A 230,686-nucleotide genomic window follows, 5' to 3' on the forward strand; every position below is an offset into this window, starting at 1 on the left:
TACGCCAATCCGCCCAAACCGTTTTGTTGTGCAATATCTGTAAGGCTTTCAATCTGTCCTTTAGACATTCTTTTATTTCCTTGTTCTTGAGCAGATACTTTAATACATTTTACTACACCGCCTGCAGCAATTGGTTTGCTAAAAACCTGAAAAGTGGTATCCTTAACAATCGCTGTAATATCTTGCATTTGCAACCCATAGCGCAAATCTGGTCTATCACAACCATATTTATCCATAGCCTCTTTGTAAGTTAACACCTTAAAAGGATGCAAAATCCATTTTTTACCATAAATTTTACGAACAACTTCATTAAACATTTTGGTATTTAAACCTATAATTTGTTGCATACTTGCGTAGGCCATTTCGATATCTAATTGTGTAAATTCGGGCTGCCTGTCTCCTCGAGAATCTTCATCTCTAAAACAGCGTGCAATTTGAAAGTATTTTTCAAATCCGCCCACCATTAGCATCTGCTTAAATTGCTGCGGAGCTTGTGGTAGTGTATAAAAAGAACCCGACTGTTTTCTTGTTGGAACTATAAATTCTCTAGCTCCCTCATCTGTTCCTGCAGTTAAAATTGGAGTTTCAATTTCTAAAAACTCTTCTTCATCTAACATATCACGCAATAACTTTATCACTTTATGCCTATTTATTATGGCACGTCGAACTGCATCATTCCTATGATCTAAAAACTTATACTGAAAACGAACTGTTTCATTTGTTTTTGTTGCTCTTTTTATTTCGAAAGGCAACGTTTTAGAAAGGTTTAAAATTTCTAAATCGGTAGTTTCAAGTTCTAATTTACCCGTACGTATACCTGCGTTATAATCGTCTTCGCTTCTTTGTATAATTACTCCTGTAACAGAAATTACAGATTCTGGTTTCAATTTTATCAATTCATCTAAATTCGAAAACGACTCTCTGCTTAAACGAACTTGAAAAATCTGGTAGCTAGAATCTCGCAAATCGATAAACATTAAATCGCCATGATCTCTTACACTAGAAACCCAGCCAGATAATGTAACTTTTTCTGTAATAGATTTTTCTGATAATTCAGCAATCGTATGAGTTCTGTATTGTTCTTTTATAATAATTGGAACAGTATGTAACTCTTCTACAGCGTGTTTTTTTGTTGATAGATTTTCGTTTTTATGAACGGTATTTTCAATTTTGCTAGACTGTTTTTCTACTTTTAGCGTTGTTCCTAAAGTTTGAGAAATAATTTCGTTTCGAATTACTTTTCCTGATGCTGCTTTTCCTATAATAGCAATAACTTTACCCACCAAAATACCGGCTTTCCCTTTGTTGCCTTGTTTTATCTCTGCTGCAATAGCTTCATTATTAGAAAGTACTTTAGCTACTACTTCGCGTATTTTGCTCTCTGATATTGTATTCTCTTCAAAATACTTCTTGTAATTAAAACTAGGATTTTTTAGAGAAGCACTTACCCCATTTTGAAGTAAAACAGGTGTTATTTTGTCTGCTTTAAACAATAAAAAAATATCAATTAAATCGTTTACATTTTCTATGCGTTCATACTCATCTGCTTTTATGGTATTTACTAGTGTTTTTGCCACAAAAGAAGCATCATTTATAGCATTATTAATAGCCATAAAAGTTTTTGAACGAATGGCATCCGAAGTAAAAAACTTGGCATCTTGAGGTAAAATTCCACTCTTTATTAATATTGACTCTACACTAAAAGGCAATGCACTAGCATCTATAAAAGTGTTATCTATAGCATTTTTGATGTTAACAAACGGAATATCTGGCTCTGAAATGAAACGGTAATCTGCCTCAAACTCCTTTTTTCGCATGGTTTTGGTTTGCTTTAAATCTGCATCCCATAAAACAGTTGTTTGATCTGGTCTAAACTTTTTATTTTTTTCGTAATACCTAAATTGTTTTTCTACTTCTTCTTTTAAAGCATCTACCATGAACTTAAAAGAATTAAGGTTTTTTATCTCTGTTCTGGGGTTTAAATTTGTTTCTCCAATCTTTCTAAGAGACACAGAAACATCTGACTTAAATTCTCCTTTTTCTAGATTTGCCTCTGAAATACCAATATTTTGAACAATACGATGAATGTATTGTGCATAGGTAGAAGCATCTTCTATATTTCTGATGCAAGGATTGGTTACTATCTCTATTAAAGGTACTCCAGCCTTGTTAAAATCTACCAAAGAAACATCTTTCTCATGCATTAATTTTGCTGCATCCTCTTCTATGTGAACCTGATTTAAAATAACAGTAAACTGTGAGCCATCATTTCTAAAGCAAGAAACTTCTCCGTCGGGAATTACCGGATTATGATATTGTGTAATTTGTATGTTTTTTGGGTTATCTGGATACTCATAATGTTTTCTGTCCCAAGATATTACCTCATTAGAAAAACTCGACTTTACGGCTTTACCAAAATATATTGCCTTTGTAATTGCTGCTTTGTTAATAGCTGGTAAAACACCCATTTGACCTGTGCAAACTGAACAAATATTAGTATTTGGCACAACTGCTTCTTCGTTAGAACAGGTACAAAATAATTTTGTTTTTGTATTTAAACGAACATGTGTTTCTAAACCGATAATTAACTCTAAATCGTGTGCTTTTAAAGCATCATTTATTTGCTCTAATTCCATTATAAAATATCGTTTAAAAAGTTTGCAAACTGTAAAATTTGCGTTTCATTTTTCTTGTCTGCTGTAATTTGTAAACCTGTTTCAGTTCCATTTGGAATTGTTAACGTTGGTAATTCTCCCAAACTAAAACCAACCGTATAAGCATCGGACAAATACATTGCCAACGGATTTTTTAAACTTTCACCAATTTTGGGAGGAGTGGCAGGAGTAACTGGTGATAAAACAACATCTACCTCTAAAAAATCTTTTGAAAATCTCGAAGAAATTTGATTTCTTAAACGTTGTGCTTTTATGTAAATTTCATCCGAAAAACCTTGAGACAAAACTTGATTTCCTCCAACAATTCTTCGTTTAGACTCTTCAGAAAAATTCTCTGAGCGAGTTATTGCATAACTCTCTTTTAAATTATCACCATCTATTCTTTTGCCATAATTTGTACCATCTAAACGAGACAAATTCGAAGCGGTTTCTGCCATTGCTAGTGTGTAATATGTAGAAACTAAAACATCGGCATTAAAAAAATCTAATTCTTTTACTTTAATTCCTTTTTCTTTTATTTTTTGAATAGTTGCTAAAAAACTGGCTTTTGTTTCTGGTGAAATCGCATCACTTTTAACAAAGCTACTATAATATCCCACTGTTTTTATTGTTGAAGTCCTAGAAGATGAATCGGCTAGAATTTCATCTGAAGCATAAGTAGTTTGGTCTCTAACATCTTTTCCTCTTATGGTATTTAAAACAATTCTAATATCTTCAATTGAGGTTGCAATTGGTCCAACACAATCCGTAGAAGAAGCGTAGGCTATTAATCCGTATCGAGAAATGAGCCCATACGTTGGTTTTAAACCATATACCTTATTATAACCTGCTGGCTGACGAATAGAACCACCAGTATCGCCGCCAATTGAAAAGACAGTATACTCTTTTGCCACATTTACAGCAGAACCTCCAGAAGAACCTCCACCAACTAAAGCTGGGTTTAGAGCGTTTTTTACAGCACCAAAAATGGTGTTTTCAGATGAAGACCCATGCCCAAAACTATCGCAATTTTCTTTTACAATTGGTATTGCACCAGCATCTAATAATTTTTGAATTGCAGTGGCTGTATATGAAGATTTGTAGTTTTTTAAAAATTTTGAGCTTGCAGTTGTTGGTATTCCCTGAAGCATAAATACATCTTTAACACCAAACGGAATACCTTCTAAAAGACCAATTGTTTCACCTTTTGCTATTTTTTCATCTACTTTTTTAGCCAATTCTAAAGCTAAAGAATCTAATAAATAATTAACAGTATTATGTGTGTTTTGTTTTAATAGTTTTAATTTTCCTTGTACCAAATTTGTACATGAAATTTCTTTTGACACCAATTGCTGATGTATCTCTTTTATTTTCGACTTCATATTAATCTTCTATCACTTTAGCAACTACCAAAAATCCGTTTTTCTCTCTCGGAAAGTTGTCTTTAATAAGTTGCTTTTCAATTAAAGAACTTTCAATAACAACGTCTTCCCTTAAATCGTCTAAAAAAACAGTATTGTGAGCACTTGTGCTTTCTAAAGTTTGTTGCTGATTCGCATTTTTAATTACCTCAAACAATTTAGATACCGACTCCGATGGTTTTGCTCCTTTAATACTCGATAAAACGTCGACTGTCATAATTTTACTCATTACTATATTCTTTTAAATTTCTAAAAACTAGCACACCTATTTCTTAAATTAAACAGAAAAGTGACCCCAATTAATTCTAAAAAAAAACCTTCCGAATTTCGGAAGGCCTTATAAATTATTTTGAAACAACAACCTTCCTATTCTAAAAATTAGAATTATAGAAATTACGATTGTTAGTATTTTTTTTCATGTGTTTTGTATTGCCACAAATATATACAGAATATTAGAACTAACTCATTTTTTTATACATTTCAGAAAAAGATTATGATATCTACAAAATTTTGATTAAAAATTAAATATATCATAAAATTCACTCGTTATTTAATCATTAGAATTATGCTAAGTAGTTTTTTAGCAATCCTAGAAATACACTTTTGGTTCATTTTTTTTCTCATAAATGATAAAAATTTGGCTGAAAAGTTATTTTTTATAAAAAATGAGTACCTTAAAATTTAAGAAATAAGCCATTTTTTATTTTTTACATTCAAAGAATGAATTTTAAAATTTAAAAATTCAAAATAAAATGGTTTTTAGGCGATTTAAGACACTTTTCTGTTTTTAACAAATGTTGATAATTTTAGGACTAAATTGCTTAAAACATTTGAAAAACATCTTTAAAATTGTAAATTTGAGTTTACAAAATTTGTTTTTTAAAAACGAGTTTTATCAACCTAAAAAATAAAAATCACTTTAATAATGAGCGAAGACATTAAAAAAGAATATGACGCGTCTAGTATTCAGGCATTAGAAGGAATGGAGCATGTAAGAATGCGCCCTTCCATGTATATTGGAGACGTTGGTATTCGTGGTTTACACCATTTAGTATACGAAGTTGTAGATAATTCTATTGATGAAGCCATGGGTGGTTATTGCGACAGAATTGATGTAACTATTAATGAAGACAATTCTATAACAACCAAAGATAACGGACGTGGAATTCCTGTTGGAATACACAAAAAAGAGGGAGTTTCTGCATTACAAGTAGTAATGACAAAAATTGGTGCAGGTGGTAAATTCGACAAAGATTCTTACAAAGTTTCGGGTGGTTTACACGGTGTTGGTGTTAGTTGTGTGAACGCATTATCCGATCATTTAAGAGCTACAGTTCATAAAGAAGGAAAAGTTTGGGAGCAAGAATATGAAAGAGGAAAGGCTTTATACCCTGTTAAAACAATTGGAGAAACAGATTTTACTGGAACCATAGTAACCTTTTTACCAGACAAATCTATCTTTAAGCAAAGTACAGAATTTAGCTACGAAACACTAGCTACCCGTATGAGAGAATTGTCTTTTTTAAATAAAGGAATTACTATTACACTTACAGATAAAAGAGAAAAAGATGATGAAGGAAACTTTATTTCTGAAGTTTTTCATAGTGATGAAGGTTTACCAGAATTTATAAAATATTTAGATTCTACCAGAGAGCAATTAACGGCAAACGTTATTTCTATGGAAGGCGAAAAAAATGGCATTCCTGTAGAAGTTGCCATGGTTTATAATACTTCATACGCAGAAAATCTTCACTCTTACGTTAACAACATTAACACTCACGAAGGAGGAACGCACTTATCTGGTTTTAGAAGAGGTTTAACAAGTACATTAAAAAAATATGCTGATGAATCTGGACTCTTAAAAAACGTAAAATTTGAAATTGCTGGTGACGACTTTAGAGAAGGACTAACAGCAATAGTATCTGTAAAAGTTCAGGAACCACAGTTTGAAGGGCAAACAAAAACAAAATTAGGAAACAGAGAAGTTACATCTGCAGTTTCTCAAGCAGTTTCTGAAATGCTAGCAGACTATTTAGAGGAAAATCCTAACGATGCTAAAACAATAGTTCAGAAAGTTATTTTAGCAGCAACAGCAAGACATGCAGCGCGCAAAGCAAGAGAAATGGTTCAGCGTAAAACAGTAATGTCTATTGGTGGTTTACCTGGTAAATTATCTGACTGCTCAGAAACCGACCCTGCACAATGTGAAATTTTCTTAGTAGAGGGAGATTCAGCCGGAGGTACTGCTAAACAAGGTCGAGATAGAAACTTTCAAGCAATTTTACCTCTTCGTGGAAAAATTTTAAATGTTGAAAAAGCAATGCAACACAAAGTTTTTGAAAACGAAGAAATTAAAAATATGTTTACCGCACTTGGCGTTTCTATCGGTACAGAAGAAGACCCAAGAGCCCTTAACCTAAGTAAAGTAAGATACCATAAAGTAGTTATTATGTGTGATGCGGATGTAGATGGCTCTCACATTGCAACCCTAATTTTAACTTTCTTCTTTAGATACATGAGAGAGATGGTAGAACAAGGGTACGTTTACATTGCAACCCCACCACTTTACCTTGTTAAAAAAGGTCAGAAAAGAGAGTATGCTTGGGATGACAATCAGCGAGATTTAATTGCTCAACAAATGGGCGGTTCCGCAACAATTCAAAGATATAAAGGTCTTGGAGAAATGAATGCAGAACAACTATGGGACACTACCATGAATCCTGAATTTAGAACTTTACGAAAGGTAGTTATTAATAGCCCTACAGAAGCAGATAGAGTTTTTTCTATGCTTATGGGAGATGAAGTACCACCTCGAAGAGACTTTATTGAAAGGAATGCAAAATACGCAAAAATTGATGTGTAATTATATATCGATTCTCTTAAAATAGGAAACAATCCTTAGAACTAAAAAAAGCCAGTAAATTTAAATTTACTGGCTTTTTTGTATTTTATAATCTTAGGTATTTTTCCCCTTTTTAGGTCGGTAATAATTTTTATGTTAAAATTTTAACATAAAAATTATATATTAGCTAAAATTAATAACCTAAATCCCTGATAATGAAAAAAATTATTTTATCACTTATTTGCTCCTTTGTAATAGGAATAACCCTAAAAGCTCAAGAGGGCTTTGAAGCTATTCTATTAGCAGAAAAAAACGATACTGAAAAACTACTCCAAGCTTACTTCTCTCCTGGTATGGAAGGATTTATCAATGCTATGAATAATGGCTGGTACCATACTGCAAAAGTTCATAAAGTGCTCGGTTTCGACCTATCAATTGGTGCTAGTGGAGCCTTAATTCCGAATGAAAAAGAACTGTTTAACATTCCTGCATTAGGTTTAACTTCTGTATCATCTGCTAGTACAACAGCTTCTACGTTTGCTGGACCCAGCACCAATACTCAAATGACAGTTCAAAGAAATATAAACGGACAATCCGCCACCACTAGTTTTGAATTCCCTGGTGGTATAACCGAAGACCTGCCTGCAAATGTAATTCCTGCACCAATGGTTCAACTAAACATAGGGCTGCCATGGAAACTAGAAGCCATGGTTAGAATGGTGCCTGAAATAAATCTAGGAGATGATGACGGCTCTGTAAAAATGCTCGGACTTGGGGTAAAAAAAGAAATTACCAATTGGTTTGGTCCTTTAGACAAAACACCTTTTCATATCTCTTTATTAGCTGCATACACCACTATGGATGTAAATTATGAAATAGGAGACCTTAGCAGCAGTAACATAGAGGTTAGAAATGGTTTCAGTACGTTTAACCTCACCTCTTTTACGGCACAAGCAATTGCGTCTTTAAACCTACCAATTCTTAACTTATACGGTGGCGTTGGTTACAACAGCGGAAATGCATCTTATGAAATGAGTGGTACATTTACAGGTATTTACAATACCAATCAACCGGCACCAAACGATAAAATAAGAGAAACTTTATACATTCCTGGAAATTTAGATTTTGAATCGAATGGAGTGATGGCAACTGTTGGAGCTAGAATAAGTTTAGGCTTTCTTAAAATATTCGGAAGCTACACTCTTCAAGAATATAATACTGCAAACTTAGGAATAGCAATTAGCATTCGATAAAAAGTTACAAATAAAACAAAAAAAGGCTTCTTGTGTAGAAGTCTTTTTTTTTGGTTAAAATTAACTAAAAAAGGAACTAAAAATTGTATTTTAGCAGCTTATTATTAAAATAAAATTAAAAACATATGAAAGTTACAGTTGTTGGTGCAGGAGCAGTAGGTGCAAGTTGTGCAGAGTATATTGCAATTAAAAATTTTGCATCTGAAGTAGTACTATTAGATATTAAAGAAGGATATGCAGAAGGTAAGGCAATGGATTTAATGCAAACAGCTTCTTTAAACAATTTTGACACAAAAATTACAGGAAGTACAAATGATTATACCAAAACAGCAAATTCTGACATTTGTGTAATTACTTCAGGAATCCCAAGAAAACCAGGTATGACCAGAGAAGAGTTAATTGGAATAAATGCAGGTATTGTAAAAACGGTATCTTCTAACCTTATAGAACACTCTCCTAACACAATTATCATCGTAGTTTCTAACCCAATGGACACTATGACTTATCTTGTTCACAAAACTACAGGACTTCCAAAAAATAGAATTATTGGTATGGGAGGAGCACTAGACTCAGCTAGATTTAAATACAGATTAGCAGAAGCATTAAACGCTCCAATTTCTGATGTTGACGGAATGGTTATTGGTGGGCACTCAGACAAAGGGATGGTTCCTTTAACTAGATTAGCCACAAGAAACTCAGTACCAGTCTCTGAATTTATATCCGCAGAAAGACTAGAACAAGTATTACAAGACACAAAAGTTGGTGGCGCAACCTTAACAGGTTTGCTGGGTACCTCTGCATGGTATGCACCAGGAGCAGCAGTTTCTGGAATGGTTCAAGCGATTGCTTGCGACACAAAAAAAATATTTCCATGTTCTAGCCTTTTAGAAGGAGAATATGGCCTTAACGACTTATGTATTGGAGTTCCTGCTGTTTTAGGAAAAAATGGAATTGAAAGTATTGTAGAAATCAATTTAAATGATGCCGAAAAAGCTCATTTACAAGAATCTGCTGCTGGTGTTTCTAAAACTAACGGGTTACTAGAGTTGTAAAAAAAATAACACTATACGATAGTAAAAAAAGCCAATATGTTCATATTGGCTTTTTTTAATGTAATATTATTTTTACGACAATCCAGCTATGATACCCTCATCAGATATGCTCATATTTTCTGAAGCTGGTACAGAAGGCAAACCTGGCATTCGCATCATTTTACCTAAAATAGGAATTACAAACTGAGCACCTGCAGCTATTTCAATCTCACGAACAGTAATCGAGAAGTTTTCTGGTCTTCCAATTAATTTATCATTGTCGGAAAAAGATTTTTGAGTCTTCGCCATACAAACTGCAAAATGATTAAAGCCTAACCTATCAATCCTTTTTAAATTTAGTAAAGCTTTGTTATCATATACTACTTTAGAGGCTCCGTAAATTTCTTTTGCTATAATTTCTATTTTATCTCTAATTGAAGCTTTCCAATTATAAAGTGGTTTAAAAACAGTGGCTCTATTTTCTACCACATCTACTACAGCCGCTGCTAATTCTTTGGTTCCTTCACCTCCTTTAGCCCAACCCTTTGAAACTACAGCTTTAACACCCAAACTAGCACACTTTTCAATTACATAATTTACCTCTTCTTTCGAGTCAGAAATAAACGAATTGATAGCAACTACTGGTTCAATATTAAATTTTCTAATATTTTCTATGTGCTTTTCTAAATTCTTAAAACCTAGAGTTACTTTCGGTACATCTGGCGTATTATATACTTCTTTTTTAGCTCCACCATGATGACGTAGCGCCCTTATTGTAGCTACCAAGACAACACACTTAGGGTTTAGGTTAGCAAACTGAGATTTTATATTTAAAAATTTTTCTGCTCCTAAATCTGCACCGAAACCAGCTTCTGTAACCACATAATTAGATAATGAAAGTCCCATTTTAGTGGCAAGTATAGAGTTTGTTCCTTGTGCTATATTGGCAAACGGACCGCCGTGAATAATTGCAGGATTTTCTTCTAAAGTTTGAACTAAATTTGGTTTAATAGCATCTTTTAACAAAATAGCCATTGCATTTTCAGCTTTTAAATCGCGTGCAAAAACAGGTGAGTTATCAAAAGTAAAACCAATAAAAATATTTCCTAAACGTTCTTTTAAATTGGCTAAACTAGTAGCCATACATAAAATAGCCATGACTTCAGATGCGGGTGTGATATTAAAACCATCTTGCCTTGGTACACCATTAGAAGTACCCCCCAAACCAATTGTAATATCTCGTAAAGACCTATCATTCATATCTATAACTCTTTTCCACAAAACAGTTCGAGGATCGATATTTAAATTATTAGTTTTACTCTGAATATTATTATCTATCAGTGCAGATAATAAATTATTTGCCTTTTCTATGGCGTTAAAATCTCCCGTAAAATGTAAGTTAATGTCTTCCATTGGTACAACTTGAGAATATCCACCGCCTGCAGCACCTCCTTTAATTCCAAAAACTGGCCCAAGAGAAGGCTCTCTTAACACTACTGTTGCTTGTTTACTTATTTTATTTAAGCCTTCAGTTAACCCAATAGAAACAGTTGTTTTCCCTTCTCCGGCTGGTGTTGGTGTAAGTGCTGTAACTAATATTAGATTATTATCAGCAATTTTAGCATCATCTATTAAATGAAGTGGTAGTTTCGCTTTATACTTGCCATACATTTCGATATCATCTTCATTAACACCTAATTTTTTAGCAATATTTTTAATATGATTCATTTTTTTTGCTTGCGCAATAGAAATATCAGAAAACTGTGTCATTTTGTGAAAATTAATTATTCTAAAACTATTAAACTTTATAATAAATATAGGCAAATAAAAAAGTATACCCGAAAATAATTAGTAAAGTATTTAAAAAAACACAAACTACATTCATAAATATTATAAAACAATTGCTTACTCTGCTTTGAAATACTATATTTGCACGTTTTAAAAAAAAGAAGTCGACAATAAACCAATAACAAAGATGCAAAACAAAGGACTTATTAAATTATTCGCAATCCTTTTTGGATTAGTGAGTTTATATCAATTATCGTTTACCTTTTTAGCCAATAAGGTGGAAGATGACGCAAAAGCTTATGCTGTTGAAAAAGGGACAGATAGTGATGCAAGGCAAAAAGCTACTTTAGAGCAAAATTACCTAGATAGCGTTGCTAATAAAAAAATAATAAACTTAGGTATAACTGAGCTCTCTTACAATGATGTAAAAGACAAAGAAATGAATCTTGGTTTAGACTTAAAAGGAGGTGTAAACGCAATTTTACAAGTATCTATTAAAGAAGTTCTAAAAAACTTATCAAACGATTCTAAAAATGAAGCTTTTAACAAAGCATTAGAGGCAGCAGATGAGGCACAAAAAAGCGACAATGCTAATTATTTAGACTTGTTTTTCGAAGAATTTGAGGCAATTGCAGGAAACACAAAATTAAGTGATCCAGCTATTTTTGGAACTAAAGCATTAAGCGAGAAAATTTCTTTTGATGAAGACAATGTTACCGTAAAAGAAACACTACAAGATGAAATTAATAGCTCTATTGCTACAGCGTTTGAAGTATTAAGAAGTAGAATTGACAAATTTGGCGTTACTCAACCAAACATTCAAAGAATTGGAACTTCGGGTAGAATTCAAATTGAATTACCAGGAGCAAAAGATATAGAACGTGTTACAAAATTAATAACAAGCAAAGCTGAGTTACAGTTTTGGGAAGTATACACCAATGCAGAAGTGCAAGGGTACTTATTTTCTGCAAATGATAAGGTAGCAGAGTTATTAAAAGATGACAGTGTTACGGCACAAGTAAAGGACACTACTAAAAAAGATGATATTGATGATCTTTTAGGCGAGGCAACAGACTCTACAAAAGTTCAAAAAAATCTATTCACATACTTGTTTCCAAATGTAGCACAGTCTCAACAACAAGTAAGTTCTTTAGTAGGACAGGCAAGAGTAATCGATACGGCAAAAGTAAACAGTTTATTGGCAAATAAAGAAGTTCGCGCACTTTTACCAAACGAACTGAGATATGTTAAATTCTTATGGGATTACAAATCATTTAGCCCAGCCAACACTAATGAAAACGAAGAAACTCAAGAATTAATTGGCTTATACGCAATAAAGTCGAACAGAAACGATGTAGCCTCAATAGAAGGCGATGTTATTTTAGATGCAGCACAAGTTTTTGACCAATTAAATAAACCAGAGGTAAGCATGACAATGAATAGCTCTGGAACGAAACAATGGGCAAAAATGACTGCTGATAATGTAGGGCGTTTTGTTGCCGTTGTTTTAGATGATTATGTGTACACAGCACCATCGGTAAACCAAGCTATTACTGGAGGTAGAACTTCTATTTCTGGAGGAAGTATGACTATTGCCGAAGCAGAAGATATTGCTACCGTATTAAAAGCTGGTAAATTACCTGCTGCCGCAAGAATAATTCAAATTGAAGTTGTGGGACCATCTCTTGGTCAAGAAGCTATAGATGCGAGTTTTCTATCTTTCGGATTAGCAATTTTATTAGTGTTATTTTGGATGATATTATATTACGGAAAAGCAGGAGCTTATGCAGATATTGCCTTGGTAGTAAACATCTTATTTATTTTCGGAATTTTAGCTTCTTTCAACGCAGTATTAACATTGCCAGGTATTGCTGGTATAATATTAACCATTGGTATGTCGGTAGACGCCAACGTAATTATATTCGAAAGAATTAAAGAAGGCCTTGCAAAAAAGAAAGGTTTAAAACAATCTGTAGAAGAAGGTTTTTCTGTTAAAGGAGCTTTATCTGCAATTATAGACGCGAATATTACTACTCTATTAACTGGTATTATTTTATATGTATTTGGAACAGGACCTATTAAAGGTTTTGCTTTAACTTTAATGATTGGTATTGCCACCTCTTTATTTACAGCTGTATTTATTACAAGATTACTAATAGATGGTGCAGTAAATAGAGGATCTAAATTAACTTTTAATACTACGTTTACAAAAGGGTGGTTCCAAAGTATTAATGTACAATTCCTGAACAAACGAAAAATAGCTTATGCTATTTCTGGTGCAATTATTATTGGAGGTTTAATTTCTATCTTTTCTATAGGATTAAAGCAAGGTGTAGACTTTAAAGGAGGTCGTTCGTATGTGGTTCGTTTCGACCAAGCAATGAGCGCTACCGAAGTTGCTGAAAATCTTAAAGATGTATTTGGTACTGCTCCCGAAGTTAAAACTTATGGTGATGCAAATCAGCTTAAAATAACTACAGTATATAAAATTGAAGAAGAAGGACAAGAAGTAGACGAGGCTGTACAAAACACATTGTTTACAGGACTTAAAACTTACTTAGGAAACACGACTTATGAAGATTTTAAACCTGGCTTCGAAAAAGAAGGTTCGGGAGTAATGAGCTATATGAAAGTAGAGCCAACAATTGCAGATGACATTAAAACATCTGCACTTTACTCAGTATTTGGGTCTTTATTAGTAGTGTTCTTATACATCTTATTACGTTTTAGAAAAATATCATTCTCTATTGGTGCGGTAGTAGCAGTTTTTCATGATGTTTTAATAGTACTTGGTGTATTCTCTATAACTTATAGCTTTATGCCTTTTGATATGGAAATCGGACAATCATTTATTGCGGCAATATTAACAGTTGTCGGTTACTCTCTTAACGATACGGTAGTAATTTTTGATAGAATTAGAGAATTCTCTGGAGATTTTCCAAATAGAAAATACAGTGAGAATGTAGATACTGCATTAAGCTCTACTTTAGGAAGAACCATCAACACTTCTTTAACAACATTACTAGTAATGTTGGCAATATTTTTATTCGGTGGAGATTCTATTAAAGGATTTATGTTTGCCCTAATTGTTGGTGTAGCAGTTGGTACCTATTCATCTTTATTTGTAGCAACACCTATTATGTATGACACTACAAAAAAAGAAGAAAAAGAGTAATAACTCATTCTTATAAATAAAAAAGCCGTTTTCTTTTGTGCTACTGAAAAGTATTGAGCATTAGAAAACGGTTTTTTCATTACAAAGATACCCACTATATTTGTACATTATGAAGTTACTTAAACTACACGACCTATATTTTAAACCCTACATCAGCAAAGAAGAGATTGCAGATATTGTAAGGTTTATGGTAAAACAAGTAAAAGCAGATTTACCAAAAGGGGAAGTACCTATTTTTGTGGGTATTTTAAACGGGTGCTTTTTATTTGCTGCAGACTTTATAAGAGAGTTTAATGGAAATTGTGAAATTTCGTTCGTAAAGCTAGCATCCTATCAAGGAACAACATCAACAGAAAAAGTTAGAGAATTAGTAGGTATTAATGAAGACTTAACAGGAAGAACTGTAATTATTTTAGAAGATATTATTGATACCGGAAACACATTACAAGAAATTTATAATATCTTTAGAGATAAAAAAGTTAAACAACTAAAAGTTGCCTCGTTATTTTTTAAGCCAGATGTATTTAGAAAAGAACTTCCTATAGATTATATTGGAAAAAGTATTGAAGATAAATTTATAGTTGGTTATGGATTAGATTACAATAATTTAGGAAGAAACTACGCAGCTATTTACCAATTAACAACACCACCAAAAATGAAAAACATTGTACTATTCGGACCTCCTGGTGCAGGAAAGGGAACACAAGCAGAATTTTTTAAAAAAATGTATAATTTAGTTCATATCTCTACAGGAGATGTGTTTCGATTTAATATAAAAAATGAAACTGAATTAGGTCTTTTAGCAAAAGAATATATGGATAAAGGAGATTTAGTTCCGGATGAAGTTACCATAAATATGCTAAAAGAAGAAGTAACTAAAAACAACAATGCTAAAGGTTTTATTTTTGATGGTTTTCCAAGAACAGAATCTCAAGCAAAAGCACTTGATGCTTTTTTAAGCGATAAAGGAGAGCAAATTAATGCAATGATAGCACTAGAAGTTCCTGAAGATATTTTAGTAAAACGTTTGCTAGAGAGAGGAAAAACAAGTGGTAGAACAGACGATACTGATGAGGCTAAAATTAGAAATCGTTTTAACGAATACAATACAAAAACTGCCATTTTAAAAGATTATTTTAATGCTCAGAACAAATATTTTGGTATAAATGGCGTTGGCTCTATTGAGGAAATTACACAACGAATTGCTAAGGTATTTGATACGCTATAATTTATTTTTTAAATAGCCTGAGTTTTAAATAAAAAAACTATTTAAAAATAATAGTACCAATTTTAGTTTAAACAGCACATAAATCAAAACCATTATGACAGAAGGAAACTTCGTTGATTATATAAAAATATATGCTTCCTCTGGCAAAGGAGGTCAGGGATCTATGCATTTACATAGAGAAAAATTTATTACCAAAGGAGGTCCTGATGGTGGTGATGGTGGTCGAGGCGGACATATTATTTTACGTGGAGATAAAAATATGTGGACGCTGTTTCACCTAAAATTTAAAAGACATTTTAGAGCAGACTCTGGTGGCGCCGGTAGTGCCAGTAGAAGTACTGGAGCAGATGGAAAAGATGTGTATATTGATGTACCACTAGGCACAATAATTAGAGATGCAGACACCGACGAAATTATTTTAGAAATAACTGAAGATAAGAAAGAAGTAGTACTACTACGTGGTGGAAAAGGCGGACTAGGAAACTGGCATTTTAAATCGTCTACAAATCAAACACCAAGGTATTCTCAACCTGGTATGGATGGTGCTGAAGGATGGTTTCGAATGGAACTTAAACTTTTGGCAGATGTTGGTTTAGTAGGTTTCCCTAATGCAGGAAAATCTACATTGTTATCTGTATTAACCGCTGCAAAACCTAAAATTGCAGATTATGCATTTACAACTTTAAAACCGAATTTGGGTATTGTAGAACATCGAAATCATCAAACATTTGTAATTGCAGATATTCCTGGTATTATTGAAGGTGCTGCCGAAGGAAAAGGACTTGGACATCGGTTTTTAAGACACATTGAAAGAAATTCTGCCTTGCTATTTTTAATTCCTGCAGATAGTGATGACATTCAAAAAGAATATAATGTTTTATTAAATGAGTTAAAAAAACACAATCCAGAGTTGTTAGACAAAGAAAGGTTGTTGGCAATTTCTAAAACAGATATGTTAGACGATGAACTAATAGCAGAAATTAAAGAAGATTTACCAAAAGGTATCGAAACTATATTTATTTCTTCTGTTGCAGAAATAGGTTTACAAACCTTAAAAGATAAACTCTGGAAAATGTTAAATTAACTTGTTTATACAATAGCACTATTTCATAATGCTAATGCCAGCTAATTCTATTAATTTAAATACTGTAATGATTTTGCCAGATTAACTATACTATTCTTGCAAATGAATTTTAATAGGTAAAGTATATTTTGTTGTAACTGGTATTCCTCTTTTTACTGCCGGAAAAATTGGTGATAGTTTATGCAATGTTACTGTTAAAATACTGTCTAATTCTGGCAACTGTTCTTTTATTTTTAAAGAAGAATCTATATTATCTATGGCAACATTTCCTTTAGAATTTATTAAAACACCAATAAGAACAGTTTCTGAAATACTATCTTTTACAGAAAAATGATGCGTTTGTAGTGCAGCACCTAATTTATTGTGAAGCGTATTTCGAAAACAGTTTTCTAGTGCTTTTTTTTCAATTATAGAATCGCAAATCTTAAAAGAAGGAGAAGAGTCCACTGAAAAGAAATCTACTAAAGTATCTACTTCTTGAAGGTTTTTATTTTTACCAGAAAAAGTAAAATAATCGCACGAAGTGCAAATAATTAAAACCATTAAAAAAGAAAAAATACGCTGTAACATATTCTAAATTATTGCGTGAAATTACTAATTTTTTTCCGAACTACCCTACTCTTACTAACTACCATTTATTAAAGTGTCAGATTTGTTTTTATCTATGCTAGTTTTTACAAATTTTATTATAAAATTAACCGTTTATAAAAATTTCTCTGAATATAATTGGTTATAAATAAAGGCTATTTTTTTTACAACTTTAAATATATATGTAAAACTTTTGTTGATTGTTAAAACGCACTAAAGTTATTTGATTTATTTTTTGATAATAAATACTATTTTCCTTTATTAAAAAAGTATAAATAGTAAAAAAGTCGAAGTTTACACCTCGACTTTTATCACTACAAATAATACTACAATATTATTTTCTTTTTCATTTTTCTTATTCTATTAACAATACAAAGGGAATATTAAAGCTTACTGCAACCTTTTTACCTTTATTTTCACCTGGTTCCATTTTCGGTAAACTACTAATTACTCGAACCACCTCTTGTTCTATTTCGGGATGTGGGGCTCTCACCTTAATATCTTGTACAGTTCCATCCGTGGCTACTTTAAAACTGATAAAAATTCTTTTTTTACCACTTTCTAATCCTAAATTATTAGATATATCTTTATTAAAGTTAGCCGAAAAATGATTTTGTACACCCTTAGTAAAACAATCTTTATCTTCTGATTCACAACCTGGAAAAATTGGCTTTTTGTCAATTTTAAAAAAAGAGACCGTCTTTTTTGTTTCTACTTTTTCATCTATGTCTAGTAAGTTTGAGTTTTTCATCTTTTCTAGATTTAGAATTAGAGCTGTAGCATTTCTACCATTTGGCATTTTAAAAAGCCTGAAAGTAAAGGCCTCCTTTAAATCATATCGATCTCCCATATTATATTCTAACTTTTCTTTTAATTGTTCGAACTCTGCGCTCTCTTCTAAAGATAAATCTGATAGTGAAATTTCTTTAGCTCCTATTGGTGCTTCTTTACCAATATATGAATCTAAATAGGTGCTTTTTTGCAATTTTTGAGCTTTTAAAACTCCATCTTTATTTCTAAATGCCGTTTGTATTGCCTTACTAGAAACTAAAGCCTCTTTGCTTGTAGTATCTGAACAAGAAGTATAAAAAAGCATAGAAATTAATACTGGAATTAATACCAAATATTTTAATTGATTCATTTTTTTTGATTTGTTTTTCGTCATCATAATAATTCTTTTTTTAATTAGTGAATGTTTGTAAAACTAGTTTATAAATGCAATGTTATCGACTTGAAAAAAATTAGATAACATTTGATTGATATAGTTCTCTTTGGTTGCGGTTTTGGTTGCAATCTCATCCGAAATATATTCGTGTACTAAAGTGATTCTTTTCTGATAAATAAAAATCATAGGATTATACCACATAACTATTTTTAAAAGCTCGAACAACAATAAATCTAAAGTGTGTTTTTGTTTGCTATGCACTAATTCATGAGCAATAATTTGAGTTTTTTGAGTTTCAGGGATTTCTGCTCCTAAGAAAATATAATTAAAAAATGAAAATGCACATTTTTGATTTGGTATTAAAACCAACGTATATGCTTTTTTCTTAACCACCCTGTAAGAACTAATTAAGTGTACTATTGTAATAAGTCGATATACAAAAAGTACGCTAAAAATAATAACACCAATACCAAAAATTATATCTACATAATTTATAGACTGGTAAAAGGCTGTTTCTTGAATTACTTTTTCTGGAGACAAGACAATTTCTGGTAAATACACCATATATTCATGTGAAACTGCTTTTTGAAACGTTGGTATTTTTACTAATGGCAATAGAAAAGAAATAATTGGAGTACTCAATAAATACCATCTATTCTTAGTAAAAAAAGTTTCTTTACTCAGAAAAAAATCATAAACAGCCAAAAATAATACTTGAAATAAAACGACCTGAATTATATAATTTATCATATTTTTTGTTTTAATATTCTTGCTACAATATTGAACGGAAGATTAAAATGAAACGAACAGAAAAAATTACTTCTTCTTGTTAACTTCTTTTAGAATAGCTTCTAGCTCTTTTACATCCATTTTATTTTCTCTCACAAAGAAAGATACCATACTTTTAAAAGAACCATCGAAATAACCATTCATTAATTTATGTAAACTCTGGTTAGTATATGTTTCTTTGTTTATTATAGGATAGTACAAAAACCCTCTTCCTTCTGGTTTATGACTTACAAACTCTTTAGTTTCTAAAATTCTAATAATGGTAGAGACTGTGTTGTAGGCAGGTTTAGGCGCTGGCAATTTATCTATAACTTCCTTTACAGAAGCTTCTTGTAAACTCCATAAAACTTGCATAATCTGCTCTTCTGCTTTCGTTAATTGTTTATTCATTTATTCAACTAATTTTTTAGTTATTAACTACAATTATAACTAAATATTTAGTTTAAACTAATTTTTCAGTTAAAAATATTGTAACAAAATGAAATTTAAATCGTTAAAATGTTAAAAAGTGCTTGTTTTGTTGGGTAAAAGAGCTCTTAAAAAAATAAAATTGAAGTATTAGATGGATATAATTTTACTTATTGTTGGTTTTGCGTTGATGCTGCTTGGCATAATTGGTTCATTTTTACCTATTCTTCCGGGCCCACTAACTAGTTGGTTTGGTTTTTTAGTACTTCAGTACACTAGCATTGTTCCCTTTAATTGGGGGTTTTTAGGAGTAACACTTGCGATAGCAATTATTATTTGGATGATAGATTATTTGATCCCTGCAATTGGCAGCAAAAAATTTGGAGGCAGTAAATATGGAGCTTATGGTACAACAATAGGTTTAATTATAGGCTTGCTTTCTCCTATTCCTTTTGGCATTGTAATTGGAGCGTTTTTGGGTGCTTTCTTAGGAGAATTAATATTTAATAATTCAACAACTAAAAGAGCTGTAAAAGCTGCTGTTGGCTCTTTACTGGGCTTGCTTGCCTCGAGTGCTCTTAAATTTTTTGTTTCTGTGGTTTTCTTTGTACTTTTTGTTTTACAATTTTGGGATTACAAATCAGACTTCTTATCGCTTTTTTAGCCCCGATTGAAGTGACATCCTTTTTTTTGTTTCTAAAAAAAGATATAACGGAAAGCGGGAACAGCTTCAAAAAAAATTACTAAATAATACTGCTAAAAACAAAAAAAAGCGTCCCATTTCAGGGAAGCTTTCCATTGGTTAACAAAACCACGACACTTTTTTTAAAGTGCCAAACAACACAACTAAATGCTACTTCAACAAAAAGTAGCGGACAAATATACAATGTTTTAGACTATTAACAAGAATTATTATTGATTTTATTGAAATCTGTAATTGTTAAATTATTGAAACGTTGTATCTTCGCATTCTTTAAATAAACTATTAATACTAAAGTAATGCAATTATCAGAACAAGAAGTTGTACGTAGAGAAAAGCTAACAAAATTACGCGAATTGGGTATTAACCCTTATCCGGCAAATTTATTTCCGGTAACTAGTAATTCGAAAGAAATAAAAGAGCACTTTACAGAAGGGAAAGAGGTAGTAATTGCAGGACGTTTAATGGTTATAAACATTCAGGGAAAAGCCTCATTTGGTCAATTACAAGACGGTGAGGGCAGAATTCAACTATATTTTAACAGAGATGAAATTTGCCCTGGTGAAGACAAATCTTTGTACAATACTGTTTTTAAAAAACTACTCGATTTGGGTGATTTTGTAGGAATAACAGGTACTTTATTTACGACTCAAGTGGGTGAAAAAACAGTAATGGTTAAAGATTTTAAAATGCTTTCTAAATCTTTAAAACCACTTCCGATTCCGAAGGTAAAAGATGGGGTTACGTATGATGCTTTTAAAGACCCAGAAATGCGTTACCGACAACGATATGCCGATTTAGTAGTAAATCCGCATGTGAAAGAAGTTTTTGTAAAGCGTACAAAATTGTTTAATGCCATGCGCTCTTTCTTTAATAATGCAGGTTATTTTGAAGTTGAAACACCCGTGTTACAACCTATACCAGGTGGCGCTGCAGCAAGGCCTTTTATAACGCATCATAATTCTTTAGATATTCCGTTGTACATGAGAATTGCCAATGAATTGTATTTAAAAAGGTTGATTGTTGGTGGTTTTGACGGTGTTTACGAGTTTTCTAAAAACTTTAGAAATGAAGGGATGGATAGAACTCATAATCCTGAGTTTACAGCCATGGAAATTTATGTTTCTTATAAAGATTACAATTGGATGATGGACTTCTGTGAACAATTATTGGAGCACTGTGCTATTGCCGTAAACGGAACATCTGAAGCTACTTTTGGAGAGCATAAAATAGACTTTAAAGCGCCATATAAAAGAATAACTATGCGAGATTCTATTTTAGAGTTTACCGGTTTTGATATTTATAACAAAACAGAAAACGATATTAGAACAGCTGCAAAATCTATGGGAATTGAGGTTGATGAAACGATGGGGAAAGGAAAACTGATTGATGAAATTTTTGGAGAAAAATGTGAAGGTAATTACATTCAGCCTACTTTTATTACAGACTACCCAAAAGAAATGTCGCCACTTTGTAAAGAACATAGAGAAAACCCAGAACTTACCGAACGTTTCGAATTAATGGTTTGTGGAAAAGAAATTGCCAACGCTTACTCTGAATTAAACGACCCTATTGATCAAAGAGAACGTTTTGAACATCAATTAAAATTAGCTCAAAAAGGAGATGATGAAGCCACCGAATTTATTGATGAAGATTTTTTACGTGCCTTGGAGTACGGAATGCCACCAACCTCTGGAATGGGGATAGGAATGGACCGTTTAATAATGTTTTTAACCAACAATCAATCTATACAAGAAGTGTTGTTTTTCCCTCAAATGAGACCAGAAAAAAAGGGTCCTTCTATTGAATTAAATGATGATGAAAAAGCGGTTTTAACTATGATTACCAAAGCAGGAAAGATAGATTTAAATATGTTAAAAGAACAAGCTGGCTTATCGAATAAAAAATGGGACAAAACTATAAAAGGCTTAACTAAAAAAGAAGTGGCAAAAGTTACCAAAACTGATGATGGCTTGTTTGTAGAGGTTGTTTAAATAAAAAGTTATTTCTGCACATGTTTTAATCTAAAAAATAAAAAAAGGAACTATAAAATTATAGTTCCTTTTTTTTTTACAACTAAGTGTATATTTTGTTATTAAATTAAGACTTGTACTTCATTCCTAAATGAACCACTTTTTTTGTTTCAAAAAAATCTTCATCAAAATAATCTGGTAAATTGTAAATAGTTGCAGAGGTATATAATTTTAGCTCTTCCGATAAATCTCCACCCTTCAAATAAAGTATACCATTTTTTAATTCGTGGTTTTGCTTTTTAGCAATTCTTCCTTTTGTCCAACCTACAAAAGTTTCCATTTGTGCTACAGCTCTACTAACAATAAAATCGTACGTATCTTTTAGCTCTTCTACTCTGCAATTGCTTGTTTTTACATTTTCTAAACCCAAACCTTCTACAACTTCATTTACTACTTTTATCTTTTTACCAATAGAGTCTACCAAATGAAATTGAACTTCCGGAAACAAAATTGCCAATGGTACTCCAGGAAAACCACCACCTGTTCCAACATCTAAAATTTTAGCACCAGGTTTAAAATTTATAACTTTTGCAATTCCTAGAGAGTGCAATACATGTCTTAAATAAAGTTCGTCTATATCTTTTCTAGAAACAACATTAATTTTTAAATTCCAATCTTTGTATAAAGACTGTAATTGCGCAAATTGAGCTATTTGAGTAGGTGTTAAATTTGTAAAATATTTGTGAATAATATCCATATAAAGTAATTGAAATGCAAAAATAGCTTTTTGTTTTGAAACAATTCATAACAAAAACTGACGTTTATCATAAAAAGCAAGTTCAAAAACGTTATTTTTGTAAATCAATATTTATAGTACATGAAAACAATCAACTTCTCTAGAGTAGACAAAGCAAAATTTTTTAGAACCCTTAATAAAAGAGTAAATGCGTACTTTAAAGAAAATGGTATACGAAGAACAGGTAACTGGAAACTATATACAAAAGCAATTATTATGTTTTCTTTATTTTTAATTCCATTTATACTAGTTTTAACAGTTTCTATGCCACAATGGGCAATGATTTCTTTAATGGTAGTTACGGGTATAGGGATGGCTGGTGTAGGAATGAATGTAATGCACGACAGTAATCACGATTCATTTTCTAGCAAAAACTGGGTAAATAAACTCATGGGAAGTAGCATTTATATTTTAGCTGGTAATGTTTATAATTGGAAAGTACAACACAATGTTTTACACCATACTTTTACCAATGTAGAAGGACATGATGAAGATATTGATGCTGGGAGAATTATTCGTTTTTCAGAACACTCTAAATGGTTTCCTATACATAAAATTCAAAAATATTATTCGATATTTTTATATGGCTTACTAACTATAAACTGGGCAATTACTACAGATGTAAAACAAATGCATCGCTATTTAAAAAGAAAATTATCTTATGGTAAATTTCCAAATCCAAGAACGGAATGGACCAAATTAGTAATTTCTAAAATAGCTTATTATGCACTTTGGATTGTATTACCAATATTAGTTTTAGATATTGCTTGGTGGAAAGTAATGGTTGGTTTTTTTGTTATGCATTATACTGCTGGTATGATTTTGAGCATGGTTTTTCAATTAGCACATATTGTTCCTAAAACAACAATGCCTTTGCCAGATAAAGAAGGAAATTTAGAGCACACTTGGGCAGTCCATCAATTATACACTACTTCTAACTTTGCCCCTAGTAATTGGTTGATAAATTTCTATACAGGTGGTTTAAATCATCAAGTTGAACATCATATTTTTCCACATATTTCTCATGTTCATTACAGTAAATTAGCTAAAATTGTAAAAGAAACTGCCAAAGAGTTTAATTTGCCATATAATGAGTATGCAACAACTAGAAAAGCAATTATAGAACACTTTAAACATTTAGGCATTTTAGGAAAAAAACCAGAATTAGCATAAAAACAACACACAACGAACCGTAAAAATGAAACACCCTTTATCGGACAGAATTAACAGTTTACCTGTTTCACAAACACTAGCTATGGCTGCAAAAGCCAGAGAATTAAGAGCAGAAGGAAAAGATATTATTGGTTTAAGTTTGGGAGAACCAGACTTTAATACGCCAGATTTTATTAAAGATGCTGCCATAGAAGCAATCAATCAAAATTACAATTCTTACTCTCCAGTAGATGGTTACGCAGAACTAAAAGAAGCTATTTGTGTAAAATTTAAAAGAGATAATAATGTAAGCTATACCCCAAATCAAATAGTAGTATCTACAGGCGCAAAACAATCTATTGCAAATATTGCGCAAGTATTGCTAAACCCTGGAGATGAAGTTTTACTCCCAGCTCCTTATTGGGTTAGCTATTCTGCTATTGCAACTCTTTGTGAGGCAAAATACATAGAAATTCCCTCTACTATAGAAAATGATTTTAAAATTACACCTTCGCAATTAGAGGCTGCAATTACACCAAAAACAAAAATGATTTTCTTTAACTCGCCAAACAACCCAAGCGGAACTATATATAGTGAAGCAGAATACAGAGCTTTGGCAGCTGTTTTAGAAAAACACCCACAAATATTTATTCTATCGGATGAAATTTACGAACACGTAAACTATAACGTTAAGCCTTTTAGTTTCGCAGCCATAGAAAGCATGTATAACCGAACAATAACAGTAAACGGATTGGCAAAAGCATTTGCCATGACAGGCTGGAGAATTGGTTATATTGGCGCACCAGAATGGATTGCAAAAGCTTGTACAAAAATGCAAGGACAAATTACCTCTGGTACTAACTGTATCGCTCAAAGAGCAGCTATAACAGCAGTATTAGCTCCAGTTTCTAAAATACAATACATGGTCAGCGAGTTTAAAACTCGTAGAGATATTATTATTGAATTGTTAAAAGAAATTGAAGGTTTTAAAGTAAATGTACCAGAAGGTGCTTTTTACGTTTTTCCAGATATTTCTTACTTTTTCGGTAAAACTATAGATGGTTTTTCTATAGAAAATGCCAGCGATTTTTCTTTATTTTTATTGGAAAAAGCAAATGTGGCAACCGTTACTGGTGAAGCTTTTGGTGCCCCAAATAGTATTAGAATTTCGTATGCAGCCTCTGAACTCCAAATAAGAGAAGCTATAAAAAGAATAAAGAAAGCACTTCAATAGAAAATATAGTATAACTCTTTTAATAAAAATTATCCGTCTTTAAAGGCGGATTTTTTTTAGGGCGTGTTTTTGTGAAAAACAAAAAAAGCGCTTTACACTATATCTTTTTGGTACTTTAAGTTATTTTTTTATGCTTCAAAACATTTTTCGAATACAGTACAAAAAAGGATGCCGTTTCAATCGCACACGCAAAGTTGAAATAATAAATGTGAATAAAAAAAATCCGTATTTCAATGAAATACGGATTTTATTACTGAAATAAGTAGTAAACTTTAATCTACATTATCATGTAAAAAAGAATTATTAGACTTAAAATCTAATTCGTTTTCCTCTTTATTAATTGCTGTTTTAGAACTACTTAAAGGAGCGTCTATATTCAAATCTAAACCTTGCCTTTTGTAAGCAGGCTGACGAGAAATTTCATCTATATTCTTGTTCAATTGATCGTTAAACTTATAATTAAACCCTTTCATTTTTCGCCTTCTCTCTGCAGCTCTTTCTTGTAATTCAGAAATTGTTAAATCCATTGGCGACACCTCTTCACTCGATACGCTTTTCGATTCCTTTTTTACAGGCTGTACTGTTTTTAGTTCAAACTGAATATCATCATCTTCAATACTTGCCTTCTTCTCGTTAAAATGAGAACTTTTTCCAATAGTAGGCTGTGCATTAAAGTCTTCTATAACATATCTTTTTGGAGTTTCTTTCTTTTCATTTAAAACAACCTCCTCTGCTGCAACTACTTGGATATTGTTTACCAATTCATCTTCATTATTGTTATTTTCTGCATCATTATTTAATGAAGATTCAGTTACCTGTTTTTTTTGCTGTATTGGTAAATCAAATAATAAATCTGTTTGAGTTCCAAGAGAAGTTTCTTCAGTTACTTCTTCTTTAGCAGATGGCGTAATATCTGTAATAATAAATTCTTCTTCTTTTAAATCTGTCCCAGCAATAACTTCTTCGTAAGTAACCGGAATATCTTCAATTTCTCTGGTTGTTGGTGTCAATTCTCTAGTAGGAACAATATCTAAATCTTCATCTACCAAAGTGTGTACAATTTTTTCCGTTTTTTTCTGCTCATAAGGATGCTCAAAAGGCACCGATTTAGGCATGCTTTCTTCGTCGAAATTATAAGTAGCTTTTTGCTCTCCTTCTAATGTATGTACTATTTTTTTAACTTCTGTATTGGTAATTTCTCCCTGCTGATCTGCGGCAAAACCAGTAGCAACAATTGTTACGGAAATTGCGTCTCCAATCTTCTCGTCCTCACCAATTCCCATAATAATATTGGCATCGTAACCAGCTTCATCTTGAATAAAATCATTAATTTCTCCTATTTCATCTAGCGTTACTTCATTAGTCCCCGACACAATTAATAAAAGTACGTTTTTGGCTCCTGTAATTTTATTATCATTTAATAAAGGAGAATCTAAAGCTTTAACAATAGCAGTTCTAGCTCTATCTTTACCCTCTTCTTTTGCAGATCCCATAATAGCAGTTCCACTATTTGAGAGCACTGTTTTAGCATCGTGTAAATCGATATTTTGCTTGTAATGATGTGTAATAACTTCTGCAATTCCTCTAGATGCCGTAGATAAAACTTCATCCGCTTTTGAAAAACCTGCTTTAAAACCAAGGTTTCCATAGACTTCTCTTAACTTATTATTGTTAATTACAATTAATGAGTCGACATTTTGGCGCAGTTGATCGATACCTAATTGTGCTTGCTTAGAGCGTCTTTTTCCTTCAAATGCAAAAGGCATTGTTACAATACCAACGGTAAGAATATCCATATCTTTTGCAATCTTAGCAATAATAGGAGCGGCACCTGTACCAGTTCCTCCACCCATACCTGCAGTAATAAATACCATTTTAGTTTGGCTATTTAACATCTGCTGAATTTCTTGAATACTTTCTTTAGCTGCCTTAGAGCCAATCTCTGGATTTGCACCTGCCCCTAAACCTGATGTTAAATCTGCACCAAGCTGAATTTTATTTGGTACTGCACTGTTTTCCAATGCTTGCGCATCTGTGTTGCAAATTACAAAGTCTACTCCTTTTATTTGCTGACTATACATGTGGTTTACCGCATTGCTTCCTCCACCACCAACTCCAATTACTTTAATAGTATTTGATTGTGATTTTGGCATATCAAATGAAATGTTATCAAATTCTGCGCTCATAATAACGTATCTAATTTTTACTTTTTTCTTTATTTTATTACCTGTAGACTCTGCGAAAAATTACTCTGCATTGTCTAAAAAATCTTTTAATCCCTCTGTAAATTTTTCAAAGAAAGACTTCCGTTTTTTGGATTTCGGCTTTTCTTCTTCAACCGGAACTTCTTTAGCCTCAACATTAGTCTCTTGGTCTGGTATTTCTGTAATTATCTCCTCTTCAGCTTCATGAACTTTTTCATCATTTTTCTGACGCTTTAATCCCTCCATTAATAAACCTACAGCTGTAGCGTATGCAGGACTAGAAAGCACATCATCGGAATCTCCTGCTAAATGCTCGTTCGGGAAACCAATTCTTGCATCCATACCTGTAATATACTCAACTAACTGACGTAAATGCTTTAATTGAGCACCACCACCAGTTAAAACAATTCCGGCAATTAATTTTCCTTTGGCTGTTTCATGTCCGTAATTCTTAATTTCTAAATACACATGCTCTATAATTTCTTGAACTCTAGCATGTATAATTTTAGATAAGTTTTTTAGGGTAATTTCCTTAGGTTCTCTACCTCTTAAGCCTGGTATAGATACAATTTCTGTTTCTCTGTTTTCTCCTGGCCATGCAGAACCAAACTTTACTTTTAACAATTCTGCCTGCTTTTCTATAATAGAACAACCTTCTTTAATATCGTCTGTAATTACGTTACCTCCAAAAGGAATAACAGCGGTATGCCTAATAATTCCGTCTTTAAAAATGGCTAAATCTGTAGTTCCTCCTCCAATATCTATCAAGGCAACACCTGCTTCTTTTTCTTCCTGACTTAATACTGCTGCTGCAGACGCTAATGGTTCTAGGGTAATATCACTTAAATCTAATCCAGCACTTTTAACACATCTACCGATATTTCTGATAGAAGAAACTTGCCCTACAACTACATGAAAATTAGCCTCTAATCTTCCTCCATACATACCAATTGGCTCCTTAATATCTGCCTGAGAATCAACTTTATACTCTTGAGGAAGTACGTGAATAATCTCTTCACCTGGCAACATTACCAACTTATGAACCTGGTTTACTAAATTTTCAATATCAACATCATTTATAACTTCTTCTGCATCATTCCTTGTAATATAATCTGAGTGGTGTAAACTTCGAATATGCTGACCAGCAATACCTACTACAACTTCTTCTATTTTTATGCTAGAAACTCCTTCTGCTTCCTCTACGGCTTGTTGTATAGATTGAATTGTTTGTGTAATATTACTTACAACTCCTCTGTTTACTCCTAAACTTTTCGCTTTACCGATACCTACAACCTCTATTTTGCCATACTCGTTTTTACGACCAATCATTGCAACAATTTTGGTAGTACCAATATCTAAACCAACAGCTATTTTATTATTTTCCATTTTGATTTACTTTGAGCACACAACTTGGTTGTGATATTTAACGTTTATCGTTTTATAATTTTGTATTGTTTTGTCTTTAAAAGTTGTGTTATAAAACGCTTTTATCTTTTTAAATTTTATGGCCGAATCCTCTAATTTTCCAAAATCAATTTTATAATCGCCACTTCTTACGGAAAATTCATACTCATCATCGGCATATTTCTTTATACCTACAACTTCATTTTTTAAAAAAGAATCTTCTAAAATACTGTTAATTAAAGGTAGTGTAACGGCTATTTCTTTGTCGGTTTGCACCCCAGAAATAAGCATTACTCTTGCAGAATAACTCTCTGCCAAAGGCACCTTTACACCTTGTTTATCAATATAATAAGATCCATTATCTGTTAACAATCTTGCCACTGGTGTTCGTTGTTTTACAATCGCTTTTACAATTCCATCTATCGTTAAAAAAACTCGTGCTTTTTCTATATATGGATTGCTAATTACATACTCCTCTAATTTGTATAAATCTATTAAGGATTTTGCTTTATTTCTAATAGTTTCATTATTTTGTATTAACAATTTATCAACCATTGCATGAGTTAAAAAATGATTGGTTCCGTCTTCAAATTCAACCGATATTTGAGCCACTTTTTTAACAGAATTTCGCTTCTTAGAAAAACCATACAAAAAAGCTAAACTAACTATCAACATCAAAAAAAATAAATATTTTAAAAAACTCTTTAACTTCATTTTATTTCTTTTAACAATTCATTCGTAACTTCATCGACAAGAACACCAATATCTCCCGCACCGAGCATTACCACAATTTTTGCTTTTGATTTTTTTATATCCGATACTAAAGAATCTTTATTAGTCTTATTTTTATTATTTACGGTTACTTTTTCTAACAACCAGTTAGATGTTATTCCTGGTATTGGTAATTCTCTAGCTGGATAAATATCTAAAAGCAACACTTCATCAAAACTCGATAAACTTTGTGCAAAATCTTCTACAAAATCTTTTGTTCGAGAGAATAAATGAGGTTGAAAAACAACCAACACCCTTTGATTTGGATACATTTCTCTTACAGAATTATAAACAGCATTTATCTCGGTAGGATGATGTGCATAATCATCAATTAATACAAGATTTTCATGCTTAATTTTATATGAAAATCTCCTTTTTACTCCTTTAAAAGACATTAATTGTTGTTTTATAACCGCTAGAGAAACACCATAAATATCTGCCATTGCTACAGCAGCTAAAGCATTCATAACATTATGGGTACCTGGCAACTTAAAAACAACATCAATTAATTGATTATTGGGTGTTTTTATATCAAAAATATAAACACCATTAACTATTCGTATATTATGTGCTTTATAATCTGCAGGCTCTTCAATAGCATAAGTTAACCCTTTTAAAGGCAGCCCTTTAGCAACAATTAACGTGTCGGAAACTTTATTAGAAAAATCTTTAAAGGATGTTGTTAACGACGCCGAATCGCCATAAATATCTAAATGATCGGCATCCATAGAAGTGATACAAGCAATATTGGGAGATAAGTGTAAAAAAGAACGATCAAATTCATCTGCCTCCATTACTGTAACTTTCGAGTCTCCTAAAATTAAGTTAGCATCATAATTTTCTGCTATACCTCCAAGAAAAGCTGTCGCCTTTTCAGTAGCCATAATGTGTCCTAAAATTGCCGATGTAGTAGTTTTACCATGGGTTCCTGCAACCGCAAGTGAAAAAGTATTTTTGGTGATTTTCCCTAAAACTTCGGCTCTTTTTTCAACGGTAAAACGTTGTGCTTTAAAATAATTTAACTGTTTATGATTGGAAGGAACCGCTGGCGTGTATACAACTAAAGTTTTCTGACTATCTAAAAATGAAGCCGGAATACTACTAATTTCATCTTCATAACCAACAACAATTCCCAAATTCTCTAACTGACTTGTTACTAAAGTAGCCGTTTTATCGTACCCTGCAACATTTTTTCCTTGCGACTTAAAAAAACGAGCTATCGCACTCATACCAATACCTCCAATACCAATAAAAAATATTGAATTGTATAACAAAAACTGCCCTAAGTTTTGGGTTTCTTTTGTATTGTTATTTTCTAGATTTGATATACTCATTAAATCGTTATGTATTTATTTACACTATCTATTCTTAATACTTTTACAACATTCGTTCAACTACATCTACAATATCTTTTGTTGCACTTGGTAAAGCTAACTCATGTATATTTTCTGCCAAACTCTGTTGCTTTCCTTCATCTTTTAAAAGCGTTTCAATAACCACAGAAAAGGTATCTAACTCTTCTTCCTTTAGCATTATTGCTGCATGTTTATCTACCACTGCTTTCGCATTTTTTGTTTGATGATCTTCCGCAACATTAGGAGATGGAATAAAAATTACCGGTTTACCAACAATACACAGTTCAGAAACAGAACTAGCACCTGCTCTTGATATTATAAAATCTGCAGCCGCATAGGCTAAATCCATATTATTTAAAAAATCATAAACTTGTACAAATTCTGAATTATGATACTTTTTATAGTTCTCGTAATAATAAGATCCACATTGCCAAATAAGTTGTATTTCCTCTTTATTAAAAAATTCTAGATTAGCTTCCACTAATTCATTTATTTTTTTAGCTCCCAAACTCCCTCCAAGAACTAGTATTGTTTTTTTAGCAGAATGTAATTTATAAAAATTTGTTGCTTCATCTCTTTTAGTATGAATACTAAGTAAATCTTGACGAACAGGATTACCTGTTTTTACAATTTTATCTTCCGGAAAAAAACGCTCTAAATAGTCGTAGGCAACACATATTTTATGTGCTTTATTTGCTAATAATTTATTTGTAATTCCTGGGTATGAATTCTGTTCTTGTAATAAAGTTGGAATTCCTTTAATTGCTGCAATAAATAATGTTGGACCACTTGCAAAACCTCCCGTTCCAATGGCAACATCTGGCTTAAATTTTCTGATGATTCTACTAGCTGTCCATAAACTGCTGATTAACTTGAACGGAAAAAATAAATTTTTAAAAGTTATTTTTCTTTGAAAACCAGAAATCCATAATCCTTTAATTTGATAACCCGCTAAAGGTACTTTTTCCATTTCCATTTTATCTTTAGCACCAACAAATAAAAAGTTTGCATTCGGATGCCTAGATTTTATTTCATTTGCAATAGCAATAGCAGGATAAATATGCCCTCCTGTTCCACCTCCAGAAATTAATATGTTCAACTTTTTTTTCATCCTTTTTATCTTTGTAAACTATATGGTTTCATGTAAAATATCTAGAGGATTATCGTCTAAAATATCTTCTTCAGTATCTTTTTTTGATGCACTAACACTTAACACCATACCGAGTGCAAAACAAGTCATCCAAATAGAAGTTCCACCACTGCTTATTAACGGTAAGGTTTGCCCTGTTACAGGAAATAAATTTGTAGCTACAGCCATATTAATTATGGCCTGAAAAATAATTGGTAACCCCACACCAATAACCAATAAAGTTCCAAAAACTGTGGTTGTTGTTTTTAAAACAATAAATATTCTAAAAAGCAACAAAAAGTAAACTAACACCAATGCAATTGCTCCTATTAAGCCGTATTCCTCAACAATAATAGCGTAAATAAAATCTGATGAGGACTGTGGTAAAAAGTTTTTCTGAACACTTTTACCAGGTCCAACACCACCAACACCACCTGTAGCTATGGCAATTTTTGCTTTTTCAACCTGATAAGCTTCCTTACCATCTTTACTAGAAAAGTTTTCAATTCTGCTCTGCCATGTCTGAACTCTATTTGGCATCGCATCAGGAAAAACCTTAGCAATCAATACAAATATCGACAGCATAACAATACCAACTCCCAATATAAAACCAGTGTATTTTAAAGGATACCCTCCAATAAAACACAATACTAAAATCATTGTAAAAATAATAGCTGTTGTAGAGAAATTAGCCGGTAAAATTAGTACCAATACTAGCGCAACTGGCAACCATAATTGTAACAAACTTTCTTTAAAAATAATTTGAGTTTCTTTATTTCTAGCCAAATATCTGGCAACATAAACCATTAGCACTAATCCTGCTAGTGTAGATGTTTGAAAACCAACACCAACAAAAGGAATTCTAATCCAACGACTTGCATTTGCTCCACCAATAGTTGTTCCTTGTGCTAGTGTAAAAATTAAAAGAACAATTACAACTGGAAGCAATAAAACAGATCCTCCAGAAAAATATCGATACGGAACTTTATGAACACCATAAATAATACCGAATCCCATTATTAACAATACCAAATGTTTTAACAAATACCCGGCTGAAGAACCAGCACCTACAACATACACTAAATTTGTACTTGCACTATACACAGGCATAAATGAAAATATTGCCAATACAGCAACAATGGCCCAAATGGCTTTATCTCCTTTAATATGTTTAAAAATGGTTTTCAAAACTTATGAATAAGTATCTTTTATAAATTTTTAACCGCTTGTTTAAATTGTCTACCTCTATCTTCGTAATTTTCGAATAGATCGAAACTAGCACAAGCAGGAGATAATAAAACAGCATCTCCTTGCTCCGATAACTTTTGTGCCACTTTAACAGCTTCTTCTGCGCCAGCAGTTTCTACAATAAAATCGACAACATTACTAAAAGTATTCTTTATTTTTTCATTATCCAATCCTAAACAAACAATTGCCTTTACTTTCTCTCTAACAAGAGGCAACAAATCGTTATAATCATTTCCTTTATCAACTCCACCAACAATCCAAATAGTTTGTTTATCCATACATTCTAATGCATAAAAAGTGGCATTTACATTGGTGGCTTTAGAATCATTTATGTAAGAAACCCCTTTTACTTTTGCAACATTTTCTAAGCGATGTTCCACCCCCTCAAAATCTTCTAAACTTTCTTTAATAGACTCTTTTCTTACTTTTAACAATTGTGCTGCCATTGTTGCTGCCATGGCATTTTTTACGTTATGTTTTCCTTTTACTGATAAAGTTGATAATGGCATCTTTATAATTTCTTTAGTAATGTTAATTATTATTTGTTTGTTCTCTAAAAAAGCACCGAACTCTACCTCTCTTTCTACTGAAAAAGGCACTAATTTAGAGGTGACTTTATTGTTTTTTAACCAGGTACTTATCGCTTCATTATCGGCATCATAAATCAAATAATCGGTGCTTTTCTGATTTTTGATGATGCCAAATTTCGAAGAGATATACTGTTCAAAATTGTAATTATATCTATCTAAATGGTCTGGTGTGATGTTTGTTAAAATTGCTATATGACACCTAAAGTCTATAATTCCGTCTAATTGAAAACTACTAAGCTCTAGTACATAATTGGCATGGGTTTTTAATGCAACTTGTGCTGCAAAACTATCGCCAATATTTCCTGCCATTCCCACATCCAACCCAGCTTTTTTTAAAATATGATGCAGTAAGGTTGTTGTGGTAGTTTTCCCATTAGAACCTGTAATTCCTATAATATTTGCTGATGTATATTTAGCAGCAAATTCTATTTCAGATATAACTGCAATTCCGCTTTCTTTTAATTTTAAAACCAACGGAACATTGTCCGGAATACCCGGACTTTTAACCACTATATCTGCTGTTAAAATCTTACTCTCTGTATGTTGTTTTTCTTCAAATGAAATGTTAGCATTTAAAAGAATTTGTTTGTATTTTTTGGTAATTTCACTTTTGTCCGATACAAAAACTTCAAAATGCTTTTGAACGCCTAATAATGCTGCACCTACACCACTTTCTCCACCGCCAAGAACTACCAACTTTTTCAATTTATCTTAGTTTTAATGTTACAATAGTAAATACAGCAAGTAAGATTCCCACTACCCAAAAACGAACTACTATCTTACTTTCATGATAATTTAACTTTTGATAATGATGATGTAAAGGAGCCATTTTGAAAATTCGCTTTCCTGAACCAAATTTTTTCTTAGTAAACTTAAACCAGGAAACCTGAAGAATAACAGATAGATTTTCGATCACAAAAATTCCTGCCAAAACTGGTAACAAAAGTTCTTTACGGATAGAGATGGCAATTACTGCAATAATACCTCCTATGGTTAAACTACCAGTATCACCCATAAAAACTTGCGCAGGAAAAGTATTATACCACAAAAAACCAATTAGCGCACCTGCAAAAGCCAATATAAATACAGTCATTTCGCCCGAGTTAGGGATGTACATAACATCTAAATAGTCTGCAAAAACAATGTTTCCAGAAACCCAAGCAAAAAGCGCTAATGTAATTACAATAATGGCAGAAGAACCTGCTGCTAAGCCATCTATACCGTCGGTTAAGTTTGCACCATTAGAAACTCCTGTAACAATAAAAACGGTTATAAATATGAAAACAATCCAACCATATTTTTCGTAACCATCGCCTAAAAAGCTTAGTGCTTTTGAATATTCTAACTCATTATTTTTAAAAAAAGGAACCGTTGTTTTAGTCGATTTTACAGCATTACCAAATACTTTCTTTTTACCATTTTCTTGAACAATTTGCTTATTGGTAGGTAATTGCTCTTTAATGGTTACACCATCATTAAAATAAAGCATAGAGCCTACAATAATTCCTAAACCTATTTGCCCTAAAACCTTAAACTTACCTTTTAAGCCTTCTTTGTCTTTTTTAAATACTTTTATGTAATCATCTAAAAAACCAATAAACCCCATCCAAAGAGTGGTAATTACTAAAATTAGCACATAAATATTATCGATTTTTGCCAACAATAAAGCCGGAATTAAAGTTGCCAGAATAATAATAATTCCTCCCATAGTTGGGGTTCCTGCTTTTTGTACCTGACCTTCCAACCCTAAATCTCTTATAGATTCTCCTACTTGTTGTCTTTGTAAAAAAGAGATAATTCTTTTTCCGAAAATAGCAGATATTAACAAAGACAGAATAAAAGCCGCCGCCGCTCTAAAGGTTATAAATTGAAACACACTAGCTCCTGGTAAACTAAAATGACTTTCTAAGTATTGAAAAAGATAATAGAGCATTTTTTTTATTTTTTAAGTTGTTTAAAACAATTTTTTACTTCCTCTAAATCGTCAAAATGAGACCGAACGCCATTTACTTCTTGATAATTTTCATGTCCTTTACCTGCAATCAATAAAATATCACCTGAAACAGCAAACTTACACGCTGCTTTAATGGCTTGTCTTCTATCTTGTATGGTAATGGTTTTTGAAACATTTTCTGGTAGCACACCAGCTTCCATATCATTTAAAATGGTTTGAGGATTTTCTGTTCTAGGGTTGTCTGACGTTAAAATTACCTGAGTACTTAAATGAGATGCAATATGAGCCATTTTTGGTCGCTTTGTCTTATCTCTATCACCGCCACAACCAACAACAGTTATAACATTTTGATTCTTATTTTTAATATTATTAATGGTTTCTAGTACATTTTTAAGTGCATCTGGCGTATGTGCATAATCTACAATGGCAGTTATATCTGTATCTGAAACTACATTTTCAAACCTTCCGCTAACACTTTTTAACTCGCTTACATATTTTAATATCAACAACTTGTTAACTCCTAATAAATCTGCAGTAGCAATTACAGCTATTAAATTATAGATATTAAAAACACCTATTAAATGTGTCCATATTTCTATACCATCCACAGAAATTAAAGTTCCAGAAACTTGCTTTTCTAAAATTTTAGCTTTGTAATCTGCTCCCGTTTTTAAGGCGTAGGTCTTTTTTATCGCTTGGGTGTTTTGCAACATAAAAGACCCATTCTTATCATCTAAATTTGTTAATACAAACGCTTTTTTAGAGAGTGTATCGAAAAATAATTTTTTAACATTTCGGTATTCTGCAAAAGTTGCATGATAATCTAAATGATCGTGAGAAAGATTGGTGAAAACACCTCCAGAAAATAATAATCCTGCAGTTCTTTGTTGATGAATTCCGTGAGAACTCACCTCCATAAAGCAATACTCTACACCAGCAGTTAACATTTTGTCTAAGTAAAAATTAATACTTAAAGAATCTGGCGTTGTATGAGTAGCACCAAAAACTTCATCATCAATCATTACTTGTACAGTAGATAATAAACCTACTTTGTAACCTGCTTTTTTAAATAATTGGTATAATAATGTGGCAACCGTTGTTTTTCCGTTGGTACCAGTAACTCCAACTAATGATAATTTGTTAGAGGGATTATCATAAAAATTTGAAGCAATAATTGCCAATGCTCTATTTGCATCAGCTACTTTTACATAACTTATATGTTTTATCTTTTCGGTAGGTAACTCTTCACAAATTATAGCAATTGCTCCTAAATCTATCGCTTTATCTATAAAAGTATGTCCGTCTACAGACACTCCTTTCTGAGCAACAAAAACATCGTTATTTTTAATTTTTCTGGAGTCAAAAACTACATTTTCAACAAACACCTCGGTATTGCCAACAACCTCTTTTATAGAAACTCCATACAATAAGCTTTTTAAATTTCTCATAATTATGAAAGTTTTAATAATATAGTTTTCCCTTTCTGTATAGGTGTACCCTTTTTTAACGATTGAGACACCACTTTACCAACTCCATTTACTTTTACTTTTAATCCTAAATTTTCTAAAAGCGATAAAGCATCCATACCAGACATTCCTTTAACATTGGGTATTTCTGAATATTCTTTAGCTAATATATCGTCGTATGATAAATAAGCCTTTTCGATGCTTTTAAATTGCACTTCTTCATCTACAGCTTGTTTATCAATAGGAGTTGTAGTATATATTTTTTGGGCTATTTCTTTAAAAACTGGTCCTGCAACAGAACCACCGTAATATCCCTTATCTTTTTTCGGGTCATGAATTACGACTATGCAAGAGTACTTTGGATTTTCTGCAGGAAAAAAACCGGCAAAAGAAGCTACGTAGCGTTTGTTAGAATACCCTGCGGAAACTATTTTTCCGTCTTTATCTGTATGCTTTTGAACAAATTTCTTTGCAGTACCTGTTTTACCTGCCATAGAAAAGTTAGGAGAATAAATTTCTTTTGCAGTTCCTCTAACCACAACATTTTCCATAATTTTTCGAACCTTATTAATGGTTTCCTGAGAGGCAATTTTTGGATGTAAAACTTCTGTTTTAAAAACCTTTTCTGTTTTATCTTGAGTTCTTAATTCTTTTATAAATCTTGGTTTTACCATAACACCGTTATTTGCAATAGCATTATAAAACATTAATGTTTGCATTGGCGTTACAGAAACACCATATCCCCAAGACATCCATTCTAACGAAATTTTACTCCAACTTTTGTCTGAAGGAACAGGAATTTTTGGCTTTCCTTCTCCTTTTATTTGAAAACCAATAGGTTTGGTAAATCCATATTTCTCTAACTTTTCAATAAACTTTTCTGGCTGATGATCGTAATGCTCTTTTATCAACTTAACAATTCCAACATTTGAAGAAACTTCAAAAACTCGGGCTGCAGAAATTTTTCCATAACCACCTCTGTGAGAATCTTCTACTTTTGCTCCATGTATAAAAATCCTTCCTTTCTCAGTATCTACTACTGTTGATGTATCTATTTTTTTATCATCTAAAACCGCTAATAAACTAGCTAATTTAAAAGTAGAGCCTGGCTCATGACTTTCCCAAATAGCATAATTTCTTTTTTCATAATATTTTCCTTTAGAAGTTCTTCCTAAATTAGAAATTGCCTTTATTTCTCCAGTCGCCGTTTCCATTACAACCGCACAACCGTGGTCTGCTTGATAGTACTCTAATTTATCTAACAGTGCATGATGCGTAATATCTTGAATATTTACATCAATAGTTGTAATAATATCATGCCCATCTACTGGCTCTTTCTCATTATAATCTGTAATGGGTTTCCATTGATTTTTTGCTATTTTTTGCTCCCAACGCAACCCGTTTTGCCCTTGCATATAATCTGCAAAAGCACCTTCTATACCTGCCTCACCTCTAAAATCGTCGTATCCAATTGTTCGTTCAGCAATTTTACCTATCGGATGCGCACGTTCTGTTCTATGCTTTGCGATAAAACCTCCTTTATAAACTCCCAAATTAAAAATTGGGAATTTTTTCATTTTTAAATAATCAGTATACCCTATGTTTCTAGCAATTAAAAAATACCTTCTTTTCTTATTTTTTGCGTCTCTTAATCGTTTTTGATAATAACTTGGCGAATTGCCTAACATTTTAGAAAGCTCTTTTGATAATGCCACAATGTTCTCTTCAAAAACACTATTTTTTACAGTTACCAAATCCATAAAAATAGTAAACTTAGACATCGATGTAGCTAGCAAATTACCATCGGATGCGTATACATTTCCTTTGTTTGCATAAATAGTATCTTGCCTAATAGTAAGTTCTGTTGCTAATTTTCTGTATACATCTCCTTGAACATATTGTAGATGTACTACCCTAAAAATAATAGCCAATAAAAATATCGTCATAAAAGCGGCTACCAAGTAGAATTTTGTTTGTATGCTTTTTTTATGAGTTGCCAATTTATTATTGCTTTATGGTTACTTTAATTTTTTTAGGTGGTGTTTCGGAAGGTCCTAAACCTCTTTCTTTCGCTTTTGCTCTTATAGTCGATTCCATTTTCATTCGCATTAAAATGGTTCCTGTATCTATATATTCTGCTCTTAACTCTCGTTTTCTTTTATTTAGCTCAGATATTTTAATTACTTTTTTATCAATGTTTAAGGAACTTGTAATCATTATCAACATCAGAAAAACAATAAAAATTATGATTTTCCAATTTTTAAAAGCAGACTCCTCTGTCAGGAAACTTCCTCTTAAAAAACCATATATATTTTTCTTTACTTTAGACATTCTAGCTTTCCAATATTTTGCTTTTTAATAATTACAAATACAACTTAAGAAACCTTTAAAGTTGCTATTCTTAATTTTGCGCTTCTAGCCCTATTGTTTTCTTTAATTTCAGTAGGCGAAGGAACAATTAGCTTACCAACTTTTTGTAACGGCTCGTTTGAGTTACCGAAAACATCTTTTTCCAATTCTCCTTTAAACAATCCAGTTCTTATAAATCTTTTTACCAACCTATCTTCTAATGAATGATATGAGATAACACTTAACCTACCGTTTTCACTTAACAAATTTGGCACCTGATTTAAAAATTCTTTTAAAACCTCTAATTCTTCATTCACCTCTATTCTAATTGCCTGAAAAATTTGTGCTAAAATTTTATGTTCCTTAGCTTTTGGTAAATATTTTTGAAGAACTTCTTTTAACTGAAAACTGGTTTCAATATTTACTTCAGCTCTCTTCTCTACAATTGTTTTTGCGATATTTCTTGAATTTCTTAACTCGCCATACATAAAAAGAATATCAGCAAGTTTTTCTTCCGAATAATTGTTTACCACCTCTCTAGCAGATATCTTAGCTTGTTGATTCATTCTCATATCCAACATACCATCAAAACGGGTAGAAAAACCTCTATCTCCTTCGTCGAATTGATGAGAAGAAACCCCTAAGTCTGCTAAAATTCCATCTACTTTTTTTATCCCATAAAACCTTAAAAACCTCGAAATGAATCGAAAATTTTGCGGAATTAAAGTAAATCGACTATCATCAATAATATTTTCTAAAGCATCGGCATCTTGGTCAAAACCAAACAACTTTCCTTTCGAACCAAGCCTTTTTAAAATTTCTTTAGAATGCCCTCCACCTCCAAAAGTAACATCAACATAAACTCCATCTTCTTTTATAGACAAAGCATCGATACTCTCCTTTAACAAAACAGGACTATGATATTTCATCTTCAGTTGTATTACCCATTACTTCTTCAGCTAAATCTGCAAAATCAACTGTAGCATCATCCACAGCTTTTTCATATTTCTCTTTATCCCATATCTCAACAATGTTTACCGCAGATGATAAAACGACCTGCTTTTGAATTCCTGCAAAATCACATAAATCTTTTGGTATTAAAATTCTTCCTGCAGCGTCAAATTCAACCATTTTTACACCGGCAGTAAACCTTCGTATAAAGTCATTGTTTTTTTTAACAAATCGGTTCAACTTATTAACTTTTTGCATCATATCATTCCACTCTTGCATAGAATACAACTCTAAACAAGGCTGAAACACTGCTCTTTTAATTACAAAACCATCATTTAAAAAAGGCTGTAATTGCTTTTTCAAAGCAGCAGAAAAAGGCACTCTACCCTTAGAGTCTGCCTTGCATTCATATGTACCTATTAAATTGATCAATGATAATATTGTTTTATAATCTGATTCAAAAATATGTAATTTTTACCACTTTTTACCACCTTTTACCACATTGTTAATAAATATTTGATTTTTTATACTTATTGATGCTTAAAAAATGAAATTCAAGGTTTTAACTAAAAATTATTTATATTGCAAAAAAGAATTACATTTGCGGTTCAGTAAATCTAAATAGATCAATGACGGATAAGTTAAAAACCGAAGGAAAATTTACATATGTAGAAGCAGGGGAAGGACCAGTAATCATTGTTTTACATGGATTAATGGGAGCTTTAAGTAATTTTGAAAGTACGTTTAATCACTTTTCTGCAAACGGTTATAAAGTTCTAATTCCAGAACTTCCATTATACTCAATGCCTCTTTTAAAAACGAATGTTAAGAATTTAGCAGGTTTTTTAAAAGAATTTATGGAGTTTAAAAAAGTAGAAAAAACCATCCTTTTAGGAAATTCATTAGGAGGACATATAAGCCTATATTTTACCAAGCATTATCCAGAAAAAGTATCTGCACTTGTGTTAACAGGGAGTTCTGGTTTGTATGAAAAAGCAATGGGAGATAGTTTTCCGAAAAGAGGAAGTTATGAGTACATAGAGAAAAAAACCAAAGGTGTTTTTTACGATCCTGCAATAGGAACCAAAGAAATGGTAGATGATGTTTTTAAAATTGTAAATGACAGGAACTCTGTAATACGAACTCTTGCCATTGCAAAAAGTGCTATTAGACATAATATGGCAAAAGATTTACCAGCCATGAAACAACCAACGTGTATTATTTGGGGAAAACAAGATACTGTTACACCTCCAGAAGTTGCTGATGGTTTTCATGAACTAATGCCAAATTCAAGTTTATTTTGGATAGACAAATGTGGACACGCAGCGATGATGGAAAAACCAAAGGAATTCAACAACTATCTTCATACTTGGTTATTAGAAAACAATATCTAGTTTTCTTCAACTTCTATTTATCGAACAACCATTAACCTTAAAAAGTATTTTTTGTGAAAATTAAATCTGCAGATTTTGTTATGAGTAACAGCAATGTTACGAAAGCTCCTAAAGATAGGATTCCTGAATATGCTTTTATTGGTCGTTCTAATGTTGGTAAATCGTCTCTCATTAACATGTTAATGGAGCGCAAAGATTTGGCAAAAACTTCTGGAAAACCAGGAAAAACTCAACTAATTAATCACTTTAAAATAAATAATGAGTGGTTTTTAGTCGATTTACCTGGCTATGGATATGCACAAATTTCTAAGAAAAAAAGAGTCATTTTTCAATATTTTATAGAAAACTACTTCAAAGAGAGAGAACAATTAGTTTGTACCTTTATCTTGATTGATTCTAGACATGATCCGCAAAAAATCGATTTGGATTTTATGCAGTTTTTAGGAGAAAATCAAATTCCATTTTGTATAGTTTTTACCAAAGCAGATAAGCTTAGTAGCTCTAAGCTGAACAAGCAAATTACGAACTACAAAAAAAAGCTCCTAAACTATTGGGAAACCCTTCCTAAATCATTTATTACTTCATCCACCAGCGGACTCGGACGAAAAGAATTTCTAGACTACATAAATGAAGTTAACTTAACAGTTGCAAACAACTTTAAATAGCTAACAAACAACACCATATTAACATATGAAATCGAATAAGGATAATTTACAAGTTTTATTTGAGGATAATCATATACTTATTGTTAATAAAAGAGCTGGAGATATTACCCAAGGTGATAAAACTGGAGATAAACCTCTTAACGATGTTGTAAAAGAATATATTAAAGAAAAGTACCAAAAACCCGGTAATGTTTTTATTGGTACCGTGCATCGATTAGACAGACCCACCTCTGGAATTGTAATTTTCGCTAGAACTTCTAAATCTTTAGAAAGACTCAACAAGATGTTTAGAGAAAAGGCAATTCGAAAAACCTATTGGGCTTTGGTTAAAAAAGCTCCCAAAAAAGTAACAGATACTATTGAAAATTTTTTAAAAAAAGACACGAAAAAAAATAAGTCTTTTGTTTACAAAAAAGAAATTGAAGGAAGTAAAAAAGCCATACTTCATTATAAAATTGAAAAAAAATTAGATAACTACTCCTTACTCCAAATAAATCTAGAAACTGGCAGGCACCATCAAATTAGAACACAGCTAGCACACATTGGATGTCCTATAAAAGGTGATTTAAAGTATGGTTTTTCGAGATCTAACAAAGATGGAAGTATTAGTTTACATGCCAGAAAAATTGAGTTTATACACCCAGTTTCTAAAGAAAATATTACTATTACTGCTCCAACTCCCAAAGATGTAATTTGGGACGCCTGTACAAAATAGGCATAAATTCCAATCTTTCAATTGCATGATAAACTCAAATTGAGTTTATAAAAGACAAATAAGGAATTAAAAAAGAGCAACTGACAGTTGCTCTTTTTTAATTCATGATATTTATGTGCTGTTAAGCTCTTAAATACCTTATTGTTTCATAATCTATTATTCGATCACAATCTTTTTCATTGCCACTCCGTTCTCGGTATTTACGTTCACTAAGTACACTCCGGCTGCAACGTTTCTTAATGGTAAACGTACTTCGCTCTCCGAAGTTGCTTCTTTCCATTCTTGTACAGATTGTCCTAAAACAGTGTACAAAGAAACATGGTCTATAACATTGTTTTGCGTATTTACAATAACCAATGCATCGCTAGACTTGTAAACTTGTATAGCTTCTTCTAATAAACTTATATCATCAACTCCCAACACACCACTATTGGTTTCTTTAGGCTTTTCAAAACTTACAAAGAAACGATCTGTATACACGCCTTTGGCTAAGGTTATAGCAAATCCTTGTTCACTTAAAGGATAACTTACACCTGTAAGTTTATCTTCTATAAACAAGTCTTCTTCAATACCTTCTAACTCATCAATGCTAAATCGAACCTCTCCGTTATAATTCATCACTACTTCTAACGGAACCTCTAAGTCTTTTGTAATGGCCTGAACTCCGGCAATTACAAACTTCTCATCTTGCGTTGGGAATTTCCAATATGCATCTGTTACACCAATATCATAGATCTCACTATCATACCCGCGCTCTACAGCAAAACTATTGCCTTGCTTAAAGGAAATGGCTAACTGACGGTGAAAAGACACTTGGTCTTCACTCAAGTAATCAAATCCTAACTTTAATACTGGCAATCCATTGCTAGATGTACTTGATTTACTAGCCGTTTTCGTTTTCTTTGTCTTGTCTGCACTTTTATAAAAAACACTCGTACTACCCTCCGTTACATAGGTACGTTGTGAGTTGTTAAACGATACAGCACCTCCTGCAGCTCCTTCTATAAAGAAACCTTGACCTATTGGCACAAACATTCCTGGAGCTACATATCCTGTGCCTAAAGCTCCTGCTCGGCCATCGGTTGGTAAAGACGTTTGGTTCGCCGCTACTGCTGCCGATAAGTTAATCGTTGCATAACCTCCAACATAGCCGCCATAATTATGTCCGCTTGTGTTGGTACTAGAGGTATCTGTCTCGCCAACATGTTGCCAGAAATACAAAGTACCTGTGGTAGATGGGTTGTCTTGAATAAACTTTCGAACACTTAATGCAGAGGCATAAGGGTTTCCTACTAAATAAGACTCTCCTGCACCAATAGCAGTCGTTAATGTTCCGTCTTTAGGAGCTCCTTCAAAAGTATAGTTCTGAGCAACGCCTGGTCCTTTCATTATAAACCCATCTGTTGCTGGAATAACACCCGTAGACCCTTTCGAAGCCCAATTAGATACATTCCCCGAAGCACTTGCATAGGTATAAATCCAATATTCAGCAATAGAAATTGGGTCGGTAGCTGCTCCGTCATAGCCGCCTATAAAATTAATATCCTTCGCACCATTGGTATTGTTTGTTCCTAATTTAGTAGTTCCGTCTTTTAAAACATCAGCTACCCTGTATGTATTCTGACCGATAGTGTTTACCGGTGAACTTAAATAGTTGTAACGATACGTACTTGGAACTGTAGAGTTTTGGTCTACCAATAGTTTTCCTAATCCTAAAGTACCACTACTACCTTCGTGCGTTTGTACTAACTGAGCTTTGTTGGTATCGTCGCTACTTACCAAACGAATCTCATCATTGGCTCCTACAATATTTACACTCTCTGAAACCACCAATGCATTATCGCTAATACTAAAGGTACTTCCGTTATCTACTTCTAAGGCTCTTACACCAAATAAGCTTGAGGTAGTATAATCTTCTAAAACGCGTACCTTTCTAGAACGGTCTGGTGTACCATTACTCCAAGCTCCACTCTGATAAACCGTAGGACCTACCTTATGAACTCCTGGTCGCATATTATCTGTAGCCAAAGCGGTATTAATTTCAGATAATAAAGGCGCATGTGGATGTCTCTCTAAAGACGGATCATCTTGATTATCGGTGTAATCAACGATCGCATCATCTATAAATGCTACCCACTCATCGGAAGTATACACCCTATTAGGTTGCGTTACTTCATCTTTTCGAACCCAACTTGTCTTGGCTGGTATTTTTGGTAACACCTCATAACTACCATCGTAAGTATACAACGTACTTGATTTACCTCTCATAAGCGTAATGGTGTAATCGGTAGTAGTTGCTGAAGTTGTAAGAGACATCATTGGGGCAGCTGTATCTGTTACTCCTGAAGCTATATTAGCTACCGCTCCGTTGGTAGATATGATAAACGTTTCTCCTGGTTGTAAAGCATTTGGCTGAGGGAAAAATCCATCAGCATCTTCTCCTGACAAACTACCACTAGGATTTACAAATACTGCTGCCGTTACACCATGTGGTGGTATTACATCGGTAGCATGGGTATTGGTAACCTCTATCCATCTATCTGAGGCTGGATCATCAAACACCTGAGTAATCATACCTACTCCACAAGCACTTGTACTGCCATCTAAAGCATACGTTGTGTAATTGGTATTAAAATAAGTATCTACAACTACAGCAGCAGCCGTATCTACATCTTCTAAAACATTTAAGTATCCGTTGTCTCCTACCGCACCAGAAACCTTGGCATTTGGCATGCTTGTGGTTGTTAACGTACCAGATACTAAATTATCTACATCGCCAGCAACTAATGCATCATGAACTGCAGACTCTAAGGCATCCGGACAATCGTCTCCATCAGAATCTAAATCGAGACTGTTTGGAATCGTATCGCCATCGGTATCTATAGTAGTACTAACTGTTCCTATAAAACCTAGCTCGGTAATTTGAACCAAATCGCTATCTGCTGTCATAATTTCTACTCTTAAATCTTCTACATTATGATAAGCTCTGCTAAACGTAAAGGTTTCTGCAGACTGACCAGCATTTCCTGAAATAGCACCCGAAGAGGTTAAACTTTCTTTATATTCCACACCATCTACAGTAATGTAAACATCGAAGTCTAAAACACTATGGTTGTCGTTTGGACCTGCATCGTTGTGCATGGCAAAACCAGTAACTCGGTCTATATTCTGAACTAAATCTACATTAAGTATAAGCGCAGGATTAAAAATACCTGTTGGTACCGAATTGTTCCATTGTCCAAAGCTTCCTGTTGGCGAATCAAATACAGTATTTCCGTCGAACACACCTGAAGCTCCAGTACCATTAGTTGGGTGAGGAGTTATATTTGACGTTGGATTGCTGTAAAAATCTGGACCAAACAAAAATTGGTTTACATAGTTTGTGTTGCCTTCATGGGTATCTAAAATACCATCGTTATCATCATCTAAATCACAACCATCTGGTACGCCATCATTATCATTATCTGCAGTGTCATCAAAACCATTACAAACATCGGTTATATTTGGTACACCATCGCCATCGTCATCACACTGAACAGATGTTAGGGTATTGTCTAAGGATGTGCCAATGGCTTGTCCGTTGGTTTGATTGGTAACATCAGTAGACAATCCGGTAGTAGCATTGATATTCTGTAATTCGTTATCAGCATCTAAATCGGTTAAGGCAAAACCTTGCCCTCCTTCTATAGCATCGAAACATCCATCGTTGTCAGAGTCTTTATCGAAATAATTTGGAATGGTATCGCCATCGGTGTCTATATGTTCTCGTAAGATGATTCTATCAATGCCTAAAAACGTATCTGTTGTTGTTCCTGTACCAGCGATTTGTAGTGAAGTGGGTACAAAAAGTAAACGATCATAATTGTTTGCTGCCGTAAATGAAATTATATATTCCTGAAAACTAGACGTATTGCTTATAATCGCAGATCGACCCAAAAAATTGATACCGTTTGTTGCTGCTATCGTATTTGTGTTAGACGATGCGTTAAGGGTTGGTGTTGCGGTTGCAGGGGTAATTCCATACACATCAAAATGACCCGAATTTGGAAAAAAAGTTGATATTGTAAATTGATGAGCTAAAAAAGAAATTTCTATCTTTTCTCCCGTATTAATTACTGCGTTTGTATTTAAAGTAATTTGCATTACCTCCTGTGGAAAAGCACCACTACTATGCAACCCTGCATAAGCACTCCCATCAATAGCTGTAAGTTGGTTAGATACTAGAGTGCCTAAATTATTTTTATAGTACCCCATTGGGCTATACGGTACTTTCCTGAAATAGGTTGACTAAAAATTAAACCATTAATTACAGTCACTTATGAAAACAAAAAATGAACACTGGCTAAAAAAAAGCTACCAAAAAGCAACTCTAGAAACCAAACTTTTAGTCGTTGACCAAATCTTAAACGGACAATTATCTAGAAGTGCTGCTTCTAAAAAATATGATATTCCTAGAACAACAATTACTTATTGGTTGAGAAAATATAGTACCTTAGTGCAACAAAACATAGGTATGAGCAAAAACGATCAAATTAAAAAACTTAAGGAAAAAATTGAAGAACTAGAGTTTGTAAAGGACTTTCAGCAAGATATTATTGCAGATATGGAACTCATTACAGGAGTCGATATGTCAAAAAAGTCATTGCCCAAAACATTAGCAAAAGAGATAGAACAAAAAAAGAAAAACCGTTTAAAAGAAAGTGGTTCTATGAGTGTTTTGGGATTAGTAAACAAGCTTTCTACAAAAGACTCAAAACACAACAAAAACAACAAATAGACCAACAAAAGCTAATCAAAATGGTTAAGGATTATCGCAAATCTGTAGGATCTAAAACTGGTGGTGTAAAACTATACCATGCCCTCAAAAAAGACTTCATTAATGCGGATATTAAAATGGGAAGAGACAAGTTCTATCGATTTCTAAGAAGCAATAACTTACTGATTCCTAAACGCAAAAATTACATCACCACAACAAACTCTAACCATATGTATAAGAAATATAAAAACCTAGTGAAAGACCACGTTCCTAATCGTCCTGAACAACTTTGGGTAAGCGATATCACATACATTAAAACCGAAAACGGGCACAACTATTTAGCCTTAGTTACAGATGCTTATTCTAAGCAAATTATGGGCTATAAAATCGACAATCATATGAAAACATCGCTTTGTAAGGACGCGCTTGCTATGGCTATTAAAAATAGAAAATATCCCAATAAAAAGCTTGTACATCATTCCGATAGAGGTTTTCAGTACTGTAATCCTAAATACACTGATTTTGCTGAAAGTAACGGAATCACAATGAGTATGACTGAGCAATACGATCCGTATGAAAATGCAGTTGCCGAACGTATCAATAGAACTCTTAAATATGAATATGGGTTAAAACAAACCATTAAAAACACCCATTTAGCCCAAAAAATGACTAAACAAGCTGTACACATCTACAACAATTTAAGGTTGCATTATAGTCTAGCGTTAAGAAATCCGGCAGAAGTGCATCTCAACCCTAATATCAAATACAAATCATATCGAAAAAATAATGTAAATTTACCTGAAATAAAGATCTAATAACTTAATTAGTTCAAATTATTTTTTTACCTCTTTAAAGGCTGAAAAAAATTGTTTGAACGTGTAAAAAAAAAGTCAACCTATATCAGTATAATACATACCACTACCAATTCCAATGGTTGAATGGGTTGAGCTGAAAAAAAAGTTATAATTATCGTGTCCACTCGTTTTTGTAGTGGTTGTCGAACCACTCTCAAAATTTTCAAGTATGTGGGAGTCCTTTTCAAGATTATCTAAAATACCATCATTATCATCATCTACATCACAACCATCTGGAACGCCATCTTGGTCGTTGTCATCGTTATCATCAAAACCATCACAAATATCTACGCTATTTAAAACGCCATCGTTATCATCATCACAATTCGGAGAAGAAACAGCACTATTTGTACTCGAAGTATTTCCTTGACCATTCCCAACAATCGTAGGGATACCATTTGCTGAGTTAACTGCCCCGTTTAAACGTAAAGAGGTTGCATCTATATCTGCTAAGGTTAGTGGAGTAGAATTATTACCTTCAAGTGCATCCGGACAACCATCTGCATCTGAATCGGTATCGAGGTAATTGAATACACCATCTTCATCGGTGTCGCAAGGTACATTTGCTTTTAAAGAAGAGATGGTTAATTTTTCGTAAGAACCTGAATTATCTCTTACATTATGGACAGGTAAAAAGTGGGTAATTACAAGACGATCTATTGGCTCGTTAAACTGAATGGAATAATCTATGTAATAATTATATAATATAGACTCTACAATAAGCTCTCCAGTATCATTGTAGGTTGTACTTAATTGACCTGAGGTTGTATTATCTATTGTTGGTGTAATTGCAGTAGTCCCTAAATAACCTACAATTCGAAGTCCCTCTCTGTAAGGGTTATCACTACTACTAGAATATGAGTAATCATCGTCACTCGATATATTAGTAAAGGTAAAGTTTACGTTTTGTAAAGGACCTGAATTGAAATTATATTCTATTAGGCTTTCTGGACTAGGCTCTGATCCAAAAAGTTTTGTTCTATCTAATTCTAATGTATTGTCTGTTTTAATTTTAACTGCAGTAGGTAGAGAGGCTGTTATAGTATAATCTAATACTTTACCAGTAGCAGTATGGGTGTATGAAAAATTTTCTGGAGCAGCAGAAAATTGAGTATTTGCTGAAATTACAGGTACCTTTGCCTGATAATAAGGCAACACGGTTGTATTATAATTTAAACATTCATTTATATTTAAAATACCATCATTATCAATATCATCATCGCAACCATCTGGCACACCATCTAAATCTTCATCTACACTATCATCAAAACCCTCACAAATATCTGAACTATTAATTACTCCGTCTTTATCATTATCACATTCCGAACTCTGAATTGCATTATTAGCACTAGACCCTGAGAGTTGACCTACTAATTGATCTGAAACATTGTTGGGTACTCCAGTTGCATTAACACTTCCAGTTAACCTACCATTAGTATCTATATTAGTTAATGTTATTGCTTCATCTCCTTCTAGTGCATCCGGACACCTATCGCTATCTGAATCATTATCTAAGCTATTGATAAAACCATCTCTATCTGTATCTTGAGCAACTTGAACAGCAAAATTTGCGTAATCAGATGAACCGAATGATTGAGTTAAACTTGTACTATACTCAATTTTAATATAATCTGAAGGAATTTTTGAAACAATATCGAAGCTAGCATCTGTACTAGCAGAAGAACCCGTAATTGTTATAGTATTTCCTGTAACCACAATAGTGGCATTTGCAGAAGATAATACCTCCCATACATTTACATTTGGTAATACATTGGTAGCTGTAAAAACAAACTGATCTGTAGTTCTAATTTGTGAATTTCCGTGAGTACCTCCTGTAGAAAACCTAGTAAGGGTTGGTATTGAAGAACTAATAGAAGTATTTATAAAAGTATCATTTGGATCATTACTACCATATAAATATAACTCAAATTGAAGATTACCTCCATAAATATCTAAAGTACCATCCGAACTATTCGAGAACAGTTGTGGTGGAGATATTACAACATCATAGTTAATTCTTGAATAATCTGTAAAAAACTCAAACGTTTCTGGTGGAGAATTTGTATACATTGAACTGAGTCCGGTATCAAAATCCACCTTCTTAAAACTAGCATCTTCCAAATCTAGAATCCCATCATTATCATCATCTAAATCACATCCATCTGGTACACCATCGTTATCAAAATCTATAGTATCATTAAAACCAGGACATACATCTATCCCATCTAAAACACCATCATTATCATCATCATCATCATCACATATAAAATCTACAGATGCTCCAATTGCTTGCCCTAAGGTTTGGTTTGCAATAAGGTTTGGCAGTCCGTTTGTTACTACTGCTCCTGTAATCTTTCCGTTTGTATCTAAATTTGCTGTAATTATATTGGTGTCGCCACCTTCTAAAGCATCAAAACAACCATCGTTATCTGAATCTAGATCGAGGTTATCTGAAATTCCGTCTGCATCCGAATCTTTATTAAAAAGTAATGCTACAGAAGCACTTACAGCCCCAGAACCAACTGTGTTATTTCCTTCTAACTCCACAAGCACCTCATCTAGAGGTATATTGGCAACAATAGTGTATGAAGCACTACCTATGGTTACTGCTGATATTCGAATACTATTTCCAGAAACTGTAATAATAGCGTTTGAAGAAGATACTACCTGCCAAACATTAGTACCAGTAGCAACATTAGGAGCTGTAAAAATTAAGGTTCCTCTTTTGTTTGAAAGTCTACTTCTACCACTAGTAAAACGAGGAACTGTAGGTTTTTCGAAACTTAGAGTACTACCAAAGGTATTTCCTGCACTCGAATTTGAAAGTTCAAATAATAAACTATAGTGATTTGACCATTCTGTTGATATTGAAAGCCCTCCTGTTGTTCCTCCTGTTCTTACTGGAGCAGAAATTGATACCTCATTTCGAACAGGAACTCCGTCTTTATATGTAAAGTCAGATTTTCTTGAAATTGCATTGCTTCCTAACTTATTCCAAAAATCTATGGTACCAAACCCGACACGGCGCCAAAGGCTTTCATTAGTATCTAAAATACCATCGTTATCATCATCTATATCGCAGCCATCTGGTATTCCGTCATTATCTACATCAGCAGAGTCGTCGAAACCAGGGCACTGATCGGCACTATCTAACACCCCATCATTATCATCATCATCGCTACAATCAGGATCTAAAGCACCTGAATTTAGAGCAGTTCCTATAGCTTGCCCTAAAGTTTGGTTTGCAACATTATTTGGTACACCAAAAGCGTCTACAGCTCCTGTAAGTCTGCCGTTGGCATCTAAATTAGTAAGTGTAAAACTCTCGGCTCCTTCTGTAGCATCAAAACAACCATCATTATCTGCATCATTATCAAAACTATTTGGGGTGCCATCAGTATCGAATTCTTGGCACAATTGCAAGCCTATTACTGCCATTAAATCTGAACTAGCAGAGCTTGAATTGTTCTTGTGCTCTACCCTAACTATGTCTATTGGGTATTTAGCAGCAATATTAAATGCTGGTTCTAAACTAGTGCTTGTTCTTGTAACTGTTACCGTATTTCCGTTAACTACCACAGTGGCGTTAGAAGAAGAAACAACTTCCCATACGTTTGCAGCTGAGGGCTCATTAGATGCTGTTAGCGTAAAAATATTTACTTTATTATCATACAAAGAAGAATCATTATAAGAAGTAAAAATAGGTGTTCTTGCCACAGAAAAAGATAGATCTGTTGCGAAGGCATCACCATTTGTGTATCCGTCTTCATCCATAAAAACAAGATGACCTTCTCTAGAACCTAAAAATATATCTGAGGGGGTTCCTGCAGTAACTATAGGTGCAGATACAGTAGTAGCTGTTGCAAAATGGGAAGCATTGTTATAGGGCGAAATCGTAACCGATGACTGACCGACCACTAAAGCTTCTCGAACATATATATAGTCATCTAAAACTGGATCGTATACATAATCATTCCGTTCATAATCAAAACCAGAAAAAGATACTAATTTTGGATTGCATTCTACCACATCTAAAATACCATCGTTATCATCATCTAAATCTGTATCATTACACACTCCATCTCCATCAAAATCATCACCTGGCGCAGTCCCCCCAACAGTACCAGCGCAAGCAAAGGCAGTTGCTGTACTTTTTAAGTTATGAGAAACCAAAGGCTCATCCTCTTTAAATTCTTTTGGAGCTTTCTGAGCAGTATCTGAATTATTTTTACTTTAGAAAAATAGGCACTAATCTTTACCAAATAGTTTATTGGTAAAACTGAGTTACTCTTAAGACTCACAGTTTCAGCAGCCATTAAAGGTGTAGAATATAAAAATAATGTAGTGACAAAAAAACTAGGGAAAGGAGGTGTTTTTTCATAATCTATTTTTTCAAGGCTTAAATACTACTTTTATTGTTTTGATAAAGAGTAAATTTAGCTTTGTATATTTATGTACAAAAATATAAAAAATTGTACGAGTAAAGTCAAGTATAAAACCTTGTTGATAATCAAGGGGTTGATTAACAGTTTTTTAGCTAAAAAATATTCGATAAAAGCACTTAACTAATAGATGAATGGAACTAAAGAGAGGATGAATGTAAGTGAAAAATTAGTAAAATATATGATTAAATTAAAATTACTATTTTGATAATTAAATAGTTAGAAGATACTTCAAATCATATGACGAATTAGAATAATATTTAAAATTAATCTAAATTGTTATATCTCTTTTTTAAAATAGTATTATTAAAATATGGATAATAAATTGTAAAATAAAAAGTGACCCCAACTGATGAATTCTCTGACTTTATTGAAGATTTTAGGAGCATTTTATTATTCAAGTTTTGACCACTAAAACCGACCAAAAAAAATTATTCCCAAGGATAAAAAATTATTCTTGGGAATAAATCGTGACCTCAGAAGGACTCGAACCTTCAACCGTCAGAGCCGAAATCTGATATTCTATCCAATTGAACTATGAGGCCATTTTATATATGTTATTGTGTGAGTTGTTTTTTTACTATGGATGAAATTAATTTTCCGTCTGCTTGTGCACCTATTTTACTTTGTACAACGCCCATAACTTTTCCCATATCTTTCATTCCCTGAGCATTTATGTCTGTTATTGTAGCGTTTACGAAATCTGTAATTTCCTCCTCAGAGAGTGCAGTAGGTAAAAACTCCTCTAAAATAGCTACTTCTGCAAGTTCAGGTGTTGCTAAATCTTCTCTACCCTGTTGTAAAAAAACGGCAGCACTATCTATTCGTTGTTTCACTTGCTTTTGAATAATTTTAATTTCTTGCTCGTTGGTTAATTCTTTTGGTACTCCAGAGGCTGTTTTAGCTAATAAAAAGGCAGACTTTACAGCTCTTAGAGCTTGTAAGGCTATGGTGTCTTTAGACTTCATTGCCTCTTTCATTTTATTCATTACTTGTTGTTGTAAACTCATGGTTATTTATTTTTATTTTTTTTTAATTTCTTTATATACAACACCTCTTGATTATAATCTATTAAAGCCTTTGATTTGTGTAAAATATCGGCTCCAATGATGCCATGTACTTCTTTTGCGTTGTGTTGGTTTAAAGCTGTATTTACATGAGATAAATCAAATAACACAATATGCGATTTATCTGTTTGCCATTTTCCTATTTGTAAGACATTGTTTTTGGCTACTTGTGTTTCCATATCTGTTGCACCTGCGCCAGCAGCTTTTGTTTCACTCTCTTCTGCCAGTAGATTAAAATACTGAATTAAATTTGAAGCTACACAAGTATTTGAAGCACCAGTATCTAAAATAAAACGTCCTTTAATTCCATTTATTTTTACTTTTAACTGGAAATGATTGGTTGCTATTTTTTTTAATGGAATTTTAAAATACTTTTTCTTTTTTAATAATTTTCTAAGAGATTTCATATAAAAAACTGAAATTCAAAAATACAATATATAGTTTCATCATAAAAATATTAGATTCATTTTAAGAAATTTTTACAATTGATTATTAAAAACATATACTTGTAAGAAAATTTTTTAGCTAACTATTCAACTTTAAAGTTGATAGAAAACTAACTATTATTCAAAAAAAAACCTATTTCAATAAAAGAAATAGGTTTTTAAGTTTAGTGTTGTTATTTTTTATCCTCCGAAATCATCGAAACGGATATTTTCATCTGAAATTCCGAAGTCTTCTCCCATTTTTTGAACAGCTTTGTTCATTAATGGTGGCCCACAGAAATACAACTCAATATCTTCTGGAGATTCATGATGATTTAAGTAGTTTTCTATAACACAATTATGAATAAAACCTACAAATCCGTCTCCTTCTTCGTCGTTGATATCTTTTTTTACTTTCCAATTATCTTCCTCTAAAGGTTCTGAAAGTGCTAAATAAAATTTAAAGTTAGGAAAATCTTTTTCTAAAGCTCTAAAGTGATCTATATAAAATAATTCTGCTTTTGAACGTCCACCATACCAATAGGTTACTTTTCTACCAGTTTTAATAGTTCTAAATAATTGGTATAAATGAGAACGCATTGGTGCCATTCCTGCTCCTCCACCAACGTATAACATTTCTGCATCTGATTCATTTATGAAAAACTCTCCATAAGGACCAGAAATTACACACTTGTCACCTTTTTTTAAATTGAAAATGTAAGACGATGCAACACCAGGATTAACATCCATCCATCCACCTTTTGCTCTATCGAAAGGAGGAGTTGCTATACGAACATTTAGCATAATTTCTCTACCTTCTGCTGGGTAAGAAGCCATTGAATAAGCTCTTTCTACAGTTTCGGTATTTTTCATGACCAATGGTCTAAGATTGAACTTATTCCATTCTGCCTCAAACTTATCTGGCCTGTCATGCTCTTCTGGGTGAGCAGTAATATCCATATCTGAGAATTTTACTTCACAAGGAGGAATTTCTATCTGAATGTAACCTCCTGCTTTGTAGCCCATATCTTCGGGAATTTCTACAACAAATTCCTTAATAAAAGAAGCTACATTATAGTTTCTCACCACAACAGCATCCCATTTTTTAATTCCGAATACCTCTTCTGGTATCGAAATATCCATGTCTTGCTTTACTTTAACTTGACATGCTAATCGTATACCATTTTTTAGTTCTTTACGTGTAAAGTGAGGAGTTTCTGTTGGTAATGCCTCTCCACCACCAGAATTTACATGACACTCACACTGAACACATGAACCACCTCCACCACATGCTGATGGTAAAAATATTTTTTCTGCACCCAATGTCGTTAGAAGTGTGCTACCTGAAGCCACTTCTATTTTACGTTCTCCATTGATGGTTAATGTTACCGGACCCGATGGAGATAGTTTTTGTTTTACAAATAATAATAATGTAACTAGTAATAACACTATTGCTAAAAAAGCTGCTACTGTTGCTATAATAGTTCCTGTAGTACCTGCTGCTAATATCATATTTACTGCTTGTTTGTATGTAAGTTATCGCTTAAAACTTCGGTTGTATTCTCTTCTACTTGTTCTTTGGGAATTTCTTTGCTAACAGCTACAACTTTTGTTTCTTTCTTCTCTTCATCACCACCTGTTAACATTCCTCCAAAACTCATAAAACCAATGGCCATTAAACCAGTAATAATAAAAGTAATTCCAAGACCTCTTAAGGCTGGAGGCACACTTGAATATCTTATTTTTTCCCTAATTGCTGCAATAGCTAAGATTGCCAAAAACCATCCTATACCAGATCCAACACCGTAAGTTAAAGATAACCCTATAGTTGGTATTTCTCTAGATTGCATAAATAAACTACCTCCTAAAATGGCACAGTTTACTGCAATTAAAGGTAAAAAGATACCTAATGAATTATACAATGATGGTGAAAACTTTTCTACAATAATTTCTACCAATTGTACCATTGTAGCAATGGTTGCAATAAACATAATGAAAGATAAAAAGCTTAAGTCGTAACTTGCATACTCTTCTCCTAACCAAGCAAGAGCTCCTTCTTGTAAAATATACTGATCTAATAACCAGTTTAAAGGTACTGTTACCGCTAAAACAAAAATTACGGCAGCTCCCAAACCTACTGCAGTTGCTACTTTTTTAGATACCGCAAGGTAAGAACACATTCCTAAAAACGTGGCAAATACCATGTTGTCTATAAATATCGACTTAAAAAATAATTCTAAATGTTCCATATTATCTTATTTCTAGTTTTTAATTTATTATTCTATACTTGAATGATATTAAAAACTAATTTTAATTTTCTTCTATTAATGCTTTATTTCTGCTACGTTGTACCCAGATAATTAAACCAACTACTATTAATGCCATTGGAGACAATAACATAAACCCATTGTTTTCGTATCCGAAGGCGTACAAACCAGTTTTTTCTATAGGATCTCCCAACACTTTAAAACCTAGTAACGTTCCTGAACCCAACAGTTCTCTAAAGAAACCAACTAAAATTAAAATTGCTCCGTAACCTACTGCGTTTCCGATACCATCTAAGAAAGACCTCCATGGTCCGTTTCCTAACGCAAAAGCCTCAAAACGTCCCATAATAATACAGTTGGTAATAATTAAACCTACAAAAACAGAGAGCGTTTTACTAAGTTCATAGGCAAAAGCTTTTAAAACTAAATCTACAATAATTACAAGTGTAGCTACTACTATTAGCTGAACAATAATTCTAATTTTTGAAGGAATAATATTTCTCATTAACGAGATAATTACATTTCCAACTCCTAAAACAAACAGCACAGAAACAGACATTACTATAGAAGCTTCTAATTCTGCAGTAATTGCTAATGCAGAACAAATTCCTAAAACCTGAATTGTAATTGGGTTATTATCCGTTAGCGGATCTGTAATTAATTTTGTATCTTTTTTTGAAAGTAGTGCCATCTTAGTTCGTCTTTTTTAAATTTTGAAAGTATGGTAAATACAACTTTAAATCTTTTTTTATCATTGCAGATACACCGTCTCCTGTTATTGTAGCACCTGCAATTGCATCTACTTCGAAATCGGTTTTATCTTCATTTTTAGGATCGTTATTTCCTTTAGCAACTGTAATTCCTTTAAAATTACCATTTTCATCTAAAAGGTGTTCTCCAATAAAATCATCCATAAAATAACGTTGCTTAATATTGGCTCCCAAACCTGGTGTTTCTCCTTTATGGTCGAAATAAGCTCCTTTTACAACCATGTTTTCGTCTAAAGCAACATAACCCCAAATAGCATCCCATAAACCTTTACCTCTTATTGGAGCTACATAAAAGGTATTGCCTTCTTTTTCTCCAATAAATAATGGTAACTTTCTAACTTTGCCATTTTTTGCAGCTGCTTGTTCTTTTTTAACATCAATTAAATATGCATTGTCATTTTCTGTAACCTTATCGCCTTCGATAACAAGTTGCTTTTTAATGTATTTTGCAAACTCTGTTCCTGCAACAGATGTTGCTACAAATTTTGCACTAGAGGCATCGTTTTCATTGATACCCATAGCGTATAAAATATTTTGTTGCTTTTCAATTCTTTTATTTTCATCAATATTTGGCTTTAATGATGATGCAAAAAAGGCCAACAAAGATCCAACAATTAACACCATTACAATGGCAAAAATCATCGTATATAAATTACTATCTGTTTTATTACTCATAATTAAGCAGTTTTTACTTTAGCACGTTTTAATCTTTTCTTTACATTTCCTTGAACTACGTAATGATCTATTGTTGGTGCAAAAACATTCATTAACAAAATAGCTAAGAAAACTCCTTCTGGATATGCTGGGTTGAAAACACGAATCATGATAGAGATAAAACCTATTAAAAATCCGTAAATCCATTTTCCTTTGTTGGTTTGAGAACCTGTAACTGGGTCAGTTGCCATAAAAACAGCACCAAATGCTAAACCTCCAATGGTTAAATGTTCCCACCATGCAGTACTCATTAAACCATAAAACTTACTTGATTCCGTAATAATATCTGCGGCAACTACTTGATTAAAAATTAGTCCCATAACTGCTGCACCAATAAATGTTGATAGTATAATTCTCCAACTTCCTATTTTGGTGAAAATTAAAATAGCTGCTCCTACTAAAATTAAAAATGTAGAAGTTTCTCCAACAGAACCTGGTATAAAGCCCATAAACTTATCGAATGTAGAATATACTACTTCTTGGTTTTGAGCATAGCTACCTAAAATAGTTTCTCCAGAAATGGCATCGGCAGTTCCTGTTCTATTAACTGCATCGTATACCCAAACTTTGTCTCCAGACATCCAAGTTGGATAAGCAAAAAACAAGAATGCTCTTATGGTTAAAGCAGGGTTTAAAATATTCATTCCTGTACCTCCAAAAACTTCTTTACCAATAACTACTCCAAAAACTACGGCAACTGCCAACATCCATAATGGTGTATCTACTGGCACAATTAATGGTACCAACATACCAGTAACTAAATAGCCTTCTTCTACTTCATGCCCTTTAATAACAGCAAAAATAAATTCTACAATTAGTCCTGCACCGTAAGAAACAATTACTAACGGCAAAACTTTAATTATACCAATCCAAAGATTATCGAAAGTAAAAAAGTTAGCAAGCACATCTGCTCTTAAAGAGTTGTCTATAGCTGCATAATGCTGGTATCCGGCATTGAACATACCGAACAACAAACACGGAATTAAAGATACAATTACAATATTCATTGTACGTTTTAAATCGTCTGCTGCTTTAATATGAGTACCTCCGTGAGTTACTTCATTTGGTAAGTATAAAAAAGTATGAATTGCATTAAATGCTGGCGCCATTTTAGTGCCTCTATACTTTTCTTTTAAATTGTGTAAGTTTTGTTTTAAGCCCATAATTTTATCCTAATTCTTCTCTCATTAAGTCTAAACCTTCTCTAATTATTTTCTGATGAGGTTGTTTAGAAACACAAATAAATTCTGTTAAAGCAAAGTCTTCAGGAGCAATTTCATAACCTCCTAAAGCTTCCATTTCATCTAAATCTTTATACATAAATGCTTTTAGTAATTGCATTGGATATATGTCTAAAGGAAATACTTTTTCATAAGAACCCGTTACTACAAATGCTCTGTGTTCTCCATTAGTATTTGTATTTAAATCGTACTTTTTATTTGGAGTTAACCACGAAAAAGTTAATGCTCGTGAAGTAGATATTTTGTTAAAGATTGGTTTATTCCATCCAAAAAACTCATAATCATTTCCTTCTGGTATTGCTGTTACTTGGTTATCAAAATACCCTAAAAAACCGTCTTTCTTTACAGCTGTTCCCGACAAAACATTACCGCTAATAATTCTTGTATTGTCATCCTGTAAATTATCTGCAGTAACATCTGCTATGGCTGCTCCGGCAATTACAGAAACATAAGAAGGGTTTTTAAATTGAGAACCTGTTAAAGCTACAGTTCTTTTTAAATTTAATTTACCTGTTAATAACAACTCTCCTATTACAACCAAATCTTGTGGTGTAACTACCCAAACAACTTCTCCTTTATTAATAGGATCTACATTTGCAATAAGTGTACTTACGTTTCCTGATGGATGTGGACCAGAAACTGTATGTAGTGTTACATCTTTCAAATCATTGAAAGGAGATGATACATTTTTACCTACAGAAACATGAACTGCACCTTCGGTAAGCTTAGAAACAGCAGAAAGTGCTGCTTGTAATTCTGCTTCTTTACCAGCTAAAGTGTAGGCTAAATCTGCAGCTAATGGCGCAGTTGGATAACCAGAAACAAAAATTGCCTTAGGCGTTTGGTTTGGATTTGCAACAACATCATAAGGACGCTGTTTTATAAAAGGCCAACAACCAGATGCTAATAAGTGATTTTTCACTTCTTCTGCTGATAGTTTCGCAACATCTTTACTACCAAAATCTGCATATTCTTGGGTTGGAGTTGCAGCTATTTTAATTGCTAAAACCTTTCTTCTTTCTCCACGAACAACCTCTACAACTTTACCAGAAACAGGACTCGGAAATAAAATTCGATCATCACTTTTTGAATAAAAAAGTGAAGTTCCTGCTTTTACTTCGGTACCTTCTTTTGCGGTAAGTTTTGGTGTAATTCCGTGAAAATCTTCTGGCATTACTGCGTAAATACTACTATTAGAAACTAATTTTGTAGTCTTCTCTGCAGCGCCAACAAGCTTAATATCTAAGCCTTTTTTAATACGAATGTCTTTTGACATAGTAAATTGGAATATTTAGTTATCTTAAAAATCGATGCAAAAATAATGGTTTTAAAGAGCATTTTAAATACAAATCTCTTATATATTAGTTAAAAATAGCTTATTTATAACAATTATAAATAACAAAATATCATTTTGATAATTTAGATATTTTTTTGGCTCGAAATTTGACATTTATCAAAAATGATTGATACTTTTACAATATGTCAAAAAAATTACTTTTACTAATAACCTTATTATTTGCCTTACAACATCATAGTCAAATAATTAAAACAATCCAACTAAGACCATTACAAGAAAATTCGTTTTCGGCAATTGTTCCTCTTGGCACCACCCTACAACTATCTTTTGATGACTTGGAGGCAGATAGCAAAGAATATCAATATAAAGTAGAGCATATGACCCACGATTGGCAAAAAAGTAGATTGTTGGCCAGTCAGTATATAGATGGCTTTCAACAAAACGCTATCATAAACATGACAAATTCTTTTAACACATTGCAAAACTACACGCACTATTCTGTAGAAATTCCAAACATTAATACCGTAATTACTAAAAGTGGTAATTACCTTCTTTCTGTATTAGATGCCTATGATGAAGTTATTTTTACCAGAAGATTTGTGCTTTATGAAAATGCGGCAACTATAGGTGTTACAGTAGAGCGAAGCAGAAACACCAAAACTTTAAACTCGCAACAAACCATTCAGTTCTCAATCAATCACCCTAAAATAACTATTAATAATCCAAATTTAGAGGTTAATGCAGTGATTATTAAAAATAATAATTGGAACGAAATAATTAGCAATTTACAGCCAACATTTTTTAAACCGAAACAACTTGCATACACCTATACAAATAAAACAAATTTTTGGGGAGGAAATGAATACCTAAACTTCGACAGTAAAATTATTCGTAATAAAAGTTTGAACATTGTAAAAATTGAGCGCAAAAATATTTTTCATCATTACATTTATCCTTTTGAATACAACGAACTAATAAACTACAGTTATAATCCTGATATTAATGGGCAATTTGTAATTAGAACATTGGAAGGAAGAAACAACAATACCGAAGCTGATTATGTGCTAATGCACTTTACGCTGTTAGCAGATGAACCTTTTAAAGAGGCTATTTACGTGTATGGAGCGTTTAACGATTTTAGCATTTCCGAAGAAAATAAAATGAAATACAACCCTAGCAAAAAAACATACACTGCAAAAATTTTATTAAAACAAGGCTTTTACAATTATACTTTTGCTTCAATTGAAAAAAATATACCCCTAAATACAAACAAAATAAATGGAAGCTTTTTTGAAACTGAAAACCAATATACTGTAATTGCATATTACAAACCTTTTGGTAGTTTATATGACAGAGTTATAGGAGTTGGAAACACTTTTTTTAATCAAAATGAGTAAAATAAATATTTCTAATTTGTAAATCAGCCTCTAAAAAACTACATTTACCTAATAATGGTACAGCAAATAACAAAAGACATACAAGTTTCTGTTCACACAAGCTTTCAAGGAAAAAGCTTTAAAGATAATGAACTCGTAAATATTTTTTCATATACTGTTACCATTGAAAACAAAGGCGAAGAAACTGTAAAATTAACCGACCGATTTTGGAGTATTTACGATGCATTAAACGGCGTAGAAATTGTAAGTGGCGAGGGCGTGGTAGGACAAACACCTGTAATTAAACCAAAAGATGTTTACACCTATAAATCTGGTTGCTTTTTAACTGCAGAAATCGGCGCAATGAAAGGTTTTTATACCATGATAAATTTAGATACTTTCAACCAATTTAAAGTTTACATTCCTAACTTTCAACTAACAAACCCTATCTTATCAAACTAAAAAAAACAAGTAAAAAACCAGCAACATCACAAAATTTAAACTGCTTAAATTGTGGACATCCATTAGCTATAAACGATAGATTTTGTGCAGATTGCGGACAAGCAAATAAAGGAGAATATATTAGCTTTAAAAATTTTATCTATGAAATTTTTAATGGCTTTTTCTCTTTTGATGCTAAGTTTTGGAAAACCATCATTCCGTTATTAACCAAACCCGGTTTGGTATCTAAGAACTTTGTAGAAGGAAAAAGAAACAGGTATTCGAACCCTTTCCGTTTTTACCTTACTATTTCTGTATTTTTCTTTTTAACGCTCGGTGTATCTATGAGTAAAAAGAAATTTGAAGCCTACAATAAAGCATATAAAGTTAGTAAAATTGATAGTCTAGCAACAAAAACTAATAACGATTCCATTAAAAAAGAAACTAAAACTGCAAAAATAAAGAATATTGAAGCGAAAGTTTCTGAACAAATTAACAACTTTATTGTTCCGTTACCTGATAATCTAAAAGACGAAATTATAAAAGAAGCGATTGAGAACAATCAAGATAGTTTAGCTATAAATATTGGCGATGGCAATAGCTTTTCTTTTGATGGACTTGGCAAATTAAGTTCATTTCATAAATACCAAAAAAAATATCCTAATCTAGAGGTTGATGAAGCGCTGGATAGCCTGGGATTTGAGAAAAATTTTAAAAATCGATTTTTATATACAAGAGTAGAAACGCTGACCTCTTTGGCTAAAAAAAATAACAGAGATAAGTTAATAAACGACTTATTGTCTTACGGATCAATTTCGCTTTTTATATTTTTACCATTATTTACACTGTTTCTAAAACTACTTTATATTCGAAGAAAACACACCTATGTAAATCATCTAATATTTGTATTTCACACCCAAACTGTATTTTTTATGCTATTAACTCTATTTACTATTGTAAATATTTTTACAAATATTTCGAATTTATGGGTACTGCTTTTACTTTTTTTAGTGTATTTATTTCTTGCTATGAAAAAATTTTATCAACAAGGATATCTTAAAACTACACTCAAATTTTTACTACTGAATATTGTATACATTCAAATGGCAAGTTTAGGTGTTGTTTTAGTTGCACTTCTTTCTTTTGCTCTCTATTAAAAACGCCATACAAATACACCCCTTTTTCTTAAAAGCTAAGTAATTAAGTTTCCTTAAAAAACTGCTACCTCTAAATTACTTAAAAAGGTAAAACACATTGCTAAAATGTAAAATACCACTTGTTTTATAAGTTTACTAACTCACAAATAAATTGTAACTTTGTTGTTCTTAATTAGTAGATGATAATTTAAAATAAATAAAATGACAAGAGGATTTTTTAATGTTCCGGTTGCAGTAAATGAGCCCGTAAAAAGCTATGCACCAAACTCTCCAGAAAAAAAAGAGCTTATAGAAACGTATAAATCTATGTACAATAGTAGTGTAGATGTACCAATGCATATAAATGGCGAAGAGGTAAGAACAGGTAACACCAAAAATATTACTCCTCCTCACGATCACAAACATGTAATAGGACAATATCATGTTGCAGAAAAAAAACATGTAGATGAGGCGATAGCAACAGCTTTAGCAGCCAGAGAGGCATGGTCTAGCGTTAGCTGGATGGAAAGAGCCACAATTTTTCTGAAAGCTGCCGAGCTATTAGCAGGACCATACAGAGCAAGAATGAATGCAGCAACAATGTTAGCACAATCTAAAAATGTGTTTCAAGCAGAAATTGATGCAGCCTGCGAAATGATAGATTTCTTTAAATTTAATGTACAATACATGACCGATATTTTTAAAGACCAACCTGCATCTGCACCTGGTATTTGGAACCGTGTAGAGTACAGACCTTTAGAAGGTTTTGTGTATGCTATTTCTCCTTTTAACTTTACTTCTATTGCTGCAAATTTACCAGCGTCTGCCGCATTAATGGGTAACGTAGTAGTTTGGAAGCCTTCAGACCATCAAGCATACTCTGCACAAGTTATTGTAGATTTGTTTAAAGAGGCTGGCTTACCAGATGGTGTAATAAATGTAGTTTACGGAGATCCAGTTATGATTTCTGACACTGTATTGGCTTCTCCAGATTTTTCTGGTTTACATTTTACTGGTTCTACAACAGTATTTAAAAACCTATGGAAACAAATAGGTAATAATATTCACAACTATAAAACCTACCCAAGAATAGTTGGAGAAACAGGTGGTAAAGATTTCATTTGGGCTCACAACTCATCTAATCCATTACAAGTTGCTACAGCAATAACCAGAGGTGCTTTTGAATATCAAGGTCAGAAATGTTCTGCTGCTTCTCGCGCATACATTCCTGCTTCTTTATGGAATGATGTTAAAAAACATTTAACTGCACAGGTAAATGAATTAAAAATGGGATCTCCAGAAGACACCTCAAACTTTATAAATGCCGTAATTCATGAAGGTTCTTTTGATAAAATTACAAAGTATATAGACGCAGCAAAAGCAGACTCAGATGCAGAAGTTATTTTGGGAGGAAACTACGACAAATCGGTTGGATATTTTATAGAACCAACCGTAATTTTAGCTAAATCTCCTACTTATGCAACCATGACTACAGAGTTATTTGGTCCTGTTATTACCATTTATATTTATGAAGATGCAGCATGGGAAGATTCCCTTAAATTAGTAGATGAATCTACCGAATATGCCTTAACTGGTGCTATTTTTTCTAAGGATAGATACATTGTAGAAAAAGCGTCTAAAGCATTAGAAAATGCCGCAGGTAACTTCTATATAAACGATAAACCAACAGGAGCAGTAGTAGGACAACAACCTTTTGGTGGTGCTAGAGCTTCTGGAACAAATGACAAAGCAGGCTCTGCTCAGAACTTATTACGTTGGACTTCTGTAAGACTTATAAAAGAAACCTTTGTGAGTCCCGAAGATTACAAATATCCGTTCTTAGGATAATTTGAATTAAAATCATAAAATAGCCTCAATTTTATTACTAAAATTGAGGCTATTTTTATGAACTATATTTGTTAAAGTATTTTAATAGATAAGTATCTTTCTTGTTACTTGCTTAGATTTAGTCCTTATTTTTAACATATAAATACCTTTTGCTAAAGGTCCAAATTCTAAATTTTCAGAAAATTTATATTCAACATTTTTAAAATATTTTTTTTGCACTAAACTACCTTTTAAATCGTATAATTGAACTGAAATTGAACTTTTTTCTAATACATTGAATGATAGTTTAAAATTACCATTAGAAGGATTCGGATATAAATTAAAATCAATGAAAGTCTCATCATCAATTGAGGCGGTTGGATCGAGAATGGTAACTGAATAATCTTCAGTTTCTCCCCATTCTGTTAAATGATCTGAGTCACACGCTCCATCACCAAAACCATCGGTTGGATCGTCATACTCTAGAACAACACGCATTCTGGTTTTTCCAAACCTTGCATCCGAAGGAACAGTTATTGCTCTTGTTAAGGTAACAATATTTGAAGTACTACTAGTACCAGTTCCTAAATCATAACGTTCGGTATTGTTATCAAAAACAAAATCTCTATTCCAATCAATAAAAACGTAACAATGATCTTGATAGCCAGCCACATCAAAAGTTACACTAATTGTTTGGTTTTCATTTCTAAGTAAATTGGTATTTAAAGCAGTAAAATCTTCATAACCATCAACCATGTCATTGCTAGAATTATTATTAATTGTTCCAAAACTTACATTACTAATATATTCAGATCCACCAGTCTCATCTGTAAAAGTTGACGAACAATAACTAGGTGTTTCTGTGATAAAGGAATGATAATTAGAAAAAGAGCTCTGTGCACAATTATTTAAACTTTTTACTCTCCAAAAATATAATGTTTGTCCGTTTAAGTTAGTTGTTGTATAACTATTTAAAGTTACAGTTGATGTTTCTATAATATCAGAAAAATTTAAATCTGTAGCAAGTTCTACAATATAAGAACTTGCATTTATATCTGCCTGCCATTGCAAAACTTGGGTTATAGATGCATTTGTTGTTCCGCTTGTGGGTGTCGTTAAAACAGGACTCGCTAAACTAGAACTTGTAATATTTAACAACACATCTAATTCTTTACTTACACTTGCAGAAGTTCCTGTAACTTTTACAGTAAATTGCTGTGGAGAAACTCCATTAAAATTACTTACTGTCATAGTGATGTTACCACTAGAATTTAAAGTCGTTTGAGAAAAGCTAACCAAAGATCCTGGTGGGTTACCTGTAGCTGTTAGCGATACTGTATCTGAGAAACCATTAATAAAATTAAAATTCAAATTATAACTTGCCGAATCGCTATTAATATTGCATGCCGATAAAACACCACTCTGATTTGAAGGAATAAAAGAAGGAGTTAAAGAACGAATAGAAAAGTTTACAGCATTTACATTGTAAAAAATATTATCTGCAGCAGCAACCATAATTCTTGCTGATGTGGTTGCATTTTCTGGAATTATTACTGATTCAGAACCATCATTTGGGGTATTTGATGCTAAAATAATAGGAAAAGTTACACCTCCATCGGTCGATAATTTTATGGTTACATTCTGGCAATTGATAGGAGCTAAATCGGTATCTCCTTTATTCCAAGTAATAATCTCTGAGTTTCCAGCATCTAAAGTTATTGCTGAACTTTGTGAAGTGACCGTAAACGGCGCTACATCTACAACGGTAACAGTCATATCATCATAGGCAGTTGCACCACCACCTGCATTATTATCTCTAACTAAGAAAGAGAAATTTAAATCTCTGGCATTTGAGGGCAATACTTCCCATGTAGCTGATGTTCCAGAAATTACGTTTGATAATGAAGGTATATATCTTTCTGGTACTGTTTTAGAGGGCAATGAACGAAACATTGGTCCGGAAGAATTAGTAGATAAAGGTGGCATTGTTGCTACATCATTGTCTATTTGCTCCCAATTATAAGTTAAAGAGTTGGCACCATCTGCATCTGTGGCAGTACCTTTTAAAATAAATGGAGTAGATTTTGGTATGCTGTAATCTGCGCCAGCATTGGCAGTAGGAACATTGTTTCCGACTGAGGTTACTGTTGCACAATTTGCAGTAGTGTTTATAATTTGCTGCATTTGAGCAATACTAAAAGAATGAAAATAATCATCACTTTGACCTTGAACATTTGGCTGACAAATACCAGCATATCCCATAATAGTAGAACCACTTCCTGGCTCTACAGCACTACTATCAGTTCTATTACAACCATTGTTTTGGGTATGAGTTGCTCCAAACTGATGACCTATTTCATGCACTACAAAATCAATATCATATGGATCGCCAATTGGGGCACTTCTGCCGGTTACACCTTTTGCTTTTTGACCTGGTAAACATACAACTCCTAACCCAGCAATACCGTCTCCGCCGATACTAAAAACATGGCCAATATCATAATTTTCGGTACCAATTTCTGTATCGATAATAGTCTGTACTTCATTAATCATTTCATCAGGGTCGCCATCGGTAATATTGTCTGTTGCGGCATCTAAAAATACGATATCTTCATTATTTGCTACCAAAACCATTTTTACACCTAAATCTTTTTCAAAAATTCCATTTACTCTGGTTATGGTTGTGTTCATTGCAGATAAAACTGCAGCCTTTTTGACACTTACAGACGCTGAGCTAGCAATATTTTGATTTGTTAAATGAAACTGAGCATACTCTCCACTACACGCAACTGCCAACCTAAAAGTTCTTAGTTTACCATCATTGGCATTAAATGTAGAAGTGTTTTTTTGAACCAACTGAGTTGCCGTTTCAGCTTTTTTACACTGAAAAGTATCTTGTTCTGAAATAAAATCTGTTGATTTATATACAATGTATTTTTGCTTGTCTTTGGTGTAAGGATCTATATATACTGAAGGTTTGTTAGATGAATAAATAACCGCATGAAAACCATCGGTACCCAAGCTTAACCTTGCAAAGGTAGATTTGTCTTCTAAACTTTTAGCTGTAAAAGACTTAATTGTTGGATATTTAGCAGCCAACTGAGGCTCAAAGTTTGAAGTTTCCTCTACCTTAAAAGTTTCTAAAACTCCCTCAGAATTTGGCAATTTTATGAAACTATTTGATGATTTAGAGCTTGTTTTTCTTTGTAATTTATTGGTTAACAATCTAGTATCTAAGGAAAATAAATGAAAATTTGTTGGTAAATTTTCTAGAGTAATAAAAACGGGAACCTGCGATACTTGTTCATTTTTAGATACTTTTTTCCATTCGTCTTCCTGTGCATGTCCTACTAATGTATATAGAACAGAAAAGACCAACAATATGAGAAGGTTTTTATTAGTGGACATAACGAAGTATTTTACATAAATGACTGCTTCAAATATAACGAAATATTTATCTTTGTAAGATATAAAATGAATAGAAACATACTACTTACAGATTTAAAGGTTAAAGATTTTAAAGAAACTTGGAATTTACAAACCCAATTGTTACAAGAAATTGTTGACATTAAAGTACAAAATCGAAGAAATAATCTAACTCAAGAAACAAAGAATCATTTTTTGTTTGTAGAACATCCGCATGTTTATACACTTGGAAAAAGTGGCGATGTAAGCAACCTGCTTTTAAACAAAGAACAACTTAAAGAGAAAAAGGCTACTTTCTATAAAATAAATCGAGGTGGAGATATTACATATCATGGACCAGGGCAAATAGTAGGATACCCAATTTTAGACTTAGAAAATTTTTTTACCGATATTCATAAATACCTACGTTTATTAGAAGAAACTATTATCTTAACCATCGCCGAATACGGCTTAAAGGGAGAACGAAGCGAGGGAGAAACAGGTGTTTGGCTTGATGTTGGCACACCATTTGCCAGAAAAATTTGTGCGCTTGGTATTCGCTCTTCTCGGTGGGTTACCATGCATGGCTTTGCGTTAAATGTGAATACCAATTTGGGGTACTTCGATCATATTATACCTTGTGGTATTCGTGGCAAAGCGGTTGCATCGATGCAAGCTGAACTTGGTAAAAAAATAACTAAAGAAGAGGTAAAGGAAAAAATATTAAAACACTTTAAAGCTCTTTTTGAAGTGAATGTATTTGTAAAGTAAACCTTATTAACAAACACAAAATAATGGCTCACTTATAAAATTTACTTTACTTTTTTTAATGAATATTATTTCTCTTCGTTAAAATAAACTTTGTAGAATTTCATTTTTTTGTCTTCATCAAAACCTCTTTCTATATACTCCGAGGCTGCCTCTGGCGCATCAACATCTAATTTAATGCTAATATTTGTGTCTAATTTTATTTCTGTTTTTAATTTATTTTTTTCTTTCTTCAATACAACTCCAGAAACATCAAAATTATTTCTAATTAATACATCATTCAAAGTTTCAAAATGCTTTTTATATTCATCGAATTGCTCTTTGTGCTTCTCGTCACCAAAAACCTCATCTTTAAAAGCCGCATAATCTACTGTTTCATTTTCTTTAAAATAATCTACTGTGCTTGCTAAGAAATTACCTTGTTCTTGCATACCTAGTTCTGGTTTTATAACTTCTTCAGAAAACTCTTTACACATTTCTAAGTAGCTTTGTGTATGAGAATTATAATCGTCTGCCAACTTTACAGATAAAAAATTCTTTATCCAATATTGTGCATCGTAATTATTGTTATCTACAGAGAAAACTACGGTTCCTTCGGTGTCGGATGTATTTAAAATTAAACAACCTTTATCTAACCTTTTTGTAGAAATTCCCTTTTGTACAACTACATCGAAACTGTCATTATCATCTAAATACGTTTGAAAAAAATCTACCTTATTTTCAATTTTAAAAATACCAATAGCTTCTGTTAACACATCTTTATACTCTAAACCCTCTATAAAAACCACCAAAACATCTCCTGTTTTTATCTGTGCAGAATTAGATTGTTCAAACAAATGATTAACTATTTTTTTGGAGTAGTCGATAAAACTATTTTCGTCTTTAAAAACTTCTGATGTAAAATTATTTAAATCGTTAAGGCGAACATCTTCATTATTTGTGAAACGATAACTTTGTGTTAAGGCACCAAAAGGTTTTAGTAAAAAAGACTTCATTATATCGTAACTCTCCTGATCGAAACGAATTAAATCATTTGAAAACACATTTTGACCACTATTAAATTTATTTGCAACTTTATGAAGAATACACTTAGTAATTTCTGCGCGCGTTTTTTTAATCATTTTTAAAATTTTGGAATGTAAAAATAGTTGAAGTTTTTAAATAATCTAAAAATAATGATGGTTTATTATAAACTATAATTACTTCTTTAAAAACTAAACTTATAGTGTGTATAAAAAGTTAATCTATATAGATAACTTTAACTGTTCTGGTAATAACCGAAATGTTTTTCTGTGGTATTTTGTGATGCCAAATTTTCTAATAGCATCTCGGTGTTCTTTGGTGGGATAGCCTTTATTTTTTTGCCAATTATACATTGGAAATTCGTCATGAATTCTCTTCATATAGCTATCTCTATAAGTTTTTGCAAGCACAGATGCTGCAGCAATACTTAGGTATTTGGCATCACCTTTTACTATTGTTTCATGCGGAATTTTAGCGTATTTATGAAACTTATTTCCATCAACAATAATAAAATCTGGAGTTTGTGTAAGCTTGTCTATTGCTCGGTGCATTGCGGCAATTGAAGCCTGCAAAACATTAATTTTATCTACTTCGTCTTGCCAAACGTAAGACACTGCAAAATCAAGTGCATGTTCTTCTATATAAGGTTTTAGCAAAGTTCTATTTTTTTCAGATAATTGCTTTGAATCGTTTAACAAAGAATGTGAAAAGTTTTCTGGTAAAATTACTGCAGCCGCAACAACAGGACCTGCTAAACAACCTCTTCCTGCCTCATCGGTTCCTACTTCTAAAGAAAATCCGCTATAATTTAATGCTAACATATTTGCAAAGAAAAGAAAATTTCTTTTATTTTTTATTAATCAACAATTCTTAAAACACCATTTGAATAGCAAAATTACGGTGATATGATATCAGAAATTAATCATGAGTAATTTCATTAAATTATTTTACATTTGCAGGCGTATAATACTGTTATGACCAAACCTTTATTCATTTTTTTTGTGATTAGTTTTTTAGGATTTACAAACGTAAATGCTCAAAGAACTTTAGGTAACGAGAAAAGAGAAAGTACTTTTATTAACAACCGTGGTGAACTAGATTCTATTCAAGATACTTCTTCTATAAAAGTTACCCTTTCTGGAGAAACCAATTATACAGACTATAAAGTATTTTCTCATAAACAAGACACTTCATATATAGACACTACTCTTACACTAAAAAAAGAATATTTTTTTAATTATTTACGAAAAGATTTGTTTGAATATTTAGAGTTTCACAACCAAGGACAAACACTAAATAATTTAGCGTATGATTTTAGCAAAACAGCAAGACTTACGGATATTGGTTTCACAGCAAAACAAGTAAGTTATTTTGAAATTGAAGATATTAAATATTACGAAGTTCCAACTGTTACATCAGAAATACTCTATAGAACTGGTCTTGAACAAGGACAAGTTTTAGATGCTTTATTCACTTTAAATTTTTCTAAAAGATTAAATGTATCTCTTGCATATAAAGGGCTTCGTTCTTTGGGAGCCTACAGACAAGCATTGGTAAGTAATGGTAATTTTAGAGGAAGTTTCCACTATACCACAACAAATAATAGGTACAAAATTAGAGGGCATTTGGCAAAACAAGATTTCTTTCATCAAGAAAGTGGTGGACTAACAGTTGATGCTCTTAAAAATTTTACAGAAGATAATCCAGATTTTGAGTCTAGAGCTCGTTTAGATGTAAATTTAACAAACTCTGAAAGCCAGTTTGATGGTACTAGAGTTTATATAGAACAAAGTTATAAACTAATTTCTAACAAAGACTCGTTGTCTGACAGAGACTTTAGTAACTTAAAAATAGGCCATATTCTAAGCACCGAAAATAAATCTTATGAGTTTATTCAAGGTGCATTAACTCCTGCTTTTTTTGGAAATGCGTCTTCTTCTAATCCACAGAGTAAACAAGCAAAAAGTAGTATTACCAATAACGAATTTCACTTAGCTTTTAAATCAAAATATATTTTAGGAACCTTTAAAGCTAAAACTAATATCACCAATTTTTCATACGGGTACGACACTATTTTAAATAGCAACAGCAGTATTAATAAATTAAAAATTTCGGGAAATGCTATTTCCTTCGGAGCAGATTGGAACGCTAGAATTAAAAATTTTCAATTAAACGCTACTGCAAATATTACACCAGGTAACGCCCGTCTTTCGGGCAACTACATAAAAGGTGAAGCAGTGTATAACAACGGAAAAAAATTTAGTACAAAAGGAACTTTATTGCTAAGTTCAAAATCGCCCAATTTTAACACAATACTTCATCAAAGTGAATATGACGAGTACAACTGGCAAAATGAAAATTTTAGTAATGTAAATACGAGAGATTTAGGTTTTGAGCTAAACTCTACACTACTAAATGCAAGTGTTAATTTTACGAACTTAGACAATTATACTTATTTCGATGAAGATAATAAGCCAAAACAATTTGCTGCTCAGGTAACTTACTTAAAGGTAAAAGCAAACAAAGAAATTAAAATTGGCAAATTTGCATTAGACAATACCTTAATGTATCAGAACGTTAGCAATGGAAGTTCGGTATTTAGGGTACCGGAATTTACTACGAGAAATACATTTTATTATATGGATTATTGGTTTAAAGGCAAACCCATGTTGGTTCAAATAGGTACCACTTTTAAATACTTTACAAAATATAAAGCAAATGCATACAATCCGCTTTTAGCAGAATTTACATTGCAAAATACACAAGATATTGGTTTTCCTACTTTTGATGTGTTCTTTAATGCGCAAGTAAGAAGAACACGTTTATACTTAAAAGTAGATAATGTTACCTCTAGTTTTACAGATAAAAATTATTTTTCGGCTCCAAATTATCCATACAGAGATTTTACCATCCGTTTTGGGTTGGTATGGAACTGGTTTATTTAGAATCATATTCGGAAAAAAATATAAAAAATACGATGAAAAATCAGCTCAAAAAAAACTGGAAATTATTTTTAATAGCTAGTTTAACACTTGGTTTAGCTCCCTTTAACCCTCCGCACATTTGGGGAAAAATTAAATGGTTACTTGGTGGAAACGCATTTTCTGGCAATAACGCTATGCAGCCTCAAGATTGGTTTGATGTTGCTATGCATGGTACTCCATGGGTTTTACTTATACTATCTGTACTTCTTAACAGCATACCCAATAAAAAAAAGTAAGTACTATTTTACTTTACCAATTGCTTTATTTTGATTTTAAACGCTGCGAACAACAAGGTTGTAAAAGGACTAAGGTAATTAAAGATAGCATATACAAAATACTCTGCCACAGATACTCCTAAAACACCAGAATGATAAGCGCCACAGGTATTCCAAGGAATTAATACAGACGTAACCGTTCCCGAATCTTCTAATGTTCTACTTAAATTTTCTGGAGCCAACCCTTTATCGGCATATGCCTTTGCATACATTTTTCCAGGCACAACAATTGCCAAATATTGGTCTGATGCAGTAAAGTTTAAACCTATACAAGTAAATACTGTACTCGCAAAAAGTCCGAAAACAGAATCGAAAAGACGCAACATAAAAGCGCTAATTCTTGCTAATGCACCAATAGCATCCATAATACCTCCAAACACCATTGCACATAAAATAAGCCAAATAGTTCCTAGCATTTTAGACATACCTCCGGCTGTAAATAAATCTGCTAAAGCAGTATTTTCTGTTGGTACAGAAGTTTCTACTGTTATTGCTTGTAAAACACCTTTATAAGCAGACTTAAAATCTAGTTCTTGAACACCAGTAATATTAGCAACTATATCTGGTTGAAAAATTAGTGCAAAAATTGCTCCGAAAATTGTACCTGCTAATAAAGCAATTAAAGGCGGTGTTTTTTTAGCAATTAAAAGGATAACTACTACAGGAACTATAAATAACCAAGGAGAGATATGAAACGATTTTTCTATGTCTAACAATAAGGCGTTCACATCTGCTTCTCCACTAGCACTCTGAGAAAAACCTAAAATCACAAAAATTATAAGAGTTACTACGATAGTAGGAACTGTTGTAAAAGCCATGTATTTTATATGTGTAAATAAATCTGTTCCAGCCATTGCTGGCGCAAGATTAGTGGTATCTGACATTGGCGACATTTTGTCTCCGAAATAAGCTCCAGAAAGCACGGCACCAGCTGTCATTCCAATAGAAATTCCTAAAGCCTCTCCTATACCAATTAATGCGATACCTACCGTTGCAGATGTAGTCCAAGAGCTTCCTGTAGCTACAGAAATAACTGCACAAATAATTAAACAAGCTGCCAAAAATATTGTTGGATTCAACACTTGTAATCCGTAATAAATCATGGCAGGAATAATTCCACTAATTAACCAAGTTCCTGCCAAAGCACCAACCATTAGTAAAATTAAAATGGCTCCTGCTGTAGATTTTATGTTTTCGGCAACCTCTTCTATCATTCTATGATACGAAACTTTATTTCTAAAACCTACAAATGCAGCTACAGCACCGCCCAATAATAAAATAAATTGATTACTTCCACTTAAAGCATCATCACCAAAAACATAAACATTATAGGCCAACATAGCAACCAAGGCAAAAACAGGAAATAATGCTTCCCAGATAGTTAACTCTTTGTTATTAATAATTTTTTGATTTTCTATTGATATTTCTGTTAGGTTCTTATCGCTTGGCATAGTGTATATTTTGGTTTGTAATGTTACGATTTTACATGAAGTTATGCAAATCAAATGAATTGGTTCTATTATATTTGTAACTATGGATTCATTAACTCAAATAGTTTTAGGTGCTGCTTGTGGTGAGCTTGTATTAGGTAAAAAAATAGGCAACAAAGCATTGTTATTTGGAGCTATAGCTGGTACAATTCCAGATTTAGATGTTTTTATTGGGAAACTTTTTTATCAAAATGAAATACAAGCAATGGTTTTTCATAGAGGCTTTATGCATTCTATTATGTTTGCTATTTTAGGCGCTATTCTATTTGGATGGATTACTTTTAGATTATATGATACCCAAAAAAGAAAACATACCACAACTCTAAAAAACTGGATTTCTCTATTTTTCTGGAGCATTTTTACACATCCAATTTTAGATTGTTTTACACCTTATGGCACCCAATTATTTGCTCCTTTTTCTGATTACAGAGTAGCTCTAAATACCATTTCTGTTGTAGATCCATTTTATACACTGCCTTTTTTAATATGTGTAATTGGAGTTTTATTTTTTAAAAGAACTAATAATAGAAGAACCAAATGGTTAAAAACCGGAATTATTATAAGCAGTATATACTTAACATTTACAGTTGCCAATAAAATATATATCGACACTGTTTTTAAGACATCATTTGACAAAGCACAAATCTTTGTAAATCGTTTTTCTGCACAACCAACTATATTTAACAACATACTATGGTACGCTGTTGGAGAAACAGAAGATGCATACCATTTAGCTTTTTACTCTTTATTTGATAAAAAAAACACTACTGATAAAATTATTACAATTCCAAAAAGTGGTTCACGATTAGATACAAAGGATGTGAACTTACAAAAACTAATATGGTTTAGTAATGGTTATTACAGTATTTCTAAAAATACCAGCTCAAATACCTATAAATATACAGATTTACGATACCCGATGTTGGATACTGAAAATTTAGAAACTAGTGTTTTTAATTTTACACTAGTAAGAAAAAATAACACATGGGATATTCTACCATTCGCAGGAAATCCTCCAAAAAATGAAGATTTTGTAAAGTTTGTTTCTAGGTTTTGGGGTATTTAGTCTTTACTATAATTTATATAGTCTTTACTACAAAACTCCTACCTCAAATAAGCAACTTTCTATTATTTTATATGTTCTCTCAATATCGTTATCTAAACCAATAGAAAAGCGAATTAACCCACTATTTAATCCCATTTGTTGTTGCTCGTCTTCTGGTATTTCTGATGAAGTAGAACTACCTGGCGCAGAAAATAACGTTTTATAAAAGCCTAAACTAACAGCCAAATATCCAACATTTTTTTTCTGCATTAGTTCCATAAGTATGGTAGCTTTTTCTAGAGAACCCGCATCTATAGTTAGCATTCCACCGTAACCAAACTCGGCATTCATCATCTTATTAAAAATTTTGTGAGAAGGGTGAAAAGGCAAACCAGGATATACAGTTTTAACACCTTTTTCATGAAACTTTTCTGCCAAAAATGCTGCATTTTTACTGTGTTGCTTCATTCTTATATGTAAGGTGCGTAAATTTTTTAAAATAGATGATGCGCGCAAAGAGTCCATTGTAGCCCCCAACAACATACAAGCGCCATCATTTACACTTCTTAATTCATTAATAAACTCTTGAGTACCACAAATTACACCTCCAACAGTATCTGATGAACCATTAATAAATTTTGTTAAACTATGAATTACTACGTCTGCACCTAGTTTAGCTGGCGAAATAGAAAGCGGAGAAAAAGTATTGTCTACTACTAATTGTAGATTATATTTTTTTGCTAGTAAAGATAAGCCATTAATATCTGCCACTTCTAACAACGGATTACTAACAGTTTCGCAGTATAAAACTTTGGTATTTTGCGTAATTGCTGCCTCTACTAAGTCTAGCTTTGTAATGTCTACAAAACTAGTTTTTATACCCAACCTCGGGGTAAAGTTTTTAAGAAAAGCATACGTACCACCATAAATAGTTCGACTAGAAACAATGTGATCTCCTGCTCCCGCTAACTGAAGCAACACAGATGTAATTGCTCCCATACCCGAGGCAGAAACATTGGCTGCTTCTGTACCTTCCATAGTAGCTAATGCCGCTCCCAAATATAAATTACTTGGGGTGGTATGTCTGGCATATAAATGACAACCATCGGTGTTTCCTTCGAAAGTATCTACCATTGTTTTAGCAGACATAAAAGTATACGTAGAAGAATCTGAAATAGAAGGATTTACTCCTCCAAATTCACCAAAGTTTTGTACATCTTGAATAGCGTCGGCTGGGTTAAGTTTCATATAAATTATTTTTTTAATAATATCCAAAGAGACAAAAATTAAGAATAATAATCAATACATTTAAGCATATATAGTTTTATTTTCTTTATTTTTGATAAAATTTAGATTTTATATTTAATAAATTAAACATAAACACTTATTTATAGTTTTTTTTTAACCAATGAATTTAGACGCCACAGACAAAAAGCTCATTTCTTTATTACAAAAAGATAGCAAACAAACCACTAAACAACTTTCTCTTCAATTAAACCTTTCTGTAACAGCTGTATATGAAAGAATAAAAAAATTAGAAAATCTACATGTAATTGAAAAATATGTAGCAATTATTAACAGAAAAAAAATTGAAAAAGCATTCTTAGTTTTTTGTCATATCAAATTGGTACAACATTCAATAGAATACGTTACAACTTTTGAGCGAGAAATTTTAAAACTAAGAGAAGTCTCAGAATGTTTTCATGTAAGTGGAGAGTATGATTATATTTTAAAGATTTATGTTAAAGATATGGATGAGTACCGAAACTTTATGGTTTCTAAACTAACCGCTATTAAATATATTGGAAGCACACATAGTACCTTTGCCATTGAAGAAGTTAAAAATACGACCACCATAAGTTTGTAATAAAAAAACCCAAAACTTTCGTTTTGGGTTTTTATTAGTATTGTAATTTCTTATTTATTAACGTGAGAACCATCGCAATTACCGTCTTTGTCTGATGTTAATCCGCAACCACAAGGTCTTCCTTTTGTATAACTATTCATAAATTAAAAGTTTAAATTATGCTTTCGTTTTTACAGTAAAAGAAATTTCCATTAAGTCGTTAATAAACTTATCTTTCAGTGCAGCATCAATTTTCTTAGACTTGTAGGTAATTCCAAAATCTGTTCTATCTACACTAAAAGTATCACTTTTAAAAGTAGTAACATTTCCTTCAGTAGAAATAACTGCAGGAATGGTAATGCTTTTAGTTGTTTCTTTAAGAGTTAAATTTCCTGTAACGTGTAGTTTATCTCCTTTGTCTTCGACACTTGTAATTACAAATTTTGAAGTAGGAAAAGCTGCAACGTCAAAGAAATCTGGTGATGATAAATGTCCTTTTAAGTCTGCATTTCCTTTAGCATCTGCAGGAATATCTAACACAGTTATAGAGGTCATATCTATCTCAAAAGATCCGGCAGTTAATGTACCATTTTCTACTACTAAAGAACCTTCCTTTAAACTGATTACTCCGTTATGAGTTCCTGTTGGCTTTGAGCCTAACCATGTAATTTCTGATGCCGCAACATCTACATTGTTTTCAAAAGTATCTGCTACTTTAGCTTCAACTTTTACTTCTTCATTAACTTGAACTTTGTCCTTTTTGTTTTCTTTACAGGCTGTTAAAACTGTCGCAACAACTGCCAACGATAAAATTATTTTCTTCATTTTTTTAATTAGTTTAGATTTTGTGGAACATTTATTTATTTTCCATGGCAAATATACAATGTGTTTATTTACCCTGGAAACTATTTTTTACTTTTTAGCAAATAATTAACAACATGAGCTGCAGCTTGTAAGCCAAATGCAGCTGGCATATAGCTTATGGTGCCATAAAAAGATTTCTTAAAATTAGTACCATCTGTAATTTTTACACTCTCTGCAATTTGCACCTCATCAGAAAACACTGCTTTAACACCTTTGTCTACTTTGCGCTCCCTTAATCGTTTTCTTAGCAATCTTGCCATAGTACAATTTTTGGTTTTAGCGATGTCTTTTACTTTAATTTTGGTAGCATTTAATTTTCCGCCCGCCCCCATAGAAGAAATAATTTTTACTTTTTTTCTTCTTGCTGCAACAATTAAATTAACTTTTGGCGTAATACTATCTATGCAATCCATCACATAATCATACTCATTAGACACAATATCATAAGCCTTTTCTGGACTTAAAAACTCTTGTAAAACGGTAAGATTAATTTCTGAATTTATGTCTTTTAATCGAGCTGCAATCACACTTGTTTTAGATTGACCAATAGTAGAATCTAAAGCTGGTAACTGTCTGTTTTTATTAGTTTCATCAAAAACATCTCCATCTACAATAGTAATATTTTTTACACCTGCTCTTGCAATAAATTCTGCCGCAAAAGAACCCACGCCGCCCAAACCTACTATCAATATATTTGCATTTTGCAATTTATCTAACCCGCTTTTTGTTACCAATAATTCGGTTCTTTCTAACCAACTCATAGTGTAAATATTTTTGTAAAATTTTCTGTTAATATTTGCTGTAGTTCTGCCAAAGACATTTTTTTTAATGTTGCAGCAGTTCTATAAATTTCTTGTATTGATGTTGTCGAAGTATCTGTTTCTAATAAAAAAGCATCTAAAGGAACCTTCTTAAAAACCTCTTGAAGTTTTTTATTGTGGATAATTGAAGAACCAAATGACAAAAAAACACCATTTTTAAGCAAGCTTTGTGCTACTTGATTATTTTTATTAAATCCATGAATAATCCAAGGTTGGTGTACATTTAATTCTTTCTTAATTCTTATAATTTCTTGATAAGCCCTTACACAATGAATTATTAGAGGCTTTGTAACTTTTTCTGAGAGTAAAATTTGACGTTTAAATAATTGCTCTTGAAATAAAAAATCAGTTTTTATAGCTTTGTCTAAACCACACTCTCCAACGGCTAAACAATTTGGGTGCTGAACGGCAGTTTCTAAATTTGCAATATCTTCTAATACATTATCTTTTTTAATAAACCAAGGGTGCAAACCTACAGAAAAGTAATGTGTAGTGTGAAGTTTATTAGGATATGTATTAAAAATAGTAACTACCTTTTTATGAGAAACTAAATTATGTGAGTGCGCATCAAAAAAAAGCATGTTATTTACTCTTTGTTCTTAGAATCTATAACTATTGTTACTGGTCCGTTGTTGGTCAAACTAACTTTCATATCTGCACCAAACTCACCTTTCCCTACACTTTTACCAAGCTGATTTTCTAATGTTTTTATGAATTTTTTGTAAAGTGGAATAGCAATTGTTGGTTTTGCAGCTTTTATATAACTTGGTCTGTTACCTTTTTTTGTAGAAGCGTATAACGTAAACTGACTCACAACAATTATTTCACCATCTACTTCTAGCACAGAATTGTTCATAAGGCCATTTTGATCATCAAAAATACGAAGGTTAATAATTTTTCTTACCAAATAATCGATATCTTCCTGAGTGTCATCCTCTACAATACCTAATAAAACAAGAAATCCTGTTGCAATTTCAGCTACTCTTTCTTGATTGATAGTTACGTTTGCACTCGATACTCTTTGTAAAACAATTTTCATATTCTAGTAAAATTTACCTCCTACAACTATTTCTATTAAAGTTATGATTTAACCCTTATTCTTCTCCCCAAACATCTGTTCTAAAATGCTCCTTATCATCTTCTCCTTCTAAAATTTGTAAATAACTTTTATAACGAGACCAAGAAATTTTATCTTCTTCCAAGGCTTCTTTTACAGCACAATTCGGTTCTTTGGTATGAATGCAATTGTTAAATTTACAATTTTGTTTTAAGGCAAAAAACTCTGGAAAATAATCTCCAAGTTCAAATTTATCAATATCTACTACTCCAAATCCTTTTATACCAGGAGTATCTATAATTTTACCATTAAAACTAAGGTCGAACATTTCGGCAAAAGTAGTGGTGTGTTTTCCTTGATTGTGCTGGTCGGAAATTTCTTTTGTTTTTAAATCTAAAGTTGGCTCAATGGCATTTACCAAAGTTGATTTTCCTACACCAGAATGACCAACAAACATTGATGTTTTACCTACCATCATCTCTTTTACAGCAGCAACATTTGTATGTTGAGTAGCAGAAACTTCTAAACATGTGTATCCGATAGCTTCGTATATATCTTTCAAATACATTACCTCTGCTCGCTCTTCTATTGCATAAGAATCTATCTTATTAAATAACAATATGGTATGTATTCTGTAAGCTCTTGTAGAAACTAAAAAACGATCTATAAAAGTGGTAAAGGTTGGTGGATTGTTTATGGTAATTAATAAAAAAACTTGATCTATATTTGATGCAATTACGTGAGTTTGTTTAGAAAGATTAACAGATTTACGTACTATAAAATTGTCTCGATCTAAGATTGTTTTAATAACACCTATTTCTTCATCGCCCTTTTTTTCTATATCGAAAACTACGCTATCTCCAACGGCTATAGGATTTGTACTTTTAATACCTTTTATTCTGAATTTTCCTTTTATTCTACAGTTGTAAAACCGACCTTCATCTGTCTTTACCTTGTACCAACTTCCTGTAGATTTATATACGATTCCTACCATTATTGCAAAGATGCAGAAATTTTGTGAATATGAGAATATTGGGTTTATTCATTTTACTTTTTTAAATTTAATTTTTCTTGTACGAACAAAAAAAACCTATTTCGTTCTCACAAATATAGGGTTTCGTAACAATCTAAAAATAAGGTATACGCAATTGTTTGCGTTAAGGATTGAATGGCCTGTTTGAACTCTTACGCTTTTTGCGTAAAGTGAGTAATGAAAGCCTGACTTTTTTTTGATTTTTTTTTAAAATAAAGGAACGCCTTAATACTATGCATTAATTATTTTTTCTTGATGATTGATAGATTCTTGATGAATTGCTTTGAACATTTTTAATACAAATTCTTCACTTAATCCTTTGCTTTCACCCTCTAAAATCATATTTCCAAGAATCTCGTTCCAACGTTTAGATTGCAAAACTGCTACATTCTTCTCTTTTTTTAATGCTCCAATTTTATCTGCAATTCCCATACGTTTTCCCATCATTTCGATTAACTGACCATCTACAACATTTATTTGAGCTCTTAAATTTTCTAGAGAGTCTCTATAACTCGAATCTGTTTCAGTTTCTTTTCTAATTTTTAAATCTTGCATAATTTGCTTCAATTTTGAGGGTGTTACTTGCTGTGCAGCATCACTCCATGCGTTATCTGGGTCGAAATGAGTTTCTATCATTAATCCATCAAAATTTAAATCTAGGGCTGTTTGAGAAACATCAAAAATCATTTCTCTGTTCCCTGTAATATGAGAAGGGTCGCAAATTAATGGTAAATCTGGAAATTTATTTTGAAACTCGATTGCTAGCTGCCACTCCGGAATATTTCGATATTTCGATTTTTCATAAGTTGAAAATCCTCTATGAATGGCGCCTAAATTTTTTATGCCTGCAGTATATAATCTTTCTATTCCTCCTAACCACAAGGCTAAATCTGGATTTACCGGATTTTTAACCAATACTATTTTATCTGTACCCTGTAAAGCATCTGCAATTTCTTGCATTATAAAAGGGGAAACAGTAGATCTGGCACCAATCCAAAGTAAATCTACATCATTTTCTATAGCTAATTTACAATGTGCTGCATTGGCAACTTCTGTACAAGTTTTCATACCTGTTTGCTCTTTTACCTTTTTTAACCAGCCTAAACCTAGGGCACCAACACCCTCAAAATTTCCAGGTCTTGTTCTTGGTTTCCAAATTCCTGCTCTATAATAGTTTACATCAGAATCTTTTAATTCGTGTGCAATTTTTAAAACTTGCTCTTCAGTTTCTGCACTACAAGGCCCTGCTATTACTAGTGGATGATCTAATTTCATATCGTCCAACCATGTTCTTAATGCTGCTGTATTCTTCATCTTTCTACTGTTTTTGGCTTATTTAATTTATGCCGTTTAAAATTTGTTTTATATAGTTTGTATTCTCCATTTCCTTAAAAATTTCAGAGAAATTATCTTGTTGCATTAGCTCTTTAAAATGTTGCAAATTGCCAATATATTCTTCTAATGTTTCGATAACATTTTCTTTGTTTTGTTTAAAAATTGGTGTCCACATTGCAGGACTACTTTTTGCTAAACGAACGGTAGACTCAAAACCAGAACCTGCCATATCGAAAATATCGCGTTCATTTTTTTCTTTTTCTATAACTGTTTTTCCTAACATAAATGCACTTATGTGAGACAGGTGCGAAACATACGCAATATGTTTATCATGAGAAACGGCATCCATATAACGAATACGCATTCCAATAGCTCTAAAAAGGTCTAATGCTGTTTCTTGCAATTTAAAAGTTGTTTTTTCTACTTCGCAAATAATGTTTGTTTTTCCTTTATACAAGCCAGAAATGGCTGCTGTTGGCCCAGATTTTTCTGTACCTGCAATGGGGTGACAAGCCAAAAAATTGCGTCTTCTTTTATGATGTTCAACAGCTTTACAAATAGCCTCTTTTGTAGAACCTGCATCTACAACTAAGGTAGTATCGGAAATTTTATCTAAAATAGTGGGTAGCAATTTTACAGTAGCATCTACAGGAATTGATACAATAACCAAATCTGCATTTTCTAAATCGTTTAACGTTGCTTTTTTATCGATTAATTTTAATTCTAATGCTTTGTTTAAGGTCTCGTCTTTTCTACTAATGCCATGTAATACAGTATTTGGCAGATGTTTTTTTATATCAATAGCAAAACTGCCACCAATTAAACCAATTCCTATAAAAAATATATTTTTCATTGTATTTATTTTCAATGGATTAAAGCCCATTGTTTTGATATATTATTCTAATTTCTTTTTGTTCGCTTTTTTTTGAACTTCCTTTTTTTGAAGAGTAATACCAATGGCAACTCCTAAAGAAAGTCCCAAACTAATTCCTAAAGCTATATTTCCCAGAACTAATCCTATTGCACTTCCTAAGGCAACTCCTAAACTCATCCACAAACCTAACTTTTTCTTCACTTTTATATTTTTAAAATCAAATGCCAACTGAATTAAAATCTACCAATCGCTTCTTTAATCACTTCAGAGGTTACACACAATGAAAAACGGATATATCCTTCTCCTTGAGAGCCAAAAATAGTTCCTGGTGTGATAAAAATATTTTTCTCGTAAAGAATACTATCTGTAACTTCTTCAGATTTTTTCCCTTCAGGAATTTTTGCCCATACAAATAAACCTGTTGCGTTTTTATTGTACACAGCATCTAATTTATCTGCTAATTCCCATATTAGTTTTCTACGTTCTTGATAAATTTTATTCTGATTAAAAAACCAATCATCAGATAATTGTAAAGCTTCTATAGCACCTTTTTGAATACCATAAAACATACCAGAGTCCATGTTCGATTTTACTTTTAATATTTCGTTGATATATGTTGCATTTCCTAAAACCATACCAACTCGCCAACCAGCCATATTAAAGGTTTTACTTAATGAATTTAATTCTAAAGCAATATCTTTTGCGCCTTTAACTTGTAAGATACTTGTAGGTGTATCATTTAGAATAAAACTATAAGGATTATCATTAACTATTAAAATATGGTGCTTTTTACCAAAGGCTACCAACTTTTCGAATGTTTGTAAAGTTGCATTGGTTCCTGTTGGCATATGCGGATAATTTACCCACATAATTTTAACATTACTTAAGTCTTGTTTTTCTAATTCTTTAAAATTTGGTTGCCAATTAGTCGCATCACTCAAATTATAAAAAAGTGGTTCTGCTCCCACTAATTTTGTTACAGATGTATATGTTGGATATCCTGGATTTGGAATTAACACTTTATCGCCTTCATTTAAAAAAGCCATAGAAATGTGCATAATCCCCTCTTTACTTCCCATTAATGGCAACACTTCATTTTCTGGATTAATTTCTACAGAAAATTTATCTTTGTAAAAAGTAGCAATTGCATTTCTTAATTCAGGTAAGCCCTGATATGACTGATATTTATGTGCAGAACCATCATGTAAACTTCCTTTAATAGCCTCTAAAACTTTTGCTGGTGGTTGCAAATCTGGAGAGCCAATTCCCATATTGATAATTGGTTTTCCTGCTGCCATTAACTCTCTTACCTCTCTTAATTTTTTAGAGAAATAGTATTCTTGAACGGTGTCTAATCTTTTTGCAGGCTGTATCATCTTATTTTCTTCCGTTTTTATAAGTTCCTAATATTTTAAACTCTTCGGCCATTATTTGTATAACAGCAACTGCTTTCTCATATTCTTTGTAATCATCAAAAGTTACATCTACAAAAAAGGAATATTTCCAGGGCATTTCTATAACTGGCAAAGATTGAATTTTAGTTAAATTCATTTTACAATCGCTCAACACATTTAAAATAGCTGCCAAACTTCCTCTTTTATGATTCAATTGAAATTTTAAAGATGCTTTGTTTACCTCTTCGTTTATTACTGGTTTATCCGTTTGTACAATTACAAATCGTGTAGAATTGTCTTTAATCGTTTGAATTTCATCTTCAATAATTGTCAAATCGAAAATTTCAGCGGCTATTTTTGGAGCAATTGCAGCAATTCCTTTTAAGTTTTCTTTAGATATTCTCTTAGCAACCTCAGCAGTATCTACATCTTCTACTAATTTTATATGTGAATGATTTTTAAAAAACTCCTTACATTGTAATAATGCCATAGGATGCGACCAAACTTCTTTTATATCTTCAATCGTTTGATTCTCTAAACACATTAAATGATGATGAATATTTAAATATTCTTCTCCTATTATATGTAGGTTATTATTATCTATTAACGCATAATTAGGAATTATAGACCCTGCAATGGTATTTTCTAACGCCATTACTCCTAAATTGGCAGTTTTATCTAGTAAGCAATCCACCAACACATCGAAAGACATGCATTCTTTTAGTTGAATGTTGTTTCCATAAAAGTCGCGAGCAACTTTATGATGGTTTGAGCCTTCTGCTCCTTGGATGGCGATTGTTTTTTTCATTATTTGTGATAAAAAAATATCAAAAAAAAAGCCTCGAAGTAAATTCGAGACTTTATATATAATTTATGCTTCTTAACAACACGATACAAAGTCTCTCCTCTTACTAAAAAAGTAAAAGTAAAAATAGAAACGTGTCCAAGTGTTGTTTAACATTTTATGCTCTTTATTTGAGTGACAAATCTAAAGATTAATTTTAGATATACAAATAATATTGTGTTTTTTATAAAAGAATTGACAATTTGATAAAAAAACCGCAATTAAAACTAAAAATTCTATACTATACATCTAAACAAACGCTATTCTTTTAATAATAGTTCTATCTCGTCATCTAAATCAGATAGTTGTATATTATCATCTAAAACCGGATAACCATTATATCTAATTTTACTATTTTATAAATAAAGTTAATAATGTTTGTTAATTTAAAACTGTAATTAAAAAGAAAACTACAACATATATCTTGTAATAATAAAAATAATAGCCTGCAAACTAATTGTTTACAATTTACTAAAAGGTGTCAAATTAATTTTTTAGCTTACATTATAAGTATATTCGTAAAAAATAATAGTATATTTGCACCTTCAATAGAAAAGATCTGTTGAAACGCATAAAAATCATTTAAATAATATTGGCATGTACTTAACAAAAGAAGTAAAAGAAAGTATCTTCGAAAAACACGGTAAAGGAAAAAACGATACTGGTTCTTCAGAAGGTCAAATTGCGTTATTCACGCACAGAATTAACCATTTAACAGAACATTTAAAAAGAAATCGTAAAGACTTTAACACAGAGCGTTCATTAGTAATGATGGTTGGTAAGCGTAGAAGCTTATTAGATTATGTAAAGAAAAAAGATATTTTAAGATATCGTGCAATTATTAAAGAATTAGGAATTAGAAAATAATTCTTGCTATAAAGAGGTGCTTAAACGCGCCTCTTTTTTTTTGAAACAAACACTTTTAATCTATAAATATTATTTTTGCAGAAGCAAAAGTTTTCAATAAAATATCATCTGACTAACAAACAGATTTTAATAAAAAGCCAGAATTACCAACAATAATTCTGTATTTCCATTGCAACAACAAACAACAACACAACAACACAAAGTATTAAAAAATTAGAGTTAAAATTTTATGATTCCAAAAGTATTTAAAGAGGTAATAGACCTTGGAGATGGAAGAACCATCTCATTAGAAACCGGTAAATTAGCAAAACAAGCACACGGTTCTGTTGTTGTTCAAATGGGTAAAGCAATGTTGTTGTGTACAGTAGTTTCTAACTACAAACAAAGTGATGTTGATTTTTTACCACTTACCGTAGATTACAGAGAAAAATTTGCTGCCGCAGGAAGGTATCCAGGAGGTTTCTTTAAAAGAGAAGCAAGACCAAGTGATGGCGAAGTGTTAACAATGCGTTTAGTAGATCGTGTTCTACGTCCGTTGTTTCCAAAAGATTACCATGCCGAAACACAAGTTATGATTCAGTTAATGTCTAATGATGATGATGTAATGCCAGATGCATTGGCAGGTTTAGCAGCTTCTGCAGCTATTCAATTATCAGATATTCCTTTCGAATGCCCAATTTCAGAGGCGCGTGTTGCAAGAGTTAATGGCGAATTTGTTATTAACCCAACAAGAGCTCAATTGGCAATGTCTGATATAGATATGATGATTGGTGCTTCTGCAGATTCTGTAATGATGGTAGAAGGTGAAATGGATGAAATTTCAGAAGAAGAAATGGCAGATGCCATTAAATTTGCTCACGATGCTATTAAAGTTCAATGTGCTGCTCAAATTCGTTTAGCAGAAGCATTTGGTAAAAAAGAAACAAGAGAATACGAAGCAGAGAGAGAAGATGAAGAACTAGCAACAAAAATTAACGATTTTTGTTATGATAAATGTTATGCAATTGCAAAAAAGGGAACTTCTAAAGCGGAACGATCTGCCGCCTTTGAAGAAGTTAAAGAAGCTTTAAAAGCAACTTTTACCGAAGATGAATTGGCAGATTTTGGAGATTTAATAGGTAAGTACTTTAACAAATCTCAAAAAGAAGCAGTAAGAGAATTAACCTTGGCAGAAGGCATTCGATTAGACGGTAGAAAAACAGATGAAATTAGACCTATTTGGTGTGAAGTAGACTATTTACCATCTGTGCATGGTTCATCAATTTTTACGCGTGGAGAAACACAAGCTTTAGCCACAGTAACATTAGGTACCTCCAGAGATGCCAATAAAATAGATATGCCATCTTACGAAGGAGAAGAAAACTTTTACTTACACTACAACTTCCCTCCTTTTTGTACAGGTGAGGCAAGACCTTTAAGAGGGACTTCTAGAAGAGAAGTTGGTCATGGTAATTTAGCACAACGTGGTTTAAAAGGAATGATACCTAGCGATTGCCCATACACTGTTAGAGTTGTTTCTGAAGTTTTAGAATCTAATGGTTCTTCTTCTATGGCAACAGTTTGTGCAGGTACAATGGCATTAATGGATGCTGGTGTAAAAATGACTAGACCTGTTTCAGGTATTGCCATGGGATTAATTTCTGATGGTGAACGTTACGCAGTTTTATCGGATATTTTAGGTGATGAAGATCACTTAGGAGATATGGACTTTAAAGTAACGGGAACATCTGAAGGAATTACAGCATGTCAAATGGATATTAAAGTTAAAGGTCTTTCTTATGAAATTTTAGTAAATGCTCTAAAACAAGCAAGAAATGGTCGTTTACATATTTTAGAAAAATTAACAGACACCATACCTACTCCTAATGCAGATGTAAAAGAACATGCACCGAAAATGGTAAATAGAAGGATTCCTAATGATATGATTGGAGCTTTTATTGGACCAGGTGGTAAACATATTCAAGAATTGCAAAAAGAAACAGGAACCACAATTGTAATTACCGAAGACGCTATAACTGAAGAAGGAATTATTGAAATTTTGGGAACAGATCCTGTAGGAATAGAGCAAGTTATTGCCAAAATAGAATCGATGTTATTTAAACCTGAAGTTGGAAGTGCTTATGAGGTTAAAGTGATTAAAATGTTAGATTTTGGAGCTGTAGTAGAGTATGTAGAAGCTCCAGGAAATGAAGTTTTATTACACGTATCTGAATTAGCATGGGAACGTACAGAAAACGTAACTGATGTTGTAAATATGGGAGACGTTTTTGATGTAAAATACTTTGGTATAGACCCAAGAACTCGTAAAGAAAAAGTTTCTAGAAAAGCCTTGCTACCTAAACCAGAAGGTTATGTTGCAAGACCTCCTAGAGATGACAAACGCTCTTCTGGTGGACGAGATAATCGCAATCGAGATAACAGGCGCGATGACAGAAAACCAAGACAACCTAGAAAAGAAGAATAACTCTTATATTAAAAATCGATAGCTTAATAGCTATCGATTTTTTATTTACATCATTAATAATCAACTATAAAAATAATTGAAAGCTTTTAATCAATTAAGGCACATAATTAATTTGCTTTTATTTTCTTTGTAGTTAGAATGAAAATACAAAACATCACTTACTTATCTATTGGAACAAATGAAGGAAATAAAGTTAAAAACCTTCAAAATACCATTCAACTTATTGAGCAACAAATTGGTAATGTTTTAAAAATATCAGCCATTTACAAAACACCCTCTTGGGGTTTTAATGGAAATGACTTTTACAACATTTGTATAAAGGTTGGTACATCAAAAACAGTAGAAAACCTGCTAAAAATCATTTTGAATATAGAACAGCAAATTGGCAGAGAAAGAACAAATAGTTCGGAATATCAAAATAGAAAAATCGATATTGATATTTTACTATTTAATAACGACATCATTTTATCTGAAAAACTAATAGTACCTCACCCAAAAATGTTAGACAGGTTATTTGTACTAAAACCACTAGAAGAAATAGCAAAAAATGTAATTCATCCTGCAAATAACAAAACAATTCGAGAATGTTTAGCCGCCACAACAGATAGCTCTAAAATTACCTTGATAAAAGATACCTTAAAAACAACAATTCCCTTTACAGAAAAATATAATTACATAGCTATAGAAGGAAACATAGGTGCCGGAAAAACATCATTAGCAAAATTATTGTCTGAAGAATACAATGCAAAAAAAGTTTTTGAACGTTTTGCAGACAATCCTTTCTTGCCTAAATTTTATAAAAATAAAGAGCGTTATGCATTTCCATTAGAGATGAGTTTTTTAGCCGACAGATATCAACAATTAAGCGATGATTTGGCACAGTTTGACTTATTTAAGAGTTTCATTATATCAGATTATTATATTTTTAAATCTTTAATTTTTGCTCAAATAAATTTAACAAAGGAAGAGTATCATTTATACCGTAAAATGTTCGATATAATGTATAAAGAAATTACAAAACCCGACTTATATATTTATTTGCATCAAAACACAGATAGGTTATTAGAAAACATTAAAAAAAGAGGGCGCTCTTATGAGCAAAACATAAATGCAGACTATTTAATAAAAATTAACAAAGGCTACGAAACATTTATAAAAACTCAAGAAAATTTAAATTTCTTAATCATAGACGTTTCCGATAAAGACTTTGTTAAGAATAAATTAGACTACATTTATATCAAAGACAAACTAAATAATTATTAAAAAAAAACTGTATTTTTGCAATAAAAATAGAGTCCCTATAGTATTAACAAACGTTTAATTAGATTCAATGAAAAGATTATTTTTACTTACAATTTTATGTTGTTTTTCAGCAACAGTATTTTTTGCTCAGTTTACTACTGATGAAATTACTTATGGAAACAGATTAGATTTAAAAAACACAAATACCTGGGCTATTGGTGGTGGTTTTAGCAACTTTATAATGCATGGTGATTTACGTTCTCTAGGCACTGCTGATGATAAAAACTATTATAACTTTGGTGGATATTTGTATGTAAACAAAATGTTTAACCCACTTTTAGGTTTAGAAATGAAATTTTCTTAAAGTGATATTTCTGGTGGTGCACAAAACTTTTCTAACACTTCTAGTTATTTTGTAGTGTATGGAGACGATGTCTTAAACAACAATAATTTAAATTTTGAAGGAAATTCGTACGGTGCAGAAATGAACGTAATCTTAAGTTTTTCAAACTTGTACGCTACTAGAAGTTCTAAATGGAACTCTGCAGGATATTTTGGTATTGGTTTTCACCAATACAACTCTGTGTTATACGAAAGATTAACAGATGGCACTAACAAACAAATTGTAGATTTTGGTAACAACCCTTCTCGATCTGGTAACAATGCTGCAAGTTCTATATATCTTTCTGCTCAGTTAGGTATAAAAAGAAAGTTAAGCAAGCGATTAGATTTAGAATTCAGAACAGGTATGTACTTTAACTATGACGACCATTTAGATGCAACTATCTCTAACAGACAAGACTGGGAAACTTTCTTTGTAAGTAGTATTGGTTTATCATATAAATTAGGGAAACAAAAAATATTTACCCTTTGGAGTGGAGATAATGATGCTAGAAGAGCTAGTAATTTCAAAATTATTGATACCGATAAAGATGGTGTAATGGATCAATTAGATATTGAACCTAACACACCAAAAGGAGTAATGGTTTATGGTAATGGTAAAGCTATTGATTCTGATGAAGATGGTTTACCAGACTACAAAGATAAATGTCCTTTAGAATTCGGAGAAATGTCTAATAACGGTTGTCCAATAGATAAAGATACGGATGGAGATGGAGTAATGGATCGTAAAGATTTATGTCCTGAAACACCTGGTATTGCTCTTAACAAAGGATGCCCTAAACAAGAGGTTTCAAGCACAACTATTAACCAACAAATTGGTATTTTAGCTTCTAGTATTTACTTTGAAACAAATAGTTCTAAAATACAATCGATATCTTATGTAACGATAGATAAAATTATTTCGTTAATTAAAAAAGTAGATATTAACTTCGTAATTGAAGGGCATACAGACAATAGAAACAGCGATAAATACAACTTATTTTTATCTCAAAAAAGAGCTGATGCTGTTAAAAATTATATGGTATCTAAAGGAGTTAGTGAAGACAGACTTAAGTCTATAGGTTTTGGTGAGTCTAGACCTAAATTCTCTAACTATAATGCCGGTGGAAGACAACTGAACAGAAGAGTTGAAATAAAGCCAGAGTAATTAAAACCTTATAACTTATTATTACATATAAAAGAGCTTATTTAAATAAGCTCTTTTTTTTATGCAGTAAATTATCTTTAACCAAAAAAAAAGCATAGAACGGATATCTTTAAAAACAAAACTTGTAATTAAAATTATAAAAATGTACAATAAATTTTAGATGGAAATTCTTCGATTAACTGTAAGAAAAATAATTATAATCAATAGATTGTTATAACAACAAATAATTAACTACGAATTAAAATCAACATAGCAATTATTTACAGCAATATCACTATTAGAATAATATAGTAGTAACCCCAAAATATCACTCTTTGCTAATATAAAAGTAGTAATCTACCTAAGTAATTTAGAGACAAAAAAAAAGGTCTTAAATATTTTAAGACCTTTTTATAAAATTAGGGATGAATGAATTAAGATTAAGTATTCTTATTATTTTTATAAATACCGAATAAAACTCCTGTAATTGCTAATATACCTGAAATACCATCAATTGGTAAACCCGGAGGGCCAGGAGGGCCCATTGGAGGAGGTGTAGGGGTTTGTCCGTTACCTACAGATGAAATTAATACTATTAAAAATAATAGCGGTACAAATTGCTTTTTCAAAATGATAAAATATTAATTCAATTATTTAGTTTACAAAAAAAAGGAATATTAAAAAAAAGAAAATAACTTTTCGTTGAAATGCAACTTTTAGTGGTTGTAAAATACAATTTATACGTTATACTAAAAGCTATATTGGTTAGTTTAAATATTGTTTAATAGCTAGCCTGTGTTCAGGAATACTCTTGTCGTAATTTTTCACTAAAAGTTCAATTATTTCAGGTTTCATTTTACCAATAAAATTTTTAGAAACATATTTCGCGACGTATAAATTGTAAACCTCATTCTTGCGTTCAAAAATTAAAAAGTGAGTATCGTTAAGTTCGGAATAAGAAATTTCATTTGAAGAAAACTGCCCTGAAGTATCCCTCAAAAAATCAGAAAACTCATAGTACTTTAAAATATTTTCCATAAGCTATATTAATTCAGCAGATAAACCTAACTGAAGTAACTTAGAACATCTTGGTTCTAAATCTTTAAACTCTCCTGATTTAACGGCACATTTTCCTTTGTAATGAACTAAAGTAGCACATTGCTCAGCTTGCTCTAAAGTATGATCGCAGACCTGAATTAAAGATTCAATTACATGATCGAAAGTGTTCACATCATCATTATGTAAAATAATTTCATGCTGAAAAACCTCTTGTTCCTTTACGGAAACATCTTCTTGTATTTTTTCTTTTGTACTCATAGTCACAAATTTACAACTTATTGTATTTTAAAGCAACCCAATTATTACGTTCTAAAAAATTTTCTAATTTCAAACCAAATTTAGAAACCTCTTTATCTATTACTTCAATGTCCTCTTTGTAAAATCCACTTAACAATAAGACTCCATTTTCTTTTAAAGAGTTGTTATAAACACTCATATCATCCAACAAAATATTTCTATTGATATTTGCTATAATAACATCATATTCCTTTTCTTTTAAAAGTGATGAATCTCCTTCAAAAACATGAATATTACTACAATTATTACTAGCAACATTCTCTATAGAGTTCTCGTAACACCAATTATCTATATCAATAGCATCTATTGGGTTAGCCCCTTTCATTTCTGCAAAAATTGCTAAAATACCAGTTCCACAACCCATGTCTAATACTTTTTTTTCTTTTAAATTTACTTTCAAGAGATGCTGAACCATCATATATGTTGTTTCGTGATGCCCAGTTCCAAAACTCATTTTAGGCTCAATGACTATATCATACTTTAAATTCGGGTTTTCATGAAAAGGTGCACGAATACTTACTAAACTATCAACTTGTATAGGTGTAAAATTTTTCTCCCATTCTGCATTCCAATTTGTTTGAGCAACTTCATTAAAATTAAAATCAATGGAAAACTCATCTGATTGTAGACAGTAAATATCTTCTAAAATAAGATTATTCCAATCCTTTTTTTGAATGTAAGCTGTTATCCCTTTTTCAGTTTCTACAAAACTCTCAAATCCTACACTTCCCAACTCTGCGATTAAAATTTCAGTAGCTGGTTCCTTTGGTAAAACTGTAAAATTGTATTCAATATATATATTATCCATAAATTGTTTTTCAAAAAAAATGCATCAAGATGAAACATCTTGATGCAAATTTATTGGTTTTCTTTTTAAAATCAGCTATTAGATCGCTTTAATAATAGCTATAAAATCTGAAGCATTTAAAGCTGCACCACCAATTAAACCACCATCTACATCTGGTTTAGAAAAAATTTCCTCTGCATTTGTTGGTTTAACACTTCCTCCATATAATATCGATACATCATCTGCCACATCTGCTGTATATTTATTGGCAATTAATCCTCTTATAAAAGCATGCATTTCCTGTGCTTGTTCGGCTGTTGCTGTTTCTCCTGTTCCAATAGCCCAAACAGGTTCATAGGCAAGTATAATACTTTTCCAATCTGATGATTTTAAATGAAATAATGCATTTTTTAATTGTGCTTCCACTACAGAAAAATGATTATTAGATTTTCTGTCTTCTAAAAGTTCTCCAAAACAAAAAATAGTTTCCATTTGATGTTCAAGTACCGCAGAAACCTTTTCTGCAAGTGCTGTATCAGTTTCATTAAAATAAGTTCTTCTTTCTGAGTGACCTAAAATTACAGTATTAATACCTATAGATTGTAGCATATCTGCAGAAACTTCACCCGTAAAAGCACCATTTTTAGCCTGATGCATATTTTGTGCAGCTACCTCGATTTTAGATTTCTTGGCAGACTTTAAAGAAGCTGATAAATTTACAAATGTTGGGGCTACTATTACTCGTGTATTTTTTAATTTACTGAGTTTTAATCCTTTTTTTAAAGCTTTTACTAACTTTTTACTTTCTTCTTTTGTGTTGTTTAGTTTCCAGTTTCCTGCTACAATCTTGGTTCTCATATTTATATTTTAAAGCAACAATTTGCCAATTAATTCAGATGTAAATTTAAGGAATGGAAAATAATTAAACGGTTCGAAACTAAATTAGTTACTAAAACGATTTATTGATTTGCGTTTAAAACTTTTTCTATATCTATATCTGCAGCATTGGTAGCTTTAAATAATGAAATTTGTCCTATTTCATCTACCACCATATATCTAGGTATCCAATTTAAATTTATGAAATCTACAAAGTCACCATTTTTCATTCCTTTTGGTAAATTGTAGTGACTTCCTGAAATTTGAAATCTACGAATTCCTTGTTTCCATGCTACTTTATTTTTATCAACAGACAAAAATAAAAAGACAACATCTGGATATTTTTTTTGTAAAATTTTTACATATTTTAAGCCCTTAACACAATCGCCACACCAAGATGCCCATACATCAATAAACACTTTTTTCCCTTTATGCTTTTCTAACATTTTTTCTATAGTTAGCTGATTATTATGCTCTGAATACACAATATCATTAAGCGCCTTATCGGAAAACAAAGTTGGTTGTTCGAAACTGCAACTACTCATAAGAATAAACACTATTATTGTTAATTTTTTCATGGGATGTAATTCTGTTAATTTGTATTTTTGTCATCTTTAAAAGGCATATCTTACAAAAAACCTTGAAAATAAGTATTTTTGCCTAACTCATTAAAAATTATGACTACACAAGAATTAATAGCTCAAATAAAAAAGAAAAAATCTTTTTTATGTATTGGATTAGATGTGGATTTAAATAAAATTCCAAAACACTTGCTAGCTTATGAAGATCCTATTTTTGAATTTAATAAAGCTATTATAGATGCCACTCATCATTTATGTGTAGCATACAAACCAAATACTGCATTTTATGAGGCATACGGTTTAAAAGGTTGGCAGTCTCTAAGCAAAACAATTTCATATTTAAATAACAAATATCCAGAAATTTTTACAATTGCAGACGCAAAACGTGGAGATATTGGTAACACCTCTTCTATGTATGCACAAGCGTTTTTTAAAGACTTAGCGTTTGATTCTGTTACTGTGGCTCCGTATATGGGAAAAGATTCTGTAGAACCGTTTTTAGCATTTCCAAATAAACACACAATTATGCTAGCTTTAACTTCTAATGAAGGGGCGTTTGATTTTCAAACCAAAAAAGTAAAAGAAAAAGAACTCTATAAAGTTGTTCTAGAAACTTCTAAAGACTGGGAAAATTCAGAAAATTTAATGTATGTAGTTGGTGCTACTAAGTCATCATATTTTAAAGAAATACGAAAAATAGTACCAAACTCCTTTTTATTGGTTCCAGGAGTTGGTGCACAAGGCGGTAGTCTTAAAGAAGTTTGCAAATATGGAATTACCAACAATATTGGTTTATTAATTAACTCTTCTAGAGGAATTATTTACGCTTCTAGTAACACCAATTTTGCCTCTGATGCGGCTGATAAAGCGAGAGAATTACAACTCGAAATGGAAAAATATATCATATAAAAAAAGCCATAGTTATTAACTATGGCTTTTGGTATTGCTTCTTAACAAAATCTAATTAGAATTTGTAAGTATTAATTTTGATCTGCTTCTGTTAAGTTCGGATTTGCATTAATTTCTGCTTGAGGAATTTTCCAAATCCACGCATTATTTACCGATGGCTTGTCTTGCTTAAATCCGTCTTGATATAAAACTTCAGAAGCACCAGAATTTGTTAAATCGATTCCTTCGTCCCATCGAATATGATCTAACCAACTGAAGCCTTCTCCATATAGCTCAACTCTTCTTTGAAACTTAATGTGTTCCATTAGTTTCTCTTTCGTATCAAAATCGGTAACATCATAAGCAGTATCTCTTGCCTCTCCTAAAGGTTTAAGAGCTGCTTGTGCGCCTTGCACATCTTCTAACATAGCTCTTGCCTCTGCCTCTATCAAATACATTTCAGAAGAACGCATGTAAATAACATCATCCGGATCTATGGTTCCTGGATTTTTTTGTCTGAATTTCACATGCATATATGGGTGCTGGTTATGCCTTGAGGTAATTCCCCATGCAGCCTCATTATCTCTTCTTGCTTGGTCAAAAGAAGCTTTATCATTGTAATTTGGATCTGTTTGATAACTTCCGCCTTCTCCATTTGCTGCTGCACCGTTAGTATTAGGAGCCTTTTCTAAAAATAAATCAGCTCTATAATCTGATTCCGGTATCATGTGATATACTTCCTTATTAATAATTTTTGGGTTTCCTCTATTCTGACTTCCTTGGAAAGTTGGAGAAATATAGTAAAAGTAAGAACGGAAAAATGTAGTTTCAGTTTGTATAACTCTACCACCCCAAATTACTTCAGATAAATCTGTAGTGTTAAAACCAGACTTCCATCCAGCCTCATCTAACAACGGATAACCTTGTCTAGCTTTGGACGCAGCATCTGCTGCTGCTAACCAATTTCCTTCAGATAACGCTATTCTAGCCTTAATACCATAAGCTGTATTTAAATCTAATTGAGACTTGTCTACTCTAGCAGAAGCTTTCTTAAAAAACTCTATAGAAGTTGCAATATCCTCGTTAATTTGATCATAAATTACCTGTACCGTAGATCTTGGCTCACTTGTATATGGTGCCTCAGTTTTAAATAATAATGGTACACCAGGGTCTGTAGAAGGGTTACCTATTAAATATCCTTTTGCATAGGTAGTTACTAAAGAATGGTAAGCCCATGCTCTGTATGCGTATGCTTGTCCAAGAATATTGTTCATATTCGCGTCTATGGTTAAACCATCATCTTTTACTTTATTTATAATTGCATTGGTACTTGCAATAAAGTGGTAACGTTGATACCATAGTTGCTCTACTGTAGATGTTGTTTCTAATGTATGCGTATTCCATTGAAGTTCAGATCTCATCCAACCATTAGACCTAGCTGTATGAATTAAATCTCCACACATTACATCAAACATGGGAACCCAATATTGCATTCCTGCTCTACTGTTAGAGCCTCCGGGAATTATTCCTTGCTGTGCGTACATTAATCGGTGAAGTCCATTTAAAACCAAAGCCATATTTTCGGGAGTTGATAAAGCATCTCCAGCAGATATTGCATCTGTAGGTTTAGTTTCTAAATAATCTTCGCTACATGATGTTATTGCGACACTTAGTACCATCAATAACAATACACTTATTTTTTTTAACATGATTATTATATTTTATTGTTAATTATTTTGCTATTAAAAAGATACATTTAAACCAAAAGTTATAATTCTAGAAGGATTAAAATCGTTTCCTGCAGTTGTACCAGATAGGTTATACTGAGGGTTTAAACCTGTTCTTCTACTTTTTAAGAATAAGTTTTCTCCTGATACATATACTTTTAAGCTATTTACTCCAAAATTATCTGTTACATCTTTATTAAAAGTATATCCAATATTCGCATTCTTAAGTGCTAAAAATGAAGCATCTGTTAAAAATCTTGAAGATTGTCCTACAACTTGATCTGTGTTTCCAACCTCTAACCTAGGAACGTCTGTAATGTCTCCAGGCTTTTTCCAAGAATTTAATGCATCTGGGTGATAAGAGTTACCAAAGTTACCCGTATGCATCATAGCAGAATATCCACCATCTAAAAAGTTTCCTCCAATACCGTATGTAAACAGTAAGTCTAGCGAAAATCCTTTGTAGCTAAAATTATTTGAAACTGAACCTAAAACATCTGGAATTGAGGTTTGGTCTGCATAAGCTCTCCCTGCATCTTGCCAATCGTTGGTAGTTTCATGAACTCCGTTTGCGTCTAATACCGGAACTCTGTTACCATCTGCATCATCTTCATATTTGTAATACAATGCATCCCCATTTGCTGGATCCACTCCTGCAGATTGAAAAATAAAGAAATCATATCTAGATCTTCCTTCTTCCCATCTTTTAGAGCCGTTGATAAATGGATCTGGTAATGATGTAATTTCATTCTTAAAAGTAGAGGCTTGTAAAGTTAAGTCCCATTTAAAGCCATTTTTATTTACTAAGTGACCTGTTAAACCAACTTCAAAACCAGAATTATACATATCTGCTATGTTAAATGGTGCAGTATTTATTCCGTTAGATAAAGGAATTGGTAAATTGTATAATAAGTCTGTTGAGTTTTTCTTGTAATATTCTACAGAACCCTCTAAGAAATTGTTAAACAACCCGAATTCTAAAGCAACATCCCAGCTACCTACAGTTTCCCAAGTTAACTTGTTGTTACCTGGATCTGTAAATACCAATCCAGGGGCACCTGCATTTGAAGTAATAGAATATAAGGCTTGAGAAATAAAGAATCCTAAATTATCATTTCCTACTTGACCATAAGAAGCTCTTAATTTAAGACGGTCTATAAATGATACATTTTCCATAAATTTCTCTTGATCTATTCTCCAAGAACCACCTACCGAGTAAAAATTACCCCATCTTGCTTGTTTGCTAAAAGAAGATGAACCATCTCTTCTTGCAGATGCACTGATGTAATATTTGTTATCGAAATTATAGTTTAATCTTGCAAAATATCCTTCAACTCTTTTTAGAGTACTAGAACCACTTAACCTAACTGGTATAGAAAAATTATCAAATTCATAAATACCTGTAGCTGTTTCTGTTGTAGCTAAACCTCCGTTACTAGAGTATGCTCTGTCATAATTTTCATGACCTAAAGTAACATCAAAATTATGTACATCATTAAAAGATTTTTTGTATGTCAAAATTTGAGAGAAATTCTGAACATCTCTTCTAAACCTTGTTTCTCCATATCTTGCTGTTGGTTGTCCATCACCTACAATAGGATTTTCATAACTTTTATTTATTCCTTCGTTGATATCTCTACCATAGTTTAATCTTAAATCTAAACCATCTAATATTTTGAAATTAGCATAATATCTAAAACCATAAGTATTATTTCTGTTTAACTCATCGTTTAAAACTGCTTCTGCTAATGCATGACGACCAGGATTGTATGGTCTAGAACCAATGTTTAAAGAAGTATCTCCTTCACCAACATCATAAATTGGATTACCAGCAGCATCTAGTATTAAATTACCATTTAAGTCATTTAAGTATACAGGATAAATAGAACCAATGCTTTTTGCAAAACCGAATGGGTTTGCAATACTTCCTCCTCTAGAAGGTGGTCCTTTAGATTCTGAAACAGAAATATTTGCGCTTCCTCCTAAAGAAAGCCACTTATTTACATCAAAATCTGCATTTAAACGTGTTGTAATACGATCGAATTTTGAAGTAATCACATATCCTTGCTCATCTAGATAAGATGTTGAGAAAAACACTTTATGATTATCACCTCCAGTAGCAACATTAACAGAATGATTCACTCTTGTACCAACTTGGTCTAATACATCGTACCAATCTAAACTTTTATATATTACTTGTGCATTCGGGTTTAATTTACCATCGGTACCAACTATTTGGTCATTTGGTACATTAAAAGGGTTGTATCCTAATCTGTTGTAAATTTCTGCAGAAGCTCTTGTTGCAGCATTTGAACCGCTTAAGGAATTTTTATAAGCCTCCCACATTAACTCGTAATACTGACCAGGAGTAACATAATCATACTCAGGAATACCTCTAGTTACTAAACCATACTGAGTAGACACACTTACTTGTGTTCTTCCTTTAGTACCAGATTTAGTGGTAATTAAAACAACACCATTTGCAGCACGAGCTCCATAAAGTGCTGTTGATGCAGCATCCTTTAAAATTGTCATAGATTCAATATCATCTTGATTGATCGTATTTAAAGAACCTTCAAACTGAATTCCGTCGACTATATATAAAGGTGTAGCAGAACCATTAAGTGTTCCAACACCTCTAATAATAATACCTGGAGATGAACCTGGCTGACCAGAAGCAGCCGTAATTTGAACTCCTGTAGCTTTTCCTTCTATTGCTGCAATTGGAGAAGTTACATTTCTTAACGCTAAGTCTTTCGAGCCTACAACATCTGCAGAACCTGTAAATGCCTCTTTGGTTGTAGTTCCGTATGCTACAACAACAACCTCATCTAGCACGCTACTATCTTCACTTAAAGTAACATTTATAATAGTAGAGTTTCCTACTGTTTTTTGAACAGTTTTATACCCTAAATATCTAAACACCAAAACTGCACCTTTCTTTGCGCTAATTTTGTAGTTTCCATCAAAATCTGTCTCTGTACCAGTTGATGTTCCTTTAACTAATACACTTACACCCGGAAGTGAACCCGAAACATCCGACACTTTTCCACTTATTGAAATTTGCTGTGCACTTAGTGAAGTAAAACTTCCAGTAAACAGAAATAACAACAATAAACTCTTGTAAATTTGTTTCATAAAATATTTTTTGTTGAATTAATTTGAATTGCTAAACTAAAAATTTTGTTAAAAACAAGTTTAAAATACGTGTATTTAACATTTTTTTTAACACTTAATTAACCTAATAATAATGTTTTTGAAACATCAAATTACAAAAAAATGAAAGTTGATATCACACAATTTTTTTGTGACATGAAAAGTTAAACAGTTCGGAGTTTAAGTGACAAATTCTCTATCGAGATATTTAACTTTATCTAATTTCGACATAATTTTCATTGCCTTGTATGCAGCAAAATCACTTTTAGACTCATCTTCGAAACGATACTCTTTCGATTTTTCAATAAGCCTAGTATGTCGTTCCTCTAAATGTTTTCTGTAGGTTTGTAGTTGGGAAATTTTTGACATTTTTAGTTTATTTTCCTTAAATATAAAAAATATTTTACAGCTAGGTAAACTAAAAATTTATTTATTGTCTTGTAATGCAAAAACTTGCCTTAATAAGGTAGTGTTTCTCAATCCAGATTTTTCTCGTATACCCTTTTCTTCAAGTTCAATCATTGTAAAAACTCCTTCTAGAGCTTCTTTAGTAACGTATGTTGTTAAATTAGGACTTACTTTTGTTACAAAAGGAATTGTATTGTACTTGTTTACTAATTTTTTCCAAATTTTATCTGCCCCAACCTTAGAAAAAGAATTGGTAATAACAGGTTCGAAACTTGTGTATAAATCGCTACTAGTTTTAGATTTTAAATAATTTGTGGCTGCATTGTTTTCTCCTAACAAAATATTTTTAGCATCTTCGAAAGACATTTCTTTTACAGCATTTACAAAAATTGGTGTCGCTGTTTTTACAGCATCCTCTGCTGCTCTATTTAAAACTTTTAACCCTTCATCTGCTAGTTTAGAAAGGCCAATTTTACGCAATCCTTTATCTACTGCCTGAAGTTCAGGGGGCAGTGCAATTTTTACTAGTTGATTTTTATAAAAACCATCTTTTGCTGTTAATTTAGAAACCTGATTTTTAATTCCGTTGTCTAAAGCCTGTTTTAAACCTTTACCTATTTGTTCTTGACTTAAGCCACCTCCAGACGGTAAACTATTAACTGCCTTTTGCAACTCGGCGCATCCAACTAATTGAATTGCCATTATAAAAATTAAAAATCTTTTAACCATTTTAACTGTATTTACTTTTCTATGTAAGAACCTCAATTTTTGTAAAAGTCACAATTTACTTCAAAAATGAATCTGTATTTTTATCATATCCATACGGACAATGTTTACAACCACTTTTACAACAAAAACCTCTTTTTAAATGAAATTGCTTTGTAAAAACTCTGTAACCTTGTTCGTTAAAATAGAAATCTCCATCCTCTAAAGGAATTCGCTTATTGTACATACAACAAAAATAGTATTTTAATGGAATAAAAAAAGCGTTTATAAAAACGCTTTTTTTTTGAGGTCTACTTTTTAGTTCCAGGTGGAAAACGTGCAATAATTTCTGCCACAAATTCATTAATCGTTTCTTCCTTTTTTTCTCTATTCTGAATACGAAGTGCTCCGGTACCTACTCCTTGCCAAACCAATTCCTTTTTATTTTTATCTATAAAATCAATAAAGAGAGTGCCCTCTGTAAACTGAGATACATTAACGTTTGTATTCATACCGCCAAACATCCAAGGATTCCAACCCCAGCCAAAACCCCAACCCCAGCCCCAGCCGTTGTTAAAATTTTGCTGATTTACATTAACTCTTTCGCGTGACTTAGTAAAAATACTAACCAACATATCGGGTGTTTCGGACTTAACAAACCCTTTTGCTAACAGAGCTTTTTCAATGGCTCTTAGTATTCTTTTCTTATCTAAGTCTGAAATATTAGATTTATCTATTCCTGTTTTGTAAAAAGCAAAAGTTTTATATTCATTAAAATCAATATTTGCGTCATAATCAACAACAACATTTACAGATTTGCAAGAAGCAAAAACTACCACAAGAACGAGTGTTAAAAGTTTTAAATATTTCATAATTAGAAAATTAATGTTAATATACATAAATATTATCAATAATTATGCCAATGCGTTGTTGTTTCGTACATCACTGATAAAAAAATCATCTTATAAAACGTTAAAGAATTCCGTTATTTTTTAAGATTTCCGTAAATTGCAGGTCTAAATTATAACATTTATTACGAATGGAACAAATACAAGTTTACAAACCTGTTAATAAAGTAAGAATTGTAACAGCTGCTGCACTTTTTGATGGTCATGATGCTGCAATAAACATAATGCGAAGAATTATACAATCTACTGGCGTAGAAGTAATTCACCTTGGCCATGACAGATCTGTAGAGGAGGTTGTAAATTGTGCTATTCAAGAAGATGTGAATGCAATTGCTATTACTTCTTACCAAGGTGGTCATAATGAGTATTTTAAATATATGTTCGATTTATTAAAAGAAAGAAATGCCGGACATATTAAAATTTTTGGTGGTGGTGGTGGTGTCATTCTTCCTGAAGAAATTAAAGAATTGATGGATTATGGAATTACTCGAATCTATTCTCCGGATGACGGTCGTGAGCTAGGGTTACAAGGAATGATAAACGACTTAGTAGAAAAATCTGACTTTCCTCTTGGCAATGAACTACATGTAACACTAAAAGACTTAGAAAATAAAAAGATAGAAAGTATTGCCAGAGTAATATCATCTGCTGAAAATTTTCCTGACACGGCTAAAGAAACATTACGTGCCATTCATCAAAAAAATAAAAATTCAACAACACCTGTTTTAGGAATTACAGGAACTGGTGGTGCGGGAAAATCATCATTGGTAGATGAACTTGTAAGAAGGTTTTTGATTGATTTTCCTAAAAAAACAATTGGATTAATTTCTGTAGATCCTTCAAAAAGAAAAACTGGTGGTGCACTTTTAGGCGATAGAATTCGAATGAATGCTATAAATAATGAGCGTGTTTATATGCGTTCTTTAGCTACAAGACAGTCTAACTTAGCACTTTCTAAATACGTAAATGAAGCCGTAGAAGTACTAAAAGCTGCTGCTTTCGATTTAATTATTCTTGAAACTTCTGGTATTGGGCAATCTGACACCGAAATTATAGAACATTCTGATGCATCTTTATATGTAATGACACCAGAATTTGGTGCGGCTACACAGCTAGAAAAAATAGATATGCTAGATTTTGCAGATTTAGTGGCCATTAATAAATTCGACAAAAGAGGCGCTTTAGATGCTGTTAGAGATGTAAAAAAACAGTATATGCGTAATAATAACCTATGGCATATTCACGTAGATGATTTACCTGTTTATGGTACCATTGCTTCTCAATTTAATGATCCAGGCATGAACACTTTGTACAAAAGGGTGCTAGATAAATTAGTGGAAAAAACAGGTGCCGATTTAAAATCTGACATGAAAATAACTAAAGAAATGTCAGAAAAAATATTTGTTATTCCACCTGCAAGAGTAAGATACCTCTCTGAAATTGCCGAAAATAACAGAGCATATGATGCCGATGTAAAAAAACAGTACCAAGTTGCTCAGAAGTTATACGGAATATATAAAACAATAGAATCCATCACCAATAATACTCCTACAATAACAAAAAAAGGATTAAATGAAGATGATATTTTAAAAACAACCACTGTTGACGAAAAAGAGTTTGTAAAACTTTTACTGACACAATTCGAAAAAGTTAAATTAAATTTTAACCCTTTAAATTGGGAAATCATTTTAAACTGGCAAAAAAAGGTTCAAAAATACAAAGACCCAATTTACAGTTTTAAAGTGAGAGATAAAGAAATAAAGATAGCTACTCATAGCGAGTCATTATCTCATTCTCAAATTCCGAAAGTTGCACTCCCAAAATATGAAGCTTGGGGAGATGTTTTAAGATGGAACTTACAAGAAAATGTTCCGGGAGAGTTTCCATACACCGCAGGCTTATATCCTTTTAAAAGAACTGGAGAAGATCCTACTAGAATGTTTGCTGGAGAAGGTGGCCCGGAGAGAACCAACAGACGCTTTCATTATGTTAGTTTAGGAATGGATGCAAAAAGACTCTCTACGGCATTCGATTCTGTAACTTTGTATGGTAATGACCCTGGAAACAGACCAGATATTTACGGAAAAATAGGAAATGCTGGAGTATCTATTTGTTGCTTAGACGATGCTAAAAAATTGTACTCTGGTTTCGACCTAAGTCATCATATGACTTCTGTTTCTATGACTATTAATGGACCTGCACCAATGCTATTGGGTTTCTTTATGAATGCTGCTATAGACCAAAACTGCGAAAAATACATTAAAGAACATCAACTAGAAAGTGTTGTAGAAGCCAAATTAAAAGAAACTTATGATGATAAAGGCTTAGAAAGACCAAAATATCAAGGAGACTTACCAAAAGGTAACAATGGACTAGGATTGATGCTCTTGGGCTTAACAGGAGATTTAGTGCTCCCAAAAGATGTATATGAAGAGATTAAAGCCAACACTCTAGCTCAAGTAAGAGGTACCGTTCAAGCGGATATCTTAAAAGAAGATCAAGCCCAAAACACCTGCATTTTTTCTACTGAATTTGCGTTGCGCTTAATGGGTGATGTTCAGGAATATTTTATAGAAAAACAAGTACGAAATTTCTATTCTGTATCCATATCTGGATATCATATTGCAGAGGCTGGCGCAAACCCAATTACACAATTAGCACTAACATTATCTAATGGATTTACCTATGTAGAATACTATTTAAGTCGCGGAATGGATATTAATAAGTTCGGCCCTAATTTATCTTTTTTCTTCTCAAACGGTATCGATCCAGAATATTCTGTAATTGGTCGTGTTGCACGCAAAATATGGGCAAAAGCTATGAAGTACAAATATGGTGCAAATTCTAGAGCTCAAATGTTAAAATACCATATTCAAACTTCTGGACGTTCGTTACATGCGCAAGAAATTGATTTTAATGATATTCGAACAACTTTACAAGCACTATATGCTATTAACGATAATTGCAATTCGCTGCATACCAATGCTTATGATGAAGCAATAACTACACCAACAGAAGAATCTGTAAGACGTGCCATGGCTATTCAGTTGATTATAAATAAAGAATTAGGTTTAACAAAAAATGAAAACCCTATTCAAGGAGCTTTTATAATTGAAGAATTGACAGATTTGGTTGAAGAGGCTGTATTATCAGAATTTGACAGGATTACAGAAAGAGGAGGTGTTTTAGGTGCGATGGAAACAATGTACCAACGTTCTAAAATTCAAGAGGAAAGTTTATACTATGAAACGCTAAAACACAATGGTGAGTTTCCAATTATTGGTGTTAATACTTTCTTGAGCTCTAAAGGCTCTCCAACAGTTCAACCTGCAGAGGTAATAAGAGCCACAGAAAAAGAAAAACGACAACAAATAAAAACAAAAGAATTACTAAATAAAGCCAATCCAACAAAGGTAGCTGAACAAATAGCAATTTTACAGGAAGCGGCAATTCAAAACGAAAATTTATTCGAAAAATTAATGGAAGCTACTAAAGTATGTTCTCTTGGACAAATTACAGAGGCTCTATTTAAGGTTGGTGGTCAGTACAGAAGAAACATGTAATTTTTAAAATAATTACACTTTTTTGCATCTTTTTCATCTTTTTTGTTTCTACTATATGAACATAAAAAATAAACACTGATGAAAAATTTTAAAACCAATTGTACCTGTAATTGCACAAATTGTAAAGCTGGAAACTGTTCAAATTGTACATGTGTAAATTGTACTTGCAACCAATGCAATTGCTAGCAAAATAAACACTGTTAAGTAAAATTTATGCCTAATTTTTTATATTTTTTACTTAACAGTAATTTAATACTATCATGAATACACAACAAATTTGGACTTTATACGCACAAGACTTAAAAAACTTTATACTTAGTAAAGTAAAAGACAAGAGTATTGCTGATGATATTTTACAAGATACTTTTATAAAAATTCATACAAAAAAACATACTTTAAAAGATGTTTTAAAATTAAAATCTTGGTGTTTTTCTGTAGCAAGAAACTCTATTAAAAACTATTGGAGAAACCAACAAAATACAGAAGAAATAAATGAACTAGAATTGGCAGATACTCAAAAATTAAACAAACATACCGAACAGGATTGCTTGGAAGGTATTTTAAAATCTTTACCTAAAAAATACCGAACTCCACTTTTCTTATCAGACATTAAAGGGATAAAACAACAAGAAATTGCGAAACGACTTCAGCAGAGTTTACCAGCCACAAAATCTCAAATACAAAGAGCTAGAAAACTAATAGCAAAAGGATTTATGGATTGCTGTGGTTTTATCCAAAATGAAAAAGGAGTTTTAGTAGGTGAAATTAAAGAAAAAAAGGATTGTAAAATCTGTAGCTAACAAAATTGAAGTTAACAAGATTTTTTAATTATTTTTAATATATTACCTTCTTTTTTTTGGCGCCCTACTCACTTTCTTTTTTCTTCTATTAAAAGGAATAGCGTCATCAAAAGTATGTTGAGCTTTTTTATGTGTAGTTTTATTTTTTTTCCAAGAATTATTTTCTGGTAATAATCGATTTAATAAGTCTTGTCTCCCCACTTTTTGAAGAGTTTTTCGTATCCAATCTTTATTTTCTTTTTTATACCAAAAGAAAAATTTATGTTGATCTTCTTTTTCTTTTTTCGTTTTTGGAGTTCTTGTTGGCTTTAAAGTATAAGGGTGGTAACCAGAATAATAAATAACCGTTGCCACCGTCATTGGTGTTGGTGTAAACCCTTGAACCTGCTCTAACTGAAAGCCCATATCTTTTGTTTCTGCAGCTAAATTTGCCATATCTTCTACCTCACTTGCTGGATGACTAGAAATAAAATAAGGAATTAACTGAAGATTTAATTTTTTCTTGATGTTAATTCGATCAAAGCGTTCTTTAAATTTATGAAAATAAGTAAATGATGGCTTTCGCATCAACTTTAAAACTGGGTCTGAAGTGTGTTCTGGAGCTACTTTTAGTCTACCGGAAACATGCTTTGTCATTACCTCTTCGGTATAATCATCTAACTCTTTCGGATCGGCATTTTTATTAAACTCAGGTACCAGCATGTCATGGCGAATTCCGCTCCCTATAAAAGATTTTTTTATTTTTGGATGCTTGTCCACAGCCTGATAAAGGTCGGTTAATGGTTTGTGTGAAGTATCTAAATTAGAACAAATAACTGGAGAAATACAACTTGGCGCAACACATTTATCGCAAATAGATTGTACTTTTCCTTTCATTTGGTACATATTTGCAGAAGGACCACCAATATCAGATAAATACCCTTTAAAGTCTGGCATATTTGCAACTTTATCTACCTCTCTCAAAACAGACTCTTTACTTCTACTAGCAATAAATTTACCTTGATGCGCAGAAATTGTACAAAAACTACACCCGCCAAAACAGCCTCTATGAATATTGATAGAAAATTTAATCATTTCAAACGCAGGTATAGGACCTCGTTTATCATATTTTGGATGCGGCATTCTTGTATAAGGCAAATCGAAAGAACCATCAATTTCCTTCTCTGTCATAGTAGGAAAAGGCGGATTAATTACTAATGTTTTTCCTGCTACATCTTGAAGTATTCTTCTAGCCTTTAACTTATTAGACTCTTGCTCTATAACTTTAAAGTTCGAAGCAAAAGTTTTTTTATCTTTTAAACATGCCTCATGAGAATTTATAACTACATCGTCCCAGCTATTTATTACAGGTAACTTTTCTTTATTTTGATCTATTAAAACAGCTGTTTGCTTAATGTTTTTTAAACTAGAAAAAGGTACTCCTTTTTGCAATAGTGTTACAATTTCTCTTAAAGGCTGTTCTCCCATTCCGTAAACCAACATATCGGCCTTTGAGGTTTCTAAAATTGTTGGCATTAACTTATCAGACCAATAATCATAGTGGGTTACTCGTCTTAAAGAAGCTTCAATTCCACCAATTAGAACAGGTACATCAGGAAACTTTTCTTTTAAAATTTTTGAATAAACAGAAGTGGCATAATCTGGCCTAAAACCCTTATCACCATTTGGTGTATAAGCGTCTTTATCTCTTCGCTTTTTACTAGCTGTATAATTAGAAACCATCGGATCCATGCAGCCTCCAGTTGCACCAAAAAACAATTTTGGCCGTCCTAACTTCTCGAAATCTTGTAAATTATCATTAACGTTAGGTTGTGGCACAATAGCAACCCTTAAACCATAACTTTCTAGGATTCTTCCAATAACTGCTGGTCCAAAAGAAGGATGATCTACATACGCGTCTCCACTAAATAAAATAACATCTAGTGCATCCCACCCACGTAGTTTTACCTCTTTGTTTGTAGTTGGTAACCAATCGGTTAATTGTAGTTTTTTTGTGCCTTCCATACGTTGCAAAAATAAGCAGAAATAAGTTTAATTGGTAAAAGTTCTAGTATTTTTTAATACCAATTAAAATAAAAAACTATGGATAATTCTTTAACTAAATCATATTTTCAGAAAAAATAAATTGAAAAATAATAAAATTGAGGTTTTACCTAAAGATTATTTCTAAAACAGTGCTAACTTTTGTAAATTTAGCAAAATTAAAATCCTATAAACTATGAAGCATTATCTAATACTGCCATTTGTTGCTTTTTTATTTTTATTTAGCTGCAACACAACTACAGATAATAAGTTAAAAAAAGACACTTATGTTGTAGATAATTACACTAAAAAAGAGGTGTACATTACTATGAGAGATGGGGTAAAACTGCACACAACCATTTATGCACCCAAAGACACTTCTAAAAAATATCCAATCATAATGCAACGAACTCCTTATAGTTCTGCACCTTATGGTGATGGAAAAATGAAGACAAAAATTGGTCCAAATATTCATTTAATGAAACAAGGAAATATTATTGTGTATCAGGATGTTCGCGGAAGATGGATGAGTGAAGGTGTTTATGACAATATGCGCGCTTATATTCCTAATAAAAAAGACAATGAATCTGATGAAGTTTCCGATACCTACGACACCATTGACTGGCTAGTAAAAAATGTAGACAATAATAATGGTAATGTTGGTACTTGGGGAATTTCCTATCCAGGTCACTATGCAACAGTTTCTACAATTGATGCTCATCCTGCACTAAAAGCAGCATCTCCACAAGCTTGTATTGGCGACTTCTTTTTTGATGATTTTCATCATAATGGTGCTTTTTTACTAAGCTATTTTAGAGCAATTTCTCTTTTTGGAACTTATAAAGATACTCCAACAGACTCTGCGTGGTATTCGTTTCCTAAAATGAATACACAAGATCAATATCAATTTTTCTTAGATAAAGGCCCTCTAAAAAACTTAAACGAATACTTTCAATACGATAAATTGGATACTAAAGTAACTGGGAACAAAACTAAAATTGACGATTTTTTCTGGAAAGAAATTACAGAACATCCAAATTACGACTCTGTATGGAAAAGCAAAGGAATTATTCAACATTTAAACAAAGTTCCAAGTACTGTTGCTACTATGATAGTTGGTGGCTGGTTTGATGCAGAAGATTTATATGGCCCATTAGAAACTTACAAAGCCATAGAAAAGCATGGTAAAGAAAACTATAATACTATGGTTTTTGGCCCTTGGGACCATGGTAAATGGGCTCGAAATGGTGTAGAAAATTCGGTGGGAAATTATTACTTTGGCGATTCTATTTCTTTAAAATATCAATCGGAAATTGAAACAACATTTTTCAATCACTTCTTAAAAGGCAAAGGAGATAAAAATTCTGGTTTACCTGAAGCTTACGTATATGACTCTGGAAAAAAAAGTTGGAAATCATTTGATTCTTGGCCACCAGAAAATGTGGTAAAAGAAAACTGGTTTTTATCTGAAAATCAACAACTAACTTCCTCAAAAGAAAACACAACAGGTATTTCGTTTATTAGTGATATTAAAAGACCTGTACCTTATTCTGAAGATATAAAAACGGTATTTACACCGCGAAAATATATGACAGACGACCAACGATTTGCTGCTAGAAGACCAGATGTTTTAGTCTATGAAACAGATGTGCTAACCGAAGATTATACACTAGCAGGAGATATTTTAGCAAAACTAAATGTTTCGACTACTGGTAGCGCTGCAGATTGGATTGTAAAAGTTATAGATGTTCACCCTGCTGATGCGAAAGAAAATAATAAAAAAATGCAAAATCACCTTAAAATGAGTAACTATCATTTAATGGTTAGAAGTGAAGTAATGCGTGGTAGGTTTAGAAATAGCTTTGAGTTTCCAGAACCATTTGTTCCAAACAAAAAAACAGCAGTACACATAAAATTACAAGATGTTTTTCATACTTTTAAAAAAGGACACAAGCTACAAATTCAGGTTCAAAGTACTTGGTTCCCTTTAATTGATCTAAATCCACAGACCTACGTAGATAATATTTATAAAGCAGATGAAAAAGATTTTAAAACGCAAACTCATACCGTATTTACAGACTCTTCTATAGAATTTTCTGTTTTAAAATAACTAAAAAAAATAATCAATGAAAAAAATAGTATTTATAGCAATTTTAATGAGTTATACATTTATAATTGCTCAAGAAAAAGTAACACCAATTTTTAAAGATGGAGAAGCACAAATTGTACCTGAATTTGAAGATGAAAGCAAATGGTTACGTCACGATTTATGGGTAGAAACCACTTTCGATTCTGATGGCGACGGAAAATTAGACCGAATGCATGTATCTGTTACAAGACCTGCTCAAACAGAAACAGAAGGATTAAAACTACCTGTGGTTTACGAATCGAGTCCGTATTATGCTGGAACCGCAGGAAATGTACCAGGTCTATTTTGGGACGTTAAGCATGAAATTGGCGCTAAGGAAAAACCTAGAACACGTGTAGAAGTGAAAAGAAGAGGTAAAAGACCAATAATATCAAACTCTCAAATAAAAACATGGGTTCCGAGAGGATATATAGTTGTACATTCCTCTTCACCCGGAACGGGCTTATCAGATGGCTCGCCAACTGTAGGTGGAGACAACGAATCTCTTGCTCCAAAAGCAGTAATAGACTGGTTAAATGGGCGTGCAAAAGGCTATACTTCTAGAGAAGGAAACGAAACAGTTACTGCATTTTGGAGTACCGGAAAAGTAGGTATGACAGGTACTTCATATAACGGAACTATACCACTAGCAGCTGCTACAACTGGTGTAGATGGTTTAGAGGCTATTATACCTGTGGCTCCAAATACCTCTTACTATCATTACTATCGCTCTAATGGATTGGTAAGATCTCCTGGCGGATATCTAGGTGAAGATATCGATGTTTTGTATGATTTTATTCATAGTGGAAAAGAAGAAAACAGACCACGAAATAACCGCGTAGTGAGAGACAACGAAATGGCTAATGGAATGGACAGGATTACCGGAGATTACAACGATTTTTGGGCTGGCAGAGATTATCTTAACGACATGAAACCAATGAAAGCTGCACTTTTAATGTCTCATGGTTTTAATGATTGGAATGTAATGCCAGAACATAGCTACAGAATTTACAAAAAAGCATCTGAAATGGGATTACCTACCCAAATTTACTATCACCAATATGGTCATGGCGGTCCACCACCACTAAAAATGATGAATCGTTGGTTTACAAAATACTTACACAGAATTAATAATAATGTTGAAAAAGATGCAAAAGCTTGGATTGTTAGAGAAACTGATACCCCAAATGAACCAACACCATACACAGAATACCCAAATCCGGATGCGAAAAGTGTACAGTTCCACTTAGTGGCAGGTGCACCAACAGCAGGAAAATTAACAACTGATAAAGAACTAAATAATGCCAAAGAAACTTTAGTAGACAATTATTCTTTTTCTGCAGAAACCTTGGCTAAAGCTCCCAATACAAATCATAGATTATTATACGTTACTCCTACCTTAAAAGAAGATATTCATATTTCTGGTACCGCAAGTATTTCTATAAAAGCTGCTAGCTCTAAAGAGGCAGTTAACTTGTCTGTTTATTTGGTTTCATTACCATGGAACGAGGGTAGAAAAACAAAAATTACTGATAATATAATTACTAAAGGTTGGGCAGATTTACAAAATTATAAATCACTCACAAAAAGCAAACCTCTTACCAAGGGAAAATTTTATGAGATGACATTTGAGCTTCAGCCAGATGATCAAATTATTAAGAAAGGACAACAAATTGGTTTGTTAATATTTTCTAGTGATAATAAACATACAATTTTACCAAAACCTGGTACCGAATTAACTGTAGACTTAAGTGGCACAACCCTTAAAATACCTATAGTTGGTGGAAAATTAGCTTTTGAGAAAGCAACTAAATAAACAAAATAGAATAAATAAGGGCTTTGGTATTCGAACGAAGCCCTTATTTTTTTAATTATAAATTAATATAATAAATGACCTCAACCGAAATAGCTTTATTATTGCATAAAGACACCGATAAAATAAAAAGAATTGGAGAAATAATAGGAAAAAAAATCTCAAAAAGAGACTGTTTCGACGAACTTAATGAATATGAAAAAACGTTTATTTATATAGATATTTTAGAGCATCATGTAAATAATGGCGGTTTTATTCAATTCTTTTTTAATACATCCGGGCAATTTACTCATGAAATATTTCAAGCATATTTGGCAATTAATGCAGAAAAAACTGTAGATATACTTACAAAAGCTATTTATTTATTTCCTGAAATACCTGTTCCAAAAAACCATAAAATAAGGCAATATCTATTAATGCAACACAAAGAAAATTTAGACTTGTGGGACGATTTAGATATTGAATTTGAAAAAAGTGATGACGATATTATTGCACTAACATTAGATTTTGTTAGCGCTAACATTTTGCATTTCGATTAATATTTTTGGGTTTTATTTCTCTAAAATCTTAGCAATATTTGGCTTAAAATAATTTGGTCCTTTTAAAATTTTACCATCTTCTCTATAAATTGGTTTTCCATCCTCGCCTAATTTACTCATATTACTTCTTTGAATTTCATCAAATACTTCTGTAATTTTTTCTTGCATCCCATGCTCTACAATTGTACCACATAAAATATACAACATGTCTCCTAATGCATCTGCAACCTCAACTAAATCGTTATTTTGTGCTGCCTCTAAATATTCTTCATTTTCTTCTTTCATTAAATTAAAGCGTAGCATATTTCTATCTTCACCAATGTTTGCTGTAGGTTTATTTTTAATTCCCGCACCAAATGCTTTATGAAATTCTTGTACTGCTTTTATTTTATTTTTCATCTGTAATTGTATTTGTAAGAATAATATAATTCGTAATTTTGTATGAGATAACTTCTGTTAATTAAGAGCACAATATAAAATAATTCATGGAAGTACTTTTGCTAATATTTCATAAAAAATAGAAAAATGTTTTTAAGCGCTTATTTTACAACAGGTAGAATTATTTTTATGATTTTCTTTATTACTGCTTTTTTAGCTTTAATGATTTATAGTTACCGAAAAGATTTACAAAACCATAAAAGATACTACAAAGGTGCTGGTTTAAAAGTAATTGTGTATGGTGGCTTAATAGTACTTACCTTTATGGCTATTCGATATTTTACTGGTCATTAAAGTATAAGAACTACTTTAATGTTTTTTATAAATTTTGATGATTTTTAAAACAACTTGTGGTATGATCGTTCACCACTCCTACTGCCTGCATGTATGCATATACAATTGTTGGTCCTAAAAATTTAAATCCTCTTTTTTTTAATACTTTAGATATTTTTTCGGACAATGGTGTTTTTGCAGGTACATCCTCTTTACTTTGAAAATTATTTACAATGGGCTTTCCATCTACAAAAGCCCATAAAAAATTAGCAAAAGAACCATATTCTTCTTGAATTTTTATAAACAACTGCGCATTGGTAATGGCACTTCTAATTTTTAAGCTATTTCTAATGATGCCACTATCACTCATTAATAACTGGTATTTGCTTTCTGGGTAAACGGCTATTTTATGATAATTGAAATTATCAAAAGCCTTCCTAAAGTTTTCTCTTTTATTTAAAATAGTTATCCAACTTACACCCGCTTGAAAAGTTTCTAAAATTAAAAACTCAAACAGAAGTGCATCATCATATATTGGAACCCCCCACTCATTGTCGTGATAATCTTTATATAACTGACTATCTGAAACCCAAAAACATCTATGTTTCATGACTTATATTTTTATAAAAATAGTGTTAAATTTAGAATATAAAGATACTGAAGTCACTATTTTTTATTAAATTAGGAATATTAAAATCTCTGATTATGAAATTTTTAGCTAATTGTACTGTTTTATTTTTAACCGCGTTTTTTATTGCAGCATGTAGTTCTAACACTATTTTTAAAAAAAATAATTCGAAAGAAGAACCAGTAGTAATTGCTAATGATAGCCTAGAATATGAAATTATTATTATAGACGTTGGTTTCAATGCTTTTTTAAATAGTATTGCAGAGCCAGAAGGTTTTTACAGCCAAGAATATATGGAAGCTAGAAACAGAGCTTGGGTAATTACTTGGAATCAAAGAGCAGAAAATCCAACCAGATTTAATAACACTATTTACGAAAATTCTATAGACTATCAGCCGACTATAGATTATGGCTACGAAGTAAATTATAAACTTTTTAATTACTTTTTATTTGCACAAAGAAAGTACAAAATGAGTTTGGGAGGCGGCTTTAGAACCAATAGAATTCGTTAATTTTTTTGATAAGAAATAAAGCTATAATTGTATTTATTTTTATTATCTGCTTTAAAATCTTCGCGCGCAACCTCTTTCCAAATCTTTAAGTCTATTTCTGGAAAAAAAACATCTGCCTCAAACTTTTCATGAACCAATGTTATATCTAATTGATCTGCTAAATTTTTAGCCATCGTTTCTCTATAAATTTGTGCTCCTCCGATAATAAACACCTCTTTTTGCTCTTTAGCTAATGCCAATGCTTCTTCCAAACTATTTGCAATTAAGCAATTTTCTTTAGTATAGTTCTTGTTTCTAGTAATAATAATAGTAGTTCTGTTTGGTAAAGGTTTTCCGATAGATTCGAACGTATTTCTACCCATTATTATAAAATGACCACTAGTTACTTTTTTAAAACGTTTTAAATCTGCTGGTAAATGCCATATTAAATCGTTGTCTTTTCCTAAGGCATTATTTTTTGCAATTGCTGCGATAACTGTAATCATATTAACAAAATAAAGTAAAAATAAAATCGAACTAACTTAAAAATTGGAAATCGCTATACAGACACCTTTCCTTTAATATGCGGATGTGGATTGTAGTTCAAAAGCTCAAAATCATCAAAAGTAAAATCATCAATATTTTTTACAGACGAATTTATTTTCATTGTTGGCAATGGTCTTATCTCTCTAGACAGTTGGAGTTCTAACTGTTCTATATGATTTTTATAAATGTGTGCATCACCAAAAGTATGGATAAAATCACCTGGTTCGTACCCACAAACCTGAGCAATCATCATAGTAAATAACGCATAACTTGCAATGTTAAAAGGAACTCCCAAAAATATATCTGCACTTCTTTGATATAATTGACAAGATAGCTTACCATTAGCTACATAAAATTGAAAAAAAGCATGACACGGAGGAAGTGCTGCCTTACCATTGGCAACGTTTTCTGCAAAACTAACAGATGTATCTGGCATTACAGAAGGGTTCCATGCAGCAACCATCATTCTTCTAGAGTCTGGATTTGTTTTTAGTGTATTGATAACCTCCTTTAGCTGGTCTATATCATCACTATTCCAATTCCTCCATTGATGTCCGTAAACTGGCCCTAAATCGCCATTTTCATCCGCCCAAGAATCCCAAATTTTTACACCATTTTCTTGCAAATACTTAATATTAGTATCACCCTTTATAAACCAAAGAAGCTCGTGTATAATAGACTTTAAATGTAGTTTTTTTGTGGTGACCATAGGAAATCCTTTACTTAAATCGAAACGCATTTGGTAACCAAAAACACTTTTTGTACCTGTTCCTGTTCTATCTCCTTTTTCGTTACCGTTTTCTAAAACGTATTTTACTAATTTATGATACTGTTCCATTTTAAAGGGCTTTCTGTGTGTGCTGGTTTTTAATATAAACGATTGTAAAAATAAAAAAAGCACCCGTATTAAGTTTGGATGCTTTCGAAATAATATTTAAAAGTTATTAACTATTATAGTGTATCTTATATTTTAAATTAACCAATAATCATTCCTGCAATAGTTGCAGACATTAACGATGCAATAGTACCTCCAATAAGTGCTTTCATACCAAACTCAGACAAAGTTTTTCGCTGACCTGGTGCCAAAGAACCGATTCCTCCTATTTGAATTCCTATGGAAGCAAAATTGGCAAATCCACATAACATATAGGTAGCCATAATTATAGATTTATGATAGGTTAAATGGGTAACATTTGCCACATTTTTTAACTCTGCTAACTGAATATATCCTACAAATTCACTTGCAGCTAATTTAATTCCTAAAAGTTGCCCCATTAACGTCATATCTACCGTTGGCACACCAATTAACCACATAAGCGGTGCAAATGAATAGCCTAATATAAATTCTATAGACAGTTTATCGTATGCTGTATTTAAAGCAATAACATCGTTTAAAGTTGTTAAGCTACCAATTAATCCTAATCCTCCATTTAGCATAGCTATAACTGCAACAAACACTAATAACATAGCTCCAACATTTACTGCCAAACGCAAACCTTCTGTTGTTCCGTTTGCTATAGCATCTAAAATATTAGCTCCTATTTTTTCTTGAGAAACAGTAACATCTGTATTTACTGGTTCTGTTTGCGGGTAAAGAATTTTAGAAATTACAATAGCACCTGGTGCTGCCATAACAGACGCGGCTAGTAAATGCTTTGCAAAAACCAATTCTAATACTTTATCTCCGCCTCCTAAAAAACCAATGTAAGCAGCTAATACAGCGCCTGCCACAGTTGCCATACCACCAATCATTACAAGAAGCATTTCAGATTTATTCATTTTTTCTAAATAAGCCTTAATTAACAAAGGCGCTTCTGTTTGACCTAAAAAAATGTTTCCAGCAACAGACAAGCTTTCCATACCAGAAATACCTAAAAATTTAGACAGTCCGATGGCAAGCATTTTTACAATCCACTGTATAACACCCAAATAAAACAATAACGATGTTAAAGCAGAAAAGAAAATTATGGTTGGCAATACTTGAAATGCAAATATATATCCGAAAGAATCCATATCGGAAATTAAACCTGCAAACAAAAACTGACTTCCAGATTTAGTATATTCTAAAATTTCGATAAATAATTTTCCAACAAGTTCAAACGCATTCTGAATAAAAGGGACTTTTAAAACTCCAATAGCAATAAATAATTGCAACGACAGACCTATTCCTACGCGTTTCCAACTAATTGCTTTTCTATTAGCACTAAATAAAAAAGCAATAAAAATTAAAGAAACCATCCCCAAAATCCCTTTCCAAAAACTTGTAAAAGTAAAATCGCTACTTGGTATTATTTCTGAATTAGTGGTTGTAGAATTAACAGATTTGCTTACTGATGGATTACTCTTTTTAGAGACTAAAGTATACTCTATGTTTCCTTCCATAACCACCAAACTATCATTAGTTAAAGAAACTATATTAAAGTATTTTAATGACTTAGATGGTTGTTTAAAACTGAGTATTAATAAATTATTTTGCCTTATATAAGTTCCTGAGCCTAGCGCTGCGCTTTCTATATCAGGAAAAGTAAAAGTATTATCTGTAAATGAAACTACTTTTAATGAATCATTAACTTCTGTAAGATTTTTATCAGTTATCGATGTAATCTTCCATTCTTTATTTACATCTTGAGCAACAAAAGAGATTGAAAAAAAGCAAAGAGCAATTAAAAAAATATTTTTCATAAATTTATGTATATGTAATTGTTAAGAGCGTTTGCTAATTTCGTCTCTAATTCGGGCAGCTAACTCGTAATTTTCGTCTGAAACTGCTTTGTTTAAATGTTCATTTAATGAAGTAATAGAAAGATTTGAAAACTTATTTTCTTCCTCAAAAGTTTCCAACTCTTTCGTATCTGAAGTGTTCTCTTCTCGCATATCGGTATTAGACAACCCAAATTCTTCTTCTATTTTTAAATAGACACCTGCTTTGTCTAAAATATTTTTATAAGTGTAAATTGGTGCCTCAAATCGAACTGCTATAGCAATTGCGTCTGAAGTTCTTGTATCAATCACCTCTTCTACTCCATCTTTTTCACAAACTAAACTAGAAAAAAATACTCCGTCTACCAACTTATGAATTATCACTTCTTTTACATTGATAGAAAAACGTTCGGAAAATGTTTTAAATAAATCGTGAGTTAAAGGTCTTGGTGGTCTTATTTCTTTTTCTAGCGCTATAGCTATAGACTGTGCCTCAAAAGCACCAATGATAATTGGTAAGGTTCTAGCCCCACCTATCTCGCTTAACACTAAAGCATACGCACCAGTTTGAGTTTGACTATAAGAAATTCCTTTAATGGTTAATTTAATAAAACTCATATATTTCTTTACAAAAATTAAGTATTAAAAGTTGATTTTAAGGGGCACAATTTACTAAAAATTATATAGTGATTCGTGTATTTCTTTTGAATTTGCATAAATACTAAAAACCTACTAAAATTTTTAGTAGGTTTTGTAGAATTGAACTAAATTTAAAATTAAGCAGCTTTAAATGCTTTTAACTTTTCTATCAATTGAGGTACAACCTCAAAAGCATCTCCTACCACTCCATAATCGGCTGCCTTGAAGAAAGGTGCCTCAGCATCTGTATTAATTACAACTTTAACTTTCGAAGCGTTAATACCTGCTAAATGTTGAATTGCACCAGAAATTCCGATAGCAATATATAAGTTTGAAGCTACTGGCTTTCCTGTTTGTCCTACATGCTCTCCATGAGGCCTCCAGCCCAAATCTGAAACTGGTTTAGAACAAGCAGTGGCAGCATTTAAAACTCCTGCTAACTCCTCTATCATACCCCAATTTTCTGGTCCTTTCATTCCTCTTCCAGCAGAAACTACAATATCTGCATCTGCAATGGTTACTTTTCCTGTAACTCTTTCTATATTGGTAGAAACCACATTAGACTCTACTATATTTGCCTCAAAATTTTCGGTAGTTCCAGCAACAGAACTTTCGTGAATCCCGAAAGAATTCTTAGCCAAACCAATTATTTTTTTTGCTGAATGTATTTCTGTATGTGAAAACGCTTTGTTAGAAAAAGCTTGTCTTTTAACTGTAAAAGGTGCAGTATTTGAAGGTGCTGCAACCACATTTGAAGCATATCCTGCATTTAAGTTTACCGCCAATAAAGGCGCCATGTACAAACTATCTATACTAGAATCTATAATTATAACGCTAGCATTTTCTTTGTTTGCTGCCTGCTCTAAAAGGCCTGCATATTTATTTGCATTAAATGTTGATAAGCTATTGTTTGATACGTTCAAAACTTTTTCTGCTCCATAATTGTATAACTCAGATGTTTCATTAACATTTACTGTTAAAGCAATTAAATTAACTCCTAATTGTGAAGCTACTTTTTTTCCGTAAGAAACTACCTCTAAAGCTGTTTTTTTGAACTTTCCGTCTTTTGAATCGGCAAAAACTAAAACTGACATATTTTTATTATTTGTTGTCATTAAATTATAGAAACCTTCTTATAAAGATTATTCTCTATATTATTAATGAATAGATTATTATTTAAATTACTTTGGCCTCGTTGTGAAGCAAGCTAATTAATTCGTCTAAATTTGATGCATCAACTAACTTAACCGGACCTTTTGCAGCAGGTTTCTCATAAGAAGTTATAGCAGTTGTTGCTTCAGTTCCTGTAGCTTCAAGAACTTGCAATGGTTTTTTACGAGCCATCATAATACCTCTCATATTAGGAATTCTTAAATCCTTTTCTTCTACAATTCCTTTTTGTCCACCAACAACCAATGGCAAATTAGCAGTTAAAGTTTCATTACCTCCATCTATTTCTCTTTTTAGAGTTGCCGAATTATCATCAACCACGATATCTACACAAGCATTTACAAAATTGTAATCAACCAAAGATGCCAACATACCTGGAACCATTTGTCCGTTGTAATCTGCAGACTCTTTCCCTGCCAATACCAAATCGTAACCTCCATTTTTTACCACCGCTGCCAATTCTTTAGCTACTAAAAAACCATCTGTAGCCTCGGTATTAATTCTAATAGCATCATCGGCACCAATAGCCAATGCTTTTCTTAAAGTAGGTTCTGTTTCTGCTCCTCCAACATTTACAACAGTTATAGTTGCACCCTGCTTTTCTTTAAACCACATAGCTCTTGTTAAGCAAAACTCATCATAAGGATTAATTACAAACTGTACGCCATTTTTATCAAACTCAGCATTGTTGTTTGTAAAATTAATTTTTGAAGTGGTATCTGGAACATGACTTATACAGACTAATATTTTCATAAATTGATATTTTATATTTTTCTCATCCACGAAAATACGGTTTTTTTTTGAAATTTATTATGCATGCATAATAAATTTTTAAATATTTAACAGTTTCGAAAACGATTGAAAAAAAGAAAGGTTAAAATTTAATGAGTTTCTAAAAATGAATAAAAAAATTGACAATTATTTCCTTACTTTTGCACATTATTAAAATTATACAACTTACAGTTCGATGAAAACAGTTCAGTTTAGAGAAGCAATTTGCGAGGCCATGAGTGAAGAAATGCGCAGAGATGAGAGCATTTACTTAATGGGTGAAGAAGTTGCAGAATATAATGGTGCTTACAAAGCAAGTAAAGGAATGTTAGACGAGTTTGGTGCAAAGAGAGTTATTGATACTCCGATTGCTGAGCTAGGTTTTGCAGGAATTGCAATTGGTTCTGCCATGAATGGTAACAGACCTATTGTAGAGTATATGACGTTTAACTTCTCTTTGGTTGGAATTGATCAGATTATAAACAACGCCGCAAAAATTAGACAAATGTCTGGTGGTCAATTTAATTGTCCAATTGTTTTTCGTGGTCCCACTGCTTCTGCAGGTCAGTTAGGTGCTACGCATTCTCAGGCTTTTGAAAACTGGTTTGCAAACACTCCTGGTTTAAAAGTAATTGTTCCTTCGAATCCTTATGATGCAAAAGGTCTTTTAAAAGCTGCTATTAGAGATGACGATCCAGTTATTTTTATGGAATCTGAGCAAATGTATGGTGATAAAATGGAAATTCCTGAAGGTGAATATCTTATTCCTATTGGTGTTGCCGATATTAAAAGAGAGGGAACTGATGTAACGATCGTCTCTTTTGGAAAAATAATTAAAGAAGCCTACACAGCTGCTGATGAGCTAGCTAAAGAAAATATATCTGTAGAAATTATCGACCTAAGAACGGTAAGACCTATGGATCATGCTGCCATAATTAAGTCTGTAAAAAAGACAAATAGATTGGTAGTACTAGAAGAAGCATGGCCTTTTGCAAGTGTTGCATCAGAAATTACCTACAGAATTCAGGATGAGGCATTTGATTATTTAGATGCTCCAATTAAAAGAATTACTACGGCGGATACGCCTGCTCCATATTCTCCTGTATTATTAGAAAAATGGATACCGAATGCCAATGATGTTGTAAATGCTGTAAAAGAAGTAATGTATATTAAGAAATAGTAATACAATAATATTAACAAATAAATCCTTTTTTCATCACTTTGAAAAGAGGATTTTTTAATGAATAAAAATCACGCTTGTTGCAGCCATAAAAACTTTACAAATAGCAAACAAATAGACATCAAATTATACCCAAAAAAACAATCTATTTGTTATTTTTGCAGCAAAATTAATAGAAAATTAGACGTATGAGTAGTCACAAAGAAAATATAACTTTCGATGTTTTAATCGAAATACCTAAAGGAAGTAGAAACAAATATGAATACGATTTTGATTTGCACAAAATACGTTTCGATAGAATGTTATTCTCTTCGATGATGTATCCTGCAGATTATGGTTTTGTTCCTGAAACCCTTGCATTAGACGGAGACCCATTAGATGTTCTTGTACTTGGTCACGAACCTACTTTTCCAATGTGTGTTGTTGAAGTAAAACCAATTGGAGTATTTCATATGGCAGACGAAAAAGGACCGGATGAAAAAATTATTTGTGTACCAGTTTCTGATCCTATTTGGAATGATAAAGGAGATCTTTCTGACTTAAACCCTCACAGACTAAAAGAAATAGAACACTTTTTTAAAGTTTACAAAGATTTAGAAAAGAAAAAAGTAGACTTAGGTGCTTGGGGTGATGCTGGAGAAGCTAAACAAATTTATAAAGATTGTGTGAGTCGTTACGAAAACAGCGAACATAAAAAAACAAACAATTTTAAAATTTAATAGACTATAAAGTACATTTTAAAAGCTCTTTAAGAAATCCTTAAAGAGCTTTTTTTTTACCCAAAAAAATCAATACATACAAAAAAGTTCAATTACTTGTGTATTTCATAATTAAACAATCTTAAAATGTGAATTTTAAAATATTTCTAACTTTAAATTGATTTTACTACATTTACGAAATTATAAACTAATTTAATTAAAATAATATATGGAATCACTGATGATTTGGATGCCAATTGCAATGGCTATTTTAGGTTTAATTTACATGGCAATTAAACAATCTTGGGTTATGAAACAAGATGCAGGAGACGGTAAAATGAAAGAAATTTCAGACCACATTTACGAAGGAGCTTTGGCTTTTTTAAGTGCAGAATATCGTTTACTATCATTTTTTGTTTTTATAGTAAGTATCCTATTAGCTATAGTCGCATTCTTTGTTCCTACCACAAGTTATTTAATTGTAATTTCTTTTATTTTTGGCGCTATTTTTTCTGCTTATGCAGGAAATATTGGTATGAAAATAGCTACGAAAACAAATGTAAGAACAACACAAGCAGCAATTACAAGTTTACCTAAAGCACTAAAAATATCTTTTGGTGGTGGAACTGTTATGGGATTGGGAGTTGCAGGTTTAGCAGTACTAGGTTTAACAGGTTTCTTTATAGCTTTCTTTCATGTATTTATGGACGGAGTTTGGACCAATACTATGGATATGACTATAGTGCTTGAAACATTGGCAGGGTTTTCATTAGGTGCAGAATCCATAGCGCTATTTGCCAGAGTAGGTGGTGGAATTTACACTAAAGCTGCAGATGTTGGGGCAGATTTAGTTGGTAAAGTAGAAGCAGGAATACCAGAAGACGACCCAAGAAACCCTGCAACAATAGCAGACAACGTTGGAGATAATGTAGGAGATGTTGCTGGTATGGGAGCAGATTTGTTTGGCTCTTATGTGGCTACAGTTTTGGCTGCAATGGTTTTAGGAAATTATGTAATAAAAGATATGGGTGGTTCAATTTCTGATGACTTCGGTGGCATAGGACCAATTTTATTACCTATGGCTATTGCTGGTGCTGGTATCATTATATCAATAATTGGTACTATGCTAGTAAAAATTAGCAATAATGATGCAAAAGAAGAACAAGTAATGGGTGCTTTAAATAAAGGGAATTGGACTTCTATTTTTTTAGTTGGGCTTTCTTGTTTCGGACTTGTTATGTGGATGCTACCAGAAACAATGCAAATGGAATTTTTTGGTGAAGGATTACAAGAAATATCATCAATGAGAGTTTTTTATGCAACTTTAGTTGGTTTAATTGTTGGTGCTGTTATATCTTCAGTAACTGAATATTACACAGGATTAGGCAAAAAACCAATCTTAAAAATTGTGCAACAATCTTCTACAGGAGCAGGAACTAATATTATTGCAGGTTTAGCCACAGGGATGATATCTACCTTTCCTTCTGTATTATTATTTGCAGGTGCCATTTGGGCTTCTTATGCGTTTGCAGGCTTTTACGGTGTTGCACTAGCAGCATCAGCAATGATGGCAACTACAGCAATGCAATTAGCTATAGATGCATTTGGTCCGATATCTGATAATGCCGGTGGAATTGCAGAAATGAGCGAACAAGAACCAATTGTAAGAGAACGCACAGATATTTTAGACTCTGTTGGAAATACAACTGCAGCAACTGGTAAAGGTTTTGCCATTGCCTCTGCAGCACTTACATCATTAGCTTTATTTGCAGCCTATGTTACGTTTACAGGAATAGACGGAATTAATATTTTTAAAGCTCCTGTATTAGCTATGCTATTTGTAGGTGGTATGGTTCCAGTTGTTTTTTCTGCATTGGCAATGAATGCTGTTGGAAAAGCAGCTATGGAAATGGTAGAAGAAGTTAGAAGACAATTTAGAGATATTGCCGGAATTATGGAAGGAACTGGCAAACCAGAATACGATAAATGTGTGGCTATTTCTACAAAAGCATCTTTAAAGGAAATGATGTTACCAGGATTTTTAACTATCGGATTTCCACTAATTATTGCCTTTGTTCCAATGATTTTTGGAATGGATAGTTTAGCAATTGCAGAAATGCTAGGTGGTTATATGGCTGGTGTTACCGTTTCGGGTGTACTTTGGGCAATATTTCAAAACAATGCAGGTGGTGCTTGGGATAATGCAAAAAAATCTTTTGAAGCGGGTGTAGAAATTAATGGAGAAATGACTTATAAAGGTTCTGATGCCCATAAAGCTGCAGTGACTGGAGATACTGTTGGAGATCCTTTTAAAGATACTTCTGGACCATCAATGAATATTTTAATAAAGCTTACTTGTTTAATTGGCTTGGTAATTGCACCTATTTTAGGCGGACACTCTTTAGATGAAAGTAACGCTAACGTTCAGGAGAGTGAGGTAAATATTGTAATTAATGAAACAAATTCAAATTTATTAGCAGCAACTATTACCACAACAAAAACCGTAAATGGTAAAAAAACAAGTACTGTTAAAAAGGTAGAGGGTACAATTTCAGAAATTGAGGATATTGCAGCAAAAGCTGGTACTATAACTTCTGTAAATGTTATCAAAAAACAAGACAAAGAAGAATAAAATTGTATAGATATACTAAAAAAGCCTTCTCACATGAGAAGGCTTTTTGTTTAACAGTAACTATATTTTCTATCTGAAGTTAAAATGCATAACGCTGTGGCCCACCTCTTCTAATTTCTTCACTAGCATCTTCTTCAAATTGCTTAAAGTTCTCTCGAAATGCATTCGATAATTTAAACGCTGTCTTATAATATAAATCATCATTATTCCAGGTAGCTCTCGGACTTAATAATTCTGTTGGAACTCCCGGACAAGTTCTTGGTTGTGCTACTCCGAAAACAGAGTGAATATGATAATCTTCATACCTATAACTGCCCAAATCACCATTTAGTACAGCGGCAATCATAGCACGCGTATATTTTAAAGGCATTCTTCTGCCTACTCCGTACTGACCACCAGACCATCCAGTATTTATCAACCAAACATTTACGTTGGCATCTTTCATTTTTTTACTTAACATTTCTGCATATTTAACAGGATGTAATGGCATAAATGGTGCCCCAAAACAAGCAGAAAAACTAGGAATCGGTTCTGTAACTCCAGCTTCTGTACCAGCAACTTTTGCAGTATAACCAGAAATAAAATGATATGCTGCTTGATTTGGTGTTAACTTAGAAATTGGAGGTAATACACCAAAAGCATCTGCTGTTAAAAAGAAAATATTTTTTGGATTTTTTCCAACCGACGGCTTTCTAATATTTTCAATATGATAAATAGGATAACTAACCCTAGTGTTTTGAGTGATAGAAACATCGTTAAAATCGACATTTTTATCTTTATCTAAAATAACATTTTCTAAAATAGCTCCTTTTTTTATGGCTTCAAAAATTTCTGGCTCTTGTTCTTTAGACAAGTTGATTACCTTAGCATAACAACCTCCTTCAAAATTAAAAACTGTATTTTCAGCTGTCCAGCCATGTTCGTCATCACCAATTAAACTTCTCTCTGGGTCTGTAGAAAGTGTTGTTTTTCCTGTTCCAGATAAGCCAAAGAAAATTGCTGTATCATCATTTTTACCAACATTAGCAGAGCAATGCATTGGTAATGTATTCTTATAAACTGGTAAAATAAAGTTTAAGGCAGAGAAAATTCCTTTTTTTATCTCGCCTGTGTAGCCTGTTCCACCAATAAGAGCAATTTTTTTTGTAAAGTTTAAAATTGCAAAATTATGTTGTCGGGTTCCATCTAGTGTCGGATCAGCCATAAAACCAGGTGCATTAATTACCGTCCACTCTGGAGAAAAATTTTCTAACTCTTTTTCTGTTGGCCTTAAAAACATGTTGTAAGCAAACATATTACTCCAAGGATACTCATTTACAACTCTAATATTTAACTTATAATCTAGATCTGCGCAAGCATAAGAATCTCTCACAAAAATCTCTTTACCAGATAAGTAGTTTGTTACTTTTTTATAAAGTAAATCGAATTTATCTGCTTCGAATGGTAAATTAATATCACTCCACCAAACTAAATCTTCGGTTACACTGTCTTTAACAATAAATCTATCTTTTGGAGACCTTCCTGTAAATTCTCCTGTTCGAATTGCTATAGCACCCAATGCAGTTTCTTCTCCTTGATTTTTAAGTAAAGTTTCTTTATGTAACTCACTAGAGGACAGTTGATAACGAATTGTAGCATTGTTGATTCCTAAATCTTCTAACGAAATCGATTTCGTATTAAGGTGTATCATTTGTTTAATTTTAGTTGTGTTTCAATAAATACTTCACAAAATTAAACAATAATTTTATATAGGACTACTTTATCTCTTTTTTTTGAAGATATCTTATTTTTTTACCTTCATTTTAGTGAAATAAACAATCAACCCTATCCAACCTACCACTAAAAACAACCCACCTAGCGGAGTTAAATACCATATAAATTTAGGAGAAATAGACGCTAAATGAATAGCATAAATAGACCCTGAGAAAAAACAAATTCCAAGTATAAAAAGCATGGATAATCTGTTTTTCTGATTCTCTGAAAAACCATGAAATGTATTGATAAAAAGTAATACAAATACATGATAAAACTGATAACGTATGCCTGTTTGAAAACTATTTAAATCTTCTGGTGATAGTGTTTCTTTTAAAGCATGAGAGCCAAATGCACCTAATAATACAGCAAGCATTCCTAAAAAAGCAGTAATAATTAAATTTTTAAACATTTTTTATTGTTTTTGTTTAATTTCAAACATATTTTGTACCTTAGTGATAGAACAAAAATACATGATTATTTATGAGAAATATACTAATTATTGGTGCAGGTAAATCGAGTTCTTCTTTAATTAGATATTTATTAGAAAAATCTGACAGTGAAAAAATACACGTTACTATTGGAGATATCTCTAAAAATAACGCAGAAAAACTCATTAACAATCATAAAAATGCATCGGCAATAGTGTTAGATGTTTTCAAGAAAAACCAAAGAGAAAGCGCTTTAAAAAATGCTAATATCGTAATTTCTATGCTGCCTGCAAGGCATCACTTGTTAGTAGCTAAAGATTGTATAAAATTCAAAAAACACCTCGTTACTGCGTCTTATATTTCTGAGGAGATGAAAAAATTAGATGATGAAACTAAGAAAAATGGGCTCATTTTTATGAACGAGATTGGTGTAGACCCAGGTATAGATCATATGAGTGCTATGAAAGTTATAGATAGAGTTCGCAATAAAAATGGAAAAATGCTACTTTTTGAATCTTTTACAGGCGGTTTAGTGGCACCAGAAAGTGATACGAATCTTTGGAACTACAAATTTACTTGGAACCCTAGAAATGTAGTTTTAGCTGGTCAGGGAGGCAGTGCAAAATTTATTCAAGAAGGCACGTATAAATACATTCCTTACCACAAACTTTTTAGAAGAACTGAATTTTTAACGATAGATAATCATAAATTTGAAGCTTATGCAAATAGAGATTCTTTAAAATATAGAAGTATTTACGGGCTCGATAATATACCGACTATGTATAGAGGCACCATTAGAAAAGTTGGCTTCTCTAGGGCCTGGAATATATTTGTTCAGTTAGGAATGACAGACGATTCTTATACAATCGAAAACTCTGAAAACATGAGTTATCGAGATTTTGTAAACCTGTTTTTAGCATATTCGCCTACTGATTCTGTAGAATTAAAATTACGTTCTTATTTAAAAATTGATCAAGATGATGTAATGTGGGAAAAATTAATAGAGTTAGACCTATTTAATCCTAATAAAAAAATAGGATTAAAAAATGCTACTCCTGCACAAATTCTTCAGAAAATATTAGAAGACTCTTGGACCCTACAAAAAGAAGATAAAGATATGATTGTAATGCAGCATCTGTTTGGTTACGAAATTGCCGGAAAAAAGTATCAAATAGAAAGTAGTTTAACAGTTCTTGGAGAAAACCAAACATATACAGCTATGGCCAAAACAGTAGGATTACCTGTAGCTATTGCATCACTAAAAATTTTAAATAAAGAAATTAAAACACCAGGTGTTCAAAGACCAATAACTAAAGAAGTGTATGAACCAATATTAAATGAACTTGAAAAATATGGTATAAAGTTTACCGAAAAAGAAGTTCCTTATTTAGGATATAATCCAAATACTTTGGCCTAAAACAATAATCTTCTACATAGAAGTAACACGCTAATTTAATGTATTAGAAACTAAAAAAATGTCAATTCTTATAATAGAGATTCACTACATTTTTAGATAAAAGTCTCTGGTTAACTTTATATATTCTTCTGTAAACTGATGACGAGCATTTTCTATAATCAAGTGTTCTTTTTTAACATTTTTCTTCTGAAAAGAAAAGGACAAAAGAGTTCTTTTTGTATCTGTTGTTTTGTTTCCCTGAACAGTACACACATGCTGTAGATAAAGATTGTTTTTTTCTGCTAATGCAACAAAATTACCATACTCTTTATATGGAATAATGGTTGCAAATATACCGTTAGTGTCTAATATTTTAGCAACACCAGATAGTAAGTTTTCGAAAGACAAAGCAGAGGTAAAACGTGCTTTGTTTCGAGCTAAGTCTTTAGTTTCGAAATCATCTGTATAAAATGGTGGATTTGACACAATTAAATCATACGTTTCCTGCTCTTCTATTATTTCTGTTACAAACTCTTCAAATGAGGTGTGGTAACTATATAATCGGTCTCCCCAATCGGATTGTTCGAAATTTTGAACGGTCTGCTCATACGCATTTTCATCAATTTCGATAGCATCAATAGTCATTGCATCTGAGCGTTGTGCCAACATTAAGCCAATTAGTCCTGTACCCGAACCAATGTCTAATATCGTATCTGGAGCACCATCAACAGAGCACCAAGCACCCAACAAAACACCATCTGTTCCTATTTTCATAGCTGTTTTATCTTGTTGAATAGTAAATTCTTTAAATTCGAAAGGTTTTGAACTCATAAAAATGGTCTTTATTTTTTTATAAACTTTATCATAGATAAATTATTTACTTTCAATAAATAAATTCCTTTTTTTAGTATAGAAATATCTAGAGAATCTACATGCTTATTTGATTTCCTATTTAAAAGAACTTTACCAGACATATCGTAAATATACAATTGCCTAATTGGTGTATCTTTTAATGAAATTTTAAGGGTATTGGAACTAGGATTTGGAAAAACTTTTAATTTCTTTTCTAAACCATCAGTAATTATCTTTAAGCTTCCATCATTTTTAAATGCATCCATTGCTAGAGATGGGCTTCCATCAGAATCCCAAGCCCCCTTACCATAAGAAGCCCAATTATTATGTGCAATTGGCTCCCAATAAAAAACGCCTAAACCCTTAGCTTGTTTAGTTTTTTCGATAATATATGTTAAAAACTGAAATGCCTTTGCTGGTTTATCTGAAGAAAAACCAACCTCAGCTATCATTACTTCTTTATTAAATCTTGTTTTCATATCTAACATATTGGCATAAGAATTCTCTACTTTTATCTGCCAATTATCTTCATCAGGATATAAAGACATCGCAATTACATCAAAATTAGCCCCATTATCTATTAAACCTCCAATATTCCATTTATATAGCTCGTTATCATCTGCATTTGCAAGATGAACTACAGTTTTAATTGTAGCATTAAAACTCTTAACAGCACTAGAACCTGCATTTATAAACCTTGCATAATTCTCAAAACCGTTTGTAGAGGCTTTGCCTGTTTCCCATAAAAACCCATTATTTGTCTCATTTCCAATTTGTACCCATTTAGGTATAATTCCCTCATTTCCGAGAGCATTTAAAATATCAGAGGTATGTTTTCGTATAGCATCTTCTAACTCATCAACAGACTTATCCTTCCATGCAGTAGGTTTATGTTGTTTTCCAGGATCTGCCCAATAATCGCTATAATGGACACTTAAAAGTATATCCATATTATTAACTTGAGCTAACTTTGCCTTTATTAAAACATCTTCTATATCGCACCAACCGTTGGCATCTGTCACCTCAGGATTTACCCAAACTCTTAAACGAATAGCATTTAATTGATATTCTTTTAACAATGGTAATAGCTCTTTGGTGGTGCCTGAATTATCTTTCCAACTATATCCGTTCGCTTCCATCTCTGTCATCCAACTTACATCTGCTCCCTTTGCCAATATATTTTTGCTAAAAGTAAATCCGCTAGTATCTCTTAGTATAATTGGCGGAGTATTCGAATAATTAGCTATTGCTACAGGAGACCATGTACCACTTTTGTACAAAATTGCTTTTACTTGATAATAATAACCAGTTGGTAAATTTTCTGATAATTGATGGTAGCTTGAAATAAACAATGTAACTGTTTGTTGGTTATTTAATCCTGAAACTTGACTGTTTAAAGTTACTTCTGAAATAGTTTTAACATAAGAATTCTGTGAATTCAGAATCTCTAAGGCTACATATATAGTATTGTCATTTGTATTATTCTTGATAGAGTATTTAAAATTTACTTGTAAAGTTGCTCCTAATAGTGGGTTTACTTCTAGTGGATTTTCTGAAAAAGATGTTATTTCTATAGATTGAGCATGAGAATTACCAATTGTTAATGAACAAAAAATAATCCAAACATAGGTATTTAAAGAAGTTAAAATATTTTGTAAAATCATAATTAATCTAACTTAATTAGCAAACTATCTCTTTCAAGATTTTCTGATGAAGCATAAATTTTAAGGTTCTTATTTGTTGGGTTCACCTTTAATAAAACGCTAGCAATTCCGGCCTCTGCTTTTATCGGATTATCTCCAATAAGAGTTGCATCTCCAGATACCCAAAAGGTAATTTTATCTGTAGCTTCTGGGTGATAAGTTCCATCTGAATCAGTTATTTTAGCATACACAAAAACAACATCATTGTTATTTTTTTGTAGAGGAATACCAGACTCATCAATAGATAGCTTAATTTTAGTAGCTTTCTTAGGTGTTTTTCTCACAAATTCTTTTACCTTTTCACCATTAAGATACCCTTTTGCTACAAGTGTACCCGGTGAGTATGGTATATTTTTAAACGTAAAAGGTGGGTATGTTAAATTTTTTGATATTAAATTATCATCTGGTTTTTGAGTTCTTATTAAGGTATCATTTAACCACAAAGACACTTCACTACAATTACTATAAACTTTTACTGTATTAAATTTTGGATTGTTCCAGTAGTTTGCAATGTAAAGTTCTGCAGCATCTCTTTCAAAGTCATTTTGACTCTTATAAAAATAATAAGAAAATTTTGGTAATCGAAAAATATCCATAATTCCAGAACTCTCAATATCTGGTGCATACCCCCTATTGTAATCAAACATTAGCCAATTGGCATCTCCGGCAGCAGTGTTTAACAAATTATCGTTATGAGATTCTTGATAATTTAATGCTTGCTGCGCCAACCTAACCTGTCCATCTCCCCGCAACTGTCTAGAAGTTCTCTCGTTGGCCTTTAAATTGCTATAACTTGTTTGATTAAAACCTGCATTTTGAGCATAATATTCCCAATCTCCATATTCAGCTATTAAAAGTGGTTTTCTACTTTTATACCCTTTCCAATAGTTTGGTGCTTTAGCGTGTTGCCTTGCAGGAATAAAAACATCATAACCATATTCCATCCAACCACAACTATACGTTTGGTTTCCCGGAAACTCCTCATGTACAATAGCATTCGCTTTATCAATAAATGTATGTGTCATAGCAGATTCATTTAAGGAGGCTTCCCACAAAATTACAGAGGGATGATTCCGATCTCTACGAATCATCTGTCGGACATCTGAAAAACAATTTTCTTGAAAAACAGTATCTCCAAAAAATTGCCAACCTGGTATGGCATCCATCACCAATAAACCTAGAGAGTTACAAGCATTCATAAAAGATTCAGAATGTGGGTAATGTGACAATCTTACAAAATTAAAACCCGCTTTTTTAATTTTAAATGCGTCTCTATATTGTGCATTGTCTGAAATTGCATATCCTAAATATGGGTATTCTTGATGGCGGTTAGTTCCTCTAATTTTATATTTTTTACCATTTAAGATAAAACCTTCACTCGTAAATTTTATGGTTCGAATACCAAATGTTTCATCCGAATAATCATACCTGTTTTTAGTATTAAAAACAGTTGCTTTAATGGTATATAAAGCAGGATTTTCTGGAGACCATAAATTCGGATTTTCAATTTTTAAAGTATCACTAAAAACAAACTGCAATTGTTTGTTAATACGATACGTTTTAGTGGTAAAATCTTTAATTTTAAATGTATCACTTTTTCTAAAAATCTCATACCTTACAGCTACTTTTTCAGCATTATTAGTACCGTTTAAAACTGTTGATGTAACAGAGATAGTAGCTTCTTTTTCACTGGCAGAAATTGTATTTATAAAAACACCACCAGCGCCAATAATATCAGATTCAATTGCATGAGTAATGTGAAGTTTGTTCTTAATAATAAGATGTACAGAACGATAAATACCGCTATAAATATTAAAGTCGAGCTCCTTAATTGGTTTTCCTGGCGGAATTTGAGAATTATCTTTATTGGTAAGTCTTATTACAATTTCGTTTTCCTGTCCAAATAAAATTACCGAGGAAATAGGAATGTAAAAAGGTAAATAACCACCTTTATGAGTGGTTAGTTTCTTATTGTTTAACCAAACCTCTGCAACTTGCATTGCCGCTTCAAAGTAAAGTGAAACATGTTTATTTTTATAATTATCGTTTACCGTAAATTTCTTACGATACCAGCTTACACCTTGCCATTGGTCTTTTTCTATAACCTTAGGTTCTAAAGAAACTGTATGGGGTATTGTTACTTTTTGCCATTCTCTTGGCTGCTTATTTAAATTGCTAAAAATAGTATCCTGTAAATTATCAACTTTAAAAAACTCCCAATCAGAATTAAAATTTAGCTTTTTTGGCACAAAATAATCAGACTCTGTAGAATCACAACCAAGAAACGATACTATTAATAATGTTAAAAAAAAGGGTTTTCTATGTATTGCTATTTCGTTTTTCATAAAGGCAATTTTTAATAATAGTAATACCAATTAAATATTCTAGCCTTAAAAATACACATTTGAACTCATAAAAAATTATAGTCGATAAAAGTTTATAAACAAAAAGGTCTTTAAATATTTAAAGACCTTTTTAATGCAGAAAGGAAGGGATTCGAACCCTCGATACGTTGCCGTATACACACTTTCCAGGCGTGCGCCTTCGACCACTCGGCCACCTTTCTATTTAAGTTAAATACAATTCTATTAAACCTTCTGGGGTTTCTACAGAAATTGTTTTGTGAGTTCTATCTACTTTTTTGATAAAGTTATCTACCATCGGAATAAAAATTTCGTTACCATCTCTATCAATTTCAAACAGTGGTTGTGCAGCTTTGTCGTTTATATGAACAATAGTTCCTACCTCTCCAAATTTAGCGTCTATTACTTTAAAACCAATAACTTCGTGATAATAAAACTTATCTCCCGTTAATTTAGGTAGCATTTCTAGCGGTAAGTAAACACCGCATTTTAAAATTGAATCTGCCTCTTCCTCAGAATACACATCTTCAAACTGAACTCGTAATTGGTTCCCTTTGTGCAGGGAACTTTTTTCAATAAAAAATGGAACCAAGTCTGCGCCAAATTCAACGTAAACTGATTCCATTTCTGTATACAACTCAGGTTCATCGGTGTCTAATTTAACAACAACTTCCCCTTTAAAACTATATTTTGTAACGATTTTGCCTAAATAAAAACAATCTTCTTTACGCATTTCGCAACAATTTATGTTTTATTCTGCTGCCTTTTCTTGTGCCTCATCAATAGTTTCAGGAGCCTCTTCAGCTGCTGCTTCTACTTCTGGTGCTGCTTCTTCTGCAACCTCTTCCACAACTGGTTTTGCTGCTTCAATTCTTGCTTCATTTACTGCTTTTTCTGCGGCCAATGCTGCTGCTTTAGCATCAGATTGTGCTTTTGTTAAACCAGCTTCTTTGTCAGAAATTTTTGCAGCCTTTTCTTCTAACCAAGCAGCAAATTTAGCATCTGCTTGCTCTTGTGTTAAAGCTCCTTTTCTAACGCCACCTGCTAAATGATTCTTTAACATAGCACCTTTGTAAGATAAAATGTTTTTTGCAGTTGGTGTAGGTTGTGCACCATTTTGTAACCATTTTACAGCCGAATCAACATCTAAGTTGATTTCTGCAGGGTTTACATTAGGATTGTAAGTACCTATTTTTTCTAAGTATTTACCATCTCTTTTTGCACGTGCATCAGCGGCAACAACCCAATAGAATGGTTTCCCTTTTTTACCGTGTCTTTGTAATCTAATTTTTACAGACATAATTTGTTAATTTATTGAGGTTCTCGACCTCGGTTATTAATATTCTTACTATCTCGTAGTAAGTGCGCGCAAAAATACAAAACCTTTTTAAACTAAAACGCTAATATTTAATATTTTTTTTTGGCGTTCGAGCAGGCTATCACTACTCGCTTTCCGCCTCAAAAAGCGTAAGAGCTCAAACAAACCGTTCTATCCTTAACGCACAAACTAGTCTTTAAAAGTCAATTTGTTACAAAATAATTACACTATAATAGGTATCAATAAAAAAATGTACTTTCTAAAAATTGCTTCACTAAAAAATAAGTCTTTGATTATAGTCGAGAGTCAAAACACCCATCAAAAACAATAGAACTCGAAAAAATAATGTAAATTTACCTAAACTAACATTTTAAATATTTAAGGGAATTCTAATTGTTTTTTTGCAGCCACAAAAGCCAACACAGAAAAACCAAAAAGAGCTATTTTTTAGCCAAAGTTTAAAAAAATTGAAAAACTGAAAATGACAATAGAAAATTACATTGACAACATAAATCAGAGATACAAACTCGGAAACGCAACAGAACATACTTTTAGAGGAGACTTACAGCAGCTAATTGAGAGTTTAGTGCCTGAAGTTAGAGCAACCAACGAACCGAAAAGACAAAGTTGCGGAGCACCTGATTATATCTTAACTAAAAAAGATATTCCTGTTGGGTTTATTGAAGCAAAAGACATTGATAACAAAGACCTTGAAGGAAAAAAGAAATCGGTAAACAAAGAACAATTTGACCGCTACAAAGCATCATTAGACAACCTGATTTTTACGGACTACATCAATTTTCATTTATACAATGACGGAGATTTTATAACCAAAATTGCCATTGCAGAAATAACTGAAAAAGGAATTATTGCTTTACCTCAAAATTTCGCAAGGTTTGAAAATCTTATCAAAGACTTTTGTGTACACATTGGACAAAACATAAAAAGTTCCAAAAAATTAGCAGAAATGATGGCGGGCAAAGCCCGCCTGCTATCTGATGTTATTGAAAAGGCTTTGACCAGTGATGAAACACATAATGAAGACAGTACACTTAAAGAGCAAATGACTGCTTTTAAAAGTATTCTGATTCATGATATTACTCCCAAAGGATTTGCAGACGTTTATGCACAAACCATTGCTTACGGAATGTTTGCTGCTCGTTTGCACGACCCAACTTTAGATACTTTTAGCAGACAGGAAGCGGCTGAATTGATTCCTAAATCAAATCCATTTCTAAGAAAATTGTTTGGCTACATAGCTGGGCCTGATATTGACGACCGTATTAAATGGATTGTAGATAATCTTACCGAAATATTTTTAGCCTGTAATGTTGAAGAAATTCTAAAAAATTACGGAAAGACAACAAAAATGGAAGACCCAATTATCCATTTTTACGAAACTTTCTTGGCGGAATATGACCCAAAACTAAGAAAAGCAAGAGGTGTTTGGTACACTCCTGCTCCGGTTGTAAATTTTATTGTTCGTGCAGTTGATGATATTTTGAAAACAGAATTTGATTTACCACAAGGTTTAGCAGACACTTCAAAAACAAAAATTAAAGTAAATACTCAAATTCCTGATAAAAATTTTAAATCTGGTTATAAACAAGTTGAACAAGAAGTACATAAAGTACAAATTCTTGACCCAGCTACAGGAACAGGAACTTTTTTAGCAGAAGTAATAAAACACGTAAACAAAAAATTTAAAGGACAAGAAGGAATTTGGAGCGGTTACGTAGAAAATCATTTACTCCCACGCTTAAACGGTTTTGAATTGCTAATGGCAAGTTATGCAATGGCTCATTTGCAATTGGATTTATTGCTAAAAGAAACAGGGTTTAAAGCGACTACAAACCAACGAACAAGAGTTTATTTAACAAACAGTTTAGAAGAATACCACCCAGATACAGGAACTTTATTTGCAGGGTGGTTAAGTAGTGAAGCTAACGAAGCCAATCATATTAAACGCGATAGCCCAGTTATGTGTGTTATTGGAAATCCGCCTTATAGTGGAGAAAGTTCCAATAAAGGAGCTTGGATAATGGATTTAATGCAAGACTACAAAAAAGAACCAGGCGGAAAGGAAAAACTAAAAGAGCGAAACCCAAAATGGATAAATGACGATTATGTAAAGTTCTTACGCTACGGTCAGCATTTTATTGAAAAAAATGGGAGCGGGGTTTTAGCTTTTATTAATCCTCACGGTTTTTTGGATAATCCTACTTTTAGAGGAATGCGTTGGAATTTATTGAAAACGTATGATAAAATTTATACGATTGATTTACATGGGAATAGTAAAAAACAGGAGATTTCTCCTGATGGTTCGCCTGATGTAAATGTATTTGATATTATGCAGGGTGTTGCAATTACCATTTTTGTAAAAACAGGTAAGAAAATTAATAATCAATTAGGTAAAGTGTTTCATTATGATTTATTTGGAAAAAGAGAATTAAAATATGATTTCTTAAATAATAACTCAATAAAATCAATAAAGTACAAAGAATTACCTAATGTTCCTCCAAACTATTTTATGGTGGAAAAAGACTTTGAGGCGCAGAAAATTTATGATAAAGGATTTAAGGTTAATAAACTATTCAAAGTTAGTTCTCTAGGAATACAAACTCATCGAGATAATTTTTCAATTGCATTTAATAAGCAATTAATAGAAAAAAGAATGAGTGATTTTTTTAATGAAGAAATACAAAATGAAGAACTCATTAATAAATATAAACTAAAGGAAACAAAAGAATGGCAACTTGATAAATACAGAAAAGATAGTTACAAAGACGAACTTAATGTAAAAATAGATTACCGATTTTTTGATACCCGCTATACTTATTATTCTAGGAATGTGATTGATAGAAATAGAAATAATGTTATGCAACATATGCTAAGAAGAAATATTGCTTTGACAATTTCTAAACAATTGAGTGTTACAGGTTTCCATCATATATTTTTATCTAAAAATATACAAGAATCTTGTTTAATTTCATTAAAAACAAAAGAAGGTGGATATTCTTTTCCACTTTATCTCTACCCTGAATCAAACGGGCAGCAATCTATTGATCAAACCACCGAAAGAACCCCAAATTTAAACTTGGAAATAGTAAATCAAATTGCAAAAAAACTTGATTTGGTATTTACTAACGAAAAAGAATCTAGAGAAAGCACCTTTGCCCCAATCGATATTTTAGATTACATCTATGCTGTTTTATATTCACCAACTTACCGAGATAAATACAAAGAATTTTTAAAAATAGATTTTGCTAAAGTTCCTTTCCCAAAAGACAAACAATCCTTTTGGAAATTGGTAAAATTGGGCGGAGAAATACGCCAAATTCATTTATTGGAATCTCCAAAAGTGGAAGATTACATTACAAGTTATCCAAAAGATGGAGACAATGTAATCACAACCAAAATTGGCAAAAAGGATTGGGAATTGTTTGATAAAGAAAAGCAATTGGGTAGAATATGGATAAATGATGAGCAGTATTTTGATAATGTTCCTCTAACAGCTTGGGAGTTTTATATTGGTGGTTATCAACCAGCTCAAAAATGGCTCAAAGACCGTAAAGAAAAAACCTTAGAATTTGATGATATTTTGCATTATCAAAAAATAATTGTTGCCCTTTCTGAAACGGATAGATTAATGAAAGAAATTGATAAAATTGAGATTGAATGAGCTACGTAACGCAAACAAAGGAACAGTTGCTTATCGAGATTGACAATAAATCAAAAGCAATTATCAATATGGGGCAACAGCTAAAAGCAATTACTCCCAAAATGGAAATATTTGATATTTTTTTGATTGCTGCACTAAACCGAACAGTTAATATTTCTAAGGCATATACATCATTAATTAGAGATAACAATTTTATTGCAGCTGCACCTTTAGTGCGTATCAATATTGATACACTGCTTCGCTTATATGCCTCTATAATTTCTGAATATAATAGGAATACTTTTGCTTCAAAAGTTATGGGCGGTGAATTAATAAAGAAGATGAAATTGAATGGAACAAAAATTAAATTAGACGACAGAACTCTCTATTTAGAAATATCAAAAGTAGTAGGAATGGAATGGGTGAAAGAAATTTACCAAGCAGGAAATTCATTTGTTCATCTTGAAAAATCGCATATTTTTTCTTCCTTGAAAATAGCAGATGAAACAGAGAGAACTTCAAATATTTCTATTGGTTTTCACGATGCCTTGATTCCTGAAAGCGAAAAATTTGGTTCAGCTCTTTGGATGAATAAGACAGTCGACTCTATAATACAACAAGCTCAAATTTGGATGTATGAGAAAGCTAAATAATAGAATTTGATATTGAACAATAAAAACATTTAAAAAATGAACATACTAAATGATATAGTAAGCGGTGCCGCAAGACAATTTGGAAGAGAATTCGGAAGAGCAGGTGCTAATTCTATTCTGAAAGGTGCAAACTACTATGCAGTAAATGAAGTGAGTAATTATTCAGGAAGAATTAAGCCTTCAGACAGCGAAGTAGTTAAAAGTATCAAGGAAATTAATAAAGTCAAGTTTATCTCAACTAATAGAGGAAATATTTCTAGATTAATTGAAATAACTGACTTGGTAATTTCTAATCTTGAATTCAATGAAAATCAAACTTTAAATGAGATAAATGATATAACAGAATTAATTAATCGATATATAGACAAATTCAATCATGGAAGTGCATTAGTTGATGATGATTTTAAAGAAAAAAGTGTTGACTATTTAGAAGAAAGACGAAACGAGTTTGTGAGACTTCTGAATGTATTTAACAAAGATATTAAAAACTACATTACACAAAATTTAGAAATAACAAGAAAGAAGAAAAAATCAAAAAAAACTGCTATATTATTAGCAATTCCTTTGTTAGGCCTCCAATGGGCCTATTTGAAACCAATAAAATACACTGTACTTTCAATATTACTATGTTGGACAGTAATAATTCCTATTATTAATCTTATATCACTATTCAAACTATTATTAATGAATGAAAGTAAATTTGATATAAAGTTTAACCCTGAATACTTTTATTATAGTCAGTTTAATATTAATAACTAATCACAACAAACAACTAAACTAAAAACTAGCTATTTTAAGCTAATTTTGATACAAAGTTTGTAATGTTTAGTTGTTCTCTTTTTGAAATAGTAAAAACTTGTTTGAGCAACATAATTACTACTATCAACGCTAATTTTACAATTCTCTTCTGTAGACTATTCTGTCAAAAAAACTCCTTGATGCATTTGTATATTTATTAGCTATACACATTGCTAAAAATTAGAATTCAATACAAACTACAAAGTTTGTGATTTTTAGCAATCTATATTACAAATTGAAAAAATAGCATTTTAGTCTGCTACCTTTCACATACCTATACTTTTGTATTTTAAAACAACTTAAAAAATGATGTGTCACAATCAAAATAATAAACAATAGTTCATAACTTCAACCAAAAAATTAGTCAAAAAAATGTAATTTTACCACAAGAATAAAAAGTTAAATCCTTCATCTCCATAAAAGCAACATGTACTTAATTTTCGATACAGAAACTACTGGTTTACCAAAAAGTTGGAATGCTCCAATTACAGACACAGACAATTGGCCCAGGTGTATTCAAATTGCATGGCAACTGCACGATGCTATGGGAAATGTTATGGAGCATAACGACTTTCTTATAAAGCCAGCTGGGTTTAACATACCTTTTGATGCCGAGAGAATTCATGGAATTTCAACAGAACTAGCAGAAGAAAACGGAATTGAGCTAGAAAAAGGATTGCAAATATTTAAAGAGGCATTGGCAAAAGCCAAATTTATAGTGGGGCAAAACTTACAGTTCGATATTAATATTATGGGATGCGAATTCCATAGATTGGGCATCGAAAACAACCTAACTAAAATACCAGTTTTAGATACCTGTACAGAAAAAACAGCTCTTATGTGTCAAATTCCTGGTGGTAGAGGTGGTAAATTTAAGCTACCAACATTAACGGAATTACACCATCATCTTTTTGGAGTAGATTTTAGCGAAGCACACAATGCAACTGCAGATGTAGAAGCAACTACACGCTGTTTTCTTGAATTAATTAGGTTAAAAGAATTTACAAAAGAAGAGCTAGATGTAGAGGCAGATTACTTTAAAAATTTCTCTGAAACCAATCCGAAGCCAATTCAGGTGATTGGTTTAAAACACATCAACCTAAAAAAGGAAAGTGAAAAAATTCGTAAGCGTTTAGAAAAACTAAAAGACGTTCAAGAAACCAAATCTACCTCAGAGGGTTTGGCAGAGTTAGAAACCGTAAAATTTGCTCATTTACACAATCATACTCAGTTTTCGGTACTTCAATCTACCATGCAAATTGCCAATATTGTTAAAGCCGCTGCAGCAGACAATATGCCTGCAATTGCAATGACAGACACTGCAAACATGATGGCAGCCTTTCATTTTGTAAACGAAGTATTAAAACACAATAAAAATACAGACAATCCTATTAAACCAATTGTAGGCTGTGAATTTAATGTGTGTGAAGACCATAAAAATAAATCGCAAAAAGATAATGGATATCAAGTAGTTTTATTAGCTAAAAATAAAAGAGGGTACCATAATTTAGCAAAAATGTCTTCTATTGCTTTTGTAGATGGTTTTTACTATGTACCAAGAATAGACCGAGAAATTATAAAAAAATACAAAGAAGATATTATTGTATTAACAGGAAACTTGTACGGAGAGGTTCCAAGCAAAATTTTAAATCTCGGAGAAAACCAAGCGGAAGAAGCATTACTTTGGTGGAAAGAACAATTTAAAGACGATTTGTATATAGAGGTTATGCGCCATAACCAACAAGATGAAGACATTGTAAATGAAACGCTTTTAAAATTCGCAAAAAAACACCAAATAAAGGTTGTAGCCACTAACAACACCTTCTATTTAGAAAAAAAAGACGCCAATGCTCACGATATTCTTTTGTGTGTAAAAGACGGAGAAAAACAAGCAACTCCCAAAGGAAAAGGTAGAGGGTATCGTTACGGATTACCAAACGAAGAATATTATTTTAAGTCTACAGAAGAAATGAAAACGCTTTTTGCAGACCTGCCAGAAGCCATTATTAATATTCAAGAAATTGTAGATAAAATTGAGGTTTTTACGCTAGCTAGAGATGTACTTTTACCTGCTTTTGATATTCCAGAGCAGTTTAAAGATCCGGAAGATGAAAAAGACAACGGCAAACGTGGTGAAAACAACTTTTTAAGACATCTAACCTACGAAGGAGCAAAAAAACGATATGGCGAAATTACAGAAAGCATAAAAGAGCGTTTAGATTTTGAACTTTCTGTTATTGAAAAAACAGGTTATCCTGGTTATTTTCTTATTGTAGAAGATTTTATAAGAGAAGCCAGAAATATGGATGTTTCTGTTGGCCCAGGACGTGGTTCTGCAGCAGGCTCTGTTGTAGCATATTGTTTGTGGATTACAAATATAGATCCTATAAAATACGATTTACTTTTTGAGCGTTTCTTAAATCCCGAACGTGTATCTATGCCAGATATCGATATCGATTTTGATGACGAAGGTCGTGGTAGAGTAATGGATTATGTAATTGAAAAATATGGCGCTAACCAAGTAGCGCAAATTATTACTTACGGAACAATGGCTGCAAAGTCTTCTATAAGAGATACTGCAAGGGTTTTAGACTTACCGCTATTTGAAGCAGACAGAATTGCAAAATTAATTCCGGGTATTAAACTAAAAAATATTTTTAGCGACGATGCTAAAAGTAAAGAAAAAGTAGCCGATTTACGTGCCGAAGAAAAACAGTTAGTAGAAGAGCTAAAGCACATGTCTTTAGGTACAGATTTAGTTTCTGAAACTATCAACAAAGCAACTATTTTAGAGGGCTCTGTTAGAAATACAGGTATTCATGCTTGTGGTGTAATTATTACTCCAGGAGATATTACCAATTATGTACCTGTAGCACTTGCAAAAGATTCTGACATGTATGTTACTCAATTTGACAACTCTGTTGTAGAATCTGCCGGACTCTTAAAAATGGACTTTTTAGGGTTAAAAACATTAACTTTAATAAAAGATACTGTAAAAATTGTAAAAGCAAAACATAGTATTGTTTTAGATCCAGAAAATTTTCCGTTAGACGATGAAAAAACATATGAATTGTTTCAAAAAGGAGAAACCGTAGGTATTTTCCAATACGAGTCTCCAGGAATGCAGAAACATATGCGTTCTTTAAAGCCTACAGTTTTTGCAGATTTAATTGCTATGAATGCCCTTTACAGACCTGGGCCAATGGAATATATTCCTAGTTTTATTAACAGAAAACACGGAACAGAAGACATAGAATACGACTTGCCTGCTATGGAAGAATACTTAGCAGAAACCTATGGTATTACCGTATATCAGGAGCAAGTAATGCTGCTTTCTCAAAAGCTAGCCGATTTTACAAAGGGGGAAGCTGATGTTTTACGTAAAGCAATGGGTAAAAAGCAAATTGAGGTTTTAGATAAAATGAAACCTAAATTTATTAAACAAGCTGCAGCAAACGGACATGATGCCGAAAAATTAGAAAAAATATGGAAAGATTGGGAGGCATTTGCTAGTTATGCTTTTAACAAATCTCACTCTACTTGCTACGCTTGGATTGCCTACCAAACTGCTTACTTAAAAGCTCATTACCCAGCAGAATATATGGCTTCTGTACTTTCTAATAACATGAATGATATTAAAGCTGTTTCATTTTTTATGGAAGAATGTAAACGCATGGGATTACAAGTTTTAGGACCCGATTTAAATGAATCTTTCTTAAAGTTCTCTGTAAATAATGAGGGAGCTGTTCGTTTCGGAATGGCAGCTGTTAAAGGTGTTGGTGCTGGTGCTGTAAGAGCTATTATTAAAGAACGTGAAAAAAATGGCAACTACACCTCTATCTTCGACCTAGCAAAACGAGTAGACTTACGTGCTGCCAACAAAAAATCTTTTGATAGCCTTGTAAAAGCAGGTGCTTTTGATTCGTTTACAGATACCCATAGAGCTCAATATTTTGCAGTAGATGAAAAAGGGATAACTTTTTTAGAACGTGCCATGAAATTTGGTAGTAAATTTCAAGAAAATGAAAATTCTGCTCAGGTTTCTATGTTTGGAGAGACCTCTTCAGTTCAATTTCCTGAACCGGATATTCCAGAGTGTGAAACCTGGGGAACAATGGAACTTTTATCACAAGAAAAAGAAGTTATTGGTATCTACATTTCTGCACATCCTTTAGACGACTTTAAAAATGAACTAAAGTTTTGTAATGCTTCTTTAAAATACTTTAAAGGAGACTTGGCAAAGTTTGTAAACATGAATCTAGCTTTTGCAGCTATCATTACAGATGTTCAACATAGAGTTTCTAAAGCTGGTAAAGGTTGGGCACTTTTTACAATGGAAGATTATGGCGACAGTCATGAATTTAGAATTTTTGGAGAAGACTACTTAAAAATGAAACATTTTTTAGTACCCAATTCTTTTCTATTTGTAAGAGCAACTATTCAGCCAGGATGGACAAATAAAGAGGGTGTTGTTGGTGAACCCAGATTAAAATTTACAGAAATGAAGCTTTTACATGATATTATGGATGAGCTTTGCAAAAAAGTAACCATACAACTTCCTCTTAATGAAATTAAAGAAGATACTATTTTAAACCTAGAGTCAATTTTAAAAAATACTCCAGGAAAACAAAGTCTTCATTTTACCGTTTGGGATGAGCAAGAAAAGTTAGAAATTAGCTTGCCAAGTAGAAATACTAAAATTCATATATCGAATGAATTATTAGCAACATTAGAGAGTCAGCAGATTACTTACAAACTAAACTAGCAGTCTTTTTTTATCAAATAACTATCAACCTAAAAATTATATTGATATATTTTTGTGACATCTGTAATGTAAGTCTCCTTTTATTCAATAGTTCCTATTTTTGTTTTTCTTAACATTTTAAAACACAAGCATCTGTTTTATATTATATACTTTTGTTTAATAATTTTTTAAAATAATGAAACAAAAAAACAACGGTATTTGGGTAAGCTGGAACGAGAATGTAAAACACAGCTACAAATCTTTATATAAAATTACTTCAGAAAGCGAATTGCAAAAAGTAATTGCCCATAGTAAAAAAATCCGTTTTTTTGGTAATAAACAATCTTCTGCAGATATTGCCGCAGGTACAGACACATTGATAGACATGAAAAACTATAATAAAATAGTTTCTTATGATGATGATAAGCGAACCATAACAGTGCAGTCTGGTGTTATTTTAAAAGATTTGTTAGAAGCTATTGAAGCTGTTGGTTGGTGCATACCTTGCCTACCAGATATAAATACTATTACTGTTGGTGGTGCATTAGCAACCGGAACACATGGTACAAGTGGCAAATTATTATCGGAATATATAACCTCTTGCAGACTAATATTAGCAGACGGTTCTGTAAAAGAAATTAAAAGCAATGATGAATTGATGAATGCAGTAAAAGTATCTTTAGGCATGCTAGGAGTGCTCTCTACTATAACATTTAAATGTGAACCAGCTTACACACTCCATGTTAAAGAAAGACCAGAAAACGATTCGGAATGGTTGCCAAAAATTAAAAATCGTTTGAAAAAGCACGATTTTTTAAGAGTATTATGGTTGCCACATACTAATAAAGGATATGTAATTACAGGAGATAAGATAGCTCCTGAAACTGAAGTTACTGAAAACTTAGGTCCTAAGTTTTTAAAGCATAGAAGAACTGCTTCTAAAATATTATATAAATATACGCACGTATTTCCTTGGCTTACTGCCATTGCAAACAAGTTGTTATATATTGGTTTTTTTAGTTCAAAGAAAGAGCACAAAGGTTCATTGTATCAAGCAACTGTTACAAAATCTAGAGGTTCTACGCTAGAATTAGCCGAATGGACTATTGGTTTAAACAAGTTTCCACAGGTATTTAAAGAACTAAAAAAAGAGATTAACAAATGGAATAACAAGTCTTTTATCCATATTCCAATGGATGTACGTTTTGTAGAAAAAGATAACGCTTGGCTTAGCTACGCATATAAAGAAGACATTGTTACAATGGGATGTGTTTCTAGAAATGCTGCTACTGCAGATACATACGAAGCCTTTAAAACCGTTGAAAAAATATTTTTAAAATATGGAGGAAGACCTCATTGGGGAAAACGTTTTACCGCAAAAGATAGTCAACTTTCTAAAATATATCCTAAATGGGAAGATTTTAAATCTCTGAGAAAAGAACTAGATCCGACAAATAAATTTTTAAATCCGTATTTATCTAAATTAGTAAACGAAAAGAAAACTGCAAATGTTAGAAAAGTTGTTGCCTAAAGGTTTTTTATTTGATTTTGATGGTGTTGTTGTGCATAGTTTTAAAAGTCATGGCAACGCTTGGAGAACTGCTTTTAACGAACTTTTTAACAAAGAAATTGCACCGTTTCCCAAAAGTCATGCAGGTAAATCGCCACGGCTAATTGCAGAATACTATTGTAGTGTTATTGGCCAAGAACAAAGAGCAGAAGAATTATATCTATTAAAAGATACTCATTTAGACAAGTACTTTACCAAACCAATCGTATTGCCGGGTGTAGAACAAATAACCTCATTTTTAACCGAAAAAGAAATTCCTTATGGAATTGCTAGTAATGCTACCAAGCAATTTTTAAAAAATAGCATACAACAATTAAACTTAAATTTTAGCACTTATTTTGGTGTTGAAGATTACGAAAACCCGAAACCGGCTCCGGAGCCTTACATTAAATTAGCTACAGCACTAGGATTTTCTCAAAAAGACTTTAAAAATATTTGGGTTTTTGAAGATAGTTTAACAGGTACACAAGCTGCAAAGTTGGCCGGAATGGTTCCTGTTGGAATTACAACTCAATATAGTGAAGAGGAACTTAAAGCAGGTGGTAGTGAATTGGTTTTTACGTCGTTATTGGAAGCTTATGAGTACTTAAAAAAGTAGTTGTTTTTCTCTCTTTTTGGAAGAATTTTGTAGAACAATTCATAAAATTTTTTGCTGCTTTCTAAATAACTAAACAGTAAGAAAACTATCCTGTTACTTCCCTGAAAAAAGTTTCTAGATTTTTATTCTGAGTATTCAATCCTAAAATTTTAAGATTGTTTTCTTGCGCTAAGTCAAAAATTTGTGAACGCATATCTAGGTCAGATTCAAAAACTAACTGCCAGGTATTTTCTGTTGTATTTTCTAGAGATACTATATTTGGTAATTTCTTAAATAAGTTTACATCAACAGTAATATCAAACGTAACTTCTATAACTTGATGTTTGTGTTTTTTTAGAGCATCTATTTTTTTATCGACCAAAATCTCACCTTTTTTAATAATTAATACCCGATCGCAAACTGCTTCTACTTCTTGCATAATATGGGTTGAAAAAAGAACTGTTTTATCTTTTCCTAACTCTTTAATTAAAGTTCTAATTTCTATAATTTGATTTGGATCTAAACCAGTAGTTGGCTCATCTAAAATTAACACATCCGGATTGTGCAAAATTGCCGCAGCCAAACCTACCCTTTGTTGATAGCCTTTAGAAAGCTGACTAATTTTTTTGGAAACTTCTTTTTTTAAGCCCACTTTTTCTATACAAGTTTCTATATCACCTTTGTTTATTTTAAAAATTGCAGCCCTAAATTGCAAATACTCACGCACATACATTTCTTTGTACAAAGGATTGTGTTCTGGTAAATACCCAATACTTTTTTGTGCTTTAATTGGGAATTGTAAAACATCTATATCGTTTATATAAACTTGTCCGTTTGTGGGTTGAATATAACCCGTTAAAATTTTCATTAACGTAGATTTCCCAGCACCATTTGGACCTAAAAAACCAATAATTTCTCCTTTACCTGCAAAAAATGACACGTCATTTAATGCCTTTTGTGTTTTATAAGATTTACTTACAGATGTTACTTTTATAGACATATTACAAATATAAACTTTCAATGTTTAGTGTCATCAAAATCGGCAATAATACTGTTTTTAAAAACGAAATAAAAAAGAGTTTAGTTTAATAAATTTATTAAATCTGCTTTAATTTTTCTAATATTCTTTATACTTTCCCAAGCATACTTATAGCGTTGTTTATACAACCACAAAGTACCTAAATCTGGTAAAAATAAGAAAAACTAATACTTATAAACAACCATAATAACACTATACTTTTAGCAGCTGCAAGAAAAGAAGATTTTATTGCTAATAAACTCCTATTACGAGAATAGTAAACAAAATAAAAATGGCTCAATATATATTGAGCCATTTTTAATTGATAAATAAATGTAGCTTAAAGTGAATATCGTACTCTAAAACTTACAAACCTTGGTAAAATAAAACGCTCGTTAATACTAAAAGATATAATACCTTGGTTTACAGAAGCCTGAGAACCTGTTGCTAATAAGTTGTTACCTACCAATTCATATTCCCACTTTGCATCTCTATCTTTTCTATAGGCCAATTTAGCATTCCAAACACTAAAATTATTTGTGCTATTACCGTTTTGTCTAACTTCAGAAAAAGAATAATCGGAAGTAAGTGTAACAGAATCCCAGATGTAAGCATCAAAATCTATAGAAGGTCTGTGTATAACAGACTTTATATCTGTTGCTCTAGAGCTGTTGCTTTGGTCTTGAAAAGAAACACTATAACGTAACGAAATATTAGGTGCTTTGGTAAAATTGGTACCTATTCTTGTATTGATACCTCTGCTGATACTTTCGTTGGTATTTTCTAAAGAGTTTAAAAATTGATACGTTTTATTATAAGAGAAATTACCACCTAAAGACGTTTGAATTTTTCTAAAACGCTTTCCAAAATTAGCAAAAGCTGTAAAGTTTTCATTGTCTAGAGGAGAGTTTAAAGTAGTACTTGTAGAAACAACGGAGTTAGGCTGAAAAATGGTATTTCTATTCACTTGATCTATTGTTTTATTATAGTTAATTCTTGCAAAAGCATTGGTACCATTAAACAAATTAAAACTACTGTAATTAAGACTTACATTATGTGAACTTGCGTTTAACAAACTTGCATTTCCTGCAAAAAAAGAATCATAGTCATTGGCTACAATACCTCTAGCAATTTGATTTACATCTGTAAAATTAACTTGTTGCCTGTAGCTAAATCGTAAACTTTCACTTCTTTTAAATTGAGCTATTGCCTGAAATTCTGGTAAAAACCTCACAAAATTATCCTGAAAAAATTCTGTACCGTATTGTGTATTTTTAGAATTATAAGAATGTACTGTAAAACCTGGGGTAAATGTAAAAATTCCAGCTTTTAAACGATACCGAACACCTGCATAAAAATCAGCAAAATTATATTCAGTATCATTAGTTGTTTGAGGGTCTGTAATTCCGTTTATAGTCGGCGTTGGATTTAGCTGAGTACCATTGTCTAAAATTTGAAAGAAACGAGAATTAAAATTTTGATTGCTCAAAATGGTTCCTCCCACAAAGTTTAAATTACTTTTAGAATTTAAAATATAGTAATAATCTAATTTAGCATCTAACTGATTTGTTTTTACACGCCTATCTTGTTCTAAATTGTAAAAAAGATTACTTCTATCTAATCCTAAACTAGCTGCTGCATCGTCGAAACCATCTCTATCATTTCTATCTAATTCGTTGTTATTATTTGGATCATTTTCTAGTGAAGCTATGTAAAAAGGGTCTTCATCTTGCAATAAATGTTTTACCTCTAAAGCGAATATACTTTTTTCACTCGCTGTATAAAAATAACTAAAATCTTGATTAATAGTATAAGGTGTAGCGTTTTCTGTTTCGGTGATATCGCTTAAAACACGAGAGTTTATATTATCTACTCTAAATTCGTTTGTAAAACGACCAGATAAGTTGTAATTCAATTGATTATTAAAATCTTTTTTGTACACTGTTGTAAATCTAAACAAACCTGTATTACTCGTTTGGTCTGTAGTATTATCTACTACATCATCTGGTGTGTTAGGATTAATATAGTCGATTGTATTAATATTTCTTTGTCCGTTGCTATTACTAGACCATATTAAAAACCCACTTAGATCTAACTTTTTATTAGGTGAATAACTAAAATTAAGAGCAGACAACTTGGTTTCTATTCTGTTAGCATTGTTGGCATTTGCAGTTAAAAACCCTATACCTGCTTCTCCAATACTTATGTTTGTTCCGTTAGATGGACTTTGACTTTGAAAATTACCACCAAAACTTCTCAAATCTCGTCTACTCAAAACAACATCTCCTAAATTGTTTACATCTCCAATAACATTTATCGTGTATTTTGGACTATAATAAAATAGTTTTGGCTGAAACAAATACAAACCTGTATCAGGAGCATTTCCTGCACCAGCGGTGATATCTCCAAACCAAAAGTTTTTCTTTCCTTCTTTTAGCTTGATATTTATGGCAACTCTATCTTGGTTGTTTTGTACACCACTTAATTGACTAACATTAGAGTAGTTTCTTAAAACTTGTATTTTATCTACCGCATTAGAAGGGATGTTTTCTGTGGCCAACTTACTGTCTCCACTAAAAAATTCTTTACCATCTACCATTATTTTTTCTACTGCCTTACCTTCTACTTCAATTTGCCCTGCATCATTTATTTCTACTCCAGGCAATTTCTCTAAAACATCTTTTAGTTTTCGCTCAGAACCATTTTTAAAAGAATCCGCATTATAAATAATCGTATCGCCTTTTACAGTTACTGGCATTTTAGAAACAATTTCTATACCATCTAACATATTGTCTTCTAACATTGTATAGTTTTTGTTTACGTTAGAAGAGGCAGTTTTAATAAAATCGCTAATTTCTTTAAATCCTATGTAACTAATTTTTATGTTGTAAACAGTATTTCTATTTACATCTAACTTAAAGTTTCCGTTAGCATCTGTAAAACCATAAGAAGCAATCTTTTTTGCTACGGTATCTAATGCAATTACATTGGCCATTTCTAACGGATTTCCGATAGAATCTTTTACCACACCCTTTATTTCTATTTGAGCACTAGTAATGCTAGCCACCATTAAAATGGCGATGAATATTATTTTTTTCATGTATTTTTATTGTGTTAATATCTCTTTATATGAAGTATAATTACATTCTACCTCGTCCACGGCCACCTCTTCGTTGAAATTGCTCTCGTAATTCTTCTGTTTTAACTCTAATAATTTCATTATACTCTTCTCTAGAGACCTCTTTTCCTTTAGTTGGTTCTTCAATAACTAACTCTCCATCGGTACTTATAGCTACTTCTGTACACAACATGGTAGTTCTACCAGCATTTACCTCTAAAATTAAACCTGGTAAGCCATAATATTTATCTGGACCAGTACTAACAGGTATTTGAGGGGTATACCAAGCCGTAATAGTTAACATGTTTTTTGCTTCCTTTTGTGCTGAATTTGTAGAGTCTTTCTTAGAGTTATTTCCTCTTCTTCGAAAAATACTTCCCCAATCTATATTGGTGTCTTCTTTAGTTAGTGTTGCTTTATAGCAAGTATATTGACCTATTTTTTTTGTTTCAGTTCCCAACTCCCATTGCTCTGGTACCATTTTCTCGGTAACTAAAAATCGCTTACTAAACTGTTCTACATCCTCAACCATTTTTTGGTCTTTAGAATTCTTGTAAATAGAACCTTGTCCGTTACTTCTACCCCAACTTGGACCTGAGGAGCCTGGTGCTTCCAAAGAAACATTTTCTTTAAAAGAAGAGGCAGTTTTGTTAAATGTAAGGGTGTATGTTTTTTCTAAGAAATTTTTCATACGAGCCATCATTTGCTTTTTCCTTTGCTCGCTCATTTGATCTCCAAACCTACTCATATCCATGGTGGTTTTAGACATATAAGTGGCTTTTCCTTGAAAGTTTTTTTGCGCAAAAGTGGTGCTTAAAATAAATGCAAATACGATTGATAATATTGACTTCATAATAATTTAATCTGATTTTTTTTTCAAAACTACTGTTATCCTACAAACCTATGACTTAAAAAAATCTTAAAGGTTTAATTTCATTTGAAAAAAAATCTGATTATCCGCCAAATCTAACATTAATGCCTCTTCCCAGATCCATTCCTTTTCTCCCTTTCATTTTTTCTAGCATCTCCTGGTCTTTTTCTTTTTTTATTTTATCAAACTTCTTTTGAGAAATTTTTTTCCCTTTTTTCGGAACTGAAATAGTTATTTCTTTATCATTTTTCATTTGAATTTCTGAACACATGATAGTTGTAGGTCCGTCGTTTATTTCTAAAATTAAACCTGGTAAACCACCGTACTCTTTAGGCCCATTACTAACCGGAATTTGCGGAGTAAACCAAGCTGTAGTAGTTTTTATGTACTTTTCTGTTTTTTTATCAAATACACCATTTACCATTTTCATAGTGCTTTTTTCTGCTTCTCTTGAGTAAGTAGCTTTGTAACAAGTATAATTACCAATATTCTTAGTTTCTGTGGTAACTTCCCAGTCTAAATTTTTAATGTCGTCTTTTATTAAAAAGACTTTCCCCATAATTTCTGTTTGATGAATATATTGCTGCTTTTTTAAATTCTTATACATAATTTTATTCTCTCCACTTCCAAACGAAATCATCTGTATGCCACCTGCTTTTGGATTGGGGGTTTTAAGAGCAACATCTTGTTTAAAAACTGACTCATTTTTTGTAAATGTTAAAATGTAAGTTTTTTGATTCATCTTTTTAAGTTGCTCCATAATTTGTGCTTGCAACTTGTCATTTTTTGCATCTTTATTACTTTCTTTTATTTTAAAAGTAGACTTTGTAAATGATTTGTAAATTGCTTTTCCTTGAAAATTTTGTGCTTGTAAAAAAAAGGTTATTGCTATTAAAGCAGCTGTGAATAATTTTTTCATGATAATGCTATTATTATTTATTGGTGACTTCTTTTGAAATATTAATTATTTTTTTCTGAATTTTATGTAACCTAATAATTAAACTATCCAGATTTTTTGTTTCTACACCAACAGTTACGTTAGATTTGAATTTATTTGTTGATTTTGGTAAATCAATTTCAAAAGAAACCTCAATTAAATCTGTAGGTTTATTGTCTTTAAAAACTTTTTTTAAATCAGAAAAATTTAACTTTTCTAAATTTTCAATAGTATTTACAGAATATTTAAAAGATTGTGTTGTTGTGAACTCTTTTTTATCAGTTGCTTGCTCTTGCTGAGCAGTTACTATAAAACTGGTAAGTAAAAAAAGTAATGATAGTATTTTTTTCATGGTAAAAATATTAGTGATTCTATGGCACACAAAGATGCATCTTTTTTGCCAGCTGAACAGTTAACGAATGTTAACGATTGTTAAGCCATAGAATTTAATGTTTTTAGAAACTATATTTGTAACATGATTATAAAAAAACACCAGTGGATTATCTATTTAATTGCCCTTACAATTTTAGCAACTATTGCTACACAGTTTTATTGGAATTATAAAAATTACGAAGAAAACAAAAGACAAGTTACTAACGAAATTCAATTAAGTTTAGACAATGCTGTAGAAGAATACTATGCAACCATTGCAAAAAACAACATTTTAACTATTATAAATACAAATGAATTAAATAGTAACAAAAAGGAACTTAACAAGAGTAAGCTAGGTGAAATTTTAAAAAAAATTAAAAACAATGTTCCTGGTGAAGCCTCTGTTAAAATACAGAGTTTACAGTTTTCTTCTAATCAAAAAATGACCAAACTTTCTACTGATTCTTTACTTAATACTGGTATAAGTTTTGTAAACAGTTTTAATCAAGAACATCATAAAAAATCACTTTCACTTTTATCCAAATTTAAAACTGACACAAATTTAAATTATCAAGAAAAATCTTCTAAACCAAAAGCAAAAATTTATTCAGGCAAAAAAGCAGCAGATAGTTTAAAATTAATAACCAATTTAAAACCCATTTTTATTTCTTTTTTAGATACTTCATTAGATTATACAAAAATAGATTCTTTAATTAATAATCAACTAAAACAAAAGAAAATAGAACTACAAACCAGTTTTCATCATTTAAAAAACGACACCCTTTTTCATCAAACAAAAGATTCGTTATTAGAGGCAACTGTTTTTACTGTAAGCTCTAAATCTACGTATTTAAAAGATAATGAAAGCTTTCAACTGGTTTACAACAACCCAAATTTCGAGGCTTTAAAACGTAGTTTTTTTGGCATCTCTCTTTCTTTACTATTGTCTTTAGCAGTAATTTCTAGTTTGTTTTATTTGTTAAAGGTAATTAGAGAACAAAAAGAATTGGCAACTATTAAAAACGATTTAATTAGCAATATTACACACGAATTTAAAACACCCATTGCAACAGTTTCTACAGCAATAGAAGCTATAGAAAATTTTAATGTTTTAGACGATAAAGAAAAAACAAAAAAATACCTTTCTATGTCTTCTATACAGTTAAAAAAATTACATCAAATGGTAGAGAAACTCCTAGAAACTGCCACTTTAGATAGCGAACAACTTATTCTTAAAAAAGAAAGCATAGATGTTGTAGAAATTATTGAAAAGCAAGTTTACAAACACCAATTAATTTCTAAAGAAAAAGAAATTACATTTTCTACCAACTTAACTCCTATCTATTTAAATGTTGATGTTTTTCATCTAGAAAACGCCATTTCTAACTTAATAGACAATGCTGTAAAATATGGCGGAAACAGAATTGAAATACATATAAATGCTGTTTTAAATACCACAGAAATTTCTGTAGCAGATAATGGAAATGGAATTGATAAACAGCAACAAGAAAAGATTTTCGATAAATTTTACAGAGTACCAAAAGGCAACACACACGATGTAAAAGGATTTGGAATTGGGTTGTATTATTGCAAAAAAATTATAGAAAAACATTTAGGAAGTGTAACGCTTTCATCAACAAAAAATAGTACTATTTTTAAAATAACCTTACCCAATGAATAACGTAAAAGTACTATTAGCAGAAGACGAAGCAAGTTTAGGCATGATTGTTAAAGAAAGCCTAGAATCTAGAAATTTTACTGTTTTTCATGCAGAAAATGGCGAAAAAGCTTTAGATATTTACAAAACAAAGCTACCAGATATTTTGGTTTTAGATGTAATGATGCCAAAAAAAGATGGTTTTACATTGGCAAAAGAAATAAGGCAGCAAAACAAACAAATACCTATTATATTTTTAACGGCAAAATCACAAACTGCAGATGTTTTAGAAGGTTTTAATAACGGCGGAAATGATTATTTAAAAAAACCATTTTCTATGGAAGAGTTAATAGTAAGAATAAAAAATTTACTGCAAAGAGAAGTTCAGCAAACTGCTACTAAAATTATTAAAATTGGCAATTATCAGTTTAATATTACCAAACAAACACTTACTATATACAATAAAGAAACACAACTTACTCACCGAGAAACACAATTGCTTTCGTTACTTTTTAATAAAAAAAATGAAGTAGTAGAAAGAACTATTATTTTAAATAAACTTTGGGGCAATGACAATTTTTTTACTGCTAGAAGCATGGATGTATTTATTTCTAGACTTCGAAAAAAACTTCAAAATGATAAAAATGTTCAAATTATAAACAGCAGAGGTTTTGGCTATAAATTGATTTGTTAATGGTGTGTCAATTCTAAAAAATGTGTACCTTTATGCACCAATAAATTTTTATACATTTTATTTATGCACGTTGCAATTGCAGGAAACATAGGCGCTGGTAAAACTACGCTAACCAAACTATTAGCTAAACACTACCAGTGGAAACCCCACTTTGAATCTGTAAACGAAAATCCATACTTAGATGATTTCTATACAGAAATGGAACGTTGGTCTTTTAATTTACAAGTTTACTTTTTAAACAGTCGTTTTAGACAAATTTTAGAGCTAAGAGAGTCTGGTAAAAACATTATACAAGATAGAACAATTTACGAGGACGCTCATATATTTGCACCCAATTTACATGCTATGGGTTTAATGACAAATAGAGATTTTAGCAATTACTCCTCCTTATTTGAGTTGATGGAAAATTTAGTAAAACCACCAGATTTATTAATTTACTTGCGTGCGGATATTTCTACACTAGTTAGTCAAATTCACAAGCGAGGTAGAGAATACGAAAACTCAATTTCTATCGATTACCTAAGTAGGTTAAATGAAAGATATGAAGCTTTTATTGCCACCTACAAAAAAGGGAAAGTGCTTGTAATTGATGTAGATAATTTAGATTTTGTTAAAAATCAAGAGGATTTAGGTTATATAATAGATCGAATAGATGCTCAAATAAATGGCTTGTTCTAAAATTCTGTAGATATACTATTAAAAAACCCTTCATTTTTTTTGAAGGGTTTTTAATTGAATTAGCTTTCGGTTAAGTTTATACTAATTCTAGTGCTTTACTAATATCTTGTAATAAATCTTCTATATCTTCTATACCTACACTTAAACGAATTAACCCATCTGTAATACCTAATTTGTCTCGTTCTTTTTGAGGGATAGCACTATGCGTCATAGTTACCGGATGACTTGCCAGACTCTCTACACCACCCAAAGATTCTGCCAATGTAAAAAGGCTTGTATTTTCTAAAAATAAAAAAGCTTTTTCTTTGGTATTTTCTTTTAATTGAAAAGAAACCATGCCTCCAAAATCATTCATTTGCTTTTTAGCAATAGTATAACTTTCGCTGTTTTTAAAACCCGGATAATAAACAGTAGACACTTTTTTGTGCTGTGCTAAAAAACTTGCAATTGCGTTTGCATTTTCGCAATGTCTTTGCATTCTTACATGCAAGGTTTTTATTCCTCTTATAGCTAAAAAAGAATCCATTGGACCTGCAATAGCACCTGCAGCAAACTGAATGAAATGAATTTCTTTTGCCAACTTTTTATTTTTTACAACTAAAGCTCCCATAACCAAATCGGAATGACCACCTAGGTATTTTGTTGCAGAATGCATTACAATATCTGCTCCCAAATTTAGCGGCTGTTGTAAATAAGGAGTCGCAAAAGTGTTATCTACAGCAATTAAAATATTAGAATTTATCGTTTTTACTGCGGTGGAAATTGCTTTTATATCGGCAATTTTCATTAACGGATTTGTAGGAGTTTCTATCCAAACTAATTTGGTGTTTTTAGTAATGGCAGCTGTAATATTTTTGGTATTACTCATTGCAACATACGTAAATATGAGTCCGTATTTTTCGAAAAGTTTCGTAAACATTCTGTAAGTTCCTCCATACAAATCGTCACCAGCTATAATTTCATCTCCTGGCTTTAACAATCTTAAGATACAATCTATAGCTGCTAAACCAGATGCAAAAGCAAAACCATTTGAGCCATTCTCTAAAGAGGCCAAGCTATTTTCTAATGCAGTTCTCGTAGGGTTTTTACCTCTAGAATATTGATATTCTTGTGGTTCTAAAAGATTGGTTTGCGCATAGGTAGAGGTCTGAAAAATGGGTGTCATAACTGCACCTGTAGTTGGCTCTGGTAGCTGACCTCCATGAATGGTTTGAGTGTTAAATTTCATACTTTTTTATTTTTTCTGATTTAAGAACATCAAAGAGCTTTTAAGTTTTAAAACAAGCTTTCAAAGAATGTTAGCCCAGATAGAGCGGTTTGTTTAATCTCTCTCGCTTTTGGGCGAGAAGCGAGTAGCGAAAGCTGGAAATAGCTACAAAAACTATAAAAACTTTTTAATAGCTCTTATAATTCCGTAGTGAATTCCTTCATGAAAATTATTAAAATTAATAGCCGTTTTTATACTATCTAACACAAAACCCGTGCTTGTAGGATAGCTGGTAAAATTCTCGAAAATACCAGCGTTAAAATCTTCTTCTAAAGTATCTGGCAAACCTAAAAGTAATTCTTTAACCTCATCAAACTCCTCTTGTGTAAATGTTTTTGTTGGCAACGTTCCTTTTTTATGCTGCTCAATTAAATCGTCTGGACACAGGCAGTTTAGGTCAGATAATTTGTAATGTAGCAACTGTTGAGTAACAACAATGTGGGCAACATTCCAAGCAATATTATTTTTAAATCCGGACGGAATAACATGAATTTGTTCTAAGGATAAGTTCTCTAATTCTTTTAAAATTAAATTTCTTGAAGTTCTTAAAATATCGAATTGTGTCTTCATCTTTTATGATTATTTTTGGTGTAACAAATATAATTTAATATCATGAAGAAAGGTTACTTTTTACAAACTTGTGATACTTGCAAGCGGATTTTAAAAGAAATTGATACAAGCAATTTTAAACTACAAGAAATAAAATCGACTCCTGTAAATGAAGAACAATTGTCAGAAATGTACGCTATTTCTGGCAGCTATGAAGCTTTGTTTAACAAACGTGCTCGTTTGTATAAATCTTTAGGGTTAAAAGATAAATCTTTATCTGAGCAAGATTATAAAAATTATATTTTAAAAGAATACACTTTTCTAAAACGCCCAGTATTTATTGTTGATAATGAAATATTTATTGGAAACAGCAAGAAAGTTATTGAAGAGTTAAAAAATAAAATTAGTTAATATTGTAGCATAAAAAAAACCTCAAAAAAATATTTTTTTGAGGTTTTTCTTTTTAAAAATTCTATTAAAATGTCATGGATATTCCCATAGACATGCCTTTAACGTTTAAATTAAATTCTGGTATAAAGCTAGAACCTACAGTTGACTGATTTGCATTATACAGTTCTACTGCTTTTTTTGCTTTTTTAGTAAAACCTTTTGCTATAGGAATAGTAGCCACAATTAATGCGGCACCAACACCTGCCAATGCCCACTCTGGTTCGCCTCCACCAATTGCTGTACCAATAGGAAAACCAACTAAAGCGCCTCCTGCACCTCCTAAAACCATGCTTAAAATTTGATTACCTTTTGCAGACCTCATCAACTTAAAAGCCGCATCATTTTCTTTCATAAGCTCTTGCATTTGACCCACCGAAAGCATGCCTCCATTTTGATGAAATGTATAGCCTCCGAAAGCTTTTTTCATCTCTATTTGTTGTGCATTTAATTGACTAAAAAAAGCAAATGCCAACAAAAATAATAGTACGAATTGTTTTTTCATTTTATTGTTATTAATTAGGAAGACAAATATAAATTTATTAACTCAGATGCTTCTTTTTTTGCACTCCAATTTTTAACTATTTCTGCTCTTGCTTGTGTTCCTAAAAGTGGGAGTTTTCCTGATAATTTATTTGATAATATAGTTTCTAATTGCTGGCTATTTCCTGCCTCAAATAAATAACCGTTTTCTTTGTGCTTTATTAATGAAGAATGAACTCCTACATTTTTTGTAGCAATTACCGAGCACTCACAACTCATAGCCTCTGCAGTAACTAAAGAAAAACCCTCTGAATAACTAGGGCACACAACTATTTTTGCTGCTTGATAAAAAGAGACAATCTCTGGAGTTTCTTTTATAAAATATACTTGTTTTTCTATTTTATGTTTGATAGCAATAGCTTTTAACTGGTCTAAAAAAGCTGGCTTGTCTACTTTTCCAACAATAACCAACGCCCAATCTAAATTATTTTGCAGTACTTTAGCCGCCTCTAAAAGCACTAATTGCCCCTTGGCTTCTCTTACTCTGCCAGCGCATAAAATTATATTTTCTTGAGATACCTGTTCGATGGTAACTGCATCTTTAGAGAAAAATTTATCGACTCGAACACCATGACCAATAACGGTATTTTTTATACCCAGTTTTTTACCCATACTTGGTATAAGTGTAATTACTTTGTTAGCACTTTTTAAAAGTTTAAAGGTTAACTTAGAAGGTTTAGTTTCTGCATGCCTTGTAGCTATTAATGTAAACTTTGCACCAAATGCTCTGTAAATAAGCATTCTTATAATTTCATTATTTCTGTGGCAATGCACTATCACTTTTGCGTTTGAAAACAATATTCTTCTTAGTTGATATTTGGTTATATAATTACCAATTGCACCATAACCGAACAAATAACTATTAAATTTATCATCAAAAAAAGGCAGTACATTTTCTATACTTCTAGTAACACCTGTTCTGCGTTTATGAAAGTGGGTATGAATTAAAGTTGGTTTCAAAAAAAAGAGCTAGTATTTTAAGGTTATTTTTTAAAGAAATTTTCGTGCAACAATATCCATAAAACGTGTTTCAAGCTCCTCGTAATTCTGCCAATTGTAATCTGGTTTTACCATTTTATTGATAAATTTCTTTGCTTCTTTTAAAGTTTTAAAAGAATTTAGTTGAGAAATTACCCTGTTAAAATCTTCCTGACTACCATCAAAAAGATTCTTTACAAAAGCAATTCTATCATTCAAACCTATCTGTATGTTTTTATGAAAAGAATCATTTAAAGAAACCTGATCTACAGTTTCAAATAAATTTGCCATTACATCTACCGAAATCGTATCTTTTAATTCTTCTTCTAAAGTTGGAGTACTCTTTTCTGGTTGTTCATTTGTGTGCTCTTTAGAGAGAATCTCCACTTTTTCTTCAAACATAAGATTCTCTAGTTCTTGAAACGGCTGTTCTATTTCTGTGGTTACTTCTACCTCTGCAGCCTCCTCATCACCTACCTCTAAATACTCATTTACCAAAGCGGTTTTATCTTCTTCTAAAAGTGGTTCTTCCATTAAAAAATCGTCTCCAGCCTCTGCATCTAACTTTTCATTTTCAACTTCTAAATATTCATTCTGTGGCACTTCAACTTTATCTGCAATATTGATGTTATCAACCTGAGTTTCGCTCAAAATAATATCCGACGAATCTTGTAAGTTAGCATCATGAAGCTGCTTTTTATCTAAAGCTGTACTCACCTCATTTAGTAGAGTTTCTTTTGTTTTTTCTAAATTTGGTGTTGTAGTTACATATTCTTCTACAAATGCCAATAAAGATAATTTTTCATAAATTTCTTGTGCTTTCAGTTTAAGTGCAAAGACATCTTCTTTATTTTTCATCTGTAAGAGGCTATGCGCTAAACTCATTAAATCGGCCTGTAATTTTTTGTGCATAAGTTGTAGATTGAGGTTATTTTTTCCTAGTAATTATTCATAAATTTGTTGATGTACAAAGTAAATCAAAAAAATAATTATCTAAAGCCTAAAATTACAAAATGTTTCTTGAAAATACAGTAAATCATACAGAACAATTTGGTTGGATAGAAGTAATCTGTGGCTCTATGTTTTCGGGAAAAACAGAAGAATTAATAAGACGATTAAAGCGTTCTCAGTTTGCAAAACAACGAGTAGAAATATTTAAACCTGCCTTAGATACCCGCTATGACGATGATGAAGTTGTTTCTCATAACGACACTAGAATTCGCTCTACACCTGTTCCGGCATCTTCGAATATAAGGCTACTTGCCAATAATGTTGATGTGGTAGGTATTGATGAAGCGCAATTTTTTGATGATGAAATAGTGGTGGTTTGTAATGATCTAGCCAATAGAGGTATTCGTGTAATTGTGGCTGGTTTAGATATGGATTTTAAAGGAAATCCGTTTGGACCAATGCCCGCTTTAATGGCTACTGCAGAATATGTTACCAAAGTACATGCTGTATGTACGCATACAGGTAACTTAGCACACTATAGTTTTAGAAAAGCTCAAAATGACAAGATTGTAATGTTAGGCGAAATGCAAGAATATGAACCCTTAAGCAGAGCTGCATATTACAAAGCCATGCAACAACAAAAGGAACAATCAACACAATTAAAATCAGAAAAAACAATTAAAAAAGAGTTGTAAAAAAAGTATTGAAAGTTAGTAAATACAAGAATGTAAGATAAAGCCATGAACAATCACGTAACTGTTTTAGAAATTGATGCCGCTGCATTAAATCATAATCTAAACTATTTTAAAGAAAAGCTTCAGCAAAACACCAAAATATTGGCAGTGGTAAAGGCTTTTGGTTACGGAAGTGATGGTGTGCTAGTTGCAAAATATCTAGAAAATAAAGTGGATTACTTTGCTGTTGCATACACTCATGAAGGAATTGCGTTAAGAGATGCTGGTGTAAAAACCCCAATATTAGTGTTGCATCCACAGATTCAAAACTTACAAGATATTGTTACATACAGGCTAGAACCAAATCTTTATAATTTTAAAATTTTTGAGGCTTTTTTAGAATTTGCAGACGAAGCACCTCTTATAAATTACCCCATACATATAAAGTTTAATACAGGCTTAAACAGACTTGGGTTTTGGCATACAGACATTCCTGTAATAATTGCGAGTCTCAAAAAAACAACGCATGTAAAGGTACAGTCTCTATTTTCTCATTTAGCTGCAAGCGAAGATTTAGAAGAGCAAGAATTTACCGTCAATCAAATTAATAATTTTGCCTACATAGCTCAACAGTTTTATAAACATTTAGGGTATGAACCAATGCTACATATTTTAAATACATCTGGCGTGGTAAATTATGCAAAAGCACAATTTGATATGGTACGAATTGGTATTGGGTTGTACGGCTTTGGAAACGATGATACTGAAACTGCACAGTTAAAAAATACACACAATTTAAAATCTATTATTTCTCAAATACATACTATACAACCTGGTGAAACTGTTGGTTACAACAGAGCTTTTGTTGCGAAAAGAATTACCAAAAGTGCTACCATACCTATTGGTCATGCAGATGGCTTATCTAGAAAACTAGGAAACAAAGCTGGCCATGTAATTATAAATGGCAAAAAAGCACCTATTATTGGCAACGTTTGTATGGATATGATTATGGTAAATGTAACTAAAATTGACTGTAAAGAGGGAGACGATGTTATCATTTTTAACACTCAAGAAATGTTGCAAAATATTGCCGATCTTTCAGAAACTATTGTTTATGAAACACTAACTGCTATTTCTCCAAGAATTAAAAAAATGTTAAAACAATAATTTTTTTATTACATTAGCTACTTTATAACTAATTAAATATATTAAAAATGGGAATGCTTAAAGAGTTTAAAGACTTTGCAATGAAGGGAAACCTTGTAGATATTGCAGTAGGTTTTGTAATGGGTGCAGCTTTTAAACAAGTTGTTACGTCTTTTACTGGAGGAATTGTTTCTCCATTAATCGGTTTAATTTTTAATACAGATCTTAAAGATTTAAAATGGATTGTAAAAGAAGGTCTTGCAGACGAAACCGGTAATGTTGTTGGTGAAGTAGCTGTTTTATACGGTGATTTCTTAACAAATGTTATCGACTTTATTATTGTTGCATTTGTAATGTTCTTAATTGTAAAGGGCGTTAATGCTACTAAGAAGAAAGAAGAACCTGCACCAGAGGCTCCAAAAGGACCTAGTCAAGAAGAATTATTAGCAGAAATTAGAGACCTTTTGGCTAAAAAATAAGAAACTACTTACTAGTTTTAAAAAAATCCTGAGTTTTTACTCAGGATTTTTTTTACCTTTTAAAATAGCTAAAAAACCGTCTCTATCAATCTCCTTTGCACCCAAACTTGCTAAATGATCGTTATAAACCTGACAATCTATAACCTTATATTTCTTTGTTTTTACCAAATGAATAAAAGCCAATTTAGAAGCGTTAGACACTTTAGAGAACATACTTTCTCCACAAAAAACAGCCCCAACTTCCACACCATATAAACCACCTACTAAAACAGAATCTTGCCATATTTCTATTGATTTTGCTACACCCTTTTTGTGCAAATTTATATATGCTTGTTCCATTTCATCGGTTATCCACGTACCAAACTCATCTTTTCGATTCACACTTTTGCAATTGTAAATAACCTCCTCAAAAGCCTTATTTTCAGTAATTTCAAAAGTATTATTACGAATAACTTTACGCATCGACTTAGAAATTTTTAAATTCTTAGGAAAGAGCACCATCCTTTTAAAAGGGCAATACCAAACAATTGGCTCACCATCGCAATACCATGGAAAAATACCATTAGAATAAGCCACTATTAATCTATCTACAGATAAGTCTCCTCCTAGAGCAATAATTCCTTCTTTTGATGTATCTTTATATGGCGGAAATACTAATTTATCCGTTAACCAAATCATTCCCCTACTGTATTAAAGTGAGTTGCAAAATTACTGAATTCTTAAAAAACAGTTAATCTGAAATTCCATAGATAATTATTGATAAAATGTCACTATTTTTGCAACTTTAAAAGAATATTCCCTTGAACAAAAAGCTAAAAAAAAGAAAGAAAAAAACAGCCTTCATTGGTAAAAGGCTTCATAATTATTATGGCAGAACAGGCTTTTACTTATTTGTTTGGGAAAGTGTAAAAAAAGCATTTTTACCAATTGCCTTAGTAGTAATAGGGCTTTTCTTTTTTAACAAATATGTTTTTGACATAAACCAAGGCCTAGAAAATATTACAAATACTTTTTCTAGAGTCGGCGTTCTTATTACTTTTTTTGTATCAGAAACTATTTTTGGCCTTATACCTCCAGAAATTTTTATAGCTTGGACCAAAAAAACTGCACATCCAATTTTAAATTTATCCATTCTAGCAACCCTGTCATATACTGGTGGCTTACTTTCTTATTTTTTAGGAAAAACAACCTTAAAAATTAAATCAGTAAAAAATTATTTAGAAGTTAAAATCGCAGAAAACTTAAAAAACACAAAAAAATGGGGTGGTTTTTTAATATTAGTTGGTGCACTGCTTCCACTTCCTTTTGCAATTGCATGTTTTGCTGCAGGAATGATTAAATATCCTTTTAGAAACGTAGCTATTTTTGGCATATTCAGATTTTTACGCTTCGCAATTTATGCGTGGGCAATTTTTAAAGTCGTAACATAATACCTTACATTTGCAGTATGGGACTAACAAATAATGACATTTTAAAAAAATTACGAGTTGCACACAAACTTCGTGATACAGACATTGTAGCAATTTGTGCTTTAGTAGATTTTAAAGTTTCTAAAGCAGAATTAGGGGCACTTTTTAGAAGCGAAGATCATGATAAATATGTAGAATGTGGAGATCAAATTTTAAGAAACTTTCTAAACGGACTAATCATTCATCTTCGGGGACCAATGCCAAAGAAAGTTGAAAAAAAGTAAAACATAAAAAAAAGGTTAGACAAGTCTAACCTTTTTTTTATGTTTTGAAAAAACCTACATTGCTGCGTCTATTTTTCCTGTATAAGTATTTTTTGGAGCAACACCAACTTGCTTATCTACTACTTCTCCATTTTTAAATATAAGTACTGTTGGTATATTTCTCACACCATATTTAGCTGCGAACTCTTGGTTTGCGTCTACATCTACCTTACCAACTACGGCTTTCCCTTCATAATCATTATGAATTTCATCAACAATAGGTCCAACCATTCTACAAGGTCCACACCAAGCTGCCCAAAAGTCTACCAATACTGGTTTGTCTGATTTTAATACAATTTCTTCGAAATTTGCATCTGTAATTTCTAATGCCATTTTATATTTTTTATAGTTAATTCAATTTTCGATAGCCAAAAATACATATTTTTTTTAGATTCAATATTTTATAAAAATTGCTTTTTACTATATATCTATCAATGGTACTTATTATAACCAACCAAATTTATGTGGTATAAAGAACTTAAAAAATTGCAGAAGCTATTTTTTTTATGTTCGAAGACTTCCCCATAGAATAGTAGTGTAAAACAGGTACTCCTGCTGCTAATAGTTCTTTAGACTGAGCTATTGCCCAAGAAACGCCTACCTCTCGAACTGCTGCATTTGTTGAACATTTTTCTACTTCTAAAATTAATTCTTCTGGTAAATCTATTCTAAAAACTTGAGGTAAAATTTGTAAGTGACGTTTTACAGCTATCGGCTTAATACCTGGTATAATTGGTACCGTAATACCTATTGCTCTGGCAGCTTTTACAAACTCAAAATACTTTTTGTTATCAAAAAACATCTGTGTTACTACATAATCTGCACCCGCTTTTACCTTTTCTTTCAAACGTTTTAAATCGGTTTGTAAAGACGGAGCCTCTAAATGTTTTTCAGGATACCCGGCAACGCCAATACAAAAATCAGCTTTATTTTCTGCTTCAATAACATCATGTAAATATTTTCCTTTATTTAAATTTTGAATTTGTGTTACCAAATCTTTTGCATATAAATGACCATTTTTACTGGGCTCAAAATATTTTTGATGACTCATCGCATCTCCTCTTAAAGCCATTACATTATCTATTCCTAAATAGTGACAATCTACCAATAAATATTCTGTTTCCTCTTTTGTAAAACCTCCGCACAATACATGTGGTACTGTATCAACCTCATATTTATGTTTAATTGCAGCACAAATACCCAAAGTTCCCGGACGCATTCTTGTCAATTTTCTGTCTAATAAACCAGCCTTTTCTACATAAACAAATTCTTCTCTAGAAGTAGTCACATCAATAAAAGGTGGCTTAAACTCCATTAAAGGATCTATATTATTATACAATTCTTTAATATTCTTTCCTTTTTTAGGTGGTATAATCTCAAAAGAAAACAAGGTTTTACCATCCGATTTACGTATGTGTTCTGTAATTTTCATTTCTTCGTTTTATATAATGGAATCTTATTATTTATTTTTTGTTGGCGTTCCCTAAAAAGGGCGCGCTTTTCACTATATCTTTTTAGTAATCATGTTGTTAAAATTTATTCATTCTTCACAAATTTAATGGCACTTATTACTAAAAAGGATGCCGTTTCAATCGCTAACGCACATTTCGTTATAACTACCTACTATTTAAACTTCTGCTAAAGAAGGATGTAACCATTTTTTTGCTTTTTCTTTAGTAATACCTTTTCGATTGGCATAGTCGATAACTTGGTCTTCGGTTATTTTACCCAATCCAAAATATTTTGCTTCTTTGTTTGCAAAATAATATCCAGAAACTGCTGCTGCTGGCCACATAGCCATGCTTTCCGTTAGGGTAACTCCTATTTGTTCTTCTACATCTAACAATTTCCAGATAGTTTCTTTTTCTAAATGATCTGGACATGCCGGATATCCTGGCGCAGGTCTTATTCCTTTGTATTCTTCTTTTATTAGTGCTTCATTCGTTAACTCTTCATCTGCAGAATAGCCCCAATGTTGCACCCGTACATTTTTATGTAAATACTCTGCCAAAGCCTCTGCAAACCTATCTGCTATTGCTTGTACCATTATTGCCGAATAGTCATCTTCTTTTTGTTGGTAGGTTGTTGCTAATTCTTGAGCACCAAAAATGGCAACACAAAAAGCACCTATATAATCTGTTTTTTTTGCTTCTTTTGGTGCAATAAAATCAGCCAAGGCAATATTTGGAACTTCCTTTCTTTTTGATAGTTGTTGTCGTAAAGTTCTAAAAACAGCAATCTCTTTTCCTTTTTTCTGAACAGAAATATCATCATCATTTACAGAATTTGCTTCAAAAAGTCCGAATACTGCTTTTGGTTTTAATAATTTCTTAGCTATTATTTGTTCTATTAAACTTAATGCTTCCTTGTAAAGAGTGGTGGCCTGTTCTCCAACTATTGTATCAGACAAGATATTTGGGAACTTTCCGTGCAAATCCCAACTTCTAAAAAAAGGACTCCAGTCTATAAACGGAACCAATTCTTTTATACTAAGTTGCGCTAAAACTTGAACACCAAGCTCATTCGGCTTTTTTATTTGGCTAGTTTCCCAGTTAATTTTATGCTTTCTTTTTCTGGCTTCATTAATTGAAATATAAGACTTTTCTTTACCTCGCTTTAAAAATTTATTACGAAAATGGTCGTATTCTTTTTTTAACTTTAAAGTATATTCTTTGTTTACTTTTTTATTTAATAAATCGCCAACTACCGTAACTGCTCTAGAGGCATCATTTACATGTACTACTGCATTTTTATATTGTGTATCTATTTTTACAGCTGTATGGGCTTTAGAAGTAGTTGCCCCACCAATTAATAAAGGAATTTTAAAATTCTGACGCTCCATTTCTTTGGCTAAATAAACCATTTCATCTAGAGAAGGAGTAATTAAACCACTCAAACCAATAGCATCTACTTGCTTTTCAATAGCTGTTTTAATTATCTTTTCTGGAGGCACCATAACTCCTAAATCTATAATTTCGTAGTTGTTGCAAGCCAACACTACACTCACAATATTTTTACCAATATCATGAACATCTCCTTTAACAGTTGCCATTAATATTTTACCAACAGGTTCTTTTTTATCTCCTTTTTCTGCTTCAATAAAAGGGTTTAAGTATCCTACAGCTTTCTTCATTACTCTAGCAGATTTCACTACCTGAGGTAAAAACATTTTTCCCGACCCAAATAAATCGCCTACTACATTCATACCAATCATTAAATGGCCTTCAATGACTTCTATTGGTGCAGACGCTTCTTGTCTTGCTTGTTCTACATCATCTATAATATAAGCGTCTATTCCTTTTACCAATGCATGCGTAATTCTGTCTTGTAAAGATTTATTTCTCCACGACAAATCTACTGTTTTGGCTATTTTAGAGCCTTTTACAGTTTCTGCAAAATCTAACAATTTTTCGGTAGCATCATCTCTTCTATCTAAAATTACATCCTCTACGTGTTCTAGTAAATTCTTCGGAATATCATCATAAACCTCTAACATTGCTGGGTTTACAATACCAATATTCATCCCTGCTTTAATTGCATGATATAAAAACACCGAATGCATAGCTTCTCGAACACCATTGTTTCCTCTAAATGAAAAGGATACATTGCTTACGCCGCCACTTACAGAAACATTTGGCAAATTTTCTCGAACCCATTTTGTTGCTTCTATAAAATCTATTGCGTTTCTTCTGTGCTCTTCCATACCAGTAGCAACAGGAAAAATATTTAAATCGAAAATAATATCTTCAGATGCAAAGTCGACTTTATTTACTAAAATATCATAAGACCTTTTGGCTATTTCAATTCTTCTTTGGTAATTATCAGCTTGTCCAATTTCATCAAAAGCCATTACAATTACTGCAGCTCCATACCGTTTTATTTGCTTTGCCTGCCAAATAAAACTCTCTTCTCCTTCTTTAAGAGAAATAGAATTTACAACACACTTACCCTGAACAACTTGAAGACCTGCTTCTATAATTTCCCACTTAGAGCTATCTATCATTATGGGCACTCTACAAATATCTGGCTCTGCTGCTATAAGATTTAAAAAACGAACCATGGCTTTTTTACCATCTATGAGTCCATCATCAAAATTCACATCAATTATTTGAGCTCCTCCATCTACTTGATGTCTTGCTATTTCTAAAGCTTCATCGTATTTCTCTTCATTTATTAGTCTTAAAAACTTCCTTGAACCAGCAACATTTGTTCGCTCTCCTACATTGATGAAATTGCTGTTTTCGTTTAAAATTAAAGGTTCTAAACCAGACAATCTCATGTATTTATTTTGCTTCACTTTCATCTTATTGCTAACATTTTAATTAGACCTTTCGACAGTGCTAAAGGTTACAACTTTACGAGGTTTATATTTTGCTGCAATATTTGCAATTTCTCTAATATGCTCTGGACTTGTACCACAACATCCTCCGATTATATTAATCAAATTTTTCTTTAAATATTCTTCTATTTGCTCACCCATTTCCTTTGGTGTTTCGTCATACTCACCAAAAGCATTTGGTAATCCTGCATTAGGGTGGGCAGATATTGCAAAATCTGTTTTATTAGCAATCGCCTCTAGGTGTGGTTGCAATAAATTGGCCCCTAAAGCACAGTTAAATCCTATAGATAATAATGGAATGTGTGATACTGATATTAAAAAAGCCTCTGCAGTTTGTCCAGACAAAGTTCTACCAGAGGCATCGGTTATAGTTCCGCTTAACATTATTGGAATAGATATCTTTTTTTCTTCTTTCACTTCTTCTATTGCGAATAAAGCTGCTTTTGCATTTAAAGTATCAAATACTGTTTCTACCAACAATACATCTACACCTCCATCTACTAAAGCGGTTACCTGTTCTTTATAGGCTTCACGTAATTCGCTGAAAGTTACTGCCCTAAAACCTGGATCATTTACATCTGGAGACATACTAGCTGTTCTGTTTGTAGGACCTATAGAACCAGCCACAAAACGTGGTTTGTGAGGTTCTTTTTTGGTAAATTCTGTAGCAACTTCTTTTGCTAGTTTTGCAGATTGATAGTTTAACTCATAAACCAAATGTTGCATATTATAGTCTGCCATTGCAATACTTGTAGATGAAAAGGTGTTGGTTTCTATAATATCTGCACCAGCCTCAAAATATTTTGCGTGTATGGTTTTTATGGCTGCTGGTTGTGTTAACGAAAGTAAGTCGTTATTACCTTGCAAAGAACTAGGATAATCTTTAAAGCGATTTCCCCTGTAATCTTCTTCAGTAAATTTATAGGCTTGTAGCATAGTACCCATGGCACCATCTAAAACAAGAATTCGTTTATTTATTTCATCTGTAATAGTAGACATATTTTGACTTTTTTTTATATCAATATATGTCGTCAAGAAAGGAATATTTTTTTGAGGTTATCTGTCTAGAAAAAAATTAACATCGTTAACTGTAAACTTGTAGAATTTAGCACCTTTCTTTGGTAAGAGGTTGCTAAGGCTTCATTGGGTCTAATCCCTCTGCCTTTCGTGATAACATATAATTAATAAGTGAATGAACGCTGGTGTAAATATACTTAAAAAAGTGTTTTTTGTAAGATTATTTTCGATAAAATAATCGCTATTTTTTATGATTCTGGAGCCAATACAACCTCTAATCCTTCTAGTTGATCGTTTATCTGAATTTGACATCCTAATCTGCTGTTTTCTTGCACATGAAAAGCCTCTGCCAACATAGCATCTTCATCATCGGAAATTTCTGGTAGTTCGTGGTTAGAAACTACATAACATTGGCAAGAAGCACACATTGCCATACCACCACAAATACCAATTGTTCCTTCTTCTGCTAACTCATAAGAACGAACAACTTCCATTAAATTCATGGCCATATCTGTAGGTGCAACCACCTGGTGAACGACACCATTTCTGTCGGTAATTTTAATGTTAACGTCTTGCATTTTTGAGGTTATTATTTTTTTGCAAAGTTACAAAAAACCAACAATTTAAAAGGACAAAGCTTGTTCTAAATCTTCAATAATATCTTCAACATTTTCTAATCCTACAGAAACTCTAACCAATCCATCAGTTATACCAACTTGCAACCTATCTTCTTCAGATAAACGACCATGAGTAGTAGAGGCTGGATGCGTAACAATAGTTCGTGTATCTCCCAAATTAGCAGATAACGAACACATTTTTAATGCATCTAAAAATCTTCTTCCAGCGGCAATACCTCCCTTAATTTCAAACGCTACAATATTTCCCCCTAAAAGCATTTGCTTTTTGGCAATTTTGTATTGAGGATGCGACTTTAAAAATGGATATTTTACAAACTCAACAGCTTCGCTTTTTTCTAAAAATTCAGCTAATTTTAATGCATTTTCAGCATGTTTTTCAACTCTTACAGCAAGGGTTTCTAAACTTTTAGATAAAACCCACGCATTAAATGGAGACATGGCTGGACCTGTATTTCTCGCAAATAAGTAAATCTCTCTCATTAAATCTTTACTACCAACAGTTACACCGCCTAAAACCCTACCTTGACCATCTATAAGTTTTGTTGCTGAATGAATTACCAAATCTGCACCGAATTGTATTGGTTTTTGAACATAAGGAGTTGCAAAACAATTATCTACAATAAAAATAAGCTGGTGCTTTTTTGCAATTTTACCTAATAACGCTAAGTCTAAAATATCTACTGCAGGATTTGTAGGTGTTTCTACATATAAAATTTTAGTATTGTTTGTAATTAAGCTTTCTAAATTATCAACTTCATTTACTTTAAAGTAAGAAGTAGTAATATTCCACTTTGGTAAAAAATTTGTGAACATGCTGTGAGTAGAACCAAAAACAGAACGACAAGAAACCACATGATCTCCCGCATTTAAAAGTGCTGCAAAAGTGGTAAAAATAGCAGACATACCAGTAGCAAAAGCATACCCAGCTTCGGCGCCCTCCATAGCTACTATTTTGTCTGTAAATTCGGTAGTATTTGGATTGGTAAACCTACTGTATAAATTACGTTGCTTTTCCTCTGCAAATGAAGCTCTCATTTCTTCTGCATCTTCAAAAACAAAACTAGAGGTTAAATACAAAGGAGTAGAATGTTCTAAAAACTGTGTTCTCTCTGTTTGGTTTCTAATTGCTTGAGTTTCGAAATGTTTGCTCATTTTTTGTTCGTTATAAAAGTTGATATCTAATTATTATTTTTCGCCAATCTTAATACATCTCCAAAAACACCACGAGCGGTAACCTCGCTTCCTGCTCCTGCTCCCTGTATAACAAGTGGTTGCTCTCCGTAAGAAGATGTATAAATTTCGAATATTGCATCTGAACCTTTTAAGGACCCTAATGGAGAATCTTTAGCAACTGATACTAATTTAACAGCTAAATTTCCTTTTTCTTTAGATAAATCTCCACTTAATTCCCCAATATATCTTAGCACGTGATTTGGAGATTGCTGTTCCTTTTTTTGTTGATACTCATGGTTCATAACCTCTACATTATTTAAAAAATCATGAACGGCTCCTTCTCTTAAATTTTCTGGTATTAGATTTTCAACTTGTACATCATCCAATTCATTTTCTAACTCTAATTCTCTTGCCAAAATTAATAATTTTCGAGCCACATCATTACCTCCCAAATCTTCTCTTGGATCTGGCTCTGTATATCCTTTAGAAATAGCTGCTTTTAACACTTCTGAAAAAAGAATATTTTCTGATGAAAATGTATTAAATAAATAACTTAAACTACCAGAAAACACACCTCGTATTTTTGTAATATTTTCGCCAGATTCGTGTAATAATCTTATGGTATCTATTAGCGGTAAACCCGCACCTACATTAGTCTCATACAAATACTGCTTTTTAATTTTTTTTAAATTTTTTCTTAGTTCTCTGTAAAAATCAAATGATAAAGTATTGGCTATTTTATTACACGAAACCAAATCGAAACCTGCTTTTACTAATGGTATATAGTTTTGAACAAAAAGCTCGCTCGCTGTATTATCAATGGCTATTAAATTTTCTAGATGATGTTCATTTACATATTCTACCAAACTAGTTAAGTTGGTATTTTCTTCTCCGTAATTTTCTAAATCACTTTCCCAGTTTTTTGAAACTCCATCTCTTTGAAACAGTATTTTTTTTGAATTAGCGACAGCAAAAACATTCAATTGAATTTTTCTGCGCTCTAGTATAGCTTGTTTACTTTCTAAAATTTGTTCAATTAAAGTAGAACCAACCAATCCTTTTCCAAAAATAGCGATATTCACTTTTTTTGAAACGCCAAAAATCTGACCATGAATAACATTTACCGCTTTATGTAACGACGTTCTATTTACAACCAAACTCACATTTTTACCAGTAATTGTATTATTAAACAACACAGGTACTATTTGGTTTTTTATCAATGCATTATATGGATGATGAAACTCACTTAAATCTTGACCGATAATTGAAATTACAGCTACATTGTCCATTATAGAAATCTGACTTACATCTTGTGAGTAAAAATCATTTTCAAATTCTTTTTCTAACGCTACAACAGCATCAGATGCCTTATCTGAATCTATTATTAAACCAATACCTCTTTCAGAAGAACCCTGAGAAATAATACTTACACTAATATTATGATTGCTTAAGGCTTTAAAAATTCTAGCATCTACACCAACTTTTCCAAGCAATCCTCTACCTTCAAAATTTACCAAAGAAACATTTTCTATAGTAGCAATTGACTTAATTCCTTTTTCAGATGATTTCGCTGTAATTAATGTTCCTTTATCTTTTTTATCAAACGTATTTAAAATTCTTAAATTAATATTTTTCTCCAATAGCGGTATGATAGTTTTTGCATGTAAAACTGTAGTACCAAAGTTTGCTAATTCGTTTGCCTCTGAAAAAGAAAGCTGCTCAATTTTTTTGGCATCTTTAACAAAGTCTGGGTTTGCAGTATAAATTCCACTAACATGAGTGTAATTTCTTAACTCATCTGCATCTAAATAGTTTGCCAATAATGCTGCAGTGTAATTGCTACCATTTCTACCCAATGTTGTGGTATCACCTTTTTTATTGGAAGAAATAAAACCAGTAACTATTTGTAATGAACTTGAATTGTTTTTAAAATGAGTTGTTACATTTTCTAAAGAAAGTGACTGAATTGGTTGCGCATTCCCAAAATTATTATCTGTAAAAATTAATTTTCTTGCATCTGTTGCAGTTGCAGAAATTCCCTTTTTTTGAAGTAGACTAGCAATTAATTTTACTGCCATTAATTCTCCTTGTGCCAACACCTCATCTTTAACTTTCTTGCTATAATCTCCTAATAAAAATACCCCACCAAATATTGTTTTAAGAGTTGTAAACTCTCCCGAAAAATCAACTGAATTGTCTGGTAATTTTTGATATTCTTTTAGTTGGCTAAACAACTCTTTGTAGTCTTTCTTTTTTGCTGCTACTTCCAAAATATTTTCTAAAATATTTGTAGTGTTTCCTCTTGCAGATGCAACTACCGTAATTTTTTCGCCTTTGGCATGTAATTCTGAAATTATTTCTATAGTAGTTTTAATTCCTTTTCCGTTAGATAGAGAGGTGCCTCCAAACTTTAATATTTTCATCTTCTTTTCTCTATAATTTTTATTAAAAATAGGAGCTATTATTTTTTCCAACTGATCATATTCCATTAAAAATGCGTCATGCCCATGAACAGACTTAATCTCTTTATAGGTGACATTTTCTTTTGTTAATGCTACTTTTTTATAGGTTTCACGATTTTCATCAGCAGTAAAAAACAAATCAGAATCGACACCAATTATATGAATATTGGCAGATATTTTATCTAAAATTTCACTTTTTGTCTTTCCTCCTTTAGTGATATCAATTGTTTTTAATAACTGATTCATGAGCTTATAAGAAGACAATTGATAACGTTCTTGAAGCTTTTTTCCGTGATGTAAAAGCCAGCTCTCTACATTAAAAATATCTGATTCGCTATTTTTTGTACGCTTAAATCTTTCATTAAAAGAAGCTGGTGTTCTATAGCAAAGCATTGCGTGCATCCTTGCATCATGAACAGGGTTTTTTGAGTTTACTAAAAACTGTTCTTGAATTTGACAATTAGCAATTAACCAATCGGTAGACTTCCAATCGGTAGCAATGGGCAAAAAATTATCTGCTATTTCATTGTCTATAACAAGCATTTCCCATGCAATACCACCACCTAATGAACCACCGATTACAGCAAATAATCGAGTTACTTTTAACTCTTTTAATCCTAAAAGAAAAATTCTTGCAACATCTCTGGCGATAAAGTCTTTATAATTTTCAATTAAAAAACCATCATACCCATTTCCAGGAATATTAAATGCTAAAACAGAATATTTTTGAGTATCAATTACTTTATTTTCTCCTACAATTTTACTCCACCAACCCTGTACACCAGCAACATTACTATTACCAGTTAAAGCATGGTTTATTAAAACCACTGGAGCACTTCCTAATGGCTTTCCAAACACTTGGTAACTTAGGTTTAAACTCGGTAGCAAGGTCCCTAATTCTGTTCTAAAATTATGAATCTCTAAGCGCTGTAGCTCATTTTTCATCAGTAAAAAAACTTTAACATGGGAGTAAAATCATTTTTAACTCCCATGCTTATTTATATTTCTTTAAAAGCTGCTTTTAAATCTGCCTTTAAATCTTCTAAATCTTCAATACCTACAGACAAACGAATTAAGTCTTGACCAACACCCGCAGAAGCTTGTTCCACATCATTTAACTGTTGATGAGTGGTACTTGCCGGATGAATAATTAAAGATTTAGTATCTCCAATATTTGCTAATAAAGAGAATACCTTTGTTTTATCTGCAATTGCTTTGGCTGCCTCATATCCCTTTTTAGGACCAAAAGTTACTATTCCACTTTGTCCCTTTGGTAAATATTTATTCGCCAAATTATGGTATTTGTTACTCTTTAAACCAGGATAATTTACCCAAGCAACCTCATCTTGCTCCTCTAACCATTGGGCCAATGCCATTGCATTTTCTGAATGTTTTTTTATACGAACAGGTAGAGTTTCTAAACCTTGTATAATATTAAAGGCATTTGTTGGACTTAATGCTCCACCAAAATCTCTTAACCCTTCTAGAATTAGTTTAAAAGCATAGGATGCAGCACCCAAAGTCTCATAATACTTTAAGCCGTGATACCCAGCAGAAGGCTCTGTAAATTCAGGAAATTTACCGTTTGCCCAATTAAACGTTCCAGCATCGATAATGGCACCACCCAATGAGGTTCCTTGCCCACCAATATATTTGGTTAAAGAATGTATTACTATGTCTGCACCGTACTTTATGGGATTTAACAACACTGGTGTTGCCACAGTATTGTCTACTATAAAAGGAACTCCCGCTTTTTTTGATTCTTTTGAAATGGCTTCCAAATCTAAAACGTCTAACTTTGGGTTCCCTAAAGATTCAACAAAAAAAGCTCTGGTATTCTCTTGTACTGCTTCCTCAAAGTTTTTAGGGTTTGATGCATCTACAAAAGTAGTGGTAATTCCAAATCTTGGTAATGTTACACTTAATAAATTATAAGTTCCACCGTACAAGCTACTTGAAGCAACAATGTGATCTCCAGCTTTTAAAAGAGTTAACAAACCTGTAGAAATTGCAGACGTACCAGAGGCAAATACAACAGCGCCAATACCTCCTTCTAAAGCAGCCAATCTATCCTGTAAAATTTGATTGGTTGGGTTGTTTAAGCGTGTGTAAATAAACCCTAATTCTTTTAATGAAAAAAGATTAGCAGCATGTTCGGAATTGTTAAAAACATACGATGTTGTTTGATAAATAGGAACCGCTCTTGTACCTCCGTTAATAGTTACGTCGTGTCCTGCGTGCAACGCGTTAGTTGCAAATTTTAATGTACTCATTTTTCTGTTTTTTTGAGTTAATAAATGATTAAAACAAAAGTCAAATGCATTAGTTTTAAACCAATGTATCTACAAGAAAAATGTTATGAAGAAAAATAGAAAATTTCAGAATATGAAAGATTCTTTTTTGTTATCTATCCAATTATAAAATTGAGTAGAATTTAGCACCTTCTTTACTTGTAAAGGGTTGCTAAGGTTTCGTAGGGTCTAATCCCTCCACCTTTCTTGATAACATTTCAATAAGATATTGAACTTTGTGAGTGCAAATATTGCAACAGAAAAAGTTAGTATGCAAGTAAAAAGTAATCTTTTTTTAAATAAATATTAGAATCACAAAAATTAAGGTATCAAATTTACAATAGTGTAATATCTATATTCGAAACGCACTCTAAATTATTTATTGATGATAGTATCACAAAATATTATCACAAAAAATAGGGCATTTTAATTTTATAATGTAACTTTGCAAGCATATTAAAGAGGAAAAATTTGAACTGATTGCAACCTCTTTGACGTTTATTTAAAAATAAACATCAAAATTAAATGCTAAAGCAGTAAAAGCATACTACTTTCAGCTATTCGGCAATCATTTTTTCTTTTTCAATTAAAAAATTAAATCTTTACAAAACCAAAGGTTTTAAAATTAAAATAGCGTAATATGTCATATTTATTCACCTCAGAAAGTGTTTCTGAAGGACACCCAGATAAAGTTGCAGATCAAATTTCTGATGCTTTGATAGACAACTTTTTAGCTTTTGATAAAAACAGTAAAGTAGCCTGTGAAACTCTTGTTACTACAGGGCAAGTGATCTTAGCTGGTGAAGTAAAATCTGAAACTTATTTAGACGTGCAAAAAATTGCAAGAGACGTAATAAATAAAATCGGTTACACTAAAAGTGCTTACATGTTCGATGGCAACTCTTGTGGTGTTTTGTCGGCAATACACGAACAATCTCCAGATATTAACCAAGGTGTAGACAGAGAAAAACCCGAAGAACAAGGTGCTGGAGACCAAGGGATGATGTTTGGCTATGCAACCGATGAAACAGAAAACTATATGCCTTTAGCGCTAGAACTATCTCATAGGTTATTAATAGAGCTAGCTGCATTAAGAAGAGAAAACAAAGAAATACAATATTTACGTCCGGATGCAAAATCTCAGGTAACCATAGAATATTCTGATGACAATGTACCACAAAGAATAGATGCTATTGTAATTTCTACACAACATGATGATTTTAATGAAAGTGAAACTATCATGTTAGAAAAAATAAAAAAAGATATTATAGGTATTTTAATTCCAAGAGTGGTAGCCAAATTACCTGAACATATTCAACAATTATTTACAGATGACATTACATATCACATTAATCCAACAGGTATTTTTGTTATAGGAGGTCCTCACGGAGATACTGGCTTAACGGGACGTAAAATTATAGTAGACACTTACGGTGGTAAGGGCGCTCATGGAGGTGGTGCTTTTTCGGGTAAAGACCCCTCTAAAGTTGATAGATCTGGCGCATATGCAACTAGGCATATTGCAAAAAATTTAGTAGCAGCTGGTTTGTGTAAAGAAGTATTAGTTCAAGTTTCATATGCAATTGGTGTTGCTAAACCTACCAGTATTAATGTAGATACTTATGGAACTGCAACTATAAACCTAACTGATGGAGAAATAAGTAAAAAAGTAGAACAAATTTTTGATATGAGACCTTATTTTATCGAAAAACGCTTAAAACTAAGAACACCTATTTACTCAGAAACTGCTGCATATGGGCATATGGGCAGAACACCAGAAGTAAAAACTGTAACTTTTACAAACCCTATGGGAGAGACCGTTTCTGAAAAAGTAGAAACATTTACTTGGGAAAAACTAGATTATGTTGCAAAAGTAAAAGAAGTTTTTCAATTATAACTAATACAAATAATTTGTAATTTAATGATGCATCTGTTTATTCAGATGCATTTTTTTTTACCTAGTTCTTATACATAAAAATCGGACTTTTTATATTCATTAATACAAAGAACTAAACATAAAAAATACGTTAAAAAAACAACTGCTTTAACAATTTTTTAAGAATTATGCAATTTAGGTTTGCGTAACTTCGGAAAATTAAAATATAAACTTTTTATCATGACAAAAAAAATACTAACTAGATTACTTCTAGTTGCTTTCGTATTTGGTTTTTCTACTGAGGCAGATGCTCAGTTTTGGAAGAAAAAAAAGAAAGAAGCTCCCAAAGCGGTAGCCAAGCCAAAACCTAAAAAAGGTGCAATGCAGCCTTACAGTAAAGTGGTTACAAAAGACCACAAAACAGATGAAGGATTGTTTAAGGTGCACTCTAAAGATAATTCTTACTTATTCGAAATACCAGACTCTCTTTTAAGAAGAGAAATGTTAATGGTAACTAGAATTGCTAAAACTGCAAGCGGAATCGGTTTTGGTGGTGGAAAAACAAATACGCAAGTACTACGTTGGGAAAGAAAAAATAAACAAATCCTTTTACGAGTTGTGTCTCATAGTGTAGTTGCAGATACTGTTTTACCCGTTCACGAAGCTGTTGTAAACTCTAACCTAGAACCTATATTATTTGCATTTCCAATAAAAGCAATTAGTAAAGATTCTACTGCAACTGTTATCGATGCTACCGATTTATTTGCAACTGATGTTGCTCCACTTGGCTTTCCAAGTTCTTACAGAAAATCTTACCAAGCATCTCGTTTAGACAAGTCTCGTTCTTACATAGACAGAGTTAGCAGTTACCCACAAAACATAGAGGTAAGACATGTAAAAACGTATTTTGCAAACAAAGCGCCTTCTAATAGTGCAGTAGGTTCAATAACTTTAGAGATGAGTAATTCTATGATTTTACTACCTAAAGTACCAATGAAACGTAGGTATTTTGATGAGCGTGTAGGTTGGTTTGCTCGTTCACAAACAGACTACGGATTAGATGCACAAAAAAGTAAAACAGTAAGCTATTTAGATAGATACCGTTTAGAGGTTAAAGATGAAGATATCGAAAAGTTTAAAAGAGGTGAACTTGTAGAACCTAAAAAACAAATCGTATATTATGTAGATAGAGCTACTCCAAAAGAATGGGTTCCTTATATTATACAAGGTGTAAACGACTGGCAAGTAGCTTTTGAAGCAGCTGGTTTTAAAAACGCTATTGTAGGTAAAATGGCGCCTACAAAAGAAGAAGACCCTGAGTATAGTCCAGAAGATGTTCGCTACTCTGTAATTAGATATTTGGCTTCTCCTATACCGAATGCAAATGGGCCACACGTAAGCGACCCTAGGTCTGGAGAAATTTTAGAATCTGATATTAACTGGTACCATAACGTAATGACTTTATTGCATAATTGGTTTTTTATTCAAACAGCAGCTATCAACCCAGATGCTAGAAGTAATCAATTTAAAACAGAAACAATGGGACGATTAATTCGTTTCGTATCTTCTCATGAACTTGGTCATACACTTGGTTTACCACACAACATGGGAAGCTCAGTTGCGTATCCAGTAGACTCTTTACGTTCTGCTACTTTTACAAAAAAATACGGAACAGCTCCTTCTATAATGGATTATGCACGTTTTAACTACATTGCTCAACCTGGTGATGAAGGAGTTGCCTTAATGCCAAATATTGGCGAATATGATAAATATGCAATCGCATGGGGTTACAGACCAATTTTAGATACTGATGCAAAAGATGAAAAGCCAATTTTAGATAGTTGGATTTTAAAGCATGCAGGAGATCCAATGTATCGTTTTGGACACCAACAAGCCGGCGGTGTTGTAGACCCAAGTTCTCAAACAGAAGACTTAGGAGACGACGCTGTAAAAGCATCGATGTATGGTATTAAAAACTTACAAAGAATTTTACCAAAATTAGAAGAATGGACTTCTGAAAAAGGTGAAAACTATGAAGAATTATCTACTATGTACGGACAATTAATCGGGCAATTTAATAGATATATGGGGCATGTTTCTGCAAACATTGGCGGTGTATATGAATTCTATAAAACTACAGACCAAGAAGGTGCCGTTTACACTCATGTAGATAAAGCAAAACAAAAAGAATCATTACAATTTGTGATTGATGAATTGTTTAAAACTCCTACTTGGATGTTGGATGAAAATATTTTTAGTAAAACTGAATTTTCTGGTTCTGTAGAAAGAGTTAGAGGGTTGCAAGCTAGAAATTTAAACAATATTTTAGATGCTGGTAGAATGGCTAGAATGATAGAAAATGAAACCTTAAACGGCTCTAAAGCATATACTTTGGTAGAAATGATGAGCGATTTACGAAAAGGTGTTTGGGGAGAAATTTACACTGGTCGTTCTATAGATACTTACAGAAGAAACCTACAAAGAGCTCACTTAGATAGATTGGATTATTTATTGAATAAAGCAAAAGACCAAAGAGGGTTTAACAATGGATATTTGAAAAGAAGTGGTATTACCATTAATCAATCGGATGTTAAATCTGTTGCTAGAGGAGAGTTAAAACGATTAAGAAGAGATGTGAAAGCTGCTTCTAATAGAGGAAATACTCTAACAAGATATCACTTGCAAGATGTAGTTGATAGAATTGACCTTATCTTAGATCCTAAGTAATACAACTTTTATACTTATTTTTAAAAACCTCGCAATATTGCGAGGTTTTTTTATTGGCTTTTCTAACTAAAATTACCTTCATTTTACCTACTCAAAATTTAAAAACTACGCTATCTTTGCAGTAGATTTATCATATGAAGCATACATTACTTTCTTCTCCTCTTCAAGGTTTTACAGATTATAAGTTCAGAAATGCCTTTAACGAGTACTTTGGTGGAATTGATACTTTTTACTCTCCTTACATCCGACTAAACGGAAAAATGGTTATTAAAAACTCATATCAAAAAGATATTTTAATAGAAAATAATAACACCTTAAATGTAATTCCACAAATAATAACCAATGATGTAAATGAATTTTTATTTGTAGCTAAACATGTACAAGATTTAGGTTATAAAGAGCTAAATTGGAATTTAGGTTGTCCATATCCAATGGTTACAAAACGGGGTATGGGTTCTGGATTGATAAGTGATATTGAAACAATAGATACTATTTTAAACAGCGTTCATAAAGAAACCTCAATTATTGTTTCTATGAAAATGAGAATGGGTTACGAAAACGCAACTGAAATTTTAAAAACATTTCCTGTTTTACACAAATATCCTTTAAAAAATATTGCTATACACGCAAGAATTGGAAAACAGCTGTATAAGGGAAGTACCGATTTAGAGGCTTTTGAAAATTGCATAGCGCACTGCAACCATAAATTATATTACAATGGAGATATTACTTCTGTAAGTGCTTTTAAAAATTTGGCAGAAAGATTTCCAAGTATAGACCATTGGATGATTGGTAGAGGATTAATAGCCGATCCTTTTTTACCTAGTATGATAAAAAATGACACAACCGAATATCCAAAAGATAGATTTGATATTTTTCATGAATTTCACAATCGAATTTACAAAGAATATGATGCGGCTCTTTCGGGACCAACACCCATAAAGATGAAAATGCTTGGGTTCTGGGAGTATTTTTCTCAAAGCTTTTCAGACCCTCAAAAAACCTATAAAAAAATTAAAAAAGCACAAAACCCAAAATCATATACTAGTGCTGTTTCAGAAATCTTTAAAAACGCTAAAAAAATACACTATTAGCTTTCCCGAGAAACATCTTCATGCGAACTGTCTTTTTTAAAATCCTCTAAAATTGAACTAATAACGGCATCTATCCTATCTTTTTCTGTATTGTATTTCGGACTTAAACTTGTCTTATCAGGAAAATTCTCTATAGTAACTGTTGTAGAAGGGAAAGCAAAATCTACTCCTAAAGCTGCTGCTAATTTCACTATAGCCATATGAAGTCTGTGCTTAGAAGATTGCTCTACACCCCACGCTAAACTTTTAAAATATACATTTACCATAATTAATAAAGCAGAATCTCCAAAACCAGTAAACTCAACATTATAAGAATCTGAACGTGTTTCTGGATGCGCAATAACAATTTCTCGAACACCTTTTACAAATGCTTCGATTAGCTCGGGAGGAGTGTCGTATCGCAAACCTAAATTTGTGTTGTATCTTCTAAATAAACGTAAACCCTTATTGTTGATAACAATTTCAGACAATTTACTATTTGGTATTTGATAAACAGAAGTATCTGCAGCACGAACGCTCGTAGATCTAAATCCGACTTTTTCTACAGTTCCCACTACCTCACCAGCCTCAATCCAATCTTCTATATGAAAGGGTTTGTCAACAAAAATCATGATAGTTCCAATAAGGTTTTTAACAGTATCTTGAGACGCTAGAGCCACTGCCAAACCACCAATAGTTGCTCCTGCTAAAATAGTTTTTGGATCTACACCAAATAAAGCTATTAATCTTAAAACTCCTATAAAAATTACAATTCCAATAAAAAGATTGTGTAGAATAGGAGACAGTTGGTCGTCTAATTTATTATGAGTTTTTTCTGTAAAAACAGTATAAACTCTCATAATTACATGTACTAAATTAAGAAAAACATAGGTCCAAAAAACTACTTCTGCAATATCTATACACAAGAAAAACCAAGAGTTTGTTTCTAAACTGAATTGTAGAGATGGAAAAACTTTATTAATAAGATTGATAACTACTAAAAGTGTAATAGGTCTTGCTAATTTTTTAAGGTAATTATCTAAGGCAATATCTGTTCTTTTTGTGGTTAAAACCTGAATTTCATGTAATATTAGAAAAACAAGTTTTTTTAATAAATAGAAAACAATAACAGCTAATAGCAACAACGCAAAAACCATAAAAAGTTGCCAGTATTCTATATTAAAAAACTGTTTATGACCAATTTCTGGAACGATATCTTGTATTTTTTGAACATACCAAGGAAATACAGCGTTGTAAATTTCATCAATTTTTGCAACTGTTTCTTCAGAATAGTACCAATTTCCTTCTATCTTTTCTAACGATATTTCTGGCATTCGCAACGGAAAAAGTATGTACTTACTTTTTGCAGCATAATGAATCGTATCTTTAAAGTCATTATTTTTTGGTATTTTTTCAAAATCTACAAAAAGTCCTTTTCCATCCAATACCTTTTTTATTTTTATTGCTTTGCTTACAGCCTTCTTTTCTGGAAGACCGTACATAGTTTGTGCAGCCTTTTTGGGAGCATAACTGTCGGATTGTAAAAAAAATAAATGTGTATAAATGGTTGCATGCGGATTTCTAACATCTACTCTTGTAGAGTCTTTTTGTGCACTGCTTATAAAAGGGATTAAAAGAAGTAACCAAATTAGTTGACGCATTTTTTATAAATTTATAACATTATTTAATACTACAAATTTAAAGCATTTAGTTGTTTTTAATCAATTTACACAACAAAAATTTATCGTTTAAATAAGCACCGTTTTTTAAAATTTTTGTTCTATAAATTAAACCCTTTTTATTTTTTTTGGTCTTAACAGTATATAACTTAAAAAATAAAAACAATGAAAAAAATAGCAAGTATTATTGTATTCGCTTTTGTAGTAGTTACTACCACTAATGCACAACAAAAAAGAAATGTAAACAGACCCGTTTTAAGTGTTGCGCAACAAACAGATTTAACTGTTAAAAGAATGACCTTAGCTTTAGATTTGTCTGAGAAACAACAAGAACAACTTAAACCAGTTATTGAAAAAAACGTTTCGGAGAGGGTTTCTTTTTTAGAAAAAAATAAAGAAGCAAGAAAAGAGAGAAAAAAACCAAGTGCCAATGAAATGTATGCTTTTCAAAGCAAAATGTTAGACGGGAAAATTGCAATGAAAAACTCTTTAAAAAAGATTCTTAATAAAGAACAACTTAAAAAGTTTGAAAAAATGAAAAAGCCACGAAGAGAACGTGCTATGAGAAATATTAGAAAAGGACAAAAAAATAAGCAAAGAAATTAATTGGATTGTCTTATTTTAAAATAAACCTCTGTGTAATTATGTGTTTCATAGAGGTTTTATTTTTTACTAGAATTAATAAAAAAAATAAAAGTTGGGGTTTTAACGCTACTGCGTTAGCGATAGAACGACTTGTTTGAGCTCTTACGCATTTTTTTGCGGAAAGCGAGTAGTGAAAGCGCGGCCATTTTTGGAACGCCACAAAAATTAATCTTCTGTAAACCAACTAGAATATGTAACATAATTATTGGCTATTCTGTCTATTTCTCCAGAAATTAATTCTTTAGAAATATCTTTTACTTTTTTAGCTGGAACTCCCGCATAAATACTACCACTTTCTAAATGTGTGTTCTTTGTAACTACTGCTCCTGCTGCAATAATTACATTAGACTCTACAATACAATCGTCCATAATAATACTTCCCATACCAACCAAAACATTGTCTTTTATAGTACAGCCGTGTACAATTGCGTTGTGCCCGATAGAAACATTATTGCCAATTGTAGTGGGTGATTTTAGATACGTGGCATGAATTACCGCCCCATCTTGAATATTTACTTTATTACCAATTTTTATAAAATGTACATCGCCTCGAATTACCGCATTAAACCAAACACTGCATTGGCTACCTAAAGAAACATTTCCTACAATTGTGGCATTTTCTGCAACATAACAATCGCTTGGAATTTGAGGATATTTATTTTTAACAGCTTTAATTAATGGCATAAAAAATAGGTTCTTTAAAGAAAAATTAAATTATTGATGTTTAATTATAAGTTTTTGACCAATGGAAATTGTAGTGTCTAACAAATTATTAAACTTCATCAAATCTGTAACACTTATGTTATACTTTTTAGATAGCGCGTATAAAGTCTCTCCTTTTTGAACTATATGATATTTTAAAGTACTTTTAGTAGGAGCGTATTTTTTTTCGATTTGCTGCTTTCTATTTTTATTATTTTTTGAAGTTGTAAAACTTTTTTTAGCCTGATTATCAAACGTATACAACTTATAATCTCTTATGATTTTTAATAACTTAGATGGGTATTTTTTATCAGTTGCATATCCTGCTTTTCGCAAACCATACGCCCAGCTTTTATAATCTGTAATATCATACTTAAATAAAAAAGCGTACCTACTTCTTTGTGTTAAAAATAGTGAATGATCTTTGTAAGATGTTTCTGGATACGTATATTTTCTGAAACATTCTCCTTTTTCATCATCGTCATGATATACTCTTTCTCCTTGCCATGTGGTATGACATTTAATACCAAAATGATTGTTAGACTTAAGAGCTAATTCACTTCTTCCTCTTCCAGACTCTAAAATTCCCTGTGCTAACGTAATACTTGCCGGAATTTTATAATCGTGCATTTCTTGCACAGCAATTGGGGCATATCTTCTAATATAGGCCAGCGTTTGCGGATTAAGTCTGGCGTTGTTTTTAGCTAGTTTTTTGGTAAATGCAGTTTCATTAACCGAAGGTAATTTTGGTGGCTTTTCTTCTGAAATTACAGTTCCTTTATTCTTTTTATGTGATACTTTCTTTTTTACTCCACAACTGTGTAACACAATAATTAACAAACAACTAAAAAAAACTCTTACTTTCATTACACCTTTATAATTTCTTTATTTTTACTTTTTAACTGTTGGTTTATTCCCGCTATTCCTTGAATTCCTCCTGTATGTATTGCTAAAATTTTGGTATTTTCTTTAAAAGTATCTTTCGCTATTAAATCTAAAATTCCGAATAGCATTTTACCAGTATAAATAGGATCTAATAGAATGCCAGTTTGCTCTTTAAAACTATTTATAAAATTAATAAGCGCTTCATTATACTTTGCATATCCACCGAAATGATACCCTTTTTGAAGTTTCCAATGCTCTCTTTTTACGACATATTTTTTTACTTCTTCAGATAAAAACGCACCTTTTAAAGCTGGAAAACCAATTACTTTTTGATGCTTTTTTAGAGAATTAATAAGTCCGGAAATTGTTCCTCCTGTACCAACAGCACAACAAATATAATCGAAATTTGCATCTTCTTCTGTTAAAATTTCTTTACAACCATTTACTGCTAAGCAATTTGTTCCTCCTTCGGGAATTAAGTAAAAATCGCCCCACTTATTTTTCATTTTTTCGATAAAACCAAAAGAGTTTTTTTGACGATACAACTCTCGAGAAACAAAATTAAACTTCATTCCGTTTTCATAGGCTACTCTTAAAGTATCATTCTCTAATAATGTTTGTGCTAGATTTTTACCAAGTTCATCTCCCCGAATAATACCAAAAGTTTTTAGTCCTGCTAATTTACCTGCAACTGCGGTTGCAGCAATATGGTTAGAAAAAGCACCCCCAAAAGTTACTATTGATTTTTTTTTAAGCTTTATAGCTTCTGATATATTGTATTTTAGCTTTCTAAATTTATTTCCTGACACATACGGATGAATTAAATCTTCTCTTTTTATAAATAATGTTACCTTTTTTTGGTTTAAAAGTGGTAAAATTATTTGTTGATTTTTGGAAATAATTTGTTGATTAAAATTCATAAGAAAAAAGCCTAAAATAATAATGTAAAAAAACTTTTGCTGTTTTTATTATGATGAAAAATTAGTAATTTCTGTTTCTATCTTTTCCCATTCTTCGAAAAGTGAGTCTAAAGACGCTTTTTGTACCTTGTATTTTTCAAAAAAGTTGGGCTGTGCAGCAACTTCCTCGTAATTGTTTGCTAATTGTAAATCGATATTAGAAATTTCGGTTTCTAAGTCGGCAATTTTTGTTTCTATGTTAGAGCGTTTGTTTTGAAGTTTTTTCAACTCTTTTTCTTGCTCTTTAGTCCCTTTTTGTGCTTTTTGTTTTGAGGTATCTTTTGCTACTTTAACAACAGTTCTTTTCTCTGCTTCTCTTAGGTTTTCTAATTTGTGTTGTTCTAAGAAATAATCAATATCTCCCAAATACTCTTTTATCTCTCTATCTTTAAAACCGTAAACCGTTGTAGTTAATCCTTGTAAAAAATCACGATCATGGGAAACCAATATTAAGGTCCCATTAAAATTATTTAATGCTTCCTTTAAAACGTTCTTTGAAGCTATGTCTAAATGGTTTGTTGGCTCATCCATTATTAAAACATTAAAAGGTGATAATAATAATTTACATAATGCCAATCTATTTCGTTCGCCTCCAGAGAGTACTTTTGCTTTCTTGTCTACTGCATCGCCACCAAATAAAAAAGATCCTAACATATCTCTAACTCTCATTCTATTAGTATCTGAAGCAGCATCTTCCATAATTTCTAATACTGTTTTTTCTGGTGGTAAATGCTCCGACTGATTTTGGGCAAAATAACCAACTTCTACATTATGCCCGAGTTTTAAAAAACCCTCAAACGGAATTTCTCCAACCATCATTTTTGCTAAAGTAGATTTTCCTTGACCATTTTGTCCAACAAAAGCAATTTTACTGTTTCTTTCTATTAATAAGTCTACATTTTCCAACACTTGCTTATCTCCATAACTTTTAGATAAGTTTTGTGCTTCAATAATAATTTTACCTGGCTCTTTAGAAATATTAAAACGAACATTCATTGCCTGATTATCATCCTGATCTACCTCTATTAACTCTACTTTATCTAATTGCTTCATCAAAGACTGCGCCATTGAAGCCTTACTTGCCTTTGCCTTAAACTTATTAATTAAGTGTTGTTTTTGTTTTATCTCTTTTTCTTGATTTTTCTGTGCTTGTAGCTGTTTTTCCTTAATTTCTCCTCGTAAGAGTAAAAATTCGGAATATGGTTTTTTATAATCATAAATTTGACCAAGAGATATTTCGATTGTTCTATTAGTAACGTTATCTAAAAACATTTTATCGTGAGATACTAAAACAATAGCACCTGCATAGCTTTTCAAAAAGTTTTCTAACCAAATGATAGATTCTATATCTAAGTGATTCGTTGGCTCATCTAATAGTAAAATATCATTATTTTGAAGTAGTAATTTTGCCAATTCTATTCGCATTCTCCACCCCCCAGAAAAAGTATCTGTTAGCTTGTCGAAATCTTCTCTTTGAAATCCTAAACCTTGAAGAATTTTTTCGGTATCTCCTTGGTAATTGTAACCTCCTAAAAGCTCGTATCGTTCTGTTTTTTCTGTTAAATCTATAATTAATTGACTGTAACCCTCACTTTCATAATCTGTTCTTGAAGCCAATTGTTCATTTATAGCTTCCAACTCTAATTCTATGGCCTTTATCTCTTCAAATGCCTGATATGCTTCTTCTAATATAGTTCTTCCTTCAACAAAATCGATATCTTGTCTTAAAAATCCTATTTTAATATCTTTATCAAAAGCCATAGTACCTCCGCTGCTTTCAATATCTTTCGATAAAACTTTTAAAAGTGTTGATTTTCCTGCTCCGTTTTTACCAATTAAACCAATTCTATCTCCTTTATTAAGTTTAAAAGTAATTCCTGAAAACAAGTCAGTTCCCATAAAAGAAACTGTTAAATTATGAACGTTTAGCATGAAATGTAATAATTGTTACTGAATTAAGTTTGGAAAAAATTTACCTTTGCAAAAGTAGCTAAATTTTAAGGTTCATATGTTTAAAAAAGGAACAAAAATATACAGTGTTGTTAGAGGGAAGTGCCCTAAGTGCCACGAAGGAGACTTCTTTAAATATAAGTTTACATTCAATCCCACAAAAATTACTCAACTACATACTAATTGCAGTTCTTGTAATTTAAAATACATGATGGAACCTTCCTTCTTTTTTGGTGCTATGTATGTAAATTATGGTTTAACAGTAGCTCTTTCTGTTGCGGTTTTTATAATTTCTAAAGTTTTTTTTGGCTTAGATTTATTAACTTCATTCGCAACAATTGTGGGTGCATTAGTAATACTTGCTCCTCTTAACCTTCGTTTGTCGAGAATTCTTTGGATAAATATGTTTGTGAGTTACAAGAAGAAAGAAAAATAATTTTTTTATTATTTATTTGCAAATCTTTTAATATCAGCATCCGTATCTAGAGGTTCATTATATTCTAAATGTAAGTATAAATTTTTAGCCAAAGTTGGTGCTATCATTACTCCACGTGTTCCTAAACCGTTTAATATTGCCAAATTGTTAAACTCTTCGTGAACACCTACAAAAGGTTTTCTTCCTTTTGTAGCTGGTCTTATACCTGCTGTTTGATCGATAATTGTATACGGAACGTTTATAACCTTAGTTAATTTCTCTATTAATTCTTGCCTTCCTATATCCGAAGGCTTGGAGGTTTTGTCTGAATGGTTAAAAGTGGCTCCAACTTTGTAATAATGATCTCCTAGAGGAATTAAAAATAACGTAGATTTTAACAGAAAATCTATCTGTAATTCGGGAGCATGAATTGTTAGTAACTCGCCTTTAACTTCTTGTAAAGGTAAATACTTAAAAAATGGATTTTGTTTTACTCCATATCCTTCACAAAAAACAACTTTAGAACTCGAAATATCTTTATAGTTAACTGTACTTTTCGAAACCTCTAATTGTTGATGATCAAATTGTTCAAATCGAATTAGATTATTTTCTTTTAAGAAATTTCTATAAGCCGTTACTAATTGTAAGGTATCTACCCTACCTGTTTCATTTACAATACCAAAACCAACATCTGCCAGAACTCCAGCTACTTTTGTTTTATCTAAATGAAGATTTAAAAATCTTTTTAGCAAAGGCTTATCTGAAGCTTCAAACCAATTGTTTTGTTCTTCTAAAGATTTAAAAGCTCTTTTTATTACAATTTTTTTGTCGAGTTGTAAATGCAACTTTTCTTCTAGTTTCTTATAAAAAGGCATCGCTATATCTAACTGTTTTGCTGCATTCCAAACAGGTGTAAATCTTCTTAAATTTACAGGATTATAAACTCCTCCTGCGACTAAAGAGGATGTTTGAGAATCATCTTCGAAAACAATAAATGTTTTATTTGCTTGTTGCAATTCTTCTGCAAATGCCAAACCTGCTAAACCTAAACCAACAATAATATAATCTACCTTCATAATACAAAAATAACTAAGATTCAACTGAGTGTCATATAATTGAACTTTGAATTTAAATTGATTTTAAAAACGATAATTTAAAAACAAAAAACGTTTGCTAGTGCAAACGTTTTTTGTTTAGATTAGAATTGAAACTAGTAGTTCCACATATCAATTTCTCTATTTCTTATATCTTCTTTAATTTTATTTGCCTCTAAAAGCTGAAACAACGAGTTTCCTCTAACATAGTCTTCTATGGCTCTGTTTCCATAAATATTTTCTTCTCTTACAATAGTTGCACTAAACCTTCGTGCATTTAGTAAGTGATCGAAAGAAATTTGCTGAGACGCATTTTTAGGATTAAATACTTTTGCATCGTGTAAAACTTGTCTTGCAGACGGGAAAAAAATCCAAAACAGCTCATATAATTCTTCGTCTTCAATATCTTGCACACCAAGTGTTTGTACATCTTTTCCCATTGGAGCTAGTGCCAACATTCTATATTTTAATTCTCCCTGACGTTTATCAAAATACCACATTCCCTTAATCATATACCCAGAAATATCTTGTGTTTGTATTCTAAATGTATCAGTGTACCCATTTTCTTCACGAATGTTAACCAACCGTTGTTCTATCTCTTTTCTGGTAAGTTTAGAGGTAAAAAAAGAATCGTCATAAGCTTCTTTTATTTTTCCTTGTCTTACTCCTTTAATTAACACATCAAACAAAGACCTCCTATCTGAAGAAATATTAGTTGTATCAATTGGAAAATAATATGGTAAATTAATTTTCTGGTTTAAATCTATAAACTCCCAAACTACCTTAGACCATAAAACATCTCTATCATCTACATAACCATATGGTAAAGGACCATCGTTATCTGCTGCTAACTGCTGATCGCTTTTAACTCCAATTTCAGTTACAGATTTTGCGTTTAATAAATTGGCTTGTGCATTTAAAAAACCTGTGGTTAAAATGGTAAAAAATAATAGTACAATATTTCTAGTCATAATGCTATTTTGTTTTACTAATTAGTTAACTCTATGCTAACTGGTAATACTTGTTTTAATTTGTATGTATTGCCTTTAATTTGTGCTTTTATATCGAAAATATTAATCATATCTCCTCTTTTTGCTTTAGATAGTGCTTTTTTTGCTGCGGCATTAAACTGTGTTCCATTAACAATAATTGCTAACTGTCCTGGCACTTTTACTTTAAAACTAGTTACCTGCAAGTCTAAATCGAATAAAAAATCTGGTAATCCAGCTCCAATTGGCGTATTTGCTAAACCAGACTTAGGCATTCTTACAGTACCAAACTGACCTCTAACAGAGCCCATGGCAGCAGGAATATCTTTTACTCTAAAATCAGTACTTGTAGTAGTTGTTTTACCATCTGCCAACTTTGCACTTACAGAAATTTTAACAGTATTACCACTTTTTGGCCTCATTAAATACTTACCAGCACCTACTTTTTGTAATCCTGGCGCACTTGCTTTAATATCTTTATCTGCAACGCCTGGTAAAGAAATTGATATAGGATTGTCTAAACCTCTATAAACAACATTCATCTTGTCTGCAGAAACTACGGGTGCATTTGGCTTAGAAATTACAGAATATGTACTCTTAAATGGTACAGGTACTTCTTTACCATTTTCCATAAAAAATATAGTTCCTTCTATGTCTTTTTCACCGACACCGCCAGCTCTCATATCTAATACAACGCTTCCATCTTTAAAATTATCGTAGTTTTTGCCATCTAAAATAACTTTACTTGGTTTTAAACTTGGATCGTATCTTCCAAGAACCACACTACCAGTAACATTATCTCCTGGGTAAAAAGCATTTTTGTCTAATTGCACAATTCCGTTGTAATTAGACATAGAAACTTCACTTTCTAATTGACCTCCTAATAAATCGGTAATAATATCGCTTTCTGTATTTTTTATATCAGCCTGAATTTGAGTAAAGTTTGTAAGGGACGCTACCATAGGAAATCCTTCATATCTTGCACGTAACCAAGCTACAGAATTACCGGTTTCATCATCTTTAACATCATCGGTAGTAAACCTACTTTTTAAAACCGGAACAAACTTACTTTTTTCACCCAATGCATCTATAACATTATTTCTATAGCCATTAATTTTGTTTAAAAATTCCTGACCATTTTCTGTGTACGTATCACCTTTAAAAAAATAAGCATCTAACCAATCGGTTTTATCCATTGCCTCGTAGTCATCTTTTTTTTCTACATCTGCAATCATTTGCTGCTTCAACTCTTCTAAATATTCGTAAAATTCAGAAGAATACTGCTTTATCTTGTCAGCTTTTTCTTTTAATGGTGCAAATTTTGCGGGTTGCTCTATGGCTTTTGTAGCTAAATTAGCATATGCCAATGCATTTTTTTCTGAAGTAGAAACATTATTTTCTACTAATTTTTCGTTCATGAAACCAAAAGCAGATAATACTTCTTTACTCATATTCATTGCCAACATTGCAATAAATACAAGGTACATTAAGTTTATCATTTTCTGTCTTCCAGACATTTTTCCTCCTGCCATACTAATTAGTTTTTGGGGTTTTTTAAGTTGATTAGAAACTAATTATTATTTGCTAGACATTGCTGTTAACATATTACCGTATACTCCGTTTAAAGAAGACAAATTATTTGCCAACGCTTCCATTTGTGCTTGTAATTTTTCTGTATTTTCTACTACAGCAGTATTTAAAGCTGCTTGCTTAGAAGTATTTTCTACTTGAACTTTGTATAAGTTGTTTAAAGACTCCATTTGTAATGCTGCCTTAGACATTTCTTCATTGTACTTATTCGTAGAGGCTACAGAGCCAGATGCTGCAGACAAACCTTCTGCTGCATTCTGAAAATTTTTCATACTCGAGCCTAAGCTTTCCATTAAACTTGCATCAATTTTTGCCTCTTGTAATAAATTATCTAACTTTTGAGATAGTAAACCATCTGCACTTAACTTATTGTTTTCTTTTGAAGATGAAGAACTGCCATCTGCTAATTCTGGATACACTCTAGACCAATCTAGATCTTCTTCTGGGGTATCAAACGCCGAAATTGCAAATACAGCTGCTTCTACAACCAAACCTATAGTTAACATTAAACCTCCGGTTAACCAACCAAAAGAAATATGTTGAATTTTAAACAAAGCGCCAATAATTACTACTGCTGCTCCCATTCCGTAAACGAAATTCATTGTTTTTTTGTATGCTCTTGATTGTGCCATAATTTAATTATTAATTGTTTGGGGTATATTATTTTTATTTATTGTCTGTTCCTATAAAATTTTGTACTGTTCTAAAACCGATATAACTTCTTGCAGTATCTGCATATTCGTAGTCTCTTGAACTTACTTCTAAAAAGTAAGCTACATCTTTCCAAGAACCACCTCGGGTTATTTTTCTTTTATTTTTTCTATCTTCAACATTCGGATTCATTGTTGATGCCATATAATATGAAGATGGATTATAGGCAGAGTTGGTCCATTCAGATACATTTCCTGCCATGTTGTAAAGTCCGTAATCGTTTGCATTAAATGATTTTGCTTCCATTGTATACAAAGCTCCATCTACAGCATAATTTCCTCTAACGGGTTTAAAATTTGCTAAAAAACAACCTCTATCACTTGTAGTACCTCCTGTTCCCCAAGGGTAGGTTGCAAACTCTAAACCTCCTCTTGCAGCATATTCCCATTCTGCTTCTGTTGGCAATCTAAAATCTGGTACTTGAGTAGCGTTTTTTCTACCGCGTAAATAATCATTTTTCTTTTTGGTTCTCCAATTACAAAAAGCATTTGCTTGTGCCCAAGTAACACCAACTACTGGATAATCTCCATAAGATTGATGATAAAAATAATCTTGGTGCATAGGATCGTTGTAAGAATAATTGAAGTCTTTTACCCAAACTGTGGTATCTGGATAAATGTTAAGCACTTCTACTTGAACAAAATCTTTTCTATTTCCTCCTTTTCTGGCAGCATTATCTCTATCAAACCAAGAATATCTGTATTTTAAAAACTTTGTGTTAAAAGTTCTTATTCCATCAACAGCTTCTTCTCTACTGATGTATAAAGAATCCATAACTTCTACATAGTCCACATCTGGATATTCTTCTGTTTTCCAGATTAAATCGTTTTCCCAGTTTAAAGGTCTAATAGAATCAATTCCTTCTCCTAAACTCCAGTAATTTTCGTACATATATTTTTGATAAGGAGTAGCATCATCACTCATATTTGTGGTTGCGAATGCGTAGTCTTGAATTCCGCCAGAAGGCGCATTACCATTTCCGTCTGTTCCAGCACCCATTTGTGCAAACTCTGCCTGGTAACCTAATCTTGTTCTTACAATAGAATCTCTTACCCAATGAACAAATTCTTTGTATTCATTATTAGTTATCTCAGTTTCATCCATGTAATAAGGCCTTACCGTAACGGTTTTTGTTGGCGCATTCATGGTACCAATAATGTCTTGATCTTGTTTACCCATAGTAAAAGAACCACCAGGAATTAAAGCCATGCCATAAGGTTTCTCAGAAAACCATTTCTTTTTTACCTTAACACCTACAAGCTCTCCCCTGTCATTTGAGCCACAACTATATAATACTGTTATTAAAAGTGCAAATATTGCTGCTTTCTTCATATGCTAAATATATCTTTACTAAAAAGTTCGTAAACCTATTATTTTTTTTGGTAAAAAACAATGTTGAAACTGCTTTTTAACGTTCTGTTTTTATCAATTTTCAAAATTACATCATTTTCTTCATAGCCTTATACCATCTTTCTGGTATTATTTGCTTTGTAGCGTCTTTGTAATCTTTATATGTACATGGTATTAACGCATGTCTTTTATATTTATTATCTGATAAAATATTTATCTCCAACCACCATCTACCAGACTTGTTACTTTTGTAAAAGTTTAAAGGATCATCATCTTCTAACAATACTGTAAATTTTTGATAATTTTCTTTTCCCGAAAAAGGATAATCTTTCACTCTAAAATTTACCCCTTCAATAAAATACCAAATCATTTGCGCAATTAAATGTGCTGTTTGATGGTTGCTATCTAAACTAGCGTTGTATTCATAAATACCAAAACTAGTTACTTTATCACTAATACCAGCATATCTTGAAATAGCACAAATTTCTTCGCCATAAAATCCGTTTGGTGATGCATTATTATTTGCCGGCGCCTCACTTTGCCTAACAGCGCCAATATCTACAGAAACAATGTCTGCATTTCTAAAAGCAGGCTCTATAGTTTCTAGCTCTTTAGCGCTTCCCAATCTGTAAGCATCAAAAAATAAGGTGTCTAGTAATGTAATTTCCTCTTGCGAATTTAAATAGGTTTGATACCCGATATTGCTGTAGTTAAATAAGTTATTTGGCGATTGCATAATGATTTTACTTAGGTAGGATTGAGATGTTAACGCATCTTCTAAGCTACCTAAATCGAATCGACTGTCTACAGCAGTAATATTTACTGTCTGTTCTAAAGAATCATATGCTCTGTAATTTACGTAGGTAATGTCTTGACCACCACCGATAATAATTGGGATGATATTTTCTTTTAAAAGTGATGTAATAATTTCTGAAACTGCAAAGTAAGTATCCGATACTTCGTTTCCTTTAATAATATTTCCTAAATCGACAATATTGGTGTGCCAATTTCCCGGAAAAAGTGCATATAATTTCTCTCTTATAAAGTGTAAATTTTCGCCACAACCAAAATTATTTTCGGAATTTCTATCTTCTTGAACCCCCAAAATAGCGACTTGAACATTTGTTAAATCTGGAACTCCGTTATCTTTAGAATGTATTTGAATATGCTGCCCCAATGATGCTAAATTCAGCAACGCTAAATTTTCTACAACTTTTTCATTTACAGGGGTTAAAAAATCGCTATTCATTTAATACTAATCAATTTACACGCAAGATACTAACAAATTATTTCTTTTTGGATGTTTTTTTGACTGCTGGTTTCTTTTTAGCTGCTGGCTTCTTTTTGGATGTTTTTTTCTTAGGTGCTTTTGCTTCAATCATTTTTACAGCCTCCTCTTTGGTTAACTTCTCTATATTAGTCGTTTTTGGCAACTCTACCTTTATTTTACCTTTTAAAACATTAAATCTTCCCCAACGTGCTTTTTCTACTCGTATACCTTCATCTTCCCAATGATGAATAACTTTTTCAATCTCTTTTTGCTTTTTTTGTTCAATCAATTCTTCAATATCTGCATTTGATAGATTGTCAAAATCGTACTTTTTATTTACATTTATAAATAAAGAATTCCACTTTATGAAAGGACCAAATCTCCCAACTCCTTTTTGAACTGGTAACTCTTCATAAAAGTAAATTGGAGCATCTGCTTTTTGCTTCGCTACAATTAACTCTTGTGCTCTGTTCATATCTACTTCCATAGGGTTTTCTCCTTTGTCTAAAGATACAAACATACTTCCAAAACGTATATAAGGTCCATAACGACCATTCGATACTACCACTTCTTCACCTTCATAAACTCCCAATGTTTTTGGCAATAAAAATAACTCTAAGGCTTCCTCTAAAGTAATAGTTCCCAGGTTTTGATCTTTATTTAAACTTGCAAAAAGTTTTTCTTCATCCTCGGGAGCGCCAATTTGTGCAATCGGACCAAATTTACCTAAACGAACCAATACTGTTTTACCTGTTTCTGGATGTTTTCCTAAAATACGCTCTCCACTTTCTCTCTCAGCATTTTCTTTTACATCTTCTACATTATCATGAAACTTTGTATAGAAACTTTTTATCATTTCTGTCCAATTTTCTGTACCTTCAGAAATATCATCGAAAGAACTCTCTACTTTTGCTGTAAAGCCAAAATCTAAAATATTTGAAAAATTTGCAACTAAAAAATCATTTACTATGTTACCTATATCTGTAGGTACAAGCTTATTTTTGTCGGAGCCTGTTTTCTCTGTTAAGATTTCACTTTGTATGGTTCCAGCATTTAAAATTAACTGCTCATAGCTGCGTTCTACTCCTTCATTTTGTCCTTTTTCGATATAACCTCTGCGTTGAACTGTAGAAATTGTTGGTGCATAGGTAGAAGGTCTTCCTATACCTAATTCTTCTAATTGTTTCACCAAAGAAGCTTCTGTAAAACGGTACGGCGGACTCGTAAAACGCTGTGTAGCATTTATATATGTGTACTCTAAATTCTCATTTTCTTTTAAATTTGGCAACATACCTGCTTGTTCTTCCTCTTCATTATCGGTTCCTTCTAAATAAACCTTTAAAAAACCTTCAAACTTAATCATCTCTCCGTTTGCGGTAAAAATTTTAGAGTTTTCTGAGTTTTCTATTTTAATATTTGTACGCTCTAGTAGCGCATCACTCATCTGAGAAGCCAATGTTCGTTTCCAAATTAAGTCATACAACCTATTCTGGTCATATTCAGTATCTATTGTATGCATTTTCATATTTGTAGGCCTAATAGCTTCGTGCGCTTCCTGGGCTCCTTTAGCCTTAGACTTAAATACTCTTTGCTTACTATATTCTTTACCGTAATAGTTGGTAATTTCTTCTTCAGCTGCATTTCTTGCATCTACAGATAAATTAACACTATCTGTTCTCATGTACGTAATTAAACCCGCCTCATACAAACGTTGTGCAACCTGCATTGTTTTCCCTACCGGAAAGCCTAATTTTCTTGATGCCTCTTGTTGTAATGTAGAGGTAGTAAATGGTGCTGCTGGCGATTTTTTTGCTGGCTTTTTGGTTAAATCTGCAATCGAAAAACTTGCACTAGCACACGATTTTAAAAAATTTTCTGCGGCGTTCTTAGAATCGAAATTTTTAGGAATACTCGCTTTAAAAGTTTTCCCTTCAATATTAGAAAACTCTGCAACTACTTTAAAGTGAGTTTCTGGCTTAAACTCTTGTATACTTCGCTCTCTTTCTACAATTAATCGCACCGCAACAGACTGAACTCTACCTGCAGACAATCCTCCTTTTACTTTTCTCCATAAAACAGGCGACAATTCATACCCTACCAACCTATCTAAAACTCTACGAGCTTGCTGGGCATTTACCATATTATAGTCTATATCTCTAGGATTATCGACTGCTTTTAATATAGCATTTTTGGTAATTTCATGAAAAACAATTCGTTTGGTATTGGCATCTTTTAAATTTAACTGCTCCTTTAAATGCCATGCAATTGCTTCTCCTTCACGATCCTCATCACTAGCCAACCAGACAGTATCTGCTTTTTTAGATAGCGTTTTAAGTTTTTTTACAATCGCTTTTTTATCATCTGAAACAATATACTTAGGATTAAAATCTCCATCTACATCAATACCTAATTCTTTAGAGGGTAAATCTGCAATATGTCCGTAACTAGACTCAACTTGAAAATCTTTTCCAAGAAATTTTTCAATCGTTTTTGCTTTAGCTGGAGACTCTACAATTACCAAATTCTTTGCCATATATCTTTCCTTTTGAACCGTATATTGCCATAAAAATGCAATATTTTGGTTTGCAAAAGTATGTAGTTTTTTTTTATTAATTATTTTTTAGGCAATATTTAGAACATTTTTAATCTAAAAATTTAATTTACAGTTATTTTTTTATTCATTTTTGTAGTAGAATTACCACCTACAAAAAGCAAGAATTCTCCTGGTTCTACTTCCCATTTTCTGTTCGCTGTATAAAATTCTAAAACATCTTTATTTATTGTAAAGGAAACTGTTTTTGTTTCTCCGGCGTTTAAATAAATTTTTTGAAATCCTTTTAATTCTTTTACGGGTCTTACAATACTTGCTACCAAATCTCTAATATACAACTGCACAACCTCTTCTCCCGAAACTTTACCCGTATTTGAAACCTCTACAGAGATAATAATTTCGTCATTTAATTCCATTTTTTCTTTATTAACTTTTAGGTTATCATAAGAAAAATTGGTGTAACTTAATCCAAAACCAAACGGAAATAAGGCAGATTTTTTTTCATCTGTATAACTAGAATAAGTAACATTTTTAGGATTGTAAGGTCTACCAGTATTTTTTTGATTGTAGTATAATGGCTCTTGCCCAACATTTCTTGGAAAAGAAACTGGCAGTTTTCCAGCAGGGTTGTAATCTCCAAAAACAACATCTGCAATACCGTTACCCGACTCAGAACCTAATTGCCAAGTTACTAAAATACCAGGTACAATTTCATTAGCTCTAGAAATATCCATTGGCCTTCCATTAGAGAGTATCAAAACAATATTTTTATTTACCTTGTAAATAGCTTCTAATAGTTCGTTTTGTAAACCTGCAAAACCAATATTAACCTGACTTCTTCCTTCGCCAGATTGATATGCATCTTCTCCGATTGCTAAAAAAACAATCTCAGCTTTTCTTGCTGCAGCAACTGCTTTAGAAATTCCAGTTCGATTATTTTTATTGATTTTTAAAGGGTGTAAAAATTGATTATCACCAGGTTTTACTGTTGGAATTAATAAATCGATTCCTTTCTCATAATAAATTTTGGTGTTTTTACCAACCTTATTTTTTACACCTTCTAAAAGTGATACCGCAGAATTATACACTCCTTTTGCACGCCAATTTCCTATTGGCATATCTTTATTATCTGCGAAAGGGCCTATTAGAGCAATACTTTTTACATTTTTAGATACTGGTAAAATACTATTTTCATTCTTTAATAATACAATAGATTTTCTTGCAGCATCTCTAGAAACTGCTAAATGCTCTTTGGTGTAAATATTGTTTTTTTCTTTTTCCTCATCACAATACTTAAAAGGATTATCAAATAACCCCAATTGAAATTTTAAGCGTAAAATTCTTTTTACTGCATCGTTAATATGTGCCTCAGAAACCTTTTTTTCTGAAAGTAATTCTTTTAGGCTAGCCTCGTATGCATAAGACTCCATATCCATATCAGAACCTGCATTTAATGCTATTTCTGCTGCATGCTTTTTATCTTTTGCGTAACCATGCGCTCTCATTTCTCCAATAGAACCCCAGTCAGATACTACAAAACCATTCCAGTTCCAATCTCCTTTTAAAATATCTCTTTGCAATACTTTATGTCCGGTTGCTGGTATACCATCTATATCGTTAAATGAGTTCATAAACGTTGCTACGCCGGCTTTAGCAGCGGCTCTGAATGGTGGTAAAATCATATTATGCAATTCAAACTCGCCTGCAGTTACCGTGTTATAATCTCTACCGGCTTCTGCAAATCCGTAACCTGCAAAGTGTTTAGCACACGCTGCAATAGTGTTGGCATCTGCTAAATCATCTCCCTGAAAACCTTTAATTCTAGCAACGCCAATTTCAGCACTTAAGTATGGATCTTCTCCTCCACCTTCCATAATTCTTCCCCATCTTGCGTCTCTAGAAACATCTACCATTGGAGCAAAAGTCCAATTTAATCCTGCAGCTGCAGACTCTTTTGCTGCAATGGCTGCAGATTGTCTTATCAATTCTAAATCCCAACTTGCAGACTCACCCAAGGGTGTTGGAAACATTGTTTTTAAACCATGAATAACATCGTATGCAAAAATTAATGGAATTTTTAATCTAGATTTCATTGCCAATTCCTGAGCGGCACGAACTTCTTTTACAGAAACCACGTTAAGCACAGAACCTACGAGTCCTTTTTCTATTTTATCTAATTTGTCTTGCGCACTTTTTGAAGATGCAGGACCTGTTAAATCCCAACCAGCTGAGTACTGAACCATTTGACCAACTTTTTCGTCTATTGTCATAAGTTCCAGAACAGAATCTACCTTTTTTTCTATAGCTTTATCTAAATTAGCTGAGTTGGTGTTTTTTTCTGATGATATAATACAACTTGAAAATCCTAATATTAGAACAATTAGGGAATAAATAGTGAATTTTAATTTCTGCATCTTAGTTTATTTTAATTTAATTTCTGCATATACTGGAAAGTGATCTGACGGATACTTTAAGTCTTTAGAATCTGTGAGAACTGCATATTTACTAACTGATAATTTTGCATTCTTAGAAAAGAAAATATAATCAATTCTTCTTGTAATGGGTTCATGAAACTTAAAACCATTAAAAGTTCCGTCGGTTCCAAAAGCATTTTCTCCAGCAAGAATTTTTGCATCATCATACTCTAGACTTAACGTACTAATTACATCACTATCTGGTGTAACATTAAAATCTCCAGTAATAATTACAGGATAATTTTTAGTGTTCACTTTTTTTATTTCTTGTAAAATCAATTGCATTCCATTGCGCTGTGCTAAAGCCCCTTGGTGATCTAAATGAGTATTAAACACCCATATTTTTTTTTCAGAATTTAGTACATTCATTAATCCATAAGTACAAATTCTTGGGTAAGAGGCATCCCAACCTAAAGATTTTTTGTTAGGAGTTTCTGAAAGCCAAAAAGTATGCACATTACTAAAACGAACTTTTGTTGAATCGTAAAAAATAGCAGAATATTCTCCTTTATTACCACCATCACGCCCATGACCAATAAAAGCATAATTTGGTAGTTTTTCTGTAATGTATTTAATTTGATTTGGCCTGCCCTCTTGTGTGCCAAAAATTGTAGGCTCGTAAAATTTTATTTGAGATAGCAAAAAATCTTTCCGATTAGACCATTGGTTTTCTCCATCAGACTTAATATCTAAACGAATATTGTACGTCATAATTTTTAGACTTTCTGATGATGGCTTGCTACAACCAATGCAAATAAGCATGGCTACTAGTACTAACTTTTTAATCATTATTTATTTTTTTTGAAAAACTCTAACATAATCTACTTCCATTCTTTGCGGAAAAATAGTGTCATCAATTCCTTCTCTACCACCTAACATTCCTCCTACAGCAACATTTAATATCAAATAAAATTTCTGATCAAAAGGCCATTCTGCAGAAGTTTTATGCTGATTTACAAATGTATTATAAACTACACCATCTAAAAGAAAATCCATCTTTTCTGGCGTCCATTCTAGTCCAAAAATATGAAATGTATCGTTTGGCTGGTCTATAAATATAGATTTTCCTTGTTGGGTATTTTTCATATGGTTAAATGCTTTAGTATGTACGGTTCCAAAAATAGAATCGTTATTAAAACCTACATGCTCCATAATATCTATTTCGCCAGAAGCTGGCCATCCTACTTTATTTTTATTTTCTCCCAACATCCAAATTGCAGGCCACATACCTCTACCTTTTGGTAATTTTGCACTTACCTCTATTTTACCATATTTCCATGCAGCTTTATTTTTTGTTGTTAATCTGCCAGAGGTATACTTACCAACTTTACGTTCTGCAGCATATTTTTTCCAACTTTTCTTCAAAAAATCAGGATTGCCATGATCTTTGTTTTTAATGGTTTCTTTGTGGGCTTCAATAATTAATTTGCCTTTTTCTACACGCGAATTCTTTATACTATCGGTGTAATATTGCTCTTCTTTATTTGCTATAAAACCATATTCTGGAGACCATTTTGTATCATCAGGTTTTCCAGAATAATTAAACTCATCACTCCAAACTAACTCATAGCCATTTTTTAAAGGAGATTTTTTTAGTCTTTCTAATACCAGACTAGGTTCGTTAGTAGTAATATAATTAAAGTCATTGGCAATTAACCAATCTATATCATCTACAGAATTAGCTGTCCATGCGTTTAAAGTAATTCCTAATTCTTTAGCGCTTTTTATATGTTCTGGTTTATTTTTAATTTTATACAATACGTAATCTAAACCTGTAATGCCATTTTGCTTTAAAACTTCTGGCGATTTGTAGCCATCTAAATATTGAGTTTTTAATTGCGGATTTTTAGCAACAACTCTTTGTAAAATATCGAATCCAAAACTAATATAAGAATCTACAAAATTACTTGCATTCAGATCATTTACCAATGCTAAAACTTTATCTGTTTTTAAAATATTTCTCTCTTTACTGGAGGTTGGCTTAATTTCTAATACAAGTTTAGTAGTATTATTATTGGTCATTCCAGCAATTAAATAATCTCTTAAAGTTGGCAAAATCTCTCCGTTAGAAAGTGGTTTCTTAGCCAATTCTTTGTAATTAGTATCCTCTATAGTGAATCCATTATACTGTTTGTCATGTGTTACAATCAATACAGTATCTTTTGTCATTCGTATATCTAACTCACTAGCAAAACAACCTAATCTAATAGCTTCTTTTAATGAAGCAATAGAGTTTTGAGGTAGTTTTTTTTCTTTCCATGCTCCACGATGTGCTACAACAGAATTGTCTGCAAAAGGAAGCCTTTCAGACTTCGTTATGTTGGAACACGAAAACAATAAGGAGGATAATAATACTATACAATAAATTCGCATTGGCGGTGAAATATTTTAATTACAGAATTTCTAAATCGTTATCAAAAAAAGAAAGTATCGAAATAAATTTTTATTTATTTCGATACTGACTTAAAATAGTTTCATAAAATAATTTTACTATTGAGTTCTAAACACCTTTTGGGTTATTATGATCAAAAAAATGAACTATTTTTTTGTTTAAAATTAGACGGTTAGTTGTATCCTTCGTTTTGAGGATAATTAGGACCTAACAAATCTAAATCTTGTTGAAAAATTGGCCAGTTAATAAAATGGTCTTGCCAATTTGTTCTTGGATCTTTAGCGCCTAAATTTGCAGGAAAGAAATTGCCATCACCTGCATAATTTCTCATTTGACGATTAATTACTGCTTGCCCCATTCTTTTTAAAGTAAACCATCTTTGTCCTTCAAATGCTAATTCTCTAGCTCTTTCATCTAAAATAGCTTGCTCATCTACTGAGGTTAATTCTGCAGCTTTTGCTCTTTTTCTAATGGCATTAATATATGGCAATGGATCTCCTGTCGTTTTCATAATTGCTTCTGCTGCAATTAAATAAGTTTCAGCTAACCTGTAAACCATAATATTGCTTCTTTGTAAATAAGACTCTGGCTCATCATCTTCTTGTGCAAATTTAATACAAGAAGGGTGTAACCTTTGGTAATATCTTTGATATTGAACACCAGATGGATTTGCAGGAGTAATAGGTTTATAAATATCTATTAATTGCCCTGTATTTGCCCCAGAAGTATAATAGTAATTTAGCCTAAAATAAGTATTATCATCTCTTGTATCATTTGGGTCTGCAGCTAATAAATCTTGTAAATATCTGTTTGGTAAAACTCTAGAAAAACCTCTACCACCTTGCTCAATATTCGATTCTATTCCTGGAATTTGAAAATACTGTGTTACAAAATTCGCATTCATCATGGTGGTATTACCGCCTCCTATAACATCATCTTGAGATTGAATTACAAACAATTGTTCTGAGTGATTTCTATCTCCTGCAAAAACATCTTTAGTTTCATCTACTAAAGCATGAGGACTCATTGGATCTTCTATAACATCAAGTGCCTGATTTTTTGCTTCTTCAAAATCACCTTCCCACATTGCTACTTTTGCTCTTACGTGTTTAGCTGTTCCTTTAGAAACTCTTCCAAATGTAACATTCCAATCTAAATGCTCAATAGCAAAATCTAGATCATTTCTTAGAAGGTTAAAAATTTCTTCTTTAGATGATTTTGTTTCAATTAAATCGAAAGCATTCTCTACAGTAACAGACTCTGTAGTTACATAAATATTGTTGTACATTCTATACAAATAGAAGTATGCATGTGCTCTAAAAAATTTTGCTTCTGCAATAATTTTATTTTTTGTTGCAGCATCTACTCCTTCTACAACTTCTGCAGCGTTAATAATGTCTGTAGCTTTACTTGCTAAATTATAGAAATGTTTCCAAAATAATCTAGACGCTAAGTTTGCACCAAAATCTACCGGAGATATTCCTCTTTGATATCTTCCCATTAAACCGGTATACCCAGTTCTACTAAATGCTAAATCTGATCTTGACTGCATTAAAACAGCTCCCATAAAATCTTCTACTCTAGTGTCGTATCTGTCTCTATTGAACTTATACAAACTAACAACACCAGACTTTAAACCTTCTTCTGTATTGTATACATAGCCAGAGTCTATTAGGGTTCCTGGTTGCTCATCTAAATAACCTTCACAAGAAACCACTAGAAACAAAACTGCAAGTAGTAGTATACTTTTTTTAATTTTCGAATACATATTATTTGTTTTCATAATGTTTTTTATTAAAATTTAACTTTTACACCAAACGTTACCGCTCTCGCATCTGGATAACCAGTATCTGCATTAGAAAATGTACTTCTAATATTTACCTCAGGGCTATATCCTATATAATCTGTATTTGTAAACAAATTAGTACCCGTTAAATACATTTTTATTTGATCTACTTTTAATGAAGATGTTAATACTCCTGGCAAAGTATATCCTAAACTTACTGTTCTTAATCTTAAGTATGATGCATCTTTTAATGCTAAAGAATTTAAGTATTGAGGCGCTGCATCAAAGTTTGCTCTTGGAAAAGTTGTTGATGGATTTTCTGGAGTATAGTAAGGTACTTTTACACCGTTTAATTTTCCTGAAATAGTTCCTCCATTATTAAAGTCGGATAAAAATGGGTTTACTTTTTGAACACCTTCCACGGCATAAAAATCAACAAATAAATCGAAACCTTTATAGCTCATTGTAGAAGAGAAAGAACCAAACCAATCTGGATTAGGGTCCACAAAAACTCTATCTTCTTGGGTAATTTTACCATCTGGCACACCTGTTAGGTTTCCATCTGCATCTACACCATTAGTATCTTTTATTCTAATATCTCCAGGTCTTAAATCTGTTTGAGTTAAAGCAGAGTCTGGATTTGCTTGAGGCGCATTGGCAAAATCATCACCAACTTGCCATATTCCGTCGAATTGATATTGTCTTATAACGTTGGTTGGCTGCCCTACGAAGTACCCATAAGCATCATCTTGTAAAATTGGGTCTCCATTACCGTCATCATAAAGTTCTAATAATTTATTTCTGTTGTTAGACCAGTTGGTAGAAACAGACCATTTAAAATTATCGTTATTAATTAAATTTGCTGTTAAACTTATTTCGATACCTTTATTTTGCGCTTCTCCTGCATTAAAGAAAGTGTACTGATATCCTGTAATAGAAGGCACTCCTCTTCGTAATAATAAGTTTGTTGTTCTGGCATCATAATATTCAAAACTACCTGTTAGCAATCTATCAAACAAAGAAAAATCTAAACCAACGTTAAAAGTTGTTATTCTCTCATGATCTAAAGCTGGGTTTGGCAATACTACAGATGGCGAATAACCAGAAGCTGTTTGACCATCATAAATATAATTCTGACCTGTTGCTGTAAATAAAGAGGTATATGGTCTACTTAATGAATTGATTAACGAACCATAAGTTACTCTTAATTTTAATTCCTGAATTTCTTTAACATCTTGTAAAAAACTTTCATTCTGCATTTTCCAAGCAAATGCTACCGCTGGGTTATTAGTCCATTTAAAATCTTCGGCATTAACAGAAGAACCATCACGCCTTACCGTTGCGGTAAAAAGGTATTTATCAAATAAATTATAACGAGCTCTAGCCATATAAGATAAACTTCTAGTTGTAGATTCGTTTCTAACAACAGACACATTACCAATAGCATTGGTTATACCATTGTAACCTAAATCTTCATTAGGAAAACCTCTTCCCTCTGTAAACGTTTGTGTAAAATTGTTCTCATCTATCGTTTGAGCCAAGGTTAAGTTAAAAATATTATTTTCATCGATTTCTTTCTCGTAGTTCAAAATATTCTCTACAAAGAAAGCCTCTCTCAACTGATTGTCTATTCTTGCTACACCTCTATCTGTTACACCTGCACTACTAAGTGAAGATTGGTACTGACCTCTCTCTGAAGTTTTTCTGGTTAACGAAGTTGTTAACTGATACTTTAAGTTATCTGTAATTTGATAAGATGGAATAAAGTTTATTACAAAATCGTTCCCTTTTTCATCGTGTTGCTGTTCACGTAAATTCCATAATGGATTTACTGCCGTTCCGTCTTCTCCACTCGGAAATCTTCTTATAGAACCATCATCTTCGTAAGCTCTACCTAAAGGTGAAGTAGTAATTACATTTACATTAGCAGCTCTCTCAGAAAAATCATTTAAAATATTAATATCAAACCTAGCAGAAATTTTATCTGTTATCTTTTGGTCAATATTTAAACGTAAGTTTTTTCTTGTATATGTAGAAGAAGGTATTATTCCCTCTTCTCTAAAATAGTTAATACCTGCGTATACTTTGGTAAATTCTGTTCCACCCATTATACTTAAGGCATGGCTATTTACAACACCTGGCGCCATTAGCTCATCTTCCCAATCTACAAACTCATTGTTTGCTATAGAGTTTAGTTCAATAGCACTAAAAATATCCGAATCATCAGAATATTCATCGTTTGCATTAGTAGATCTTACCGCTTCTCTTCTTAACTGTGCAAATTCCTGACCACTGTAAACATCAAAATTTCTTTCAATTCTTTTAGTAGTTAAGAATCCGTGATATGAAACAGATACCTTATTATTTTTTCCTCTCTTAGTAGTAATTAAAATTACACCGTTAGAACCTTTAGCACCATAAATGGCTTGAGCTGATGCGTCTTTTAACACTTCGATAGATTCTATATCATCTGGGTTAATATCTTCTATACCACCATCTCTAATAATTCCATCCACCACATAAATTCCACTCACATTTCCTTCGATAGAACTTCTACCTCTAAGTAAAATTTCTGAAGTTCCTCCGGGTCTTAAAGAACCACCTCCAACGTCTACCTTTAAACCAGAAATTCTACCTCTTAACATTTCTGTTACGTCAGAGGTTGGTGTAGCAGTTGCTTTAGATAAATTAGCTTTTGCTACCGCACCAACTAAGTCGCTTTTTTTTCGGGTTCCGTACCCAACAACAATAATTTCATCTAAAGAATTGGCCTCAACTTCTAGGGTTATACTTAGAGATGCAGAAGTTATCTGAACCTCTTTTCTTTTGTAACCTACATATGAAACTACAAGTAATTTAGCTTCATTTGATACGGATAAAGTGAATTTACCATCAAAATCTGTTGATGTTCCATTAGAGGTACCTTTAACAGATACCGAAGCCCCTGGTAAAGGCATACCACTTTCATCTAACACGGTTCCTTTTACAGTTTTTTGAGCGAAAGCTTGAAGGCTAATCGCAAAAACGAATAAAAAAGACACCACCAGTTGTTTTCTTTTTTTAATTAGTTTTAGCATTATAATTTGGTTTTAAATTTGAATTATGTTGCAATATTAATATCAAGCAATAAAACAAGGCTTAATTAGAATATTAACTTTAAGTCAAATCTATGTATATTAAACGTAAAGTACACAAAAAATTACCTTTACAAAAAAACTACAACCATATTAACTATACATTATAGCTTAAATACCCTATTTTTAATGAGTTTGTAGTCTACAATTAAATTTAAAAAAAAACTCAGAGAAAGTATAAAAATCAAAAATGTAGAGGTAATGTAGAGTTTGTAGATATAAAAAACACCTCTTAAATGTTTAAAATATAGTCGGTCAGATTAGTCTCATGCGATAAATTAAGTTTCTTACGCAGTCGATACCTTCTTATTTCGACACTTTTAACTGAAATATTTAACAATGGTGCAATTTCTTTTGATGATAAATTTAGTCTTAAATAGGCACAGAACTTTAAATTATTGTGTGTTAAATTAGGATGCAATTTTTTTGCCCTCTTTAAAAAATCTTTGTCAGCATTATTAAAAGCCTCCTTAAAAAAGTCCCAATCTTTAGAACTATTAAGATTCTCTTCTATCAGTTTAAACACTTCATTACCCTCTTTTAAATCGGTGTTTTTTTTCAATTCTTTTCGCAAACTATGTAAAAACTCATTTCGTTTTACTATGCTCATTGTAGAAATAGCTAATTCTCTATTTTTAGCTTCAATTTCTTGACTCAGCTTATCATTCTTTAATTTAATAACCTCTTTATCTGCTTGAATTTTTTGAATTTCAAATCTTCTGAGACTTTCCTTCATTAACTCTTGGCTTTGCTTATTGTAATACTTCTTATACACCTTATGAATAAAAAAAGCTAAAAATAGAAAAATTAAAACGTACAAGGCGACTGCCATTTTGGTGAAATAAATAGGTGGTCTTATTTCGAAAGAAAAAGGGAACGTATTTTCTGAATACTCACCTCCTATTAAAGATCTAAATGCAATTTTATAATTTCCAAAAGAGAGGTTTTCAAAATCTAACTCAGAAACATTACCGAGGCTTACCCATTCATTGTCGTTTAATTTATATTGGTAATTAACAAATTCGTATTTGCTGTAAACAGGGCTACTAAATTTAAAAATAAGCGAATTATCTTTGAAGGGTAGGATTAATTTTTCTGAAATCGGAATGGATAAACTATCATTATTTTTGACAAGAATTTCGTTTAAATAAATACGGTGGCTTACCGCCTTACGTTTATTTAAATCTAGCAATAAGTAGCCATTTGTTTTACCTAACAAATACAAATCTTTAGAAATATTTGATATGTTTTCGAAACTAACAGTAGATTTCCTTAGATAGTTTTGAATAGGAATAAAACTGACCGAAACATCATTTTTAACAAGTCCTTTATTTAAGTATGCAATAGCACTTTTATTAAAAGACCATAATTTTCCGTTTGAGTCTGCAACTAATTTACCAGAAATATATTCCTCTTTAGAGAAGAGCAAACTTGCTACTGAATCTTTTTTAAAAATATCTAAAACTGAATCTAACGCGAATACTCCTTCTTGATAACTATACAACAATTTGTTATCATATTTTGTTAAGCCAGAACCTTTTCCTTTTGGAATGTTAGAAAGTAATTTAGAACTATGAATTTTACTGTAATCGTTAGTAAATTTTAACCTATAAACCCCTTTATATTCATGATTTAGATACAGTGTATTTTTATTTACAAATTCAAAAAAACGAGCAGAATTATTAAACCCTTCTATCTTGTGTTTAAACCTCCATTTATTATTTACCTTTTCTAGAACACTTAATCCTGAATAATGCCCTAACAATAATAAATTTGGACGAGAGGGGATTTCTCTAAAATTCCAAGTTCCCGAAAAGTCTGTAATTTTAGACGCTTTAAAATTAGTAATCAAATAAGCACCAGAAGTATGACCACAAAACAAATCGTCTCCACTTTTAAACAAAGACCAAACCTGTCCTTTAATTCCTACAACCCTCTTTAGAGATTCATTTTTATCAATAGACTTGTAAAATAATCCTTGATTTGTTCCAATATAAATAGTGTTTTTGTGTCTAATAGTTGCATAGGCTGTTCCAAACTGCCCATTATCATCATTAAACTCTCGAATGGATGATTGCACATTTAAACAATTAATACCGTTGTCTAGTGCAGACCAAACATTGCCATGAAAATCTTCATACAAACTTAAAACGGTATTGTTAGCTAAGCCATTTGCCTGGTCAATTTTATTAATTAACTCCCCATTTTTAGAAACATATATAATACCATTTGATATTGTACCCAGCATTAAATTACCGTCTCTTAGCTGAATTCCACAAAAAACTTGATAATCTTTAAGCCAATTATTTATTGGAACTTCCCATTTTACAAAAGTTTGTCCAGAAATTTTAAAAAAACCTTGTTCTCTTGTGAGCACAAAAACATTGCCTTCTATCTTAAAAATACTTAAAACTAACTTTACATTATACTCTTTAGGAAAAGATGCAATTACTTTTTGAAGTCCGTTTTCTAACTGAACTAAATTTCCATCTTTCTTAAATATATAGATAGTATTATCAACCTCAAAAATTCTGTAATAGTTATCTTTTTCAGTAATAAAGTTTATTTCTTCTGTTACCGTATTGTAAAAATAAACACGGTGAAATGATTGAAATAAAACCCATTTATTGTATTTTTTTATATTCCAAATATTTTCATCTTCAACTAGTTTATCTTCTATTAGTTTTGACAGAGAGGTATAGTTTAAAACTCCGCTTTTATCTTTTAACCAATAACCAAACTCCATATAAGCTCCGCTATAAATTCGTTTATCATCAGAGAGTAAAGAACGAATTATAGTATTATTTGGTGAGGGATACAATTTCCAATCTGCACCATTGTACTCTAATAACCCTTCGTTATTTGCTACAAAAATAAACTTATCATTACTTTGTGTTACAGCCCAATTTTGGTTTTCGGAGTGGTAATCTTCTGGTTGAAATTTTATAATAGGTGGAATTTCTTGCGATAGCAAAACAGATGAAACACAGCACAAAAAGAAAAAAAGACTGTAAATTTTAGAACCAATAAAAGACTTTAAAAACATATATTCTTAGATTAATCTAAAATTAAATAATTAGTTTCTTATGGAGTTAAAATTAAATATAATATTGCCGCTAACGCTGCACCAAAAATAGGTCCTATTACAGGAATCCAAGAATAGCTCCAATCACTAGAAACTTTATTTTTTATAGGCAAAATTGCGTGTACAATTCTAGGGCCTAAATCTCTAGCAGGATTTATTGCATAGCCCGTTGTACCTCCTAAAGACAAACCGATAACCCAAACTAAAACAGCTACAGGCATTGCTCCCAAAGACCCTAAACCAATAGGAACATCTCCATTAACAGTGTCGGACAAAGTAGCTCCTGTAAAATAAAGCACTACAAAAACAAGCACAAAACAACCAATAACTTCACTTATAAAATTATTTGTATAATTTCTTATAGCTGGAGAAGTGCAAAAAATAGCTCTTTTCAACTCGCCGTTTTCTGTAATTTTAAAATGATCTCTGTACACTATCCAAACAAAAAACGAGCCTAGCATTGCTCCTAAAAACTGTGCTAATACATACTGTAAAACAAGTGCCCATTCAAATTTTCCTGCAACTGCCAGACCAATGCTCACAGCCGGGTTTAAATGTGCACCACTGTAAGGACCCGCAACTGAAACCCCTACAAAAACAGCAAAACCCCACGCTGTAGTTATTACCATCCAACCTATATCGTTTGATTTTGTTTGTTCTAAAACTACGTTTGCAACTACACCTCCACCGAGGAGTATTAATAAAAATGTGCCTATAAACTCGGCTATAAATGGTGTCATTAAATTTATTTTTTTTAATTATTTAGTCCAGTATTCCAAAGCTTCTATTGCTTTATACCACCCCTTAATATTTGTATTAATTTTCTCTCTTTCTAAAGACGGGCTAAATTCTTTATCTATTTCCCAAATTTGCTTAATTTCATCTTCGCTTTCCCAAAATCCAACTGCCAAACCAGCTAAAAAAGCTGCTCCCATCGCAGTAGTTTCTACCACTTTTGGTCTGGCTGTTTTAGTATTTAATACATCAGACTGAAATTGCATTAGTGTATTATTTACCGTAGCGCCACCATCTACACGAAGCTCTTTTATAGAAAATTTAGCATCTGCTTCCATGGCTTTTAAAATATCCATCGATTGATAAGCAATCGCATCTAATGTTGCTCTTGCAATATGAGCATCTGTTGTTCCTCTTGTAATTCCGAAAATTGTACCTTGTGCTTTCTGATTCCAGTGAGGCGCTCCTAAACCTGCAAAAGAGGGGACAAAATATACACCTCCTGCATCTTGAACAGTGTTGGCTAATGTTTCGACTTCAGAAGAATTTCTAATTATTTTTAATCCATCTCGTAACCATTGCACAGCTGCACCTGCAATAAAAACGCTTCCTTCAAATGCATAAGTTGTTTTATTGTTGATTTTCCACGCAACAGTGGTTAACAAGTTGTGTTTAGATTTTAAAGGAGTATCTCCAATATTCATTAACATAAAACAACCTGTTCCATAGGTGTTTTTTACCATCCCTTTTTGTGTACACATTTGCCCAAACAATGCTGCTTGTTGATCGCCAGCTATACCTGCAATAGGAATATTACAATCAAAAAAAGTTGATTTTGTATGTCCGTATATTTCACTAGACTGTTTAACTTCTGGCAACATAGATTTCGGAATATCAAATAATGCTAACAATTCATCATCCCAAGACATTGAATTTATATTAAATAGCAACGTTCTTGATGCATTACTTACATCGGTAATATGACGTTGTTTTTTAGAAAAATTCCAAACTAGCCAAGAATCGATGGTACCCAACAGAAGCTCTCCGTTTTCTGCACTTTCTCTAGCTCCTTCAACATTATCGAGAATCCACTTTACTTTGGTTCCAGAAAAATAAGAATCGATAACCAGCCCTGTTTTTTCTTTAATCATTTCCGACTTTCCAGCTGCTTTTAGAGCATCACAATAACTGGCTGTTCTTTTATCTTGCCAAACAATTGCATTGTAAACAGGTTTTCCGGTCTTTTTATTCCAAACAACTACTGTTTCTCGTTGATTTGTAATTCCTATAGCAGCAATATCTTGCATTTCTAGACCTTTCATGGCTATAGACTCTGCAGCAACTCCTGCTTGAGTAGACCAAATTTCTACAGGATCGTGCTCTACCCAACCTGGCTTTGGAAAAATTTGAGTAAACTCTTTTTGCGCAACAGATTTAATTGTTCCTTTTTTATCGAAAACAATGGCTCTCGAGCTGGTTGTTCCTTGATCTAAAGCTAAAATATATTTGCTCATTTTTAAATGTTATTTTTAAATTTTAATGTAAAATGTTAGTTTTTAAGTATTAAAACTTTCCGAAATTATTGGCATACCAATTTTCATAAGCCTCTTGTAACTCTTTTACTTTTTCTGGGTATTGTGCAGCAATATCTTTTCGCTCTCCGGCATCTTCTTTAAGATTGAATAATTTCAATTCTTTATTGTTAACAATTGGAGCAATGTACATTTGTGTAGGCTCACTTTTCCAATGGTTTTCTACTGCATTTGTCAACTTCCAATCCCCTTTTCTTACAGCCCAGTTTTTCTGCCATTTCCATACTAACAATCTATTTTTATCAATCTCATCCAATAAATTCACACCATCAATTGTAGAATCTGTTAAATTAACTCCAGCTGCTGTTGCTAATGTTGGCATTATATCAGTTGCCGAAACATAATTATCTTCCTTAGAATTTGGAGCTACTTTCTCTTCCCACACCAATGCCATAGGCACTCGAATTCCGCCTTCCCAAAGTGCATATTTTCCACCTGTTAATGGCCTATTATTTGCCCCTGTTAATGGGGAACCTCCATTATCTGAAATAAAAACAATAATGGTTTCTTTTTCTATTTTTTCTTCTTGTAAAACATCTAAAACACGCCCTATATTGTCATCTAAATTATTAAGATTTGCTAAATAATACTTTCTCAAGTCTTCAGAATTAATGGCGCCAACTCTAGAGTATTTGTCATAATAAGCCGCATAAGTACCTGCTTTCTTTTTTCCAAAAGCAACCAAACTATCTGGATGATAATTCGGTATTTCTTTAACATTATACTTATCTAGATATTTTTTTGGAACTTGATGAATTAAATGATGAACACCACTAAAAGAAAGCATTAAAAAGAAAGGCTTTTTGGTGTCTCTAGATTTCACATAAGAAACAGCTTCTTTAGATAAAATATCAGTTAAATAGCCATCATCATAACTTTTTGTAGTCATATTATGCATAAGTGGGCCAAGCAAAGCACTTGTACCATATGGATCGGGTGTAATATCTTTTATTTTTTGAGAATTTGCCCAATAATCGTGTGCATGAGCACTAAAACCCAAAAACTCATCGAAACCATGCTGCAATGGATATTCTCTTACATTATTTTTATGAAAATTTCTACCCAAATCATTCTTTCCAATTTTGGCAGTTGCATACCCTACTTCTTTTAAGTACTCTGCTAATGTTTTAACAGTATCAGGAAGACCAGGCCCCCAACTTGCTGGTTTATCCCATCTAAATTGATTTTTACCAGTAATAAATCCAACTCTAGAAGGACTACAAACAGGCGCTGTAACATAAGCTTTCGAATAAATTTTCCCTCTTTTTGCTAATCTAGAAATATTTGGAGTTTCGACGTTTGAATCATTGATAGCAAAGGGAGTAAAATCTGCATATCCTTGGTCATCAACAACTATAAATAAGATATTTGGTTTTTGAGATTTTTGAACACTATTACTATTACAAGAAAAAAGGAGGTAAAAAATTGATAGTGATAGTATTTTTTTCATGGATGCACATATTAGATTTCCAAATCTATAAATAAAAACATAAAAAACAAGAATTACCTAAACTTTATTGTTTTTTGTTACGGAATTAACAATAAAAAACCAGTTGTTTTTCTGCCAATTTGTCATTAATTTTCAATTTTGGTTGTATATTTGCAATTCATTTTTTTGAATATGGAACACACAGAAAAAGTAATTAACGAGAAGATTCAAGGAAAAGCGTTAATCACAGAAAACAAACCTGAAAACACAAAAAAACTGTTCATAGAAAGCTATGGCTGTCAAATGAACATGAATGATAGCGAAATAGTAGCTGCTATTTTAGATAAAGAAGGCTATAATACTACCCAAATTTTAGAAGAAGCAGACTTGGTGTTGGTAAATACCTGTTCTATTAGAGAAAAAGCAGAAACTACAGTTCGTAAACGTTTACAAAAATACAACAAAGTAAAACGTGTAAATCCTAAAATGAAAGTAGGTGTTTTAGGCTGCATGGCAGAACGTTTGAAAGAAAAGTTCTTAGAAGAAGAAAAAATTGTTGACTTAGTGGTAGGACCAGATGCCTACAAAGATTTACCAAATCTTTTAGAAGACGTTCACGAAGGTAGAAATGCTGTAAATGTATTGTTATCAAAAGAAGAAACTTACGGAGACATTGCACCAGTAAGACTTAACACCAACGGAGTCTCTGCCTTTGTATCTATTACAAGAGGATGCGATAACATGTGTACTTTTTGCGTGGTTCCTTTTACCCGAGGAAGAGAAAGAAGTAGAGATCCTAAAAGTATTTTAGAAGAAATACAAACAATGGTTAACAAAAACTATAAAGAAATTACATTGCTTGGGCAAAATGTAGACAGTTTTCTTTGGTATGGTGGTGGATTGAAAAAAGACTTTAAAAAAGCATCTGAAATGGCACAGGCAACTGCTGTGGGCTTTGCCGAATTATTAGATATGTGTGCTACTAGGTTTCCGAAAACTAGGTTTAGGTTTTCTACCTCTAACCCACAAGATATGCATTTAGATGTAATTCGAGTAATGGCAAAACACAAAAATATTTGTAAATACATTCACCTTCCTGTACAAAGCGGAAGCAATGCTATGCTAAAAGCTATGAACAGGCAACACACCAGAGAAGAATATATGGAGTTGGTAGATAATATTTTTAAAATAATTCCAGAAATGGCGTTATCTCAAGACATGATTGTGGGCTTTTGTGGTGAAACAGAACAAGATCATCAAGATACTTTAGAATTGATGAGATATGTAAAATACGATTTTGGTTTTATGTTTGCTTACTCTGAAAGACCAGGTACTTTAGCAGGAAAAAAGATGGAAGATGATGTGCCATTAGAAACTAAAAAAAGAAGATTACAAGAAGTTATAGATCTGCAGCAAGAACACTCTCTATACAGAACAAAACAACATTTAGGTAAAATAGAAGAATTTTTAATTGAAGGAACTTCTAAAAAGGACCCAAATAAATGGAAAGCTAGAAACACTCAAAATACAGTGGCTGTTTTCGATAAAGAAAATTATAAATTAGGCGATTTTGTAATGGTGAAAATAGAAGATTGTACTTCTGCAACATTATTAGGTAAAGCAGTTGGTTATTCAGACAATAATTAAGAAAAACCAATAGTAGTAATGCCAAATAATTACTATTACCTAAATTGATTTTCTTACAAATTATAGAAAAGAAAAATGGAAAACTTACAAGCATTAAAACAACGTTTTGGAATAATTGGTAATGATGTTCAGCTAAACCGAGCATTAGAAAAAGCAGTTCGAGTAGCACCTACAGATATTTCTGTTTTGGTAACCGGAGAAAGCGGTGTTGGTAAAGAAAGTATTCCGAAAATAATACATTCATTGTCGCACAGAAAACATGCAAAATATATTGCTGTAAACTGTGGTGCAATTCCAGAAGGAACAATAGATAGTGAGCTTTTTGGTCACGAAAAAGGCTCTTTTACAGGAGCAACACAAGACCGAAAAGGTTATTTTGAAGTTGCAGATGGTGGAACCATTTTTTTAGATGAGGTTGGAGAGCTACCTCTCACTACTCAAGTTCGACTTTTGAGAGTTTTAGAAAACGGAGAATTTATTAAAGTGGGTTCTTCAAAAACACAAAAAACAAGTGTAAGAATTGTAGCTGCAACAAACATAAACATGCAGTCGGCTATCGAAAAAGAACGCTTTAGAGAAGATTTATATTACCGATTAAGTACTGTAGAAATTCAATTACCCGCTTTAAGAGATAGAAACGAAGATATTCATTTGCTATTTCGAAAATTTGCAGCAGATTTTGCTCAAAAATATAGAATGCCCTCTATCAGACTAGATGAAAATGCTATACAAATACTCCTAAAATATAGATTCCCTGGAAACATTAGGCAATTAAAAAACCTAGCTGAACAAATATCTGTAATTGAAGAAAGCAGAACAATAACTGCAGCAAAACTACAACAATACTTACCTAATAATAAAGGGAATTTCCCAGCTATTGTTGGTGATAAAAAAGAAAATGATTTTTCTACAGAGAGAGATATTATGTATAAAATTCTCTTTGATATGAGAAATGATATTAATGACTTAAAGAAGCTTACTTTAGATTTGATGAAAAATGGAAACATTGAAGATGTTCAAGAAGAAAATCACCATTTAATAGAAAAAATTTATAGCGACAAAGAACTAAGAGAACACAATATAGAAGTATTAAACATCCCTCAAAACACGTCTTCGGACAAAGAATACGATTTTATTGAAACCATAGAAGAAGATGAATCTTTATCTTTACAAGACAAAGAAATTGAAATGATTAAAAGATCTTTAGAAAAAAACAATAATAAACGTAAATTAGCCGCAAAAGAGTTGGGCATTTCTGAGCGAACATTATACAGAAAAATTAAACAATACAATTTATAGTTAAAACAGAATTAAATATGAAAAAAATAATATTTGTATGTTTATTTACTACAAGCATGTTTTTGCTTGTTGGTTGCAAATTCTACTCCTTTACTGGAGGTGATGTTGGTAATGCCAAAACAATACAAGTAGATTTTTTTCCGAATCAAGCTCCATTAGTAGAACCTAATTTGAGTCAGGATTTTACTACAGAACTCCAAGATTTATTTACAAGACAAACAAACCTTAGTCTTGTTTCTAACAATGGCGATTTACAATTTAGTGGAGAAATTACGGGGTATAGAATTGCTCCTATGAGTGCAACCGCTGAACAAACTTCTGCTCAAAACAGACTTACCATAACCGTAAACGTTCGGTATGTTAATACTTTAGAAGAAAAGAAAAATTTTGAAAATTCGTTTTCGTTTTATTCCGATTATGATGCCAATGCACAATTAACCGGAAGTGTATTAGAAGCTGCATTAGATGAAATTTTAGAACGAATAACGCAAGACATCTTTAATGCATCTGTAGGTAAGTGGTAATAAAAAAGCTGTAAAAAAGTACGATTTGAAAATACAAAGTTTTATAAATATATTAGAAAATAACGCAACAATTAAGCAAGTAGAAACCGCTGAGTTAAAAAGTGTTGTTAGCGAATACCCTTATTTTCAGGCAGCTAGAGCTCTGTATTTAAAAGGTTTAAAAAACCAAGACAGCTTTAAGTACAATAACGAACTAAAAATTACTGCTAGCCATACTACCGACAGAAGTGTGTTATTTGACTTTATAACTTCATTTAACAAAGAACAAAATGAAAATATTCATCAACAAATAAATAAAAAAATAACATCAGAAAAAATAACAACATCAACAATTAGTTCAGAGAGTCCTAAAAAACAACCTCTTACAGTAATAGAAGATTTAAAAATAGGAAAACCTCTCAACTTTAAATCTACAGAAAACTATTCTTTTAACAAATGGCTAGAGCTTTCTGCACAAGTTCCTATTAGAAGAAAAGAAGAAAAACCCGCTCATTTAACAAATAAAAAAGAAGCAATAATTGAAAGTTTTATAAAAAATAATCCTAAGATTATCCCTTTAGAAAAAGGGAAAGAAGTTGCAGTTCCAGTAGCAGAAAACAAACAAGATGAAGCGCTAATGACAGAAACTTTGGCGAAAGTGTATCTTGAGCAAAAAAAGTATGAAAATGCAATTCAAGCATATCGAATTTTAAGTTTGAAATATCCAGAAAAAAGTGGTTTCTTTGCAGACCAAATTAAAAGAATACAAATTATCCAAAAAAATAAATCATGAGTTATACAGCTTTTTTAATTTTAATTCTGATTGTAGCCATAGCTTTAATTTTAATTGTTATGGTACAAAACCCTAAAGGTGGAGGTCTTTCTTCTTCTTTTGGTGGCGGCGGAGCACAATCATTAGGTGGCGTTCAAAACACAAACAACTTTTTAGATAGAACTACCTGGACTTTGGCAATAGCAATGTTCGCATTAATTTTATTAGCCAACTTTGCAATTCCAAGAGAGGGAGACAATGGTTTTGAACTAGAAAACACTCTAGATGGTATAGAAACTACAACACCAGTAGAGCAAAACATTACAAACGATAGTTTAAAATAAACAAAATATCAGTAAAAAAAATGCCAACGTAAATGACACGTTGGCATTTTTTTTTGCTAAAATATCATAATTATTTTCAGAAATTGAAAAATTGTCAGTCAATTTAAAATGGCATAATTTCTGAATAAATATCACTGAAAAAAATAATTTTATTAATCAAAATTTACATAAAAAATGGGATTAAACATTAAACCTTTAGCAGACAGAGTTTTGGTAGAACCAGCTCCAGCAGAAACAAAAACAGCTTCTGGACTTATAATACCTGACAATGCAAAAGAAAAGCCACAGCAAGGAACTGTTGTTGCTGTAGGAAACGGTAAAGTAGATGAGCCTTTAACTGTTAAAATTGGAGATACTGTTTTATATAGTAAATACGGCGGAACCGATTTAAAACTAGAAGGTAAAGATTATTTAATGATGCGCGAATCTGATATTCTAGCAATCATATAAACATAACGTATAACAGTAAAAATTTTTGTTTAACAGAAAATTTAACTAAAAGTAAAATTTAAAAAAATGGCAAAAGATATAAAATTTGATATTGAAGCAAGAGACGGCTTAAAAAGAGGTGTAGATGCACTTGCAAATGCAGTAAAAGTAACTTTAGGACCAAAAGGTAGAAATGTAATAATTTCTAAATCTTTTGGCGCACCAACTGTTACTAAAGATGGGGTTTCTGTAGCAAAAGAAGTAGAGTTAGAAAATGAGCTTGAAAACATGGGAGCTCAAATGGTAAAAGAAGTAGCTTCTAAAACAAACGATTTAGCTGGAGACGGAACAACAACTGCAACAGTTCTTGCACAAGCAATTGTAAAAGAGGGTTTAAAAAATGTTGCCGCTGGTGCAAATCCTATGGATTTAAAACGTGGTATAGACAAAGCAGTTACGGCAATTATTGCCGACTTAGAAAAGCAAACACAAAAAGTAGGAAATTCTTCAGACAAAATAAAACAAGTAGCAGCAATTTCTGCAAATAACGATGATGTTATTGGAGATTTAATTGCAACTGCATTTACCAAAGTTGGTAAAGAGGGAGTAATTACTGTAGAGGAAGCGAAAGGAATGGATACCTACGTAGATGTTGTAGAAGGTATGCAATTCGACAGAGGTTACTTGTCTCCTTACTTTGTAACTGATGCCGACAAAATGATTGCAGATTTAGAAGATCCTTATGTATTGTTATTCGACAAAAAAATATCTAATCTGCAAGAAATATTACCAATTCTAGAGCCTGTATCTCAGTCTGGTAGACCTTTATTAATTATTGCTGAAGATGTAGACGGACAAGCATTGGCTACTTTAGTAGTAAATAAATTACGTGGTGGCTTAAAAATTGCTGCTGTAAAAGCTCCTGGTTTTGGAGACCGTAGAAAAGCAATGTTAGAGGATATTGCAATTTTAACAGGAGGTACAGTTATTTCTGAAGAAAGAGGTTTCTCTTTAGAAAACGCTACATTAGATTTATTAGGTACTGCAGAGACAATTACGGTTGATAAAGACAATACAACTATTGTAAATGGTGCCGGTAATGCAGAAGCAATAAAAACAAGAGTAAATCAAATAAAAGCTCAAATAGAAACTACCACTTCAGATTACGATAAAGAAAAACTACAAGAACGTTTAGCTAAATTAGCTGGTGGTGTTGCTGTTTTATATGTTGGTGCTGCCTCTGAGGTAGAAATGAAAGAGAAAAAAGACCGTGTAGACGATGCTTTACACGCTACAAGAGCAGCTGTAGAAGAAGGTATTGTAGCTGGTGGTGGTGTAGCTTTAGTAAGAGCTAAAAAAGTGTTGGAAAAAATTACTACCGAAAATTTAGATGAAACTACAGGTGTTCAAATTGTAAATAAAGCAATTGAAGCTCCACTAAGAACTATCGTAGAAAATGCTGGTGGAGAAGGTTCTGTAGTAATTAACAAAGTTCTTGAAGGTAAAAAACACTACGGATATGACGCAAAAAGTGATGTATATGTAGACATGCTAGAAGCTGGAATTATAGACCCTAAAAAAGTTACTCGTGTTGCTTTAGAAAATGCAGCTTCAGTAGCAGGTATGATTCTTACTACAGAATGTGCTTTAATAGACATTAAAGAAGATGCTCCTGCTGGCGGAATGCCTCCAATGGGTGGTGGAATGCCAGGAATGATGTAACATAAATATGGTTTTGCAAGTATCTTAGTTTTGCGAAACTATAATCAAAAAATCCGTTAGAAGTTAACTTCTAACGGATTTTTATTTTTTAATAAGTTAAACATTATTTTAAATTCTATTTAAAACACTATTTAATCTTGTATTATTACATCCTTTTTAACCAAGACTGAACTGCAACTTCCTCTTTAATAATCGCTTTTAAATCAGATATTAACACTCGCTTTTGCTCCATTGTATCTCTGTGTCTAATTGTTACAGATTGGTCTTCTAAAGTATCGTGGTCTACGGTTACACAAAATGGAGTTCCGGCAGCATCTTGCCTTCTGTAACGCTTACCAACAGCGTCTTTTTCATCATAAAAAACATTAAAGTCCCATTTTAAATCGTCCATTATTTCTTTGGCTACTTCTGGTAGTCCATCTTTCTTTACTAAAGGAAAAATAGCAACTTTATAAGGTGCTAAAACAGCTGGTAGTTTTAAGACTGTTCTAAAAGTACCATTATCTAATTCTTCTTCTTGTAAAGAGTTTGAAAAAACAGCTAAAAACATTCTATCTAAACCTATAGAAGTTTCTACTACATAAGGAGTATAACTCTTATTTTCTTCATGATCGAAATATTGTAATTTCTTACCAGAATACTCCTCATGCGCTTTTAAATCGAAATCTGTTCTAGAATGTATTCCTTCTAGTTCTTTAAAACCGAAAGGAAATTTAAATTCAATATCTGCTGCTGCATCTGCATAATGAGCTAATTTTTCATGATCGTGAAAACGATAATTATCTGCACCCATTCCTAGGGATAAATGCCATTTTAAACGAGTTTCTTTCCAAGATTCATACCATTTCTTTTGGGTTCCTGGCTTTACAAAAAACTGCATTTCCATTTGTTCAAACTCACGCATTCTAAATATAAATTGTCTGGCTACAATTTCATTTCTAAATGCTTTTCCTGTTTGTGCAATTCCGAAAGGAATTTTCATTCTACCTGTTTTTTGAACATTTAAAAAGTTAACAAAAATTCCTTGTGCAGTTTCTGGCCTTAAATATACTTGAGTAGAAGTATCTGCAGAGGCACCTATTTGAGTGCCAAACATTAAATTAAACTGTTTTACTTCTGTCCAATTTCTAGAACCTGTTGATGGATCGGCAATTTCTAACTCTTCGATAAGTAATTTTACATCTGCTAAATCTTCATTAGATAAAGATTTACCTAAACGATTTAAAATAGTATCTATTTTTTCTTGGTAACCTAAAACTCTCTCATTTGTGGCTAAAAACTCTTGTTTGTTAAATCGGTCTCCAAAACGTTTCGCTGCTTTTGTTACTTCTTTATCTATTTTAGACTCAATTTTAGCACAATAATCCTCTACCAAAACATCTGCTCTGTAACGCTTTTTAGAATCTTTATTATCTATTAAAGGGTCATTAAACGCATCTACATGCCCCGATGCTTTCCATGTGGTTGGATGCATTAAAATAGAAGCATCTATACCAACAATGTTTTCGTGCATTTGCACCATTGCCTTCCACCAATAATCTCTAATATTCTTTTTTAACTCTGCACCATTTTGTGCATAATCGTACACCGCACTTAACCCATCGTATATTTCAGATGATTGAAATACATAACCGTATTCTTTTGCGTGCGATAATACTTTTTTAAATTGATCTTCTTGTTTTGCCATAATAGCGACAAATATAAACGTTTGTAAAGTTTTTTCAATAAAAAAATAATCGACTTTTTGTATTATTTCTCAAATATCATCAGAAAAATTAAAACTTGAAAAATGTGTAAAAAAAATGGCCTAAAATCGATAATTCAATAAATAAACATCATTCGTAAAAATTACAATCACGGTTGTAAAAATGCTATTCTTAAAGTTACTTTAAAGTTATGTAGTTGATAATTGATAACTTAACATCAGCTTCAATTTCATACAAGACCAAATAACATTCGAAAACAAAATAAATAGCTTGTTTTTTTTTCAGTATATTAGATAAAAAACTATGAATATTATTAGCGATTTTTTATTACTTTTTTATCCTAAACTATGTGCGTGTTGTAAAAAGCAGTTGGTAGAAAATGAATTGATTATTTGTACTTTTTGTAGACACGATATGCCTTTGGCAAATTTTAAAAACGGAATCGATAATAAGGTATTTACAATTTTTAAGGGAAGGATTCCAATAGAAAAAGCTTTTTCTTTACTAATATACAGAAAAGAAGGAATTACAAAAAAACTAATTCAAGAGTTAAAATATAAAGGAAATGAAGAAATTGGGGAAGTTTTTGGGGATTGGATTGGAAAATTACTAAAAAAAAGTAATGAGTTTAAAGAAATAGACTATGTTATTTCTGTTCCCTTACATACAAAAAAACTAAAAAAAAGAGGCTACAATCAAGTAGATAAATTAGCTATAAATATAAGTAAACAATTAAATATTCCCTTTGTAAAAAAGGTGCTAGTGAGAGCTAACAAAACTAAAACCCAAACTTTAAAAATGCGTTTCGAACGATTTAAAAATCTAGAAACTACCTTTAAACTAACAAATAACAGTTACTTTAAAAACAAGCACATTCTTATTGTAGATGACATTGTTACCACGGGTGCTACTTTAGAGGCATGCGCCAAAGAACTACAAAAAACACCCAACGTAAAAATAAGTATTGCTACCATTGCCTACACCGAATAATGTAGGTTAAAAGTGAAAAATAAATTGTTAATTTGTATCAAATTTTAAATTTCGTGAAAACCAATTATACATTTATTTTTTTAACAATAGTGAGTTTCTTTATATTAAGTTGCGCTAAAACTGGCAGACCAGATGGTGGCCCTAAAGATGAAACTCCTCCTTTACTAGTTACCTCAGAGCCTTCTTATAAATCTATTAATTTTAAAGAAAAAGAGGTAAAACTATATTTTAATGAGTTTGTTAAATTAAAAGATTTAAATAAACAATTAATTGTTTCTCCTCCTTTAAAAACACCCCTTTTAGTATCTCCTCAAGGCACAGCTAGTAAGTTTATTAAAATAAAAATAGTAGATACTTTAAAGAAAAATACTACCTATATATTTAATTTTGGTAACGCCATTGAAGATAATAATGAAAACAATAAATTAGAAAATTTTAAATATGTGTTTTCTACTGGAAATTACATCGATTCTTTAAAAACAAGTGGAATCGTTAAAGATGCCTACAAAAACAAACAACCGAAAAAAACGAATATTGCCTTATACAGAATTGATAGTACTTTTACAGACTCTATTGTGTTTAAAGAAAAACCCAATTATGTTACTTCTGCATTAGATACTACAAAATTTGATTTTACGAATTTAAAAGAAGGTAAGTACTTATTAATAGCTTTAGAAGAATCTTTTAACGACTATATTTACAATCCTAAGCTCGATAAAATTGGGTTTTATAAAGACACCATTACTTTACCGAAAGATAGTATATTAACTACTCCTATTTCTATATTTAAAGAAGAACAACCCTACCGATTTATTAGAGCAAAAGAAGTCTCTAAAGGAAAAATAATTTTTGCTTTTGAAGGAAAAAAAGAGAACCTGCATGTAAAATTACTTTCTAAAGTTCCTGAAGAATATAAAAGTATAGCACAATTAGAAAAAGGAAAAGACACCTTAAATTATTGGCATACCCCGTTAGATAGAGATTCTCTAAACTTTGTTGTTTCTAATAATAAATTCTTAGACACAATTACTGTGAAATTTAGAAAGAAAAAAATAGATTCTCTTAAAATTTCTTCTACCATAAGTGGAGTACTTCATTTTAGGGATACTTTTTTTATAGAAAGTAATACTCCTATTATAAAAATAGATACTACTAAAATTAACTTTAGTATTAAGGATTCTATTGCTATAAATTATAAAAAAATAACAATCGACAAAGAAAATAGAATAGCCTTTTTGTTTGACAAACAAGAAAACGAAAACTATAATTTACAGTTTTTACCAGCTGCTTTTCAAGACATTTATAAAGTAACTAACGATACCTTAAACTATAAATTAAAAACTAAAGAAGTAGAAGATTACGGTAAAATAACATTAAACATAGAAAATCCAAACTCAGAAAATGTAATTATTGATTTACTTTCTGGAAAAGACAAAGACAAGATTGTAGACAGAAAATATGTAAACAATTCTGGTAAATTAGTATTTAATCTTCTAGAACCACAAACATACACCTTTAGAGCTATTATTGATGCTAACAATAATAAAAAATGGGATACTGGAAATTATCTTCTAAAAACTTTTCCTGAAAAAGTAATATATTATAAAGAAGAATTAGAAGTAAGAGCTAATTATTTTTTAGAAAACACATTCATTATCAATAATTTAAAATAATTAAATAAAAAATGTTTTTTTTTAAATAAAATTTGAATATGTTTGTGAAATAAACAATAGATCCCTAAGTCTTGAGAATTTCATTAACAATTAGCTTTCTGATTGTTACTATTTCTAGTTTTAACGCACAACATTTAACCAATGATATTGGTGTGTTTATTGGTACAAATAGTTTACAAACAGATTATGGCAAAAGAGGAGATTTTGCCAGCAACTTTAAAAATAGAAACAGCTCTTTTACTGTTGCCCATTACCTACACTTTTTTAATAAAAACACCCTTTGGAACCCCAATGATGCGTTTATCAATCACATTATGTTAAAAACTGAGCTCCAGTTTATTAACAAAATTAAGTTAGAGCATCATGGTTTTTGGGCAGAGCAGCAAACTCCAAGTGGTGTAAAAATCCGTGCTATGACAGGGAACGTAAAAATAACGAATGTAGGCATGAGTTTGGAATATTATTTACGTCCGTTAAAAGAGTTTATTTATCCGTACGCTACTACTTTATTTAACCCGTTTGTTTCTGTAGGAATTCAATATTCAATTTTCGAAAATAGTTTGCATTCAGAATTAGGTAACTGGAGAGAAGACATTACAGTACTTCCTAATAAATTTGGGCTCGAAAATGCACTTGATATTGGCAAAGGACAATCTATTATTATTAATATTGGCTTTGGTACACGATATAAATTATCTAAAAATATAGATATAATTACTCAGTTAAATCATAGATATTTCTTATCAGATAGTGTAGATGGCCTTCAGGCAAATGTACCAGAAAATCAAAATAACGAATGGATGGTAAGTATGGAATTTGGGGTAATTTATCACTTAAACTTTAACTCCCCCTTATTTAAGTAGTAGTAAAAATTATTTTTTGTTAAAAAAATGAGTAATTGTTTTTGGGTATTTAAGTAAATAATACTCCGAAACTTCTATTGTATACTTAATAAATTTTACATCTAACAAAACATTTCGCTTTACTT

At 32.0% G+C, this 230,686-nt stretch carries 188 protein-coding genes, 2 tRNA genes and 2 riboswitches (2 of these 192 cut by a window edge); of the genes, 71 read left to right on the forward strand and 119 right to left on the reverse strand.

Annotation, left to right across the window (positions count from 1 at the left end):
* The 3 genes in view from gatB/aspS to WHD54_RS03680 are tightly spaced (at most 1 nt apart) and all read right to left on the reverse strand, a layout consistent with a single transcriptional unit that may run on beyond the window.
* Positions 1 to 2,636: the 5' portion of a bifunctional amidotransferase subunit GatB/aspartate--tRNA ligase AspS gene (gene gatB/aspS, locus WHD54_RS03670; RefSeq protein WP_088323298.1), read on the reverse strand. The gene continues 706 nt to the left of window position 1, outside the view; only the first 2,636 of its 3,342 coding nucleotides appear in the window; it begins with the start codon at positions 2,634 to 2,636; the stop codon falls past the left edge of the window.
* Positions 2,636 to 4,036, reverse strand: a complete 1,401-nt coding sequence (locus WHD54_RS03675) for an amidase family protein (protein ID WP_088323299.1) — start codon at positions 4,034 to 4,036, stop codon at positions 2,636 to 2,638. Before WHD54_RS03675 ends, gatB/aspS begins: the two co-directional genes overlap by 1 nt.
* A gap of 1 nt (position 4,037) precedes the next feature.
* Positions 4,038 to 4,304 carry a hypothetical protein gene (locus WHD54_RS03680; protein ID WP_198943140.1) on the reverse strand — a complete coding sequence of 89 codons (267 nt, stop codon included), beginning with the start codon at positions 4,302 to 4,304 and terminating at the stop codon, positions 4,038 to 4,040.
* A 696-nt stretch (positions 4,305 to 5,000) separates the two neighbouring features.
* On the opposite strand from WHD54_RS03680, the gene gyrB reads away from it, so the two are divergent.
* From gyrB to mdh, 3 genes are all read left to right on the forward strand, one after another.
* Positions 5,001 to 6,938, forward strand: a complete 1,938-nt coding sequence (gene gyrB, locus WHD54_RS03685) for a DNA topoisomerase (ATP-hydrolyzing) subunit B (RefSeq protein WP_088323301.1) — start codon at positions 5,001 to 5,003, stop codon at positions 6,936 to 6,938.
* A 194-nt stretch (positions 6,939 to 7,132) separates the two neighbouring features.
* The gene (locus WHD54_RS03690) at positions 7,133 to 8,170 is read left to right on the forward strand and encodes a DUF6588 family protein (RefSeq protein ID WP_088323302.1); all 1,038 of its coding nucleotides are present in this window, start codon (positions 7,133 to 7,135) and stop codon (positions 8,168 to 8,170) included.
* Positions 8,171 to 8,295: 125 nt separating this feature from the next.
* A complete protein-coding gene (gene mdh, locus WHD54_RS03695) occupies positions 8,296 to 9,222 on the forward strand; it encodes a malate dehydrogenase (protein ID WP_088323303.1) in 927 nt (308 codons plus the stop codon).
* Positions 9,223 to 9,294: 72 nt separating this feature from the next.
* Here the strand turns inward: mdh and WHD54_RS03700 are convergent, their stop codons facing one another.
* Complete coding sequence (locus WHD54_RS03700; protein ID WP_088323304.1) at positions 9,295 to 10,971, reverse strand: formate--tetrahydrofolate ligase; 1,677 nt, start codon at positions 10,969 to 10,971, stop codon at positions 9,295 to 9,297.
* Between the two features lie 205 nt (positions 10,972 to 11,176).
* Between WHD54_RS03700 and secDF the strand changes: the two genes are divergently transcribed.
* From secDF to obgE, 3 genes are all read left to right on the forward strand, one after another.
* Positions 11,177 to 14,164 (forward strand): protein translocase subunit SecDF, encoded by a 2,988-nt coding sequence (gene secDF / locus WHD54_RS03705; RefSeq protein ID WP_088323305.1) that lies wholly within the window; start codon positions 11,177 to 11,179, stop codon positions 14,162 to 14,164.
* A 109-nt stretch (positions 14,165 to 14,273) separates the two neighbouring features.
* Positions 14,274 to 15,392 carry an adenylate kinase gene (locus WHD54_RS03710; RefSeq protein ID WP_088323306.1) on the forward strand — a complete coding sequence of 373 codons (1,119 nt, stop codon included), beginning with the start codon at positions 14,274 to 14,276 and terminating at the stop codon, positions 15,390 to 15,392.
* A 94-nt stretch (positions 15,393 to 15,486) separates the two neighbouring features.
* Positions 15,487 to 16,476 carry a GTPase ObgE gene (obgE, locus tag WHD54_RS03715; RefSeq protein WP_088323307.1) on the forward strand — a complete coding sequence of 330 codons (990 nt, stop codon included), beginning with the start codon at positions 15,487 to 15,489 and terminating at the stop codon, positions 16,474 to 16,476.
* 90 nt (positions 16,477 to 16,566) lie between these two features.
* Here obgE and WHD54_RS03720 read toward each other — a convergent pair whose 3' ends face one another.
* From WHD54_RS03720 to WHD54_RS03735, 4 genes are all read right to left on the reverse strand, one after another.
* Positions 16,567 to 17,046 carry a hypothetical protein gene (locus WHD54_RS03720; RefSeq protein WP_088323308.1) on the reverse strand — a complete coding sequence of 160 codons (480 nt, stop codon included), beginning with the start codon at positions 17,044 to 17,046 and terminating at the stop codon, positions 16,567 to 16,569.
* Between the two features lie 373 nt (positions 17,047 to 17,419).
* A complete protein-coding gene (locus tag WHD54_RS03725) occupies positions 17,420 to 18,205 on the reverse strand; it encodes an energy transducer TonB (protein WP_233130963.1) in 786 nt (261 codons plus the stop codon).
* A 63-nt stretch (positions 18,206 to 18,268) separates the two neighbouring features.
* Positions 18,269 to 18,979: a M56 family metallopeptidase gene (locus tag WHD54_RS03730; RefSeq protein WP_233130964.1), complete on the reverse strand. Its 711-nt coding sequence runs from the start codon at positions 18,977 to 18,979 to the stop codon at positions 18,269 to 18,271.
* A 66-nt stretch (positions 18,980 to 19,045) separates the two neighbouring features.
* A complete protein-coding gene (locus WHD54_RS03735) occupies positions 19,046 to 19,408 on the reverse strand; it encodes a BlaI/MecI/CopY family transcriptional regulator (RefSeq protein ID WP_088323309.1) in 363 nt (120 codons plus the stop codon).
* 172 nt (positions 19,409 to 19,580) lie between these two features.
* On the opposite strand from WHD54_RS03735, the gene WHD54_RS03740 reads away from it, so the two are divergent.
* Both WHD54_RS03740 and lysS read left to right on the forward strand, forming a co-directional pair.
* Complete coding sequence (locus WHD54_RS03740; RefSeq protein ID WP_088323310.1) at positions 19,581 to 20,090, forward strand: DUF456 domain-containing protein; 510 nt, start codon at positions 19,581 to 19,583, stop codon at positions 20,088 to 20,090.
* 335 nt (positions 20,091 to 20,425) lie between these two features.
* On the forward strand, positions 20,426 to 22,120 hold the full coding sequence (gene lysS, locus WHD54_RS03745) for a lysine--tRNA ligase (RefSeq protein WP_088323311.1): 1,695 nt from the start codon (positions 20,426 to 20,428) through the stop codon (positions 22,118 to 22,120).
* Positions 22,121 to 22,226: 106 nt separating this feature from the next.
* Here the strand turns inward: lysS and rsmG are convergent, their stop codons facing one another.
* Positions 22,227 to 22,856: a 16S rRNA (guanine(527)-N(7))-methyltransferase RsmG gene (gene rsmG, locus WHD54_RS03750; RefSeq protein WP_088323312.1), complete on the reverse strand. Its 630-nt coding sequence runs from the start codon at positions 22,854 to 22,856 to the stop codon at positions 22,227 to 22,229.
* Between the two features lie 120 nt (positions 22,857 to 22,976).
* On the opposite strand from rsmG, the gene WHD54_RS03755 reads away from it, so the two are divergent.
* Complete coding sequence (locus tag WHD54_RS03755) at positions 22,977 to 24,068, forward strand: fatty acid desaturase family protein (RefSeq protein ID WP_088323313.1); 1,092 nt, start codon at positions 22,977 to 22,979, stop codon at positions 24,066 to 24,068.
* A gap of 25 nt (positions 24,069 to 24,093) precedes the next feature.
* Positions 24,094 to 25,281 carry a pyridoxal phosphate-dependent aminotransferase gene (locus tag WHD54_RS03760; RefSeq protein ID WP_198943141.1) on the forward strand — a complete coding sequence of 396 codons (1,188 nt, stop codon included), beginning with the start codon at positions 24,094 to 24,096 and terminating at the stop codon, positions 25,279 to 25,281.
* A gap of 272 nt (positions 25,282 to 25,553) precedes the next feature.
* Here the strand turns inward: WHD54_RS03760 and ftsZ are convergent, their stop codons facing one another.
* From ftsZ to mraZ, 13 genes are read right to left on the reverse strand one after another with little or no spacing between them, the layout of a single operon-like run.
* Positions 25,554 to 27,467: a cell division protein FtsZ gene (ftsZ, locus tag WHD54_RS03765; protein ID WP_088323314.1), complete on the reverse strand. Its 1,914-nt coding sequence runs from the start codon at positions 27,465 to 27,467 to the stop codon at positions 25,554 to 25,556.
* Positions 27,468 to 27,527: 60 nt separating this feature from the next.
* A complete protein-coding gene (ftsA, locus tag WHD54_RS03770; protein WP_088323315.1) occupies positions 27,528 to 28,871 on the reverse strand; it encodes a cell division protein FtsA in 1,344 nt (447 codons plus the stop codon).
* Positions 28,872 to 28,877: 6 nt separating this feature from the next.
* Positions 28,878 to 29,603 carry a cell division protein FtsQ/DivIB gene (locus WHD54_RS03775; RefSeq protein WP_088323316.1) on the reverse strand — a complete coding sequence of 242 codons (726 nt, stop codon included), beginning with the start codon at positions 29,601 to 29,603 and terminating at the stop codon, positions 28,878 to 28,880.
* Positions 29,600 to 30,994 (reverse strand): UDP-N-acetylmuramate--L-alanine ligase, encoded by a 1,395-nt coding sequence (murC, locus tag WHD54_RS03780; protein WP_088323317.1) that lies wholly within the window; start codon positions 30,992 to 30,994, stop codon positions 29,600 to 29,602. Before murC ends, WHD54_RS03775 begins: the two co-directional genes overlap by 4 nt.
* Positions 30,995 to 31,037: 43 nt before the next feature.
* Entirely contained in the window at positions 31,038 to 32,126 is a 1,089-nt protein-coding gene (gene murG / locus WHD54_RS03785) for an undecaprenyldiphospho-muramoylpentapeptide beta-N-acetylglucosaminyltransferase (RefSeq protein WP_088323318.1), read from the reverse strand.
* A gap of 18 nt (positions 32,127 to 32,144) precedes the next feature.
* Entirely contained in the window at positions 32,145 to 33,332 is a 1,188-nt protein-coding gene (locus WHD54_RS03790) for an FtsW/RodA/SpoVE family cell cycle protein (RefSeq protein ID WP_088323319.1), read from the reverse strand.
* A 20-nt stretch (positions 33,333 to 33,352) separates the two neighbouring features.
* Positions 33,353 to 34,687 carry a UDP-N-acetylmuramoyl-L-alanine--D-glutamate ligase gene (gene murD / locus WHD54_RS03795; protein ID WP_088323320.1) on the reverse strand — a complete coding sequence of 445 codons (1,335 nt, stop codon included), beginning with the start codon at positions 34,685 to 34,687 and terminating at the stop codon, positions 33,353 to 33,355.
* 1 nt (position 34,688) lies between these two features.
* Positions 34,689 to 35,915, reverse strand: coding sequence for a phospho-N-acetylmuramoyl-pentapeptide-transferase (gene mraY / locus WHD54_RS03800; RefSeq protein WP_088323321.1), 1,227 nt, complete (start codon positions 35,913 to 35,915; stop codon positions 34,689 to 34,691).
* A gap of 5 nt (positions 35,916 to 35,920) precedes the next feature.
* Positions 35,921 to 37,384 carry a UDP-N-acetylmuramoyl-L-alanyl-D-glutamate--2,6-diaminopimelate ligase gene (locus tag WHD54_RS03805; RefSeq protein ID WP_088323322.1) on the reverse strand — a complete coding sequence of 488 codons (1,464 nt, stop codon included), beginning with the start codon at positions 37,382 to 37,384 and terminating at the stop codon, positions 35,921 to 35,923.
* Positions 37,385 to 37,386: 2 nt separating this feature from the next.
* The gene (locus WHD54_RS03810; protein ID WP_088323367.1) at positions 37,387 to 39,348 is read right to left on the reverse strand and encodes a penicillin-binding protein; all 1,962 of its coding nucleotides are present in this window, start codon (positions 39,346 to 39,348) and stop codon (positions 37,387 to 37,389) included.
* A 58-nt stretch (positions 39,349 to 39,406) separates the two neighbouring features.
* Entirely contained in the window at positions 39,407 to 39,733 is a 327-nt protein-coding gene (locus WHD54_RS03815) for an FtsL-like putative cell division protein (RefSeq protein WP_088323323.1), read from the reverse strand.
* Positions 39,734 to 39,777: 44 nt separating this feature from the next.
* On the reverse strand, positions 39,778 to 40,680 hold the full coding sequence (rsmH, locus tag WHD54_RS03820; protein ID WP_088323324.1) for a 16S rRNA (cytosine(1402)-N(4))-methyltransferase RsmH: 903 nt from the start codon (positions 40,678 to 40,680) through the stop codon (positions 39,778 to 39,780).
* The gene (mraZ, locus tag WHD54_RS03825; RefSeq protein ID WP_088323325.1) at positions 40,667 to 41,134 is read right to left on the reverse strand and encodes a division/cell wall cluster transcriptional repressor MraZ; all 468 of its coding nucleotides are present in this window, start codon (positions 41,132 to 41,134) and stop codon (positions 40,667 to 40,669) included. The genes rsmH and mraZ overlap by 14 nt, the downstream gene beginning before the upstream one ends.
* Positions 41,135 to 41,331: 197 nt before the next feature.
* Between mraZ and WHD54_RS03830 the strand changes: the two genes are divergently transcribed.
* From WHD54_RS03830 to WHD54_RS03840, 3 genes are read left to right on the forward strand one after another with little or no spacing between them, the layout of a single operon-like run.
* Complete coding sequence (locus WHD54_RS03830) at positions 41,332 to 42,096, forward strand: alpha/beta fold hydrolase (RefSeq protein ID WP_088323326.1); 765 nt, start codon at positions 41,332 to 41,334, stop codon at positions 42,094 to 42,096.
* A 53-nt stretch (positions 42,097 to 42,149) separates the two neighbouring features.
* The gene (gene yihA / locus WHD54_RS03835) at positions 42,150 to 42,761 is read left to right on the forward strand and encodes a ribosome biogenesis GTP-binding protein YihA/YsxC (RefSeq protein ID WP_088323327.1); all 612 of its coding nucleotides are present in this window, start codon (positions 42,150 to 42,152) and stop codon (positions 42,759 to 42,761) included.
* A 25-nt stretch (positions 42,762 to 42,786) separates the two neighbouring features.
* Complete coding sequence (locus WHD54_RS03840) at positions 42,787 to 43,476, forward strand: RluA family pseudouridine synthase (RefSeq protein ID WP_088323328.1); 690 nt, start codon at positions 42,787 to 42,789, stop codon at positions 43,474 to 43,476.
* A 156-nt stretch (positions 43,477 to 43,632) separates the two neighbouring features.
* Here WHD54_RS03840 and WHD54_RS03845 read toward each other — a convergent pair whose 3' ends face one another.
* Positions 43,633 to 47,730, reverse strand: coding sequence for a T9SS type A sorting domain-containing protein (locus WHD54_RS03845; RefSeq protein WP_340767729.1), 4,098 nt, complete (start codon positions 47,728 to 47,730; stop codon positions 43,633 to 43,635).
* Between the two features lie 64 nt (positions 47,731 to 47,794).
* On the opposite strand from WHD54_RS03845, the gene WHD54_RS03850 reads away from it, so the two are divergent.
* Both WHD54_RS03850 and WHD54_RS03855 read left to right on the forward strand, forming a co-directional pair.
* Positions 47,795 to 48,253: a helix-turn-helix domain-containing protein gene (locus tag WHD54_RS03850; RefSeq protein ID WP_340766635.1), complete on the forward strand. Its 459-nt coding sequence runs from the start codon at positions 47,795 to 47,797 to the stop codon at positions 48,251 to 48,253.
* The gene (locus WHD54_RS03855) at positions 48,199 to 49,047 is read left to right on the forward strand and encodes an IS3 family transposase (RefSeq protein WP_340767760.1); all 849 of its coding nucleotides are present in this window, start codon (positions 48,199 to 48,201) and stop codon (positions 49,045 to 49,047) included. The genes WHD54_RS03850 and WHD54_RS03855 overlap by 55 nt, the downstream gene beginning before the upstream one ends.
* 75 nt (positions 49,048 to 49,122) lie before the next feature.
* Here WHD54_RS03855 and WHD54_RS03860 read toward each other — a convergent pair whose 3' ends face one another.
* The 10 genes from WHD54_RS03860 to WHD54_RS03905 form a co-directional block, all read right to left on the reverse strand.
* Positions 49,123 to 53,259: a hypothetical protein gene (locus tag WHD54_RS03860; RefSeq protein WP_088324490.1), complete on the reverse strand. Its 4,137-nt coding sequence runs from the start codon at positions 53,257 to 53,259 to the stop codon at positions 49,123 to 49,125.
* Between the two features lie 740 nt (positions 53,260 to 53,999).
* Positions 54,000 to 54,073: transfer RNA gene (locus WHD54_RS03865), tRNA-Arg, on the reverse strand.
* 12 nt (positions 54,074 to 54,085) lie between these two features.
* On the reverse strand, positions 54,086 to 54,538 hold the full coding sequence (locus WHD54_RS03870) for a GatB/YqeY domain-containing protein (protein ID WP_088324489.1): 453 nt from the start codon (positions 54,536 to 54,538) through the stop codon (positions 54,086 to 54,088).
* 2 nt (positions 54,539 to 54,540) lie between these two features.
* Positions 54,541 to 55,002, reverse strand: a complete 462-nt coding sequence (locus WHD54_RS03875) for a retropepsin-like aspartic protease (RefSeq protein WP_088324488.1) — start codon at positions 55,000 to 55,002, stop codon at positions 54,541 to 54,543.
* 219 nt (positions 55,003 to 55,221) lie between these two features.
* Positions 55,222 to 56,532 (reverse strand): NADH:ubiquinone reductase (Na(+)-transporting) subunit F, encoded by a 1,311-nt coding sequence (gene nqrF, locus WHD54_RS03880; RefSeq protein WP_088324487.1) that lies wholly within the window; start codon positions 56,530 to 56,532, stop codon positions 55,222 to 55,224.
* A gap of 2 nt (positions 56,533 to 56,534) precedes the next feature.
* Positions 56,535 to 57,269 carry an NADH:ubiquinone reductase (Na(+)-transporting) subunit E gene (gene nqrE, locus WHD54_RS03885; protein ID WP_088324486.1) on the reverse strand — a complete coding sequence of 245 codons (735 nt, stop codon included), beginning with the start codon at positions 57,267 to 57,269 and terminating at the stop codon, positions 56,535 to 56,537.
* Between the two features lie 61 nt (positions 57,270 to 57,330).
* Positions 57,331 to 57,978 carry an NADH:ubiquinone reductase (Na(+)-transporting) subunit D gene (locus WHD54_RS03890; RefSeq protein WP_088324485.1) on the reverse strand — a complete coding sequence of 216 codons (648 nt, stop codon included), beginning with the start codon at positions 57,976 to 57,978 and terminating at the stop codon, positions 57,331 to 57,333.
* 1 nt (position 57,979) lies between these two features.
* On the reverse strand, positions 57,980 to 58,732 hold the full coding sequence (locus WHD54_RS03895; RefSeq protein ID WP_088324484.1) for a Na(+)-translocating NADH-quinone reductase subunit C: 753 nt from the start codon (positions 58,730 to 58,732) through the stop codon (positions 57,980 to 57,982).
* Between the two features lie 2 nt (positions 58,733 to 58,734).
* Positions 58,735 to 59,934: an NADH:ubiquinone reductase (Na(+)-transporting) subunit B gene (locus WHD54_RS03900; protein ID WP_088324483.1), complete on the reverse strand. Its 1,200-nt coding sequence runs from the start codon at positions 59,932 to 59,934 to the stop codon at positions 58,735 to 58,737.
* Positions 59,935 to 59,938: 4 nt separating this feature from the next.
* The gene (locus tag WHD54_RS03905; RefSeq protein ID WP_088324482.1) at positions 59,939 to 61,288 is read right to left on the reverse strand and encodes a Na(+)-translocating NADH-quinone reductase subunit A; all 1,350 of its coding nucleotides are present in this window, start codon (positions 61,286 to 61,288) and stop codon (positions 59,939 to 59,941) included.
* Positions 61,289 to 61,491: 203 nt separating this feature from the next.
* Here WHD54_RS03905 and WHD54_RS03910 point away from each other — a divergent pair, with 203 nt between their 5' ends.
* The 4 genes from WHD54_RS03910 (at position 61,492) to pruA (ending at position 66,110) form a co-directional block, all read left to right on the forward strand.
* Positions 61,492 to 62,706 carry a DUF5103 domain-containing protein gene (locus tag WHD54_RS03910; RefSeq protein WP_088324481.1) on the forward strand — a complete coding sequence of 405 codons (1,215 nt, stop codon included), beginning with the start codon at positions 61,492 to 61,494 and terminating at the stop codon, positions 62,704 to 62,706.
* A 54-nt stretch (positions 62,707 to 62,760) separates the two neighbouring features.
* Positions 62,761 to 63,147 (forward strand): Co2+/Mg2+ efflux protein ApaG, encoded by a 387-nt coding sequence (gene apaG / locus WHD54_RS03915; RefSeq protein WP_088324480.1) that lies wholly within the window; start codon positions 62,761 to 62,763, stop codon positions 63,145 to 63,147.
* 146 nt (positions 63,148 to 63,293) lie between these two features.
* On the forward strand, positions 63,294 to 64,283 hold the full coding sequence (locus WHD54_RS03920) for a DUF3667 domain-containing protein (protein WP_262502736.1): 990 nt from the start codon (positions 63,294 to 63,296) through the stop codon (positions 64,281 to 64,283).
* A 201-nt stretch (positions 64,284 to 64,484) separates the two neighbouring features.
* Positions 64,485 to 66,110 (forward strand): L-glutamate gamma-semialdehyde dehydrogenase, encoded by a 1,626-nt coding sequence (pruA, locus tag WHD54_RS03925; protein WP_088324478.1) that lies wholly within the window; start codon positions 64,485 to 64,487, stop codon positions 66,108 to 66,110.
* Positions 66,111 to 66,191: 81 nt separating this feature from the next.
* Here pruA and WHD54_RS03930 read toward each other — a convergent pair whose 3' ends face one another.
* Entirely contained in the window at positions 66,192 to 69,497 is a 3,306-nt protein-coding gene (locus WHD54_RS03930; RefSeq protein ID WP_158211825.1) for a reprolysin-like metallopeptidase, read from the reverse strand.
* Between the two features lie 66 nt (positions 69,498 to 69,563).
* Here WHD54_RS03930 and lipB point away from each other — a divergent pair, with 66 nt between their 5' ends.
* Positions 69,564 to 70,265 (forward strand): lipoyl(octanoyl) transferase LipB, encoded by a 702-nt coding sequence (gene lipB / locus WHD54_RS03935; protein WP_088324477.1) that lies wholly within the window; start codon positions 69,564 to 69,566, stop codon positions 70,263 to 70,265.
* Positions 70,266 to 70,330: 65 nt separating this feature from the next.
* Here lipB and WHD54_RS03940 read toward each other — a convergent pair whose 3' ends face one another.
* Entirely contained in the window at positions 70,331 to 71,383 is a 1,053-nt protein-coding gene (locus WHD54_RS03940; RefSeq protein WP_088324476.1) for a nucleoid-associated protein, read from the reverse strand.
* A gap of 123 nt (positions 71,384 to 71,506) precedes the next feature.
* On the reverse strand, positions 71,507 to 72,106 hold the full coding sequence (locus WHD54_RS03945; protein WP_088324475.1) for a ribonuclease HII: 600 nt from the start codon (positions 72,104 to 72,106) through the stop codon (positions 71,507 to 71,509).
* A gap of 180 nt (positions 72,107 to 72,286) precedes the next feature.
* On the opposite strand from WHD54_RS03945, the gene WHD54_RS03950 reads away from it, so the two are divergent.
* Both WHD54_RS03950 and WHD54_RS03955 read left to right on the forward strand, forming a co-directional pair.
* Positions 72,287 to 74,230: a putative porin gene (locus WHD54_RS03950; RefSeq protein ID WP_233131011.1), complete on the forward strand. Its 1,944-nt coding sequence runs from the start codon at positions 72,287 to 72,289 to the stop codon at positions 74,228 to 74,230.
* A gap of 32 nt (positions 74,231 to 74,262) precedes the next feature.
* Entirely contained in the window at positions 74,263 to 74,505 is a 243-nt protein-coding gene (locus WHD54_RS03955; protein WP_088324499.1) for a hypothetical protein, read from the forward strand.
* Between the two features lie 8 nt (positions 74,506 to 74,513).
* Here WHD54_RS03955 and nhaC read toward each other — a convergent pair whose 3' ends face one another.
* Positions 74,514 to 75,995, reverse strand: coding sequence for a Na+/H+ antiporter NhaC (gene nhaC / locus WHD54_RS03960; protein ID WP_088324473.1), 1,482 nt, complete (start codon positions 75,993 to 75,995; stop codon positions 74,514 to 74,516).
* 82 nt (positions 75,996 to 76,077) lie between these two features.
* Here nhaC and WHD54_RS03965 point away from each other — a divergent pair, with 82 nt between their 5' ends.
* A complete protein-coding gene (locus WHD54_RS03965; RefSeq protein ID WP_088324472.1) occupies positions 76,078 to 77,100 on the forward strand; it encodes a metal-dependent hydrolase in 1,023 nt (340 codons plus the stop codon).
* Positions 77,101 to 77,127: 27 nt separating this feature from the next.
* Here the strand turns inward: WHD54_RS03965 and WHD54_RS03970 are convergent, their stop codons facing one another.
* Positions 77,128 to 78,327 carry an aminotransferase class V-fold PLP-dependent enzyme gene (locus WHD54_RS03970; protein ID WP_088324471.1) on the reverse strand — a complete coding sequence of 400 codons (1,200 nt, stop codon included), beginning with the start codon at positions 78,325 to 78,327 and terminating at the stop codon, positions 77,128 to 77,130.
* A 160-nt stretch (positions 78,328 to 78,487) separates the two neighbouring features.
* Between WHD54_RS03970 and WHD54_RS03975 the strand changes: the two genes are divergently transcribed.
* Positions 78,488 to 78,946, forward strand: a complete 459-nt coding sequence (locus WHD54_RS03975; protein WP_088324470.1) for an Lrp/AsnC family transcriptional regulator — start codon at positions 78,488 to 78,490, stop codon at positions 78,944 to 78,946.
* A 156-nt stretch (positions 78,947 to 79,102) separates the two neighbouring features.
* Here WHD54_RS03975 and WHD54_RS03980 read toward each other — a convergent pair whose 3' ends face one another.
* From WHD54_RS03980 to WHD54_RS04025, 10 genes are all read right to left on the reverse strand, one after another.
* Entirely contained in the window at positions 79,103 to 79,750 is a 648-nt protein-coding gene (locus WHD54_RS03980) for a YceI family protein (protein WP_088324498.1), read from the reverse strand.
* Positions 79,751 to 79,830: 80 nt separating this feature from the next.
* Positions 79,831 to 80,550 carry a tRNA threonylcarbamoyladenosine dehydratase gene (locus WHD54_RS03985; protein ID WP_088324469.1) on the reverse strand — a complete coding sequence of 240 codons (720 nt, stop codon included), beginning with the start codon at positions 80,548 to 80,550 and terminating at the stop codon, positions 79,831 to 79,833.
* On the reverse strand, positions 80,547 to 81,191 hold the full coding sequence (locus WHD54_RS03990; RefSeq protein WP_088324468.1) for a TatD family hydrolase: 645 nt from the start codon (positions 81,189 to 81,191) through the stop codon (positions 80,547 to 80,549). Before WHD54_RS03990 ends, WHD54_RS03985 begins: the two co-directional genes overlap by 4 nt.
* 5 nt (positions 81,192 to 81,196) lie before the next feature.
* On the reverse strand, positions 81,197 to 81,649 hold the full coding sequence (gene dtd / locus WHD54_RS03995) for a D-aminoacyl-tRNA deacylase (protein ID WP_088324467.1): 453 nt from the start codon (positions 81,647 to 81,649) through the stop codon (positions 81,197 to 81,199).
* 55 nt (positions 81,650 to 81,704) lie between these two features.
* A complete protein-coding gene (rsgA, locus tag WHD54_RS04000; RefSeq protein WP_088324466.1) occupies positions 81,705 to 82,661 on the reverse strand; it encodes a ribosome small subunit-dependent GTPase A in 957 nt (318 codons plus the stop codon).
* Positions 82,662 to 82,931: 270 nt separating this feature from the next.
* Positions 82,932 to 84,014 carry a bifunctional 3-deoxy-7-phosphoheptulonate synthase/chorismate mutase type II gene (locus WHD54_RS04005; protein WP_088324465.1) on the reverse strand — a complete coding sequence of 361 codons (1,083 nt, stop codon included), beginning with the start codon at positions 84,012 to 84,014 and terminating at the stop codon, positions 82,932 to 82,934.
* A 22-nt stretch (positions 84,015 to 84,036) separates the two neighbouring features.
* The gene (locus tag WHD54_RS04010; protein WP_088324464.1) at positions 84,037 to 84,888 is read right to left on the reverse strand and encodes a prephenate dehydrogenase; all 852 of its coding nucleotides are present in this window, start codon (positions 84,886 to 84,888) and stop codon (positions 84,037 to 84,039) included.
* 42 nt (positions 84,889 to 84,930) lie between these two features.
* Entirely contained in the window at positions 84,931 to 85,110 is a 180-nt protein-coding gene (locus tag WHD54_RS04015) for a hypothetical protein (protein WP_143744268.1), read from the reverse strand.
* A 32-nt stretch (positions 85,111 to 85,142) separates the two neighbouring features.
* Positions 85,143 to 86,285, reverse strand: coding sequence for a pyridoxal phosphate-dependent aminotransferase (locus tag WHD54_RS04020; RefSeq protein WP_088324463.1), 1,143 nt, complete (start codon positions 86,283 to 86,285; stop codon positions 85,143 to 85,145).
* Position 86,286: 1 nt separating this feature from the next.
* Positions 86,287 to 87,111 carry a prephenate dehydratase gene (locus WHD54_RS04025; RefSeq protein WP_088324462.1) on the reverse strand — a complete coding sequence of 275 codons (825 nt, stop codon included), beginning with the start codon at positions 87,109 to 87,111 and terminating at the stop codon, positions 86,287 to 86,289.
* A gap of 633 nt (positions 87,112 to 87,744) precedes the next feature.
* Here WHD54_RS04025 and rpsO point away from each other — a divergent pair.
* The 5 genes from rpsO to WHD54_RS04050 all read left to right on the forward strand — a co-directional run bounded on the left by rpsO (position 87,745) and on the right by WHD54_RS04050 (position 93,269).
* Positions 87,745 to 88,014 (forward strand): 30S ribosomal protein S15, encoded by a 270-nt coding sequence (rpsO, locus tag WHD54_RS04030; RefSeq protein WP_088324461.1) that lies wholly within the window; start codon positions 87,745 to 87,747, stop codon positions 88,012 to 88,014.
* A 229-nt stretch (positions 88,015 to 88,243) separates the two neighbouring features.
* Complete coding sequence (locus WHD54_RS04035; RefSeq protein ID WP_088324460.1) at positions 88,244 to 90,478, forward strand: polyribonucleotide nucleotidyltransferase; 2,235 nt, start codon at positions 88,244 to 88,246, stop codon at positions 90,476 to 90,478.
* 138 nt (positions 90,479 to 90,616) lie between these two features.
* The gene (gene folK / locus WHD54_RS04040) at positions 90,617 to 91,741 is read left to right on the forward strand and encodes a 2-amino-4-hydroxy-6-hydroxymethyldihydropteridine diphosphokinase (protein WP_088324459.1); all 1,125 of its coding nucleotides are present in this window, start codon (positions 90,617 to 90,619) and stop codon (positions 91,739 to 91,741) included.
* Between the two features lie 67 nt (positions 91,742 to 91,808).
* On the forward strand, positions 91,809 to 92,084 hold the full coding sequence (locus WHD54_RS04045) for a hypothetical protein (protein ID WP_088324458.1): 276 nt from the start codon (positions 91,809 to 91,811) through the stop codon (positions 92,082 to 92,084).
* 54 nt (positions 92,085 to 92,138) lie between these two features.
* Positions 92,139 to 93,269 (forward strand): OmpA family protein, encoded by a 1,131-nt coding sequence (locus WHD54_RS04050; protein ID WP_088324457.1) that lies wholly within the window; start codon positions 92,139 to 92,141, stop codon positions 93,267 to 93,269.
* Positions 93,270 to 93,688: 419 nt separating this feature from the next.
* Here the strand turns inward: WHD54_RS04050 and WHD54_RS04055 are convergent, their stop codons facing one another.
* From WHD54_RS04055 to WHD54_RS04080, 6 genes are all read right to left on the reverse strand, one after another.
* Positions 93,689 to 93,877 carry a hypothetical protein gene (locus WHD54_RS04055; protein ID WP_088324456.1) on the reverse strand — a complete coding sequence of 63 codons (189 nt, stop codon included), beginning with the start codon at positions 93,875 to 93,877 and terminating at the stop codon, positions 93,689 to 93,691.
* A 136-nt stretch (positions 93,878 to 94,013) separates the two neighbouring features.
* Positions 94,014 to 94,286, reverse strand: coding sequence for a hypothetical protein (locus tag WHD54_RS04060; RefSeq protein WP_088324455.1), 273 nt, complete (start codon positions 94,284 to 94,286; stop codon positions 94,014 to 94,016).
* A 3-nt stretch (positions 94,287 to 94,289) separates the two neighbouring features.
* Positions 94,290 to 94,565 (reverse strand): ATP-dependent Clp protease adaptor ClpS, encoded by a 276-nt coding sequence (locus WHD54_RS04065; RefSeq protein WP_088324454.1) that lies wholly within the window; start codon positions 94,563 to 94,565, stop codon positions 94,290 to 94,292.
* A gap of 10 nt (positions 94,566 to 94,575) precedes the next feature.
* The gene (gene prmA / locus WHD54_RS04070; protein ID WP_088324453.1) at positions 94,576 to 95,412 is read right to left on the reverse strand and encodes a 50S ribosomal protein L11 methyltransferase; all 837 of its coding nucleotides are present in this window, start codon (positions 95,410 to 95,412) and stop codon (positions 94,576 to 94,578) included.
* Between the two features lie 78 nt (positions 95,413 to 95,490).
* Positions 95,491 to 96,249, reverse strand: coding sequence for a triose-phosphate isomerase (tpiA, locus tag WHD54_RS04075; RefSeq protein WP_088324452.1), 759 nt, complete (start codon positions 96,247 to 96,249; stop codon positions 95,491 to 95,493).
* Between the two features lie 101 nt (positions 96,250 to 96,350).
* Positions 96,351 to 96,845, reverse strand: coding sequence for a TlpA family protein disulfide reductase (locus WHD54_RS04080; RefSeq protein ID WP_198943163.1), 495 nt, complete (start codon positions 96,843 to 96,845; stop codon positions 96,351 to 96,353).
* A gap of 99 nt (positions 96,846 to 96,944) precedes the next feature.
* Here WHD54_RS04080 and pyrF point away from each other — a divergent pair, with 99 nt between their 5' ends.
* The gene (gene pyrF / locus WHD54_RS04085; protein WP_088324451.1) at positions 96,945 to 97,757 is read left to right on the forward strand and encodes an orotidine-5'-phosphate decarboxylase; all 813 of its coding nucleotides are present in this window, start codon (positions 96,945 to 96,947) and stop codon (positions 97,755 to 97,757) included.
* A gap of 71 nt (positions 97,758 to 97,828) precedes the next feature.
* Here pyrF and WHD54_RS04090 read toward each other — a convergent pair whose 3' ends face one another.
* From WHD54_RS04090 to WHD54_RS04115, 6 genes are all read right to left on the reverse strand, one after another.
* Positions 97,829 to 99,445, reverse strand: a complete 1,617-nt coding sequence (locus tag WHD54_RS04090; protein WP_088324450.1) for a RagB/SusD family nutrient uptake outer membrane protein — start codon at positions 99,443 to 99,445, stop codon at positions 97,829 to 97,831.
* Positions 99,446 to 99,478: 33 nt separating this feature from the next.
* Entirely contained in the window at positions 99,479 to 102,601 is a 3,123-nt protein-coding gene (locus WHD54_RS04095; protein WP_088324449.1) for a SusC/RagA family TonB-linked outer membrane protein, read from the reverse strand.
* A 198-nt stretch (positions 102,602 to 102,799) separates the two neighbouring features.
* Positions 102,800 to 102,988: a hypothetical protein gene (locus WHD54_RS04100; RefSeq protein ID WP_088324448.1), complete on the reverse strand. Its 189-nt coding sequence runs from the start codon at positions 102,986 to 102,988 to the stop codon at positions 102,800 to 102,802.
* Between the two features lie 57 nt (positions 102,989 to 103,045).
* Complete coding sequence (locus WHD54_RS04105) at positions 103,046 to 103,756, reverse strand: DUF4197 domain-containing protein (RefSeq protein WP_088324495.1); 711 nt, start codon at positions 103,754 to 103,756, stop codon at positions 103,046 to 103,048.
* Positions 103,757 to 103,811: 55 nt separating this feature from the next.
* Positions 103,812 to 103,979 (reverse strand): DUF5522 domain-containing protein, encoded by a 168-nt coding sequence (locus tag WHD54_RS04110; RefSeq protein WP_158211824.1) that lies wholly within the window; start codon positions 103,977 to 103,979, stop codon positions 103,812 to 103,814.
* Positions 103,980 to 104,043: 64 nt separating this feature from the next.
* The gene (locus WHD54_RS04115) at positions 104,044 to 104,604 is read right to left on the reverse strand and encodes a DUF4136 domain-containing protein (protein ID WP_088324447.1); all 561 of its coding nucleotides are present in this window, start codon (positions 104,602 to 104,604) and stop codon (positions 104,044 to 104,046) included.
* A gap of 167 nt (positions 104,605 to 104,771) precedes the next feature.
* Here WHD54_RS04115 and WHD54_RS04120 point away from each other — a divergent pair, with 167 nt between their 5' ends.
* Positions 104,772 to 108,203 (forward strand): methylmalonyl-CoA mutase family protein, encoded by a 3,432-nt coding sequence (locus WHD54_RS04120; RefSeq protein ID WP_088324446.1) that lies wholly within the window; start codon positions 104,772 to 104,774, stop codon positions 108,201 to 108,203.
* 260 nt (positions 108,204 to 108,463) lie between these two features.
* The gene (locus tag WHD54_RS04125) at positions 108,464 to 109,003 is read left to right on the forward strand and encodes a sigma-70 family RNA polymerase sigma factor (protein ID WP_088324444.1); all 540 of its coding nucleotides are present in this window, start codon (positions 108,464 to 108,466) and stop codon (positions 109,001 to 109,003) included.
* 42 nt (positions 109,004 to 109,045) lie between these two features.
* Here the strand turns inward: WHD54_RS04125 and WHD54_RS04130 are convergent, their stop codons facing one another.
* The gene (locus tag WHD54_RS04130) at positions 109,046 to 111,007 is read right to left on the reverse strand and encodes a YgiQ family radical SAM protein (RefSeq protein ID WP_088324443.1); all 1,962 of its coding nucleotides are present in this window, start codon (positions 111,005 to 111,007) and stop codon (positions 109,046 to 109,048) included.
* 214 nt (positions 111,008 to 111,221) lie between these two features.
* Here WHD54_RS04130 and WHD54_RS04135 point away from each other — a divergent pair, with 214 nt between their 5' ends.
* The 3 genes from WHD54_RS04135 (at position 111,222) to WHD54_RS04145 (ending at position 115,505) form a co-directional block, all read left to right on the forward strand.
* A complete protein-coding gene (locus WHD54_RS04135) occupies positions 111,222 to 113,135 on the forward strand; it encodes a CocE/NonD family hydrolase (protein ID WP_088324442.1) in 1,914 nt (637 codons plus the stop codon).
* A gap of 16 nt (positions 113,136 to 113,151) precedes the next feature.
* Positions 113,152 to 114,969 carry a Xaa-Pro dipeptidyl-peptidase gene (locus WHD54_RS04140; RefSeq protein ID WP_088324441.1) on the forward strand — a complete coding sequence of 606 codons (1,818 nt, stop codon included), beginning with the start codon at positions 113,152 to 113,154 and terminating at the stop codon, positions 114,967 to 114,969.
* Positions 114,970 to 115,043: 74 nt separating this feature from the next.
* Positions 115,044 to 115,505, forward strand: a complete 462-nt coding sequence (locus tag WHD54_RS04145; protein ID WP_088324440.1) for a DMP19 family protein — start codon at positions 115,044 to 115,046, stop codon at positions 115,503 to 115,505.
* Between the two features lie 12 nt (positions 115,506 to 115,517).
* Here the strand turns inward: WHD54_RS04145 and WHD54_RS04150 are convergent, their stop codons facing one another.
* Entirely contained in the window at positions 115,518 to 115,904 is a 387-nt protein-coding gene (locus tag WHD54_RS04150) for a nucleoside triphosphate pyrophosphohydrolase family protein (RefSeq protein ID WP_088324439.1), read from the reverse strand.
* A 126-nt stretch (positions 115,905 to 116,030) separates the two neighbouring features.
* On the opposite strand from WHD54_RS04150, the gene WHD54_RS04155 reads away from it, so the two are divergent.
* Positions 116,031 to 116,237 carry a hypothetical protein gene (locus WHD54_RS04155; RefSeq protein WP_088324438.1) on the forward strand — a complete coding sequence of 69 codons (207 nt, stop codon included), beginning with the start codon at positions 116,031 to 116,033 and terminating at the stop codon, positions 116,235 to 116,237.
* 25 nt (positions 116,238 to 116,262) lie between these two features.
* Here WHD54_RS04155 and WHD54_RS04160 read toward each other — a convergent pair whose 3' ends face one another.
* Positions 116,263 to 116,826, reverse strand: coding sequence for a DNA-3-methyladenine glycosylase I (locus WHD54_RS04160; RefSeq protein ID WP_088324437.1), 564 nt, complete (start codon positions 116,824 to 116,826; stop codon positions 116,263 to 116,265).
* A 95-nt stretch (positions 116,827 to 116,921) separates the two neighbouring features.
* Here WHD54_RS04160 and WHD54_RS04165 point away from each other — a divergent pair, with 95 nt between their 5' ends.
* Entirely contained in the window at positions 116,922 to 117,356 is a 435-nt protein-coding gene (locus tag WHD54_RS04165; protein WP_088324436.1) for a DUF6146 family protein, read from the forward strand.
* Here the strand turns inward: WHD54_RS04165 and WHD54_RS04170 are convergent.
* The 6 genes from WHD54_RS04170 to WHD54_RS04195 form a co-directional block, all read right to left on the reverse strand.
* Positions 117,353 to 117,841 (reverse strand): dihydrofolate reductase, encoded by a 489-nt coding sequence (locus WHD54_RS04170; RefSeq protein ID WP_088324435.1) that lies wholly within the window; start codon positions 117,839 to 117,841, stop codon positions 117,353 to 117,355. The two genes, WHD54_RS04165 and WHD54_RS04170, sit on opposite strands and share 4 nt — an antisense overlap.
* 53 nt (positions 117,842 to 117,894) lie before the next feature.
* Complete coding sequence (locus tag WHD54_RS04175; protein ID WP_088324434.1) at positions 117,895 to 118,719, reverse strand: thymidylate synthase; 825 nt, start codon at positions 118,717 to 118,719, stop codon at positions 117,895 to 117,897.
* A 137-nt stretch (positions 118,720 to 118,856) separates the two neighbouring features.
* Entirely contained in the window at positions 118,857 to 120,563 is a 1,707-nt protein-coding gene (locus tag WHD54_RS04180; protein ID WP_088324433.1) for a nucleoside transporter C-terminal domain-containing protein, read from the reverse strand.
* 21 nt (positions 120,564 to 120,584) lie between these two features.
* Positions 120,585 to 121,199 (reverse strand): bifunctional nuclease family protein, encoded by a 615-nt coding sequence (locus WHD54_RS04185; protein ID WP_088324432.1) that lies wholly within the window; start codon positions 121,197 to 121,199, stop codon positions 120,585 to 120,587.
* Positions 121,200 to 121,357: 158 nt separating this feature from the next.
* Entirely contained in the window at positions 121,358 to 122,314 is a 957-nt protein-coding gene (locus WHD54_RS04190; protein WP_088324494.1) for an electron transfer flavoprotein subunit alpha/FixB family protein, read from the reverse strand.
* A gap of 82 nt (positions 122,315 to 122,396) precedes the next feature.
* Positions 122,397 to 123,143 (reverse strand): electron transfer flavoprotein subunit beta/FixA family protein, encoded by a 747-nt coding sequence (locus WHD54_RS04195; protein WP_088324431.1) that lies wholly within the window; start codon positions 123,141 to 123,143, stop codon positions 122,397 to 122,399.
* 214 nt (positions 123,144 to 123,357) lie between these two features.
* Between WHD54_RS04195 and WHD54_RS04200 the strand changes: the two genes are divergently transcribed.
* From WHD54_RS04200 to WHD54_RS04210, 3 genes are all read left to right on the forward strand, one after another.
* Positions 123,358 to 124,341 carry a pyruvate dehydrogenase complex E1 component subunit beta gene (locus tag WHD54_RS04200; protein ID WP_088324430.1) on the forward strand — a complete coding sequence of 328 codons (984 nt, stop codon included), beginning with the start codon at positions 123,358 to 123,360 and terminating at the stop codon, positions 124,339 to 124,341.
* A 188-nt stretch (positions 124,342 to 124,529) separates the two neighbouring features.
* Positions 124,530 to 125,060, forward strand: a complete 531-nt coding sequence (locus WHD54_RS04205) for an inorganic diphosphatase (protein WP_088324429.1) — start codon at positions 124,530 to 124,532, stop codon at positions 125,058 to 125,060.
* A 208-nt stretch (positions 125,061 to 125,268) separates the two neighbouring features.
* Positions 125,269 to 127,671 carry a sodium-translocating pyrophosphatase gene (locus WHD54_RS04210; RefSeq protein ID WP_088324428.1) on the forward strand — a complete coding sequence of 801 codons (2,403 nt, stop codon included), beginning with the start codon at positions 125,269 to 125,271 and terminating at the stop codon, positions 127,669 to 127,671.
* A 79-nt stretch (positions 127,672 to 127,750) separates the two neighbouring features.
* Here WHD54_RS04210 and pckA read toward each other — a convergent pair whose 3' ends face one another.
* Entirely contained in the window at positions 127,751 to 129,361 is a 1,611-nt protein-coding gene (gene pckA, locus WHD54_RS04215; protein WP_088324427.1) for a phosphoenolpyruvate carboxykinase (ATP), read from the reverse strand.
* Positions 129,362 to 129,454: 93 nt separating this feature from the next.
* Positions 129,455 to 129,835 carry a DUF423 domain-containing protein gene (locus tag WHD54_RS04220; protein ID WP_088324426.1) on the reverse strand — a complete coding sequence of 127 codons (381 nt, stop codon included), beginning with the start codon at positions 129,833 to 129,835 and terminating at the stop codon, positions 129,455 to 129,457.
* 71 nt (positions 129,836 to 129,906) lie between these two features.
* Between WHD54_RS04220 and WHD54_RS04225 the strand changes: the two genes are divergently transcribed.
* The gene (locus tag WHD54_RS04225; protein WP_088324425.1) at positions 129,907 to 131,271 is read left to right on the forward strand and encodes a saccharopine dehydrogenase family protein; all 1,365 of its coding nucleotides are present in this window, start codon (positions 129,907 to 129,909) and stop codon (positions 131,269 to 131,271) included.
* An 84-nt stretch (positions 131,272 to 131,355) separates the two neighbouring features.
* Here WHD54_RS04225 and WHD54_RS04230 read toward each other — a convergent pair whose 3' ends face one another.
* The 6 genes from WHD54_RS04230 to WHD54_RS04255 all read right to left on the reverse strand — a co-directional run bounded on the left by WHD54_RS04230 (position 131,356) and on the right by WHD54_RS04255 (position 137,468).
* Positions 131,356 to 132,081, reverse strand: coding sequence for a tRNA1(Val) (adenine(37)-N6)-methyltransferase (locus WHD54_RS04230; protein ID WP_233131010.1), 726 nt, complete (start codon positions 132,079 to 132,081; stop codon positions 131,356 to 131,358).
* Between the two features lie 11 nt (positions 132,082 to 132,092).
* The gene (locus tag WHD54_RS04235; RefSeq protein ID WP_088324424.1) at positions 132,093 to 133,766 is read right to left on the reverse strand and encodes a glycosyl hydrolase 53 family protein; all 1,674 of its coding nucleotides are present in this window, start codon (positions 133,764 to 133,766) and stop codon (positions 132,093 to 132,095) included.
* A 2-nt stretch (positions 133,767 to 133,768) separates the two neighbouring features.
* Positions 133,769 to 136,150 (reverse strand): glycoside hydrolase family 2 TIM barrel-domain containing protein, encoded by a 2,382-nt coding sequence (locus WHD54_RS04240; protein WP_143744266.1) that lies wholly within the window; start codon positions 136,148 to 136,150, stop codon positions 133,769 to 133,771.
* Between the two features lie 136 nt (positions 136,151 to 136,286).
* Positions 136,287 to 136,371, reverse strand: a tRNA-Ser gene (locus tag WHD54_RS04245).
* Between the two features lie 2 nt (positions 136,372 to 136,373).
* Positions 136,374 to 136,901 (reverse strand): ribosome maturation factor RimM, encoded by a 528-nt coding sequence (rimM, locus tag WHD54_RS04250; protein WP_088324422.1) that lies wholly within the window; start codon positions 136,899 to 136,901, stop codon positions 136,374 to 136,376.
* An 18-nt stretch (positions 136,902 to 136,919) separates the two neighbouring features.
* On the reverse strand, positions 136,920 to 137,468 hold the full coding sequence (locus WHD54_RS04255; protein WP_088324421.1) for a 30S ribosomal protein S16: 549 nt from the start codon (positions 137,466 to 137,468) through the stop codon (positions 136,920 to 136,922).
* A gap of 499 nt (positions 137,469 to 137,967) precedes the next feature.
* Between WHD54_RS04255 and WHD54_RS04260 the strand changes: the two genes are divergently transcribed.
* From WHD54_RS04260 to WHD54_RS04285, 6 genes are all read left to right on the forward strand, one after another.
* Positions 137,968 to 141,168, forward strand: a complete 3,201-nt coding sequence (locus tag WHD54_RS04260; protein ID WP_088324420.1) for a type ISP restriction/modification enzyme — start codon at positions 137,968 to 137,970, stop codon at positions 141,166 to 141,168.
* Positions 141,165 to 141,800, forward strand: coding sequence for a hypothetical protein (locus WHD54_RS04265; protein WP_088324419.1), 636 nt, complete (start codon positions 141,165 to 141,167; stop codon positions 141,798 to 141,800). Before WHD54_RS04260 ends, WHD54_RS04265 begins: the two co-directional genes overlap by 4 nt.
* Positions 141,801 to 141,836: 36 nt before the next feature.
* Positions 141,837 to 142,559 (forward strand): hypothetical protein, encoded by a 723-nt coding sequence (locus tag WHD54_RS04270; RefSeq protein ID WP_088324418.1) that lies wholly within the window; start codon positions 141,837 to 141,839, stop codon positions 142,557 to 142,559.
* A 466-nt stretch (positions 142,560 to 143,025) separates the two neighbouring features.
* On the forward strand, positions 143,026 to 147,363 hold the full coding sequence (gene dnaE / locus WHD54_RS04275; RefSeq protein WP_088324417.1) for a DNA polymerase III subunit alpha: 4,338 nt from the start codon (positions 143,026 to 143,028) through the stop codon (positions 147,361 to 147,363).
* A 175-nt stretch (positions 147,364 to 147,538) separates the two neighbouring features.
* Complete coding sequence (locus WHD54_RS04280) at positions 147,539 to 148,873, forward strand: D-arabinono-1,4-lactone oxidase (protein ID WP_088324416.1); 1,335 nt, start codon at positions 147,539 to 147,541, stop codon at positions 148,871 to 148,873.
* Positions 148,851 to 149,510, forward strand: a complete 660-nt coding sequence (locus WHD54_RS04285) for an HAD family hydrolase (RefSeq protein ID WP_233131009.1) — start codon at positions 148,851 to 148,853, stop codon at positions 149,508 to 149,510. The genes WHD54_RS04280 and WHD54_RS04285 overlap by 23 nt, the downstream gene beginning before the upstream one ends.
* Positions 149,511 to 149,595: 85 nt before the next feature.
* On the opposite strand, the gene gldA is transcribed toward WHD54_RS04285, so the two are convergent.
* From gldA to WHD54_RS04310, 5 genes are all read right to left on the reverse strand, one after another.
* Positions 149,596 to 150,489, reverse strand: a complete 894-nt coding sequence (gene gldA / locus WHD54_RS04290; protein WP_088324415.1) for a gliding motility-associated ABC transporter ATP-binding subunit GldA — start codon at positions 150,487 to 150,489, stop codon at positions 149,596 to 149,598.
* Between the two features lie 358 nt (positions 150,490 to 150,847).
* Positions 150,848 to 153,607 (reverse strand): carboxypeptidase-like regulatory domain-containing protein, encoded by a 2,760-nt coding sequence (locus WHD54_RS04295; RefSeq protein ID WP_088324414.1) that lies wholly within the window; start codon positions 153,605 to 153,607, stop codon positions 150,848 to 150,850.
* A gap of 40 nt (positions 153,608 to 153,647) precedes the next feature.
* The gene (locus WHD54_RS04300; RefSeq protein WP_088324413.1) at positions 153,648 to 154,478 is read right to left on the reverse strand and encodes a GLPGLI family protein; all 831 of its coding nucleotides are present in this window, start codon (positions 154,476 to 154,478) and stop codon (positions 153,648 to 153,650) included.
* Between the two features lie 100 nt (positions 154,479 to 154,578).
* On the reverse strand, positions 154,579 to 155,415 hold the full coding sequence (locus WHD54_RS04305; protein WP_088324412.1) for a GLPGLI family protein: 837 nt from the start codon (positions 155,413 to 155,415) through the stop codon (positions 154,579 to 154,581).
* A 13-nt stretch (positions 155,416 to 155,428) separates the two neighbouring features.
* A complete protein-coding gene (locus WHD54_RS04310) occupies positions 155,429 to 155,785 on the reverse strand; it encodes a hypothetical protein (protein ID WP_088324411.1) in 357 nt (118 codons plus the stop codon).
* A 123-nt stretch (positions 155,786 to 155,908) separates the two neighbouring features.
* Here WHD54_RS04310 and WHD54_RS04315 point away from each other — a divergent pair, with 123 nt between their 5' ends.
* The 3 genes from WHD54_RS04315 to WHD54_RS04325 all read left to right on the forward strand — a co-directional run bounded on the left by WHD54_RS04315 (position 155,909) and on the right by WHD54_RS04325 (position 158,834).
* Positions 155,909 to 157,486 (forward strand): sensor histidine kinase, encoded by a 1,578-nt coding sequence (locus tag WHD54_RS04315; protein ID WP_088324410.1) that lies wholly within the window; start codon positions 155,909 to 155,911, stop codon positions 157,484 to 157,486.
* A complete protein-coding gene (locus WHD54_RS04320; protein WP_088324409.1) occupies positions 157,479 to 158,156 on the forward strand; it encodes a response regulator transcription factor in 678 nt (225 codons plus the stop codon). The genes WHD54_RS04315 and WHD54_RS04320 overlap by 8 nt, the downstream gene beginning before the upstream one ends.
* Positions 158,157 to 158,219: 63 nt before the next feature.
* Positions 158,220 to 158,834, forward strand: a complete 615-nt coding sequence (locus tag WHD54_RS04325) for a deoxynucleoside kinase (RefSeq protein WP_088324408.1) — start codon at positions 158,220 to 158,222, stop codon at positions 158,832 to 158,834.
* Between the two features lie 76 nt (positions 158,835 to 158,910).
* Here WHD54_RS04325 and WHD54_RS04330 read toward each other — a convergent pair whose 3' ends face one another.
* A complete protein-coding gene (locus tag WHD54_RS04330; protein WP_088324407.1) occupies positions 158,911 to 160,062 on the reverse strand; it encodes a cystathionine gamma-synthase in 1,152 nt (383 codons plus the stop codon).
* A gap of 153 nt (positions 160,063 to 160,215) precedes the next feature.
* Positions 160,216 to 160,671, reverse strand: coding sequence for a DinB family protein (locus tag WHD54_RS04335; RefSeq protein ID WP_088324406.1), 456 nt, complete (start codon positions 160,669 to 160,671; stop codon positions 160,216 to 160,218).
* A gap of 42 nt (positions 160,672 to 160,713) precedes the next feature.
* Here WHD54_RS04335 and WHD54_RS04340 point away from each other — a divergent pair, with 42 nt between their 5' ends.
* Entirely contained in the window at positions 160,714 to 161,061 is a 348-nt protein-coding gene (locus tag WHD54_RS04340; RefSeq protein WP_088324405.1) for an arsenate reductase family protein, read from the forward strand.
* A gap of 64 nt (positions 161,062 to 161,125) precedes the next feature.
* On the opposite strand, the gene WHD54_RS04345 is transcribed toward WHD54_RS04340, so the two are convergent.
* Genes WHD54_RS04345 through WHD54_RS04355 form a run of 3 tightly spaced genes read right to left on the reverse strand, consistent with a single transcriptional unit; the run spans position 161,126 to position 163,530 of the window.
* Positions 161,126 to 161,602 (reverse strand): hypothetical protein, encoded by a 477-nt coding sequence (locus WHD54_RS04345; RefSeq protein ID WP_088324404.1) that lies wholly within the window; start codon positions 161,600 to 161,602, stop codon positions 161,126 to 161,128.
* 14 nt (positions 161,603 to 161,616) lie between these two features.
* Positions 161,617 to 162,600 (reverse strand): glycosyltransferase family 4 protein, encoded by a 984-nt coding sequence (locus WHD54_RS04350; RefSeq protein ID WP_088324403.1) that lies wholly within the window; start codon positions 162,598 to 162,600, stop codon positions 161,617 to 161,619.
* A 30-nt stretch (positions 162,601 to 162,630) separates the two neighbouring features.
* Complete coding sequence (locus WHD54_RS04355; RefSeq protein WP_088324402.1) at positions 162,631 to 163,530, reverse strand: hypothetical protein; 900 nt, start codon at positions 163,528 to 163,530, stop codon at positions 162,631 to 162,633.
* Between the two features lie 101 nt (positions 163,531 to 163,631).
* On the opposite strand from WHD54_RS04355, the gene WHD54_RS04360 reads away from it, so the two are divergent.
* The 3 genes from WHD54_RS04360 to mscL are packed head-to-tail and all read left to right on the forward strand — an operon-like array spanning position 163,632 to position 165,868.
* A complete protein-coding gene (locus WHD54_RS04360; protein WP_088324401.1) occupies positions 163,632 to 164,264 on the forward strand; it encodes a thymidine kinase in 633 nt (210 codons plus the stop codon).
* A 45-nt stretch (positions 164,265 to 164,309) separates the two neighbouring features.
* Positions 164,310 to 165,410 (forward strand): alanine racemase, encoded by a 1,101-nt coding sequence (gene alr, locus WHD54_RS04365; RefSeq protein WP_088324400.1) that lies wholly within the window; start codon positions 164,310 to 164,312, stop codon positions 165,408 to 165,410.
* A 53-nt stretch (positions 165,411 to 165,463) separates the two neighbouring features.
* On the forward strand, positions 165,464 to 165,868 hold the full coding sequence (gene mscL / locus WHD54_RS04370) for a large conductance mechanosensitive channel protein MscL (RefSeq protein ID WP_198943164.1): 405 nt from the start codon (positions 165,464 to 165,466) through the stop codon (positions 165,866 to 165,868).
* A gap of 36 nt (positions 165,869 to 165,904) precedes the next feature.
* Here mscL and aat read toward each other — a convergent pair whose 3' ends face one another.
* Positions 165,905 to 166,546, reverse strand: a complete 642-nt coding sequence (gene aat / locus WHD54_RS04375; protein WP_088324398.1) for a leucyl/phenylalanyl-tRNA--protein transferase — start codon at positions 166,544 to 166,546, stop codon at positions 165,905 to 165,907.
* A gap of 122 nt (positions 166,547 to 166,668) precedes the next feature.
* Between aat and WHD54_RS04380 the strand changes: the two genes are divergently transcribed.
* Together WHD54_RS04380 and WHD54_RS04385 are read left to right on the forward strand one after the other, a co-directional pair.
* Complete coding sequence (locus WHD54_RS04380; protein ID WP_088324397.1) at positions 166,669 to 167,298, forward strand: YqaA family protein; 630 nt, start codon at positions 166,669 to 166,671, stop codon at positions 167,296 to 167,298.
* Between the two features lie 17 nt (positions 167,299 to 167,315).
* A complete protein-coding gene (locus WHD54_RS04385) occupies positions 167,316 to 167,561 on the forward strand; it encodes a DUF1456 family protein (protein WP_088324396.1) in 246 nt (81 codons plus the stop codon).
* A gap of 54 nt (positions 167,562 to 167,615) precedes the next feature.
* Here WHD54_RS04385 and trxA read toward each other — a convergent pair whose 3' ends face one another.
* The 8 genes from trxA to WHD54_RS04425 form a co-directional block, all read right to left on the reverse strand.
* A complete protein-coding gene (trxA, locus tag WHD54_RS04390; protein ID WP_088324395.1) occupies positions 167,616 to 167,933 on the reverse strand; it encodes a thioredoxin in 318 nt (105 codons plus the stop codon).
* A gap of 145 nt (positions 167,934 to 168,078) precedes the next feature.
* On the reverse strand, positions 168,079 to 169,032 hold the full coding sequence (metF, locus tag WHD54_RS04395; protein ID WP_088324394.1) for a methylenetetrahydrofolate reductase [NAD(P)H]: 954 nt from the start codon (positions 169,030 to 169,032) through the stop codon (positions 168,079 to 168,081).
* Between the two features lie 195 nt (positions 169,033 to 169,227).
* Entirely contained in the window at positions 169,228 to 171,903 is a 2,676-nt protein-coding gene (gene metH, locus WHD54_RS04400) for a methionine synthase (protein WP_088324393.1), read from the reverse strand.
* A 15-nt stretch (positions 171,904 to 171,918) separates the two neighbouring features.
* Positions 171,919 to 172,938: a homocysteine S-methyltransferase family protein gene (locus WHD54_RS04405; RefSeq protein ID WP_088324392.1), complete on the reverse strand. Its 1,020-nt coding sequence runs from the start codon at positions 172,936 to 172,938 to the stop codon at positions 171,919 to 171,921.
* A gap of 54 nt (positions 172,939 to 172,992) precedes the next feature.
* A riboswitch (SAM riboswitch) is annotated at positions 172,993 to 173,116 on the reverse strand.
* Positions 173,117 to 173,204: 88 nt separating this feature from the next.
* Positions 173,205 to 173,534, reverse strand: coding sequence for a 2Fe-2S iron-sulfur cluster-binding protein (locus tag WHD54_RS04410; RefSeq protein WP_088324391.1), 330 nt, complete (start codon positions 173,532 to 173,534; stop codon positions 173,205 to 173,207).
* 45 nt (positions 173,535 to 173,579) lie between these two features.
* The gene (locus WHD54_RS04415; RefSeq protein ID WP_088324390.1) at positions 173,580 to 174,746 is read right to left on the reverse strand and encodes an O-succinylhomoserine sulfhydrylase; all 1,167 of its coding nucleotides are present in this window, start codon (positions 174,744 to 174,746) and stop codon (positions 173,580 to 173,582) included.
* Positions 174,747 to 174,772: 26 nt separating this feature from the next.
* The gene (thrA, locus tag WHD54_RS04420; RefSeq protein ID WP_088324389.1) at positions 174,773 to 178,174 is read right to left on the reverse strand and encodes a bifunctional aspartate kinase/homoserine dehydrogenase I; all 3,402 of its coding nucleotides are present in this window, start codon (positions 178,172 to 178,174) and stop codon (positions 174,773 to 174,775) included.
* 53 nt (positions 178,175 to 178,227) lie between these two features.
* Positions 178,228 to 179,502: an O-acetylhomoserine aminocarboxypropyltransferase/cysteine synthase family protein gene (locus WHD54_RS04425; RefSeq protein WP_088324388.1), complete on the reverse strand. Its 1,275-nt coding sequence runs from the start codon at positions 179,500 to 179,502 to the stop codon at positions 178,228 to 178,230.
* A gap of 127 nt (positions 179,503 to 179,629) precedes the next feature.
* A riboswitch (SAM riboswitch) is annotated at positions 179,630 to 179,737 on the reverse strand.
* Positions 179,738 to 180,160: 423 nt separating this feature from the next.
* On the opposite strand from WHD54_RS04425, the gene metK reads away from it, so the two are divergent.
* From metK to WHD54_RS04440, 3 genes are all read left to right on the forward strand, one after another.
* Positions 180,161 to 181,417, forward strand: coding sequence for a methionine adenosyltransferase (gene metK, locus WHD54_RS04430; RefSeq protein WP_088324387.1), 1,257 nt, complete (start codon positions 180,161 to 180,163; stop codon positions 181,415 to 181,417).
* Between the two features lie 219 nt (positions 181,418 to 181,636).
* Positions 181,637 to 184,123, forward strand: coding sequence for a zinc-dependent metalloprotease (locus WHD54_RS04435; RefSeq protein WP_088324386.1), 2,487 nt, complete (start codon positions 181,637 to 181,639; stop codon positions 184,121 to 184,123).
* 134 nt (positions 184,124 to 184,257) lie between these two features.
* Entirely contained in the window at positions 184,258 to 185,217 is a 960-nt protein-coding gene (locus WHD54_RS04440) for a tRNA dihydrouridine synthase (protein WP_088324385.1), read from the forward strand.
* On the opposite strand, the gene WHD54_RS04445 is transcribed toward WHD54_RS04440, so the two are convergent.
* On the reverse strand, positions 185,214 to 186,857 hold the full coding sequence (locus tag WHD54_RS04445) for a mechanosensitive ion channel family protein (RefSeq protein WP_088324384.1): 1,644 nt from the start codon (positions 186,855 to 186,857) through the stop codon (positions 185,214 to 185,216). The genes WHD54_RS04440 and WHD54_RS04445 overlap by 4 nt on opposite strands.
* Before the next feature lie 183 nt (positions 186,858 to 187,040).
* Between WHD54_RS04445 and WHD54_RS04450 the strand changes: the two genes are divergently transcribed.
* Positions 187,041 to 187,481: a hypothetical protein gene (locus tag WHD54_RS04450; RefSeq protein WP_088324383.1), complete on the forward strand. Its 441-nt coding sequence runs from the start codon at positions 187,041 to 187,043 to the stop codon at positions 187,479 to 187,481.
* Positions 187,482 to 187,685: 204 nt separating this feature from the next.
* Here WHD54_RS04450 and WHD54_RS04455 read toward each other — a convergent pair whose 3' ends face one another.
* Genes WHD54_RS04455 through WHD54_RS04470 form a run of 4 tightly spaced genes read right to left on the reverse strand, consistent with a single transcriptional unit; the run spans position 187,686 to position 191,998 of the window.
* Entirely contained in the window at positions 187,686 to 188,204 is a 519-nt protein-coding gene (locus tag WHD54_RS04455; RefSeq protein ID WP_088324382.1) for a gamma carbonic anhydrase family protein, read from the reverse strand.
* A 30-nt stretch (positions 188,205 to 188,234) separates the two neighbouring features.
* Positions 188,235 to 189,089: a glucosaminidase domain-containing protein gene (locus WHD54_RS04460; protein ID WP_088324381.1), complete on the reverse strand. Its 855-nt coding sequence runs from the start codon at positions 189,087 to 189,089 to the stop codon at positions 188,235 to 188,237.
* Positions 189,089 to 190,027 carry a 1-aminocyclopropane-1-carboxylate deaminase/D-cysteine desulfhydrase gene (locus WHD54_RS04465; protein WP_198943162.1) on the reverse strand — a complete coding sequence of 313 codons (939 nt, stop codon included), beginning with the start codon at positions 190,025 to 190,027 and terminating at the stop codon, positions 189,089 to 189,091. Before WHD54_RS04465 ends, WHD54_RS04460 begins: the two co-directional genes overlap by 1 nt.
* Positions 190,028 to 190,075: 48 nt before the next feature.
* A complete protein-coding gene (locus WHD54_RS04470) occupies positions 190,076 to 191,998 on the reverse strand; it encodes an ABC-F family ATP-binding cassette domain-containing protein (RefSeq protein WP_088324380.1) in 1,923 nt (640 codons plus the stop codon).
* A 76-nt stretch (positions 191,999 to 192,074) separates the two neighbouring features.
* Here WHD54_RS04470 and WHD54_RS04475 point away from each other — a divergent pair, with 76 nt between their 5' ends.
* Entirely contained in the window at positions 192,075 to 192,452 is a 378-nt protein-coding gene (locus tag WHD54_RS04475) for a DUF983 domain-containing protein (RefSeq protein WP_088324379.1), read from the forward strand.
* Positions 192,453 to 192,460: 8 nt separating this feature from the next.
* Here WHD54_RS04475 and WHD54_RS04480 read toward each other — a convergent pair whose 3' ends face one another.
* The 16 genes from WHD54_RS04480 to WHD54_RS04555 all read right to left on the reverse strand — a co-directional run bounded on the left by WHD54_RS04480 (position 192,461) and on the right by WHD54_RS04555 (position 218,634).
* Positions 192,461 to 193,507, reverse strand: coding sequence for an NAD(P)/FAD-dependent oxidoreductase (locus WHD54_RS04480; RefSeq protein ID WP_088324378.1), 1,047 nt, complete (start codon positions 193,505 to 193,507; stop codon positions 192,461 to 192,463).
* A 134-nt stretch (positions 193,508 to 193,641) separates the two neighbouring features.
* Positions 193,642 to 194,496: a gliding motility protein GldN gene (gldN, locus tag WHD54_RS04485; protein WP_088324377.1), complete on the reverse strand. Its 855-nt coding sequence runs from the start codon at positions 194,494 to 194,496 to the stop codon at positions 193,642 to 193,644.
* A 17-nt stretch (positions 194,497 to 194,513) separates the two neighbouring features.
* Entirely contained in the window at positions 194,514 to 196,046 is a 1,533-nt protein-coding gene (gene gldM, locus WHD54_RS04490) for a gliding motility protein GldM (protein WP_088324376.1), read from the reverse strand.
* Positions 196,047 to 196,091: 45 nt separating this feature from the next.
* Positions 196,092 to 196,736, reverse strand: coding sequence for a gliding motility protein GldL (gldL, locus tag WHD54_RS04495; protein WP_088324375.1), 645 nt, complete (start codon positions 196,734 to 196,736; stop codon positions 196,092 to 196,094).
* Positions 196,737 to 196,770: 34 nt separating this feature from the next.
* Positions 196,771 to 198,147, reverse strand: a complete 1,377-nt coding sequence (gldK, locus tag WHD54_RS04500) for a gliding motility lipoprotein GldK (protein ID WP_088324374.1) — start codon at positions 198,145 to 198,147, stop codon at positions 196,771 to 196,773.
* 106 nt (positions 198,148 to 198,253) lie between these two features.
* Positions 198,254 to 199,414: a formimidoylglutamase gene (locus tag WHD54_RS04505; RefSeq protein WP_088324373.1), complete on the reverse strand. Its 1,161-nt coding sequence runs from the start codon at positions 199,412 to 199,414 to the stop codon at positions 198,254 to 198,256.
* Between the two features lie 37 nt (positions 199,415 to 199,451).
* The gene (topA, locus tag WHD54_RS04510) at positions 199,452 to 201,968 is read right to left on the reverse strand and encodes a type I DNA topoisomerase (protein WP_088324372.1); all 2,517 of its coding nucleotides are present in this window, start codon (positions 201,966 to 201,968) and stop codon (positions 199,452 to 199,454) included.
* A 122-nt stretch (positions 201,969 to 202,090) separates the two neighbouring features.
* Positions 202,091 to 204,400, reverse strand: a complete 2,310-nt coding sequence (gene bglX, locus WHD54_RS04515) for a beta-glucosidase BglX (RefSeq protein WP_088324371.1) — start codon at positions 204,398 to 204,400, stop codon at positions 202,091 to 202,093.
* A gap of 6 nt (positions 204,401 to 204,406) precedes the next feature.
* A complete protein-coding gene (locus WHD54_RS04520; protein ID WP_088324370.1) occupies positions 204,407 to 205,249 on the reverse strand; it encodes an endonuclease/exonuclease/phosphatase family protein in 843 nt (280 codons plus the stop codon).
* A gap of 3 nt (positions 205,250 to 205,252) precedes the next feature.
* A complete protein-coding gene (locus tag WHD54_RS04525; protein ID WP_088324369.1) occupies positions 205,253 to 206,833 on the reverse strand; it encodes a family 16 glycosylhydrolase in 1,581 nt (526 codons plus the stop codon).
* Between the two features lie 191 nt (positions 206,834 to 207,024).
* Positions 207,025 to 208,635, reverse strand: a complete 1,611-nt coding sequence (locus tag WHD54_RS04530; protein ID WP_088324368.1) for a RagB/SusD family nutrient uptake outer membrane protein — start codon at positions 208,633 to 208,635, stop codon at positions 207,025 to 207,027.
* Positions 208,636 to 208,646: 11 nt separating this feature from the next.
* Complete coding sequence (locus WHD54_RS04535) at positions 208,647 to 211,715, reverse strand: SusC/RagA family TonB-linked outer membrane protein (protein ID WP_088324367.1); 3,069 nt, start codon at positions 211,713 to 211,715, stop codon at positions 208,647 to 208,649.
* A 289-nt stretch (positions 211,716 to 212,004) separates the two neighbouring features.
* Positions 212,005 to 214,818, reverse strand: coding sequence for a helix-turn-helix and ligand-binding sensor domain-containing protein (locus tag WHD54_RS04540; protein WP_088324366.1), 2,814 nt, complete (start codon positions 214,816 to 214,818; stop codon positions 212,005 to 212,007).
* A gap of 38 nt (positions 214,819 to 214,856) precedes the next feature.
* On the reverse strand, positions 214,857 to 215,606 hold the full coding sequence (locus WHD54_RS04545) for an MIP/aquaporin family protein (RefSeq protein WP_317043156.1): 750 nt from the start codon (positions 215,604 to 215,606) through the stop codon (positions 214,857 to 214,859).
* Between the two features lie 9 nt (positions 215,607 to 215,615).
* On the reverse strand, positions 215,616 to 217,106 hold the full coding sequence (gene glpK, locus WHD54_RS04550) for a glycerol kinase GlpK (RefSeq protein WP_088324364.1): 1,491 nt from the start codon (positions 217,104 to 217,106) through the stop codon (positions 215,616 to 215,618).
* A 49-nt stretch (positions 217,107 to 217,155) separates the two neighbouring features.
* Complete coding sequence (locus WHD54_RS04555) at positions 217,156 to 218,634, reverse strand: sulfatase family protein (RefSeq protein ID WP_088324363.1); 1,479 nt, start codon at positions 218,632 to 218,634, stop codon at positions 217,156 to 217,158.
* Positions 218,635 to 218,805: 171 nt separating this feature from the next.
* On the opposite strand from WHD54_RS04555, the gene miaB reads away from it, so the two are divergent.
* The 7 genes from miaB to groL all read left to right on the forward strand — a co-directional run bounded on the left by miaB (position 218,806) and on the right by groL (position 225,329).
* Complete coding sequence (gene miaB, locus WHD54_RS04560) at positions 218,806 to 220,260, forward strand: tRNA (N6-isopentenyl adenosine(37)-C2)-methylthiotransferase MiaB (RefSeq protein WP_088324362.1); 1,455 nt, start codon at positions 218,806 to 218,808, stop codon at positions 220,258 to 220,260.
* 75 nt (positions 220,261 to 220,335) lie between these two features.
* Positions 220,336 to 221,559 carry a sigma 54-interacting transcriptional regulator gene (locus WHD54_RS04565; RefSeq protein WP_088324361.1) on the forward strand — a complete coding sequence of 408 codons (1,224 nt, stop codon included), beginning with the start codon at positions 220,336 to 220,338 and terminating at the stop codon, positions 221,557 to 221,559.
* A gap of 17 nt (positions 221,560 to 221,576) precedes the next feature.
* Complete coding sequence (locus WHD54_RS04570; protein WP_088324360.1) at positions 221,577 to 222,083, forward strand: LptE family protein; 507 nt, start codon at positions 221,577 to 221,579, stop codon at positions 222,081 to 222,083.
* Positions 222,084 to 222,108: 25 nt separating this feature from the next.
* The gene (locus WHD54_RS04575) at positions 222,109 to 222,855 is read left to right on the forward strand and encodes a hypothetical protein (protein WP_088324359.1); all 747 of its coding nucleotides are present in this window, start codon (positions 222,109 to 222,111) and stop codon (positions 222,853 to 222,855) included.
* Positions 222,852 to 223,178, forward strand: a complete 327-nt coding sequence (secG, locus tag WHD54_RS04580) for a preprotein translocase subunit SecG (RefSeq protein WP_088324358.1) — start codon at positions 222,852 to 222,854, stop codon at positions 223,176 to 223,178. The genes WHD54_RS04575 and secG overlap by 4 nt, the downstream gene beginning before the upstream one ends.
* A 174-nt stretch (positions 223,179 to 223,352) precedes the next feature.
* The gene (locus WHD54_RS04585; RefSeq protein ID WP_068449432.1) at positions 223,353 to 223,628 is read left to right on the forward strand and encodes a co-chaperone GroES; all 276 of its coding nucleotides are present in this window, start codon (positions 223,353 to 223,355) and stop codon (positions 223,626 to 223,628) included.
* A 66-nt stretch (positions 223,629 to 223,694) separates the two neighbouring features.
* Entirely contained in the window at positions 223,695 to 225,329 is a 1,635-nt protein-coding gene (gene groL, locus WHD54_RS04590) for a chaperonin GroEL (RefSeq protein ID WP_088324357.1), read from the forward strand.
* A gap of 145 nt (positions 225,330 to 225,474) precedes the next feature.
* On the opposite strand, the gene WHD54_RS04595 is transcribed toward groL, so the two are convergent.
* Positions 225,475 to 227,016 (reverse strand): glycine--tRNA ligase, encoded by a 1,542-nt coding sequence (locus WHD54_RS04595; protein ID WP_088324356.1) that lies wholly within the window; start codon positions 227,014 to 227,016, stop codon positions 225,475 to 225,477.
* A gap of 322 nt (positions 227,017 to 227,338) precedes the next feature.
* On the opposite strand from WHD54_RS04595, the gene WHD54_RS04600 reads away from it, so the two are divergent.
* The 3 genes from WHD54_RS04600 to WHD54_RS04610 all read left to right on the forward strand — a co-directional run bounded on the left by WHD54_RS04600 (position 227,339) and on the right by WHD54_RS04610 (position 230,561).
* Positions 227,339 to 228,025 carry a ComF family protein gene (locus tag WHD54_RS04600; RefSeq protein WP_088324355.1) on the forward strand — a complete coding sequence of 229 codons (687 nt, stop codon included), beginning with the start codon at positions 227,339 to 227,341 and terminating at the stop codon, positions 228,023 to 228,025.
* An 89-nt stretch (positions 228,026 to 228,114) separates the two neighbouring features.
* Complete coding sequence (locus tag WHD54_RS04605; RefSeq protein ID WP_233131008.1) at positions 228,115 to 229,698, forward strand: Ig-like domain-containing protein; 1,584 nt, start codon at positions 228,115 to 228,117, stop codon at positions 229,696 to 229,698.
* A gap of 71 nt (positions 229,699 to 229,769) precedes the next feature.
* Positions 229,770 to 230,561 (forward strand): THC0290_0291 family protein, encoded by a 792-nt coding sequence (locus WHD54_RS04610; protein WP_088324353.1) that lies wholly within the window; start codon positions 229,770 to 229,772, stop codon positions 230,559 to 230,561.
* A gap of 9 nt (positions 230,562 to 230,570) precedes the next feature.
* Here the strand turns inward: WHD54_RS04610 and WHD54_RS04615 are convergent, their stop codons facing one another.
* On the reverse strand, positions 230,571 to 230,686 hold the 3' portion of the coding sequence (locus WHD54_RS04615) for a hypothetical protein (protein ID WP_158211823.1). 49 nt of this gene lie beyond the right edge of the window; only the last 116 of its 165 coding nucleotides appear in the window; its start codon lies off the right edge, out of view; it ends in the stop codon at positions 230,571 to 230,573.

The sequence above is a fragment of the Polaribacter tangerinus genome (assembly GCF_038024095.1).
Classification (GTDB): domain Bacteria; phylum Bacteroidota; class Bacteroidia; order Flavobacteriales; family Flavobacteriaceae; genus Polaribacter; species Polaribacter tangerinus.

What these genes read in the sequence shown, in the direction of transcription:
- WHD54_RS03675 (WP_088323299.1), bottom strand. Translation starts at nt 4,036, where the DNA reads ATGAAGTCGAAAATAAAAGAGATACATCAGCAATTGGTGTCAAAAGAA.
- WHD54_RS03680 (WP_198943140.1), bottom strand. Translation starts at nt 4,304, where the DNA reads ATGAGTAAAATTATGACAGTCGACGTTTTATCGAGTATTAAAGGAGCA.
- gyrB (WP_088323301.1), top strand. Translation starts at nt 5,001, where the DNA reads ATGAGCGAAGACATTAAAAAAGAATATGACGCGTCTAGTATTCAGGCA.
- WHD54_RS03690 (WP_088323302.1), top strand. Translation starts at nt 7,133, where the DNA reads ATGAAAAAAATTATTTTATCACTTATTTGCTCCTTTGTAATAGGAATA.
- mdh (WP_088323303.1), top strand. Translation starts at nt 8,296, where the DNA reads ATGAAAGTTACAGTTGTTGGTGCAGGAGCAGTAGGTGCAAGTTGTGCA.
- WHD54_RS03700 (WP_088323304.1), bottom strand. Translation starts at nt 10,971, where the DNA reads ATGACACAGTTTTCTGATATTTCTATTGCGCAAGCAAAAAAAATGAAT.
- secDF (WP_088323305.1), top strand. Translation starts at nt 11,177, where the DNA reads ATGCAAAACAAAGGACTTATTAAATTATTCGCAATCCTTTTTGGATTA.
- WHD54_RS03710 (WP_088323306.1), top strand. Translation starts at nt 14,274, where the DNA reads ATGAAGTTACTTAAACTACACGACCTATATTTTAAACCCTACATCAGC.
- obgE (WP_088323307.1), top strand. Translation starts at nt 15,487, where the DNA reads ATGACAGAAGGAAACTTCGTTGATTATATAAAAATATATGCTTCCTCT.
- WHD54_RS03720 (WP_088323308.1), bottom strand. Translation starts at nt 17,046, where the DNA reads ATGTTACAGCGTATTTTTTCTTTTTTAATGGTTTTAATTATTTGCACT.
- WHD54_RS03725 (WP_233130963.1), bottom strand. Translation starts at nt 18,205, where the DNA reads ATGAATCAATTAAAATATTTGGTATTAATTCCAGTATTAATTTCTATG.
- WHD54_RS03730 (WP_233130964.1), bottom strand. Translation starts at nt 18,979, where the DNA reads ATGATAAATTATATAATTCAGGTCGTTTTATTTCAAGTATTATTTTTG.
- WHD54_RS03735 (WP_088323309.1), bottom strand. Translation starts at nt 19,408, where the DNA reads ATGAATAAACAATTAACGAAAGCAGAAGAGCAGATTATGCAAGTTTTA.
- WHD54_RS03740 (WP_088323310.1), top strand. Translation starts at nt 19,581, where the DNA reads ATGGATATAATTTTACTTATTGTTGGTTTTGCGTTGATGCTGCTTGGC.
- lysS (WP_088323311.1), top strand. Translation starts at nt 20,426, where the DNA reads ATGCAATTATCAGAACAAGAAGTTGTACGTAGAGAAAAGCTAACAAAA.
- rsmG (WP_088323312.1), bottom strand. Translation starts at nt 22,856, where the DNA reads ATGGATATTATTCACAAATATTTTACAAATTTAACACCTACTCAAATA.
- WHD54_RS03755 (WP_088323313.1), top strand. Translation starts at nt 22,977, where the DNA reads ATGAAAACAATCAACTTCTCTAGAGTAGACAAAGCAAAATTTTTTAGA.
- WHD54_RS03760 (WP_198943141.1), top strand. Translation starts at nt 24,094, where the DNA reads ATGAAACACCCTTTATCGGACAGAATTAACAGTTTACCTGTTTCACAA.
- ftsZ (WP_088323314.1), bottom strand. Translation starts at nt 27,467, where the DNA reads ATGAGCGCAGAATTTGATAACATTTCATTTGATATGCCAAAATCACAA.
- ftsA (WP_088323315.1), bottom strand. Translation starts at nt 28,871, where the DNA reads ATGGAAAATAATAAAATAGCTGTTGGTTTAGATATTGGTACTACCAAA.
- WHD54_RS03775 (WP_088323316.1), bottom strand. Translation starts at nt 29,603, where the DNA reads ATGAAGTTAAAGAGTTTTTTAAAATATTTATTTTTTTTGATGTTGATA.
- murC (WP_088323317.1), bottom strand. Translation starts at nt 30,994, where the DNA reads ATGAGTATATCAAATCTAGAAAATAACAATACAAAAGAAACCCAAAAC.
- murG (WP_088323318.1), bottom strand. Translation starts at nt 32,126, where the DNA reads ATGAAAAAAAAGTTGAACATATTAATTTCTGGAGGTGGAACAGGAGGG.
- mraY (WP_088323321.1), bottom strand. Translation starts at nt 35,915, where the DNA reads ATGCTCTATTATCTTTTTCAATACTTAGAAAGTCATTTTAGTTTACCA.
- WHD54_RS03805 (WP_088323322.1), bottom strand. Translation starts at nt 37,384, where the DNA reads ATGAGAAATTTAAAAAGCTTATTGTATGGAGTTTCTATAAAAGAGGTT.
- WHD54_RS03810 (WP_088323367.1), bottom strand. Translation starts at nt 39,348, where the DNA reads ATGACGATATTTTTATTGGCTATTATTTTTAGGGTAGTACATCTACAA.
- WHD54_RS03815 (WP_088323323.1), bottom strand. Translation starts at nt 39,733, where the DNA reads ATGTCTAAAGTAAAGAAAAATATATATGGTTTTTTAAGAGGAAGTTTC.
- rsmH (WP_088323324.1), bottom strand. Translation starts at nt 40,680, where the DNA reads ATGAAATATCATAGTCCTGTTTTGTTAAAGGAGAGTATCGATGCTTTG.
- WHD54_RS03830 (WP_088323326.1), top strand. Translation starts at nt 41,332, where the DNA reads ATGACGGATAAGTTAAAAACCGAAGGAAAATTTACATATGTAGAAGCA.
- WHD54_RS03840 (WP_088323328.1), top strand. Translation starts at nt 42,787, where the DNA reads ATGAAATCGAATAAGGATAATTTACAAGTTTTATTTGAGGATAATCAT.
- WHD54_RS03845 (WP_340767729.1), bottom strand. Translation starts at nt 47,730, where the DNA reads ATGGGGTACTATAAAAATAATTTAGGCACTCTAGTATCTAACCAACTT.
- WHD54_RS03850 (WP_340766635.1), top strand. Translation starts at nt 47,795, where the DNA reads ATGAAAACAAAAAATGAACACTGGCTAAAAAAAAGCTACCAAAAAGCA.
- WHD54_RS03870 (WP_088324489.1), bottom strand. Translation starts at nt 54,538, where the DNA reads ATGAGTTTACAACAACAAGTAATGAATAAAATGAAAGAGGCAATGAAG.
- WHD54_RS03875 (WP_088324488.1), bottom strand. Translation starts at nt 55,002, where the DNA reads ATGAAATCTCTTAGAAAATTATTAAAAAAGAAAAAGTATTTTAAAATT.
- nqrF (WP_088324487.1), bottom strand. Translation starts at nt 56,532, where the DNA reads ATGATATTAGCAGCAGGTACTACAGGAACTATTATAGCAACAGTAGCA.
- nqrE (WP_088324486.1), bottom strand. Translation starts at nt 57,269, where the DNA reads ATGGAACATTTAGAATTATTTTTTAAGTCGATATTTATAGACAACATG.
- WHD54_RS03890 (WP_088324485.1), bottom strand. Translation starts at nt 57,978, where the DNA reads ATGGCACTACTTTCAAAAAAAGATACAAAATTAATTACAGATCCGCTA.
- WHD54_RS03895 (WP_088324484.1), bottom strand. Translation starts at nt 58,732, where the DNA reads ATGAGTAATAAAACAGATAGTAATTTATATACGATGATTTTTGCCATT.
- WHD54_RS03900 (WP_088324483.1), bottom strand. Translation starts at nt 59,934, where the DNA reads ATGGGCTTAAAACAAAACTTACACAATTTAAAAGAAAAGTATAGAGGC.
- WHD54_RS03905 (WP_088324482.1), bottom strand. Translation starts at nt 61,288, where the DNA reads ATGTCAAAAGACATTCGTATTAAAAAAGGCTTAGATATTAAGCTTGTT.
- WHD54_RS03910 (WP_088324481.1), top strand. Translation starts at nt 61,492, where the DNA reads ATGTCAAAAAAATTACTTTTACTAATAACCTTATTATTTGCCTTACAA.
- apaG (WP_088324480.1), top strand. Translation starts at nt 62,761, where the DNA reads ATGGTACAGCAAATAACAAAAGACATACAAGTTTCTGTTCACACAAGC.
- pruA (WP_088324478.1), top strand. Translation starts at nt 64,485, where the DNA reads ATGACAAGAGGATTTTTTAATGTTCCGGTTGCAGTAAATGAGCCCGTA.
- WHD54_RS03930 (WP_158211825.1), bottom strand. Translation starts at nt 69,497, where the DNA reads ATGTCCACTAATAAAAACCTTCTCATATTGTTGGTCTTTTCTGTTCTA.
- lipB (WP_088324477.1), top strand. Translation starts at nt 69,564, where the DNA reads ATGAATAGAAACATACTACTTACAGATTTAAAGGTTAAAGATTTTAAA.
- WHD54_RS03940 (WP_088324476.1), bottom strand. Translation starts at nt 71,383, where the DNA reads ATGATTAAAAAAACGCGCGCAGAAATTACTAAGTGTATTCTTCATAAA.
- WHD54_RS03945 (WP_088324475.1), bottom strand. Translation starts at nt 72,106, where the DNA reads ATGTTAGCATTAAATTATAGCGGATTTTCTTTAGAAGTAGGAACCGAT.
- WHD54_RS03955 (WP_088324499.1), top strand. Translation starts at nt 74,263, where the DNA reads ATGAAAAATCAGCTCAAAAAAAACTGGAAATTATTTTTAATAGCTAGT.
- nhaC (WP_088324473.1), bottom strand. Translation starts at nt 75,995, where the DNA reads ATGCCAAGCGATAAGAACCTAACAGAAATATCAATAGAAAATCAAAAA.
- WHD54_RS03965 (WP_088324472.1), top strand. Translation starts at nt 76,078, where the DNA reads ATGGATTCATTAACTCAAATAGTTTTAGGTGCTGCTTGTGGTGAGCTT.
- WHD54_RS03970 (WP_088324471.1), bottom strand. Translation starts at nt 78,327, where the DNA reads ATGAAACTTAACCCAGCCGACGCTATTCAAGATGTACAAAACTTTGGT.
- WHD54_RS03975 (WP_088324470.1), top strand. Translation starts at nt 78,488, where the DNA reads ATGAATTTAGACGCCACAGACAAAAAGCTCATTTCTTTATTACAAAAA.
- WHD54_RS03980 (WP_088324498.1), bottom strand. Translation starts at nt 79,750, where the DNA reads ATGAAGAAAATAATTTTATCGTTGGCAGTTGTTGCGACAGTTTTAACA.
- WHD54_RS03985 (WP_088324469.1), bottom strand. Translation starts at nt 80,550, where the DNA reads ATGAGTTGGTTAGAAAGAACCGAATTATTGGTAACAAAAAGCGGGTTA.
- WHD54_RS03990 (WP_088324468.1), bottom strand. Translation starts at nt 81,191, where the DNA reads ATGCTTTTTTTTGATGCGCACTCACATAATTTAGTTTCTCATAAAAAG.
- dtd (WP_088324467.1), bottom strand. Translation starts at nt 81,649, where the DNA reads ATGAAAATTGTTTTACAAAGAGTATCGAGTGCAAACGTAACTATCAAT.
- rsgA (WP_088324466.1), bottom strand. Translation starts at nt 82,661, where the DNA reads ATGGTAGGAATCGTATATAAATCTACAGGAAGTTGGTACAAGGTAAAG.
- WHD54_RS04005 (WP_088324465.1), bottom strand. Translation starts at nt 84,014, where the DNA reads ATGAAGAATACAGCAGCATTAAGAACATGGTTGGACGATATGAAATTA.
- WHD54_RS04010 (WP_088324464.1), bottom strand. Translation starts at nt 84,888, where the DNA reads ATGAAAAATATATTTTTTATAGGAATTGGTTTAATTGGTGGCAGTTTT.
- WHD54_RS04020 (WP_088324463.1), bottom strand. Translation starts at nt 86,285, where the DNA reads ATGATACAGCCTGCAAAAAGATTAGACACCGTTCAAGAATACTATTTC.
- WHD54_RS04025 (WP_088324462.1), bottom strand. Translation starts at nt 87,111, where the DNA reads ATGAAAAAAACAATCGCCATCCAAGGAGCAGAAGGCTCAAACCATCAT.
- rpsO (WP_088324461.1), top strand. Translation starts at nt 87,745, where the DNA reads ATGTACTTAACAAAAGAAGTAAAAGAAAGTATCTTCGAAAAACACGGT.
- WHD54_RS04035 (WP_088324460.1), top strand. Translation starts at nt 88,244, where the DNA reads ATGATTCCAAAAGTATTTAAAGAGGTAATAGACCTTGGAGATGGAAGA.
- folK (WP_088324459.1), top strand. Translation starts at nt 90,617, where the DNA reads ATGAAAATACAAAACATCACTTACTTATCTATTGGAACAAATGAAGGA.
- WHD54_RS04045 (WP_088324458.1), top strand. Translation starts at nt 91,809, where the DNA reads ATGAAAAGATTATTTTTACTTACAATTTTATGTTGTTTTTCAGCAACA.
- WHD54_RS04060 (WP_088324455.1), bottom strand. Translation starts at nt 94,286, where the DNA reads ATGGAAAATATTTTAAAGTACTATGAGTTTTCTGATTTTTTGAGGGAT.
- WHD54_RS04065 (WP_088324454.1), bottom strand. Translation starts at nt 94,565, where the DNA reads ATGAGTACAAAAGAAAAAATACAAGAAGATGTTTCCGTAAAGGAACAA.
- prmA (WP_088324453.1), bottom strand. Translation starts at nt 95,412, where the DNA reads ATGGATAATATATATATTGAATACAATTTTACAGTTTTACCAAAGGAA.
- tpiA (WP_088324452.1), bottom strand. Translation starts at nt 96,249, where the DNA reads ATGAGAACCAAGATTGTAGCAGGAAACTGGAAACTAAACAACACAAAA.
- WHD54_RS04080 (WP_198943163.1), bottom strand. Translation starts at nt 96,845, where the DNA reads ATGAAAAAATTAACAATAATAGTGTTTATTCTTATGAGTAGTTGCAGT.
- pyrF (WP_088324451.1), top strand. Translation starts at nt 96,945, where the DNA reads ATGACTACACAAGAATTAATAGCTCAAATAAAAAAGAAAAAATCTTTT.
- WHD54_RS04090 (WP_088324450.1), bottom strand. Translation starts at nt 99,445, where the DNA reads ATGTTAAAAAAAATAAGTGTATTGTTATTGATGGTACTAAGTGTCGCA.
- WHD54_RS04095 (WP_088324449.1), bottom strand. Translation starts at nt 102,601, where the DNA reads ATGAAACAAATTTACAAGAGTTTATTGTTGTTATTTCTGTTTACTGGA.
- WHD54_RS04100 (WP_088324448.1), bottom strand. Translation starts at nt 102,988, where the DNA reads ATGTCAAAAATTTCCCAACTACAAACCTACAGAAAACATTTAGAGGAA.
- WHD54_RS04105 (WP_088324495.1), bottom strand. Translation starts at nt 103,756, where the DNA reads ATGGTTAAAAGATTTTTAATTTTTATAATGGCAATTCAATTAGTTGGA.
- WHD54_RS04110 (WP_158211824.1), bottom strand. Translation starts at nt 103,979, where the DNA reads ATGTACAATAAGCGAATTCCTTTAGAGGATGGAGATTTCTATTTTAAC.
- WHD54_RS04115 (WP_088324447.1), bottom strand. Translation starts at nt 104,604, where the DNA reads ATGAAATATTTAAAACTTTTAACACTCGTTCTTGTGGTAGTTTTTGCT.
- WHD54_RS04120 (WP_088324446.1), top strand. Translation starts at nt 104,772, where the DNA reads ATGGAACAAATACAAGTTTACAAACCTGTTAATAAAGTAAGAATTGTA.
- WHD54_RS04125 (WP_088324444.1), top strand. Translation starts at nt 108,464, where the DNA reads ATGAATACACAACAAATTTGGACTTTATACGCACAAGACTTAAAAAAC.
- WHD54_RS04130 (WP_088324443.1), bottom strand. Translation starts at nt 111,007, where the DNA reads ATGGAAGGCACAAAAAAACTACAATTAACCGATTGGTTACCAACTACA.
- WHD54_RS04135 (WP_088324442.1), top strand. Translation starts at nt 111,222, where the DNA reads ATGAAGCATTATCTAATACTGCCATTTGTTGCTTTTTTATTTTTATTT.
- WHD54_RS04140 (WP_088324441.1), top strand. Translation starts at nt 113,152, where the DNA reads ATGAAAAAAATAGTATTTATAGCAATTTTAATGAGTTATACATTTATA.
- WHD54_RS04145 (WP_088324440.1), top strand. Translation starts at nt 115,044, where the DNA reads ATGACCTCAACCGAAATAGCTTTATTATTGCATAAAGACACCGATAAA.
- WHD54_RS04150 (WP_088324439.1), bottom strand. Translation starts at nt 115,904, where the DNA reads ATGAAAAATAAAATAAAAGCAGTACAAGAATTTCATAAAGCATTTGGT.
- WHD54_RS04155 (WP_088324438.1), top strand. Translation starts at nt 116,031, where the DNA reads ATGTTTTTAAGCGCTTATTTTACAACAGGTAGAATTATTTTTATGATT.
- WHD54_RS04160 (WP_088324437.1), bottom strand. Translation starts at nt 116,826, where the DNA reads ATGAAACATAGATGTTTTTGGGTTTCAGATAGTCAGTTATATAAAGAT.
- WHD54_RS04165 (WP_088324436.1), top strand. Translation starts at nt 116,922, where the DNA reads ATGAAATTTTTAGCTAATTGTACTGTTTTATTTTTAACCGCGTTTTTT.
- WHD54_RS04170 (WP_088324435.1), bottom strand. Translation starts at nt 117,841, where the DNA reads ATGATTACAGTTATCGCAGCAATTGCAAAAAATAATGCCTTAGGAAAA.
- WHD54_RS04175 (WP_088324434.1), bottom strand. Translation starts at nt 118,719, where the DNA reads ATGGAACAGTATCATAAATTAGTAAAATACGTTTTAGAAAACGGTAAC.
- WHD54_RS04180 (WP_088324433.1), bottom strand. Translation starts at nt 120,563, where the DNA reads ATGAAAAATATTTTTTTAATTGCTCTTTGCTTTTTTTCAATCTCTTTT.
- WHD54_RS04185 (WP_088324432.1), bottom strand. Translation starts at nt 121,199, where the DNA reads ATGAGTTTTATTAAATTAACCATTAAAGGAATTTCTTATAGTCAAACT.
- WHD54_RS04190 (WP_088324494.1), bottom strand. Translation starts at nt 122,314, where the DNA reads ATGTCAGTTTTAGTTTTTGCCGATTCAAAAGACGGAAAGTTCAAAAAA.
- WHD54_RS04195 (WP_088324431.1), bottom strand. Translation starts at nt 123,143, where the DNA reads ATGAAAATATTAGTCTGTATAAGTCATGTTCCAGATACCACTTCAAAA.
- WHD54_RS04200 (WP_088324430.1), top strand. Translation starts at nt 123,358, where the DNA reads ATGAAAACAGTTCAGTTTAGAGAAGCAATTTGCGAGGCCATGAGTGAA.
- WHD54_RS04205 (WP_088324429.1), top strand. Translation starts at nt 124,530, where the DNA reads ATGAGTAGTCACAAAGAAAATATAACTTTCGATGTTTTAATCGAAATA.
- WHD54_RS04210 (WP_088324428.1), top strand. Translation starts at nt 125,269, where the DNA reads ATGGAATCACTGATGATTTGGATGCCAATTGCAATGGCTATTTTAGGT.
- pckA (WP_088324427.1), bottom strand. Translation starts at nt 129,361, where the DNA reads ATGATACACCTTAATACGAAATCGATTTCGTTAGAAGATTTAGGAATC.
- WHD54_RS04220 (WP_088324426.1), bottom strand. Translation starts at nt 129,835, where the DNA reads ATGTTTAAAAATTTAATTATTACTGCTTTTTTAGGAATGCTTGCTGTA.
- WHD54_RS04225 (WP_088324425.1), top strand. Translation starts at nt 129,907, where the DNA reads ATGAGAAATATACTAATTATTGGTGCAGGTAAATCGAGTTCTTCTTTA.
- WHD54_RS04230 (WP_233131010.1), bottom strand. Translation starts at nt 132,081, where the DNA reads ATGAGTTCAAAACCTTTCGAATTTAAAGAATTTACTATTCAACAAGAT.
- WHD54_RS04235 (WP_088324424.1), bottom strand. Translation starts at nt 133,766, where the DNA reads ATGATTTTACAAAATATTTTAACTTCTTTAAATACCTATGTTTGGATT.
- WHD54_RS04240 (WP_143744266.1), bottom strand. Translation starts at nt 136,150, where the DNA reads ATGAAAAACGAAATAGCAATACATAGAAAACCCTTTTTTTTAACATTA.
- rimM (WP_088324422.1), bottom strand. Translation starts at nt 136,901, where the DNA reads ATGCGTAAAGAAGATTGTTTTTATTTAGGCAAAATCGTTACAAAATAT.
- WHD54_RS04255 (WP_088324421.1), bottom strand. Translation starts at nt 137,468, where the DNA reads ATGTCTGTAAAAATTAGATTACAAAGACACGGTAAAAAAGGGAAACCA.
- WHD54_RS04260 (WP_088324420.1), top strand. Translation starts at nt 137,968, where the DNA reads ATGACAATAGAAAATTACATTGACAACATAAATCAGAGATACAAACTC.
- WHD54_RS04265 (WP_088324419.1), top strand. Translation starts at nt 141,165, where the DNA reads ATGAGCTACGTAACGCAAACAAAGGAACAGTTGCTTATCGAGATTGAC.
- WHD54_RS04270 (WP_088324418.1), top strand. Translation starts at nt 141,837, where the DNA reads ATGAACATACTAAATGATATAGTAAGCGGTGCCGCAAGACAATTTGGA.
- dnaE (WP_088324417.1), top strand. Translation starts at nt 143,026, where the DNA reads ATGTACTTAATTTTCGATACAGAAACTACTGGTTTACCAAAAAGTTGG.
- WHD54_RS04280 (WP_088324416.1), top strand. Translation starts at nt 147,539, where the DNA reads ATGAAACAAAAAAACAACGGTATTTGGGTAAGCTGGAACGAGAATGTA.
- WHD54_RS04285 (WP_233131009.1), top strand. Translation starts at nt 148,851, where the DNA reads ATGTTAGAAAAGTTGTTGCCTAAAGGTTTTTTATTTGATTTTGATGGT.
- gldA (WP_088324415.1), bottom strand. Translation starts at nt 150,489, where the DNA reads ATGTCTATAAAAGTAACATCTGTAAGTAAATCTTATAAAACACAAAAG.
- WHD54_RS04295 (WP_088324414.1), bottom strand. Translation starts at nt 153,607, where the DNA reads ATGAAAAAAATAATATTCATCGCCATTTTAATGGTGGCTAGCATTACT.
- WHD54_RS04300 (WP_088324413.1), bottom strand. Translation starts at nt 154,478, where the DNA reads ATGAAGTCAATATTATCAATCGTATTTGCATTTATTTTAAGCACCACT.
- WHD54_RS04305 (WP_088324412.1), bottom strand. Translation starts at nt 155,415, where the DNA reads ATGAAAAAATTATTCACAGCTGCTTTAATAGCAATAACCTTTTTTTTA.
- WHD54_RS04310 (WP_088324411.1), bottom strand. Translation starts at nt 155,785, where the DNA reads ATGAAAAAAATACTATCATTACTTTTTTTACTTACCAGTTTTATAGTA.
- WHD54_RS04315 (WP_088324410.1), top strand. Translation starts at nt 155,909, where the DNA reads ATGATTATAAAAAAACACCAGTGGATTATCTATTTAATTGCCCTTACA.
- WHD54_RS04320 (WP_088324409.1), top strand. Translation starts at nt 157,479, where the DNA reads ATGAATAACGTAAAAGTACTATTAGCAGAAGACGAAGCAAGTTTAGGC.
- WHD54_RS04325 (WP_088324408.1), top strand. Translation starts at nt 158,220, where the DNA reads ATGCACGTTGCAATTGCAGGAAACATAGGCGCTGGTAAAACTACGCTA.
- WHD54_RS04330 (WP_088324407.1), bottom strand. Translation starts at nt 160,062, where the DNA reads ATGAAATTTAACACTCAAACCATTCATGGAGGTCAGCTACCAGAGCCA.
- WHD54_RS04335 (WP_088324406.1), bottom strand. Translation starts at nt 160,671, where the DNA reads ATGAAGACACAATTCGATATTTTAAGAACTTCAAGAAATTTAATTTTA.
- WHD54_RS04340 (WP_088324405.1), top strand. Translation starts at nt 160,714, where the DNA reads ATGAAGAAAGGTTACTTTTTACAAACTTGTGATACTTGCAAGCGGATT.
- WHD54_RS04345 (WP_088324404.1), bottom strand. Translation starts at nt 161,602, where the DNA reads ATGAAAAAACAATTCGTACTATTATTTTTGTTGGCATTTGCTTTTTTT.
- WHD54_RS04355 (WP_088324402.1), bottom strand. Translation starts at nt 163,530, where the DNA reads ATGCACAAAAAATTACAGGCCGATTTAATGAGTTTAGCGCATAGCCTC.
- WHD54_RS04360 (WP_088324401.1), top strand. Translation starts at nt 163,632, where the DNA reads ATGTTTCTTGAAAATACAGTAAATCATACAGAACAATTTGGTTGGATA.
- alr (WP_088324400.1), top strand. Translation starts at nt 164,310, where the DNA reads ATGAACAATCACGTAACTGTTTTAGAAATTGATGCCGCTGCATTAAAT.
- mscL (WP_198943164.1), top strand. Translation starts at nt 165,464, where the DNA reads ATGCTTAAAGAGTTTAAAGACTTTGCAATGAAGGGAAACCTTGTAGAT.
- aat (WP_088324398.1), bottom strand. Translation starts at nt 166,546, where the DNA reads ATGATTTGGTTAACGGATAAATTAGTATTTCCGCCATATAAAGATACA.
- WHD54_RS04385 (WP_088324396.1), top strand. Translation starts at nt 167,316, where the DNA reads ATGGGACTAACAAATAATGACATTTTAAAAAAATTACGAGTTGCACAC.
- trxA (WP_088324395.1), bottom strand. Translation starts at nt 167,933, where the DNA reads ATGGCATTAGAAATTACAGATGCAAATTTCGAAGAAATTGTATTAAAA.
- metF (WP_088324394.1), bottom strand. Translation starts at nt 169,032, where the DNA reads ATGAAAATTACAGAACACATACGTAAATCGGATGGTAAAACCTTGTTT.
- metH (WP_088324393.1), bottom strand. Translation starts at nt 171,903, where the DNA reads ATGAAAGTGAAGCAAAATAAATACATGAGATTGTCTGGTTTAGAACCT.
- WHD54_RS04405 (WP_088324392.1), bottom strand. Translation starts at nt 172,938, where the DNA reads ATGTCTACTATTACAGATGAAATAAATAAACGAATTCTTGTTTTAGAT.
- WHD54_RS04410 (WP_088324391.1), bottom strand. Translation starts at nt 173,534, where the DNA reads ATGCAAGACGTTAACATTAAAATTACCGACAGAAATGGTGTCGTTCAC.
- WHD54_RS04415 (WP_088324390.1), bottom strand. Translation starts at nt 174,746, where the DNA reads ATGAGCAAACATTTCGAAACTCAAGCAATTAGAAACCAAACAGAGAGA.
- thrA (WP_088324389.1), bottom strand. Translation starts at nt 178,174, where the DNA reads ATGAAAAATGAGCTACAGCGCTTAGAGATTCATAATTTTAGAACAGAA.
- WHD54_RS04425 (WP_088324388.1), bottom strand. Translation starts at nt 179,502, where the DNA reads ATGAGTACATTAAAATTTGCAACTAACGCGTTGCACGCAGGACACGAC.
- metK (WP_088324387.1), top strand. Translation starts at nt 180,161, where the DNA reads ATGTCATATTTATTCACCTCAGAAAGTGTTTCTGAAGGACACCCAGAT.
- WHD54_RS04435 (WP_088324386.1), top strand. Translation starts at nt 181,637, where the DNA reads ATGACAAAAAAAATACTAACTAGATTACTTCTAGTTGCTTTCGTATTT.
- WHD54_RS04440 (WP_088324385.1), top strand. Translation starts at nt 184,258, where the DNA reads ATGAAGCATACATTACTTTCTTCTCCTCTTCAAGGTTTTACAGATTAT.
- WHD54_RS04445 (WP_088324384.1), bottom strand. Translation starts at nt 186,857, where the DNA reads ATGCGTCAACTAATTTGGTTACTTCTTTTAATCCCTTTTATAAGCAGT.
- WHD54_RS04450 (WP_088324383.1), top strand. Translation starts at nt 187,041, where the DNA reads ATGAAAAAAATAGCAAGTATTATTGTATTCGCTTTTGTAGTAGTTACT.
- WHD54_RS04455 (WP_088324382.1), bottom strand. Translation starts at nt 188,204, where the DNA reads ATGCCATTAATTAAAGCTGTTAAAAATAAATATCCTCAAATTCCAAGC.
- WHD54_RS04460 (WP_088324381.1), bottom strand. Translation starts at nt 189,089, where the DNA reads ATGAAAGTAAGAGTTTTTTTTAGTTGTTTGTTAATTATTGTGTTACAC.
- WHD54_RS04465 (WP_198943162.1), bottom strand. Translation starts at nt 190,027, where the DNA reads ATGAATTTTAATCAACAAATTATTTCCAAAAATCAACAAATAATTTTA.
- WHD54_RS04470 (WP_088324380.1), bottom strand. Translation starts at nt 191,998, where the DNA reads ATGCTAAACGTTCATAATTTAACAGTTTCTTTTATGGGAACTGACTTG.
- WHD54_RS04475 (WP_088324379.1), top strand. Translation starts at nt 192,075, where the DNA reads ATGTTTAAAAAAGGAACAAAAATATACAGTGTTGTTAGAGGGAAGTGC.
- WHD54_RS04480 (WP_088324378.1), bottom strand. Translation starts at nt 193,507, where the DNA reads ATGAAGGTAGATTATATTATTGTTGGTTTAGGTTTAGCAGGTTTGGCA.
- gldN (WP_088324377.1), bottom strand. Translation starts at nt 194,496, where the DNA reads ATGACTAGAAATATTGTACTATTATTTTTTACCATTTTAACCACAGGT.
- gldM (WP_088324376.1), bottom strand. Translation starts at nt 196,046, where the DNA reads ATGGCAGGAGGAAAAATGTCTGGAAGACAGAAAATGATAAACTTAATG.
- gldL (WP_088324375.1), bottom strand. Translation starts at nt 196,736, where the DNA reads ATGGCACAATCAAGAGCATACAAAAAAACAATGAATTTCGTTTACGGA.
- gldK (WP_088324374.1), bottom strand. Translation starts at nt 198,147, where the DNA reads ATGAAGAAAGCAGCAATATTTGCACTTTTAATAACAGTATTATATAGT.
- WHD54_RS04505 (WP_088324373.1), bottom strand. Translation starts at nt 199,414, where the DNA reads ATGAATAGCGATTTTTTAACCCCTGTAAATGAAAAAGTTGTAGAAAAT.
- topA (WP_088324372.1), bottom strand. Translation starts at nt 201,968, where the DNA reads ATGGCAAAGAATTTGGTAATTGTAGAGTCTCCAGCTAAAGCAAAAACG.
- bglX (WP_088324371.1), bottom strand. Translation starts at nt 204,400, where the DNA reads ATGCAGAAATTAAAATTCACTATTTATTCCCTAATTGTTCTAATATTA.
- WHD54_RS04520 (WP_088324370.1), bottom strand. Translation starts at nt 205,249, where the DNA reads ATGATTAAAAAGTTAGTACTAGTAGCCATGCTTATTTGCATTGGTTGT.
- WHD54_RS04525 (WP_088324369.1), bottom strand. Translation starts at nt 206,833, where the DNA reads ATGCGAATTTATTGTATAGTATTATTATCCTCCTTATTGTTTTCGTGT.
- WHD54_RS04530 (WP_088324368.1), bottom strand. Translation starts at nt 208,635, where the DNA reads ATGAAAACAAATAATATGTATTCGAAAATTAAAAAAAGTATACTACTA.
- WHD54_RS04535 (WP_088324367.1), bottom strand. Translation starts at nt 211,715, where the DNA reads ATGCTAAAACTAATTAAAAAAAGAAAACAACTGGTGGTGTCTTTTTTA.
- WHD54_RS04540 (WP_088324366.1), bottom strand. Translation starts at nt 214,818, where the DNA reads ATGTTTTTAAAGTCTTTTATTGGTTCTAAAATTTACAGTCTTTTTTTC.
- glpK (WP_088324364.1), bottom strand. Translation starts at nt 217,106, where the DNA reads ATGAGCAAATATATTTTAGCTTTAGATCAAGGAACAACCAGCTCGAGA.
- WHD54_RS04555 (WP_088324363.1), bottom strand. Translation starts at nt 218,634, where the DNA reads ATGAAAAAAATACTATCACTATCAATTTTTTACCTCCTTTTTTCTTGT.
- miaB (WP_088324362.1), top strand. Translation starts at nt 218,806, where the DNA reads ATGGAACACACAGAAAAAGTAATTAACGAGAAGATTCAAGGAAAAGCG.
- WHD54_RS04565 (WP_088324361.1), top strand. Translation starts at nt 220,336, where the DNA reads ATGGAAAACTTACAAGCATTAAAACAACGTTTTGGAATAATTGGTAAT.
- WHD54_RS04570 (WP_088324360.1), top strand. Translation starts at nt 221,577, where the DNA reads ATGAAAAAAATAATATTTGTATGTTTATTTACTACAAGCATGTTTTTG.
- secG (WP_088324358.1), top strand. Translation starts at nt 222,852, where the DNA reads ATGAGTTATACAGCTTTTTTAATTTTAATTCTGATTGTAGCCATAGCT.
- WHD54_RS04585 (WP_068449432.1), top strand. Translation starts at nt 223,353, where the DNA reads ATGGGATTAAACATTAAACCTTTAGCAGACAGAGTTTTGGTAGAACCA.
- groL (WP_088324357.1), top strand. Translation starts at nt 223,695, where the DNA reads ATGGCAAAAGATATAAAATTTGATATTGAAGCAAGAGACGGCTTAAAA.
- WHD54_RS04595 (WP_088324356.1), bottom strand. Translation starts at nt 227,016, where the DNA reads ATGGCAAAACAAGAAGATCAATTTAAAAAAGTATTATCGCACGCAAAA.
- WHD54_RS04600 (WP_088324355.1), top strand. Translation starts at nt 227,339, where the DNA reads ATGAATATTATTAGCGATTTTTTATTACTTTTTTATCCTAAACTATGT.